Source organism: Pseudomonas sp. NY11955 (assembly GCF_048068035.1).
Classification (GTDB): domain Bacteria; phylum Pseudomonadota; class Gammaproteobacteria; order Pseudomonadales; family Pseudomonadaceae; genus Aquipseudomonas.
Genome location: NZ_JBLUPS010000008.1, coordinates 115,344 through 288,808 on the forward strand (window position 1 = coordinate 115,344; position 173,465 = coordinate 288,808).

A 173,465-nucleotide genomic window follows, 5' to 3' on the forward strand; every position below is an offset into this window, starting at 1 on the left:
CTTCACCGCGCGGTGTGATCAAGTCCAGCGCGGACGGCAAGATCGAAGACACCGGTGCGTTGAACAAGAAACGCATGGAAACCATCGACGACGAAACCACGCAGGCGGCGATCAACTTCATCGACAAACAGGTCAAGGCCGACAAGCCTTTCTTCGTGTGGATGAACACCACCCGCATGCACGCCTTCACCCACGTACGCGAGTCGATGCAGGGCCAGAGCGGCATGGTAGGCAACGAGTATGCCGACGGCATGCTTGAACACGATGGCGACGTGGGCAAGCTTTTGAAAACCCTCGACGACCTCAAGGTGACCGACAACACGATCGTGGTCTACACCACTGACAACGGCCCTAACCAGTGGTCCTGGCCGGATGCGGCGACTACACCATTCCGCAACGAAAAGAACTCCAACTGGGAAGGGGCCTTCCGCGTACCGGCTATCATTCGCTGGCCGAACCATGTCAAGGCGGACACCGTTTCCACCCAGATGATGTCGGGGCTGGACTGGTTCCCGACGCTGCTTGCGGCCATCGGCGACACGGATATCAAGGAACGCCTGCTCAAGGGGGCCGACGTCGGTGGCAAGAACTTCAAGGTGCACCTGGACGGCTACAACCAACTCGATTACCTCACCGGCAAGACCGACAAGAGTGCACGCAACGAGTTCTTCTACTTCAGTGATGACGGCGACCTGGTAGCGATGCGCTACGACAACTGGAAAATCGTCTTCTGCGAGCAGCGTGCGCCGGGTGGCCTGAAGGTGTGGAGCGAACCGTTCACCTGCCTGCGGGTGCCGAAACTGTTCAATCTGCGGATGGACCCTTACGAGCGGGCAGACGTGGTGTCTGACCAGTACTACGACTGGCTGACCAAAAACGACTACCTGATTTTCAACGGCGTGAAGAAATCGGCGCAGTTCCTGCAAACCTTTGTCGACTATCCGCCTAGCCAACGCCCGGCCAGCTTCAGCATCGACCAGATCCGTGCTGACGTGGACAAGAAAATCGAAGAAAAGATGAACAAGCAGTGAGGTCTACACTGTAGTGCCATGACCGCAGGGGCGGGCGTGCTCGCTCCTGCATCTTTACCCGCATGCACAAGGCGCTCATACATGGCATCACCTGCAGCATCTTCCGCTGTTTCCCGTGAGCCTCGCACCCAGTCCCGTCCACTGCTCGCATTGCCTGCCACGCTGTTGTTCCTCTCCGGCGCCGCCGGCCTCGTCTACCAAGTGCTGTGGATCAAGCAACTTTCTTTGGTCGTGGGCGTGGAAGTGCATGCCGTCGCGACCGGTATCAGTGCCTTTTTTGCCGGGCTTGCCTTGGGTGGCCTGCTGTTCGGGCGTTGGGCCGACCGCCTGCAACGCCCGGTACGGCTATACGTTTATCTTGAACTTGCCGTGGCGCTGCTGGGGCTTGGCGCCACCCTTGGCCTGGCCCATGCCGCCGGGCTGTTCGCCCGCGTCGAGGCCAGTGCCGGCCTGCTGGCCTGGGCATTGCCCTTCGTGCTGGTCGGCGTACCCGCGTTGCTCATGGGCGGCACCTTGCCCGTGCTGGTGCGGGCACTGGCGCCTGTCAGCGGGCAGTTGGCAGAGGCGGGCGGGCGCTTGTATGCGGCGAACACCGCTGGCGCGATCGCAGGCACGCTAGCGGCGGCCTTCGTGCTGTTGCCGCGCCTTGGCGTCACCGGCAGCGCCTGCGCGGCGGCCAGCCTGAACCTGCTGGCGGCATTGGGTGCCTGGCTGTCGTACCGGCGAGAAGTGGCCCTACCGCCGGTGGCCAGTGCTTCATCGGCACCGCGTTCGCCGCAGGCACGCCTGGCCATCGCCCTGTACTGCATCGCCGGGGGGGTGGCGCTGGGCTACGAGGTGGTGTGGAGCCAGTCGATCGTGCCCTTCATGAGCACCCGGGCCTATGCCTTTGCCGTGGTGCTGGCCACCTACCTGGCCGGGCTGCTGGTCGGCAGCGCGTTGTATGCCAGGCGTGCCGATCGTATACGCGATCCTTGGGGGGTGTTCGGGCTGTTGATTGCCATTGCCGGGCTGCTTGCACTGTTGCAGCTCGCCGGGCTGGGGCGCTGGCTGGTGCTGGCCCAGACGCAGGCCGAACTGTTTGCCCTGCAACTGACCGGCAGCGAATTGGCCGGCATGTGCGCACGATTCGCGGTGGCGGCCGCGTGCATGGTGCTGCTCCCGACCACCTTGCTGGGGGCCGCGTTTCCGCTGGCCTTGCGCCTGGTGGTGGACAGCGGTCATGTGGGGCGCGATGTGGGCGCGGTGGTGGCGCTCAACACCCTGGGCGGCATCGTCGGCGTGCTGCTTACGGGGTTCGTGCTGGTGCCGCAATTGGGCCTGGTGCGTGCCTTGGGGGCGCTTGCCGCATTGGCTGTGCTGGTAGGCCTGGTGGCGGTGTGGCGTGGCCAGGGTGTCGGTCGTCCGGCTGCGCTGGCCGTGTGCCTGGTGGCCTGTGCAACCGTGCTGGTGGTGCTGTTGACGCCGCCGCAGCGCCTGGCCGAGCTGCTGCCAGGCGCACGCAACGGGCAACTCACCTATTACCATGAGGGCAAGGGCGGCACGGTGGCAGTGGTGACCCAAGGGCGCCAGGGGCAAACCTTCAGCCGTCTTTACATCCAGGGTGTATCCAATACTGGCGACGCCATGCCGTCGCTGCGCTACATGCGCTTGCAAGCCTTGCTGCCGCTGCTGATCCACAACGGCGAGCCGCGCTCGGCATTGGTGATCGGCTTTGGCACCGGCATCACCGCTGGTGCCATGCTGCGCTTCCCAGGGCTGGAGCGCCCGGTGGTGGCCGAGTTGCTGCCCGAGGTCTTGCAGGCGGCGCCGCGCTTCAAAGGCAATTATGCGGCGGTGGCGGACCCGCGCCTGGATATTCGCCTGCGCGATGGCCGCCGAGAGCTGCTGCGCAGTGAGGAACGCTACGACCTGATCACCCTGGAGCCACCGCCACCCTCGGCGGCCGGCGTGGTCAACCTGTACTCCCGTAACTTCTATCAGCTGGCCGCCGCCCGCCTGCAACCCGCTGGCCTGGTCGCGCAGTGGCTGCCCCTGCCGACCCAGAACGACGAAGACAGCCGCTCGCTGGTGCGCAGCTTCATCGATGTCTTCCCCCATGCCACGCTGTGGACCACCGAGTTCCACGAAATGCTGCTGATCGGCTCATTGCAGCCATTGCAGCTGGATGTACCGCGTATCCGCCAGCGCCTGGCGCAAGCGAGCGTGGCCCAGACGCTGGCCGAGGTAGGTGTCGCTTCGCCAGAGGCCTTGCTGGCCACCTGGATTACCGACCGTGCCGGGCTTGAACGCTACGCCGGCGATGCATTGCCGGTGACCGACGACCAGCCGCGCATCGAATACGCGCCGTGGGTGCGCCCACGGGAAATCACCCGTGTGCTGCCAGCCTTGCTGGCCCTGCGCAGTGCCCCTGCGCTGCAGGGGGCCACGCCTGCAATCGCCAGTGCGGTGAATGACCAGTGGCGTAGCCTGGCGCTTTTCTACAGCCTCAGCCTGCACGCCTACAACGGCAACCGCCAGGCTTGGGCGCGGGAGGCCCGCGAGCTGGCCCGCAGCGACGGCGGCAACCCGTACTATCGCTGGTTCCTGGGCCCCGGCACCGACCAGTGAAGCCTGTGCTATCACTACAGGACTATCGGCCAGGGAGTGTGCGATGAACCGTCTGTTGACTGCGTTGTTGGTGCTGTGCGCCTTGCTGCCGCTGGCGGGGCATGGCAAGGATGTGGTGGGTAGCGCGACCGATGGCGTGCCGGGCGAGCCCGCAGAACTGCGCATTGCCAACCGCAGCATTTTCACCTTCCACGCCACCTTGCTCGGCGAGACCCCTGCCGCACGTGTGCAGCGGGCCACGGCGGTGATCGACGAGGCATTGCGCGGTACCGACGAACTGCCCGTGCATGTCGACTCGATCATCAACAGCCACCTGGTGCTGCTGGGTGGGCGCCGGGCTTTCATCGTCGCGCCCCAGGACCTGGGCGTGGACGGCGGCGACACCCGCGAAGCAGCCGAGCAGGCCGCAGCCACGTTGCGCCAGGTCGTGGATGAAACCGGTGAGGCGCGCAGCCTGCGGTTTCTGCTCAAGGCGCTGGGTTTTTCCGCCATCGCCACGCTGGTGTTCGTGGCGCTGATCAAGGGCGCCAACCTGGGCCGTGGCAAACTGCGCGGGCATCTGCCGCAACTGATGCGCGAACGTGCCCGGCAAATCAAGGTGGGCCAGCTGCCGCTGTTCGACATGCAGTACGTGTACTTTCTGATCGACCGGCTGCTGCGCCTGACGTACTGGGTGGTCGTGCTGCTGCTCAGCTACCAGTGGTTGAGCTTCGTGCTGTCGCAGTTTCCCTATACGCGGCCATGGGGCGAGAGCCTCAATGTGCATTTGCTCGACCTGCTGCGTTACCTGCTCGATGGCATCCTGCACGCGATCCCGGGCATTGCCGTGGCTGTCATGATCTTTTTCATTGCCCGGGGCATCAGTGGCTTCAGCCGGCGCATGCTGGAGCGCATGGCCCGCCCAGGCACACTGAAATGGCTGACCGAAGAAACCCTGCAGCCCACCACACGGCTCACTTCGCTGGCGATCTGGCTGTTTGCCCTGGTCATGGCCTACCCGTACTTGCCGGGCTCGGGCACCGATGCCTTCAAAGGGCTTTCGGTGTTGCTGGGCCTGATGATTTCGCTGGGGGCTTCCAGTGTGGTCGGGCAGGCGGCGGCAGGGTTGATCCTGACCTATTCGCGCACCTTGAAGGCCGGTGAATACGTGCGGGTGGGCGACAACGAAGGCACGGTGACCGAGGTCGGCATGTTCAACACCACCATTCGCACCGGCCTGGGCGAAGTGCTGACCTTGCCCAACTCGATGATTACCGGGTCGGTGACGCGCAACTATTCACGGGTGGTGCAGGGCCAGGGGTACATCGTCGACACGGTGGTCACCATCGGCTATGACACGCCCTGGCGGCAGGTCGAGGCGATGCTGGTGGAGGCGGCGCAGCGCACCGAGGGGATTCTTGCCAAACCCAGGCCGCAGGTGTTCCAGACCGGGCTTTCGGATTTCTACCCCGAGTACCGTCTGGTGGCCCAGGCGGTGCCCAGCGAGCCACGGCCGAGGGCCGAACTGCTGAGTTTGCTGCACGCCAACATTCAGGATGTGTTCAATGAATATGGCGTGCAGATCATGTCGCCGCATTACCTGGGCGACCCTGCCCAGGAGAAGTGGGTACCGCGCGACAAGTGGTTCGCCGCGCCTGCGCGGGAACCGGGCGGCGATGGCAAAGGTGCCTGAGCGCCACTCAAAGCGCGGCGATCACCGGGTCGCCGTACTGGCGTCGATGCTCCAACGGGGTGAGGCTGAACCAGCGCAAATGAGCACGGCAGAACGAGGTGGTGCGGCGATAGCCCAGCTCGTTGGCGATCTGCCCGACAGACAAGGTGGTCTTGCGTAGCATCTGTTGTGCCTGGCGGCGACGAATACCGTCCAGAAAGCCTTCGAACTCGATACCGTCGCTGGCCAGGTGCCGTTGCAGGGTGCGTGAGTTCATGTTCAAGGCCAGCGCCACCTGTTCCAGCGTGCAGCGTTGGGCAGGCAGCAGCATCTGGATCTTGCGTTCTACCGAGGCCAGCAGGCTGTCGCAAGGGACGGCCTGGTTCTCCAGGAAGTGGCGGACGATGGCATGCAGGTCGGGGTCCTGGTGCACGCAGGCTTCCTGCAGTGCGTCGGCGCCCAGCACCATGCAGTTGTGGGCTTGGCCGAACAGTACGGGGCAGTCGAAGTAGCGGGTGTAGCCCGAGGCATCGCCCAGGGCGGCGTGGCGAAAGGTCACCACCCGTGGCCGCAGCGGCACGCCGCGCAGCTCGCCGACCAGCAGCCGCGCGCCCATCACCGATTTTTCGACCACCTGCGGCGTCTGCTCGGAACCCGGCAGGCCGTTGTCGAAATACAGCATGGCCTGCCCGGCGCGGTGTTCCAGGCGGAAGTGGATAGCTGGGCTGTAGTGGCGCATGTATCGGATCACAGCCACCAAGGCGTGGCCCACGGTCGGTGCGGAGTTGGCCAGGTGGCGCAACGGGCCGACCAGGGTCGAGCCCTGGCGCAACGCCAGTTCCAGGCCGAAGCGTGGCAGGCTCAATGCATGCGCGCTGCCTTCGAACAATTGCACCAGGCTCAGGTAGGGCAGACGCTTGCCGTAATGGCCGACCACACCTGGGTCGATGCGCAACGGGGCCAGAAAATCGCGCTGTACAGCGCCGTGGTCGGCCAGAAACTGGTCGAATTGCAGCAATGCGCTGCCGCGAATGCTGTCCATGGAATCGCGCCTCGTCAGTGACCGGGTGGCGGGCCTGCATGCTCCTGTGCAGGTCCGCCCCGTGCTGAAGGGAAGTGGCCTATTTCCTCAAGGCCTGGAAGGAGCCGACCATGTCCTTGGCCCAGCCATCGAGTACGGCCTTGGCGTCTTTTGCCTGCATGACCTGGGAGGAGTCATCCAGCTCCGTGCCCGCGCCTTTACGCACCACTTCGGCCACGACCTGGTTGCTGTCGCCATCCAGGAACGCCGCTTCGGTGGCGATGCTGGTGTCCTGGTCGCGGATGCCGGTGGCGGTGCTGATGCCGGCGGCGATCAACGCAATCGGGATCACTTCATAAGGGCGCAGGCTCTTGGTTTGGGCACTTACCGCCGTTATCGCCGGGCGCACCACCAGTACGCGCGGGCCAGGGCTGGTGGCCAGCGGCAATACCTGGGAGAAGTGGTTCTTCAGGGTCTGGTCGTAGTATTGGGTGATCCCCGTCAAGGTCGATTGCGGCACCTTGTCGGTGGGTTGCGGTTTGGGGTAGAGCTGGCTGGGCTCGATATAGACGCTGGTGTAGCGCTTGGCATCGACCCCGGGCTTGATCCAGCGCATGACTGGCGCGCCAGACGGCGACTTGTCTTCTTTGAGGATGCTGTAGTCCTTCAGAAACCCTGAATACTGGTCGGACTCCACGTACTTGCTGGCGCACCCCTGCAGCATGAGGGTGGCAAGGCACAGCGATGCAGCTAATGTCTTGGTGTTCATGCAGCTTCTCCTTCGTTGCGATGATCAATGCCCACAGCCTTGCCGGGGGCCTCAGAAGCGCCAGGTGGCACCACCGCCGATGATGTGCAGGGCGCTGTTGTCATAGCTGCCGGACAACGTGCTGCCGGAGCGCGCCTTGGTCTGCTCGACGTCCATGTCGCCGAGCCATACCAAGGTGTAGGCCAGGTGCAGGTCCAGGCCCTCATCGACCTGATAGTTGACCCCGGTCGCCAACCGCCAGGCCTCGCCCATGGGGTTGTCGACCGTGCGGTCCTTGTCGTCCACGGCCGAGCTGTCGTAGCCCAGGCCGACGCTCCAGCGCCATTGTCGGGTGGCCTGGTACTGTGCGCCCACAGAGGCATGCCAGGTGTCCTTGTACTTGCGGTCGACGGTGCGGCTGGTGCCGCCAGCGTTGCTGTCCACCTCCACGCCGACATCGCCGAAGTCGCTCCAGTCCTGCCAGTTGAGGCTGCCGAGCAGGGTCCACTGGTCGTCGAGCGCATGGGCGATGCTGAAGGTGACGGTTTGCGGCACGTTGAGGTCGAGCTCCAGCGAGTCCACGTCGAGGCGGCGCAGGGCGACGTTGAGCAAGGGGTTGTCGATGTCCTTGAGGTGTGGCTTGTCTTCGAACTCCAGCTTGACCTTGCTGGTGTAGGCCAGGCCCACACGGGTGCGGGCATCGAGCTGGTACAACAGGCCCAGGTTGACGCCCACGCCGACATCGGTGTCCTTGTATTCGAGCTGGCCATCGGGTCGGTCGGCCAGGCCCAGCAGGTTATTGTCGATGGCCATCTCGGTGCGGTAGTAGCCGACCATGATGCGCGGGCCAACCCCGATGGACAGGTCGTCGGTGAACTTGTAGGCCCAGGTCGGTTGCATCGAAACGCCGATCACCGCGGCTTCCTGGGTGAAGTAGCGGCCGGCCCAGTCATCGTCGTAGTCCAGCGCCAGGCCGAAGTTGCCGTACATGCCAAAACCGATGGCCGAACGCTCGTCGAGCTGGTGGCTGATGAACAGGCTGGCGCCGGGCAGGTATTGCAGCGCATTGCCGCCTTCGTTGCCGTCGAACTGGTTGCCCGCGTCGCGGGAAAAGCGCAGGTCGCCAAGAATGACCTGGGCGTTGGCGCTAATCTGAGTGCCCTTGAGCTGGGTGATGCCGGCCGGGTTGCTCATCAGTACGCTGGGATCGTTGGCCAATGCGGCAGACCCGGCATTGGCCAGGCCATTGCCCTCCTGGCCGGCTTCATAGATGAGGATGCCACCTGCCCAGGCAGTATTACCGAACAAGGATGCCGTGCAGAGCACCAGGGCTGCCGAGCGGCGCAGACAGTACAGCGGTTCCATCGAACGCTCCTTGTGACTGAAGCGCTGTACCGTTTATGGCAACTACCAGCGAACGTTGAGGCGTAGTAGAAGCAGGGTAGCCATGTTGAAATCAGGCGGCTGGCGCCGGGCACACTCTTTTCACGACAATTTCACATCTTGAATGAGAAGCAGCTGCTGGCGCTGTGAATTAGTACTTTAGACGACACCTGCCGGCGGGCAAGTCGAGGCGTCAGGCAAAGGCAATGATGATCGGGCCACACACCGCGAGCAGTACATTGGAGACGGCATAGCAGACGGTGAAACCGATGACTGGGGTATTGCTTCCTGACTGCTCGATGATCTTGTTCATTGAGGCCGCTTCGGTCTGTGCTCCGGCCAGTGCGCCCAACAGGATCATCGGATGCAGGCGCAGCACATAGCGGCCGAAATAGAGCGTGACCAGCGGCGGAATGAGGGTCACCAGTGCGCCCGCCAGCAACAGCGCCATGCCTTGCTCCCTGACCGCCGTCAGCGCCGCCGGCCCCGCCAGCAAGCCCACGACTGCGCCGAAGGCGGTGAGGCCGAACTCGGAAAATGCCCACTGCGCCGCCGGTGGCAGGGCGCCGAGATCGGGATGTCGCGAGTTGTACCAACCGATCAACAGCCCGGCTAGCAGCACGCCACCGCCAATACCGAGTTCCACCGGGATCATGCCGATGTGAGTGGACAGCAGCCCGATCAGTGAACCGGCAACCAGGCCCAATGCATGGATGGCGATATCGCTGCGGTAGCTGGGGTGTCGGATCCGGCCCAGTTGCGCGGCCAAGGCATCGACACTGCTGGCACGCCCGGTGAGACTGATGACATCGCCCCGGCGCAGGATGGTTTCCGGCAAAAGGGGCAGGGGCAAGCCTTGACGGGTGATGCCGGTGAGAAAGCAGCCCATGCGCTCGGAACCGGTGAGTGCCGCCTTTACCTGATGCAGGGTACGCCCGGCCAGGTTGCGACGGGTCAACACGATGTCGGCGCTGCGGGTGGGGAACGACAGGCTTTGCGGGTGGTCCACCTCCGGGCCTATCCAGTCGTGCAGATCGCTTACGGCATCGCGCAGGGCATAAATGCCCAGGATGTCGTCGGGTTCAAGCCGTAATTGCGGGTCGCGCTCCACATGTTGCCCGGCCCGGGTGACCCGCTCGATGCTCAAGGCCGGGTGCAGTGCCTCCACGTCGGCAATGGCCATTCCGGCGGCCTGGGCGGCCGTGAGCCGATGGGCGCGCACGACGATACGGGTGTAGGGGATGCTGATGGCATCTTCATTGCGCTCGATGCCCAGTTCACGCTCCAGTGCCTGGGCGCTGCTGCGCAGGTCTACCCCGAGCAGGCGTGGCGCCAGGCTGCCGACGAAGACGATCAGCCCGACGGTGCCGAATACATAGGTGATGGCATAGGCCACTGCCATATGGCTGTTGAGTTCGGCCTTGGCTGCGGCATCCAGCGGCAATTGAGCGATCGCGCTGCTGGCCGTGCCCATGATTGCCGTGTCCGTCAGGGCACCGGCGCCCAGGCCTGCGGTAAAACCTGCATCGAAGCCGTACAGCGCGTTCATCGCCAGAATCACCGCCAGGGCAGTGCCGCACAGCACCAGCGAGAGAATGACCAGCTTGAGCGTGCCGCGGTTGAGGCTGCCGAAAAACTCCGGTCCACTCTTGAAGCCGACCGCGTAAATGAACAAGGCAAAGAATACCGATTTCAGTTCGTGGGGCACCTGCAGGCCGACCTGGCCGATCAGTAGCCCCATCAGCAGTGCGCCGGCGACAGAACCCAGATGGAAACTGCCCAGCTTGATACGGCCAAGCAGGATGCCCAGGGCAATGGCGAGAAATACGGCGATTTCAGGGTTGTCACGTAGAGCATCCATGACCTGGCCGAGCATGGTGGCAACCTCCTGAAGCGGTGATGGCGGACACGTCTTCATGAGTATGCGTGCAATTGGCGGGTGCACGGCGTATGTCACCAAATGCGCATGGTCTTGTGGGCCGCCTGGCGGGGTAGATGCGCGTTATCCGACGCTCTGAGCCTCACCAGGCGATTTCTTGCTTTATACCTGCTTGGCACTGTATCGCGGTGCGAGCTGGTTGCTGGACAGCAGGCCGAACAAGGCTTGCCGGCCAGCCTCGTATTGGTCGAAGGCTTGCAGGTCATGCAGCGACGGTAGGGACACCAGCACACCGTTGTCGAAGTCCTGCAGCGCGCCGTCCACCAGGTCCTGAGCCGACATCACGATGCCGGGGTCGAGGTTTTCGACCGGTAAGCCACCGATTTGCCAGAAGTCGGTAGCGGTGGCTCCGGGCAGTACCGCCTGCACTTGGACGCCCGTGCCGGCCAGCTCCTTGTTCAGGGAGTGGGTGAAGGCAGTGACATAGGCCTTGCTGCCGCCGTACACGCCGTTGAGCAGCTCTGGCGCCAAGCTGACGACGGACGAGATGTTGATGACCGCACCCTGCTTGCGGGCGACAAAACCGGGGGCTGCCGCATAGGTCAGGCGGGTGAGGGCGGTGATATTGAGGCTGATCATTTCGGCCATGCGCTCGACATCGCTGTCCAGCAGGCTGGTATGGGTGCCGATGCCGGCGTTGTTCACCAGCACGGTGATGCTGGCGTCTTCGCGCAGCTTGCGTTCGACCTTGGCCAGGTCATCTGCATTGGCCAAGTCTGCCGGGAACACTTCCACGTTCTGCCGGGTTTCGTTGGTGAGGCGTTCGGCCAGTGCGTTGAGGCGCTCCCGGTTGCGTGCCACCAGTACCAGGTCATAGCCGCGGCGTGCCAACCGCTCTGCGTAGATTGAACCGATGCCGGTGGAGGCGCCTGTGATAAGCGCGGTGCCTTTGAATGCCTGTGTCATGGTGGTGCTCCGTTGCTTGGGTATGTGGAGCCATGATGCAGAAAATGTTTATTGTCTTGAATGACGTATATGGTAGTGTTTTAAGACATCGCAAAGAGGGCTTCAACGATGCACAGGGTTGGCTATCTGATCACCGAGGGCTTCCAGATCATGTCCCTGGCGACGCAAACCGTGTTCGAGCTCGCCAATATCGTTGCCGACGAAGCGTTTTACAGGGTCGAGAATTTTTCCATCGGCGGGGGCATGGTGCGCTCCTCGCTGGGGATGTCTATCGACACGCTGCCCCTGGTCGCCCCAGGGCTGGCCGACACCTGGATGGTGACTGGCACGCTGGCGCCATGGACGCCGCCCAGTGAAGAGGTACTGGCCAGTGTGAGGGGCTTCGTCGACGCTGCGCGCCGCACAGCAGGCCTTTGCACTGGCTGTTTCGTGCTGGCGCAGGCCGGCGTGCTGGATGGGCGACGGGCGACGACCCACTGGGCTTATGCGCCCAAGTTGCGTGAACTGCACCCGAAGATCGACGTCGAGGACGACCGCATCTTCATTGTCGACGGGCCGATATGGACGTCCGCCGGTATGACCGCCGCCCTGGATATGGCGCTGGGCATGGTGGAAAAAGACCTGGGCAGCGAGATAGCCAGGTCGGTGGCGCACAAGATGGTCATGCACCAACGCCGTTCCGGTGGGCAGTCCCAACACTCCGAACTGTTGTCCCTTGCGCCCAGGTCGGACCGTATCCAGAGCGCGCTGGATTACGCACGCAAGCACCTCAGCCGCCCATTGAGTGTGGAGGAGCTTGCCGACGTGGTGCACCTGAGCCCACGGCAATTCACCCGGGTATTCACCGCCGAGACCGGGCAATCACCGGCCAAGGCTGTCGAGAGCCTGCGGCTGGAGGCTGCCCGACTGATGATCGAGCAGAGCCGGCACAGCCTGGATGTGGTGGCCAAGGAGACCGGCTTCAGGGACCGTCGACATATGCGAGAGGTGTTTATCCGTGGGTTTGGCGTCCCCCCTCAAGCGGTACGAAGGGACGCCCGGCACGTGGCCCACATCTGATGAAGTGGGCCACGTTGGCGGATTAGTGCTTGCGGATGTCTACGATCGTTGCAGCGCTCCCTTCCATACGGAAATCGAACATCACCTTGTCCCCAACCTGCAAACCCTCGACCTGTTGCGCAGTCGTTTTGAAGCCCATGGTCATGGCCGGCCATTTCAACGCCGTCACCGGCCCATGAGCGAGTGTGATGTTGCCACGCTCCAGGTCAATGGCTTTGATCGTGCCCTCGGCATGCGCCGCCGGCTCTGCACTCATGTTCATGCCCGCCATGCTGTCCTGCGCCTGTGCGCCAGCGGCAAAAGCAAAGGCCAGTACCACACTGAGATAGAGGTTTTTCATTGAGTTACTCCTGGTTTGGAATCATGGGTTGCTGCAAGGTTTCGGCGTCGGATCAACCAGTACGCCGCGGGGATGACGAACAGTGAGAGCAGGGGGGCAGTCAGCATGCCGCCCACCATTGGCACAGCGATACGGCCCATCACTTCGCTGCCGGTACCGCCGCTCCACAGAATCGGCAACAGCCCTGCGACGATGACCGCCACGGTCATGGCTTTGGGGCGGATGCGTTGCACGGCGCCCTCGCCAATCGCCTCCAGCAGCGCCGCTTGTGTGTGCTCGCCGTTGGCCAGGCGTTCGGCCCAGGCGTTGTTCAGGTAGACCAGCATGATGACGCCGAACTCCGCGGCCACCCCAGCCAAGGCGATGAAGCCGACGCCAGTGGCCACCGACAGGTTGAAACCCATCAGGTAGAGCAGCCACACACCACCGGTGAGGGCGAAGGGCAAGGTGCCCATGATCAGCAGTGCTTCTTCAACACGGCCGAAAGTGAGGTAGAGCAGTACGAAAATGATCGCCAGCGTCGCCGGTATCACCCACGCCAGGCGCGCATTGGCACGCTCCAGGTACTCGAACTGGCCGGAGTAGCTGAGGCTCATGCCGGGTTCGAGCTTCACCTCGCGCGCTACCACTTGGCGCAGGTCTGCCACCACGGACGACAGGTCGCGGCCGCGCACGTCGATGTAAACCCAGCCCGAAGGGCGGGCGTTCTCGCTCTTGAGCATCGGCGGGCCATCGGCAATGCGCACCTGTGCGACGGTGCCCAGGGTAATTTGCCCGCCCTGGGCGGTGTAGATCGGCAACTGACGCAACGCATCGGCGGAGTCTCGCCATTCACGTGGGTAGCGCACGCTGATGGGGTAGCGGGCCAGCCCTTCAACCGTTTCACCAATGGTTTCACCACCAATGGCACCGGCGACGATGGCCTGTATGTCCGCAATGTTCAGGCCGTGACGCGCTGCCGCATGACGGTCTATATCGAGGTCGATGTAGCGCCCGCCAGTCAAACGCTCGGCCAATGCCGAGGTCACGCCGGGCACCGTTTTCGCGGCACGCTCGACAGCCAGTGTCACGCGATCGATTTGCCCAGGATCGCTGCCGGCCACTTTCACGCCGATCGGGCTCTTGATACCGGTGGCCAACATGTCGATCCGGTTACGGATGGGTGGAATCCAGATATTGGTCAACCCCGGTACCTGAACAGTCCGGTCGAGTTCTTCGATCAGCTTTTCGCTGGTCATCCCTGGGCGCCACTGGTCCTTTGGCTTGAGGCGCACGATGGTTTCGAACATCTCCAGCGGCGCGGGGTCGGTCGCCGATTCGGCGCGACCGGCTTTGCCAAACACGCTGGCCACCTCGGGTACGGCCCGTATCAGTTGGTCGGTGCGCTGCAGCAGTTGCGAAGCTTTCTGGGCGGATAACCCAGGAAGCGCCGAGGGCATGTACAGCAGGTCGCCCTCGTCCAGCGGTGGCAGAAACTCGCCGCCTAAATGGTTCAATGGCCACAGGCTGCTGAGGACAATCAACAGCGCGCCCATCAGTGTCATCGATGGGCGGCGCAACACCACCGCCAACGCGGGGCGATACAGACGAACAAGTCCACGATTGAGCGGATTGCGCGCCTCCGCAGGCAGCGGGCCGCGGATCCAGTAACCCATCAGCACCGGTACCAGCGTCACCGCCAGCCCTGCGGCGGCAGCCATGGCGTAGGTCTTGGTGAACGCCAGCGGCGCGAACAACCGTCCCTCCTGGGCCTGCAAGGTAAAGACCGGAACGAACGACAGCGTGATGATCATCAGGCTGAAGAACAGCGCAGGCCCCACCTCGACTGCCGCCTCGGTCATCACCTTCCAGTGCTGCTCACCCTGCAGCTGCATCCCCGGATTGCGGGCATGCCATGCCTCGACACGCTTGTGTGCGTTTTCGATCATCACCACCGCCGCGTCGACCATTGCACCAATAGCGATGGCGATACCGCCTAGTGACATGATGTTGGCGTTCAGACCCTGATGGCGCATGACGATCAGTGCGATCAGCACCCCCACTGGCAGGGAGACGATCGCCACCAGCGATGAGCGCAGGTGCCAGAGAAACGCCGCGCACACCAACGCGACCACGATGAATTCTTCGATCAGTTTGTGGCTGAGGTTTTCCACCGCGCGGTCGATCAACTGGCTGCGATCGTAGGTGGTGACGAGTTCCACTCCGGCGGGCAGGCTGTTCTTCAACGAATCAAGCTTGTCCTTGACGCGGGCAATGGCTTCCCTTGCGTTCTTGCCACTGCGCAAGATGACGACACCGCCCACGGCCTCGCCCTGGCCGTCCAGGTCGCCAATCCCCCTACGTGCCTCTGGTCCAAGCTGCGCGGTGGCGACATCGGCAAGTGTCACCGGGGCGCCATTGCTGGCCAGTCGCAGGGGAATAGCGCGCAAATCATCGAGCGTGTTCAGGTAACCCGAAGCACGTACCATGAACTCGGCTTCACCTTGCTCAAGGACGCCACCGCCGGTTTCCTGGTTGGCCTTGCCGATGGCATCCGTCACCTGCGCCTGGGTAATGCCGAGCGTGGCCATGCGCAACGGATCGAGCAGCACCTGGTACTGCTTGACCATGCCGCCGATACTCGCCACTTCGGCGACATCGGGAAGGGTCTTGAGCTCGAAGCGCAAGAACCAGTCCTGCAGGCTGCGCAGTTGCGCCAGGTCATGGCCACCACTGCGGTCGACCAACGCATACTGGTAGATCCAACCCACGCCTGTGGCATCTGGCCCGAGTATGGGTTTGGCCGACGCAGGCAGGCGCGACTGCACCTGGCTCAGGTACTCAAGGACCCGCGAGCGAGCCCAGTACAGGTCGGTGCCATCCTCGAACAGCACGTAGACGAAGCTGTCGCCGAAGGCCGAGAAGCCACGCACTGTCTTGGCGCCAGGCACCGAGAGCATGGTGGTGGTCAGTGGGTAGGTCACCTGGTTCTCCACAATCTGTGGTGCTTGCCCCGGGTAGGAGGTGCGAATGATGACTTGCACGTCCGACAAATCGGGCAACGCGTCGATTGGCAGGCTACGCAGCGAGAACACGCCCCAGGCCACAATAAATAACGTGGCGAGCAAAACCAGCAGCCGATTGCCCACCGACCAGCGAATCAGTTTCGCAATCATGGCTGATTCTCCTGCGCATCGATCTGCTCGATCTTCCGGCCTTCGTCAATCGCAGTCGCAGCCTCGATGCCTTTGAGACTGGCCTCGGAGTCGATCAGGAACTGCCCTGACGCCACCACCCGCTGGCCTGCCTGCAGCCCTTGCAGCACGGCGACCTGGCCGCCACTTTCCTGGCCCAGTACCACTTCAACTGGGCGGAAGCGGTTTTGATCTTCAGCCAGCATCACGACATTGCGTTTACCGGTGCGGATCACGGCTTCGGCAGGTATCAGCAAGCTGTCATCGGCTTGCCCAGCCGGGTGCAGGTCGACCTGGGCGGTCATGCCTGGGCGCAACCGACCCTCGACGTTGGGCAGCTCGATGCGCAGCCGCAAGGTGCGGCTTTGCAGGTCCGCGTCGGCCAGCAGCGCTGTCAGCTTGCCGGTTATTGCATGGCCGGGGTAGGCGGGCAGATAGGCCTGCACGGCCTGTCCCTCACGCAAGCCCTGGGCCTGGGCCTCAGGCACGGCAGCCTCAAGCCAGACGTTGGTCACACCGTTGATCCGCGCCAAGGTAGCACCAGGTACCACGGTCATGCCCGGGCGCAGCTCCAGCGCCTGGATGACCCCGGCGGTGGGGGCTACCAAGGTCACCAGAGGCTGCACCTTGCCAGTGCGTGCGACCCGCTCGATCAACTCGGCCGGCATGCCTGCCAGCAACAGGCGCTGGCGAGCGGCTGCCTGCAGGTCGGCGTCACCCGAATGACGCAGCGCCAGAAACTCGTCTTGCAGCCCTACCCATTCTGGCGCAAGCACATCCGCCAACGGTGCCCCCTTGGTCACCGCGTCGCCTGTGGCGCGCCCGTAAGTGCGTTCGACGAACCCTGCGGTACGCGCTTGCAGCACACTGAAATCCCGCTCGTCGAAGGCCAGTGCACCGCTGACCTGCAGCGTGCGCTCAAGACGACCCTGGGTAACGGTCGCCAGCCTAACCCCAAGATTCTGCTGTATACCCGGCGCAATCTGCACCGTGGGCCGTGTGTCATCCGTGCTGTCATCCGCATATTTGGCCACCAGCGGCATGTCCATGAAAGGCGACTGGCCGGGTGCGGAAAAATGTTGTTGCGGGTACATCGGGTCGTACCAGTAGAGTGCCTTTTGCGCCTCTGCAATCGGCGCCCCGGCACTTTGCCCGCGCGCGGCCAACCAATAGCCCGCGCCGCCACCTATAGCCAATGCGACGGCTGCGATCAGACCGATAGACGTGGTTTTCATGCCCGCACCTCGCCGTATGCGAAGTGCAAGCGCGCTGCTGTCGCTGCCAGTTGGCCTTGCAGGTCTAAATCCTGTAACCGCGCTTCTACCCGCTGCCGCCGGGCCGCGAGCACTTCACTCAAGGCCGACTTGCCTGCTCGGTAATCTGCCAATGCCAAACGCACGCGCGCTTCGGCGAGCGGTAGCAGGGTGTCTCGGCTGCGCGCCACCGCACGCTGCAGGCGTTGGTACTCCGCCATATCCGCCTCCAGCTGCGCGGTATGCTCGCGTAGGGCCGCGTCCTGCTCGTCCTCCAGCTGGCGCACTTGCGCACGCCGGGCGGCAATCATCGGGTCTTGCCGAGAGCCTGCGAACAAGGGCAACTGGAAACTGACCTGCACACTCACCATGTTGCTGAATTCCGGCCCGCGCCGTTGGTAATCCAGTTGCCAACCCCAGTCAGACTTCTTCTCGGCTTGCGCCTGATGCACCTGGGCTTCGGCTTCTCGGCCCATGGCGCCATAAACCGCCAGCGCTGGGTGGGCATGTAGCGCATGCAGGTATTGCGTTGCACTCACCGCCCACTGAGGAAATGCGCCAGCTTGCACATCCGCGTCCTGACCGGTCCAGCGTTTGAGGGCGGCTCGTGCCTGGGCCGCCTGACTTAGCAGCAGGTCTTTCTGTTCGTCCAATTGTGCCGTTTCCTGGTTGGGCGCAAGTGCATCGGCCGCTGCTCCGCCTCCGCCGGCCAGACGGGCGCGGACCGCCGAAGCCAGCAGGCGATTCTCTTTATAGAACTCGTCGAATTGCTGCAGCTTTCGCTGCACCGTGTAGGCCGCGAGCCACGCCTGTGCCGTCGCTGCGCGTACGTTCTGGCGCTCCAGGATCGCCTCGGCATCGGCGCGTTCAACCGCAGCCCTGGCGGTTTCGACCCGTGCCTTGCGTTTGTCGCTGTTTGGCACTTCCTGGGACAGGCCAACCACCTGCATGGTCATGAAGTCTCGGCTTGTGCTCCAGCGATCACTGCCGTCCACCGGTAGGTTTTGTAGCCCGAGATTCAGCCGAGGGTCGGGCAGTTCGCCCGCAGGCAGGATCGCGCTACGTGTCGCCGACACCTGCTCCTGGCGCGCCTGAAGGGAAGGGGCGTTGCGCTCGGCCAGTTGCAGCGCATCGTCCAATGAAAAAGAAGCTGCCTGCGCCGATAGCACCGGCAGCAGGATTACCAGGCCGAGCGCAAGCGCCCGTCCTGAATGCAAACATAGGGGAGTCATGAACATGATTCCTCGAAAAAACCAGCGCGCACGCGCATGCCATCGTTCGGCCGCCAAGGCAGAACGATCGTGTGAGGTTTTACGAAAGAATCAGGCCCGAGGAGGGCGCCAGTGGTCCGGCGGGGTGCTGGCTACCAGGCTGACGGCATAGGTATCAGCGGGGTGCGAGGTAGCGAAGGTCAACACGGGCTCTAGCATGCTGACCTGGAGCGCAGTCGCCGTTCTGCATTCCTGGCCGACCTTGCAGGTTTTGGAGTCGTGATGGGACGGCTTGCCCTGATCTTGGTCCTGGCAGCAGTCGTGCTCCATGCCGGCCATCATCTGCATACTCATGGCCTGCATGGGGCACGGCTCTATGGGCGAATCGACGCCTGCCATCCCGTTGAAAGGAAGCGCGATAACCAGCAAGAAGAGGGTAACCAGTCGCAAGAAGCGGTTCATGCGGCGAGTGTAAGCGAATTCGATTAGCGCTGCATTAAGCCTGCCGGCCTACGCTTAGCGAAGCCGCAGTTTGCGATCCAGTGACAGCGTTCCCGCCCCCCGGCCGATCAGCAACAACAGGAGGCCGGCCCAGGACAAATGTGTCGGCCAGGCATCAGGGTAGACGAACACTTCGATCACCGTGGTCATGCCCAGCAGCGCGAGGGCCGAGAGCCGCGTGAACAGGCCGAGCACCAGCAGCAGCGGGAACAGGTGTTCAGCGTAGGTGGCCAGGTGCGCCGCCAGCCAGGGTGACACCAGCGGCAGGGCGAACTCGCTTTGGAACAAATCGTACGTACCCGGCGTAATGGTCAGCAATCCTTCTACCTTGGTGCGGCCAGAGAGAAAGAAGATCGAGGCGATGCCAATGCGTGCCACCAGGCACAACACGGTGTCGCTCAACAGCGTTTGCACACGGTCGGCAAGGTGGTTCCAGCGCTGGCGCAGGCCATTGCCGGGGTGGGAGAGGTGCGTGGTGTCCATGATGCCTCCTTCAGGCGAATGACAGGGGACGAAAGACCTGGGCCGCCAGCAACCGGCTGAGCAGGTCGGTGAAATCCAGATCGGGCTGGGCCGTCAGTGCGACCTGGGATGCCTGTTCCAGGGGCAGGCCTTGCGCGCAGGCATCGAGAAAGGCACAGCCGCCGTGTTCCAGGGTTTGCTGGGCCACCCCTTCCAGCGTGGCGCTCAACAGCGCGCCCTCGGCCACCCAGGGCTGATCGGGGGGCCAGGCCAGGCCCTCGCGGCTGTGGTACCAGAGGGTGAAGGCTGGGTGCTGCGCGAACCAGCGCCAACGCACGCTGCTGCGAGGTACCAGGCAGCGGGTTGCCAAGTCCGCGGCCGTCATTCCGGCCAGGTCGGTCAGCACCAGGCAGGGCTCCAGGGGCGCCGCGAACGCTTCGCACCAAGCGAAATCCAGGCGGGCGACGTCGGCCAGGTAAGGCAGGTCGTAACAGCGCTGCAGTGGTTCGAGAAAGTCGGCGAAGGCCGCGCCGTAGAGGATCAGCCGTGGGTCGTCGGGTGGTATTCGCTGTGCATAGGCTGCAGCGGCCTCTTGCATCCAAGCCGGCCCCACCAGCGCTTCGACACCGGGGAAGTTCGCGCGCAGGGCCTCGACAGCGCCCGCCAGCACGCTGTTGCGGTACACCGCGAACGCCGCCTGGCTCGCCACTGCGGCCAGTTGCGGGGCAGGGCGGTGATACAGCGCTTCGACGAACGCGTCCTGAAATTGGCCAAGGGTAAGCGTCATGGTCGTGTACCTGCTTGCTCGAGCATGGCCTGGGCGGTGTCACGCTCTGCCAGCAATTCACCGAAAGCGGGCAGATTGCCGTCGCGTTCGATCAAGGTCGGGCGTGGGCCGATACGGGTGATCAATTGCTGGTACAAGGCCCAGACTGGCGCGGCGATGGCGGCATCGTGGGAGTCGATCAGCAGGTCGCCCTCGGCGTCGTGGCTGTGGCCGGCCAGGTGTATCTCGCTGATGGCTTGGGCCGGAAACCGTTCGAGGTACGCTGCCGCGCTGAATCCGAGGTTGTGGGCACTGACATGGACGTTGCTGACATCCAGCAACAGGCTGCAACCGGTGCGGCGCACCAGTTCGCTGAGAAAACCGATTTCATCCCAGTCGTGCCCCTGCAGTTGCAGGTAGTGGCTGGGGTTCTCCAGGGCAATGCAGCGCCCCAGGGCCTCCTGGGTGCGCGAGATGTTCTCGCTGATACGGGCCAGGGCCTCGTTGCTGCGAGGGAAGGGCAACAGGTCCGGGTGGTACAGCCCGCGCCAGCTTGACCAGGCCAGGTGCTCCGACACCAGCGTCGGCTGCACCTGATCGACCAGCGCCCGTAGGCGTTGCAGGTGTGCCGCATCCGGTGCGGCATCCGCCGCCAGCGATAACGCGACGCCGTGCAGCGACACGGGATGGCGCTCGGCGATGCGTTCCAGCCAAGCCCTGCGCGGGCCGCCGACCATGTAGTTTTCCGGGTGCACTTCGAACCACAGCCCGCTGGCCTGGCACGACAGCGCGTCGGCGTAGTGCTCGGCCTTGAGCCCGAGCCCGGCGCCCAGGGGCGCGATACTGTTCATGGTCGGCGGCCTGCGCTTAGGACTTGATCGGGGTCAGCGAGCCCATGCCACCGGGCGTCTTGATGGAGGTACAGGTGCCGGCGGGCACGTTTTTCCAGTGCATGCCGTCGTAGTCCTTCTTGGCACTGCCGGCACAGGTGGTACCGGCGCCAGCCTTGCAATCGTTCTTGCCGGCCATGGCGACGCCGTAGCATTTTTCCATGGCGGCGCCAGTGCTGGTGTTGCTGGTCGGGTCGGCGGCCAGCGCGGTACCGGCCAGTGAAGCCAGGGCGAGTGCGGCGGTGGCGAGGGCGAGGGTTTTCATGATGCGGTCTCCGGGCGATGGGGCCGTGGCGATGTACCAGCGGCTCATGGGGTAGTTCGCCCAGTGGGCCTGACGGGTTACAGGGCCTGGAAAAAAATGTGCGGCCACGCGCCAGTCGCCTACCGTATGAAGGCAGCAGCTGTTTCGTGACAAAAACTTCCACGGTGGCTGTAACCCGGGTGGCCAATGCAACGAACTATGACTCAGGAGGCACTGCGCGTCCGCGAAGCCCAGTTGCAGGCATTGCTGCTCAAAGGGCTGACGGGCGATGCGACGGCCTATCGGATGTTCCTGGCGGCATTGGCGGTGCACGTGCGCAGCTTTCTGTCACGGCGCCTGACGCAGCGCCCCGCCGAGGTCGAAGACCTGCTGCAGGAGGTATTGCTGGCGGTGCACAACGCTCGCCACACCTACCAGGCGCAGCAGCCGCTAACCGCCTGGGTACAGGCCATTGCCCGCTACAAGCTGGCGGATCATTATCGTCGTTACGTCCGCCACGATGCGCTGCACGAAGGGCTTGAGGATGACAGCGACCTGTTCGCCGCCAGCGAACAAGAGGCGGCTCAGGCCACACGGGACCTGGGTAAGCTGTTGGCGCGGCTGCCGGAGCGCCAGCGCTTGCCCATCGTCCATGTCAAGCTGGAGGGGCTTTCGGTGGAAGAGACCGCGCGCATGACTGGCCTTTCCAGTTCGGCTGTGAAAGTAGGCATTCACCGGGGCCTGAAGGCATTGGCCAAGCTGATGGGAGGCAAGGACGGCGATGAAAACCGATGACTTGATTGCCCTGCTGGCGGCCGGTGAAGGGCCGGTGGACCGCCATGCGCTGGTCAGGCGCCTGACACTGGCGTTGCTGGGCGGTGCGCTGGGTGCAGTGCTGATGACCGTGGCCGTGTACGGTGTGCGTGACGATTTGGCATGGGTGGCGCGCACCCCACTGTTCTGGGCCAAGCTCGCCTTGCCCGGTAGCCTGGCGCTGCTGGCGCTGTGGCTGACCCAGCGGTTGGCCAGACCTGGGGTAAGGGGCGGGGCGGTATGGGGCCTGCTGGGTTTGCCGTTGCTGTTGGTTTGGCTGGGCGCCGTGGCGAGTTTGCTAGGTGCCCCGGAGGGCGCCCGTGCCGAGCTAATCCTGGGGCGCACCTGGCGCACCTGCCCCTTGAACATCGCCTTGCTGTCGGTACCCACCCTGATTGCCGTTTGCTGGGCACTGCGCGGCCTGGCACCGACCCACCTGCGCCAGGCGGGCGGCGTAGGCGGCCTGCTGGCAGGCGCCACGGGGACCCTTGCCTATTGCCTGCATTGCCCGGAAATGGGAGTGCCGTTCTGGGGGCTCTGGTATGTGCTGGGCATGCTGCTGCCGACCCTGCTGGGCACCTTGCTCGGGCCACGTATGCTGCGCTGGTGAGGGAGGACGATAACGGTGCCAGCAGCACGATGCTCATCTGACTTTAACGACATCGTCCGGTTTCCAGGTCTGATCGTAAAAGGCGTCCTCACTGCCGTACAAACGCAATGCCACCAGGAAGTTACGCCCCGTGATGGTCTGGATGAAGGCAGCATCAACCACTTGCGCCGGCTTTTCAGGACCAAACCAGATTTCTATGGAACCGTCCGCCTGCTTGGGAATGTCGTAGTAGCCATTGGTAGAGGGCAATAGCTGCTTCGTTTCGGGCATCGTGCCGTCGGTGATGTTGTACGCCGTCACCGCCCAGAACAACGCAGCGGGCGGGTTAGCAGGCAAACGCAGCTTGTAGGTGCTGCCGCCTTCGAGAAACTTGCCGTCCTTGTCGCGCCCGGTGAAGGGGTACTTCGAGCCCGCCCCGGTAGTGTGCATCACCATGGCCGGTGCCGAAGAGTAGGCAAACTGGAAGAAGTTGGCGCGCTGGCTTATGTCCAGGTAACTGTCCTGCATCCAGTCGTTGGTGCCGCCGGCCCAGGTATTCTCGTACTGACGATCGGAATAGTAGAGGTTGCGTTTGTCCTCACGGCCCAGTTGGCGGTTGGCCAGGATCATCTTTGGCGCGGTCTCCACGGCCTTCTTCAGCAGTTCCTCCTGCCTGGCCGTAGGCTTGAAAGGTTCGCCCTTGATGATGCCGATCGAGGCCAGCACGCCGCGCAACTCGGGGTCGATGGCTTCCACAGGCTCATAGTCGACGAAGGCCTTGAGCTTGGTCCAGTACGTGTTATCGACCGGATACATCATGTTAAGTGCCTTGCCGCTGGCATCGGGGAACTGCATCGGCTTCACGTCCTTCTCCACGGTGAACAACGGGTAGACGCGGGTGGTTTCGGCGTTCGCCACCGCAGGTGCTGGGTCGGGTTTGCCATCGCCTTTTGCCATGACGGTACGGAAGAACAAGAAAACGTTGTAGGTACGCGACTTGACCGGGAAGTAGCCGCCTGGCACGGGGCCGTTGTAGTCCGGCGGCAACAGCAGGTAGAGGCCCCCGCGAGCACGGTCGGGGCCGACGGCGCCGACGTCGGTCAGCGTGCGCTGGAAGAAGTCGGTGAACATACCGATGACGTTGGCGGGCGCCTTCACCACCAGCGGGCCGGTCTGCTTCAGATCCAGGTAGCTCATGGAGTAGATCACGTCGGCATTCGGCGTAGGTACCATGGTCCGTGCATCCATGCGCTGCTTCCAGATCGGCAGTACGTTGTAGCCGGCGCCGAAGGCTTTCTCCGACCCGTCTTTCATCCCGATGGTGTTCAGCAGCGGCAGCATGGTCATGTAGGTGTGGACCGCCCTCTGGTAGTACAGCTCATCACGCAGGCTTTCGGCTTCTTTGGGTTCGAGCCAGTTGCCGTTGTTGATCTGCTTGATCAGTGGTGAGGCCGGTGCCTGGTCCGCCGCCTGCGCCAGCGGCAGGAGCGCCATCGCGATAGCCAGGGTGGGCAGGGTAAATTTCCGTTGCATGGAGTTCATCAACCAGCCTCCTTCGCAATTGCAAGAATCGCAACGCGAGATTTACTTGATTTTCTTGATCACTGGCGGCTTCCAACTTGCGTCCAGGATCGGCGCCTTGCCCCAGTAGGCCCGGATGTACAGCGAGATGGGCTCTTTAGGTGACGGTAGCCAGTTGCTCTCTTTCTCCTTGCCGGGGGATACCGGGCCGATGTAGACCGTCAGTGAACCATCGGTATTGCGCTTGAGGTCTTTGTTCTTGGTGCCCAGCGAGTAACGATTGAGCGCATTGGCGCTGAACAGGTGGTGCTGGTTGTACAGCGTTAGCGACCAGAAGCCCTGCACCGGTGGCTCTTCACCTTTGGCGAAGGTGACCTCGTAGCTGTGGGCCCCATTGAGTTGAGCACCGTTGCCATCGAAGTCGGTGTAGTAGTACTGGGTTTCATTGGGGCGGTTGTCGAACATGTTCGACTTGGAGGTGCCGGTACGGTTGAAGTAGTCCACGCCCCATTGGGCGTTGTTGGTCGAGCGGTTCCAGCCATTGCCCGCTGGGTGGCCGTTGTGCTTCCACTGGAAGAACGGCGCGACCAGCTCCTTGTCGGCCAGCTTGGCTTCTTCGACCAGCAGTTTCTTGATGGCAGGGTCTTTTGCGGCGATCGCCATGAGTTGCCGGAACTGGGCGTAAAGGGCTTCTTCCCCTGGCAATGGCGCAACGGTGTCCAGCACTTGCGGGAATTGATCGAAGAATTTTTCCGGAATGACCCATTTGGTTTCACCCTGGCTGGCGCTGTCTGCATTGGGCACCGGGATGTCGGGCGTCTTCTTCCAGTCAATGGTCTTCATCTTGCCGTCAAAGTCTTTGAGCGGGTAGAAGACGACCTGGTTGAGTTGCTGCTGAATAGCGGCTCGATCCGCATCCGTATCGTCCATGAACACGCGCGGAATGGTGTTGGCCAGCGCTGTCGGGCTGCGGATGACGGCTTCCACACCGTCGGGCTTTTCGCCTTTCCAGTTCGGGCCTACCAGCAGGTAGAAACCAGGTTTGCTGGCATAGGGTTTGCCCAGTTCGCCGAATTGATCCGTGCGTTGGTCGTACATGGCGTACACCCAGAAGCGCTCGCCAAAATCCGGCACCTGGGCGATCACGGGTTCATCGTCCAGGGAGAAGAAGCCCAGGCCGTACACCACATCCTGGTTGGGGCAGGTGACAAAAGTTTCGGCAGGGGTGATGTAGTCGTGCAGCATGGCTACCTGACCACGCGGCGCCGCTGGCAGGATGCCGCCTAGCAGCCCCGGGTGGGGCGCCTTGGTGATGCGCTCGTAGCGGTTGATCATGTTGACCATCGGCCAGCCCCAGAGGTAAGCCATGCGTGCGATGGTTTTTACATATTCCGGATGCATGAGTGCATCGGCGCTGGGCTGGGTGAGCTGCGGCGCGTTTGGCTGTGGTTGCTCGGCGGCTTGAGCCAGTGGAGCACTGAGAGACAAGACCAAGAAGGCTGCGCAAAAGCCTGTTTGTGCCGTTCGCATAGTCGACGTCCTTGCTGGTAATTAAGCGAAGGGAACGCGTAAGCGAATGACGGCGAACGGCAGGGCGACGTCCACACTCAGCGTTTCGCTCCCGGACCGATTCGAAGTCTAGCCAGCGAACGGCTGAGGGCGCCTGACACGGCATAATCATTTCACGCCAACATTGCGCCCACACGTCGCGCTTAATGCATGCAGTTGAGAATTGTTAGCAACAAATGATACCGTGCTGCCAATTCCCCGCCGCTGCGCAGGACGCTTGGCGAATGCCGCAAGATCGCGATCATCTGACATCGACCTTCCTGGACAACCGTGAAGCGCTCAAAGCCTACCTGGTGCGTCACTTCGGAAGTACCACCATCGCTGACGACCTGACCCAGGAAACCTGGCTGCGCGTGGCCAGCCGCAAGGTAGGCGAGCGTATCGGCAACCCGCGGGCGTATATCTTCCGCATTGCCCGCAATCTCGGCATGGATATCCGCCGGCGTGAAGCCTTGGGCATCGAGGTGCAGGCCGATCCAATGGTGGTCGAGATGATCCCGGACGGCAAATTCGACCCGGCGCGCAAGACCGAATCGAGCCGCGAGCTGCAACAGGTGATGCAGGTGATCGCCGAATTGCCACCGCGCTGCCGCGAAGTCTTCATCCTGTGCCGTATCGATGGGCTGGATCATCAACAGGTCGCCGAGCGCCTGGGCATTTCCAAAAGCACCGTGGTTTCCCAGATGGTCAAGGCTATGCAGCGCATCGAGAAGGCAATGTCATGAAAGGCTGGTTACACTGCGTGCGTTTTCACTATGACCTGTCAGCGCTTGCATGATGAACGAACACGACTCCCACACCCCCTTGGACCAGGCGCTTGAATGGTGCGTGCGCCTGCAGGATGCGGGGGCGACACCGGACGAGCATGAGGCATTCGCGCAGTGGCTTGCCGCCGACCCCAGCCACTCGGCTGCCTGGCAACGCGCCCGGCAGGTGTGGCGTGCGGCTGGGGTGGCGGGCCACGCCCAGGTTGCCGCCAGCCGCGCCTTGCGCAAGCGCATTTCCAGGCGCACGGCCATAGGGTTGGCAAGCGCGGCGGCGGTACTGATGGCCGTCACGGTGTTCGCCCTTTCGCCCGCGCGCTGGGCAGATTACCGCACCGACGTGGCCCAGGTCCGCAGTTGGACCCTGGAAGACGGCTCTACCGTGCAACTGGCGCCGCAATCCGCATTGAGCGTGAATTTCAGCGCAGGTGAGCGCCGCCTGCGCCTGTACCAGGGCGAAGCCTGGTTCAAGGTGGCGCCCAACCCGTCGCGACCTTTCATCGTCGAAGCCGCAGGTGGCGACGTGCGCGCCTTGGGTACCGCGTTCGACGTGCAGGTGCTGGAGGACGGTGCGAACGTGACGGTGACCGAGCACAGTGTGCGCATCAGCCATGCGCAGCAGCAGGCCGAGGCCGGCGAAGGCCAGGCCTTGCACTATGGTGCACAGGGCATCGGCGCACTGCGCCGAGTCGACCTCGGCCAGCAATTGGCCTGGCGCGAGCAACGCCTGGTGTTCCGTGACGAATCACTGAGCCAGGTGTTGCAGCGTCTGCAGCCTTATTCCCGCGCGCACTTGCTGCTGACCGACAGCAGCCTCGCCCAATTGCGGGTCACGGCAGCGGTACAAGCCCGCGAGGTTGATGCGGCGTTGCAGAGCCTACAGGTCGTCCTGCCGATTCGTGTCACCACGCTCGGCCCGTGGCTTACTTTGGTACGCCCCGTTCAGCGCTAGTGAAAAAAATGAAAAACCGCGTCGTTGTGTTACGCCGGTGGTCCGTCATTAGTCTTGATCGCAAACGAGAATGAGTTGCGAGTACTGCCATCAGGACGGACTGGAAATTCGAATGCCCACCCTTAGCACTCCCATCAAGCCTTTGCTGCTGGTCAGCGCCTTGAGTTGCGTCTACACGCTCGTCGCCCCGCCGCAAGCACACGCAGCCAGCGCCACCCAGGCGCAAACACGCCCCTACAGCATTGCCGCCCAGCCACTGGAAAGCGCGATAGCGCAGTGGTCCGCCAGCAGTGGCATCCAGCTGTTCGCCGACGGCGCGTTGACCCGCGGCAAGACCAGCAGCACGGTAAACGGTCAATACACGGCTGGCGTTGCGCTGCAAAAACTGCTGGCCGGCACCGGCCTGGGTTTTGTCATGGCCGATGGCAACCGCGCCTACCTGCAGCAACGCAGCGACAACGAAACGACGGTGCAGCTGGGCGCGACCACCATTGAGGGGCAGGGCCTGGGCATGACCAGCGAGCACACCGGGTCGTACACCACCGGGGCTATGCAGACGGCGACCAAGTTGCCGACCTCGCTGCGCGAAACCCCGCAATCGGTGACCGTGTTGACCCGCCAGCGCATGGACGATCAGAACCTGCAGAAGCTTGAGGACATTGCCACCTACACGCCAGGCCTGACCCTGCGCAAGACAGGTGGCGAGCGCCCCGAGTTCTATTCGCGTGGGTCCGCCATCGACAACATCATGATCGATGGCCTGCCCGTGGCCTATGACAGCGATACCCTCGGTACCTCGACGCTGGCCATGTACGACCATGTGGAAGTGGTACGCGGTGCCTCGGGCTTGATGGTGGGGGCTGGCAACCCCTCTGGCACCCTCAACCTGATACGCAAGCGCCCGACACTGACGCCGCAGTTGTCCCTTACCGGCAGCGCGGGGCGGTGGGACGACTATCGGGGGGAGGTCGATGTCAGCAATAAGTTGAACGACAGCGGCACCCTGCGTGGCCGTTTCGTCGGCGCCTATCAGGACCGCAACAGTTTCGTCGACGCCTATGGCAATACGCGGCAGCTGTTCTATGGCATCACCGAATATGATCTGGACCCGGCCACCACCCTCACTCTTGGCGCCTGGTACAACCGCGAAGACAACCCCGGCGCTGATTGGAACGGGTTGCCTACCCACCCCGACGGCAGCTTTTTCGACTTTTCACGTTCGACGCGCACCGCGCCAGACTGGACCTACTGGAACAAGAAGAACCGTAGCGCATTCGCCGAGGTCGAGCACCGCTTCGACAATGACTGGAAGCTGCGCCTGAACGCCACCTGGCTGCGCGGCGACATGGACATGCTCGGCGGCAGTCTTTACACCGACGAGAACAATGCCTACCACCTGAACATCGGTCGCTACACCTACCAGCACACCCAGAAGAGCTTGGACACCTACGCTTCTGGTCCTTTCAGCTTGTTTGGCGCTACCCATGAACTGGTCGTCGGTGCCAGTTGGCGGCGCGACGAAACCAATGATGGCCCTGGCGGCCCGGGCATTGGTTCGGATGTGATCGTCGACCCGCAGCACTTTGAACCGGGTGCCTATCCCAAGCCTGATATAGACAACAACTGGTCGCGTACCGGGCATGAGGAACAATCGAGTACCTATGCCACGGTGCGTTTCAATCTGCGTGACGACCTGCGGCTGATTCTCGGCTCGCGCCTGGATTGGTACGAATACGAGCAGCTTACCCATTCAGGTGAATACAGCTTCGGTGACGATTACAAGGCTACCCGGGAACTTACCCCCTATGCCGGCGTAATCTACGACCTGAACGACACTTACTCGGTGTACGCGAGCTGGACGCGGATCTTCAAGCCACAGGCTGCACAAAGCGCCAGCGGCAGCTTGCTGGACCCGATCACCGGCACCAACTATGAAGCCGGCATCAAGGGTGAGTACTTCGGTGGCGCGCTGAACGCCAGCGCGGCGGTATTCCAGCTTGTGCAGGAAAACCTCGCCAAATCCTTGCCGTCCGCTCAATGTGCCCCTGGCGTCAGCGCCTGCTATGAGGCCAGTGGCGAAGTACGAACCCGCGGTGTGGACATGGAGGTGGGCGGAGAGCTGGCGCCTGGTTGGCAGCTGTCTGCTGGCTACACCTACGCTGCAGCGGAGTACACCAAGTCCACAGGTTCGGCAGAGAAGGGTGAGCGTTTCGACAGCGAGACACCCTACAACCTGTTCAAAGTCTTCACCACCTACCGACTACCCGGTGAGCTCGAGCGCTGGACAGTGGGTGGTGGCTGGCGTACGCAGAGCAGCGCGTACACCGGCTTTGGGGTGAAACAGGGGGGCTATAGCGTAAGCGACTTCATGATCGCGTACCGGCCATCGCCAGCATGGCAATTGCAGGCCAACCTGAACAATGCCTTCGACAAGCGCTATTACCAAAACATCAGCAACAGCTGGGGCGCCAACAGCTTCGGCGACCCACGCAACCTGATGCTGACCGTGCGTTACACGCCTGTTTTTTGAGGGAGGCAGGCTTGTGCTTTCGTCGCGTCCGACCCCTATCGGACGCTAGCGTAGGCTGCTAGGCGTTCCGTTGAAACGGGTAGCCAGCGTAATGGCTACCAGTTTTGCGTATGGGCCTCTGGCCCTGCCAACGATGGAAAGAGTGGCAGTACTTCTTTCGCCAACTCCTGGATCACCTCTTGCACTGGGCGCTGTGCCATCTGAATGCCAAGAGCCGCGTGATTGACCCCGGCCTCGCGCCACTCATGCAGCAGTTCGATCAACCCGTTGCGGCCTGTGCGCAATACATAACCACCCTGTAGCGGTGTTCTTGGGAAGTCTGGGTTTTCATCGAGATCAATCCATTCATTGGTGACATGCGGTCGGAAGCCTCCTCCAGGAATGGCCGCTCGCCAGTCCCGGATTTTTTCGGCCAGACGACGAGGACCGAGGACGTTGTGGGTAGTGCCCGGGTATGTAATCCAGCCGTCGGCTTGCTCGCCGAGCCACGGTATGGATTGACGTGATGAGCCAGTCACCAGCAAAGGGATACGTCCAGTGACGGGCTTGGGTAGCAGGCTCGCCCGATCAAGCCGCCCCAGTGGCGTGTTGATTGGCAAGGAACTACCTGCCAGCAACTGACGGAAATAGTCCACGCTTTGCACGAAACGCTCCCCACGTTCGTCATGGGCCAGGCCATAGGCGGGAAACTCTACAGGGCGGTCGCCTGAGGCAATGCCCAACACCAGACGGCCACCTGACAGGCAGTCCACAGTGGCCGCAGCTTTGGCCAGGTCGATGGGATGGCGCAGAGCAAAGATCGCACTTCCGGTTGCCAGTGCGATGGTGCGGGTATGGGCTGCCAGGTAGGCCAAGTAGGCGAAAGGATCGAAAACCTGGCCCGCGTCGCCAAAAGCCGGGTCGTACAAGGGCACATCACGTACCCATACGGCGGCGAAACCCAAGTGGTCGATTTCGCTGACCAGTCGCGCCTGTCCATTAAGCACACCCATGTCACCGTTATAGAAGCGAAGTGGCAGGAAGATTCCCAGGGTCAACTGACCATGGGCAAACATGCGCCGGTAACCTGGATGCAGAGCGAAGGTATCGGCGCTTGCGCCTTTGATGATGTTGAGCGTCATCGACAGTCCTTGGTCAGGGGCCAGTGGCCGGGGCGGGAAGACGAATGCCTCGCTGTACCGCCGGGCGCTGCTCGACTTGGCGGAACCAGCGACGGAGGTTTTCATGGGCGCTGAAGTCGAAGCCCACGATCGCGGCAATGTGTAGCCAGGCGAAGCTGGCGATATCTGCAATCGAATACGCTTCGCCGGCCAACCATTTACGTGTGGCAAGCTGCTGATCGAGAAGGGCGAAGGCGTCTTCAGTGAGGGTGCGATAGCGCTTTTGCGCGATTGGGTCTGGTATGGCCTCGAAGCATTCGAAATGCACACGCTGCCCCAGCAAAGGGCCCATGCTCGCGCTGTGGTACATCAGACAAGTAATCGCCTCCCAGCGCGGCTGCGTGGCCTGTTCAAGCAGTTGGCCGCTGTGTTGCGCCAGATACAACAGAATTGCCGCCGACTCGAACAGGACGATACCCGCTGCGTGGTCGACCAGGACCGGAATGCGCCCTGCTGGGTTAAGAGCCAAGAAGTCAGCCTGCCGATGCTCGCCCAGGTCGATGTTCACGTGGACGAGGCGATAAGGCAGTTCCAGCTCCTCAAGAGCAATAGTGATCTTGAAACCATTAGGGGAGCTGTCGGTATAAAGTACAAGTGCGGGTTCCTGCATGCCTTTCACCTTAATAAAACTGATCCGTGTTAGGTTCGTTCGTGGCCATGCTAAGTGCACATTTACGGGCCTGCTAACGATCATTCCTATCAATGAAATCAGTTTTTCTAAGGTTGGCGTTTAATGGGTGCAGTTTTGCCTTTGCTCGCGTTGCGAGCCTTCACTGAAACCACGCGGCTGGGTAGCCTGAAGGCCGCCGCCGAGCGCATGGGCGTGACGCCGGGTGCTATCAGCCAGCAAATTCGTCTGTTGGAAGACCGGCTCGGTGTCACTCTCCTGACTCGAAGCCGTTATGGCGTGCAACTCACCGAGGCAGGTGAACGTCTTTATCCAGGGCTATCACGCGGGTTTGGCCAGATCGAAAGCGCGCTGCTCGATCTGGACATGCTGACCCGTGCCAACTCTCTTAACATCAGCACTCAGCCTTCGTTCGCCTCCAGCTGGCTGATACCACGCTTGGCGGATTTCAACGCGCTACACCCAGAGATCGACGTACGCGTGCAGTCCACAGCCGAACTGGCCGACCTGCAACGTGACCCGGTTGACGTCGCTCTACGCCATGGCTTGGGTGATTACCCTGGAGTGAAGTCGATACCGCTATTCGCACCCGTATTGCTTCCGGTAGCCAGCCCTGGCTTGCTTGCCACTGGCCCAGCGCTGGATGAGCCGCAGGACTGCCTGCATTACCCTCTGTTGCAGGATGCCGATCGCGCTGATTGGACGCTGTGGTTGCAGGCTCACGGCGTCGAGCCCGGACACCGCAGTCGCCGAGGTCCCAGTTTTGATGAAGATCTACTGTTGATGCGCGCTGCGGTCAGCGGCCAGGGCATTGCGCTTGTGCAGTCACAGCATGCCGAAGAAGACCTGCGCCAAGGCAGGCTGGTGGTGGCTGTGGATCGACCATGGCCTTCGCGCTTTGCTTACTACCTGGTTGCTCGCGAGGAAAAGCTAGGGCAACCGCATGTGCGGGCGTTCGTCGACTGGATGCTGGGGCAGGTTGAAGCCGGGGCGTCGCCAGATATGCACGGCTCGGATTCTGGCCTCAAGCACGCTTTTGAAGTGAGGCAACCTGGGGTGGGTAGATCCGAGTGACTGCTATGGGGCGAGAGTTGCCGGAGGCGAGTGGCCGCATTCGACCCAAAGCAGACGCTGAAAAAACTGATGCCGTAGTGCTATGAGCACTCTGTGGGAGCGGGCGTGGCCGCGAACACCGGCGCAGCCGGTGCCAGTCTACGTGTTTGATTCTTCGCGGGCGCGCCCGCTCCCACAAAGGTTGCTGTTCGGCTCACTGGCAGCTTTGGGTCGAGAGCTGTCGGACGCGAGTGGCCGCAATCGATCCGAACCTGCCATCGTGCCTCTCAGGCCTGGTCTAGCCTGATTGACGCAAGGTAAATTGGGCGGGTGCCTATAAGTAGAGCTAATCGACAATGAGTAAAATTGATTAAACTAATGAACGGTTGGAACGCACACTGCTGTCTTTCAAACGGGGATAATTCTATGTCAGGCGAAAAATCGATCTCAGCTCTGCTACGCGGCATGAGCCCAGTCCTCAATGAAGGCGACTTTGTGTTCTGCACAGTAGCGGACGCGTCTGCGCTTCAGGGTACCGATGTGCTTGGTACATTCCGCGAAAAAGAAGGCTTAACTGTAATCATTGAACGCGAACGCGCTGATGCACTGGGCCTTGAGTACAATTTTGTGGCAGCTTGGATCACGCTCACGATCCACTCGGCGCTTGATGCGGTGGGTTTGACGGCCGCATTCGCGACCGCACTCGGAAAGGCTGACATCAGTTGCAACGTGATCGCAGCCTTCTATCATGATCATATTTTTGTGGCCAAGGATGATGCGGCTAAAGCCATCGATGTCCTGCAAGCCTTATCTCGTGCAGGCGAATCCAGTTAGCCCTGGCCATGGTGCTTCCGGTTTGCCTATTGGCGCTTTTTGCCATGGGTGAGCGTTTGTTTTAGGTCAATAAAGGTTTACCTAGATCACACAAAACGCTCGTGTGGGGGTAAACCTGTGTGATTAGAAAAAATTCCGTCTGACGTGAGGACGCACAGCAGACGGTCACGCTTGATAGGCAACGATTGGGCCGAGCGGCTTCAACCCGGCTTGCGATGTCTCGTGGCCGCGAGGTTGATAGCAGCTTCCATCGCTTCAATCCAAGGGCTTTTCCCTACCGACTGAGCCAGCAAGCGCGCCCCGATCATGGCGGCAAAAATCACCAAAGCTTCGCTGTCCACCGCTTTCGACTGGGTTGAATCGTCTCTATCACCCGCGGGTTCATCCAAGAACTTATCCAGCAGGCGCTTTGCACCGGTCTCGTAAGCTTCAGCACCTGACTGGCTCACCTCCCCAGTGGATACGCCTGAGGCAAAGGCCAGAAGCGGGCAACGACGCTTGGCAGAACTATTGCGAAGATACTGACGAACCAAGGAAGCCGCTCGATCCTGCGCCGCCGCATCCGCTCGATTGTAGACATCCTCCCATGCGTCAAGGGCGTGATCGAACGCCATCGAGCATGCCTCGGCAATCAAGGCGTCCTTGGAATCGAAGTGCTTGTAAAAACCACCCACGGTCATGTTGTTGGCGGCCATTATTTGCGCCACGGACACACCTTCGACTCCAGACTCACGAAACAGGCGTGAAGCTGTCTGTACTATCTGGGCACGGTTCTCTTTGGCCTTGGACTGCGATGAGCGTCCCACGTTGTCACCCTGTTTTTTTGAAGCACAAGATCTTGGTCACCATTCGCTGCAAGACCTCGTCACGCTGATTGGAAGTAATGCATTCGGCCACCACGATTCCTCTATCTGGTTTGGATCGAGACGGCGTGATGCTGAGAATCTTGCTAGTGACACGTAGCACGTCTCCAGGACGTGTCGCTTGAGGCCACGCTATTTCCGCGCCTGCACCGATGATACCTCGTGCAAGCGGCAGGCTTGCCACCAGCAAACGCATGGTAATGCCCGCAGTCTGCCAACCGCTTGCTGCGAGGCCTTCAAAGAATGTGTCCTTCGCGGCGTCTTGGTCCAAGTGAAAAGGTTGCGGGTCAAACGTCTTTGCATACCCAACGATCTGCTCTGCATCCAAGGGGTAATGGTCGCTTAGGAAAGTATCGCCCACGGACAGGTCTTCCAGGTAGATAGGTTCAGCCATCGTTGACTCCATGCGCTCGAGGAAATGTGCTGGGTGTTGAGTTCACGTTCGCTTGTCAAAATAGATTATGGCCACTATCTTAATTTGGCAAATCAGCTTTCCCCCTTTCCGTGTCCACCGCTGCAGACGCCAACCCCCGCGCTTGTGGCACTTACGAGGAGGCCAATTCATGCCCTTGGTTCGTATCGACACCAGAAGACACAGCGATCCGCAGCGCATCCAGCTATTGGGGCGAATCGTGTATCAGGCTATGCGAGACGCCATCAGCGTTCCCGAGCATGACAACTTCCAGGTCCTCGCCGAGCACGATGGAAACCACATGGTGAACGACCCGCAATACTTGGGAATACAGCGCTCGGACGACCAGGTATTCATTCAGATTACGCTCAACGAAGGCCGTACGACCGAGCAAAAGAAACTGCTCTATAAAACGATCGCCACGGGCCTCAACGAGCAGGTGGGCGTACGCCTTGAGGATGTTTTCATCAGTCTGGTGGAGGTCAAAAGGGAGAATTGGTCGTTCGGCAACGGCATTGCTCAATACGCTGAGTAACCCGTGCCGCCTTACGCCGGCTGCCTATCAGCGGTTGTGCACAAATCTAACAGACTCAAGCCTGCTATCGACTCCATCATCACGGTCCAGTTTTGAAGGAGTACGCAATGTTCGACACCAAAGTAGCCATCCTCGTCCGTAATGACCTTGCCATGTGGCAGAGGATGAATGTTGTTGCGTTTCTGGCCACCGGCATCCCATCGGCCGCGCCAGAGGTCATGGGTGAGCCTTACGTGGATGCGAACGGTCACGTTTACGGAAACATGTCCGGCCAGCCAATGCTGATTTTCGAAGCCAGCCTTGAGGAAATCCAGCACGCCCATCGTGTGGGGCTGGAGCGCGAATTGACCATGCTCCCCTATGTGTTCGCCATGTTCTCGACCGGCCATGACGAAGCGAACAGAGCGGTGTTCCTTGCGCAGGACCCTGCCAGCATGGACTTCGTCGGCATCGCTCTGCGTGGTCCGAAGAAAGCCGTCGACAAGGCGATCAAAGGTCTCTCACTGCATAAATAGTCGCCCGGCGTTCAAGCACCCCTCGTTGCGCAGCGCGTGACCATCCTGACCGCCGTAGCTGCCCTTCATGAAGGGCAGCGGGACCATGGGGTGCAATTCAATGGAGGCATTCGAACAGCGCTGCCGCTCCCTGTCCTCCGCCAATGCACATGCTGACCACGATGTAACGCGCCTTGCGGCGAATACCTTCCAGCAACGCATGGCCAGCCAGGCGGGTGCCGCTCATGCCGTAGGGATGCCCCAAGGCGATCGCGCCGCCGTTGACGTTCAGTCGTTCGGCCGGAAGGCCCAGGGCCTCAGAGCAGTACAGCACCTGGGAAGCAAAGGCCTCGTTGATTTCCCAGAGGTCGATGTCGTCCACCGTCAAGCGATTGCGTTGCAGCAGCTTACGGATCGCAGGTACCGGCCCGATGCCCATTTCATCTGGCGCGCAGCCTTCCACTACACAACTGACCAAGCGTCCCAGTGGTTGAAGCCCATGGCGTTGCAACTGCTCGTGCGAAACCACCAGGCAAGCGGCCGAGCCATCCGAGAGGGGGCAAGCGTTGCCAGCGCTGACCGAGCCATCGGCAAACACCGGTGCCAGTGCCGCGAGGCCTTCGGCGTTGGTGGTGGGGCGGGGGCATTCGTCCTGGGTCACCTGAACCTCGACGAAGGATTGCTCGCCGCTGCTGCGGTCGTCGATGCGCTGTACCGTGTGTACGGCGGCGATCTCGGCAGCGAACAGGCCTTGACTGCGGGCCGCCGCGGCGCGCTGCTGGCTGAGCAAGGCGAAGGCGTCCTGTGCATCGCGGCTGACGGCGTAGCGCTTGGCGACCACTTCGGCGGTTTCCACCATCGGCATGTAGGCTGCCGGCAGGTGTTCGAGCAGTTGGCGGTCGTGACGCCGATAGACGTTCATGTGCGCGTTCTGCACCAGGCTGATGGACTCCACGCCGCCTGCCAGGATCAGCTCGGCGTCGCCGGCCTGGATGCGCTGGCTGGCGATGACCAACGCCATCAGCCCGGAGGCGCACTGGCGATCCACCGTCATGCCCGGGGTACGTACCGGCAGCTGCGCCGCCAGCGCCGCCATGCGGCCGATGTTGTAGTACTGCGAGCCCTCTGGCAGGGCGCAGCCGAGAATCACGTCATCGATCAGCCGTGGGTCGATAGCGCTGCGTTGCAGCAGCGCACGCAGCGCGAAGGCGGCCAGGGTGGGGGCGTCGGTGTCGTTGAAAGCGCCACGGTAGGCGCGGCCGATGGGCGTGCGGGCGTAGCCGGCGATGTACGCCATGTTGCTTCTAGTGGTCATGGTGGCAGTCCGGATCAGGGGCGGGCGTCGCGGAAGGGCGCGGTGATTTCACGCAGTTGTGAAAGGCTCAGGTCGCCGAGGATTTCGCGCAGGAGCAGGCCTTCGTTGTCGATGTCAAACACTGCGTACTCGGTGATGATCCGGGTGACACAGCGTTTTGCGGTCAGTGGCAGGTTGCAGCGCTCGACGATCTTCGGCTGGCCGTCCTTGTCGCAGTGCGGCATGGTGACGATCACCTGGCGGGCCTTTTGCGCCAGCTCTGCGCCACCGCCGATGCCGGCTACGATCTTGCCCGGTACCAGCCAGTTGGCCAGGTCTCCGTGGTGCGAGACCTGCAGGGCACCGAGGAAGGTGATGTCGAGCAGGCCGCGGCGAATGATGCCAAAAGACGTGGCGCTGTCGACGATAGCGCCGCCCGGCACCAGGGTGACATAACCACCGCCGGCGTCGATCAGCTCGGCGTCGAGGTCGTCTATGCCGGCCTGCGGGCCGACGCCGACGATGCCATTTTCCGAATGAATCCACACCTGGATGCTGTGCGGTACGTAGGTCGGGATCAGCGTCGGCAGGCCGATGCCGAGGTTCACCAACTGGCCGTCGCGGATTTCCCGCGCGGCCCGACGGGCGATGACTTCCCGCGGGTCAGCGAGCGATGGGCTGGTACTCATGGGAGCTCCTTGTGACGGTGACCAGGTGGTGCACGAAGATGCCGGGGGTGTGGATGCTGTCGGCTGGCAGCGCGGTTTCGCTGAGGTCGTAAACCTCGGCGATCACGCAGTCGGCGGCCATCGCCATGAGCGGGCCGAAGTTGCGCGCGCTGCCGTGGTAGCGAAGGTTGCCGGTACGGTCGGCGCAGTGCCCGGCAATGAAGGCGTAGTCGGCGCGCAGTGCTGGCTCGACGTACAGCTGGCGGCCGTCGACGGTGACTGCCTGGCGCTGGTCACCCAGCTCCTCGGGAAGCTCGATGTCGCTGAGGAAGGCCGGCAGGCCGACGCCGGCGCAGCGGATGCGTTCGGCGAACAGGCCCTGGGAGACGAACACCACTTCCAGCTGACCGCTGGTGAAGGCCCGCCGCGCCGCGCCGCTCAGGCCGAGGTGGGTGGTGATCATCTTGCGGATTGCCCCTGCCTCGATCAGCCGCGACACACCGTAGCCGTCCTGGTTGGCGTCGTTCTTGATGATGGTCAGCCCACGCTTGCCTTGTCGTGCCAGCTCCTCCAGCAGCGAGAACGGCGTGCCGGGCGAGCCGAAGCCGCCGACCATGATGCTGCTGCCGTCGGCGATACCGGCGACGGCCTGCTCCAGTGAACACTGCTTGCTCATCGGCTGGCCTGCTGCGCCTGGAAGGCGTCGAAGGTGGCACCAAGCAGTTCGACGATTTCGTCGCACTGCGAGCGGGTTGTGATCAGTGGCGGTGAGATCAGCGTGTGGTCGCCCTGTTCGCCCATTAGCGAGCGACGTGGATAGATGATCAGGCCGCGTTCGCGGGCCAGGCGCGTGATGCTGTCGCTGACGTTGGCCGCCAGTGGGAAGGGGGTCTTGCCGGCACGGTCGGCGACGTACTCGACGGCCTGCAGGTAGCCACGACCCCGCACATCGCCGACGAATTCGTAGCGTGAGCCGAGTTCCTTGAGGCGTGCCAACAGGTAGGCGCCGTTCTCGGCCACCTTGGCCACCAGCCCTTCGTCCTCGATGGCCTGGATGACCGCCAGGGCGGTGGCGCTGGCCAACGGGTTGCCGGCATAGGTGTAGCCGTGCTGGAAACCACCGGCGGCGAGGATCGGGTCGGTGAGTTCGGCGCGGGTCAGCACCGCCGACACCGGGTAGTAACCGGCGCCCAGGCCCTTGGCCAGGCACAGGATGTCTGCTTGAACGTCCCAGTGCTCGTAGCCGAACCAGCGCCCGGTACGGCCGATGCCGGTCATTACTTCGTCGAGTATCAGCAGGATGCCGTGGCGCTTGCAGATCGCCTGGATACGCGGGAAATAGGCGTCGTGCGGCACTTGCGCGCCGGTGCTGGCACCGCCGATGGGTTCGGCGATGAAGGCGGCGACGTTGTGTGCGCCGACTTCCAGGATCGCGGCTTCCAACTCGTCGGCGCAGGCCACGGCGTAGGCCTCGGCGCTCAGGCCGGCGGGCACGCGGTACTGGCTCGGCGAGGCGATCTTCGGGTAGTGCTGGAACATGGGCTCGAAAGGCTGGGTCAGCGGCGTGTAGCTGGTCATCGCCAGCGCGCCCATGGTCGAGCCGTGGTAGGCCGGCTTGCGGCTGATGAAGATGCTGCGCTGCGGCTCGCCTTTGCAGTACCAGTACTGGCGGGCGATCTTCAACGCGGACTCGACCGACTCGGAACCGCCGGAGGAGAAGAACACCCGGTCGAAGCGTTTGTCGGTGAGCTTCACCAGGCGCTCGGCGAGGTCCAGCGCGGGCTGGTTCTCGAACTGGGTGCGGTAGGCGAAGGCGACCTTGTCCAGTTGCGCCAGCATGGCCTCGCGCACCGCCGGGTGGCCGTGGCCGAGTTGCGCGACGATGGCGCCGGAGCAGGCGTCCAGGTAGCGCTGGCCATGCTCGTCCCAGGCATAGATGCCTTGGGCGCGGGTGACGGTCGGCAGGCGCGCGGAGGATTGGTAGAACAGGTAGTCGGACATAGGGTTTCCTGGTGGCGAGCGCCCATGCATGGGGGCGCCCTGGGTGCGAGGCGGCTCAGCCGATATCGGCGAGGAACGAGCGGGTACGTTGCTGCTGTGGCATGCGGAACACGTTCTGTGGCGTACCCTGCTCGACGATGTTGCCGTCGGCCATGAACACCACGCGGTCGGCGACCTTTTCCGCGAAGCGCATCTCGTGGGTCACCACCATCATGGTCATGCCGCTGCGGGCCAGGCTTTCCATGACCGTCAGCACACCGCCGACCATTTCCGGGTCGAGAGCCGAGGTGGGTTCGTCGAACAGCATCGCGTCTGGCTTCAGCGCCAGCGCGCGGGCGATGGCCACCCGCTGCTTCTGGCCGCCGGAGAGGTTGCCGGGATAGACGTCGCGCTTGTCCAGCACGCCGACTTTGTCCAGCAGTTCCTCGGCTTCGGCACGTACCTGGCGCGGGTCGATTCCCAGCAGCTGGGTCGGCGCGATGGTGATGTTTTCCAGTACCGTGAGGTGAGGGAACAGGTTGAAGTGCTGGAACACCATGCCGACTTTCATGCGCAGGCCGTTGAGGTACTTTTCCTGGGCACGATGGCTGCGCTGGCGGTCGTTGATCAGTTGGCCGCGGAACAGGATTTCGCCACTGGTCGGCTGTTCGAGCATGTTCACGCAGCGCAGCAGGGTGCTCTTGCCTGAGCCGCTGGGGCCGATCAGCACCATCACCTCGCCCTTGCGCACGTCCAGGTCGATGCCCTTGAGCACCTCCAGCGGGCCGTAGTGCTTGTGGATGTCTTTCAGCTGGATCTGTACGTCGGCGCGGTTCATGCCCGTCCTCCCTTGAGCAGAAGCCGCCGCTCGAACAGTTGCAGCAGCAGGCTGGTGATGGTGGTCAGCAGCGCGTAGATCAGTGCGCAGGCGAAGTACAACTCGAATGGCTTGAATGTTGCGCCCACCAGTTGCTGGGTGCGCATGAACAGTTCGGCGAGGGTGATCGTGGAGACCAGCGAGGTGTCCTTGATCAGGATGATCAGGTTGTTGCCCAGTGGCGGCACGATGAGCTTGAAGGCTTGCGGCAGGATGATCAGGCGCATTGTGCGCACGGTACCGAAGCCCAGCGAACGCGAGGCCTCGACCTGCCCGTGGGGGATGGCCTGGATGCCGGCGCGGATGGTCTCGGCGTTGTAGGCGCCGACGTTCAGTGCCAGGCCGATCACGCCTGAGGTGAAGGGCGACAGTTCGAGGCCGAACTGCGGCAGGCCGAAGTAGATGATGAACAACTGGACCAGCAGCGGCGTCGAGCGTATCAGCCAGATGTATCCGCCAGCGATCCAGCGCAGCAGAGGATGCCGTGACAGGCGGGCGAGGGCGGCGAGCAGGCCGATCAGCAGGCCGAAGACGATGGCCAGCAGGGTCAGCTCGACGGTGATGCCGGCTGCCTTGAGCAGCATCGGCAGGTAGTGGAGCACCAGATTGAAATCGAACATTCTTATTCTCGGGTTGGGTCTCTGGAGCCATCCGTGATAAACGAATGGTTGTTCCTACAAATTATTTTAATACCCAGGTGTTCTGGCTTAGCGCCGCTGTACAAGCGGGTTTCAGCCATGCTTGAACACGAAACGAGTCTCGCATTGACAAAAAACAGCGTCAATTTATGATCTTTTTTCATCATTTGACCGACCAAGGCGTTTGCGACCATGCGTACCGAATTCAGCTTGCGCGACCTGGAAATTTTCCATGCCATCGCCACCACCGGCTCGACCCGCCAGGCAGCGGTGCAGCTGGGGCTCACCCAGTCGGCGGTGAGCCACGCGCTGGCACGGTTGGAGGAGGCGCTGAAGATCCGCCTGTTCGCCCGCGAGAACCAGCGCCTGCAGATCACCGCTGCCGGGCGCTACATGCTCAACGAGGCGATCCTGCTGATGGGCAATCTGGCGCGTATCGAAGAGGACCTGTTCGTCTTGCAGGACAGCGGGGTAGCGTCGCTGAAGCTGGGTTGCGCACCCGGCCTCGGACATCGCTTCTGCCCAAGCCTGGTGCAGCGTTATCTGCAGGCCCATCCGGGTATCGCGGTGTCGCTGGACGTGGCGGCCAGCGGCCGGCTGATCGCCGAAGTGGAGGCCGGGCGCCTGGACATGGCACTGGTTTCCTATGAGGTGCACGAGCCCAACCTGCTGTTCGCGCCCATGGTGTCGGCGCGCATGCGCGTGCTGATGCCGGCCGCCAGTGAGCTGGCGAGCAAGACGGAGCTGGCGCTGGCCGACCTCGACGGCCAGACGCTGATCAAGCCGATCCAGTCGGACCACCTGATCTACCGCGACAACAGCTTGCGTCGCCTGTTGCGCCACGAGTTGCAGTCGAGCTTGTCCAGCATGGGCGCGATGATCGAGTTGAGCGGTGGGCTGAGCCTGGTCAACGCCATTACTGCGGCGGACCTGTGCGAGAACCCGAAGCTGGTCAGCCGCCCATTCGCCTTGGAGCAATGGTTCAACTTCTACCTGGTGTACAAGCAGGAGTTGAAGAGCAATCGCCTGGTGGGCGACGTGCGCTTGGCGTTGGGGCAGGTGGTCGAGGCGATGTTGCAGCGTGAGGATTGTGCCGGGGCATTGCGCCTGCCGGCGGCGTGAAGCGGGCGGTTGCGGCCGCCCGCTGCGAGGTCACGCTTCAGCGAATGTCAGTGCCTAGCCATTTCTCGCTGATGCCCTTGTAGGTGCCGTTCTTGTCGATGTCGGAGAGCGCCGCGTTGATCGCGGCCTTGAGCTCGGGGCTGTCCTTGCGCACGGCGATGCCCATCTTCTCCGGGTAGAGCAGGGCGCCAGCCGGGCGCGCGTCCAGATGGCGGTCGCGGATGGTCAGCAGGCCGGCGATCTTGTCGGTGACGAAACCGTCCAGGCGTTTGTTCTGCAGGTCGAGGAAGATGTCCGGCAAGCCCTTGTAGGTCTTCAGGGTGACGTTCGGCTTGTGTTCGCGCAGCCAGCTTTCATACGTCTCGCCCAGGGTGATGCCGATCACCTTGCCGTCCATCTCGTCGATGCTTTGTAGCGGGCTGTCCTTGCGCACGAACAGTTGCGCGCCGGATAGATAGTAGGGCTCGGAGAAGTCCACGGCTTTCATGCGTTCGTCGGTGATTGCCAGGCTGCCGATGATGGCGTCGTACTTGCCGGCCAGCAGGCCACCGATGATGCCATCCCAGGCGGTGGTGACCGGTTTGGCCTGCACCCCGAGGCGCTGGGCGACGCCACCGCCGATGTCGACGTCGAAGCCCTGCAATTTGCCGTCCATGTCGATGAAGCTGAACGGTGGGTATTTGCCGGTGAGGGCGAAGCTCAGTTCGCCTTTCTGCTTGATGCTGTCGAGGTCACTGGCCTGGGCGAGCAGTGGCAGGAGGCAGGTGCTGGCCAGCAGTAGTCGGCTGGCGAGGGCGCGCATTGTTCTTGTCATGGTGCATAGCTCCCGGTGTTGGGTGAGGAAGGCGCCAGGAGTGTTTCAATCGCCTCTTATCGCGTCAATCTATGTTGTTTTTCAATCATATGAATCGTTTTGCTAAGCATGCCGCCGGCGCACCTGGAACCGTGCGCCGAGAGCAAGCCTTGAAAACGCCCTCACGCAAACCAGTTCAACGCCCGAGGTTCGCAGTTGAGGAGCACATGCTTGAGTTCACTGAATTCCTCCAGGCCCGTCGCCGATAGCTCGCGGCCGATGCCACTGGCCTTGAAACCGCCCCAGGGCGCCTGGGGGAATGCCAGGTTGTAGTCGTTCACCCACAGTGTCCCAACCCGTAGCCGCCGGGCCATGCGGTTGGCGCGGCCCAGGTCGCCGGTCCAGACCCCGGCCGCCAGGCCATAGGGCGTATCGTTGGCCAACTGCACGGCATGGGCCTCGTCGGTGAAGCGCTCGACGGTGATCACCGGGCCGAAGATTTCTTCGCGGGCGATGTGCATGTCGGCCTGCACGTCACTGAGCAGGGTAGGGCGCAACCAGAACCCCTTTTGCAGATGCGCATCCGTGGGACGCCGGCCGCCGGCGCGCAGGCGGGCACCTTCGCTTTGCGCCGCCTGGATCAGCGACTGCACGCGATCCCGCTGGGCCGCCGATATCAGAGGGCCCATGCGCGAGCGGCTGTCGAAGCCATCGCCGAGGACAATGGCGTCGATGCGTTCGGCCAGGCGCTCGACGAAACGGTCATGCACGCAGGCCTGCAACAGCAGGCGCGAGCCGGCCGAGCACACTTGCCCGGCGTTGAAGAACACGGCGTTGAGCGCCTGGTCCAGGGCCACGTCGAGGTCGGCATCGGCAAATACGATGTTCGGGTTTTTGCCACCGAGCTCCAGTGCCAAGCGCTTGAAGTTGCCACTGGCGGCCTGCATCACCTTGGCACCGGCTTGGGCGCCACCGGTGAACGACAGCATGTCCACCCGGTCGCTGAGCGCCAGGTGGTGGCCTACGGTGCCGTCGCCGCACACCAGGTTGAACACCCCGGCAGGCAGCGCCAGGGAGGCCAGCAAAGCCGCCAGGTGCAGGGCGCTCAGCGGCGTCAGCTCGCTGGGTTTGAGAATCACCGTGTTGCCCGCGGCCAAGGCGGGCGCGAGTTTCCAGGCGGTTTGCAGCAGCGGGTAGTTCCACGGCACGATCAACGCACAGACCCCTACCGGTTCATGGCGTGTGACGCTGATGACGTGGTCGGGTGCATGCGGGTGAGCGCTATCGGTGCGTGCTTCAAGCAGCCCGGCATAGTAGCGGAAGGTGGACACCACGCAGGCCATATCGGCCTCGCTTTCGCCGAGGGTCTTGCCGGTGTTGAGGGTTTCCAGGCGCGCCAGTTGCGCGGCATCGTTTTCGATGGCTGCGGCGATGCGCAGTAGCCAAGCGCTGCGTTCACTCGGTGGCAGCTGTGGCCACGGGCCATGGTCGAAGGCGTGGCGGGCGGCTTCGATCGCGGCGTCGACATCCTCGGTGCCGGCCTCTGGTGCCAGGGCCAGCAGGGTTTCGTCGGCAGGGTTGATGATTTCCCGATAGCGGCCACTGTGCGGCTCACGCCATTGCCCTGCGATGAAAAGCGATTGATGGGACACGCTGAGTCTCCTGGCTTGCCTAGGTATGGGCCGTACCATAGCCAGGCTTCGGGGGGCGAACTTGACGAAATACGACAGCGCCTGCGCTGCGTGCGTTCGCGACAGGGCAGGTCGCATCGCATCAAGTCAAACGCGTCGCCGTCCCTAGACTCGGAGGGTATGAACGCGTCCCCGAGGGGCGCGCCAGCCACCCGAGGAGCTGCCATGCACAACCCATCCATCGCTGTTCTGGACGCCCATGCCCAAGCCCGCGTCGAGCTCGCCTGCGCATTTCGCTGGACCGCCCGCCTAGGGATGCACGAGGCAATCGCCAACCATTTCAGCCTGGCCGTTTCCGAGGATGGCCGGCGCTTTCTGATCAACCCCTATGGCCGGCATTTTTCCAGGATCCGCGCCAGCGACCTGCTGCTGCTCGATGCCGACGACCCCTCTGCCTTGCAGCGCCCTGGGGCGCCGGACATCACTGCCTGGGCCTTGCATGGCGCCTTGCACCGGCGGCATCCGCACGCGCGCTGCATCTTGCATGTGCACTCGAAGTACGCCACCGCCTTGGCCTGTTTGGCCGACTCGCGCCTGCCACCGATCGAGCAGAATGCCATGCGCTTCTTCGAGCGCGTAGCCATCGACGAGGGCTTCGACGGCATGGGGCTGGGGGATGAGGCCGAGCGAGTGAGTCGCCAGCTGGGCGACAAGCCGATCCTGCTCATGGGCAACCACGGCGTGCTGGTGGCAGCCCCAAGCGTGGCCCAGGCTTTCGACGACCTCTACTACTTCGAACGGGCCTGCGAGCTCTACCTCACCGCGCTTGCCAGCGGCCGCCCGCTGCGTATCGCCAGCGATGCCGTGGCGCGCAAGACAGCCCGGCAATGGCTTGAATATCCGGATTTCGCCGCTCGCCATTTCGCTGCGCTGCAGGAAATGCTCGATGAGCAGGAGCCGGATTACCGCGCCTGAACATGCGCCCATGCCTTGTCACGCCCACCCTGAACCGTTCTGGAGTCGCTCGCATGCCAAAGAAAACACCCGTGTCCGTGCTTGCTGCATCGCTGCTCTTCGCGTCCATCGCCACCGCCCAGGCCGGTGAGCCCGCCGCCTGCCAGACCGTGAACTTCGCGGAGGTCGGCTGGGCTGACATCGCCGCCACCACGGGGCTGGCGACCACCGTCCTGCAAGGCCTGGGCTACAAGACCAAGACGCAGATGCTGTCGATTCCGATGGCGTACCAGGCCATGGAAATGAAGAGCATCGACGTCTACCTCGGCGCTTGGATGCCGTCGATGGCGGCGATCTCCACGCCTTTTCTGGAAAAAGGCAGCGTCGAGCGGGTACGTACCAACCTCACCGGTGCCAAATACACCCTGGCCGTGCCGGACTACGCCTATGAGGCCGGGCTCAAGCGTTTCGAGGACATCGCCCGGTTCAAGGACGAGCTACAAGGGCGCATCTACGGCATCGAGGCAGGCAATGATGGCAACCAAATCATTCAGGGCCTGATCGACAAGGACAGCTATGGCCTCAAGGGTTTCCGCCTGGTCGATTCGAGCGAAGCTGGCATGCTGGTGGAAGTACGCCGGGCGGTGCGCTCGAAAAAGCCGATCGTGTTCCTGGGCTGGGAGCCGCACCCGATGAACACCCAGCTAGCGATGCGCTATCTGAATGGTGGCGATGCCGCGTTCGGCCCGAACTACGGTGCCGCGGTGGTCGACACCCATACCCGCAAAGGTTTCGGCCAGGAATGCCCGAACGTGGGTGCGTTGCTGTCTCGGATGGAGTTTCAGTTGGGGATGGAAAGCCAGATCATGGGGGCCATCCTCAACGACAAACAGAAGCCCGCGCTGGCGTCGCGCGAGTGGCTCAAGCGCAATCCGCAGGTGCTGGAGAATTGGCTGGCGGGGGTGACGACCTTCGATGGCCAGCCCGGGGCGTCGGCGGTGCGCAGTTACCTCGGGCTGTAGCGTATGGCCCTGGGGCGCCTTGCGCCCCAGGGCCGGGCATCAAATCGCCAACGGCTGCCGGTCATGCCCCAACGGCTGGCGCATGACCGGCGCGCTCAAGCTCTGCGAGCGGTCGCTGCTCGGTGCACAGCCGAATTTGGCGCGGTAGGCGCGGGAGAAGTGTTCCAGCGAGCCGAAGCCTGCACTGGCCGCAACCTGGGCCACGCTCATGCGGGTTTGCTGCAGCAGGTTGTGGGCGCGTGCCAGGCGCAGGCTGAGGTAGTACTTCAGCGGCGTCAGGCCCGTGTGTTGCATGAATTGGCGTTCCAATTGGCGCCGCGACAGCGCCACCCGCTCGGCGATGGCCTCGCAGCTCAGCGGCTCTTCCAGGTGCTGCTCCATCAGCTCGATGGCCCGGCCCATCTTGCTGGCCTGGGCATGCAGGCTGCGTCGATAGCCTTCGGCCTGCTGGACCTGCGGCTCGCGCACCTGCTCGATGAGCATGTGCATGGCCACTTCGCGTGCCAGGTTGCCACCGGCCAGCCGCTCCAGCCAGCTGAGCAGCATGTCCAGCACCGCAGTGGCGCCCGCGCAGGTCAGGCGCTTGCGGCCCAGCGAGTAGAGCTGCGCGCAGGCTTGCACCCTGGGGTAGCTTTCCTGGAAACCTTGCAGGTTGTCCCAATGGACGGCGGCCGGGTGGCCGTCGAGCACACCTGCCGCAGCCAGCAGCTCGGTGCCGGTTTCGATGCCGACCATGACCGCGCCGAAAGCCGCCTGGCGCTTGATCCAGGCCTTGAGGGCCGGGTTGCGGGCATGGCGGTGCACATCGAAGCTGGCGATCACCACGCAGGCATCGAATTCGCTGTGCTCGCCGATGCCCGCCTGGGCGCCGGCGAGCAGGCCGTTGCTGGCGGGCACCGGCTGGCCGTCCACCGAAAGCAGGGTCCATTGGAACAGGTTGCACTGGGCCAGCCAGTTGGCGATCGAGAGCGGCTCGATCAGCGAGGCCAGGCCGAAGTTGGAAAACGATGGCAGCAACAGGATGCCGATGCGCAGCGGCGGGCTGGCAGGGCCCTGCCACTGAAGGTCAAGGGTTTCGGATCGCTTCATGATTGCACCAGGCTAGGCAATGGGCGCCGGCTGCATTGGCCGGTGCCTCGTTAACAGGAAAGGCCCGCTGCGCCTATGCAAGCGCAGTGGGCCGGCTTTGGCAAGCACCCTTCAGCGCTGGCATTCATGCCAGCGTGGGTGGACCCACGCCGGTGCATCGCTTGCGGCAAGCATGGTGTGACCACGGATCAGGTCGCTGGCCTTCTCGGCGATCATCACCGTGGGCGCATTGGTGTTGCCGCTGACGATCTGCGGCATGATCGACGCATCGACCACCCGCAGCCCACGCAGGCCGTGCACGCGCAATTGTGGGTCGACCACGGCCTCGGGGTCGCTGGGCGGGCCCATCTTGCAGGTGCCGCTGGCGTGGTAGCCCGTCTCGGTGATGCGCCGCGCCCAGGCGTCGAGCTGCGCATCGCTGACCTGATCGGCACCGGGCACCAGTTCGTCACCGGCGTAGGCACGCATGGCGGGCTGGGCGAGGATCTCGCGTACCAGGCGGGCACCTGCGCGCATGTCGGCGCGGTCGCGCTCGGTGGTGAGGTAGTTGAAGAGGATGCGCGGCGCCTGGTGCGGGTCGGCGCTGACCAGGCTGACGCTGCCCAGGCTAGTGGGGCGCATCAGGTCGATGTGCACCTGGAAGGCGTGTTCGGGCACCAGGTCGACGCTGCCTGGCTGGACCGCCAGCGGCATGAAGGTCAGTTGCAGGTCGGGAAACTCCACCCCGGCCCGCGAGCGGATGAACGCGCCCGCCTCGAAATGGTTACTCGCCGCCAGCCCATCGTGGCTGGCGAACCAGCGCGCGCCGATCAGCCACTTGCCCGGCGCGCGCGTCCAGGGGTAGATCGACACCGGCTGCTTGCAGCGGTATTGCACCACGGTATCGGGATGGTCGTTCAGGCGCTGGCCCACTCCCGGCAGGTCGTGCACCAGCGGGATGCCCAGGCGCTGCAGGTCCTGGGCCGGGCCGACACCAGAAAGCATCAGCAGTTGCGGTGAGTTGATGGCGCCCGCGCTGAGTAGCACCTCCTGGCGCACGCGCACCTGCTGCACCGTCCCGTCCATTTCAAACTCCACCCCATAGGCGTGGGCGCCGTCGAACAGAATCCGCCGGCTCAGCGCCGAGGTGGCGACGGTGACGTTGCCGCCTTTGAGTGCTTCGGCCAGGTAGCCGCGCGCGGTACTCCAGCGCTTGCCGTCGCGGGTGGTGCGGTCGACCGGGCCAAAGCCTTCCTGGCGATGGCCATTGAGGTCGCTGCTCACGCCATAGCCGGCTTGCTGGCCGGCCGCGATGAAGGCCTGGCACAGTGGCGGCGAGGTATCGCCAGGGGTGACGTACAGCGGCCCGGTTGCACCGCGGTAGGCGTTGGCACCGTCGCGATGGTTTTGCGCCCGCATGAAGTAGGGCAGCACTTCGCGGTAGCTCCAGCCTTCGCAGCCTTGCGCGGCCCAGCCGTCGTAGTCGCGGGCATGGCCACGGATGTAGACCATGCCGTTGATCGACGAGGAGCCGCCCAGGGTACGCCCGCGTGGCGTGCCGATGCGCCGGCCGTCCAGGCCCGGCTCCGGTTCGCTGGTGTAGCACCAGTTGAAGCGCGTGCCGCCCACCACGATGCCCACTGCCGAGGGCATGTCGATGGTCCAGCTGGCGTCCGGCGGGCCGGACTCCAGCACCAGGATGCGCAGTGCCGGGTTCTCTCCCAGGCGCTTGGCCAGTACACAGCCGGCCGAGCCGGCACCGATGATCACATAGTCGTATTCATGCCCGAGCATAAAGGCTCTCCCATGCCAGGGGTCAGCGGCCTGCACCGATGCCATCGAACACCAGCTTGTGGAAGTGATGCACCAGGTGCTCGCTTTCGTTGCTGCGCTCGGCGTCGATCATGTAGCGGCCCTGGTCGTAGCCGAGCGAACGCAGGCCTTTCTGCACGCTGATGTTGAGCTCGATGTCCTCGGGGCCGAGGTCTTCGTTCATCCACTTCATGCAGGCATGGGAAACCTCTGGAACCTGCTCGTGCGGGCTGTAATAGCCAAAGCGCAGCAGCGAGCGCTCGGCATCCAGCGGGATCATGATGAAGGTGCCGAGAAACGCCGAGAAGGGGAAGGTATAGAAAGTGTTGTTCGGCCACAGCCCGATGTTGAAGAAGCGCTCGTCCGGGTTGCGTGGCCCGCTCAGTTTGACGCCATAGGCTTCCTCGGCCTGCTGGTTGGCCGGTGCGATGTAGGTCCACCAGTTGTCGCGCTTGGTCAGGCGGTAGCCCTTGAAGTCGATCAGCTTGGCCAGGTCGATATGGCACGGGCCGGACAGTTTGAAATGATAGCCCTCGATGGAGTTGTCCATGATCACCTTCCAGTTGGCCGGCACGATCACATCCTGCTCCTCGATCAGGCGCATCTTGCCAAGGTCGGGGAACACGGCGCGCATCTCTTCGTCGGCACCGGGGAACAGCTCGGCCAGCGCGGGCGCTTCGGCGTCGAAGTTGAAGTAGACGAAGCCGCCGAGCTCTTCGACGCGGACCTTGGGAATGTTGAACTGCTGTTTGTCGAAGGCGATCAGGCGTTCGCTGCGTGGCGCGCTGCGCAGGCTGCCGTCCATTTCGTAGCACCAGGAGTGGTAGGCGCAGCGCAGCACTCGGGTGTCGCTGCCGCGACGTACATCCAGCAGGCGATTGCCACGGTGCTGGCAGACGTTGTGGAAGGCATTGATCTTGCCATCGTTGCCACAGGCCACCACCACGCTCTGGTCGAACATGTCGCAAACCACGAACTGCCCAGGCTCGGCGAACTCGTTGCGATGGCCGGCCAGGTGCCAGGCACTCATGAAGATGCGGTCGCGTTCGGCGGCGAAGATCTGCTCGTCGAAGAAATACCGCGAAGGGAGGGTAAAAGCGAGTTCCGGGCGCTGTTCGGCCCATTCTGCAGTGGAAGTGCTGTGTTTGAACTGCTCGACGGATTGCATGGCTGGTCTCCTCCAGACACTGCCCCTTGGGTTCGGTCAGGGGCTCGCTCGGGAGTTAATCTAGGGGAGGGCGAGGGGCTGCTCTTGATGGAAAGCGACAACATTCGCCGATGTGCGCGGCGCCGAGACCAAGCCGGCGCTGCACAGGCCGCAAGAAGGGTCAATGGGCGTCGGCGGAAGGCTGCGCCGGGGGCTGTACCTTGCGCATCAAGGGCACCAGCAGCGTGGCGGCGGCGAAACACGCCATGATCACCAGGAAGGCGTCGGCGTAGGTTTGGGTTTGTGCTTCGCGCCAGGTCAATGCCCAGAGCTGGCGCAGCGCGGTATGGCTGGCATCCAGGCTGTCCTGGCCGAGGGCTTGGGCGTTGCTGCGCCATTGTTCGAGCCAGCTGTTCATCGTTTCGTTTGCAACGTTCAGGTGCTCGGCCAGGCGCAGGAAATGCAGGTTGGTACGGTCGTTGAGTACCGTGGCGCAGACGGCGATCCCGAGTGCGCCGCCCAGGTTGCGCATCAGGTTGAACAAGCCCGAGGCGAGCTTCAGGCGTGCTGGCGAAAGCGCGCCCAGGGTTAGGGTCACGGTCGGTGGTACGGCCATCTGCTGGGCAAACCCTCGAATGGCTTGAGGCAACAGCAACTCTTTGCCGCCCCAATCATGGGTGATCGATGAAAAATCCCACATCGAAATGCCAAACAGTGCCAAGCCCAGCATCAGAATCCAGCGCAGGTCCACCCGGTTGGCAAGAAAGGCATACACCGGAATCGCCAGCAGTTGAAACACGCCAGTGGAAAACACCGCCAGGCCGATATCCAGCGCGCCATAGCCGCGCACACGGCCGAGGAACAGAGGCGTGAGGTAGATGGTTGCGAAAATGCCGATACCGGTAATGAAGGAAAACAGGCAGCCCAAGGCGAAGTTACGGTCGCGCAGGGCTCGCAAGTCGATGATAGGGTCTTCGATCGTCAGGCTGCGCCAAATGAACAGCACACCGCAGATGCCAGCCAGCCAAGCCGTGGCAGAAATCGTGGTGTCGCTGAACCAGTTCCAGCGCGGCCCTTCTTCCAGGGTGTACTCCAGGCAACCCAGAAACAGCGCCATCAATCCAATGCCCAGGTAATCGGCGCCCTTGAGCAAATTCAGGTTGGGGTGGTCGACCTTGACCAGCAGCGGTACGGCGATGGTGACGAACAGGCCAGGCACCAGGTTGACGTAGAACAGCCAGTGCCAGGACGAAACGTCGGTGATCCAGCCGCCGACCGCAGGGCCCAGCGTGGGGGCGAGCGATGCGATGGCACCGATGACCGAGGCGGCGATCACCCGCTGCTTGCCGGTGAAGTAGATGAACGCGGTGGTGAACACCAGCGGGATCATCGACCCGCCAAGAAAACCCTGCATGGCACGAAAGGCAATCATGCTCTGAATGTTCCAGGCCAATGCGCACAGCAGGCTGGTGAGGGTGAAGCCGGCCGCCGATGCCGCGAAAAGCCATCGTGTGCTCATGACCCGTGACAGCCACCCGGACAGGGGAATCACGATGATCTCGGCAATCAGGTAGGCCGTTTGCACCCAGGCGGTGTCGTCTGCGCCAGCGGAGAGCCCGCCGCCGATGTCCTTGAGCGATGCCGAGACAATCTGAATATCGATCAAGGCGATGAACATCCCCACGCACAGGGTGGCAAAGGCCGTGATTTTTTGTGCGGGGGTGAGGACGGGCAGGGCGCCGTTCATGGTCGGGCTGCCGATGCCAGCTTCGCTTGCGGCAGGGCCTGCGCCCGGGTATCGACTTCGGCGATCACGGATAGGCCGGGGCGCAGGGCGCCAAAGTCGGCGTCGCTGCCCTCCAGGCGAACCCGCACCGGCACGCGCTGCACGATCTTGGTGAAGTTGCCTGTGGCGTTTTCTGGCGGAAGTACGCTGAACTGCGCGCCGGTGGCCGGCGCGATGCTGTCGATGCGGCCATGGAAGGTACGGCCCGGCAAGATATCGGCGGTGACACTGACAGCCTGGCCGACGTGCATGTGCGCGAGCTGGTCTTCCTTGAAGTTGGCGTCCACCCATAAACCGTGGGCGGGCACTACAGCGATCAACTGGCTGCCGGATGCGGCAAAGGCGCCGACCTTGGCTCGGCGGTTGCCCACGTAGCCATCTACCGGCGCGCGTAGTTCGGTGTAGGTGATATTGAGCCGCGCCTGCTCCCTATCCGCCTCGGCCTGAGCCTGCGCGGCCCTTGTCTGCTGGCGTTGCGTATCGATCACCGCCAGTTGCTGACGCGCGGCCAAAAGGCCTGCTTCGGCGTGGATACGGTCGGCTTGCGCGGTTTTCCAGGTGGCTTCGACGCGTTGGGCGCTTTGCACCGATACCGCTTGGCTGCTGACCAGGCTCTGGTAGCGGACCTTGTCGTTCATGGCCCGCTGGGCCTCGGCGTTGCGTGCATCGATCTGGGCTTTGGCCTGGCTGATAACCGCATGTTGCAACTGTTCTACCGCGTCGAGGTTGGCAAGGCGAGCACGTTGCGCGGCGACCGCACCGTCTGCTTTGGCCAGGGCGGCGTTGTAGTCGCGTGCATCGATCCGCGCCAGCAGGTCACCGGCTTTGACGAACTGGTTGTCCACCACCGCGACCTCGGCGATAAAGCCTGGCACCTTGGCGCTGATCACGGTGACGTCCGCGCCCACGTAGGCATCGTCGGTGTCTTCGATAAAGCGGCCATGGCTCCACCAGTGGTTGGCATAACCCGCAGCGCCAGCCACCGTAAGCGTCGCTAGCACCATGCGCAGGAGGGTTTTTCTACCGATGGGTTTCTTTGCGACTACTTCGGTGTCGTCCACCGGGTCGGGGGCCACGCCAACGTGTGCGTTCATGACGGTCAACCCTCTGAAGAGGCCTGTGTGGGGAAGGGGGTTACCAAGGTGTTGCCTTGGCGGTAGGCCTGCCCGGTTTCAGCACGCCAATGGGTCAGCGGGTCGGCATCGGGGGCGATACGCAGCCGGTGCTCGTCCACGGTGATGGGTTTGCCTGTGTTGGCGTCCATGAGCGCCAGGGCGACTGGCTCGCCGGTGCGCTCATCGGCCAGGTAGACCTTGTGCGAACCGTCGGCGTGCTTCGCGCCCCACGCCATCAAGGTCAGGATCACTGGGCGCAGATCGCGCCCGGCCTCGGTGAGCAGGTACTCGAAGCGCGGCGGGTTGTTCTGGTAGGGACGGCGTTCGAGCAGGCCTGCGTTGACCAGATCGGTCAGACGACGGGTAAGCGTATTGGTGGCGATGCCCAGGCTGTGCTGGAACTCATCGAACCGGCGCAAGCCATAGAACGCGTCGCGCAGGACCAACAGGCTCCAGCCATCGCCGATGTGTTCGAGCGCGCGGGCTACTGGGCAGGGCATGGGTTGGAAGCTGGCTTTTTTCATGGCGTGGAACTCGGGGGCATCCTGGGGTGAGTTCACTATCTGCCAGTAACTTTCATTATGCAAGTTACTATTGCCGTGGTGCTGATGCCGCTCGTCGTGCCGGCAGCAGACTCAGGGGCTGGACAATGGCGAAAGGCACGTCGCGGGGTCGGGTCTTTAGTTTTTCGCCTTGTGAACTGCGTCACACGCGCGTCGAGCCTGGCTCCGGCAATCGCATAGTCTGAACAGCGTGGGCTCACTGGAGAGTGAAAAAATGAATGCGAAGGCAATTGCATGGTGTGCAGCCGCTTTTTTGGGCATGGTCAGCGAGGCTCAGGCGGCTACGGCCAGTTCGGGCGTGCTGCGGTTCACTGGCAGTGTCGTCGCGCCGTTGTGCCGGGCATCGACGGGACAGGCGGTTTTGTGGATGGATGACTGCCCGCCACAGGCGCGCGCCAACGCTGTTGACATCCAGCGCGTGGATCGCCAGACAGGGGATGCACAGGTTGTACGGGTTGACGACCGCCGAGGCACGAACCAGCAGTACAGGTTGGTCGATAGCCATGGCCAGGCGCTGACTCAAGGCAGTTATGTGATTACCCTGACGCTACCTTAAGCGCTGGATGGAGCGGGCTGATCGACAGCGGGTTTCAATCCGCCAACCCGGCCTTTTCCAGCACCTTGTCCAGCCAGGACTGATCCACCGCCCCAGTGGCGATTTCAGCCTTTACGCGCGCTTCATGGGCTTCATGAGCGCGGGCCTGGGTCAGCACCTGTTCAGCTACCGCCAGGGGGAAGGCCACGACGCCATCCTCGTCACCGACGATGATGTCACCCGGGTTCACCAGCATGCCGCCAACCGACACCGGCACGTTGATTTCGCCCGGGCCGCTCTTGTAAGGCCCGCAATGCACGACACCCCGTGCGTAACAGGGGCTGGAACGGAACGAATCCACATCGCGAATCGCCCCGTCGACGATGAAACCCACGCAGCCGCGCTGTTCGGCGTAGAGCTTGATGAGCTCGCCAATGACCGCATTGTTGGTGTCGCCTTGGGCGTCGATCACCAGTACGTGGCCAGGTTCCAGCAAGGTCAGGGCCTTGTAGATATAGAGATTGTCGCCGGGCCGGGTCTTGATGGTCAGTGCGGTACCCACCAGTTTGCCCGTTGTGTTGTAGCGGGTCAGGCCCCTGGCGCCGATGTGGCGACCAAGGTTGTCGCTAATGTGCGGGGTGACCACCGAAGCGAACGCTTCGATGAGCGAGGTGGGCGCCAGAGGGGGTGAAGCGAGGATGCGGGACCCGGGTAATGACATGCTCATTCTCCTGTATGAAGGGGTAACCATCGGGGTGTACGGCGATGGTAGGAGAGAAAAGCCTTTGCTTTTAGCGATATTTTTTAATCGGAAAACATCGCCTCAGGTGATGATAAGTCGATTGAAGTTACAGGCTTGCTGGGCGAGGCGGGCCACTTCAACCGTCAGCCCCTGATATCGGTCGGCCCGGTGAACGCATACGTAGTTGATGGTGGGTAGTGGCTGCTGCGTGTGAATCACTTTCAAGCGCCCCTGGGCGATCAGTGTGCCCATGCAAGCGAGTGGCAGGTAGCTGATACCGACACCGGAGATGGTCAGGCCAACTTGTGCCACGAGGTAGTTGCTGGTCAGGGTCTTGCCCAGGCGGATGTCATGTTCGGCCAGCCAGCGCTCGTAGGTTTGGCCAGTCCCGGAACTGCCGCCCTGGGTCAGTACGGTGAAGCTAGACAGCGTGTGCAGGTCGATAGCGCCATCGCCAGGGTACAAGGCGGGCGCGCACATCCAGGCGTTTTCCACGGCCTGCAACGACGTGCTGATGAAGCGCGGATCGTGGAAGATGTCGGGCACCACGATGAGGTCCAGTTCATCGTCTTCCAGCCCCCGCAACAGGTCGGTGCTGAGTTCGATGGAAGGCTCCAGGTCGACCCTTGGGTAGGTCTGATGAATGCGCTCGACCAGTGAGGGCAGCCAGGTGAGCGCGGTGAGTTCCGTTACCCCAAGGCGAAACCGCCTGATCAGCGTTTCCTTCGAGCTGATGCGTTCAAGCATGTCATCACGCTGGCGAAGCATATCCACTGCGCAGCCATGCAGTTCGATGCCCTTCTGGGTAAGCCGGGCACTGCGCTTCGAGCGATCGAAGATCGACACCCCGAAGGCGTCCTCCAGCTCCTGGACCCGTTTGGATATCGCCGACTGCGACATGTTCAGTTTGGCGGCGGCGGCCTCGAAACTGCCAAGCTCGACAATCCAGTAAATGGCTTCGATCTGCTTCAGGGTGATCACGTGGGCTACCTCGGCAGGATTGCTGTATGACGAGTGGGGTGGCAATTGTCCACTAAAAGCGATGATTTGAGTTGAGTTTTTGTCGCTTTTTTTCTTGTATTGCCGTGCCTAGATTACCCTCGAATTACAACAACAAGGGTGTGCAAACTATGTCGACCGCTGAAATGGCCCATGCCAAAGGGCGCAGCAGTTACCGCTGGATCGTTGCCGGGATGATCTTTTCCATTTACACCATTGCAGCGGCGGACAGGGCCAATCTCGGTGTCGCACTACCGTTCATTCGGCAGGAATTCGAGATGAGCAACGCCCAGGCCGGTGGGCTCATGAGCCTGTTCCTGCTGGCCTATGCACTGGCCCAGATTCCTGCCGGGCTGGCGTTCAGCAAGTTCGGTGTCAGCCGTATCCTGCCCGGCGCAATGATCATGACCTCGGTGCTGACCGGCCTGGTCGGTACGGCAGGCTCTCTGCTGGCATTGAAGCTCTATCGCCTGGGGCTTGGCGTGGCGGAAGGTCCTTTGCCGATCAGCATGACGACCACCATCAACAACTGGTTCCCGCCCCGGGAAAAGGGCATCGCGTCCGGAATCTTTCTGTCGGCAGTGAAGTTCGGCCCGGTCATCGTGCCGCCCCTGTGCGCCGTGATCATCTCGGTGTGGGGCTGGCGCGAGGTGTTCTACTTCTTCGCCGTACCGGGGATCCTGCTGTCGATCGCCTGGTACTTCATGGTCGCAGACCACCCCTCCAAGAGCCGCTTCGTCAACCAGGCAGAGTTGGACTACATCAGCGCTCCGGCGGCGGTCGGCGCTAGCCAGGCACAGGCCGGCAGTAATGCCGGGCGCCCCGCAGCCCGTAACTTCGGTCGCTTGGATGCCTTCATTCGGCGCCGCGAAGTTGCGCAGCTTGAAACCCGACGCCAGGTGTTCGGCTCGTGGCAGATCTGGGGCAGCGCGCTGAGCTACTGCTTCCAGCTGGGCGTGTCCAGCGTGCTGCTGGCCTGGATCCCGACCTACCTGATGACCGTCAAGGGCTTCTCTGTGATGAACATGGGGCTGGTCTCGGCGGCGCCTTGGGTCGGCGCCGTGCTGGGCAACCTGCTGGGGGGCTATTGCTCGGACCGTTGGCTGGCTGGGCGCCGCAAGCCCGGGATGCTGCTGTCGGCGCTGGGTACCTCGGTGATGATGTACCTGCTGATCAATTCGCCTGCTGACCCGTTGGCGTATGGGCTGCTGCTGATGGCCACGGGCGTTGTGCTGAGCCTGGGCTTTTCCTCGTATATGGTCTACCCCATGGCATTGGCCAGCAAACAGACGTTCCCGATTGCCAACGCCATCGTCAACATGGTTGGCCAGTTGGGTGCCGCGGCCACGCCATCCCTGACCGGTCTGTTGCTCGACAGCTATGGCTGGAGCTACGTCTTCTCCTACCTGGCGATCGGTTCGTTGGTCAGTTTCGTATTGTTGTTGACCATTATCGAACCGGTCCCCAGAACCGCTAGGTCCTGAGGCTTTTCCCTGCTCATTCCCTCATTTGATTATCGTTCCAAGGAGTTGCTGATGAATACCGAAGACAAACAACTGGTCGCGCTGTTCGAGGGCCTCGACACCCCCAGCGTGTCCGATGCCATGGACAAGCTGGGCCTGGCGGGGCAGTGCTTAGGCGTGATGCCGCTGGCCGACTACAAACAAGTCGTGATCGGCCCTGCATTCACCGTCCGCTATGTGTCCGCCAGCGTACCGCCCGGTACCGTGGGTGATTTCATCGAGGAGGTGGGCGAAGGCGATGTGGTAGTGATCGACAATGATGGGCGCACCGATTGCACCGTTTGGGGCGACATCATGACCCAGTATGCCGGCTCGCGAAAAATCGCCGCCACGGTGATCGACGGCGTCTGCCGCGATGTCAACAAGGCGCTGGGTGACGGCTACCCGCTGTTCACCAAGGGCCGTTTCATGCGCACCGGCAAGGATCGGGTCGAGGTCGGGGCGGTCAACGAGCCGGTGTCCATCGGCCAGGCGCGGGTCTGCGCTCGGGATATCGTGGTGGCTGACGCCAATGGTGTAGTGGTGGTACCACGCGGGCGCGCCCGTGACGTCGCTCAGCTTGCCCGGCAGATTGAAGCCGTGGAGGCCGATATCCGCGCCGCCATCAGCCAGGGCAAAACCCTGAAGCAGGCCCGTGAGGAGCTCGGTTACCACACCCTGCAGCGCAAAGGGTAAAGGCGCCATGCCCTGCCTCCGGCATGCCCGCTTCGCTCGAAGCGGGCATGCCGGTTTGGCCGCGACCGAAGGCATCGTCTCTGGGTCACCCGCATACCTGAAATGCCGGGATTGAATAGCAGCGCTTCACCCATCCCCGTAAACTTGCGCAGTCGCGCGATGCGGCGCCCCCTCGAAACACGTTTGGCGACGGTGAGTACCGGCGTCGATGTCCTGCGTACCTGAAGGCCTTTTGTGAACGCTGCTCTACGTCTCCCCGGACCCATCGGCATCTTTTGCCTGGGGGTACTCCAGATCATGGTCTGGGGTGGGTCATTCTTTCTACTGGCGGTCATGGGCGAGCCCATCCTGCGCGAGACCGGCTGGGATGGCCATTGGGTCTATGGCGCGCTGTCGCTGGGCTTGATGGTGTCCGCACTGCTGGCGCCGCTGTCGAGCCGTTTGGTCGCACGCTTCGGTGGGCGCCGGCAGCTGGCCGCGAGTGGGGTCGTGGTGGGGGCAGGGCTGCTGATCGTTGCCAATGCCCACAGCCTGCAAGTGTTCCTGCTGGCCTGGGTCATCATTGGCGCCGGCATGGCCTTCGGACTTTACGAAGCCCTGTTTGCCACCCTCGGCGCGTTGTATGGCGAACGGGCGGGCAGGGCGATCACCGGCATTACCTTGATCTCTGGTTTTGCCACCACCACCACCTGGCCGTTGGTGGCGTTCGCCATCGAGCAGTTCGGCTGGCGAGCCACCTGCACCGCTTATGCATTGCTGCTGATCGTCGTGGTCGCGCCGTTGTACCTGTGGGTATTGCCGGCGGGTCAGCACGGATCCACGAACAAGCCTGTGGTGGCGGCCACCGATGTCAGTGTCGACCGACGTTTGTACCTGTCGCTGGTGTGGATCTTCGCAATCGGCGCGATCATCATGACCGCGGTTTCAGTGCAGCTGGTGGCAGTGCTGCAGGGTTTGGGCCACAGCCTGGCCACGGCGATCGCCCTGAGTGCGCTATTGGGGCCCAGCCAGGTGGCCTCGCGCGTGTTGCAGATTCTCGCCCGCAAGCGACACCCGATCTGGACTGCGCTGGTGTCATCAGTGCTGGTGGCCGCAGGCGTGGCCCTGGTTGCCTTGGCACCTGGCGCGACGGCACTGGGGCTGTTGCTCTACGGCTGCGGTAATGGCCTGCGGGCCATTGTCCGGGGTTTGCTGCCCCTGGCGCTGATGCCGCCGACACAGTACGTGGCACTGATGGGCAAGATGTCGCGGCCTTCGTTGATCGGTCAGGCGCTGACGCCACTGGTCGGCGGGTACCTGCTCCAGCACTTTGGTGCCATGGGGGTGCTGGCAACCCTCTCTGCCTTGGCGTTCGTCAACGTCGTGCTGGTACTGCTGGTCGTTCGATCACTGCCGGGTCGGCCTGCGTGAGTCCGTACAATCGAGGAGTCAATTGCAATGTCACAGCTGGACCGTGAAGAACTGCTGATCGATGGCCCGGTGGGCAAGCTCCACCTGTTGCTCGATCATCCATCGATCCCGCCGAAGGGGGTGGCGATCGTCAGCCACCCGCAACCGCTGCTGGGCGGCAGCCCCCGGCACATCGTGCCAGTGACCCTTGCCCGGCAGTTGTGTGCCAGCGGCTGGCTGGTGGTGCGACCGAGTTTTCGTGGGGTGGGGTTGAGCGAAGGCGCCCATGATGGCGGCATCGGCGAGACGCAGGACAGCCAGGTGGTGCTCAGGCACATGGCCGGAATCATGCCAGGGCTGCCCATCGCCTTGATCGGTTTCTCCTACGGCGCCCATGTGTTCGCCAGGCTGGCCTGCGCAGCGGCAGGAGAGTTCGATGCCTTGGCCCTGTTGGGGCTGCCAGTCGGTGATGTTCCGGGGGGCCGCTCTTACCCGGCCCAGGACCTGCCCGACGACTGCCTGCTGATGCACGGCGAGCGCGACCAAATGGCTCCGTTGGGCAACTTGCTGGGCTGGGCGGCAGGTGAGCAGCGCAGCGTATCGGTGTACGCCGGCGCCGACCACTTTTTCAAAGGTTGCCTGGGGCGGGTCGCAGAAGAAGTCTGCCGCTATCTGGAGCACAAACGGCCCGAGCGCCCGGCCTAGAAGCCCATGCCTGCCAGGCAGGCAGCGCCGCCAACGCGGAAGCATTCACGGCAGCCTGCCAGGCGGGAATCGCTCGGGCTGCAGCACGCTGTCGCATACCCGCAGGATGTGCTGCTCGATCCAGGTTTCATCGAAGCCCGCGCTACCGCCCCGCAGGCTGTTGGCACTCTCGATGATCGCCAAGATCGCAACAGTGGCTCGAGCGGGGTCGCTCACCTGGTAGCGACCCGTTGCACACCCCTGTTCGATGATCAGTCGCAAGGGGCGGGCCAGTTGTCCCAGCGCCCGCTCCAGCCAGAGTTTATGGTTATCGTCGAGGTGCCTGACCTCGTGACGAAGGATCATCTCCTCCTGGGGAAAGGCAACTTGTCGTGCCAGCGCGAAGCGCACATGGCCCTGCAAATCCAACGGGTGGCAGCCGCCTTCCCAGGCCTGCTTGCGGCGTTCAACGATGTCGAGCACCACGTTGAGCAACAGATCCTGCTTGCAATCGATGTGATGGTAGAGGCTGCCGGGGAGAATGCCGGCACGCTGGGCCAGCTTCCTCATGGTCATGGCGGTATAGCCAATCTCGACCATCAGTTCGGTTGCAGCCAAGGTCAGGGGGGAGGGGCAGGCACGGGCGGCTTCAAGCATAGGCCGGCAGCCTCGAAAGCGCGCGCAGCACCCGGTACAGCAGGCGTTTGCAATGGCGTCGGGGCCGGTGTTTGCCAGTCGTCAGACCCATTGGATACCTCTCTGAATAGGTGCCCCCGGTACCGCTTACCGCTGCGCGTCAGAACAGAGGTGGTGTGCGATGCCGGGAGCGATAAAGGGAGCGTCACCCCGCTTGGAGCAGCATGGCCCGGGCACGCAGGATCACCGGCGCGTCGACCATCTGGCCATCCAGGGTGAACACGCCAGTACCCATTTCGGCTTGTTCAACCACTCGATGTGCCCAGTCCAGCTCGGCAGCGGAAGGCTTGAGTGCAGCGTGAATCACGTTGACCTGGCCAGGGTGGATGCACAGGGCGCCGGCAAAGCCCATGTCGCGGGCGAAGCGCACTTGGCGCTGCAGGCCGTCAGTGTCCTGAATGGCCGGGAACACGCCGTCCAGTGGTGCGGCCAGCCCGGCGACGCGGCTGTGCAGCAACACCGCGTAACGGGCGTGCCCCAACACCTGTTCGGCGGCCGCGCTGCCCGTGGCAAGGCTCAGGTCCAAACCCAAGTCCAGGCTGCCGAAGGACAGCCGCTCGACGCCAGCCGCTGCGGCCAGCGAGGGCAGGGCGGCCAGGCCCTTGGCACTTTCGATGATTGGCCACACCGCCCTGCCGGTGGCATGGGCACGTTCGATCTGGGCGACGGTTTCGGCCTTGGGCAGCAAGATGCCGAGAACCCCTGCATGGCGCTGGCACACCGCCAGGTCTGCCTCATGGGCCCAGTGCCCGGGCGCGTTGACGCGCACTAGCACCTGGGCCTGGGGCTGATCGCGGAGAAACCGCTCAAGGTTGTCGCGCGCCTGTTCCTTGAGCGCCTCTTCAACGGCATCCTCAAGGTCGACGATGACCCGGTCGGCGCCACTGCCCAAGGCCTTGGGGATGCGCTCTGGACGGGTAGCCGGCACAAACAGCGCGCTACGTACGACTTCTGCGCTCATGGGCGTGCCCCCTGGGCGAATTCGATTTCACCTACCTGCGCCTGGCCTGCCTGATTACCCGCCCAGACCTGCGCCTTGCCATCGCCGATCAACCGCCCACCGACCTCAAAGAGATCCGGGCAAATCAGCGGGCGCACACCGCGGTAGCTGAAGCGGCGTACGCTGAGCTGTGGGTTGGCTCGCACGAAGGCACGCAGGTTCAACGTGGCGATCAGCGGGCCGTGCACCACCAGCCCCGGATAACCTTCGGTTTCGGTGACGTATGGCCAGTCGTAATGGATGCGATGGCCGTTGAAGGTTACCGCCGAGTAGCGAAACAGCAGCGTCGGGTCTGGCTGCACGCTTTCACTCCAGTCGCCGTGGGGCAACGGTTCGGTGCCGCCAAGCTTGGGCGGCGAGGGTTCGCGGTAGACGATGTCTTGCTCTTCGACCAGTACCCGTTGCCCATCCTGCACATATTCATGCTGCACGGTGACGAACAGCAGAGAGCCGGTACGCCCGTGCTTTTCCTCGACATTGAGGATGATCGAGCGGCGCGATACCTGGGCATCGACCCGCAGGGGGCGGATGAACTCCAGGCGGCCCCCGGCCCACATGCGGTTGCGGTTGTCCGCCGGGGGCAGAAACCCGCCCCGCGCCGGATGGCCGTCGCCCCCCAGGCCGGCCGCTTCGACAGGTTCCTGGAAAAACGCCCAGTGCCAGAGTGCGGGCAAGTCATCGCCAGGGGCGGGGGCCGGCTCGCTCAAGGTGGCGGCAATACGCTTGGCCAGGTTATGGCTGATGCAGTCGTGGACGGTCTCGCTGCGGCCGATCCACGTTTGGGGTGCAGGTGTGCTCATTATTCTTATCCTTTTACAGTGTCGAAGTCAGTTCCGGGACGATCTCGAACAGGTCACCGATCAGGCCGTAATCGGCCACCTGGAAGATAGGTGCTTCTTCGTCCTTGTTGATGGCGACAATGACCTTGGAGTCCTTCATGCCGGCCAGGTGCTGGATCGCGCCGGAGATACCGACGGCGATGTACAGCTGCGGCGCGACGATCTTGCCGGTCTGGCCGACCTGCATGTCGTTGGGCACGAAGCCTGCGTCGACCGCCGCACGCGAAGCGCCGACCGCAGCGCCGAGCTTGTCGGCCAGGCTATACAGGTGGCTGAAGTTGTCTCCGTTGCCCATGCCACGTCCGCCCGACACTACGATCTTGGCGGCGGTCAGCTCGGGGCGGTCGGACTTGGCCAGTGCTTCGCCGACAAATGCCGACAGGCCTGCATCTGCAGCGTCAGCCAGGGTCTCGATTGGCGCGTCGCCGCCTTCTGCCGCTGCGGCTTCAAAGCCTGTGGAGCGCACGGTGATCACCTTGACCGCGGCGCTCGATTGCACGGTGGCAATGGCGTTACCGGCGTAGATGGGACGCTTGAAGGTGTCAGCGGACTCGACCGAAATGATCTCTGAGATCTGGTCGACATCCAGCAGCGCAGCTACCCGCGGCAGGAGGTTCTTGCCGTTGCTGGTGGCCGGGGCCAGCACGTGGGTGAAATCGCGGCCAAGGTTGGCCACCAAGGGCGCCACGTTCTCTGCAAGCTGATGGGCGTAGGCGGCATCGTCAGCCAGCAGCACTTTGCTCACCCCAGCGCACTGTGCGGCGGCGAACGCCACACCGGCCACGTCCTGGCCGGCTACCAGCACCAGGATGTCAGCGCCGATCTGGCGAGCGGCGGCCAGGGTGTGCAGGGTAGGGGCGGCAAGGGTGTGATTGTCGTGTTCAGCAACTACCAGAATGCTCATCAGATCACCTTCGCTTCGTTCTTCAGCTTTTCGATCAGTTCGGCCACCGAATTGACCTTGATGCCCGCGCTGCGGGCAGCCGGGGCTTCAACTTTCACGGTCTTGTTGGTGGAGGCGAGCGAAACGCCCAGCGCGTCTGGCGTGACGGTCTCCAGCGGCTTCTTCTTGGCCTTCATGATGTTCGGCAGCGACGCGTAGCGCGGCTCGTTGAGGCGCAAGTCGGTGGTGACGATAGCCGGCAGGTTCAGCGCGACGGTCTGCAGACCCCCGTCGATTTCGCGGGTGACGTTAAGCTTGTCGCCAGCAACGATCACCTTGGAGGCGAAGGTGCCCTGGGCGTAGCCGGTCAGCGCGGCCAGCATCTGGCCAGTCTGGTTGTTGTCGCTGTCGATGGCCTGCTTGCCGAGGATGACCAGCTGCGGCTGTTCTTTGTCGACAACGGCTTTCAGCGCCTTGGCCACTGCCAGGGAGTTCAGCTCATCGGCGGCCTCCACCAGAATGGCGCGGTCAGCGCCCAGCGCCAGTGCGGTGCGCAGTTGCTCCTGGGCGGTACTCGGGCCGACGGAAACGACGACGATTTCGGTACCGGCGCTTTTCTCTTTGAGGCGCACGGACTCTTCCACGGCGATCTCGCAGAAGGGATTCATGGACATCTTGACGTTCGCAAGGTCGACGCCGGAGTTGTCCGCTTTGACGCGAACCTTGACGTTGTAGTCGACCACTCGTTTGATTGCGACCAGCACTTTCATAGGCAGGGATACTCTGTGTTCAATCGATGGCAACGGGCGTGAAAAAAACGGGGTCAGATGACCCCTGAAGCGCGCAGTTGCTGTATGCGTTCATGGGGCAGGCCGAGCTCGGCAAGGATGCTTTCGCTGTGCTGGCCCAGCGCCGGCACCGGATCCATGCGCGGTGCATAGGCGTTGCTGGTGGCCGGCGGCAGCAGGCTGGGCACGGGCCCGGCGGCGGTGTCGATGCGCCGCCAGCGGTCGCGGGCCTGCAGTTGCGGGTGGGCCCAGACGCCCTGCATGTCATTGACCTTGGCGTTGGCGATGCTGGCGCCATCGAGGCGCCCGATCACCGTTGCAAAGTCCAGCGCGGCGAAGGCCTCGACGATCAGCCCGCGCAGCGCATCTCGGTTGCTCACGCGCTTGAAGTTGGCGCTGAAGCGCTTGTCACTGGCCAGCGCCGGTTGCTGCAACACTTGTTCGCAGAACAGCTGCCACTCGCGCTCGTTCTGCAGGCCCAGCATGACGGTGCTGCCGTCGCCCACCGGAAAGGGGCCGTACGGGTAGATGGTGGCGTGCGCCGCGCCAGCACGTGACGGTGGTGCGGCCCCCTCGTACGCGTAGTAGAGCGGGTAGTTCATCCACTCGACTAAAGCCTCGAGCATGGACACTTCCACCTGGCTACCGACGCCGGTCTTTTCCCGTAGCAGCACCGCCGAAAGGATCCCGGTATAGGCATACATGCCCGCGGCGATATCAGCGATCGAGTTGCCGGCCTTGGCCATCCCGTCCTCCCCTGGCCCGCCGGTGACCGACAGGAAGCCGCCTTCGCTCTGGATCAGCAGGTCGTAGGCTTTTTTCTGTTGATAAGGGCCGCCCGCGCCGTAGCCGGAGATATCGCAAACGATCAGCCGCGGGAAGCGCGCGTGCAGCGCCTCGAAGCTCAACCCCAGGCGCGCGGCAGCACCCGGTGCCAGGTTCTGCACCAGCACATCGGCCTGCTCCAGGAGCTGGTCGAGCACCTCGCCGGCGATTTCCTGCTTGAGGTCCAAGGCCAGGCTCTCTTTCGAGCGGTTGGTCCACACGAAATGCGAGGCCAGACCGTTGACCCGCTGGTCGTAGCCCCGGGCGAAGTCGCCACTGCCGGGGCGCTCCACCTTGATGACCCGGGCTCCGAGATCAGCCAGCTGACGCGTGCAGAAGGGCGCCGCGATCGCGTGCTCGAGGCTGATGACGGTAATGCCGTCAAGGGGGCGGATGGGCTGGCTCATGGTAGTTGTCTCTCTTGTCATGGCAGGCCCCCGTGAGTAACGGGGGTGGTCGGGATCAGAACGAGCGTGGCAGCTCCAACAGGTGCTCGGCCACGTAGGACAGGATCAGGTTGGTCGAGATCGGCGCGACCTGGTACAGGCGGGTTTCACGGAACTTGCGCTCGACGTCGTATTCGTTGGCAAAGCCGAAGCCGCCGTGGGTCTGCAGGCAGGCGTTGGCCGCCTCCCAGCTGGCCTTGGCCGCCAGGTACTTGGCCATGTTGGCGGCAGCCCCGGCATTGCGTCCGCTGTCGTATTCGGCGCAGGCGCGCCAGCGCATCAAATCGGCCGCTTCGATCTCGATATGGGCCTCGGCGATGGGGAACTGCACGCCTTGGTTTTGGCCGATCGGCCGGCCGAACACCTCGCGGTCGCGGGCGTACTGGCTGGCTTTCTCGACGAACCAACGGCCATCGCCGATGCATTCGGCGGCAATCAGGGTGCGCTCCGCGTTAAGGCCGTCGAGGATGTAGCGGAAGCCCTTGCCTTCTTCGCCGATCAGGCTGCTGGCGGGGATTTCCAGGTTATCGAAAAACAACTCGTTGGTTTCGTGGTTGACCAGGTTGGCGATCGGTTGCACGGTCAGGCCGTTGCCGATGGCCTCGCGCAGGTCGACCAGGAAGATCGACATGCCATCGACCTTTTTCGTCACCTCGGCGAGCGGGGTGGTGCGTGCCAGCAGGATCATCAGGTCTGAGTGCTGCACACGCGAGATCCACACCTTCTGGCCATTGACCACGTACTTGTCGCCCTGGCGAACCGCGGTGGTCTTGATCTTGGTGGTGTCGGTTCCGGTAGACGGCTCGGTCACGGCCATCGACTGAAGGCGCAGCTCGCCGCTGGCCAGTTTGGGCAGGTAATAGCGTTTTTGCTCTTCGCTGCCGTTTCGCAGCAAGGTGAACATGTTGTACATCTGGCCATGGATGGTGCCGGAGTTGCCGCCGCAGGCATTGACCTCCTCGAGAATCACCGAGGCCTCGGCCAGGCCCAGACCAGAGCCGCCGAACGCCTCCGGAATCATCGCCGACAGCCAGCCCGCGTCGGTCATGGCCTTGACGAAGGCTTCAGGGAAGCCCTTTTCCTCGTCGATCTTGCGCCAGTATTCGGCCGGGAAATCGCCGCACAGGGCGCGCACACCCTCACGAATGGCGTTGAGGTCTTCACTGTTGTTGTCGTGCATCATCATTCTCCTGGGGGGGCCGGGCCGGCAGCGTCATCGTGGTTCGGCCGCCGACCGGCCCTGTAACACGGTCAGATGGGCTGCAAGCCCAGGGCGGCGCGGAAGCGGTTCTTGATGTACTGGCCATCGCGCGGCGGCAGTACGCGGGGTGGGTTCTCGGCCTTGATCTTCACCGTCGCCAGCTTGACGCCGTCACGGTTGGCGAAACGCTCGCGCAACGCATGCACACCGTCCATCTCACGGATTTCCTGAGTCCAGGTAAAACCGCACGTGGCGGCGACCTGGTCCAGTTGAATGCCGAACCCGGCGTGACTGACCTGCATGCCGGTCTCGCCGAAGTGGCCGTTATCCAGCACCACGATGGTCAGGTTCTTTGGCTGCTGCAGGGCAACCGTAGCCAGGGCGCCAAAGCCCATCAGCAGTTCGCCGTCGCCGGTGACCACCACCACGCTTTTGTTCGGCTGCGCATTGGCAAGGCCCAGCCCCACGGTGATGGCGCTGCCCATGGCCGCCCAGAGGTAGTAGTTGTTGGCGTGATCGCCTGCGGCCATCACATCGTAGGAGGCCGAGCCCAAGCCGGTGACCACCAACACATCGTCGCGATCGGCGAGCAAGGTACGGACGACTTCACGGCGGCACAGCACGTGGTTGGCGCTTACTTGACCCATTTCTTTTCTCCGATCAGACGCTGGCCGAGCAGCAGGGCAGTGGCGGCATCGCCGTTGAAGGCCATGGTGGCGGCGCCGTGCAGCAGTGGCGCGACGTCTTCTGGCTGGTCTGCGCGCCAGGTCATCACCTTCATCAGGTTCAGCGAGGCTTCGGTGGCCTGGCCCATGGGGTTCTGCCAAGCGTTGAACTCGGCCCAGTCGCCACGCATGGTGACCACCATCAACAGCGGGAAGCCGGCGCAGTTCTGTAAAGCGAGGGTGTTGATGCAGTTGCCGACGCCGCTCGACTGCATCAGGAGGGCGCCGCGTTCGCCGCCCAGCCAGGCGCCGGCCAGGTAGCCAATGCCTTCTTCTTCGGTGGTGAGCACAACGGCCTTGATTTCGGGGTCGGCGTAGGCCATGCGGATGGCTGCCGAGTGGCCGGCATCCGGGACGAATACGATGTGCTTGACGTCATGGGCCTTGAGAACGCGAAACACGTCCTCTTGCCAGTTCTGTTCGGCTTCTTGCGATGACATGGGGTCTCTCCCGGCAGTGCTGCTTTTGTTTTTCTTCATCATGGGGGGAGTTGTGGGGCACGACGACTACCGTTTTTTTCTTTGAGATATGCCGTGGCGGCATAGGTCAACGTTCGCTTCGACACGCTGCCGCGCCTACCCAGCTATGGCTCGCGTAGCAGGGGCAGTCGTTATAGAAAGCAGGCATAGCTGATAGACACCCGCAGCGCTTATGGGGCGCGGGCGAAGACGTTAGGTTATCGACTCGGTCGCGGCCGCGCCGCCATCGAATCAAAACAACAATAAGATCGAGGGCCAACCATGTTGCTTCGTTACCTGCGCACGCTCGCCAGGTGGCTCACTGCAGAGCCGCCATTGGCCGATACGCCATCCTCGTCCTGCCGGTTCCGGAACCTTGCACTGTCCTATTTCGTTCCGTAGTTCACTGCCCTGGCGGTGACGGACCCTATTTGCTTGAATACAGGTGCTCAATGAAATTCAGACTACCGTTGGCGGGCTGGATACTGCTGGCCATGTTTCTTGGCGTGCTGATCGGCTACGTTATTTTTCTCACCAGCCCGGACAAGGCCGCTGCCGCCCACACCGCCGGGTACATCTCGGTCATCTCGGACGTGTTCCTGAGGCTGATCAAGATGCTGATCGGGCCGCTGGTGTTTTCCACCCTGGTGGTAGGCATCGCCCACATGGGCGATGCCGGTGCAGTGGGCCGGGTGTTCGGCAAAGCCATGGTGTGGTTCTTGACGGCCTCGCTGCTGTCGCTGGCGGTAGGCTTGATGATGGCCAACCTCCTGCAACCAGGGCTGCACCTGGCACTACCGCTGCCGGATGTGAGTGAAACCACTTCGCTGCAGACTTCTGCCTTTACCCTCAAGGCCTTTGTCACCCACCTGGTGCCCAGATCATTCGCCGAGGCCTTGGCCAACAACGAGATTCTGCAGATCGTGGTGTTCTCGCTGTTCTTCGGGGTCGCCTTGGCGGCGCTGGGCGAAAAAGCCAAGGGCCTGGTGCGCCTGGCCGATGAGCTGGCGCAAGCCATGCTGCTCATCACCGGCTACGTCATGAAGCTGGCGCCCTTGGCAGTCATGGCGGCCATGGCCGCCACGGTGGCGGTCAATGGCTTGTCGATCCTGGCTACGTTCGCGGTGTTCATGCGCGACTTCTATCTGGGCCTGTTTCTGCTGTGGGTGTTGCTGGTGCTGGCCGGGGCGATGTTCCTGGGCCGGCGGGTGTTCGCCTTGCTGGTACTTATCAAGGAGGCTTTCCTGCTGGCGTTCGCCACGGCCAGCTCCGAATCGGCCTACCCCAAACTCCTCGCCGCGCTGGACCGTTTCGGGGTCAGCCGCAAGATTTCCAGTTTCGTGATGCCCATGGGCTACTCCTTCAACCTCGACGGCTCGATGATGTACTGCACCTTCGCCGTGCTGTTCATCGCCCAGGCGTACGGGATCGAGATGACCCTCGGCACGCAGATCCTTATGTTGCTGACCTTGATGCTGACCTCCAAGGGACTCGCTGGGGTGCCTCGGGCATCGCTTGTAGTAATTGCCGCTACCCTGGTGCAGTTCGATATTCCTGAAGCGGGGCTGCTGTTGATTCTGGGTATCGACACCTTCCTCGACATGGGGCGCTCGGCTACCAACGCCGTGGGTAATTCGATTGCCACCGCAGTGGTGGCCAAGTGGGAAGGGGAGTTGCAGGCGCCGGACGTGCAGCCGGTAAACCCGCGTGCTGCTGCCCCGCAAGCAGATCGGTCAACGGCTTGAGGCAAGCGCTTGGCACAGGTGTTGGCCGACGGCATGTCAATCGAGCTCTAACTGCTATGCTCAAATGCTATAGCTGGCGCCCGAGGCTATCTTTAAACTGCAAAATACGCCGTTTTAGAGGCGCTCTTTTACCTGCCAGTGGTTGACCGATGGATGTAACGCAACTCAAAACCCTGATCCACGTGGCTGAGCTGGGCAGCTTGAGCAAGGCGTCGGACCGGCTGCATGTGGCACAACCGGCGTTGAGCCGGCAGATACGTCAGCTGGAAAAGGAACTGGGCGTCTACCTGTTCGAGCGCCATGGCCGTGGGATGGAAATCACCGCGGCGGGGCTCGAGGTGCTCGAACGGGCCACCCGTATCATGAACGAGCTGGAATCCATTCGTACCTCGGTGGCCGGCGGCCGGGCAGCCTTTCGCGGCATGGTCGCCATCGGTACCACGCCGACCATCGCCGAGATCGTCACGGTGCCGCTGGTCAAGCGTATCAGCGACACCCACCCGGACCTCTCCATCCGCTTTTCATCGGCCTTCAGCGGCTACCTGCTGGATTGGTTACAGCGCGGCGAACTGGAGCTGGCTATCTCCTACGATCCGCAGCCCCTGCATACCCTGCGCATTGAACCGGTGATGATGGAGAACCTGGTCCTGGTCGGCCCTCCCGAATCGGGGCTCAACCTCGATGCGGCGGTTCCTTTCGCGCAGTTGGCCAGTGAACCGATGGTCTTGCCCAGCCCCCGCCATGGGCTGCGCAAGATCATGGACCAATGCGCCCTGGAGCGCGGCTTCAAGATCACCACCAGCGTCGAGGCGGATTCGTTTGGCGCGATGATCGACTTGGTGCGCAATGGGTTTGGCTACACCGCATTGCCTTTGGCATCGATCTACTCGCGGTTGAACGACGGCACACTGTGCGCCGCTGCGCTGGTAGACCCTACGCCTATGCGCAAACTGGTGCTGGTGCTGCCTGCCGACCGCCAGGTGAGCCCGGCGACCCGCTATGTCGGCCAGACCTTCGTCGACATCGCCTCGCAACGGGTGGCTGAAGGCATCTGGGCCGGGCACATGCTCTGACGCAGCAGCGCCCAGCTATTCAATTGAAGCATAACTGCTAGAGGGCAGCGGGTCTGGCCGCTCTCCAGGCGAGGGCGTAGTTTTGCTCGGGAGTAAAAGTCAGCGAGCGTTCGCCGACTTGGAAAATAATAAATCCCAGAAGGTACTCCCCCATGATGCGCTTTTCATCGTCCTGCGTTTTGCCGCCTGCTTTTGCCTGCCAAGACTCCCAGCCAGTAGATCGAACGTAAACCCAACGCTGTCATTCCTGCCTTGCGTTCGCCTCAGATCTGGAGTTACCCCATGCACGCCAACAATAACAATGCCGCTGCGCCTGATATTCGCAACCTGACCAACCGCCAACGGATCCGCGCCATTCTCGGTGCCTGCTCCGGGAACCTGGTGGAGTGGTACGATTTCTTCATCTACGCCTACACCTCGATCTACTTCGCCGCTCTGTTCTTCCCCCAGGGCGACCAGACCACGCAGTTGCTGGCGACTGCTGGGATCTTCGCCGTTGGCTTCTTCATGCGCCCCTTGGGCGGGTGGATCTTCGGCTACTTGGCCGACACCCGTGGCCGCAAGTTTTCCATGATCATCTCCGTGTTCCTGATGTGTGGCGGCTCGCTGATGATTGCCGTGTTGCCCACTTACGAGACCATTGGCATGGCAGCCCCAGTGCTGCTGCTGGTTGCCCGTCTGATGCAAGGGCTCTCGGTCGGTGCGGAATACGGCACCGGGGCCACCTACATCAGCGAAGTTTCCCGCAAGGGCAAGCGCTGCTTCTTTGGCTCGTTCCAGTACTTCACCATCATCGCCGGCCAGCTTCTGGCGCTGCTGACGGTGGTGGTGCTGCAGAATGTGCTGCCGATCGAAGCGCTCAAGGCCTGGGGCTGGCGGATTCCGTTCTTCATCGGTGCGCTCAGTGCACTGGTGGTGGTCTACCTGCGCCGCTCGATGCTGGAAACTGCCCATGCCCAGGGCGCCAAACATAAGGAAGCCGGCTCGATCAAGGCGCTGCTGAAGCACAAGAAAGCCGTGCTGCTGACCATTGCGATCACGGCCGGTTGCTCGCTGCATTTCTACACATTCTCCACTTACATGCAGAAGTACCTGGTGGTGTCGGCCGGCTTCGACCCCTCGACGGTCAGCTTCATCATGACCGCCGCGCTGTTGGTATTCATGTGCCTGCAGCCGGTGTTCGGAATGATGGCCGACCGGATCGGCTCGCGTAACAGCATGATTGCCTTCGGCTTGCTGTCGAGCCTGTTGATCGTGCCGTTGCTCACGGGCCTCAAAAGCGTCAGCAACCCGTACGAGGCCTTTGCGCTGGTCATGCTCGGGCTGTTGATTGCGGCGTTCTATACGCCAGTGACCGGCGTGCTCAAGGCTGACCTTTATCCCGCCACCGTGCGCGCGCTGGGGGTGGGATTGCCTTACGCGCTGGGCAATGCGCTGTGCGGCGGCACGGCCGAGTACGTGGCGCTGTCATTGCGCGGCGCGGGGGTGGAGTCGTACTTCTACTACTACGTGGCGGCCATGAGCGCCATCACGCTGCTGGCTGCCGTGCTCATGCCCGACCTGCGCAAACATGGCTACCTCGACGGCACCGGGGCGGTGGAGGAGAACACCGGCCTGCGCGGCCGCCCGGCCTACTCCAACGTTCAAGGCTGAGCCCAGGCCCGGGCAGGCGGCTGACAGAACCCCTCTGATTCTTGCACCCTGTGCGGGCAGGGGGGCTCACGGATCAATGCGAATTGAAACGTGCAAGCAAGGCATCGGATCAGGCAAACAAGCCCCAATCGGCGTTTCTATAATGACCTCCAATGAACCGTAGGTGGTGCGCTTGAGCGCATTCGGTTGCGAGTGCCTGACCTACGTTTCTGCATTCGCCTTACGCACTGAGGCACGCTGCCAATCCTGAGGTCTTCTCATGCAAAACGTTCAGTTCAAACATCGCAACATCGTGATGGCTGGCAACCTCTACTTGCCACCGGCATTCCTCGAAAGCCGAGCGTATCCTGCGATCATCACCGTGCATCCAGGAGGCGGCGTCAAGGAGCAGACCGCAGGCACCTATGCCCGGTTGTTGGCTGAGCAGGGTTTCGTCACCTTGGCCTTCGATGCTTCCTATCAGGGCGAAAGTGGCGGCGAGCCGCACTTTTTGGATGAACCGATGAATCGCGTGGCCGACGTCTATAGCGCGGTCGATTACCTGACCACCCTTGGGTTTGTCGATGCCAGCCGCATTGGTGTGCTGGGCATCTGTGCCGGTGGCGGTTTTGCAGCCAAAGCCGCCTCGGTGGATCGCCGAATCAAGGCATTGGCCACCGCTAGCGCCGTCAACGTTGGCTCCGCAACCCGCAAAGGCTGGGAAGGCAAGGGCTCGATCAACGATCTGCTGCCAGTGCTCGAAGCCTTGGCTGGGCAGCGTACGGCCGAGGCGTCCGGTTCCGAGCCTGTCTATGCGCCTTACGTTCCACCGTTGGGCGACACTAAAGCGCCCCGCGACTTGCAGGAAGCTGCCGATTATTACCTGACGCCCCGTGCCCAGCATCCTAATGCACAGAACAAGATGCTGATGAATGGCCTCGGCGCCTGGGTAGCTTTTGATGCCTTCGATCTGGTCGATCAGTTGTTGACTCAACCACTGCTGGCCATCGCCGGCAGCGAAGCTGGTTCGTTGTGGCACAGTGAAGAGCTGCACGCCAAGGCGCGGGGAGAAAAGAACCTGGTCGTACTCGATGGCCTGGCACACATGGACCTGTACGACGGGTCGGGTGTGGGAATAGCCATGCAGCATCTGACGCGATTTTTCCAGGCAAGTATCTGAGGCAGGACGCAGGGAGCCTTCTTGTGTCCTATGACAGGCAGCCTGCGTCGGCTACGACAGTGCTATGAACATCCAGGCAGAATTGGGCAGGGACCTCGCTGGAATGGGCAAGGCAGCAGGTGAGTTCATTTTTATACTGCTCACTCCAGACCTGCGTCCTATGGAATCATCCACGTGAAGCACCCTCGACTGTTCCGCGCTCCGATCAACGACCACGGCCACTCACCGCAGTCCAGCCTGGGACGTTTTCACAACCTGTCACCACGCCCTGTGGACATGCCCGAGCCAGACGCCAAGGTCATCTGGAACGCGCTGTTCAACAAACCTCGGTCCACGGTGCCACGTGCTCCGGTACCGGTGCTGCAACTCACGCGAGAGCAGCTCGATAGCGCGCCAGACGCCAGCCTGTACCGCTTGGGGCACTCAACGGTGTTGTTCAAGCTTGAAGGTGGATGGTGGTTGACTGACCCTGTATTTTCCAAGCGAGCATCTCCGCTGCCTTTCGCCGGCCCCAAGCGTTTTCATTCCCCACCCCTGACGCTGGATGAGCTGCCGCCTATTCGCGGTGTGATTCTGTCCCATGATCACTACGACCATTTGGATCGGGCGACAATCAAGGCCCTGGCTCCTAAAGTGGATCTGTTCCTTACGCCGCTGGGTGTTGGTGATCGTCTGCTCGCTTGGGGGGGGCCGCCAGCCAAGGTCCGTCAGCTGGATTGGTGGCAAGGCATCGAAGCAGGAAAGCTGCGGATGACTGCTACCCCGGCTCAGCATTTTTCCGGGCGAGGCTTTCGTGACGGCAACCGCACGTTGTGGTGCTCATGGGTGATCGAGGCGCCGACGCTGCGGCTGTTTTTCAGTGGGGACACTGGCTATTTCGATGGCTTCGCCGAGATAGGCCGTCGCTTTGGTCCGTTCGACCTGACGCTTATGGAAACCGGGGCCTACGATGAGCATTGGCCCTATGTGCACATGCATCCACGGCAGACGGTCCAGGCCCACCGTGACTTGCGCGGGCATTGGCTACTGCCGATTCACAACGGTACCTTCGACTTGGCCTTGCATGCCTGGTATGAACCTTTCGAGCAAGTGCTGAAATGGGCAGCCGACCAGCACGTGCCGGTGGCGACTCCACGGATGGGGGAGAGGATCGACTTGTCGGCACCAGTAGCTGGCGCACGGTGGTGGCGCGAGGTGGTTGAGCGAGAGCAGCAAGACGGAAAGCATCAGCAGGGTCATCTTCAAGCCGGTGACGAGCCGAGCTAAGTGATGAAAAAGCGGCATTCCAGGGCTGGGGTGCCCTTTTTACAGCAGCTACGAGTGGATTACAGTGGACACACCGGGGGCGGGACTGGCGCAGAACGTGCAATCCCTCACCCATTTGCGCAACTTATGCTTTGGGCTCGTCCCAGTCGCTATGCGTCGCAGCAGTCAGCGCATCCCAGTCATCAGGAGGGTTGCCGCGGCCCAGCATCTTCTCGAATACGGCGTATGGATCGGATTTGCTGCCTGCGGACCGTAGGGTATTTTCATCGTTGACCCATGCGTAAACGATGACCTTGGATCTTGAGTCGTAGCGAAAGAACAGCCGAAAGCGCCTGCCGATTTTTGCGCGGCGCCAATGTCTGTAGGCGGTGCCAAGCGTGTTGCCTTGGCGGAACTCATCACGGCCTGGGTCGGCAGGCACAGCCTCCATGATCAGATAGCTCAATGCCCGAAACAGCTTGACGTTGGCGTTGCTCTCAAAACCTTGCGGATCGTTCTGCTCGGCCCGGGCGGCGGCTTCTTGCAATTTGCGTAGCTGTAAAGTCACACCTTCATGGAACAACAGTGTCCAGCCATGTCGCAGCATCAGATCGCGACCTCACCATCGATATCTTCGTCCAGGTTAACGCAGTGGTTTGCGTTGGCGAGCATGGTTTGCGCCAAGTCTTCCGGCAGGGTGGTGAGGTTGCGTCCGCTTCGGATGTCAGCCTCCAGCAAACCTAGGAACGCACCGATGGCAGGGTCTTCATGGATGGTTTCTACGCGGCTGACCACGACTTCCCCCGCGCGTACGTCGAATGCGATTTTGCCTCCAGTATCAATGCCCAAAAGCTGGCGAACGGATTTGGGCACTGTGACCTGCCCCTTCGAGGTCAACGTGGCGATTTCGTGGATGGCAGGCATGAGCGTTCTCCCGGATGTATTGATTGAATGGTAAGGAATAATCCTTACGTGGTCAATCTTGGTTTCTGCTGATCGACCGAAAGCGCTGAGCATCTTCGGTTAGGGCATCCTTTTCAAACCATCCAAGACATGCCCTCAAATCACCCCGGGTAGGGTGACTTCTACGGAAGCAGGTGCGGCTACGCTGAAGCGTCAGAGAGATGAAGAAGGGCGGCTTACATCGAGCGTTGTTGGTGCACCAGTTCGATGACTTTTACTATCTCGCTAAAGCTCTCGATGACATGATCTGCACCCTCCGCTTCCAGGCGATGACGTGGCACTTGGGATGCGAAAGCAATCACGGTGAGGCCAGCCGCAACTGCAGCCTGTACGCCAGGTATGGAGTCTTCCACAACGATGCACTCTGAGGCATTCAGCCTGAGCTCACCGACAGCTCTCAAATAGACATCAGGCGCCGGCTTTGGCCTTGACTTGCCTGTGGTGGGGGAGTGGAAAGAGGAAAAATGCTCACGCAGCCCGGTTTTGCCTAGGACGAATTCGATGTGGCCGACACTGGCATTCGAAACAATGAATTTGGGAAACGCTAGGTTTCGTAGGGTCTGCGCCACACCTGAGATTGCCACCAGCTCTGCTTCGAGCAAGGGGCGTAGTGTGGAAACAATTTGCTGGGGAAGGTCATCCGGTAGCGCTTTGCCGAAGAGACTTTCCAATCGCTCCAGGCAGTGGGCTCTCGTGAATCCCAGGAACTCTTCAACCCAGATTTCCGGGGTGAGCTCCAACGACAGCGCGTCCTTCGCCACCTTCTGAAATGCACTGAAAGCCAGTCGCTCGCTATCGACTAGGGTGCCATCGCAGTCGAAAAGTAAATTCATGACTTGCTGATTCCTCATGGTCTTGAGAGGGCCTGGAGCAGAGTGGATTTGCGCGCGGATGAGAACGTTAGAGGCGGCTATACAAATTGTCAAATTCTAGACGAAAGCGACCTTAATCCCATCATCCTTCTCCAGGCTCTAGAGGTCACTCGGTATCGTTTGGCCTGCAATATGCCTGATTTCACTGGCTGAGCGCCCTCTGATTGGATGACAAACGGCGGCATGCACAGCATTTACAAATAGTCTAAAACTGGATAATGTGTCTGGAAAAGTGATGTGATTTTTTCAGGCGCAGAAGAATGTCCAAGATCGAAACGCTCAAAATTCTGGATAGGGACAGCGTCAATGCGCTGGTTCTACCCGAGCAGATTCTCTTTGCGGTACGTGAGGCCTTCTACCTGCACAGTGCAGGCGAGGGGCAGGTTTTCCCTATCGTGAGAGAAGCGCTCAGTACCGGTGGAATTTTCGGGATCAAGTCTGGTGGAATCTCTAGTCAGGGTGTTTTGGGGTTCAAGGCTGCTGGCTTCTGGCCTACCAATCGAGCGCTGGGCGGGGAACCGCATCAGGCCACCATTCTGCTCATTGATCCTGCGACTGGTCGTCCACTCTGCATGATCGATGGCAACACCATTACGACCCTGCGAACGGGTGCTGCCGGAGCACTGGGATTGGAAATTCTGGCCCGACGCGACAGCGCCAAGCTGACTGTGTTCGGTACTGGCGTTCAAGCGACCATTCAAGTGGACTACGCGTTGAGAGTCATGCCAGGCATCAAATCTGTTACTTACCTGACCTTTGACGGCCAGCCGAGTCCTGAGTTTGAGGCGCAGTTTTCCAAGCGCTGCTCAGTCAAGCACAGCGCATCGTCGAATGACGCGGTCTCTAGCAGTGACGTAGTCATTACCGCGACTCCAGGTGGCCAGGTGCTGTTCGATCTGGAGGCTGTCAAACCTGGCACGCATATCAATTGCGTGGGAGCAGACACCAAAGGTAAGCGTGAGGCACCGGAAGGGCTACTGGCGAAAGCGACGGTCATTGTTGATGACCGCGACCAAGCGACCCAAATGGGTGAGACCCAATGGGCTTCTTCACTACCGGTGATCGAAATCGGAGACCTACTGACAGGGAAAGTTGAATTCTCACGAAGCGCTGATGAGATCACGGTCTTCGACATGACCGGGTTGGCGCTTCAAGACCTGACGGTGGCGCGGCTACTGTTCGAGCAAGCAAAGATCGAGGGTGTGGGCCACGATATTTCCTGGCCCTGGTAATTAGTAGAGGACTCAAGCCATGCAAATAACCTTGCCAACCTATCAGGATGTCGTCGACGCTGCCGAGCGCCTTAAAGGCGTTGCGAATGTCACGCCAGTTCTGACCTCCCGCACCATCAATACAGAGGTCGGCGCTGAGATTTTCTTCAAATGTGAAAACTATCAGCGGACTGGCTCTTTCAAATTCAGGGGTGCCTTTAATTCACTGGCCAAGTTCAGTGATGAGCAGCGCAAAGCTGGCGTTGTGGCGTTTTCCTCAGGTAACCACGCTCAGGGTATTGCGCTGGCGGCCTCGATCTTGCACATCCCCGCCACTATCGTCATGCCCACGGATGCACCTGCGGCCAAGGTCGCAGCCACCCAGGGATACGGCGCGGAAGTCGTCTTCTATGACCGCTACACTGAAGACCGTGAGGTAATTGGCCGGTCGCTTGCTGATCAGCAGGGTATGACCTTGATCCCGTCCTACGATCATCCAGACGTTCTGTCGGGTCAGGGAACCGCAGCCAAAGAACTTATCGAGAGTGTGGGTGATCTTGATGTGCTTTTCGTCGGTTTGGGGGGGGGTGGGATGTTATCAGGTACCACGCTTTCCACCCGCGCACTCTCGCCTGGCTGCACCTTGATTGGCGTTGAGCCGCAAGCAGGAAATGATGGGCAACGGTCTTTCAATTCTGGCGAGATCGTACATATCGATACCCCGGATACGATTGCTGACGGTGCTCAGACGCAACACCTGGGTAACTACACATTCCCGATCATCCTGAATGGCGTAAACCGAATTGAAACGGTGAGCGACGAGGAGTTGGTGGCGGCGATGAAGTTCTTTGCCCAGCGCATGAAAATGGTGGTTGAGCCGACGGGTTGTTTGGGGCTGGCTGCTGTTCGCAAGTTTAAGGAAGAACTGAAAGGCAGGCGTGTCGGAGTGATCATTACTGGTGGCAATATCGACATTGACAAGTTTGGCCGTTTTCTACAGTCGTAATTTTATTAAGTTTTGAGTGGTAATGCCTTTCGGGCGCAAATTGCGCCTGATGGCAAAGCGTTGCCGAAATATAAACGTTCGTGTGTTTCAGCCTAAACAAGATGGCCCTGCTCGACAGGGTTTCTAATAATAAGAGGTGCATATGAAAAGCCGCTTTCTTGTAAAAGCGATTGTGATCGCTATGGTGCTCGGTGTAGCACTTGGAGGCACCCTTCATAGTCAGCTGGATACGGCCAGTGCGAAGGCGTTCTCTACGTACCTCAACCTGGTGACTGACGTCTTCCTTCGACTGATCAAGATGGTCATTGCTCCACTCGTGCTTGCAACGCTCGTTACCGGGGTGGCCAGCATGTCTGGTAGCGGCTCGATAGGGCGTGTTGGTTTCAAGGCTATAACGTGGTTCTTGGTGGCCTCACTGATCTCGCTTGGCATCGGCCTGGTGCTCGCCAATCTGTTCCAGCCTGGCGCCGGACTGAATCTGACTGTTGACGCCAACCAGGCAGTGAACACTGGTTTGAGCGCCGGGTCTCTGAGTCTTCCTGTGTTCCTGTCGCATGTATTCCCTCGAAGCATCATCGAGGCAATGGGCAGCAACGAGGTGCTCCAGATCGTTGTCTTCTCGCTATTCTTCGGCAGCGCATTGGCCTTTGTGAAAGGCAAAGGGAAGTCGCTGATCGTCGATGTACTCGAAGAGCTCGCGAACGTCATGTTCAAGGTGACTGACTACGTGATGTACGTAGCGCCATTTGCCGTTTTCGCCGCGATTGCCTCCACCGTGACGGTACACGGCCTAGATATGGTCATGACCTTCGGAAAGATGGTCGCAGAATTCTTCCTCGGTATCGCATTGCTTTGGCTGATGATTTCGTTGGCAGGGTACTTGGCGCTCGGGCAGCGGATGAGGCCTTTGCTGTCTCACCTGCGCGAGCCTGTCCTGATTGCGTTCTCCACTGCGAGCAGCGAAGCGGCCTATCCAAAAACGATTGCAGCACTCGAAAAATTCGGCGCGAACAAGCGCGTGACCAGCTTCGTACTACCTCTGGGTTACTCGTTCAATCTTGACGGCTCGATGATGTACCAAGCCTTCATCGTCATGTTCATCGCCCAGGCCTATAACGTCGAGATGACCTTTGCTCACCAGATCGTAGTGCTACTTACTTTGTTGGTAATCAGCAAGGGCACGGCAGGTGTCGCTCGTGGTTCGCTGGTTGTCCTAGCCGCAGGTTTGCCGATGATCGGGCTGCCTGAGGCGGGCTTGCTGTTGATCCTGGCTGTCGACCCGATTCTGGACATGGGCCGTACTGCGACGAATGTCTTTGGGTGCGGCGTTGCAACTGCCGCTATTGGCCGGCACGGCAATCAAGAGGAAGAGGCCTCAGTCGAAGGCACTCCCCAACAGTCGGCGCAGGCAATTTGAACTCACCCCGCTCAAACAAGAACAAGAGAAGCGAAATGATGACTATCACTTTCCTGAGCTCCACCATCCGTAAGTCGCTTGTGCAGAAGCTGCGTACAGCAGTCGTGGCGTCACTCGCGGTTGGTCTGGTCGTTGGGGCTCCGGTGTACGCTCAAGAGAACCCCATGAATACATCCACCCAAAAAGCGGCATTGCCTCGTGTTCTCCTGCTAGCCACCGGCGGCACGATTGCTGGATCAGCCGACAGCCGTGGTAGCGGCGCCTACAACGCTGGCGCCATTGGTGCACAGCAACTGATCTCATCGGTTGCTGGCTTGGGTGAGCTGGCGTCCTTGTCAGCGGAGCAGGTTGCCTCCATCGGATCTCAAGACATGACCGATGATGTCTGGTTCAAGTTGGCCCATCGGATTCAGGAGGCCTTCGATAAACACGAGGCGGATTCGGTTGTCATCACGCATGGCACCGACACCATGGAAGAGACAGCTTACTTCCTGAGCCTGGTGCTGAAAACGGACAAGCCGGTTGTGCTGGTAGGCTCAATGCGTCCCGCTACGGCCCTTGGCGCGGATGGGCCGGCCAACATCTACCAGGCGGTACAGGTTGCGGTTGATAGGCAGTCCATCGGGCGTGGTGTATTGGTGGTCATGAATGATCAGATCGATAGCGCACGCGGCGTCACAAAGACCCACAGCACCAGTGTGCAAACCATGCAGTCCCCAAACCTTGGCTCACAGGGCTACGTGGATCTCGGGCATGTCCGGTTCCTTCAACCGGTTCAGCCTAGCCAATTGTTAACTCTCCCCAAAGCAGCGCCGTTGCCCCGTGTAGAGATCATTTACAGCCACAGCAATATGGATGCGAGCCAGATCGAGCACGCTATAGCCGATAAAGCCAAAGGCATCATTCTGGCGGGAATGGGGGATGGCAATACCTCGAAGGCGGCATTGGCCGCGCTGGAAAAGGCCGCCTCCCAAGGCATCGTGGTCGTTCGGTCTACTCGCGTGAGCAAAGGCTATGTCAACCGCGATGTCGAGGTGGATGATTCCAAAAGCGGCTTCGTTGCCTCCATGGATCTGAATCCTCAAAAGGCTCGGGTGCTTACGCAATTGCTCATTGCCAATGGCATTACCGACCCAGTGAAGGTTCAAGAAGCCTTCTTGAACGGCCACTGACTCACATCACAAGCCGGGCTGAGTCGATAGCTCAGCCCGGCTCCCTTCAAAAGGTTATCCATGAAATTCATCAGCACCACCGACGCTTCTACTCCGGCAGGGCATTACTCCCAAGGCGTGGTTCATCAAGGATCTCTGTACATCTCCGGGCAACTGCCAGTGAGTCCAGATGGCACTCATAACACTGAGGCTTCGTTCGCTGAGCAGACTCAGTTGGCTTTGAACAACCTCATCGCAATTCTCGAAGCTGCAGGCTGCAGCACTGCTGATTTGGTCAAGGTCACCGTCTATGTCGCAGGCGTGAAGCATTGGCCAGCATTCGACCTGATCTACTCTGAAACGTTGGGGAGCCATCGCCCGGCGCGAGCCGTTGTCCCTGTGCCGGAACTGCACCATGGGTACCTGGTTGAGATCGAGGCCGTTGCACGTGTAATGGCGGCTGGCTGAGCCGCTGCCAGCCTCGCCAGTTTCTGCACTATGTGTGGCTCAGCCATTACGGTACGTGTTCGCCCAGGCGATAACTTGATGACCCTGAAGGCGATCCAGATGGCTCGTCCGGGGGGCGTTCTGGTCGTTGACGGGAGCGGTGATCAGACCCGAGCAATCATTGGCGGTATCATGCGATATCGAGGACGGTACTCTCGACCCTGATCGCTTCAATGCTTTGCTCAGGGCCAAGGGTTGTCCGGTCTGATCACGGGTCAGAAATGTTCGATCATCTCGAGTCGCTGTAGACGGTCGCTCGGGAAACACCTAGATGGGAGGCCACGGTCTCCATCGCCTTCCTGATCTCGAGCAAACCAGCATCCTTCAGCTCCTGCAGGAGGACTCTTCGGTCGGCTGCTTTAAGCGCCCTAGGGGTGGTAGCAAGGCGAGCGGCGAACTGGTCTATCTTGGCTCGGATTGTCTCCGCGCCACTGCTTTCCAGGGATTCGTGCGGGCGATTTCCACTGAAAGAGCCGAACTGTTCAAGCATTCCCTGAAGGCCACGGAACAGAGACAGATCAACGTTCATGCATAAGGCGGCGACATAGCGACCGGTTGAGTCCTTGATGCCAATTGAGGTGCTCTTCACCTGACGACCATCTTTGAACTGGTTCGGGTAGTTGGCGATGACCTGCGGGTAAGCCGGGTCTGCGATCCTTGCGAGCCCGAGTTCGGTTGCCGGGTGACCAACCTCCCGGCCCGATAGATTGTTGTGGATGGCCAGGATTGCGTGTTCAGGGTCACGAAGGTCATGTAAAACGACCTCACAGAATGGGCTGAAGGTCTGGCTCAGGCCTTCGGCGATCTGTTCCATTTGGCTAATGAGCGCTTCTTGTTCGGGGGTAGTTTTCTTCATGGGTTGAAGATTTCCAGCCTTGTTGAATAGCGATTGATCGGGCTGAGGGTAGGCTCAGATCAGACCGCTTCAGGGATTGGGGATCGGAAAGACGAGCCCAGGAAACTGCTGAGCATCTGTACCTTCCGTGATCGATTTTTCTTGGTTGGGACGAGTAGGAGAATTGGCGCGGTATCGAACTGCCAATCGGGTAGTACCCGCACCAGAGCGCCGTTTGCAACCGACTCAGCCACGTCCCATTGGGATCGCAGCACCAGGCCCAGATCGCTCTCGGCCCATCTACGGGCTACGCCACCATCGTTGGTAGTCATGGCCGGGAGGATTCGAACCGACTGTGTCTGTGCTTTTTTGTGGAGGTGCCAGAAAGTGACATGCTCATCGTTTTCGCGAATACAAATGCAGCGATGGGAGGCCAAATCGTCAGGTTCTTTGGGTGCACCGTTCTTCTGCAAATAGCTCGGACTGGCACATAGCCAACGCTCGTTGGATGCCAACACCTGAGCAGTCCATGAGCTATCCGAAATGGAGCCAATGTGGATGACTGCATCGCAGTTGCTCCGGTCTGGCCAAGGGGTTTCTTTCAAGTCGAGCTCGATCTTGAGTTTAGGGTGGAGCTTGGCAAAACGGGCAAGCACCGGAGCTAGGCGCAAGCGACCGAATCCGAAAGGTGCGCAAAGGCGCAGTACCCCTTGTAATTGCTGGTCGTCTGCAATCATGGATTCAGAAAGTTCTTCCAGTGATTGAAGAAGGCGCTTGCCTTCTTCAGCCAGGCGCTCGCCGTCCTCGGTCAATGACAATCGTCTGGAATCCCGGCTCGCAAGCTTGAGGCCCAATTCACCTTCCAGCTTGCGCAGCCGCATGGAAAGGGCGGCGGTAGTAACCCGCATTTTGCGAGCCGCCTCGCTGAGTGAGCCTGAGGCAGAAATTGCGGTGACGAGCTCTAGGTCGGCGAAAGTAAGCATTAAAGATTTCTTAACCTTTGATTAAGTTACCGTTAACCAAAAATATAGTCATCGGGCTAGAGTTGCAACTACAAACCCGTTTAGAGATTTGCCGATGACCACTTCAATTGAGTTCCTGGACACACCCGTAGCCGTAGTCGATGTTTTGTGCATGACGCGCAACATTGAACGGATGCAACAGCGGGCTAACAGCCTTGGCGTGAGGTTGCGACCTCATGTGAAAACCACCAAATGCACCCAGGTAGTCGAGGCGCAGATTCAGGCTGGGGCGCAGGGTGTCACTGTCTCGACGCTCAAGGAAGCCCAAGCGTTCTTCGCACAGGGTGTGACCGACATTCTGTATGCGGTCGCAATGGCGCCCACCAAACTCGCTCAGGCATTGGAGCTGCGTCGAGCTGGGTGTGCGCTGATCATTGTCACTGACAGTGCCGCAGGCGCACGGGCCATCGTCGATTTTGGGCGCGCCAATGACGAGCAATTTGAAGTCTTCATCGAAATTGACAGTGATCACCACCGCTCAGGCGTTCGCAGCGATGACCCGCTGCTTCTTGAAATTGCCACTGTCCTCCATCAGGGGGGAGCAGTGCTCAAAGGCGTGATGACTCATGCCGGTGAAAGCTACAAGTTGAACACCCTTGAAGCACTCCAGGAAATCGCTGAACTGGAGCGCTCCGAATGCGTTAAGGCTGCTGAGAATATTCGCGCTGCAGGTCTTTCTTGCCCCGAGGTCAGTGTGGGCTCGACGCCGACAGCGCTTTCTGCCGTGCACCTTGAAGGTGTTACCGAGCTGCGAGCTGGGGTTTACGTGTTCTTTGACCTGGTCATGCATAACGTTGGCGTATGTGCGCTCGAAGACCTGGCTCTGTCTGTCCTAACCACCGTGATCGGACACCAACCAGACAAGGGTTGGATCATCACCGATTCAGGCTGGATGGCCATGAGCCGAGACAGGGGTACTCAGTCCCAGCAGTGCGACTTCGGGTATGGCCTGGTATGCGACTCGAATGGGGCGATCATCGAAGGCTTGTTGCTGCGCTCCGCCAACCAGGAGCACGGTGTTGCCTCTTTTGAGGAAGGTATGAGCATGGATGTGGAGAAGCTTTATCCAATTGGCACTCGCCTGCGCGTTCTGCCCAACCACGCCTGTGCAACAGGTGCTCAATATCCAGCCTATGAAGCGCTGCAGGCGAATGGTGAGGCAGCTCATTGGCCTCGTGTGAATGGTTGGTGATGAGATGGGCTCTTCGGGGCTAGTAAGAGGCAGGAATGATCAGCTAACAAGCATGCGCGAAGCCCCTAAAGACTGTCAGGGTCCCCGAAGAACATTTTGACATGGCTCTAGGGCGGTGGTTTCAGAAGACTATTTTGAAGCTATGCCCCCAGTTTTGCCCCCAGTCGCCGCAGGTGCACGGGCGATCGCGACTGGCGATTTCTGACACGGGCGAGGGTGGTCGTCAGCGGCCTTCAGTGTACGCCATTCTCGGCTTGTTCGGGCATGCCTGAAGACTGGTGCCTAGGGCAGGACGCCAAGCATGGCACGTGAGCGTAGACGACGCTCCGGTTCCAAATGCTCTCACTGCTGCGCTACCTTGAGGTCGGCGGTTGCTTCGCTTGAGCAGCGATGTATTTATTGATGGGATCGTGAGGCTTACGGTCCCCCGCTGCGCATTCGGGGAGCCTGAAGCCTGGATCAAGCGCGGAGGACTCGTTCAACTTGGCTAGGAAACGGTCCTCAAGGGCGGCTGCGCTCTTAGCCGAGCTGGCCATGGCGTTCGAGTATTCGCATCAAAACGCTGTTCGCATGACTGAAGTTCTCGCGCTGATCGCGAAGCTCATAGGCCCATTTTGCGCCGTGGAAGAGATTGTTGCGTAGGCGCCAGACGATCATCAGGAGAGCCAACATTCGGTCGCATGGGGTGTCGTTCCCCCCTTCAATAACCGCCTGAACGAGGTCACGGTGGTCTGAGGGCCGGAGTTGCAGGTGAGGGAAATGGTGAGTCAATTCACCGTCGGCATAGTAACGACTCCGATAATAGGTAAGCTCCGCGTCGTAGAGCTCAGCTCCTAGCGTTCCGTCCAAAGTCCAGGCATCGATTCGTTCGCGGATGCGATCAGTCCGGGCATAGTTCTCCATGATCTGTGCCTCGAAAAGACTCCAAAGAAAGGCGAAGTCGAATATGACGCGGCGATCAAGATCTGGTAAGCGCTGAAAGCCGGGGGCCCGGGCTTCAAGCCATTGTTCACTTACACTAAGTTTCCTGTCAGTCATGTCTCAGTCGTCCAAGTCTTCGTTGCGTGGGTCCATCGCTCAATCACCAGTTCGCTTCCATTACCTTGAAGCATTGCCTCCAGGCGTGAACCAGATCGTCTCGATTCATTGTCGCGCTACGTGTCGGGATCAAGGCTCAATGCCATCGCTCGCACCTGAATGCTGCCGTTTTGGTCGAGGGGTGTGGTTCATCCTTGATCCTTGGCATAGGGCAGTTGCTGCTGGTATGGCAGAGTAATGGCCCACCCTGGTGGCGGCAACCTACCAAACGATGCTGTCACCGCCACACTGGCCGTTACCAGCACAATTCACAGGAGTGCCTTCAATTGTTCGTTCGCCCTGATCAATACCAGTCAGTAGTAGCCACAGTAGTCGCCGAAGAGCCGCGCTTGGACGTCGCGGTAGCGTTCTGGGGAGAAGACGCCGATGTGCACATCCACCCTGAGATCTCCAAACCCATCCGGATGATCGTTAACTTGCGCAGTGGCGGTACGAACCCTTGGATGATCAAGGGCCTGCTAAAAAGGGCGAAGAAGAATCCTCATATCGAGATTCAACAGTGCGACCGCCTGCACGCCAAGGTGATCGTAGGTGAAGCGAACCTGGTTGTAGGTAGTGCCAACCTCAGCCGAAATGGCCTTGGTTTGGAGGGGCAAGAGCTCGCTCACTGGCTGGAGGCGGGGATCCACACAACCACGACTGATGAAGTGCGTGCGGCTCAACAATGGTTCGAGCAGCTCTGGAGATCAGCTGAGACTCGGGTCATCACCGACGATGACCTCAAAGCCGCCATCGTTGCCTATAACCGCAATCGGAACGCAAGACCTGACTACTCGCCTAAGGGGCCATTCACGTTTGCCAAATATCTGCCGCACGAGCTCGAGGTGCGCGATGCCTATGCACTGATTTACAACTCTCGCCCCTGCGAAGAGGCCGATGAGGCCAGGGATCGGTACCACCAGCAGATTGTCGCAGAGCAGGGGGGCGAGAAAGGCCGTAGAGCCAGCAAGCACTGGAATTTCGAGTCCTGGCCCAATACTCTCGACACTACGGGGAAGTACGAGTATCTGTGCCTTTTCCTTGAGAATGACGGGGAGCTGGTGGTTGATGGAGTGTGCAGGATGACCGGCCTGCGAATTCCATTTCAGTACGGTGATGAGGGTGGTGAAGGGTGGGTCGACCTGGCCAGGCCAACATCGACCTTAATGGGACATAGCCTGAAGCGGGCTCAGCGTGAGGCGCTCGCGCTCGAATTGGGGTCCAGCATCAGCGATATTTGGGAGGAGGCTGAAAAACTCGAGGAGGGCGCGCGCAGAATTCACCTGAGCGAGATTGCACGGATCCTGGCGCGGCACACCGCCGAATGACTCCAGTTACCCGAGCCGGGCCCAGCATCTTGTATCATGCCGGGCTCGATTGAGCCTGGCCCGTACCCACATGACCATTGCCCCACTTGACCGCCTCATAACGACCGGTACTGCTGCTGATGAAGCTAGAGACGCTCGGCCGCTGAGCAGCCTGCTCAGCGAACGATTCATTGTGCTCCTCGGTGCCCCTGGTATGGGCAAGTCCGTGGCGCTCAGCCAGCTAGCCCAGCTGGAGGGAGAAACCTGTCACCCTGCATTTGCCGTGGTTGAGCAGCAATTTACACCCGGTTCGACAATCTACATCGATGCCCTTGATGAGATTCCGGTGGACGAGGCCAGGGGCATCGCAAGGGCATTACAGCGCACTCCGGACGTCAGGTGGCGGGTAAGTTGCCGGGCTGAAAGCTGGAACGAAGGCGGGCGCCTCAGTCAGGCTTTCGGTGATAGGGGAGCTTCAACTGGTGTGGCCCCTGCAGTTGCCCAATTGCTTCCTTTAACGGAGCAAGAGGCAGTCAGAGTGCTTCATGCGTTTGGCTGCGTAGATCCGGCAGCACTCCTCGCCAGGCTGGAGGTGATACGTTCGACTGCCTTCACGATGACGCCTCTGGGTTTGAAATTCCTCACAAAGGCCGACATAGAGTCACCCGCCGAGTTGACGCGATTCGAGCTTTACCGGTCTGGCGTTGAGCACCTGGCGTTTGAGCACAACAATATCAAACAGGAAGATGGCCAGCTTGCCACCCTCACGATGGACGCCAGGCTCGACATTGCCGGCCGCGTCGGCCTGGCACTGCTGTTGTCAGGCAGGCATCGGATCAAGCTTTCCGTTTTTACAGATGACACCGCGGTCACGTGTGACGACTTGAGGCTCGACCGCACTGCATTGACAGCAGTGTTGGACACCGCGTTGTTTATCAAAGCCGGGGACGTGTTCCAGCCGCTTCACCGTAGCATTCAGGAATTTCTCGCCGGACGTTTCCTCGCAAGGCTTGTCACTAGCGAGGTTGGCAACGCGAAGCTCCATGCTGAACGCGCGCTGGCGCTCATCGTGTCTGCAGACGGCTTACCTGCGGACGGAATGCGTCCCCTCTATGCGTGGTATGCAGGTCACCTGGTCAGCTTCGGACGCTCAGATGAAGCGATGAGACTGGCACAACTAGACCCGGATTCATTGCTTCTTCACGGCGACACGGCAAAATTGCCCGTCGAGGCGAGGTTAACGGTTCTCAGGGACGTGGGTTCTAGAGACCCTTTCTTCCGGTGGGCGCCCAACCAGTGGGCACCAGCAGAGATCACAACGGTGGGCCTCATCACTGATGACATGCTTAGCCAGGTGATAGGGATGCTGGCCGACGAGACGTCAGGCTACCGCATCAATATGCTCTTGGAGGCGCTGTCTGTAGGTAAGCCCCATGCCGCTGCAGCTGATGTCTGCTGGGGCATGGTAGTGAGTCAAGCTGGGGTTGAGTGGTGCCGGCGCGCAGCAGTCAAAGCCTGGCTCCACTGCGGCCAGCCTACTATTGAGGCGATTTGGACGAACATTGAGCACCTCTGCCATATGGCGGAGCATGATTACGGCAACCTGCGCTCGATGGCCCAGCTGTTCTGCGCTATCCCTTCACAGCAACTGAACCTGGCTGATTTGAATCGGCTATTGAAAGTGCTGATGGCGGTGCACACCGCTCTCTATGACACTTTGAGAAATGTGGGTGGCCCCACCCCCACTATCACCTACGCCCTACGAGATGCTGCATGGCATGTAGCGCCGAGATCATGGCGCGAGTTGATTACAGAAGACCCGAAAAACTGGCGCGTTGCGAAAGGTAAGGGGTCGATACAGCAAACATTTGCCTCCCACCTCGGCATTGCCGTTGTTACGCAGTTTGAGCCAACTATTGAAGAGTTCGCCTGCCTGTTGATCGCAACAGGTTTGATTGTTGGTGATGACTCCCCCTTCAGCCGTGCCGCGCGTGAGTACATTGAATCGCGGGGTGTGGCTGATGACCTAGTGGCTGAAATCGCCGCTGTTACCGACCTTGAGATTGCTGATTGTGGCTCGATTGGCATGGGATTGCGGATCCTCGGCATTTCACCCACCGCAGCGTCCGTCAGTTTGCTTCTGAACTCAAGTCAACTGCTGGCCAGGACAGGGGGCGCTTATGTTGGACGGCAAGTGGTGGCCTGGGTTCTGCGGCAGGGTGAGGCAACGCCTGACTGGTTTCCAGCCTTGCTTACGGCACGCCTAGACCGAGAAGTAGTATCTACGGTCAGGGCCGCTATCACTGCACATGAGGAGGAGCTTTCGATCCTGCAAGCACGTGCAGCCAATAGTGTGGAGGCCCAGCTACAACGAAGAATCAAGGTTTGCCAGACAGCTGAAACAATCACCGATGACCAATTAAGCGAGCTCTTCTACTGGGGGGCAGAGATTTATGCTGGAAATTCGCCCCTGCCTCTTGTGGCTTGCAACGGAACAGAAGCGCTGAATGAAGCCTTCGGCGAGAAGCTTGCTGGTGCGGTAGCCGACGGGATTGTCGAGGGTCAGTGTTCTCCTACAGGGGTGCATCTCGCAGCCCGGGCATCATTGCTGATTGACAAGGGTCGTGACCTCATTGGATTGTCGACCGTAGAAATCATCAGGGTGTACTTGTCTGCCGAGTACCTGAGAAGCTCCTACCTCAAAGATAGGCTTGAGGACCAGTGCATCACTTTGCTTGAAAGCGCCTTCCGCACAGAGCCAGAAACGCTCGCTCAGCTCTCCCGTGTAAATGACGGATCTTGGCGCACCCTACTGGAAAAGCTCGGAGAGAAGCCGCGGGCTGGTGATTTGCAGGCGTGGGCCGTAAACGCACTTGTACGGCAACCAGACATGGTCGACAGAGGCTTGCTGAACGCGGCACAAAATCTAGCCTGGATGAACCTTGACCTCGATGAGCTAGTCTCGGTCGCTCGAACCTTCATTGACCGCCTGGTCGAGCAATGCAAGCAGGAGCCTCAGGGTAGGCTCTATTCCACCATCATCTCGGATCGACTTCAGTGGGCATACTTCGGCGTTTGCATTGAGCCGGGCTTGTTCAGTGATGACTTCACCCGAGCATTGGAGGTGGCCGATGACCATACGATCCACCGTTTGATCGTCGACGACTACCCGCTAAAAGGCTTTAGTACTGAGCCTTCTACTACGATCAGCATCAGCGCCCTCCTGATTCGGTTTTTCATCGCCCGATCGCCATCAATGGAAGGGCATTACGATCGCATCAGGATCGACACCGCAAAGGTGATGAAGTCGATCAGGCTTTCGGGTGAGAGACAGGCGGAAAGTGTCCTGAAGTCGCTGGTTGCCGCTGCGGAGGGAACGGCTTGGGAGCTGCTGCTCAGGCATGACCTCGAGGTCTACCGTCGTGACGCCCGGGCATTGGATTGTTCGTTGATTACCCCGGCTGACTTAGCCAAAGTGATTGATAGCAAAGGCCCCATCAGTGTCAGTGATCTGCGAGCTCTGACCCTTATGGAGCTGCGCAAGGTTGCAGCAGAAATCCAGTCTTCGCCATTGAACATCTGGAGCCTTTACTGGAATGAAGATGCGCCTAAGCCAGAGAACGATTGCCGCGATATTTTAGCCGATAAGCTTCGTGATCGCCTGCGGGTTTATGGTGACTTCGAGGTATCTCCAGAGGTGGCGTCTGCAGGAGGGACTCGGGCTGACATGGTGGTCACGCACGGGACCTTGTCTCTACCGTTCGAGGCAAAACGTTCAGGCCACAGTCACCTCTGGTACGGGCATAGCGGTCAGCTTCAAACCTATACACAGGCGCCGAGCACTGAAGGGCAGGGGATCTACATTGTCTTTTGGTTCGGGAAGGGGCTGAAGATCCCGGCATCGCCGGAGGGCACCACGCCTGACACACCTAATGCACTCAAGGTCGCACTTGAGGGGCAGTTGCCGGCAGAGCTAAGGGCCATAACATCTGTTGTTGTCCTGGACCTTACTGACGCTGGCGCTGCTGCGAAAGTACGAAAAGAGTCCGGTTACGAGGAAGGAAAGGCGGCCAAACGAGAGAGCCGAGCCAGCAGGAGAGTAAAAAAATAGGTTTTATGGAGCGCTTGCGCTCCATCTGCCTGACAAGATGGAGTGCCAACGCTCCAAGATGAATTGATGTGGCAGAAAGCCATGCATATTCTTCCGACATCAGAAACGGAAGAGGCCATCATGGAAAAAGTCGAAATCGGAGGAGCACCATCGCTCACTCTGGGCCACTACTTCAGAGACAACTTGAACGCAGCGCTGTTTGTCGGTGGCAAGCAGCGAGATAGCGGTCGCCCTGGACCAATCACCGCAACCTACATACAGCGCGAAAAAGGAATTGCCCGGAGCACTGTACGTGCGCTGAAGGCGGAGGGCGAGGTTGAGCCAAACCCTGACCTGCAGACTATTGAGAAGCTTGCTGAAATTCTGGACGTGCCGCCAGCATTTCTTTTGATGCGCCCCCAGGATTGGCTGGCGCTTGCCGAAGCGATCGGTAGTTGCCAGGACTTCCTCGCCGCCGCGGTGAAGTTGCAGAGTGAGGACAAGCTCCACCTTGGCAACCCCGTTGAAAAGGTCCTGCGGGAGTGCAAGGTACACCCGGATCAACGCCCGTTTGGCATAGGAGCTTCCGCGGAGGTAGACAGAGCCATGGCGCGCGATGAATGGCGCCGGCGTCGCTGCCATCGCTTGGATGCCCTAATGCTGCGTCAAGTGTACCAAGAGCAGCCCAGGGCCTGGCTTGCGGCGATTGCAGGAGCGATGGTCAGTAACAAAACCCCACATTCTCCAACAAATCTCGATTAACAACTGAGGAGGTACCCGCATGTCCATGATTCAGGATCCCGACCTGGCAGATGTTCTCTCTACCGCTGGCGCCGACGACCTCAGCCTGCTGATCGATGTAATCACTGATAGCGGTAAGGGCCGCATTTCTCTGTCTTCAACAGTATGCCGACAGCTGAGTGAGGCGAAGGACACACAGATAACTGACTTCGAGCGGGGTTTGATAGCTGAAGAGCTGTCCCGTTTCGGCGGCAACTCACTGATGAACATCTTCCGTGGTGGTAGTGGTGTGCCTTACAAGGAGCTGCTCGGGGACGTTGCTTCGCATGTTGGGGTAGGCAAAGGATCTGACTGCGCGAAGATGGAGTTGGCCATCATCGGCAAGGTAGTGGAGCAGTCGATGAGCCGCATGAGCGAAGAAGATAAAGCAACATTCTTCGACTCTCTGGGTGGCACCTACCGACCTGGGATGGGGCCAGGCGCGCTCGCTACATTGCTTGCAAGCCTGAGTGCAACAGGCACGTACCAGCTCACTGCGGCCGTCGCGGGTGCAACAATGACAAGCCTGGTCGGCCGTAGCGTAGCGTTTGCTGGTGCAGCAGGTATGGGAAGGGGGTTTGCAGTCCTCACAGGTCCAGTCGGATGGGCGATTACTGGAATCTGGACTGCATTTGACCTGGCCAGCCCGGCATATCGAGTGACTGTGCCTTGCGTGATCCAGATTGGCCACATGCGGCAAAAAATGCTTTTGGCTAACGCATGTCCCGCATGCGCGCAGCCGGTGGATGCAGGAAACAAGTTTTGTCCTAGCTGTGGCGCAAGCCTCAAGGCGAGGACCTGAGCATGAACACCACGATATCGCCCTTGGAGTTTCTCATCACAAATGCTATCTGCGTGGCGGCTGGTGCCCTGGCCGTCGTTGCGTTTCAGTGCGGCGCCAAGGCCGTTTACCGCGCGGGACAGCGAAACCCGGGCCAAACGTCGGCTAAGCGCAATCAATAGAGAAGGGAATGATCATGTACCGCAATGAGCACGCAGCACTTCTGGCTGCACAGAATGAGCAAGCTGAGTCGATCAAAAAGTCGATCCAGAAACTGCAGAACGAATGCACCTGGTACCAAGGGTTTGATTGTGACGTTGCCAGCACCGATTTGGCACATCTGACCCGGATCAATACTGAGGTCAGACAACGCCTCGAGCTGTTGAGTACGAGCAGCGAGTCGATCCGCAGAGAGAAGGCGAAGCTGGATGAGGCTTCTGGGGCTGACAGCTGGCTGGCCAGCTTGTGGCTTTCCGCTGACCAGAAGGTTGCAAAGCACCAAGCGGGGGAACTGGCGAAACGGCTAGAAATGCTGTCGCAGTCACGGTGTGAAGCAGAGGCCGAGCTTGCCAAACATGAGCCCGGGGAAAAGCTTCTGGCTGGTAATTTGACGCGATACCGCGAGTTTAACCTCCTCGAGGCCACCGCAACCGTTGCTGGAATGACCAGTGAACTCCAGCAGTTGAGTATCAGAATGGAGAGCACGAGGATTGCGAGCAACAAGTGGGAAGCGATGGCCGGTGTAGCAGTCCGGGAATGGCAGCACAGCTCCCGTCAGCTGGAGATGCTCGAAAATGATATCGCCAAGGCAGAGGGTTTTGAGCGTGCTCTGGCACGTAGCTCGAGCAGCTCGGAGAGATGGGCAATTCACCAGGCATGTAAGGAGAGCTTCGAGGATGAGAGTCCGCGTAACATCCTCAGAAAGCTGAAAGCCAAGCGCGGCCATTACGAGATTGACCTCGATAAAAAGAAAGTGCGCGTCGAGGACAACCTTCGCCTCCTCGATAATGCGATTGAAACGGTGATCCTAGATGGGAACAACCTATGCTACCGGCCGGCTGAAAACGGGAAGTCCACCTTCATAGGGCTAGGCGCAGTCACGGCTCTCGTCCCGCATCTGAGCGAGCTGTACAAGGTGGTCGTGATGTTTGACCCAGGGATCTGTTCAAAGCTTTCCACAAGTGAGTCTGAGCTGCAGGCGCAGTTTCCACAGGCGCGTGTCAGTGTAATGTGTAACGGGGCTAGGGCTGATGAAGGCTTGCTCGCCGCCGCTGCTTTTGATGCTGGAGCTTTCATTGTTAGCAACGACCGCTTCGCGGATTACCCTGAGCAGGCTGCTGTCAAAGAGCGACGAGTTCTGTCTCACCTAATTCACGCGCAATCGGTGCAGGTTCAACAGCTGCAGGTCAACATCCCTTACTGAAGCCTGATTGGCGACATGGCTAGGCACTGTACTAAAAGAGATGTCGTAAGCACCGCCGACAGCAGGCCAATGTGATCATGGCTGCAAAAATTTTTTGCGGAATTGCAGTTCGCATGGATGGCATGCAACTGAGGGATTGCATGGCCTTTGGTATGCAGCTCTCGCAGAGTGGTGAAGGCGCGGGCAACATCGCAGCGTGCGGCGCGAATTGGGAGCAAAAGACATGAATGACAGAAGGGAATCGATGGTGGTGGGGGGCTTGGCTTTTCATGAGCAGGATGAGTTCGGCCAAACCACCGGCCGATCGGCAACCTTTGAGGGCGGTGAGATTCAGCCTTTGAGGTATGAGGACCTCGAGAAAATTAACCTCGACGGCCCGATCTTGATTCCATTGAGAGTCACGGGTGCTCGGGTCGTGGAGAGTAACTATCCTGATCTGCCGATCGCAACGGAGGGTATGGTCAATGCCCCGCTCGAGAGCCACTATGCGAGCAAAGCAATCGGCCTTGTCCGCGGCGGGTGGCTTCCATCTGGCCTGGCTTTGCGTGAGGGGATGACGGTGCTGCCTGATCGCTGCACGATCAAAGATCTAGCAGCTCGGTACCGGGACGGGGTGAAGAGATTCTCGGGGGATGATTTCCTGGACATCTTTCAGGGCAAAGCCGTTCGGATCAATCCAGGGCTGTTCGCTATGGAGGGTAATGAACGGGATATCCCTACGCCGGAGCGGGTGCTCGATCAGTGGGCTGAGGCCAAAAGAAGCTGCTTGACGCGCTGCCAGATGTGCAAATTGTGCCGGACGCAGCAGTCCAGGGGGTGATCGGCCTAGTCTCGGATATGCGCAGCAGCTTTGACCGGCAAGTCGAGTTCTTATGCCTGGTGGCCCCAAAACTTCAAGCTCCCGTCAGCGCCAGCCGGCGGCCGGAAGCCTGGCACTGGGTGCTTGAAACGGCACAGAAGTGTGGGCTTACAAGGGGCTCGCTGGTCGTACTCGCAGCTCTGAGCATGGTCGTTGTCGTCAAGGGCCCGAGCCCTGCCAAGCGCCTTATCAAACCGTCAGCCAAGTACTCAAAAGCCGATGCGTATAATGCCCTGGCGGATCTGAGAGCACTTGAGTTACTCATGCGCCTGTACGCCGCCTTCCCCGATGAAAAAGTCATGCTGTGCACCGGCGACAAGAATCTCGCATTGTTCTGGGCGGGGATTCGAGCTTCAGGTTTCATACGGGAAGGAATGATCACCAGATACACCCTGTCGCCAGTGCAGGCATTATTCCAGAAGGCTACCCCCGACCTGATGGAGGCCTATTTCGCGGCGGAGATGAAGGAACACTAGCTGAGGAGCATCTGGTTGACGCGCAGAATGTGGATGTCCAGGATCTCAACGTCATCGGAGTCGTGCCAGTTCCGGGCGGTCTAGGAAGCGGTCTTGTAATCGATTCCAGGCCCGGCAGCAACCAGTCTCGTAATGCCGCCCACCCACCCGCTGTGGTTGCTCGAGCGCCTTGGAGAGGATCTATTGCTCAACTTATCTCCAATAGTGAAGGTTTCGTATCTATCTGCTCTCGGGTAGGTAGTCATTCATTGACATTGCCTGGGCTCGGCGCATCCCTTCCTGGTCATGGTCACATAGGGAACAGGTCAATGGCCTCGATCTGTTTTGAGATTTTGTTGCGGTGGTAGGCGGCTCGCGGCGCCAGCTCTGAGGGTATCTGTGACTGGACGTAGTCTTCGACGGCGCTATAAACCGAGAGGTAGAACAGTTCCAATGCGTTGATCGCAGTACCTTCCTGGTCATGGTAGAAGTAGGACAGGTACCCCATGCCATCCCTGCGATCGATCACCATGTCTTTCTTCAGATGGTAGGAAGAATCAAGGCCCGTGATCTCATCCGGTAGACGACAGAAAGTATCGTGATCGAACTCGGTCCTGCCGTCCGGATGCGGATAGCAATGGAACCAGCTGGACAGGGTCCCCATCTGTGGCGCGTTGAACATAAATAGGTAGGTACGATAGGTCCCTCTCACGGAGTCGAACGCCTCGAAGTATTTGATCACCTCCTCGAAGGCGCGCTTGTTGATGGAGGTTTTCACTTCGATCACGGCGATTACCGCTTCCACCGGGACCACCACGACTGCGCCAGCTCGATAGAAAGGGGCGTATCGATGGGCGTCATAGATCAGAATGTCACATTGTTTTGAGAGCCCACCATCTGGGCTCAGTATGAAGCCTTGTTCCGCTCTCACTTGGCCAGGCAGGTGTTCCTGGAGGAACTCACGCAGCACGGCTTCAGCCAACGCTCCCGTTGAGGGGTTGTGCTTGGTGATGTACACCTTGGCCTGACTAATTTTACTGGCCAACTGGTCAGCTAGGTGATCGAAGTATCTGCTCATACTGTGCGGCGTCCTTGTCGGCCCGCAGGAGGCGCGGGCACTGGCGACATCCACGACAGTTTGACATACCTGGGCAGGGCAGTGGGACTATGACCCTGCACAGCAGTCCATGATGCCTGGGTTCGAGCAGTAACACCCTTGTAACCCAAAAAACTACCAGCCTCGCCTGTGCGGAGCAATTGGAAGCAGCTAGGTTTTTTGCGCTACCGGCGCTGTTGCTGGCAGCAGCCGGCGTCATTGAGGTTACGACTGAAGCATTCGATACCCCGACTGATGCGCAAAGACCGGCCATGTACAACTACCTTCGCGGGGTAATGCGACTGCTTGTGAACCTTGTGTTCTACATCCTGCCTGATACGGTCGTGGTTACCGACCAGCAATGATTCTCAACTGCTGTCGCCGATGTCCGAGAAATTCGGCGAGTTGGCCGTGAACCGCTGTACAGACAGCCGGAGCTGTAGTGGTTAAAAATTTTTCGAATAGGTTTGCTCGAACAGTACCTAGCGTGGTTCGCCGGCCGGGTTGCGGAAGGCTGCGACTAGCTTCTTGGTGGATACGGTGGCGCCCATGTGAAGCTCTCCTGAGAAGTGGGTAGAGCCCATTTTCAGGTGTGTTCTGGCGTATCAGAACCCCGCACAGGCATAGTTTTTGGTCCACACGTGGCTGACTTTTTGTCTGTGCTTTTGCCTTTGGCCTGATGGATCAGGCAGTCGAATATGCCTATGATCCACTCCCTGACTGCCGGCCCGAACGAGCGCAGGACAGTGGTTGAAACCTTGTCTTGGGCGAGTGCGCCCCTCGGCCGCAGTGTCTCTACTGCGCATCATTTCCCGCGCTGACTCAGCACCTTAAAAACTCAGATGGAAGCGGAACCCGTCATGAAGGCACCTAAGGCAACCCTGGCTCAACAGTGTGAAAGCATCGGTTGGAAGATCACCGACCTGTCCGCTCGCAAGCATGACAAACGCAGTTGGTCGATCGATGGTGGGCCGCCTGGACTGCCGGAGGAAATCGTTGGTCAGACGTATGCCGACGCGGGAGCGCGGGTGAGCTACTGCGAGGGCGGTTCTGCTCTGCTCCTGCTGAAGGCTGCAGCTCTGGAGACGCTGGCCAAGTACAACAGCTTCAACGACAGAAACGATGCTGTGGTTCGGTTCCTGGAAGCGCAAATGACCATCCAGGCCGAGCACACCGCTGAGATTGTTGAAACCGTCCGGACCATTAAACCGAATGCCCTGGCCCGCAACGTTGCTGAACTGGCGGATAACGCGCATCTGCGAAACTATTTCCCACGTGTCCGGCATGAGTTCATGCTGGATCTCTACCAGAGAATCGGTAACGACAAGCTGGCGCATCTCATGGAGGTCTTCTCTGTCGCGCCATACGACTACCGAGCCGGCTGGCCTGATCTGATGGTGCTCACTGACGACGAAATCAAGTTTGTAGAGGTGAAGACCAATGACAGGCTCCTCGATACCCAGATCCGGTTTGCAACCGACATTGGGAAGCCGATGGGCTTTGACTGCGAGGTCGTGCGCCTTACCGCGATCAAGAGCAAGTAGGGCGTTCCCCCGCCAGCGTCGAACCGGTGCACTGTGCGGTAGGGGCGGTGCAAGCCCATGCTTCAATCTACAGGTGGAAGAAGGGCTAAGTGGTACCAACAAGCAATATGCTCGAGCAGGAGGCCCAATGAGCAACAAATCAGTAGTGCCAGATGATCTTGAGCAGCTAGCCAAGCCCTTGCTTGATTCCGCCGGCAGTGTGGGCGTGGCCATGATTGAGGCTGAGCTAGTCAGCTTTTCGGAAGGATGCTTTGTGCTGCTCGATCCGGCAGCGATGGCTGCAGCGATATCACTCGATCGCCCCGCCTTGATTTTTTACTCCCAACATCACTTCGATGCACGAACGACGATCAGTATCGAGATAATCAACGCCGGCGGGCGGGAGACCTCGCTCAATCGTAAGAATGCGCTCAGGCCGACCATCGATGAATGCCTTGAGGTTCTGCCTGAAGCGTTCAAGTCCAGGGAAGGGTTCGTCCACCGACTGAGGTACGCCTACTCGGTCCATGGCCTGGCCAGGCTCTGCGTGTTGGATGGCGACTGGTACGATGAGTTGACCGACTACCTGGGCGAGTTCATCGAAGGGCACCAAGACAGGTTTGCGGCTCAGGTCGCAGCCGATGCTGCGAAGCTGGAGTCAGTGTTCGAGGCTTTGGCCATCGAGATTGCCGATGATGAGCGATTCGTGAAGGCGCGTGGCCTTAGGAAAAAAGGATTGCTCGTAGAGTCCGTTTGGGGTGATCGAATTCCAAAGGACGAGCAATCCAGGGTCACCCGCCTTGCCCAAGGGGAAGATCCGCAGGATTGGAATTTTGTGCATGTGGTCAGGCAAGCAAGCGATATTGTTGAAAAACGTCAGTTCACTCAGTCGGATTAGTCACGAAGCCTGGTCGGACTCTGTCTCCAGTCAAGCCATCTATTCCTTTCGTCGCGATCTATTGGGGCTAATGATTCTGGGGGGCGCGTGCGTGGTTTGGGTCTACCGCAAGGCGAACGACAAATAGCGGCGGGGCTGACGTCGCCCCAACTAACTGTGACGTACTCCGCAACATCCTCGAACCTCGTGAGAGTTCAATGGGCTTTGCCCACACCTCGGGTGTCGCAGCCATATCACCCAGATAGCGACAGGCCTTCGCTCAACGGTGATAATGCCTAGAAGGGGCACTCCTGGCTCGCTGGTTCATGGGCAGCTCCAAGCCGCTTGCACAGCTCTCCGGCCCTCGCCCTAGCCACTTCATTGAGTGCCGCCTGCAGGACTAGCACAATCAGTTCTTCCTCGCCGGCAGCGTACAGCCCGCCACCGATGTCATCGTCATACTCTTCTCAGTGATGACCGCCACCTTAATGGTAGGCCTTCATCGTGCTGGCACGCACACCCTCTCCCATAAACAGACTCAGATAGATCCAGGTCCAGGTCTCTAACGTTGGGGACGCTGCCGACGAAGAGACCAGCCGGCGCATTGAGGGCAGGTCTGCCTCCGCGCCTGCAAATTCGGACCAGTGAAAACAGGTTTTTGTGAGCCCAGCCTCTTCGGCCAGGCTGGCCGCGCGTGCAGCGAAGCCCGGCATCCTTCAAGTGGTTCGGCTAGCCCGACCCTGGCTAGCGTGCCAGTGCCTTAAAAGCACGGTAGTGTGTTTCGAGGAACAACAGCCTGGGCCTGGGCGAGAAACTGAACAGTCGTATCCCATGATAGGCCCTGTACACAGGGTCATCGATGGAGTTAGCGACCACCACCTCGAGGGTTTCCGGATTGATCGACACTAGGTGCGCGTCGAAGAGCCTATGCAGGTCTACCCGGAGCAATAGTCCATTGCTCACATCATCCGACTGATCGCCCCTGTACGGGATGACGTGTGCGGCCTCGACCAGGGCGCTGATGTCGCAGCCGCTGATGCAGCACCTCCCGCCATATCGCGTAATCACGCCTTCGCGGAAATTCGCCTGGCCAGTCCTTACGACAGAAACCTGTGCGCGCATCGTCCGCCGATCGGCATGCAGCAGCTCGAGCTCCCGTGAAGGCAGGGGAGCTGTCAGGGATCCCGCGCCAGGATTCTCTAGAGGAAGCGCATTGGATAGGTCAATCACTAGCTCGTGGGAGAGCATCGCCCTGTAGCTAGGTTTGGTCGTCGATTCGGTCTTCAGGGCGCGGAGGATGGCCAGCGTTTCCGCCGCGGCTTCAAGTGAGGCGAAGCTGTCAGGACGGTTATCCCAAGCTTGTCGCAGCGCGTCGATGCCCAGCTCCCGAACCGCGTGCAGGTCGTACAGGTTCGCGTCAGCGCTGCCGGCGTCAAGGTCAAGCGCGGCGTCATCAACTAAATCAGTCAGTGAAGCCGGCCTTTGTTCTTCCATGTCACGGAACAACGCTACGACCTCTGGGTGCCAAAGGTAAGCGGTTTCGCCGGCGTAATAGTCGTCGGTACCGGTGACGAGACGGTAGAGCGCGTAGAGCTCCGCCGCGGCCTCCACAGAGCCACAAGACTCTGTTCTGTAGACCCAGGCGGCAGCTATGTCCTCTTCAGTGAACTCCAGTAGATCTGCCACCTCCAGCGCATAGAGGTATCGCGGTGCTTCAGCCGGCGAGGGACTGTAGACGTGTGGCCCAGGGTCGTGAAGCGCGAGTTGGGGGCGCGGAGAGTCATCACCCAGAAAGGGTAATGGCAGGGTTAGCCCGTCATGTAGCCAAGCGTTGAACCGTTGCTGGCGCAGTTGCTCGATGTCGACCTGCAGGTACTGGTCAAAGGATCGAACGTGATTTACCCACTCGAGGTAGCCGTGAAGGCGCTCTCGCGGCCGAGGGAAGGGCTTGAGCGGCCTTCGCTTGGAGATTTCAGGTGGGCGCCTACTTAGGGTTGTCATCAGTGTTCCGTCACCGCATTCGGAGTGCAACAGTGTGTGGTGATGGAAGTATCGGTCAACGGGGAGGGTGTGCCTACTGTTGTTTCCAGATCCACTGAAACACCGCGACACGGTCGGTTCGTCTCAGGCTGAGCATTCCGCTCAGCCCGGACTCAGTAGATGCTGGTGCACCGCACTTGGCGTCTTTGGGTGAGCTTCAAGCCACCCTCGATGGTGGTTCCCAGCCCTTTCTCAACCAGGCTGTTGAGGTATCGGGCCTTTACACCTTGCTCAAAGGCATAGAGCTCCTGGCTTTGCCGCTCTGTTGCCAGGCGGACGATCAAGCCCTGCTCTTGAATTGTTGGTGCAGGGCTCATTAAGGACAAGCTAATCCGCTCTCGGTCGAGAGCAGCAACTCCGATCGGCTGTGTTCGACCCAATATTTGCATCCGCTTAATTAGTCTGCTTGGATTGGAGGTGTCTACGAAGTCAGGGGCGCTTCACAGCAAATCGCCGGCATTCCAACTGGTAGGATCGTAGTTTCCAGCAGCTCGAATTTGAGTTTGGCTAGGAACGCGATCTACCAGCAGCTATCGCGCTGACAACAAGGTCAGCCGAGACTTCGACGGTGCCCACGTTTTGGCAGGTAAACCATCCATACCCCTCTACAGCACGTTCGAATGCCGCGGAGCAGGCTTCATGCTCGCTGTAATTCTTGATTACCACACTACTTAGGCCCCTGGCGCGACCGGCAGCCCGTTCCCATGATATTTTCGGTGGTGCTAGAACGCCCACGTGCAGGTCTGGCGTCACCACGCTGCGATCGAGGTTCATCCTAAGAATGTCCGGAAAATTAACGAGTCGTCGAAACGCAGCGTCTGACGGATACCAACGGTCGATAAGAACAACCGCGTTATCCGTTTGCTGCAACACTACATTGCTTGAGATCCAGGCTCGGCCATCGGCAAGACGCTCACAAATCAGAAGCTCCAAGTCAGTGCTCGGGTTGGCCGTAAGCGACTTGATCATCTCCAAGGTTTCGGGTCGATAGGGATCGAGTTCCTTTTCACACAGCTGGATTACCTGGTGCGTGCCGCAGGCGCGTAATCGCTCGGCAACCGCATTAAGAACTGTGGTCTTGCCGGTAGCCTTCGGACCGTCAAAAGAAACAAAGAATGGAACCGTCAAGTGGCAACCTCCCCTGACTCCTCAGGCTTCGCACCAGCCATTTGGGAAGGTTGTCCGCTGATACTGCCGTCTCTGTAAAGCGAGATACCCACACAGCCGCTGGCACGGGCCTCAAGAATGGCCACCGCGATGTCATCTATTGTACTGTTGGCCGGCAGGTTAATCGTTTTTGAGATGCCTCCATCAATGAATGACTGAAAGGTAGCTTGGGTACGAATATGGTCGGCCGGACTCAGATCGTGCGCGCGCACCATCGCTTGGCTGATTTTGCTCGGTATCAGCTTGAGATCCTCAGGCTGAGCACCATTCATCAAAGACATGGCAATTTCATCGATCATGGATTCAGACAAGCCGTGCTCGCGTAGTAGTCGGCGGAGCGTGGGTTGAACCTGGTTAATCACGCGACCCTCGACGGTCTGGCGGGAAACATAGCTGAAAAGAGGTTCGATACCGCCTGATACGTTACAGAGTAAGCTGAGGGTCCCGTTTGCGGCGATCGCCATCAGCGAAGCATTTCGGCGCAGCGGCTCGCCGACTCGAAGTAGGGTAGGGTCACAGCTACCGCGGGTAGAAGCCAATGCTTCGCTAGTAGCCTTGGCGGTAGCCTGTACCAGGCCCATGATAGAGGCAGCGAAATCCAGCGATTCCGAGCTCCCATACCGTATTCCCATCATCAGAAGCGCATCGGCGAAGCCCATAACGCTGAGCCCGATCTTGCGGCTCTGCATGCACCGTTCACCGACGGTCGCCGAAGCGTGGTCCTGAATGTCGTGGAGGTTGTCGAGGCATCGAACGCCTATCTCAACCGCGGCCTTGAACCGATCAGCATCGAATACGCCTCGGGTGACAAAGCGAGAAGCGTTTAACGAGCCAATCAAAGATGACTCGTTTTCCCGCAGCAATGACTCCCCGCAGACGTTCAGGATCAGGCGCTCACCATTGGGCGACCGCAGTGACTTGTGCTCGCCAAATGCAATTGCTGGCCGCCCAGTGTCGTAGATCGAAGAGCACACGGATTGCCAGATTGCTACCGCATTCGGCAGTTGCTGATCCAGGGCCGCGAAAAAAGCTCCGTCCAATTCGACATTGGTATGAGTTATCTCCAAGGAACTGCTCATGTCGATGAAGTGGCTGACAAGCGGATGGTCAACGTGAAGTGTGACTGCGCTATGTGCCTTGCGCTTGCGATTAGGATTCAGCGCCGCTGTCTGGTTTTCAATGAACCGTGTCATAGCCACAGGGTCGGCAACCGATGTCAGGTCGTATCCGATACCTCCGCAACCATCATGAATCCTACCAGCGACAGCCATGGCCTCGGCGTCTACCGGTGGGGCCAATACGTGACAGGCGAATAGATTTGCAGAGCTCTGGCGCTCACTGTTCATCATCACTGGTGAATTGGGCAGAAACGCACCGTCGCTCAAGAGCTGGTGGAGCTGCTCACCTAGGGCGAATGCCTCAGCGTCAGAGGTGTGCCGACGCTCAACATCGGTGAACATGCGAACTACCCGGCGAGGAAGGTCGGCCCAGTCACAACTGTCAGTATTCTCAAAGAAGCGAGGTGCGAGCACATCAAGGTAGGGGTTTTCGTGCGTCCAAGCCGGGCTGGTAGGACTGGCGATTGTTCTAGTCTGATCCATAGATACCTGATGACCCCTTAGCGGGGTTCAACTCCTGTTCTAGTTGTGTGAGGGCACCACCGTCTAGCCGGTGACAAAATCCTTGGTATTAGTTGCTATCGGCATCAAAGGGATAATGCTGAGGAGGGAGCTGTGAGCCTGAGATCCCGCCCAGGCTACCCGAGTCGTCTGTACGCGCCCCTTTACCGAGTCAATACGCTTGACGTAGTGCCAGCAGGGCTTCTTCGAACAAATGCTGGTCTCGCGTCTGTTCTTGCCCGCTCTGCACGAGCAGCGCGCGCTGGGTCACCATCCATTCATCGATCGGCTTGAAGACTTCCCCAATCACCAGAGCAATCTGGTTCAGATAGGCTTGGCGCAAGTCTTCGACAAAGGTACTGGCCGCATCCTCGACTGCCTTGGTCTGGCGATCCAGCGCGGCCTTTTCGGCCTTTTCACTGCTGATGGCCTTGTAGATACCGTAGATGGCCATCCCTGCCTGTAGCAGCGGGCCAGCCCAGCGTCCTGCCATAGCGGCCCAACGCTCCATGGTCTTTTTGCCGATCCCCTTGAACAAAGTGGGTAGCAGCTCTTTGCCCAGCTCCAGCGCTTTCTTCACTCCTTGCTCTGTCATCGTTTTCAGGTCACCCATGGGCATCTTGCGCATGGCGTCCTTGAGCGCTGGCGACAGCCCACTGTCGTCACTGCCGTTGCCCTCGCGATTCACGCCATTCACGCAAGCGTGAGCAGCACCGAAGGCGCTGTCGGCCAACGTCTGGCCAATGTCTTCAAGTTTGCGTTGGGTGGCCGGCAACTCGTTATTGAGGGCGGTCATCATGTCGGCGGTCAGCGCTGCGATGACTTTTGAGGCGCCGTCTTCCATGGCCTGCTCAGCCTGTTCAGCGGGTTGCCGGTGTGCATCGTTGATCAGCGCTACGACACTCGACTTGGCGCGTACGCAGCGGCTGTCGAGGTGATGACGCAGCACGCTCTGCAGCCGGTCACGTTCGCTGTCGATCTGCAGGCGGGCTTTGTCAAGTGCCTGCGCCTGCTCATTGCCGCCAGCCTGATGCAGGCGCATCAGGGCCAGTTCAATGGCTTCTTGCAGGTCTTTGTGGCAGGTTTTGAACATCACGCCACGGTCACTGCTGGCAAGGAAATCGCTTAGCGCCTGTTCCAGTTCGAGGATGCCACTGAACTCCACCAGCGGCTCCTTGCTTTCCACTCGGCCGCGCAGGGCCGCCTTGGCATTTACCCAGTGAATCGGCACTTGCTCTAGGATATCGTCAATACCATAGGGGAGGGCGGCGTTCTGCAGATACTTGCGCAGGTTGTCGTTGATGCTGAAGAAGTCGCGGCTGTCGTGCTGCACGCCGGCCTTGTTGTTGACGACCAGCATCACTCGGCGCCCGGAGCCAACAATTTTCACCAAGCGTTCCCAGGTGGTGGCCTCGTCGATCGTGCCGCCAGCGGCCACCACGAACAGCACCACTTCGCTGTCCTGCAATTGTTGCGTAGCAACTTGTTCATGCGTGATCGGTGCATCGATCCCCGGCGTGTCCAGGAGCACGTATCCCTGCCAAGGATATTCGGCCACCACCGAGGTTTCCGGGTGGTCGGCCATGGGCGCTTCGGCACGGCCCATCAGGGCGTTGAGCAGCGTGCTCTTGCCCGCGTTGTAGAGCCCATAAACCATGATCTGCGCACGCACACGTGCTGCTCGGCTGTGCAAAAGCTTGCCCAACTCGCTGACACGTTCGGCTGGCAACCAGCGCTGGAGTGGAGCATTGACGTTGTCGTAGGTGGCGAGTACGCGAGTGAAATCAGGCAGGGCCATGATCGAATTCCTTGCTAATGTCGTTGATCTGTTGCGCAGCGAGATCGTCCAGGTTTTGCAGGGCCTGGCTGAGGCTCGACAGCCAGGTCGATACATCGACGAAGCACAGCGCATCGAGCTGGAGGTAGAGCTGCTTGAGGCGCTCTTTGGCGTAGTCGATGAAGTGTTCGCGCGTAGACAGAGAAACTTCGTCACGGTTGTCGCCGACGATGATTTCGAACTCGGTCGTCTCATCGAAATGGCCGCCTGCGGCCCCGCCGGCCTTGGCGCCCATCCAGCCCCCGAGGGCTGCACCGATGAGCCCGAAGATGATGGTTCCGGCTCCCGGCGCTAGCAACGTACCAAAGGCGGCACCGGCCTCAGCTCCACCCCAACCGCCGAGCCCGCCGCCTCCGGCCTTGCCGATGCCTTCGTTGCGCCGCGATTGGTAGCTGACGCTGCGCTTACGCGCTGCAAATCCCGGTAGCGCCTTGTCAGCTGGCGCCACGCTCTGCGCGGTGTGGCCCAGATCTTCGAACTTCTGTCCGATGGGCTCGCAGAGTGCTCCGGCGCACTCAGCGAATTGGCGGTCGAACAGTACCCAGCACGCGTCGGAAAATCCTTGGTCGTTCAGCGCGTATTGATCGGCCAGCTTGTCGATCTCCATGGGCAGGCGCTGCTGTAGTTGGGAGAGCACTCGTTCGGTGTTGTTTTTCAGCTCTTTGCGCGCTTTGGCTAGTTCGCTCTGAAGCTCACTCAACAGCGCCTGCTGTAAACCAATCGACTCGCGCAACTGGCGGCAGAAGGCTTGCAGATTCTTCGACGGCACTTGCTGCTTGATCTGCAGGCCTTCGGCAACCGCAAGGCGACCGATCTCTCCCGCAAAGTCGCCCAGGCCGCTGGCTTGCCAGCGCTCTTGCTGTTCTTCAGCGGGGCCTTGCTCGGCGTAGCAGGAGGAGATGGACTGAACCTTGAGATCATCCAGCGAACAGTCGGGAGCGAATTCGCGCAAGGCCTGGATGAAGTAGCCGATTTGCAGCTGGCGTGCGCTGTCGCTTTTCATGATCAGCGTCTCGACGACCTCACCGTCGTCATTCACGTCCACGTCATTTTCGTCGCTGCCGGTGAGCAGCACGAGCATATTCTTGTCCCTTTGCAACAGCGCCCTGGCCTCGTCCAGGTCTGAGCGCCGGCCTGGGCTTTCAGATTTGCTGAGAAACACCACCAGGTCGGCGGCATCGACGTAGTCTTTGGTCAGCTCGCCGTTGCCCGCGTTGACCGAATGTAGCCCAGGCGAATCGACCCAGGTCAGCCCTGGCAGGCGAAAGCCTTGGATGGCACTGGTGGCTTCCACGACATCGACGCCGAAACAGCCGTTTTCGCGGATTTGCGCATCGCTGGTCTGTTCGCACAACTGCGTGGACGTTTCGCTGAAAAACTCAGGCTTGGGCTGCGCCCGGGCGATCAGTTGCGCATCGGGTTCGGTGCGGCCGTAAGCCAGGTAATTGCCCAGCGAAGACTTGCCAGCCTTGACCTTGCCGAAAACAAACACCAGCAGAGAGTCGCCGAATTTGCTGCGAAACTGCGTGTTGCGTTCGTAGGCCCTGACGTTCTTGATCCAGGTATCGAAGCGCTCATCCAGATTATTCTGGCAGGCCTTGGCAAAGGTCAGGAAGGGGTGGTCGGGCGCCAGCCCAGAGCGGTTCCAGGGCGAAGTTGTGCGAATCTGCTCCAGTGCATCCAGAGCATGCTTAAGACGCGCTTCGCGTGCCTCGACTTGGCGTTGCACATCGCTGAACCCTTGCGCGACCTGAGCAAAGACTTGCAGCAGTTCGCTGCGGTTGGCGGGAGTGCAGGTCATAGCGATCTGTCCAGAAGTTGTCGTTTCAAGCGTTTGAGGCCTTGAATTTCAGCGCGCAGGGCTTTGGCCTGGCGCTCGCGCTCTAGCCATTGAGGGCTGAATCGGGTATTCGGTGCCAGCAGGCGCAAGGCCTTGAGTTGGCCTTGCGCTGTGGCTAAAGGCGGGCTGGCGACGAACGCACGGAGGCTTTCTATGCTCACGCCGGCGTGGCTTTTGCCTGAAAGTATGAGGTCGGCCTTGTGCGAGGTCATCAACTCGCTTAGCTGTGCGTCGATGTCCTTAGTGAGCCGTTGGTTACGCTGCGTCTGGGCGTCATCCCTGTCTCGTTTGCGCGCACGCGCTTCGGCCTGTTCGCGCGATTTGGCGCGAGCCTGGCGTTCGGCTTCTTCCTTTTCCTTTTCACTGTCGGAATTGACCACCGCTGCGACAACGGTGCCGATCACGGGTATCAGTAGCCACCACATATTGAATCTCCTTGCGTGGAATCGATCAGTCGCGCGCCAAGCCATGGCTGACCGAGTCGAAGAGTCGTTCGACACTGCTCTGCAGTTGCGCCAACTGAGCGGCCTGCTTGCCCTCGAGCTTGACCAAACGCTTTCTGCGCTGGGCAATTTCTTGGTCGAGGATATACTCCAAGGCGTCGCGGCGGTGCTCGTCGCGCTCGGCGCGCTGTTTGTTCAGGCCCCGTTCAAACAGCCCCGGATGCGCCTGCAGATGCTCGCGCAGAGGGTCGAAACCGCTCAGTTCGCACAGCTTGGCGCTGCCCTTGCGCACCCCGTTGCGCAAGGTGGTGAACGAAGTTGCGAAGGTGGCTGGCACAGTCCCGAACAGCGACTGCAGGATCTTGCCGATCGCTTGCTCGCTGACTTCCCGCTGGGTGACGCTTTCGACATGGGTTAGAACCACCACCAGGTGGCGCTCCAGATCCGGGCGACGGCGCTTGAGTTCGTACAAGAAGGCTGTTTCGATTTGTTCAAGCGTGGCGGTACGCAAGTTGTGCACGAACAAAATAACATCGGCATTGGCCAGGCCTAACCACGCGAGTCGATCATCCTCCTCGCAGGCATCGATTCCCGGGGTATCTAGATAGAGGCGTCCCTCATGTTCTAACGTCTGTAATTGTGTGGTTGCCCGTATTTCCTTGGTTTCAAAGACTTCCGTTTCAATGTGCCCGGTAAGGCCGTTGAGCAGTGCGCTCTTGCCCGCATTCATCAGTCCGCATACGACAATCCGAGGTGCCGGGCCAAGGCTTTTTGCCTCTTCCAGCTCCGAGCGCAGGCGGCAGAAGTCAGGGTGTTGCTGTGTAAGCTGGATCAGCAAATCGTCGTCCGTCACCTTTCGCTCCATGTATTGGATCCCGTTTGCTGCATAGCATGGCGATGAGATGACTAACTGGCAACTGGCTACTAGTCGGCCTAGCGCAGGCTCTGCATGGGGCAATCATGCCACTGGCACCCGAACTCCAGCATCCTACGTGTGAGCTGCTGACGTTCTGGCAACGCTTTGAAAAGCGTCGTAGTGATGTCTGAGTTCAGCTTGGCAAGCTACACCTGCGACAATGATTGCACAGGAGGTATCGCTCGGATGTTCACGTACTTGAGCAGAAGAGAGCATCTTATCGACCTACTTTCACTCTAATGTTTGGGAACCGCAGCGGGTGAGCTTTTGAGAGGGAGAGTATTGGACCTCAGATTGGGGGCATCGTTTTCAAACCATCCAAAGCATGCCCTCAAATATGCCCCAAATTTAGCAATTAGCTGGAAGTAAATGGCTATTCGAGGCTAGAAAAACGCAGAAATGATCAGCTAACAAGCATGCGCGAAACCCCTAAAGACTCTCAGAGTCGCCAAAGAACATTTTGACTAGGCTCTAGGACGGTAGTTTCAGGATGGGATTTTAAAGCTATGCCCCCAATTTTGCCCCCAGTCTCAGCGGGTGCATAGGTGATCGCGACTGGCGATTTCTGACACGGACCAGGGTAGTCTTCAGCGGCCTTCAGTGTACGCCAGGCTCGGCTTGTTCGGAGCATGCCTGATGATTGGTTGCCTAGTGCACGGCGCCAAGCGCGTGGTAGGACTTCACCGCGTCCGTGCGAATCTGTCACTTCAACTAGATTGCCCGCTCAACCCGCGCGGCTGGTGTGCGTAAGCCGTAACTGGGCGCGCTGCACGTAGCGTTTGGGAGCAGTGATGGCGCCGGCTTCGGCTGCCACGATAGTCATGACGGCTGAACAGCAATGAATTAGGCCAGGTTCGCACTACTGCTCGTCAAGCGGCTGACTAATCGCCAGATGTCCGCATCCAACTGCTTTGCGAATTGTGGATCCTGGATGGCCGCTATCGACCTATAGCTGTCCTTGGCGGAGGCCGGTTACAGGCCAGGATAGATGCGAGCATCGTGTCTCTGTTCGGTCTTATCAAGCGGGAGACTTCCCGGTTTCCCCTGCTCTTTTAAAATCAAGGTTCCGGAATGGCCGCCGATAAGGGCAGAGCATTACGGCCTTTTACCGTATGCCTGACACACTGATCAAAGCATGGAGCGAGATATGGCATATAGAGACGATCCGGATTTGAAATTCCTGGGTTCGATGGATTCCAGCGACCTGAATGATCTGGTCTATTGCTTGGTTTATGACAAAGACGGTAGCTCGCGGCTGACCGAAGAGCTGTCTACGACGCCCGAATATAAGTCGCATTATCCTGACCACAGACGTTACTGGCAGCAGATCGCCGCCGAGATCCAGTGTTTCGGGGGGAACACGATTGCCACGATGCTCCGTGGTGGTAAAGGTGTCTTGTACCGTGAGGTACTGGAGGATGTCTGCGGCAAGCTCAAGGTCAACTACAACAAGGGCTCGAGCATCGACCTGATCGAACAGAACCTGCTGAGCAAGATTTTGCGCGACGCGCTGGAAAAGATGTCCGCCGAAGAGATCAAGGCCTTGGGCGAATCCATTGGCCTCAAGAACACCAACCTGTTTACGGCGGAAGCGATGTTTGGTGTATTCCAAACCGTGTTTCGGGCAGGCGGCTTCAAGTCGTATCAACTGACGGCGATTGTGGTCAACGCCGTCCTCAAGGCGCTCATCGGTCGCGGCCTGAGCTTCGCTGCCACCGGCACGATGATGAGAACGATGGCGGTCATCACCGGGCCGATCGGCTGGGTTGTCACCGGAGCGTGGACTGCCGTGGACATTGCCAGTCCAGCCTTCAGGGTCACCATTCCGACCGTTATCCAGATCGCCGCACTTCGGCAGAAACAGGCTTACGGCGCAGCGGCTGAACAGGTTTCGTTTGGTTGACTCACTGTCTATGGATCTGTAAGTGTCCGGCGAACTCATCTTCCGAGCTTCAGCATTGAAAGCAAGTGTTGCCCATGTATTTGAGTGGACACCATTGACCTTAATGCTGGAGTTCGGAAGGTGAGTTCGCCGGACGTTTACTTTGAGCAGGCTGATACCACTTGTGAAGCCCTGCGTCTGATTTTCACGCAATAGCACCGTCGCGGGAATCGTCCCCCAGCAAGGCTCGCCCTGCCGAGTCAGTGGCCAGCAGGCTGTACTGGTGTAGGTTCAGGGAGCGCCCGTTGTTGTATTCCACATTCCGCTGGGTTCCCTCAAACACGAACCCAATTTGCGCTATTGGTGACTGACAGCTATGGGTCGAGAGCAGCTAGTCACGACGGACCGCTATCGACCCATAGCAGTCATTCATGGAAAAGAGTTGGGGCCAAGAGCGAACCATGAGAGCCGATGATCGTATGAGGCACGACCTTTCAAAGTCGCGAATCATCAAGCCGGCAGGATGCGCGTCCAGTAACGGGTAAGTTGCTGGATTCGGATTGGTAACGAACGGGCGATAGTGTTCAATGTCAGCTCAATATTACCAAGCGAATACGAACCCGACACCCGCAAATGGCTGACCTCGGGCGCGCAGCCAAGATAGCCGGGGCAATAGCGCTGCAACTCATCGATCAGCATGTCCAGCCTCCAGCCTTCCACTTCCAGCCGCCCCTGGGCCCAGGCCTCTTCGCCTCTTTTCAACGCCTGCGAGCCCCTCAGTCTCTGACGATCAAAAGTCACTGATTGTCCTTGCTCGATCACGACCACATCGTCAGCCTGCTCAGGACGTACCGCCACGGCATGCTCGTAGACGCTAAGACGCGTCAGCCCGTTGAGCTGGCGCACGGCGAAACGAGTGCCCAAAGCGCGCAGCTCACCTTGAGCACTGCGTACCAGGAACGGTCGGGAGTCTTTGCCTGTTGTGACATGAATTTCCCCGGCTCGAAGAATCAGCAGGCGGGTGCTGGCGTCGAAGACAACATCCAGCGCAGTATCGGTATCGAGCACCAGCAAGGTTCCGTCAGCAAGTACCTCTTGGCGCTGTTCGCCGATGCGGGTTTTAACGTCGGCCATCCATTTTGGCGCAATGCCATATCCCTGCCATGCCAATGAACTCGCCCCGGCACCCAGCAGCAGCCCTTTGAGAAGGGTGCGGCGATTTGGGCCGCTTTCGCGCAGGGTGGACTTTTCCATGACGTCCCAAGTCAATTGCTGCGGCATGCGGCCAAGGCGTGCCTGCAATTCGGTCAACTGCTGCCATGCCCACTCATGCTCCGCACTTCGGCAGTGCCAACGTTGCCACTGTGCGCGCAGTGCCGGGTCATCAGGGCTCGCGGACAGTTGCGCGAACCACTGCGCAGCATGGCGAAGCGCTTGGCGCTGGGCGTCGTTGGTCACCACGGGTTGTGCACGAAATACAAGAGGCATCGTTCGGTGGCTCGGGCCATGTACTTGGTCACTGAGCTGGCGGACACCTGTAGTTGTTCCGCAATTTGAGGGTAAGTAAGCCCTTGCACCTGCGACATCAGAAACGCCGTTTTCGCCTTTACGCCCAGGCCGTCAAGCATGCGATCCAGCTCCAGAAGGGTCTGGAGTAGGGCAAGTCGTTCCTCGGCCGAGACTTCGAACGACTCAGGTTGTGCTGCGAGCACTTCGAGATAGGCACGCTCCACTGACTGGCGGCGAAAACTGTCGATCATTACCCGCTTGGCGATGGTTACCAGGAAATGACGTGGCTCATTGAGCGTGGCCGCCAGGGGTTCACGGCGCTCGGCGAGTAACACGCGTACAAAGGTGTCTTGGGCAAAGTCGGCCGCCGCTTGCGAACACCCGGTGCGCTTGCGCAGCCAGCTTATCAGCCAGGGTTGATGGTCGTTGTAGAGCGTCGCGATAGGGTTGCCAGACGACATGTCGGTGCCAAGCAGAGAATAAGAATTAATCTCAATATAGTAAAATGGTGGCCTGAGGGCAATCGACTTTCGGGCCAAAACAACGGAGCCAAAAAATTTTCAAAACGCGTTGTCACTTTGCCCCCGGCAGCGCGACTCCTTTTGCAGATACCTCATAAAACGCCGACAACCGCATTAGGAGAAAGCATGCAGCATCCCCTTCCTGGCATGTTCACCGCCAAATTGAACACCCAAAGCGCGCTGTACCTTGTCATGTTTGGTGTATCGGTGTTGATGGCCACTCCAGCACTTACCCGTGCTGCCGAAAGCCAAGAAACAGCTCGTACGCAGCATCAGCAGGAGTTTGCTATCGAGGCCGGATCGCTGGCTACCGTATTGAACCGCTTTGCGACCGAAGCAGGCGTTGTCTTGTCGTTTGACAACGGGCTTACCGAAGGTAAGCAAAGCCGGGGCATCAACGGCCGTTACAGCATCGATCAGGGCTTTTCGGTCTTGCTGAGCGGTTCTGGATTGCAGGCGGTTGCTGGTGGGGGTAACAGCTACGTGGTATTGCCGGCCACTCCGTCGGGCTCAATGCAATTGGGCGTGACCAACGTAACAAGCTCGGGGCTGGGCGCCATCACCGAAGGGTCGAGATCCTATACGACCGGTAGCACCAACACAGCAACGAAGATGAGCCTCTCGCTGCGAGAAACACCGCAGTCAGTCAGTGTCGTCACGCGTCAGCAAATGGATGATCAAAACATGCAGTCCCTCGAAGACGTTGCCAGGGCTGCCACGGGTATCAATACAACCAAGGATTTCGGTACCGAACGATCACGCTATTTCTCCCGGGGTTTCCAGGTCAACGACCTGCAATACGACGGCGTACCGACCAGCATTTCCGAAAGCTACTCGATGGACGTGACCTCTGTTAACAACATGGCCATCTACGACCGGGTAGAGTTTGTGCGTGGCGCCAACGGCCTGATGCAGGGTGCGGGAAACCCTTCGGCGGCCATCAACTTGGTGCGTAAGCGGCCAACGGATACCTATAAGCTCAAAGCAGAAATCGGCGGCGGCTCCTGGGATCATTACCACAGCCAGATCGACGTGAGTGGGCCTTTGAACGAACAGGGCACGCTGCGGGGCAGGACCGTACTGCTATACGATGCCGGCAATAGTTTTGTAGACCGTGCCGACAAAGAAAACCAGTTGTTCTACGCCATTGGCGAAGCCGACTTGAGCGAAGATACGACGGTAAGCCTTGGGACCGTGTTGCAGAAGGATTATCACGGCGGTTATGACTGGGGCGGCTTGCCTACTCAACTCAATGGCCGCTTCTATCCACTGTCGCGTTCGGCTTCTTTTGCGCCAAGCTGGGCACATCTGAACAAAATCAATCGCACGGTATTTGCTGACATCAAGCATGCGTTCAATGATGACTGGAAACTGACCGTCAATACTAACTTCATGTGGTCGAATGCCGATTTTCTCGGGCTCTACGGCAACAACATTGGTAACGACCAGTTCCGGCTGGCCACCAACGATACAAAATACGACGACGAACAAATCAGCCTTGATGCCGCGCTGAACGGTGCATTCTACCTGCTCGGCCAGCGCCACGAACTGGTGTTCGGCGCTAACGCGCGCAAAGACCGGTTCATCAACGAGTCGCGCTACAACAACAACCCAAGCGTGGTCGATATTCTTGATTTTTCCCCTTCACAAGTGGCTTCGCCCACCTACAGCTACGAGCGTATCCAGTACCGCAACGTACGCAAGGACAAAGGGCTTTATGCCGCCACCCGACTGAACCCCAGCGATGATCTGCATGTGATCCTGGGCAGCCGTTTCAGCTGGGTTGACTACACGTCTTCTGACTATGAAGACCGTTTCAAGGAAAATGGAAAAGTCATACCCTATGCTGGCGTCGTCTATGACCTCACTGACGATGCCTCGGTTTACGCCAGCTACACCGAGATTTATCAGGTTCAAAGCAACTACGACATCAACAACAAACTGCTCAACCCCATCACCGGCAGCAACTACGAAATCGGCCTCAAGAACGAGTTCTACGACGGGCTGCTCAATACGTCTGTGGCGGTATTCCAGGTTGACCAAAGCCACTTACCCCAAGCGGTTGTTGGCGCACCACGTATCTGCGGGCCAGGACGTAGCTCAACGTGTTACGAGGAGGGCGGCAAGGTCCGCAACCGAGGATTTGAGGTAGAGGCTTCTGGAGAAGTTCTCCCCGGTTGGAACGCCGTGCTCGGATACACCTACAGCCACCCTGAATATATTGGCGGAACCCGTAAAGGTACCGACTACGCCACCGAAACCTCCCCGCGCCGGTTGGTTAAACTTGCGACCAATTATCGTTTGCCCGGCGAGCTGGGCGATTGGCGTGTAGGTGGTAGCCTCTATCATCAGAGCAAGGTCTATCTAGGTAATGTGGAGCAGGGAGCGTACAACCTCGTCGATCTGAACGCTAATTACCAGATCAACAAAAACCTGAGCGCGCAGCTGAACCTGAACAACGTGTTCGACAAGCATTATTACTCCGCCATCTATAACTCGAACCTGGGCAATTACTACGGCGAACCACGTAACTTTGCCGTGACGCTGCGGTACGAAAACTGAAAGATCTGGTCTCGCCAGCAATGTGGTTTGCGGCGAGATTGCAAATATGCACTGAGCATGGACCTACCACCCTATGCGAGTGGCTGCTACGGGTCGAAAGCGGTCACTCGCGAAAAGGGCACCTACCGACCCAAAGCCGCCTGTCACGACCCTCTTGCTCAGGATAGGCTTGGCCGGGAGCCCGGCCAAGCAGGGCCCATCACAGCCGGGGATCGCTTTCCCACGTGGTGCCGTAGTAGTCGTGGATACCTCTGCCCCAAGTCGGATCGCTCATGTTTGGCCAGTTGTCCTTATCGAAGCCTGGGGCGTTCTTCAGGCGGTCCTTGTCGGCATCAAGGACGAAGCGCTTGTTCACCGTATCCAGGCGCAAAGCAGCCCACGGCACGGCGAACAGCTTTTCACCCATCCCCAGGAAACCGCCAAACGACAGTACAGCGTAGGCAACCTTGCCGCTGGCGGTGTCCAGCATGATTTCCTTGATGTCACCCAAGTCTTCGTTTTGCGTGTTATACACGTCGTTGCCGATGAGGGTGTCCGCGCCCATTAGCCGCGGCCCCGGGCCGCGGTCTCCCTCGGCAGTGAAATCGGTCCGTCCCTTGTACATACCGTACTTGTCGCGTTCTTCGAAGTTCATAATGCACTCCTGGCCAGTGGCCACAGGCAGTAGAGCATCTCGACTCTTGGTTCAAGGCTGCTCGGGTAACGCCGGCGGCAATGTCGGCGTCATCTGACGTTTTACAACCGCGCGACATCCCTCGAGCATTTAGCAAGGCTCGTACGAGAAGCGGGCGGGACAGCGAGCGACGGAATAGGACACTAAGCTACGACAGCCTGGATGCGTTCTGTGGCGCTCAGAATAGGAGAGTGGTCAGCATAAGCAGCCGTTCGCTATTTGCGACCAGCGGTGGGACATGGAGTCGATTGAAGCGGCTGCGAATGGCCGCCAATTCGGTCTGAACGCCTTACCGACAGCACAGCACGCGCCGAGAACATCTACGGCGACCTGCGAAACTTGATGCTGACCGTCAATTGCAGAGACGAACAAGAGGTTTGCCCGCCAATACTGCAAGGCGACCACTTGAGCGTTCGATGCAGCAAACTTGCAGTGCTCGCAGTCACACACTGTAACTGCCTCCGGAAGACCCGGCCATGCCCATCGAGATCGCAAAAACGCCTATCCGCGTACGCGTCAGCAGAGGCCGAACGTGTAAACGGCCCGGACCCCATCCATGGATCTGATCTGGCAAACAATCCAGGCCGAATTCGCCGATATTGGCGATGAGCGCGAGATCGTGCGAATTCTGGTACGGCTGGTGATGGCTGCCGTACTGGGCGCTGTTCTAGGCTTCGAGCGAGAGCACAAGGGCAAGTCCGCCGGGGTGCGCACGCACATGCTGGTTTCGTTGGGCGCGGCGCTGTTCGTGCTGGCACCGAGCATGGCAGGTGCCGATGCGCAGGCGCTCAGCCGGGTGATTCAGGGCATCGTCGCCGGTATCGGATTTCTGGGCGCGGGCACCATTCTCAAAGGCAATGGCCAGGACACCAGTCATGTCAAAGGCCTGACCACAGCTGCCGGGTTATGGATGACGGCTGCCATCGGTACGGCAGCGGGGATGGGACGCGAAGCCACGGCGCTGGTCAGCACGGTGCTGGCGCTGTTGGTGCTGGGCACGATGCCTTTGCTGGTGGACAAGGTTGAAGGGCAGGACGAAGAAAAACAGAAGGAGGAGGGCAAGAAGCACTAAGGGGCGTGAGTCGCCCCCGGTAAAGCCCATCTTCACCTATTCAAACCGACGCTGAGCCATTCAGGCGCTCGATCGCGTCAATCAAGTCGTCATAACCCACCGGCTTGTTCAAGTGGCGGTCAAAACCGGACTGGCGAGACTTGTATTGGTCCGCGCTTGCCCCATAGCCAGTCAACGCGATGGCAGGGATGTAGCGCAGATGCTCCAGGCCGCGCAGCGCCCGGATCAGTGCATGGCCATCCAAGCCAGGCATGCCAATGTCGGAAATGATCACGTCGTAACGCGCATCTGCCGCCGACTGCAGCGCCAGTTTCGGGTCGCTGTAGGCATCGACGTCGGCATCTTCCATCAACAGCAATTGTTCCATCACTTCCAGCACATCGACCGAGTCATCCACCAGCAGGATGCGAACCCCTTTCAGCCGACCTTCTGATGGCAGGACTTCGCCCTGCACCTGGGGTTGCTGGGCGTACGCGCACAAAGGCAGGGTGATAATGAACGTACAGCCCTGGCCTATGCCGAGAGACTCTACGCTGACCGCTCCGCCATGGGCTTCTACCAATTGACGAACCAGGGAAAGGCCAATACCTAGCCCCTCTCGCCCATGGCCGGTGGGTGCAGCCTGGTTGAACAGCTCAAAAATATCTTCCAGGGAGTTCTTGGCGAGGCCTATGCCCTGATCGATGACTTCAAGTCGCGCCTGCTCATCCTGCCGAGCAAGTCTCAACAGAATTTCGCCATCGGCAGGGCTGAACTTCAGTGCGTTGTTCAGCAGGTTCCAGATGATCTGCTCGACACGGGTGCTGTCGGCCTCCACATAGACCGGTTCGCCATCGGCCGGCAGCGTCAGCCGAACCCTGCGACCGCGCTGTTCATTGCAGGCTACGGAGCAGATACCTTGCAGCACGGCGCATAAATCGACCGGCTGGGTCTTCAGTTTGAGTTTGCCCGTGCGGATGCGCGCTACATCGAGCAAGTCATCGATGATCCGCGCCTGGCTGGTGACCGCTTCGCGAATGACGTTGACCGCTTTGCTCGCCATGCCGGTACTTGTGACCGATGGTATACGTCGCAAGATATCGGCATTGAGCTGAATCAGGTTCAACGGGTGCTTGAGCTCGTGGGACATCACCGCGAAGAACTCGTCCTTCATGTGGCTGGAGCTTTGTGACTCGGCCAGGCGCTTGCTTTGTTCGTCCTGCAGGCGCTTGTGGCCGGTCAGGTCACGGGCGATCTTCACGTAACCGCGCAGGCTGCTGCCCTTGAGGCGTGACACTTCGCCACTGCAATAGAAGCGGCTGCCGTCCTTGCGCACATGCCAGCGTTCGTCCTGGCCGCGGCCATGCAGGCGCGCGGCACGCAGTTCACGTTCTGGTTCGCCATCTTCGCGGTCCTGATCGGTGAAGATCAGCGCATAGTGCTGGCCAATCACTTCATCCTTGGCGTAGCCGAAGATCAACGCAGCGCCCGTGTTCCAATCGATGATCAGGCCCTGTTCGTCAAGCAGGATGATGGCAAAGTCATGGGTGCTCTCAGCGACCAGACGCATGCGCTCCTCACCTTGGCGCAAGCGTTCTTCGGCTGCGCGGCTTTTGGTGATATCAATGAACGTCAGCACGGTGCCATCGACATTCTGCTCGCTGGCCCGGTACGGTAGCAGGCGCGCCAGGTACCAATGCTGGTCCTGGCCGATCACTTCACGCTCGATCGTGGTTTCGCGTTCGATCACGGCGCGTGCATCGTCTGCCAGGCCTGGGTATTCCAGACGATGGGTGATGTCGAGCAGCGAGCGGCCGGTGTCGACCGGCAGTATGCTGAAAATGGCGGTGGCCCCAGGGGTGAACCAGCGAATATGCAAGTTGCGGTCGACAAACACGGTGGCGATCTGGGTGGAGGCGATCAGGTTGCTCAGGTAGTCGTTGATCTTGTCGGTTTCATCGACCTTGGTCTTGAGCTCGTAGTTGACCGTCAGCAGTTCTTCGTTGATGGATTGCAGCTCTTCCTTGCTGGTTTCCAGCTCTTCGCTGGCCAGGCGCAACTCTTCGTTGATCGCCTGCATTTCTTCGTTGGAGGCCATCAGCTCCTGGCTGGAGATGTCCGACTGCTCGATGGTTTCCTGCAACTGCTGACGGGTACGCTGCAGTTCGCGCTCCAGGGTGCTCAACACCATGCCTTCGGTTTGCTGAATAGCAGGCGGGTTGTGGGGATCAGCTTCGCGAACCTGGAAAACCACCAGCAGGCATTCGCTGCCACTGGGTTCGTCATGGTGGGGCTGTACCTGTACCTGGACTTCGACGCGCTGATCGTCGACTGTGGTGATCACTGCGCCCGAGCTGACCGGCTGGCCGGTGTTCTGAGCCTGCAACAGGGTACTGCGCAGGGCAGGGCGCAGCGGCGTGAGTACCAGGTTCAGCAGGCTGGGGCTGACTTCGCCACCGGCGTGGCGCAGGAAGCGGCCGACACCATCGCTCATGTGCAAGATGTTGCCGTCAGCATCGACGATCAGGCTGGGCGGTGTGCGTCTGGACAATGCACGGTGATGGATTTCAGCATAGGATAGCTTGCGCAGGGGCTTGGGTTTGGCGCGTACTGCTTGCGCGTCGGGCGCCTGAAGCCGCCCCGGGCGGCGCGCCGGCTCCACTTCCCTGGCCCGGAAGATGCGATGGCGCTTGTCCACGGCAATGAACAGGTCGGCCGCCACGTCCGCTGATTCCGAACTGCCCAGGAACAGGTAACCTCCTTTGCGCAGGGCGAAGTGGAACAGCCGCAGGATTTCCCGTTGCACTTCCCGGTCCAGGTAGATGAGCAAGTTACGGCATACCACCAGGTCCAACTGAGAGAACGGTGGATCGGACAACAGGTTGTGCCGGGCGAACAGGACTTTTTCGCGAATGTCCTTGCGCACCCGGTAATGCTGGTCTTCCTTGATGAAAAACTGACGCAGCCTGGCTGTGGGTACATCGGTGGCGATGGCATCGGGATAGACGCCTAGCCGGCCAACGTTGATCGCACGTTCGTCGAGGTCGGTAGCGAACACCTGAACCTTGGCACTGCGCTGCTCCAGCGCCAGCTGTTCGGTCGCGATCATCGCCAGGCTGTAGGCTTCCTCTCCCGATGAGCAACCCGCCGACCAGATGCGCACTTCGCGTTGCAGGTCTTCGCTGTCGTCATTGGCCAGGCCCGGCATCACCTGCTGTTGCAGGGCTTCGAAGGCATCCCGGTCACGGAAGAAGTTGGTCACGCCGATCAGCATGTCAGCCAACAGGGCGCGACATTCTTCCGGATGATGCTCCAGGTAATTGCGATAGCTGGCCAGGTCGGTCTGCGCAGTGACATGCAGGCGCCGCTCAAGCCGGCGCAGGACGGTCGCGCGCTTGTAGTGCTGGAAGTCATGGCCAGTGCTGGTATGCAAATGGGTGAGGATGTCGTCGAGCAGCGGGTCGCTCTGCGCCGGGTCGCCTGAGCGCTCGCCAAGGGGCGGTGGCAGGCTGTCGTCTTCGATCTCTGGCAGGTTGACCTTGCGCGCCGTGCGCCACAGTTCCAGAAGCTTGCCGGGAATCTCGGCTACCGGCAGGATCAGGTCGACCATGCCGGTGGCGATGGCGGCCTTGGGCATGTCGGGGTACTGGGCGTCATCGGGCGACTGCACCAGGGTCACGCCACCCTGTTCCTTGATGCGCGATAGGCCCACCGCGCCATCGCTGCCGCTGCCTGAAAGAATCACGCAGAACGCATGGTCCTTGTGGACGTCGGCCAGGTCGCGGAAGAACAGATCGATGGCCACATGGTCGCCGCGGCTGCGCCTGGCCGGGCTGACCCGAAGATAGCCGTCATTGGTGGATAACCGGTTGGCCGGTGAAATCACATAAACGTGATCACGCTCGATCGGTACCGGTTCGCTCACCTGGCACACCGGCATGCGCGTGACGCGCTGGATCAGGCGGTCTGCCTGGCTCTGGTGGTCTGGCGACAAGTGCAACACCACGACGAACGCCATGCCGCAATGCTCCGGGGCGTGCTGGAAAAACGCCTGTACCGCCTCCAGTCCGCCGGCCGATGCGCCGATGCCGACCACCGGGAAATCCAGGTGGCTGGGGCTCAGCGCAGGGTTGTGCGGCGACGCGAGGGTGGTCTTGCTGGACGATTTCATGGGCACGAGCCTTGTGCGAACCGGGAGTGAGCAGTGGCAGCGATTATAAGCCTCGCACCGATGACTCGACGAGCGGGGTTCAAGTTAGGACTGCCCACGCTGGCCAAAGTGCCGCGGTCGCTCACAGGGCCTGGGGCTGCTCGAGGGGTTGCGGCAGTGCGGTAACCTTGATGGCACGTACTGGCACCGCAAACTTGGCACCGATCCTGTTGAAGCGCTCTAGCAGGTGAAAGTTGATGGCCTGTTGAATGTCCATGTAGAGGTTGTAGCCCGGGTCTTTCACGATATAAACGCATTCGAACTCCAGGGCCTCTTTGCCAAAACCACGCAGGTGGGCACGGTCGAAGCGCACCTGCTGCTGGTCCTTGATCGCTTCTTCGACGATGGCGGGCGCCTGTTTTACCGCATCAGTGGGCGTGTCGTAGGACAAGCCGAACTCGAACACGATGCGTCGCTCCTGCAAGCGTTTGTAGTTCTGGATCGTGCTGCTGATCATGCTGGCATTGGCCATGACGATCTGCTCACCGCCCAGGCTGCGGATGCGTGTGGTCTTCAGCCCCACGTGCTCCACCGTGCCCGCCAGCGGACCGATGACGATGAAGTCACCGACTTCGAACGGTTTGTCGACGGCGATCGACAATGAGGCGAACAGGTCACCCAGAATGTTCTGCACGGCCAGGGCGACGGCAATACCGCCCACACCCAGGCTGGCCACGAAGGCGGTGATATTGACGCCCAGATTGGACAGCATGGCCAGCAACACCACCGACCACAACAGCACGCGCGCGCCCCAGGCCGAAAGCGTGGCCAGCGCACTGCCTTGGTAAAGGCCGTCGGCGCTGTGCCGGCTGAAGTAGCGGGTCAGGCCCAGCGCGATGGCGCGATTGACCCAGAGGCCGATCTGCAGGGCAGCGACCACGAACCACAAGCTACTGACCCGGCTCAACCAGCGCTCGGGCAGGTCCAACATGCTCAAACCCACCAGCAGCGAAGCGAGCAGCAGCAGGCTGTTGCTGGTGCCGGCCAGTACCTTGGCCAGCACCTGACTCATTGCCCCGTCATGTTCGGACCAGCGCTGCACCCGGCGCATCAACAGGCCGATGACAGCTCTGGCAATCAGGAACGTCAGCACAGCAACGCACAGCGCTACCAGCAGGTTGAGGATAGAAATGCCGAAGAATGTGGTGTCGGTGAACAGTTTGATGATTCGATCATTCATAGGGAGCCCACCTCCAGATGGCTCAAGGCAGGGCCGCAGGACGGCCCTGGGGATTGCGCGGTGACGTGTGGGTTACTTGCCGTGGGTCGCTTGCAGCGCCTTGGCCTTTTCCAGATGGTGTTGCAGCGTTGGCAACTTGTCGCTGGCAAAGGCCTTCAGCTCCGGCTTGTCGGAGGAGGCGGCCTCTTTCTTGAACAGTTCCACGGCCTTTTCGTGCGCGTCGACCTGGTTATTGACGTATGACCGATCGAACGACTCCTCGCGCCATTCGAGAATCATCTTCTTGACCTTGTCGGTCAGCGCTGCTTCGTCGGGCACGCTGATGTCCAGCTTGCGGGCGATATCACCGAGTTCCTGATTGGCTTTGGTATGGTCTGTGACCATCTGCTGGGCGTACTGCTTGATGTCTGCGCTTTGGCTCTTTTCCTGCGCCAGGTTGCTGGTAACCACTTCGGCGATGCCGGCTTCAGTTGCCGCATCGACGAAGTCGTCCGAAGACGCTGCCTGAACCTGCAGCGACGCCAGGCCCATCAACAGGGTAACTCCGGCGATTTTCAAGAATGGTGCGTTCATATCTCACTCCTTCGTGCAGTTGGCGCGACCTCAATGTCGCACTCGGTTGAGCCGCAGGTGTGGGTGAAGGTTTAGTTTTTCTTGAATACAGGGCGGCCGCGGCAGAGCAATCTGCGTTTCCGGGCACCGCTCATCCGCTATGTCGTAATCAGAACGAATTCAGGGGGGCGCGTTGGACTCGTTGGTATAAGTCTTCAAAATAAGCGAGAGCTCGACATGAAAAGCAACCTGTTCACCACGCTGTTGTTGACTGCCAGCTTCACGCTGCTCGGAGGTTGCTTCGACCGCGATAACGACCATCCAGCGAAGGATGCCGACCCGAGTAAACCGTCGCTTCAGATGCAGCAACCCAGTGACCCTGCAACCGCCCCTCCAGCTGAGACCAAACCGCAGAACCCATGAGCGAGGTACAGGGCATGGTGGCGATGACACCGGCAGGTATAAGGACTCACAATGCCAAATTAGGGCTGGAGCATCGCTATCGAGCGCTACTTGAGGGCCCGGAGCCAACCACCGAGGCCTGGCTGGAGGAGCAACTGCGTCTAGCCCGTGCGCTTTCCGACGACCTGCCAGATGATCCTGGGCTACTCCCGCAATGGGCGGATAACCATGCGGGACGTGTCGCCAGCGAGCATGCGGCCTACCTGGAACAACGGCGTCATGGCGGCCCCCGTCGGTTTTTTGCCAATCGTGCCCATGCCTTGTGGTTTTTGCAGCAAGTCGCGCCGACCAAAGCGGTCGACGGCGCATGGCTACACGGAGCCCTCTGGCATTGGCAGGACCCGCGCTTCCATGGGCTTATCCGCACCTTCCTCGAAGAACTCGGAGACGGTGACCCACGCTGCAATCACGTGTTGATCTACCAGCGCTTGCTCAGTCGCCTTGGTTGTCTGCAGGAGCCATCGCTTGACCCCGCTCGCTACCTGCAGGGCGCGTTGCAACTGGCGCTCGGCCAGCACTGCGAGCGTTTTCTTCCAGAAGTGATCGGTTACAACCTGGGTTACGAACAGCCCCCCTTGCATCTGCTGATCACCACCCACGAGCTGGCCGAGCTGGGTATCGACGCCCATTACTTCCAGTTGCATGTGACCATCGATAATGCCGCCAGCGGCCATGCGCGCCGCGCCGTAGAGAGCTTCACCGAGCTGGTGCGGGATGAGCGACCCGCGTTCTACGAGCGTGTCAGGCATGGCTACCGTCTTAATGACCTGGGGATCGACACGCCGTCGTTGATCGCCTCGTTCGACCTGCAGGCCGAATTGCTCGGCGCGCTGGAGCGCAAGCGCATCTATGGGCAGTGCATGCATTCAGACCGTTGTTGCCTGCAAGGACGCACCATCAACCAGTGGCTTGCCGAACCCGGCGCGATGCCTGATTTTCTGGATACGCTACAGGTTCAGGGTTGGATCAAGCGGGACACCGATCCCCGAGAAAGCCGCTTCTGGTCACTGATAGAAGGCCCTGTAGCGGCCATGTTCGGTGTGTTCGATGCTTATGAAAAGCAGCTTTGGCATGACTGGATCTCCGGAGACTGGCAAGGCGCAGAAATCCGTCGGGTGCCGCCAGGGCAGTGGGAGCACGCTTTGCAGTTGGCAGACGAACCACCCCTTGCGCCGCAGGCTGCAGACATGGCAGCGCTGATCGAAGCGATGGCTGGCAATCGGCATGCTACCCCGGAGGGCCTGCACGCCACCCGCGCGTTCATTCAGGCCACCGGCTTGATGCAAGGAGGGCTCTACTGATGCTGCTCGACCAGGACCAGATCCGTGCCGATGAGGCCTTGTTGCAGTTGGGGCGTCGCCTGCGTGCCGACGGCTATCGTTTCACCTGCGTGACGCCGGCGTCCCAAGCCAGGGTCAATGCCCGGGCCGATGCGCAGCAGGCGCGTACCTTGCGTGATGTGTTCGGCTGGAGTCGACCGTTTGCCGCGTCGCTGCTCAGCCCTGACGAACTGGAGCAGCTACGCCTTGCCAGGGTGTTGGAGGCACAGGGGACTCTGTGGCGCAGCACTGTGCGCTGGTCCAGCCTGGACGATCTGTTGCTGGTACATGCTGCCTGGCCAACGGACAGCCGCGACGCGGTGTTCTTTGGCCCGGACAGCTACCGTTTCGCCCAGCTGATACACGATCATTTGAGAAGCACGCCCGAGCGCGTGCAGCATGCCGTAGACATCGGCTGTGGCAGCGGTGTCGGGGCGTTGCTGATCGCTCGCGCCGCCCAACACGCTCAGGTTTGCGCAGTGGACATCAACCCTATGGCATTGCGCTACACCGCCATCAATGCCGCCTTGGCCGGTGTGGCCAATGTTTCGGTCGAGCGCAGTGACCTGCTCAATGACATCGCAGGTACGTTCGACCTGATCGTCGCCAACCCGCCGTACATGCTCGACGCCGGACAGCGCGCCTACCGCCACGGCGGCGGCGCACTGGGTGCCGAGCTGTCGCTGCGCATCGTCGAGCAAGCCCGGGAGCGCCTGTCGCCCGGGGGCACGTTGCTGCTGTACACCGGTGTCGCCATCGTCGAGGGGCGCGATGCGTTGCTCGAAGCCATGCGGTTGCGCCTGGCGGGGCCTGCGTTCAGTTGGTTCTATCGCGAGCTGGACCCAGACGTATTCGGTGAGCAATTGCTTGAACCGGGTTACGAGCAAGTCGAGCGCATTGCCGCTGTGGCCCTGACCGTCACGCGTCGCGGCTGATCGCGTCGTGGCGCGGCAGTGCACGTTTGGCATCGAGGAAGAATACCTGCTGGTGAAGCTGGCCACCGGGCAGGTCATGGCTGCTCCGTCAGCAGCTGTGGTGCGCTGTTGTCGGGATGCGCTGGGCCCGTGGTTCGCCGAGGAAATGTTCCACAGCCAGATAGAGATCGCTTCGCCCATATTCGACGCACTGCACCAGGCCCGTGATTTCTTTGGCGAGCGGCGTCAGCGCCTGGCCCAGGCGCTGGCCGACGAGGGCGCCGGGCTATACGGCGCGGCGAGCCACCCCAGCGCCCAGTGGCTGCGTCAGCGCCCACGTGGCACCCCTCACTATCGTCAGTTGTTCGACGATTACCAGCTGGTGGCTCGACGCAGCCTGTTGAATGGCCTGCACGTGCACGTTGGCGTACCGGTGGGCATTGATCGAATGCGGGTGATCAATAGGGTGCTGTACTGGCTGCCCTTGTTGTTGGCGCTCAGTACCTCGTCGGTGTATTGGGGAAGTGAGGATACCGGCTACATGAGCTACCGCCGCGCAGTGTGCGGGGAATGGCCGCACATGGGGCTGCCAGAGCCTTTGCCGGACTGGAGCGCCTATCAGCGCTACCGGGCATTGCTGCAACGTACCGGCAGCCTGGCCGAGGATGGCGACTTCTGGTGGGCGATCAGGCCCTCGCGGCGTTTTCCGACGGTGGAGCTGCGGATCTGCGATGGCTGCCCGCGGCTGGAAGATGTTCTGGCCGTCGCCGGCCTGTTTCGCCACCTTGTCGAGCAGGCGCTGGCCCGCCACGATGGCCCCGCCAGCCGCGAGATGCGCTGGGTCACCCAGGAAAACTACTGGCGTGCCCTGCGTCAGGGCCGCCTGGCCACCTTCATCGGTGTCCACGAGCAACAGCCGGTCAGTGCCGAGGGCTGGTTGACGCAGCTGCAGCAACAGTGCCCGGCTGACACCGCCGATGCCGAGCGCTCATTCGTTCAGGCCCGGCACATCCTGCGCGAGGGCAGCAGTGCCGATCGCCAGCGCCAAGCCTTCGCGCTGGCCCGTGAACAGGGCCTGGATAACCGCCAGGCATTGCGCGCAGTGGCCGGGCAGGTGATGAACGACCATCGATAGGGCCGGGGGCAAGCCGTTGCCCTGATGGCCTGACCGGGATATCCGGATAAACCTTCGCGGCGTTGCGCAGTCAGTTTTAGTAAGGGCCCGGATACCCCAGAGGACCAGGGAGGTGGCTGATGAAGCTCTTCTGCCTGCTGCGTGGCTGCCAATGGCGCAGCGTGTCGGTATGTGAAGTCGCCGGGCTTCACTGCCAGTGTTGCGAACGCTGTGGCGCGCTGCGCTACAGCCAGCCCGGTCAATCTGGAAAGGCGCCATCAGCTTCGGCTTGGTGCACATCCCTGTCTCGCTGAATACCGCGGTGCGCAGCGAGCGGGTGGATTTCGACTGGCTGGACAAGCGCAGCATGGAGCCGGTTGGCTACAAGCGGGTGAACAAGGTGACCGGCAAGGACACCGACAAGGAGCCATATCCCGCTGCAACAGTTTGACACTCCCTACTACCTGAGCCCCGACCGTCGTGGCGGCAAGGTCCAGGGGGTGCGGAACTGGTTCCAGACCCCTGACAGTTTCTCGCCCTGCAGGCGAAAGCGCAGCTTGCCCTTTGCATAGGCTTCGCGTGGGTCGCCCTCGGGCTCCCAGACGCCCCGATCCCAGACGATCACATCGCCGGCGCCGTAGTGGCCTTCAGGGATGCGCCCTTCGAAATTGGCGTAGTCCAGCGGGTGATCCTCCACGTGCACTGCCAAGCGCCGAATCTTGGGATCCAGTGAGAGGCCCTTGGGAATGGCCCAACTCTTGAGGGTGCCGTTGAGTTCCAGCCGAAAATCGTAGAGCAGGTGGCTGGCATCGTGCTTCTGGATGCAGCACTGCAACGCATGGGCTGAGCGGGGGCGGGCGCGCTTGCGCTGGTACTCCTGCAGGGGCTTGGCGATGACGGGCTCCGGAAGGGTTCGCGGGTTTCAGGATTGGGAGGCGGCGGTGGCGCGAGGAGTTCAAAAAAATGCGTGGGACGGGGCAGGCAGAAACTCTGAATCATTTGCCGCCGGGGAGGGTCGACCGGATGAAGCCCACAGATGGAGAGCGTTCATGTCCACACCTGATGACCCAAGATCGCCCATTGAGATCGACGACACCGAGGACCGCATGGGCAGCGTCCACGAGCTGGATTTCAGCGAACGCCGCGATGAACGCCAGGGGCGTGTCGGCGACGAGCGTCCGGCCCGGGAGATCGCCGAGGATTACCCGCCCCGGCGTGTCGCCGAAAGCGGCATGACCGGCGGCGAGGCGCTGAGCGACAGCCTGCACGAGGACAATGTCACCCTCGATGACCTGAGCCCCGATACGCTGCTTGATGAGACCGGTGCCCGCGATCCGGATGAGCCTGGGAGCGGCGGTCCGGCGGACAAGGCCTTGCGCCAGGTGGAGGCCCACGAGATCGGTGGCGGCTTCGGCCTGGACGAAGCCGAACTGGCCCGCTCCGCGCCGCTGGACGGCGAGCCGTGGACCGATGACGTGGTGCCCGATGACGAAGGGAGAGAGCCGTGATGAATGAGCAACGTTGTTCCTGCCCCCATTGTTCTTGCACCGTGGATGCCAATGCAGTGGTCCAGGATGGCAAGGCCTATTGCTGCGAGGCCTGTGCGAAGGGCCATCGCAATGGCGAACCCTGTCGAATGAGCGACTGCAAGTGTGGTGAGTTGGCTGCGTCGAATGAGTCCAATGTCGATAATGCACTGGAAGAAACATTCCCGGCGAGCGATCCGATCTCGCCATGAGGCCAGTTGCTGCCAGATGTGAGACGGGAGTTGAGATCATGTGGAAACGCACCCGTCACGCGTCTGGCTTGAGTGACGCACTCAATGGGTCTGCCAGACACCGTTGTTGCGTTCGCAATCGCTGCGGGCCTGGCCTAGGCTGGGGGTGTCGTAGTAGTACGTGATGATCCGCGCATTCTTGGGCAGCGCAGGGCGGGTGGCAGGTTCATCACGCCCAGCGGCATCGGGGTTGGCCAGTGTCTCCTGCGTCAGTGGCGCGATACAGCTGCCAACGCTGCCGTCGGGGCAACGCTCAACCCGACGCTTCTGGCTGTTTAACATCTCCTTGCTTTCGTTGCTGCACGACCAGGCAATCGCTTCAGCGGGCATGTCGCTGTAGCTGTAACAAGTGTGCTGCTGCACGGGTTTGACCGCCTCGCTGGATGAGCGGGTAACCACGTCGCAACCTTCGGCCAACACCTGCCCACTGCTCAGAGTGCCCAGCATTGCCATGTACAGAGCGAATCGCATGATATACCTCCCGGGCACCAAGGCCCGTCAGCGCTTGTCGAGGGCTGCCCCGGCCTGCCTGCGCAGGGCCTTGGCGCGCTTCTCGAGAACCAGGTAGGTCACCACCGCCAACAGCAGCGGGATCAGGTAGTACAACGTTCGATAGCCCAGCAGCGCCGCGACCAGGGTGCCTTGCCCTAGCTGGCCGTGGAGCAGCGCCAGGAATACGGCTTCCAGTACGCCAAGCCCAGCGGGAATGTGGGCCACCACACCGGCGACGCAACTGATCAGCAACACACCCAGCACCGAGGGATAGAACAGCTCGTGTGGCAGCAGCAGGTGAATCAGCGCTGCCATCAGCGCCCAGTTGCTTGCGCCCAGCGCGACCTGGCAGAGCGCTAGACGCAGGCTCGGCAGGGTGACTTCGTGCCCGCGCAGCGCCCACGTGCGCCGCTTGGCGAAGGCGCAGGCGCACAGGTAAGCCAACGCTACCGCCACCATCAGTACGCCGATCAGGCGCAGGCCGCTGGCACCCACCGCCCAGCTTTCCGGCAGCTTCACGAAGCCCAGGGCGAATACCGTGCCGGCCAGCAGCAGGTAGCCCATCCAGTTGGTCAGCAGCCCCAAGGTGAGGATGCGGGTGATGGTCGGGGTATCCAGGCCCAGCCGACTGTACAGGCGATAACGCAGGGCAACGCCACCGACCCAGGTGGTGAAGTTGAGGTTGAACGCGTAGCAGACAAACGCGACCGGCAGTACCTGGCGGGCCGGCAGGCGGTGGCCGGTGTAGGCGCGGGCGAGCAGGTCGTAACTGGCGAATACCAGGTAGCTGCAAAGGGCCAGCAACAACCCCAAGGCCAGGGTCGAGGGCCGGTACGCCAGCAGCGATTGGCGGACTTCGTTCCAGTCCAGGTTGCGCGCCAGGGAGAACAGCAGCACTGGTATCAACACCAGAAACAGCACGGTCAGCAAGCGTTTGCCCCAGGTCTTCCAGCGGGTAGTGGCCATCAGGTCTTGCCCCCGTGGTAATCGGCCGGGGCCTCGCCGTCGGCTTGCAGCGACTGCAGGCGCTGCCTGTGCGCCGGAAACCAGCCGGCGATCCGCGGGAAGTAGCGCGTGATGTGAAAGCCCAGGAAGATCAGCGGAGCACGCCACCAGTAGCCGCGCACCATGCGCTCCAGCGTCACGGCCTTGCAGTGCTCCCGGCTCAGTTCGGTCAAGTGCTGGTACAGGTGTTCGTTGAACGCGGGGTCGCGGATCAGCAGGTTGGCCTCAAGGTTAAACGACAGGCTCAGTGGATCGAGGTTGCTTGAGCCTACGGTGGACCAGTCGTTGTCCACCAACGCAACCTTGCCATGAAGCGGCCGCTGGCAGTACTCATGGATGCGCACGTCGTCGCGCAACAAGTAGTTGTAGAGCAGCCGCGAGAGCGCGCGTACCCAGTGCATGTCCGGTTGCCCCTGGAGGATCAGCGTCACCTCGACCCCGCGCCGAGCGGCGTTGCGCAGTTCGCGCAGCAAGCGGTAGCCGGGGAAGAAGTAGGCGTTGGCCACGACGATTCGTTGCCTTGCTTCACGGAAAACCTGCAGGTAGCAGGCTTCGATATCGTTGCGATGGCGCTGGTTGTCGCGTTCCACCAGTACGGCGCTGGCCGGGCCAGAAGCGATGCCGCCCGGCTGAACCCTACTGGCGGCATCCAGCACCGGTGCGAGCATACGGCAGGAAGAAGCATGCACCTGGGCCACTACCGGGCCGACGACCTCCACGGCGTAGTCCTGCTTGGCCTGGGGGCCGAAGTCACCCAGGTGGTCGGCACTGTAATTGATGCCGCCGATGAAGGCGCGTTGCCCGTCGATTACCAGGATCTTGCGGTGCAAGCGGCGAAACAGGTTGGTGCGCATGCCCACCAGCCGCGGTTGCGGATCGAATGAATGGAAACGCACCCCGGCCTCGGTCATCGACGAGATGAACTCGTCAGGCAGGTCGGCGGTGCCGTAGCCGTCCACCGCCACCTCGACCCGCACCCCGCGCCGCGCGGCATCAATCAGGGCTTGGCGCAGGGGTTGACCGACCTTGTCGTCGTAGATGATGAAGGTTTCCAGGAGGACTTCCTCGCGTGCCTGGGCCATGGCCTCGAATACGCGGGGGTAGTACTGCTCGCCGTTTATCAGCAACTCGACGCGGTTGCCGTCGCACCAAGGCAGCTTCATAGCGTCACCTGCGCCACCAGCGGGGCATGGTCGGAGAGGTGGGACCATGGGTATCTGGACAACACCCGTGCTTCGCAAGCTTGTGCGTTACGCAGGTAGATGCGGTCCAGCCGCAGCATCGGCAAGCGCGCGGGAAAGCTGCATGCCGGCTTGCCGAAAGCCTCTACCAGGTGGCTCGACAGCCTCGCATCTGCTTTCAGGCGCCAATCGTTGAAGTCGCCGGCGACGATGACCGGCTCATCTGGCGGCAGGCTGTCTAGCAATGCCAGCAGCAGGCCGACCTGACGCTGACGATGCGCTTCACGCAGGCCCAGGTGTACGCAGACTGTGTGCAGCTGTTCATGGCCCGGCACTTCAAGCTGGCAATGCAGCAGGCCCCGTTCTTCGTTGCCATGGACCGAGACATCCAGGTTGTCATGGGCGCGAATGGGATACTTGGACAGCAGGGCGTTGCCATGGTCGCCATGGGGGTAGACCGCATTGCGGCCATAGGCGAACTGCGGCCACATGCTGTCGGCGAGGAATTCGTACTGGGGTGTCTGTGGCCACTTCGGATGGCGCTCGGCATGGTGCTGATGACTGCCGTGCACCTCCTGAAGAAACACCAGGTCGGCGCCGGTCGAGCGTACCGCCTCGCGCAGCTCCGGCAAAATGAAGCGGCGGTTGAACAGGGTGAAGCCTTTGTGCACGTTGAGGGTCAGTACCGTCAGGCGATGTACGGCGCTGACCTTGTCAATGATGCAGCGGGGGGCAGGCAGTGTCGGGTTCATAGCGGCTCCTGCGGCTTGACGCCTGGTTCGGTCACCAGCTCGCCGTCAAGGTTTAGCTTGTCCAGCAGGCGCCGGGCATCGTAAGGGGCATGGACTTTCTGGTCGTTGTCGAAGTAGCAGTAGACGTCACGGGAGGTGCGTTTGGCCGGGGCGCGGCGCACCACACGCTGAGCATCCTCAGGCTGGCTGCCCGCAGCCCAGGCCTGGATGCGCAGGCGCCAGCGGCGCAGCGCCCTGGCCGTGTAGCCGCTGCTGTACAGTTCGACATCGCCATGCAGGCGCAGGTACACGAAATCGGCCGTGACCTCTTCGACATAGGGCCATTTGCCGGCGCTGTCGGCGACCACCAGGGCAACCTTGTGCTTGCGTAGCAGGTCGATGAAGGTGTCGCAGAGGAAGCTGGGGTGGCGGATTTCCACGGCGTGGCGAAGGTGCGCATTACCCGGCACGGCCGTGCCGCCGTTGCCTTGCAGGCGTTCGGCGGCGTGGCGCGCAAGGCTGCGGGCGGCTTTGCGGTCGCGTGGCAGCTTGGCCAGAAAGTCGCTGAAGCGCTGCGCATCGAATTTCAGGTTTGGGGGAAACTGCCACAGGAAGGGGCCCAGCTTGTCACCCAGCAGCAAGGGGCCCGATGCGAAGAAGTTGGCAAGCGCCTCGTCGATTTCGCGCAGCCTGCGTACGTGGGTGATGTAGCGCGGCGCTTTGACCGAGAACACGAACCCCGCCGGTGTCTCGTCCCGCCACTTGCCATAGCGCTCGGGCGTTTGCAGTGCGTAAAACGAACCGTTGATTTCGATGCTGTTGACTGCCCGCGAGGCAAACGCCAGCTCGTCGTCCTGGCACAGCCCCTCGGGGTAGAAGTCCTTGCGCCATGGGCCATAGCGCCAACCGGAAATTCCGATGCGGATCTCGCTCACCATAAGTCCCTGCGCTCCTGTAATTAACAGTAGCGACAGGTACCGGGACCGGATTGTTCAGTGCGATTGACGAGTGGGTGGCCATGCAAAAAGGGAACTTTACCGGTGTTGCAATCCTCCACCGGATGCCTGGGTTCCACTGAGGTACACCATGAAGGAGGCTCAGTCATGAAGTTTGATCGGTTTGCACAATGGCTAGCCAACCATAGCGGGCGGCCGTTGACCTTCGTTATTGCCTTGATGTTGATCATTGCCTGGGGCGTAAGCGGGCCCTTGTTTCATTTCAACGACACCTGGCAGTTGGTCATCAATACGTCGACCACGATCATCACATTCCTGATGGTGTTCCTGATCCAGAATACCCAAAACCGTGATAGCGACGAATTGCACATCAAACTTGACGAACTGTTGCGCACTACCCAACGGGCGCATAAGGCGTTGCTCGACCTTGAGGATATGGGGCCAGCTGAACTCCATGCGCTTCGAAAGCGATACCAGCAACTGGGGGAGCACGACGAAGCGGGGCCGGACAGGGAGGACTCCCATTGACGTGTTCAAAATCAAGCCATGGCATTGTTCAGACAGGGGCAAGGCCGTGACGGTGAACAAACCACACTTCTCACACTTCGGAGAGCAGATGATGAACAAACCCGACGATCAGCGGCAGAAAGGCCCCCATTCTTCCGATCATGCAACGACTGATCAGGACCTGGGGTTCGATCCGGACTCTCCGGATCTGGATGACCCTCAAGTGGATCCGCAGGGCCCCGCGAAACCACCCAGGGACGTGGAAAAGAAAGCGTAAGCCTGACTACCGTGGACGAATGCCTGTCGCACCTGCATCCATCTGTTGCCCCGGCTCGTCTTCCACAGCTCGACATGCCTGCCATGCCGGACATAAGGCGTGGGCTTGTTGAACTGGCAAACCCGTTGTTTGCCAGTTCATGGGTCAGGCAGCTAGCCAGCAAGGGCTTTGATCAATTGCTCGCTGAAGGCGGGGATATCATCCGGCTTGCGGCTGGTTATCAAGTTGCCGTCCACCACTACCTCTTCATCGACCCAGTGGCCACCTGCATTGCGGATATCATCCTGCAAGGTCTTGTAGCTGGTCATCCGTTTGCCCTTGGCCAGTCCACTCGATACCAGCAGCCAGGCGCCGTGGCAGATGACCGCCAGTGGCTTGCTGGCTGAATTGTGGCTTTTGACCAGTTTCTGGGCGCCAGGTATCAGGCGGATGGTGTCGGAATTCTGTACCCCACCCGGTAGCACGATGGCATCGTAAAGGTCGAGGTGGGCGCTGTCGAACGTCGCGTCCACCGCAAACTCATCGGCCGGCTTGTCATGGTTCCAGCCGCGGACAGTACCTTCCTTGTCACTCAGGATGTCGATCACGGCCCCATTTTTCTGCAAGGCTTCGCGAGGTCCGGTCAACTCCACTTGTTCGAAGCCATCGGTGACCAAAAAGGCAACGCGCTTGCCACTCAGTTTTGCACTCATCGTTCAATCTCCGTTTTCGCCAGGTGTGGATGTGGGACGTCTCGGACAGGGTGAGAAGTTCCAATGCACTACTTCAGTGGTAGGGAGGCTTACCGACTGACCATTGCGGTTGAACATTGCGCAGCACTAGGGCTCTCACTAGCAGGGATAGAACGAGGCGGCCGTCATGAGCATCGAACGCAGCATTCCTGAACTTGAAGCCTGGTACGCGCAGTACGACGACATCAGCTACCGGTGCGAATCGCCGGACGCCTACCACCATGAACTGGTTCGCACCGCCGAGGCGCTGCGGGACGATGGTGCCATTGACTGGGATGACTGGTTGACGCTGAAGGCACTGGCCGACGAGGCACATATCCGGGCACTGGAAGATGCCGTAAAGGCACATGTGAGCGACCCAGACGCATGAAAGCGCTGAAGATCGCCACCTTCAATATCAATGGCATCCGCAGCCGCCTGCCCGCGCTGTTGGCCTGGCTGGAGCGGGAGCAACCGGACATTGCCTGCTTGCAGGAGTTGAAGGCGGCCGATCAGCAGTTTCCTCGCCAGGCCATCGAAGCGGCAGGTTATGGTTGCCTGTACCAAGGGCAACCCTCCTGGAACGGCGTGGCGATCCTGGCGCGGAATAGCGAGCCGCTGGAGGTACGTCGGGGGCTGCCCGGCATGCAGGACGATCAGCAGAGCCGCTATCTGGAAGCTGCGGCGCACGGCGTAGTGGTGGGCTGCCTTTACCTCCCCAATGGCAACCCGCAACCTGGCCCCAAGTTCGATTACAAACTGCGCTGGTTCGAGTGCCTGATCAAGCATGCCCGAACCCTGCAGAGCAGCAGCCATCCTGTGGTGTTGGCTGGCGATTTCAATGTTGTGCCCACCGATCTGGACATCTATAACCCGCGCTCATGGCTCAAGGACGCGTTGCTGCAACCTGAATCGCGGGCGTGTTTCCAACAGTTGTTGGCGCAGGGCTGGGTCGATGCTGTTCGTCACCTGTATCCCGAGCAGCGCATCTACACGTTCTGGGACTATTTTCGCAATCATTGGGCGCGTAATGCCGGGCTCCGTATCGATCACCTGCTGCTCAACTCCAGTCTCAGCCCTTATCTGAAGCGGGCGGGCGTGGATGCCTGGGTGCGCAACGAAGCCAAGGCCAGTGATCATGCGCCGGTCTGGATCCAGTTGGGCGGGCGCCGCCAGCAACGCTAGCTGTCAGCGGGGATGATCCGTGGAACGGGTGAATTAGACAGGCGTCTGGACTTGGCACCCATCGGGAAAGCTACACGCACATCCCCTCATCGCGTTCATCTTTAGTGATCAGCGTCGGCTATGCTGAACATTCACCTCTTAAGCCTACGATTACGCCGAGGACCCGACGTGCGGCTCTATGACTTCATTACACAGAACATCGAGCTCATTCTCCAGGCTTGGGAGGATTTTGCTCGCACCGTCGAGACCCCTATGCCGGACCTTGATGCTGCAGGCCTGCGTAACCATGCTGAAGCCATGCTGCGAACCGTTGCACTGGACATGGCATCCTCGCAGACAGCCCGCGAGCAGTTTGAGAAGTCTCGAGGCATGCAGGCAACGAGTTCGGTCGAAACAGCCGCCCAGGCCCATGCGGTTACCCGGCTGAGTGCCGGGTTCACGCTTGACCAAGTGGTTGCAGAGTATCGTGCACTGCGCGCAAGTGTGCTGCGTCTTTGGTTTTCGCAGCCAATGGCTGATGAACCCCATGCTATCGAGGACATGGTTCGTTTCAACGAGGCCATCGATCAAGCCCTGGGCGAATCCATCACGTCGTACGGCATCGCGGTGGAGACAACAAGGAAACTGGTACTGGGTGTGCTTGGGCATGATCTGCGAACCCCGATGACGGCAGCCCTTCTGGGCGCCGAGATGTTGAGCCGTAAAGCTCAGCTGAACGAGCGCGACCGAAAAATTGCAGACCAGATTGCGGCCAGTGTGACACGATCCAGGCAAATCGTGACTGATCTACTCGATCTCGCCAAAGCGAACCTGGGTAGTGGCATACCCATCCAGAAAGAGCCTGTCGACCTTTCCCAGGTGTGCCACACGATTGTGGAAGAGCTACGCGTTTCTCGGCCCGAGATCACTATTGTGCTGAAAGGCGGCCAGCAAGCATTCGGCCAGTTTGACGCCACCCGGATGGGGCAGGTGTTTTCCAACCTGATAGTTAATGCGTTTCACCACGGTGATCATGCCAGGCCTATCACCGTAACATTGATCCAACGCCCTGAAGCTGTCGAGTTCAGTGTACATAACTGGGGCAAGCCCATTGCGCCGAATGAAGTGCCTCATCTGTTCAACCCCCAGGCCAGATACTCGCGACTGACGTCGGAACATCACGAGGCATCCGGTGGGCTGGGTCTTGGCCTGTTCATCGTGGGCGAGATCGTAGCCCGGCATGGAGGGGCTATCGACGTGGAATCCAACTCTTCATCGGGCACCACATTCCGCATATCCCTGCCAATGGCATAAGCGTGTTCACGCCCTCGCTTGCAGTTGTGTATTTTTTCGCCACCCTCGCAGATTCATGGCACAGAGGCAAAATTGCAGGAGGATCAATGCCCAGGCTTCTGCTTGCCAGCCCCAGGCGGCCCACAAAACGTTGCTTGCAAGAAAACAACAGAAACCTGCCTTCCTCCGCCCCGGACGGCGCGAACCGATGCACCACGCTGCCAGCACGGTCATCAACATCGCAGGCCATTCAAGTAACCTAATCCAATATTCCATGACACCTTCCGAATGATGATGGGGTATCTGAAGCTGATCACCTGCCAGCGTCCCCGGCGCTGGCAGGTGATCGCTTGACTAAGCTGCTCGCTGCTCGCCCTTGAGCATCTTTTTCTGCATTTCCATGGTTTGCCCAAGCTCCTCGAGGGTGTCCTTGCCGAGCAGCTTCTTCGCGGTGGGGAACAGCTCGCCTTCCTCTTCCTCGATGTGATGCTCCAACAATTCCTTCATGACCTTGACCCGCCCGGCGAATTCGACAGTGCCGGTTTCGGTATGCAGGAGATCGGGTAGGACGAGGGCGTCGACAGTCCGGTGTTCTTCCTTGGCCTCGTAGTACATCTTCGCTTCTTCCTTGCCACCCGCTTGCTTGATGGCCGGGTAGAGAATTTCTTCCTCAAGGGTGGTGTGGATCTGCAACTCCTGCTCGATCCTGTGGAGTAACTCGGCCCGTTTCTTCACTGCGCGCTCGGTGCTGGTCGACAGTTCTTCGAGCAGCTTTTTCACCCGCTTGTGGTCTTGAATCAGTAAGTCGATAGCGTTCATGGCATTACCTCATCACGGATTGGATATAAGCGCTTGCTTGTGGTTGAGTTCCCGCCAAGTGACACGGTTCAACGCTAGCGACGGTTGGCACCGCTATCTCTGGAGGCACCCAAGGCCATTTCCCGGTAATGGATTCATCGCCTCTTTTCCGGCTGTCTCTAGAAGTAAACCCCACATGAACTTTGCCCGCGCTTTGGCTTCCCTTGTGCAAAGGCAATGGCAGGAGAGCAACATGAAGAAAGTGAGCGATAGGCAAAAGGAAGGTGCGCAGACGAGACCGCAGGGGGAAGAGGAGCGAGACAACGATGCTCATCGTCCGGATGGATCCACCGGTACGTCACATGACTCGACAGCGCAAAAAACGGCTCGTGATCAAGAACGGTACAAACGCTGACTGCCACGTAAAAACGAGGCTCGCCAGCACGGCGAGCCTCTTCGCTAAAGGATCGGTTTGCCGCCAGTCACTGCGTAACGTGAGCCGCTGATGTAACTGGCCTCGTCGGAGCCCAACAGCACGTAGACCGGCGCGACTTCGACCGGCTGCCCCGGTCGTCCCATCGGGTAACCGGAACCAAAGTTCTTGACGGCTTCTTCCGGCATGGTTGCCGGAATCAAAGGCGTCCAGATAGGACCAGGCGCGACGCTGTTGACCCTAATGCCTTTCTTGGCTAGCAACTGAGCCAAGCCGGCAGTGAAGTTGGCAATGGCCCCTTTGGTCGCGGCATAGGCCAGCAGGCTGGGGGATGGATCGTCGGAATTGACCGAGCTCGTATTGATGATCGAACTGCCCTTGGGCATGGAAGGCAGTGCCGCCTGGCAAATACGGAAGATGGCGGTGATATTGGTATCGAAGGTTTTCACCCATTCATCATCGTCGATTTCTTCCAAGGTTTCGTGGGCCATCTGGAACGCCGCGTTGTTGACCAGGATGTCGATACGCCCGAACTGGCTGACGGTCTTTTCGACAATGTCATAGCAGTGCTGTTTCTGCGCCAAGTCTCCGGGCAACAGCAGGCATTGACGGCCTGCGGACTCAACCCAGCGCGCGGTTTCTTGCGCGTCTTCATGCTCAGTCAGATAAGCGATGGCGACGTCGGCTCCTTCACGGGCATAGGCAATCGCTACTGCCCGCCCGATGCCGCTGTCTGCTCCGGTGATGAGTGCAATTTTGCCTTCGAGTCGATTGTGGCCGGTATAGCACTGCTCACCACAATCCGGGTAGGGCTCCATCTTGCGCTGTGAGCCAGGGACGTTTTGAGGCTGCGAAGGGAAAGGGGGGGTAGGGAAGTCTCGCATCGTGGAAGCTCCTGCAGTTGAGAACGTTCATACCGGTTCGAAAGGCTTGATCCCGGCGTGTTGGTTTCAATCTGCGGTTGGTACGACGAGCGGTGCGGGATATCAATCCAATAAGCGCAGCGGAACGACGTGGCGTGCCGGAAAGTCAAAAAAGTACTCGAAAACTTTCCCAAGGCTTCTGCGCAGATGACCTTCATCGTCTGGTTCGCCATGCTGGACGCAGTATTGCTGCTGCTCGCACTCTCTTCCGCCTACCTACGCTGGATCCCTGTGACCTCGTCTGTAGTGTGCCTTGCCCTGGGTATCGGCCTGGGTACATCGGGGCTGGGTTTTCTTCAGCTGGATTTGAGCAAGTCGAGCGGCTGGATGGAGCACCTCACAGAGGTCGCGGTGTTGTTTTCGCTGTTCTTCAGTGGGTTGAAATTACGCCTGCCCTTGCACAACCGCCGTTGGTGCAGCGCCTTTTTTCTAGCGGGGCCAGTGATGTTGCTCTGCATCGCTGGGGTTACGCTGTTGCTGCATTACGGTCTGAACTTGGGATGGGGTATCTCGGTGCTGATCGGGGCGATCCTCGCACCCACTGACCCCGTGCTCGCAACCCTGGTGCAGGTGGTTGATGCCCGGGACGATGATCTTGTCCGTTTCAGCTTGTCGGGTGAGGCAGGGCTCAACGACGGCGTGGCGTTTCCCTTCGTCATGCTTGGACTGTTCCTGCAGCAGGACAATGGCCAGGCCTGGTTCAGTGACTGGTTGCTCAAGGACCTGTTGTGGGCAGTAACCGCAGGCATGCTGCTTGGCTATTGGATGGGGCGCGGCCTGGGAAAGCTTACGCTGTTCTTGCGTCTGCGCAACGACGACAGCACCGTCTCGCCCAATGACTATCTGGCCCTTGCCCTGATTGCGTTGGCATACGTGAGCGCCGAGTCGATACAGGCCTATGGATTCCTCGCGGTGTTCGCCGCGGGCCTGGGTTTACGGCAGGCGGAGGTTCAGACCGCCAATAGCCCAGAACAGCCGGCTGCTGAACATCTGGTACAGCCTGTGCTAGGTCACCAGCACGTGGCGCCGGAGCTAGCCGTCAAAGGCGATGTGAAAGGGCTCGACGACTCGCAGGTCGCAGCGGGGATCATGTTGGGTGACATGTTGGCTTTCGGTAGCCTGATCGAACGGGCAATGGAAGTATTTCTGGTGACCCTGCTCGGGGTGGTGCTCATTGAGCATTGGGACTGGCGGGCAGTGATGGTTGCCGGTGCTTTGTTTGTTGTCATTCGCCCCATCAGTATCCTGTTGTTCCCGGCTCGAGGAATGCTGGATATCCGCCAGCGCGGCCTTTTAGGGTGGTTTGGTATCCGAGGTATCGGCAGCTTCTACTACCTGTTCTATGCCCTGAATCATGGGCTGCTTCCCACCTTGGCCGCGCAGAGCATCAACCTGGTGCTGTCAGTGGTGGCGTTGAGCATTGTGCTGCATGGGTTGAGTGTCCAGCCGCTCCTTGCCAGATACGAAGCGTGGAAGGATAGGGTCTCCTGATGGCTGTTCAACTGAAAAGTGCCAGGGCAGCAATTGACCTGGCGCAGACGCCGACCCGTCAGCCACGCCGGCGTGGTCAAGCGATCCTCTGGACGCATCGACGCCGCTGAAACCGCTCCACTGAACCTCTTGAATGTTCGTGGCTCAACCCTTCATTAGCGTGTGAGACCTACTGATGCGAACATTCGAGAAAAACCTATCCGTCGCCCAATTGCTGAGGCTCAACTGTTTGGCAGCCTGGTACCGCGTGCTGGAATGTAGGGCCTTAAGAATGGACTCGCCTGACGACTATCACGACGAATTGCTTCGCCAGGCCGATGAGATGGATCGTCGAGGGATTATCGGCTGGCAGGAATGGCGCGATCTTCGCCTGGAGGCTGACGCTGCTTACTTGAGAGCGGTAGCAGGGGAGGACTATCTCCCGGTAAATCCTACGAGGTAGTCAGCAGAGTAGGGATCGAACGTGATCTCGCAATGAAACCACGCTCATTCCTCTGTAAGCAGAGCTCCCTCTAGCTATCCCTGCGTCGTGAATGTGTGAGTGTAAAGCCCACAAGGATTCCCAGCGCCGCTGCGCCGATCAGCAGCGGCGTTTTGTCTTTTGGCTTCCTCCAGCCTCCGTCGATGCCCCTCCTGCCACTTGGCGGCTCAAAGAGGTTGCCTGATGATGCTTCGGCTATGGGGCTGCGATTTATCCCCCAGCGCGTCAACCTTCCTGACAACAGAGGCAGGCCTGGTATAAGGTAGCTGGCCAAATGCGCGAGGCGCGCCGCAGTGCCAACCGTGGTGTGAGCACGAGGCGAGATTGCGCAGGCCACCATAGCCTTTGCCACCATCTCGGGATCGTATATGGGGCCTGGTGGTGTCAACGCATGTCCGGTGTAGTTGCCTCCGTCTCGGAAGCCCGGTGTGTCCATGACCGCAGGATAGATATCGCAGACATGGATGTCGGGAAACGCCGTCAATTCGCCCCGCAACGCCTCGGTCAGTCCGCGCAAGCCGAACTTGCTCGCCGAGTACGCGGCGGCATAGGGTTGGGCCACCCAGCTGCCCAGCGACAGCGTGTTGATCAAAATGCCGCTGCGTTGCGCCTTGAAGAAGGGAAGGGCGACGTAGGCACCTCTCAGGTAACCGATCAGGTCGGTCTGGATGACCTGCTCGTGCGCCTCCAGTGGGGTGTCCTCGAAAATGCCGACCGCGCCAACTCCGGCGTTGTTGACCCAGACATCGATTCGGCCATGGCCAAATTCGGCTGCCTGCGCCGCCAGCGCTTGAACCTGGTCGCTGTGGGTGACGTCGGTGGTGATCGCTATGGCATCCGTACCGCAATCGGTGCATTCATCCAGAACATCGAACAACGCCTCTTCGTCGCGTGCGGCGAGTACCAGACGAGCACCTTTGCACGCAAACGCATGCGCGGCGGCTCGGCCTATACCGCTGGACGCGCCAGTGATCACCACAACCTTGCCGCGCAGAGGCCCTTTGACCGAAGCGGCACTGTCGGACGCTTCTCGTTCTTTACCCGAGGCACTGTGGTCAAGGGCGGCAACGGTTTCGCTGGCCTCGATCCGCGAGAGTTCGAGCGTGGTGCCATCGACCAGGGTCAACGTCAGCCCTTCCACCGTGCCTGCTTCTCGGTTTGGAAAAACAGGTTCACCTTCGGCATCCAGGCTGTCGTAGATGAAGCGTGTACCTTCAAGCCAGCCCACGGCGGTGAGAAGTTCAGGGCCCAGATAATACTTCCCGTCTTGAAAGAAGCCTGGAAACTGATGAGCGCGCTCCACGTTCTCCACGCGATAGCGTTCGCCTGATTTCATGCCTGTCGTTTGATTGATCATGTTGAAACCCCTGTAGGTGGAGCTCGGAAATGTCAGCCTTTGCTGTGCTCGTCGGAAGTGGGCCCGGTTCCTCGTTTGATGCCGCGCGGGCCAGCAACGCCCCAGATCCCCAGGCCAACCAGCGGTAGCGCCACGATCAGCAGGGCCCAAGCCGCTTTGACTGCATCTGATTTATCGCTTCTGAAGACGCTGACGATGGCCCACAGATCAATGAGTAGAAGTATTGCCGCCACGGCAATCCAGAAGTAGCTGGCGAGACCGTTCATGACTTCGCTTCCTCTAGACGTAGTCGGGGCCCAGGGTGCCGGGTGCAGCGCCTGGCACGAGGATGACCTTGCGGCAGTTGTCCTGCTTCTGATCGAACATCTTGTAGCCCATGGCTGCTTCTTCGAGGGCCAGGCGGTGAGTGACGATCAATTCCGGTTGCAGACGTCCTGCTTCGATGTGTTCCAGCAGTTCAGGTAGGTATTTCTGGACATGGGTCTGGCCCATCTTGAAGGTAAGGCCCTTGTCGAAAGCATCGCCGTACATGAAGGCGTGGATGAAGCCCGCGTACACACCGGGGACACTCACGATGCCGCCACGCCGCACGGCAGCAATGCTCTGGCGCAATACTTTGCCACTGCTGCCTTCAATCTTCAGGGCCGTCATCACCGTTTCGGCAGTGCTGCCCTTGGCCTCGAAACCGACTGCATCGATCACCGCGTCGACGCCGCGCATGCCTGGCGTCTGACGGATGATGCTGTCTGCGGGATCATCGTCCCGCTCGAAGTTGATGGGCACAACACCGTAAGCTTGCTGGGCATACGCCAGGCGGTAATCGCTGTCATCGACCATGAAAATGGTCTGCGCGCCGAGCATTCGCGCACAGGCGGCACTCAGCAAGCCTACTGGCCCTGCGCCGTAGACTGCCAACGTTGAACCTGGGCCAATCTCGGCGTTGATGACTGCCTGCCAAGCGGTCGGCAGTATGTCCGAGAGGAACAGCACCTTGTCATCGGCCAGGGCGGTGGGCACTTTGAACGGGCCCACGTTACCCTTGGGAACCCTTACGTAGTCGGCCTGGCCACCAGGAATACCGCCATAAAGATGGCTGTACCCGAACAGCGCTGCGCCTGGGGGAATGCCCATTTTGTTGATGAGCGAACCACGACCCGTGTTGGTGGTTTCGCAAGCAGCGAACAGATCACGCTGACAGAAAAAGCAGTGGCCGCAAGCGATCACGAAGGGAATCACCACGCGGTCGCCGATCTGGAGATTGGTGACGGCACTCCCGGTGTCTTCCACGATACCCATGAACTCATGGCCAAAGATATCGCCCGCTTCGGTTTCTGGAATCTTGCCTCGATAGAGGTGCAAATCGGAGCCGCAAATGGCTGTGGCGGTGACCCTGAGGATGATGTCGTCTTCTTGCTCGATGATGGGATCAGGAACGTTATCGACCCTGACGTCGTGTGCTCCGTGGTAGGTCAGTGCTCTCATGAATGTCAGCTCCTGCAGCCGCGTATTTTCGTGATCGGTATGCAGGGGAAGCCATGGCGGACAGTAAAGTTCAGACCAACACATCTGGCGGTAATGATTTGCTGCAGACCCGAAAATGGGCTGAACCATTCAGATCACCGTGGTATCTGAACAATCAGTTTGGGGCTTCCTGGACGTGTCGATGGACACCCCCTATTACCCGCTCTTGCGAAAACCTTGCAGCGGGAAGCAACCGATCGCGGGCTCCAACCGTTCCTCGCCGTCGGCTGATTCCTAACCAATACCAAAGACATAGGGTGGGTGGCATGCGAATACGTGGTGATGTTTTTTGGGCGTGGGCTGACCCTGCGCTTCCCCACCGTGGTCATGATGAAACGCTGAACGACGGAACCGCCATAGAAGTCCAGACCAGGTTGTCCCGAACCGGAGCCACGCAGGTGTTTATCGGGGTTTATGCCGTCAGTGGGATGCCCCTTCACGAAGAGGCATTCGATGCCATGCCGGGCGAATCAATGACGCGGGCTCTGGCTTGGGGGGTAGGACGGGCAAAAAGCTTTGCCACTGAGCCGAATAGGTAAGCCATTAACCGCCTGTCATTCAGTACGATGGGCGGGTAAGCCAAGCACAGCCAAGTAAATACGAGCGGCTCTACACACTTCGGCGTCGATAACTTGAACGTTGCCACCGTCATACCGGTCATCTAACGGACACACGGATGATTCACTCTCGGCAAGAAACCTGCCGGATCCATCCAGCCAACTTCAAAGGCAGCGCATGAAGGCAATGGACACTGCAACAGCGAAACGCAAAGGCATCAAGCTGCGCGCCACCATCATCTACCGCAAGGATGGAGAGGTTTTGTTCGTTCGCAAGCGCAACGCCAAGTGGAACCTGCCGGGTGGACGTGTCGAGCGAAACGAAACGCCGCTTGAGGCGGCTATGCGGGAGATGGCCGAGGAAACTGGCCTCGCATTCGACGAGCTTCGTTACCTCACGATGTACCGGGAGGACAAGGTCATCCATTATCTGTTCGAAGCCCGAAAGGCAGACGATAAGCCACGCCCTCGAAATGAGATCGAGGCTTGCCGCTGGATCAAGGCGAGGGATGTGTCGAAGCGCCGAGTAAGGCGCCCGATCAAGAGCATCCTGAAACGCTGCGCCTGATCATCCCACGCCATATCACAGCACTTTGTCGAGCGTGATCGGAAACTCCCTTACACGCTTGCCCGTGGCATGGTAGACCGCGTTGGCCACCGCCGCGGCCACTCCGACAACGCCGATTTCGCCCACGCCCTTGGAGCCCAGTTCATTGACAATGTCGTCGTGCTCCTCAACGAAGATCACTTCGATATCCCCGCAGTCTGCATTGACCGGTATGTGGTACTCCGCAAGATTGTGATTGACGATGCGGCCTAGCCGATGGTCGGTCAACGCTGCTTCGTGCAGGGCCATGCCCACCCCCCAAACTACGCCCCCCAGGATCTGGCTGCGTGCGGTTTTAGGGTTGATCACACGTCCCGCCGCCACAGCGCTGACCACCCGGGTTACATTGATCGTGCCAAGGTCCTCGTCGACGTGGACTTCCACGAATACCGCCGAATGGGTGGCGGTGGAGAACGGCTGGCGCCTGGCGCTGGGCTCGGCGTCGATCTGCACTTCGAACTTACCGTTGGGGGCACTCGCCACGATGTCCGCCAAAGCCCAGCGATGGCTGCCCGCGTGCAGGTAGCCATCGGTGAAAACGATCTGCTGCCGGGGTGTGTTGGCCACCTGGGGGTACATGTTACGCGCATGTTCCAGCACCTGGGTGCGCAGTACATGGCAGGCTTGGCGCACGGCCGAGCCCACCGACGACACCGTGAACGATCCGCCCTGAAGCGGGGCGTTGGGCAGTAAGGAGTCACCCAGCATGAAGGTGACATCCTGCACCTTGACGCCAGCTGCGTCGGCGGCGATCTGAGTCATGACGGTATAGGTGCCGGTCCCGATATCGGTGGTTGCACTGCTGACGGTAAGGTGGCCCCGGGCATCGATGCGCGCTTTGGCGCTGGCCTTCATCTGCATGGCTTCCCAGACACCGCCAGCCATTCCCCAGCCGATTAACCTGTGGCCACTGCGCATGCTGCGCGGTTGCGGATTGCGGCCATGCCAGCCAAAGCGTTCGGCACCTTGCTGATAGCACGCCAGTAACTCCTTGCTGGAGTAAGGCTTGCCCTCGTTGGCGTTGTGGGCGGCGAAGTTGCGCAGGCGCAGGTCTACCGGGTCGACTTGCGTTGCACAGGCGAGCTCATCCATCGCGCATTCCAGTGCAATCATCCCGGACGCGGCTCCAGGCGCCCGCATGTCCAGCGGGGTGTACACATCGAGCGAGGCCAAGCGATAACTGAGCGCCACGTTGTCGCACTGGTAAAGCATGCCGCTCCATTCCACCAGATGCTCGGTGAAGTCCTCAAAGCGGGAGGTCTGGCCAAGCGCATCGTGAGCGACCGCCAGCAAGCGCCCGTTTGCGTCTGCGCCCAGGCGCAAGCGTTGCTCGGTGCGGGGCCGGTAACCAAAGGTGAACATCTGCTGACGGGTCAGGGTCACGCGCACCGAGCGCTTCAGATGCAACGCCGCCATCACTGCCAGCGGCAACTGGTACTGCGGGCGCAAGCCTGAGCCGAAGGCGCCGCCGACGAATGCCGCACGCACACGAATGTTTGCCTTGGGCAGGCCGAACACCTTGTGCAGGTAGTCCTGGCAGTTCTGCGTGCCTTGGGTCTTGTCGTGGATTTCCAGGGCTCCGTCGGCTTTGTAGTGCACCGTCGACGCATGGGGTTCCATCGGGTTGTGGTGCTCGTTGGCCGTCAGGTACGTGGCATCCACCTGTACCGGCGCCTCGGCAAACTGCCCGGTGAAGTCGCCACGCGGCGCCGGTGTTTGGGCGGGTGCGGCATGCGATTGTTGGCATGCGCCCAGGTCTGTCTGGTGAGCCTCCTCGGCATATTTGATTTTGATCAGCGAGCCTGCATAGCGAGCCAGTTCGAGGGTTTCGGCGATCACCAGCGCCAACGGTTGCCCACTGTAGAGCACTCGATCATTGAACAAGGGCCTAAACGGCGCGCCCTCGGCAGAGTCGGCATCGCTATAGTCACCGTCATAACTGGATATAGGCGGACGATGGCCATGGTCGAGCACGGCGATTACCCCGGGCACGCACATGGCCTGCGTACTGTCGATGTCGAGTACCCGACCGCGGGCAATGGTACTGGACACGACGCTGCCGTGTAGCAGGCCCGCCTGGGGATATTCGCCCGCATAGCGGGCCTGCCCGGTGACTTTCGCCACACCGTCCACGCGGTCCAGGGGCGTGCCGACTACTGGTGTTCTTTTGATCATGGGCGTGCCCCCTCGTTAGCGACACCGCGCGCCGCGTCATCCAATGCCCGCACGATTGCTCGCTGAGCGAGCGTTACCTTGAAGCCGTTGTGGCTCAGGGGTTGTGCACCTTGCAGCAACGTTTGTGCAGCGCGGGTGAAGAGCGCTTCAGAAGGCACCTGGCCGGCCAGCATGCGCTCCACAACCGAATCCCGCCACGGCTTGTGGGCTACGCCGCCCAGCGCCAGGCGCGCCTGCTGGATCACATCGCCATCGAAGTTCAAGGCTGCAGCGACTGACACCAGCGCGAACGCGTAGGAGGCGCGGTCGCGTATTTTCAGATAACGGTAACGGTGTTCGAACAGCGGGGGCGGCAGTTCGATGCCTGTTACCAGCTCATCGAATGCCAGTTGATTGTCGCGCTCGGGGGTGTCCCCGGGCAGGCGATGGAAATCCGCGAAAGGTATCTGCCGTTCGCCGGACGGCCCCTGTACGTGGACCATAGCTTCGAGCGCTGCCAATGCCACGCACATGTCCGAGGGATGGATCGCGACACAGGCGTCGCTGGCTCCGAGAATTGCATGGATGCGGTTCATGCCTGTCCGCGCAGGGCATCCGCTGCCCGGTTCGCGCTTGTTGCACGGGGTGCCGGTGTCGTAGAAGTAGTGGCAGCGGGTACGTTGCAGCAAGTTGCCACCGGCACTGGCCATGTTCCTCAACTGCGGCGATGCCCCGGCCAGGATCGCGTCTGACAGCAGTGGATAATGCTGCTCGATCATCGGGTGCCAGGCCAGGTCTGCATTGCTCACCCGTGCACCGATCAGTACGCCGCCGCCGGAGGTGCAGTCAATACCGTTCAGCCCAAGGCCGGAGATGTCGATCAGGCGCTCGGGGCGCACCACGTTTTCCTTCATCAGGTCGACCAGGTTGGTGCCCCCGGCGATGAAGTGCGAGCAGGCGTCAGCCAGGTTCACCGCTTCGCTGACCGAGGCGGGCTTGTGGTAGCTGAAGGGCGTCATGGTTTCTGCCCTCGTTGCGGCTGGGCCCCGTCGGTCATCAACGGTAATGCTTCTTCCACCGCTGCGACAATGTTGCCGTAGGCACCACAGCGGCAAAGATTGCCGCTCATCTGCTCGCGAATGGCCTCGCGGGTGTCGGCACGTCCCTCGTGAACCAGCCCCACCGCAGAGCAGATCTGCCCCGGGGTGCAGTAGCCGCACTGGAACGCATCGTGGGTGATGAAGGCGCGCTGCATGGGGTGCAAAACGTCGCCGCTGGCCAGCCCTTCGATGGTCACCAGGTCGGCCCCGTCGCACATGATGGCCAAGGTCAGGCAGGCATTGATGCGCTTGCCATCGCGCAGCACCGTGCAGGCGCCGCACTGGCCATGGTCGCAACCTTTCTTGGTGCCGACCAGGTCCAGTTGCTCACGCAGCAGGTCGAGCAAGGTGACCCAGGGATGCACCTGCAGGGTTCGGGGCTGACCATTGAGGGTCAGGCAGATGGGGTGCTGTGCAGCCCCGTTGTAAGCGATCGCGCTCATGTCAGGTCCTCACGGTCAGGGTTCGCGCAGTCTGCTGCGTCTGTGTTTTGCGACCGGGCCGGCTGATCAAACGTTCAGCCGGCTCGCCGAGGTGCCTGTCACTTCTTGCCAGGCAGCACCGAGCCGAGCACCTGTTTGGCTGTTTGCATGATGATGCCCGCCTGGTCGGGGTCGCCCTTAAGCAAGCTGCTGGCAAACTTCTTTGCCTGTTCCAGCTTGATGTGGGGTGGCAGGGGCGGCACGTTCGGGTCGGTCTTGAACTCGATCAGTACTGGCCGATTGGCAGCCAGCGCACGCTCCCACGCAGCGGCAACGTCCTCTTCGCGATCTACGTAGATACCTTGCAGGCCAATGGAAATGGCAAACAAATGGTAGGGTACGTCAGGGATCGACTGCGAAGCTTCGAACTTGGGGTCGCCCTCCATGACCCGTTGCTCCCACGTCACCTGGTTGAGGTCCTCATTGTTGAACACGGCACAGATCCATTGTGGGTTGTCCCATTGCTGCCAGTATTTGGCCACAGTGATCAGTTCGGCGAGGTTGTTCATCTGCATCGCCCCATCGCCCACCAAAGCAAGCACAGCCCGTTGCGGGTAAGCGAATTTGGCTGCAATCGCATAGGGCACGGCGGCGCCCATGCAAGCCAGGCCGCCGGACAGCGAACACTGCATACCTTGGCGAATCTGCAGGTCGCGGGCAAACCAGTTGGCACAGGAACCGGAGTCGCTGGTGATGATGGCGTGGTCGGGCAGGCGAGGGGACAGCTCATGGACCACGCGTTGTGGGTTGATCGGGTCCGCCTTGACCAAGGCGCGCTTGGCCACGGTCTTGTCCCACTGCGCACGCCAGGTTTCTACTTTGTCGCGCCAGCGTCGGTCGGTCTTGTGGTCAAGTAACGGCAACAGTGCGTGCAATGTTTCGCTGGCGTCGCCGACGAGGTTGACCTCCATCGGGTAGCGCAGGCTTAGCATGTCGGGTTGCAGGTCAATCTGCACGCCTCGTGCCTGGCCTTCCTTGGGTAGAAACTCGGAATAGGGAAAGCCGGAGCCGATCATCAGCAGGGTGTCGCATTCGCTCATCAGATGATAACTGGGCTCTGTGCCGAGCAGGCCGATCGACCCAGTGACCCATGGGAGGTCGTCCGGCAGCACCGCCTTACCCAGCAGCGCTTTGGCCACCCCGGCGCCGAGTGTTTCGGCAATTGCAATGACCTGCTCTGTCGCCTGCAGCGCGCCGGCACCCACCAGTATCGCCACCTTGCGACCGGCGTTCAGTACTTCGGCCGCGCGCTGCAAGTCCTCCTCGAAGGGCAGCACCCTGGGCTTGCTGAAGCCTATGCCGGAATGCACCGTACCGTGGGCCCTGAGTGGTTCGTTGTAGGGTAGGTCCTGCAGGTCGTTGGGCAGGATGATGGCGGTGACGCGGCGTTCGCCGACGGCGGTGCGCACCGCACGGTCGAGCAGATGGCGTACCTGCTCCGGCGTCGATGCCTGCTGGACGAACGCACCGGCGACGTCCTTGAACATCGACAGCAGGTCCAGTTCCTGCTGGTAGTGCCCACCCAGTGCCGCACGGGCCTGTTGACCGACGATGGCCAGCACCGGCTGGTGGTCCATGCGCGCATCGTACAGGCCGGTAAGCAAGTGCGAGGCGCCCGGGCCGGAGGTGGCCATGCACACACCGAGCTCGCCGGTGAACTTGGCATGGGCGCTGGCCATGAAGGCGGCCATCTCCTCATGGCGGGCCTGGATGAACTCTATCTTGCCTTTGGCCCGGCTCAGCGCGCCGAATACACCATTGATGCCGTCGCCAGGGTAACCGAAGATGCGCCGTACGCCCCATTGATACAAACGCTCTACCAGAAAGTCGCCTACCGTGCCGGTCATTGCCTGCTCCCGTTCTGTTATCGATAGGCGTCTGGACTTGGCACGTGCCGGGAAAGTTTCAACGGTATGTGCACCCGTCTGCCGGCTGGAACCAGGCAACCGCCGACGGGTTCGAAGGTGGACCGATAACCACTCAGGGTGCACATCATGACGCTCATGAATACACAAGATGCCAGCGTGCAGACCTTGTATTTCGAAGACGACGGCGCGACGCCGAACAGCCGTTTTCCCGTACTGCTCTACCGGTTGAAGCTTGATCCGTCGGGGGATAGTGCCAGCGCATTTGAAGCGATGTTTGCGGCTCACCAATGGACCCCGCTCTGGCGCTCAGGGATTTTCGACTATCACCACTTTCACCCTAACGCTCATGAGGTGCTCGGCATTGCCCGTGGGCGGGCCCGATTGACGCTTGGCGGGGAATATGGGCAGAGCGTAAGCGTGGAGCGGGGGGATGTGCTGGTGCTGCCAGCAGGTACGGGCCATCGCTGCATCATGTGCAGCGATAACTTCCTGGTGGTCGGCGGCTATCCTCACGGGCAGGAAGACTACGACATTCAGCGGCCCGACAGAGCAGCACACCCGCGCAATCTCGCGCGCATCGCTCAGGTGCCGCGTCCTGAACAAGACCCGGTCTGCGGTATTCGGGGCATGTTGCTGACGCAATGGCGTTGAGTGTAAGGCGAATGAGCCTCACGCTATGCCGAACTTCTCCGATTACCCCTGTTTTCGCAGGGCTTCAACCAACTGGGCCTTGTTCATGCTCGAGCGCCCCTTGATATCTTTGCTGCGCGCCTCCTTCATAAGGCTTTGCTTGCTTTGCGATCCCAGCGATGCGCGCGAAGTGCGTGAATGCCCTTGGCGAGACTCGGCGGCGCGTTTGGCTGAATCCGTGCGTGCGGTCTTTTTCTCGCGTGACGGAGTCCTGCTCCCCGAGCCTCCGGGCTTTTCACCACCACCGGATTGCTTGTTCACGGTGGCCCAGGCGCGCGCTTTGGCTTCGTCCTTGCCCACGCCCTTGTCCTCGTACGATTGCTCGATGTGCTCGGCCTTGCGTTTCTGCTTGTCCGTATATTTGTCCTTGTCACCGCGTGGCATGGCATTTACTCCTGAGTGTGTTGCTTGATCAATGGCGAAACTGAAACGCCGGGCCATGAACGGGAGATCCTCCGCCATTTGGCCATTCCACCTAGCTGCCCGATCCTGAACCTGATCTACTACCGGTTGAGCCACCACTACCACTCGCCGGACCTGCACCGCTACCATCCCCCCTATTATCGCCGGAGCCCGAGTCAGTGTCGGTGCCGTCACCGCCCGTGTTGTCCGTTCCATTGTCATGGGTACCGCCGTTACCCGTGCCCATGCCATCGGCTGGTGTTCCTGAGCCTGTCGCTCCGCCTTGGCCGTTCATTTGCCCATTGCTGTGCGTTTGCGTGCCCGGGGCGCGCTGATCGTTCAGGTCTGTGGCGGCCAGGGTAAGTGGCGCCGCGCAACCCAAGCACATTGCGAGCAGCAACGCGTACGGTTTCTCTGCTTTCATGGTGAAGCTCCCTCTCTGGTTGTTCACCCTGTGTTCGGCCTGCTAGTTACCGAAGGGTGCCCGCAGAGCGACGGAAGGTTCTGATGCAGAAAGGCCGGTTGTCACGGTCAGGCCGATCGCGATCAAGGGTATTGGGAGGATCAAGAGCGCTTACCTGTCGAAGTGGATGAACCGACGCCCTTTTCTGAGGAACGGCGTTCAACCGAAGGTCCGGCTTCGACAGGCTGCTACGCCACTCGTCTAGCTGCAGGCACTCTCAAGCATCGCCCGCTTCTCAAGTTTAGGTGCAGATACCATCTGCCTCTGAACGGAGAAAGAACATGGTCATTGATGAAAATGCTCCCGGTAAGGTATCGCAGCAGGTCATCTGCGATAAACACGGTGATGAAACATCGCAGCGTCACGGGACCAAAGAGGTTGAGGTCTCATTGCCGCCTGATGATGAGTCCCCCGTAGAAGAAGAGATGGATGATTTGGATACAAACAACTCAGTATCCAGTGAACACCCAAACCCTAACGGTGCGAGTAGTAAGCGGGATGTGCGCCAGGATAGTCAACTAAAGGATGGGGCTCCCATACCTCATGATCCGGGTATCAATCCCGATCTTGGCGATGACAAGGAAAGCCAGCGTTCCCCTGGAGTTCCGGCGAGCGACCCTGAATCAGGGGCGTAGCACGCCTGGAAATTCCGGGAAGCCAACCTCCCCGCTGATTGCGGGCGTGGGACCCTCGCTATGCTGATGCCAGCCACGCAAGGTATTTTTTTGTCGGTCAGGTCGAGGACGACATGCCAAATCAAAACATGGATCAAGCCGAGCAGTTGGTGGCTGAGGTGCTCGCTGCGGCCTGCCTGGCCATCGAAAAGGATGCAGGCTCAGCGAGTGATCGCAATGTTATACGACATTTACTGCGTTATGCCTTTGAAGCACTTCGCTCTCGGCACATCTCAGTGCACAGTCAAGTGGGAGTGCTGGAGTTCCAGCTTCCGAGCGACAGGGTAGCTATCGCAGATGCGGGCACTGGCTGGAGAGTCGTGATGAAGAAGCGCGGACGGCAAGTCGTGCTGGATCGGGCTCGCCTTCAATCTCATTGTGCATTCATGACCATGGGCCGCTGGTGCAGATCAGCGCTGAGAAGCAATCTTCAAAGGGCCTTTAGAATTCTGGGACATCCTGAATTCCGTTGACGCATTTGGAAGGCCTCCCACGTCACATCCCGTCACAGTATGTATCCATAATCCGCTCGGCGGGGCTGTCTCTTCTGCTCCGCTGCGCTAAGGTTCAGAAACCCCATATATAAGACTAAAGTCGTAGGAGGGCGGCATGCGGATACGCGGTGATGTTTTCTGGAAATGGGCAGACCCGGCGCTACATCACAGGACGCACGATGAGACCCTGAATGACGGCACCACGATGGATGTCCAAGTGCGCCTTTCGCGCACAGGTGACACGCAGCTGTTCCTAGGCGTGTATGCCGGCACCGGTATGGCACTGCACGAAGAAGCCTTCGACACGCGCCCCGGAGAATCGATGACGCGTGCCTTGGCCTGGGGCGTTGGCCGGGCGAGGGGCCTCGCAACCGAGCGTCACCAGCCTAAACAACGGATTGCTTAAAACATCTCTGGAAACCGTGGGTTGCAGTTTCCGTTCAGCGATCCACGGCCTGATGCGTCCACGCGGCATAAGCCGCTTTGAGAGAGTGAGGCAGGTGAGGCAAGCCGGGTTTCGATACGCCCTCCACCCTCAACCATTCGCTCAACCATGCGATGACCAGGGGGCGCGTGACAGGGCTAGGTCCCACCTGGCGCTCCAATTCAGCAGCAATCTGATCCAGAAAGGCGATCTCAGCGTCCAGTCGGGCTATCTGATCAGCCATGGTGTTGTCCTCCTAGCCCGGCTGCTTATGTGGCTAGCCGCAGTCTCTGGTTACTATCTTGAGCGAGCTTGCAAACGTCAAGCCGTTGGCCGTGTCTCACGTGGCAGAGCGGTGCCTTTCGGTAGCCAGGCTTGGCGTCAATGACAAGGCCCCACGCTCCCGAGAGTTGAACATCGACTGAAGATTCTTTTCGATATTTCGGCAGGGGTCATCGATACGAATGCTGTGTTGGCTACGCCCGAATGGTGCTTGCAGGTCGGTGCCGATTCGCTCCATGGCCAGCAGCATGCAACCTACCACCGTAAACATGCGAGGCGTCAGTAATGCCTGGAGTAGAAGGGTGGTGTTGCAGCCCGGCCGAAGCCGGGCTTTTCAGCTCAACGGCGGTCATCAGAAAGTGGCGTCTGTTCATCCGCTTCCGGAGGCAACCGTTCTTGGTCCTCCCAATCCTCTGGACGATCCATGCTTGGTTTCCTTAGCGGATCGTACTTCTTAGGGTCATCGGGGTTCAGGGTAGGATTATTCACATCAGGACCAGGCATCGATGGATCTGAGCCTTGCGGTTGATCTTGAAAACTCGAGTCGATAGACATAGGAACCTCTCCGATAGAGTCCAGTTTTTCCGGGCCGTACTCTTTGGAAACTACCTAATTCATCTCGGTGCGCTCGAGCAGATGAATGGGCAACAAAATGCCTCACTCAAGGGGCGGGCCCAACACACTCGGGGAAGAATGATCGGGTGATTGCAACAGCTATCAGTGTTGAACGTCAGATCTGGGCCGATGGCTGCTTTCCACGAAAGATATCTCAGAGTCGGTAGCGGACCCTCATGAGCGACCTGATATCTCCAGGTGCTAGTACGGGACCGTCGAAAGGTACTTCAAATTACGGTGGGGGGCAGTGCTGCGGCGGGAAGCTCGGTGGGGGACGAAGTTGCCAACCAAGTCAGCCTGAGTTCGAGACTGTCTTCCCGCAGTCACAAGCTATCGGGATCCCCGAAAGCGCTGGGCATCTTCGGTTGGGGGCATCCTTTTCAAACCACCCAAAGCATGCCCTCAAATATGCCCCAAATGTAGCAATTTGCTGGAAGTAAATGGTTATTCGAAGCTAGAAAAACGCAGAAATGATCAGCTAACAAGCATGCGCCAAGCCCCTAAAGACTGTCAGAGTCGCCGAAGAACATCTGTATCCGCGAGCGCAACCACCGCTCCGCAGGGTCGTTGTCCTGCGCCCCGCGCCAGGCCATGTGCAGTTCGAAACTGCGCACGGGTATTGGCAAGTCCTCGGCCCGCAAGCCACCGGCAGCAGTCAGTGCATCCGCCGTGTAGTCCGGCACCGTGGCCACGATATCGGTACCCGCCAGCAAACTCCCCAGGCCGTTGAACTGCGGTACCGCAAGCACGACATGGCGTTTGCGGCCCAGTTCTTCCAGGGCTTCATCGATGAAGCCGGACAGGTCCCCGGCAAACGACACCAGCGCATGCGGCCGGGCGCAGAAGTCGTCCAGGGTAATGCTGCCAGGCACGCTGTCGGCCCTCAGCAGTTTCGGCATGCTACGGCGCAGGACCTTGCGCTTGGCATTGGCCGGCAGTTCGCTGGTGTAGCTGACACCCACCGAAATCTCGCCCGAGGCCAGCAACGTTGGCATCAGCAGGTAGTTGACCCGCCGCACCACCAGCACGATCCCAGGGGCTTCGGCGCGAATACGCTTGAGCAATTGCGGCAGCAAGGCGAACTCGGCGTCGTCCGACAGGCCGATGCGGAACACCGCGTTGCTGGTGGCCGGGTCGAATTCGGCGGCGCGGCTGACCGCCGTGGAAATCGAATCCAGCGCCGGCGACAGCAGGGCGAAGATCTCGTGTGCCCGTGCCGACGGCTCCATGCTGCGGCCGGTGCGCACGAACAGTGGGTCGTCGAACAGGTTGCGCAGGCGCGACAAGGCCGCGCTGATGGCCGGTTGGCCAAGGAACAGTTTTTCCGCGGCACGGGTCACGCTGCGTTCGTGCATCAGCGTTTCGAACACGATCAGCAGGTTGAGGTCTACGCGACGCAGGTCGTTTCGATTCATCGGTGCGCTTCGCCTAAAGTGGGGCAGGGGTGAATCTTAAGGCCAAAGGCTGTTACCCTGCACGGGTTTAGGGGGACCAATTGCAGGGAAAGTCAGGTGCCCAATCGATGACAAGCATGTCGACTATTAATGACCACTGATGGTCTAACCGGCAAAGCCCGGATAAAGTCAGTGGTAATTAGAGGTTCACAAAGGCGAGGTATGCGATGTCCCGCATGATCCGTTTCCACAAGTTCGGCGCTGCCGATGTGCTCCGTTGCGAGGAGCAGGCCGAACCGTCACCCGCTGTCGACGAGGTACAGATCCGCGTCGAGGCGGTGGGCGTCAGCTGGTATGACGTGCTTTGGCGCCAGAACCTGGCACCCTCCCAAGCGCGCCTGCCAGCGGGGATCGGCCACGAAATGGCCGGGGTGGTGACTGCGGTCGGTGAAGGGGTCGAAGACATTGCCGTCGGTGATCGGGTTGCCAGCTTCCCGGCCACCAGTGCCAACGACCACCCCGTGTACGGCGATGTCATCGTGTTGCCGCGTACCGCCATTACCCGCTACCCGGATGTGCTCACGCCGATCGAGGCCAGTGTGCACTACACGCCGCTGTTGATCGCCTATTTCGCTTATGTCGACCTGGCGCGGGCCAAGGCTGGGCAGACTGCGTTGGTTACCGATGCCAGCCATTGCGCCGGCCCTGCGTTCGTGCAACTAGGCAAGGCCCTGGGGCTGAAAGTGTTCGCCGCCACCAAGGAGGCGGAGCAGCGTGAATACCTGCTGGGCTTGGGCGCCGACAAGGTGATCGTCACCGAAGAGCAGGACCTGCTGCTGCAGATTGGCAAATACACCGATGGCCGTGGCGTGGACATGGTCCTCGATGGCATGGGCGGGCCGCAGATGTCGCTGCTGGGCGATGTGCTGGCACCGCGTGGCAGCCTGGTGCTGTATGGCCTGCAAGGCGGCAACCAGACGCCGTTCCCGGCCTGCGCGGCATTCCAGAAGAACATTCAGTTCTATGTGCACTGCATCGGCAATTTCACCGGCAAGCCAGAACTTGGCATCAGCCAGGACCAGGTGGCGCTGCAGCGCGCCTTGCGCGACATCAACCAGTTCACCGCCGACCAGCTGCTGACACCGCAGATCATCAAGGTCTACCCGTTCGAGCAGGTGGTGGAAGCGCATCGCTACATGGACCAATGCCCGTGTGGCGGGCGTGTGGTGCTGGACATGGCACAACACTGACGGTTACAGGCGTTATCGGGAAACCCGGGCACAGTCCCGGGTTTTTTGTGCGCGCGGCAAAGTGTTTCAAGTGTTTAATGTAGGAATACTCCTACAATCTAATGCGATAGAGACTACATACTAATCCACGGCTTCCGGGGCGTCGTAAATATTCTGCCAAGTGTTGAGGCTTGAACTGTTTTGCCTTCGGGGTCAATGTAATCTCTCAGCTTTCCTGAATGGTTTTTTTACCGAGAACTGTATCTTTAATTTACGCGGCATCCCTCTCGATAATGCCCCATTGATAGTTTGCGCAAGGAGCGTGGAATGAGCATGGCTATGCCTGGGGTAGGGCAGAGTGTGGCAGCGGCGGGTCATCGCAGTGACGGGTTCTTCTCGATGGCTTGGCGACAGTGAAGGGTTACGTCATTACTTTCATTTGATTGTAGGAAATTTCTTCCGGATAAGCGCTTCGCATGTTGGAGTTAAGGTGTTTGGCTCGGCGTGCGCTGGCTGCATGAAGTTGATGAGGTGATTCGTGACCGCTATTCACGACCAGGCGATGCACTATATTTACCAGCAAGTACTCGAACGCTTGCTGAGCCACATGTCCCAGGCACAGCGTGCTTCCCTGCAGTTGCTGATACAACGGCTACTGGTTGCTGCAGGTGGGCCCGAGTACATCGGAAGCTTCCGTCTGCAGATACTGCAAGGCAGCGATCGCCAAAGTCTCCGGCTGCTTGCCATGCTGCGTGCCGCGCAACTGAGTATTGCCCTACGTGCGCCGGCAACCTTCCAGTTGCGGGTGTTGGCAGTCAGCCTACCGGTAGCCGGTAGCACCACGCTGGAAGCGAATGAGCGCAGTTTCAGTGCGTTGTTCATGCAGGATGACCCGCGGGTGGATTTGCAGATGATCGAGGGGGGCACGGTGGTGCCATTCAGCCGTCCACCCTCGGCAGCCCCCGAACGCTGGCTACAAGCCAGGGACGCCATGTTGATGTTCGGCCACCTGGTCGATGCCAGGCCTGAAGCCCTGCTAGGTAGCCGCCTGCACCTGGAATTGGCGGGGGCGGTGGCTTTTGCGCTGCAGGCAGAGGCGCCTGCCGATGCTTTGGTCACGGTCATACCCGCGTTTCAGCGGCGCCGATACCTGGCGTGGGCCCGGCGGACCCTGCGCCTGGCCGGTGAGCGTGGTCCGTATGGGGTGCACCAGTGCCTGGCGGCGCTGGCCCATGGCCTGGGCCGGTTGCACTGCACTGTCAGTGGCGCCCAGGGTGGCCTGGTGGAGCCGACATTGGGTGCGGCACCGGAAGGGGCGACGGTGCGGCTGATCGCCCTGGACGACTTGCTGCCACACTTGCTTGAAGAGCAACAGCTTGATGCCATGCTGGGGTGTGGTTTCGAGACCGCCTCGGATGCGTTGCCACTGGCGGAATTCGTCAACTCGCTTGCCACGGCGCAGCTGCACGAACTGCATGCGCGCACCTTGGAGCCACAGGCCAGTCGCCCGGCATTGCGGCTGACAGGGCAGGTTGGCGGCAGCAAGCAACGCGACGCTCATCAGTTGCAACTCGGCAAAGCCTACGGCATCAATCAGACCCAGCTGGTGTGCTTGCTGTTCAGCCCTTTCGCCAGGCAGGGGAAAAACCTCGAGCGGTTCTTGCAGTATCGACATGCCGACATGCTGGTGGCATTGCCGTACCTGCATAGGGCCTTGCAAGGTAAGCCCTGCCCCGATGCGGTGAAAGCCTGGTTGGTGAACACCAGTGGTCTGCCGTTGGCGCGACTGCGGATGATTTATGCCGGGCAGTTGCCACTGGCCGCCTGGCGCCTGCTTGACAACCTGGCCCACCGCGATGTGCACCTGAGGTTGTTGCCGCACCAGGCGTTGGGGCGGCGGCGTGATTTTGTGGGGTTGCCTTGATGGGGCGAGTGACCGCCGGCGAGTTCGCGTATCGTAAGGTGTATCGCTACCTGGAAGCGTTGATCGACCAGGCTGTCAGCGATGACCTCCACCGGTTACCGTCATTGCGTGCACTCTCCCGACGCCTGCGGGTGTCTTTGGCTACGGTGCAAAGCGCCTACAGCCTGCTGGAAGAGGAGGGGCGCGTGCACTGCCGACCGAGGTCGGGCTATTACGTGCAACACGCTGGCAAACAGCCGGTTGTGGCAATGCCCCGGCAGCCTCCCTTGCCAGCACAGCCGCTGTTGGAGCGCATTCTGCTTGGCCACGAGCGGCGTTTGGCGCGTCAGCGTGACCGCAGCGCAGCGCCCCGCGAAGCCCTTGGCAGTAGCCGTTTGCGCAATGCCGTGGCTGAGCAATACACCCGATCCTCCAGCCAGTACTGGCGTGCCGATGACGTGCAACTGGCCCCTGATGTGCTGGCGTTGCTGGAGACGCTGCTCGCGGCGCTGGCCTTGCAAGGAGGGACCGTGCTGGTGCATTCGCCCTGTTGCTGGCAAGTGCTGCACGCCTTGGTGCGTGCTGGCATGCGTGTGCTGGAGGTGCCCGCGGATGCCCGGGGCAACCCAGACCTGCACGCTTTGGCCAAATTGCTGGGGAGCGAGCCGGTGAACATGCTGGTCATGCCATCGTGCCTGGGCATGCCACAAGGCCGGCTGATTTCACCGTACTACCAGCAACAGCTTGGCCTGTTGCTCGGCCAACACCCCGTATGGCTGCTGGAAAACGACCTGGACAGCGAACTCTGTTACAGCCGGCCGCCGCGTAAACGCCTGCGCGATTGGGTCGACCCGCGTTGGTTGCTGGTGATGGGCACGTTCGAAGCTGCGGTGGGGGCTGAAGCGCCTTATGCGTATGTCCTGGGCCGCGATGCGATGCTGGCCAAGGCGTTTGCCGAGCGAGCGTTTCGGCTCGCGCCGCTGCGCTTGCAAGCGCTTGCGTACATGCTGGGCAAGGGGCAAATCGAGACGCAATGGGTACAGCTACGCACAGACCTGCAACGGCGCACGCAGTGCCTGGCGCATGTGCTGGCGTTGCAATTCGGCCAGCGGGTGGTGCTGGAAATGCCGCAAGGCGGGCAAATGCTGTGGGTGCGCTTTCGTCAACCGCTGATGTGGGAAGGTATCAATGCCGCGTTGGCCGGCTCTGCGCTGCATGTGCTGGCGGGCGAGCAGTTCGGCCTGCAGGGGCGCTACCGGCAATACCTGGCGTTGATGTGGCTGGGGGGCCACCTGGATGAACTGCAACAGGCTGTCGGCCGCCTGGCACAGGCCCTGGAACCACGCTGTGGGCATCCTGCCGGCGTTACCCGCTAAATGGCTGGGGCTGCAATGGCAGCCCATCGCCGGCAAACGCTGAGCATCAGCGAGGCGCTTGTTCCTGCCCTTGGCGCAAACGGGTACTGACCAGTGCCGCAACTACCAGCAACGCTGCAATGACCCATAAACCATTGCGGGTGCTACCGGTGGTCTGCTCGATCAATCCCATCACTGACGGCCCGACGAAGCCACCCAACAGGCCGCAGGTGGTGACGAAGGCCAGGCCCGCCGCCAGTGCGCTGCCGCTCAGGCGGCTGGATGGGAAGACGAAGATGATCGACTGCACCACGAACAGCATCAGCGCTGTCAGGGAAAACCCGATCAGGCCGATGAAGGAGTTGCTCAGCGACGCCAGCAGCAACCCGGCCGCCATGGTCAACAGGCCGAAGAACAACAAGGTGCGGCAGCGGCGTGGGGAAGTTGCCAGGCGTGGTAAGGTGGCGGCGCCAATGGCGGCGGCAATCCATGGCACTGCAGTCAGCAGGCCGACCTGGAAGGGCGATAGCGCAGCGTAAGTGCCGATGATGCCCGGCAGGAAGAAGATCACCGTGTAGATGGTGATTTGGTGCACGAAATACACCACGATCGCCAGCCAGATCTGCCGGTCGCGGAACATCTGCCCCAGCTTGCTCTGCTGTGGCGCGGCAGCCCGTTCGGCAGCCAGGCGGCGTTCGATATCCTGCGCGTCGGCGGCCGACAGCCAGGGCGCCGAGGCCGGGCCGTCCGGCAACTTTTTCCACACCACGAAGGCCAAGGCGACGGCAGGCAGGCCTTCGAGCACGAACAGCCACTGCCAGCCGTGCCAGCCCAGCACACCATCCATTTCCAGCAGGGCACCGCCCAGCGGGCCGCTGAGGATGTTGGCCAGGCACACGCCCAGCAGGAAGTACCCCGTGGCGCGGGCGCGTTGTTCGCGGTCGAACCAGTAAGTCAGGTACAACATGACGCCGGGGAACAGGCCGGCTTCGGCTACCCCCAGTAACAGGCGCATGATGTAGAACGAGGTTTCACCCTGGACGAAGGCCATGCCCGCCGAGAGCAGGCCCCAGGTAATCATGATGCGGGTGATCCAGAAGCGCGCGCCCACCCGGTGCATGATCAGGTTGCTGGGTACTTCGGCCAAGGCATAGGTGAGGAAGAACAAGCCGGCGCCCAGGCCATAGGCTGCTGCCGAAAGGCCCAGGTCGATGCCCATGCTGGCTTTCGCCAGGGCGATATTGGTGCGGTCAAGAAAACTCATCACGTAGACGACGATGAGCAGTGGCATCAGTTTGCGCAGCAGCAGGCCGTTCAGGCGCTGCTCGGCGGTGGCGGCAGGGGCCGAAGCCGCTGCGCTGGTGAGGGTTGTCATTGTTTTTTTCCCCGTGAAAAGTGCTGGTGGCGTGCCGCGCAGCGGCGGCACGCCCAGGTCTGTGGGTCAGGAACGGTTGATGTCTTGCCACACTGCGCCGTTGGGGTACTGGTAGCGCTCCAGGGTTTGCGCGTGCATTTCGATGCTGTAGCCCGGGCGTTGCGGCGGCATGTAGCGCCCGCGGCGGATCACCACCGGGTCGATGAAGTGCTCGTGCAGGTGGTCGACATACTCCAGTACCCGGTTGTGCAGCGAAGCCGACACCGCGATGTAGTCGAACAGGGCGATGTTCTGCACATATTCGCACAGCCCGACGCCACCGCCGTGCGGGCACACCGGCACGTCGTACTTGGCCGCCATCAGCAGCACGATCAATACCTCGTTCAGGCCTCCCAGGCGGGCTGCGTCCAGCTGGCAGAAGTCCAGCGCACCGGCCTGGAACATCTGCTTGAACATCACCCGATTGTGGCAGTGTTCACCGGTGGCGACACCAATTGGCGCGATGCGCTGGCGAATGGTGGCGTGGCCGAGAATGTCGTCGGGGCTGGTCGGTTCTTCGATCCACAGCGGTTCGAAGGCGGCCAGGCGGCGCATGTTGGCAACCGACTCCTCGACACCCCATACCTGGTTGGCATCCATCATCAGGGTGCGCTCCCAGCCGATTTCCTCGCGCAGGATGCTGGCACGGCGAATGTCTTCTTCCAGGTCGGCACCAATTTTCTGCTTGATATGGGTCCAGCCGTCGGCCACGGCCTCGCGGGCCAGCGTGCGCATTTTCTCTTCGCTGTATCCCAGCCAGCCCGGTGCCGTGGTGTAACCGGGGTAGCCTTCTCGCAGCATCTGCGCCTCGCGCTGGGCTTTGCCCGGCGCCTGGCGGCGCAGCAGGGCAATGGCCTCTTCGGGCGTGAGCACGTCGGTGACGTAGCTGAAGTCCAGGCAGCGCACCAACTGCTCGGGCGTCATGTCGGCCAGCAGCTTCCATACAGGCTTGCCCTGGTGCTTGGCCCACAGGTCCCACACCGCATTGACGATGGCGGCAGTGGCCAGGTGGATCACGCCCTTTTCCGGGCCCAGCCAACGCAGCTGGCTATCGCTGACGGTGAAACGATGCCAGAACGCGCCCATGTCGGCGGTGATTTCTTCGAGGGTAAGACCGACGATCAGTGGGGCCAGCGACTGCACTGCCGCCGCGCAGATCTCGTTACCACGGCCGATGGTGAAAGTCAGGCCGTGGCCTTCAAGGGCTGCTGCGTCGGTGTGCAGCACCACGTAGGCCGCCGAGTAGTCAGGGGCACTGTTCATGGCGTCGGAGCCATCCAGCGACAGCGAAGTGGGGAAACGGATGTCACGAACGCTCAGGTGGGTAATACGTATGCTCATGGTCGGCTCTTGTTCTGTTCAAGCACTGGGAGCGCTGACTGTAGGTTGCCGAGCGATACAGGCATAATCGCCATATCTTAACCAGCGATATCGGATTCGATATGCCTCGCTTGCCAACCGACAACACCCAGGCGCCTGCCAGCCTCGGCGCACTGAAGATTTCCAGCCGGCAAATCACACTGCTCAATGCCCTGGGCGAATTCGGCAACCTGCGCCGTGCGGCCGCGGCGATGCACACCACGCAACCGGCGGCCAGCCTGCTGTTGCAGCAGCTTGAGGAGCGCTTGGGTGTGCGCTTGTTCGAGCGCCTGCCCCGGGGTATGCAAGCAACGCTGTATGGCGAGGTGATGATCCGCTATGCGCAGAACGCATTGCATGAGTTCGAGCATGCCCAGGCGCAAATTGCCGAACTGGCGCGCGGGGCTTTGGGCCTGGTGCGGGTGGGCAGCGTCATGGGCCCGGTACCAGGCGTGCTGACCCAGGCGGTGCTGGCCTACAAACGCGACCACCCTAAAGTGCGCATCGCCCTGGAAGTGGGCACCAGTGATACCTTGCTGCCCGCCTTGCTACGTGGTGACTTCGACATGGTGGTGGGGCGCCTGCCGGACCAGAGCGACAGCCAGGAGCTGAACATCGAGCTGTTCGAAGGCGGTGAGCAAATGCGCGTGATTGCCCGGGCAGGCCACCCTTTGGCCACCGTCGCCGGGCTGCAACTGGCCGACTTGGTGCGCTTGACCTGGATTCTGCACCCCATCGGCAGCCCGATGCGCCGCCGTGTCGAAAGCGCGTTGCAGGCCGGGGGCATGGTGCAGTCACTGGATATCGTCGAAACCGCCTCGATCCTGGCGACCACGGCCATGCTCGAAGCGTCCGAGATGATTGCGGTGGTGCCCAATGACGTGGCCCGGCACTATGCCCGCTATGGCATGGTCGTCATCCTGCCGGTTGAACTCCCACTGGCGATGGCCAACCTCGGCGTGTTGACCCTGCGTTCGCGACCCAACTCGGTTGCCCTCGACACCTTGCTGCGCTACCTGCGGGCACAATAACTTTCACCTGCATGAGGCCCTGCGTCTATGCCGCCGGACATGACCCATTCCAGCTTTTGCAACTTGATCTTTTCGGCTTACAGCGCGGGGTCTAGAGATGATGTTGTCATAACGCTGGCATTACTCGCAAAAATAGCCTCTGCGCGGCCTCCGGCTCCCACGTCGGCGGAGGGCATCCAGCGACCATAAACCTTGGCGATCATGGTCCAGTCTTTGTGGCCCATTTGCTGAGCAACCCACATTGGATTTTCGCCAGCGCTGAGCATCATCGAGGCGTATGTGTGTCGGCTCTGGTAAGGGCGACGCCACCGCACGCCCGCTTTTTTCATTGCTGGAATCCAAATCACTCGGTAGATGTAGCCGGCATGTCGCCATGGCTCTCCAGTGATGGTGTTCAGGAAAACATGCTTTCCGGCCAGGAAGGTCAGCTCCTTTTGCTTGAGCAGCGCCTCTCTTGCAGGGCCGAGCAGCTTAATCGTTCTCCGGCTAGATGCGGTTTTGGTCGACTCGGGAACCTTGGCCGCCCTGGTCTTGGCTCGAACAATTCGGATTTCCCCAGCGATCCAATCAATATCCCCCCACTCCAGCGCGATTAGCTCACTAGGGCGAAGGCCCGTCCAGAACGCGAACTGCAGCTGAGCCCACGTATCCCCCCTCGCCGCCCTGAGCAGCGCCTCCTGCTCCTCCCGGGTGAACGGATCCACGTCATCCTCCTCCTTGATCTCCTCCCGATTCTTGTATGCCCACCCCGAAAGCGGGTTGCTCTCAATGATTTCGTCCTCTACTGCGTCATTGAGCGCCGACCGAAAGCAGGTCTGAACTGTGGTCAGCCTACTGTTCGAAACCTGGTAATCGGACAACTGATCCTTGATTACCTTCTTGTTGAGCTCTCCGAGCGACAGATCCCCAAACATTGGCTTGAGTATCGATCTGATGATTGACCGGTATAGGGCCGTGGTGCTCGATTTGAAGGTCTTCGCTTTCCGCTCCAGCCATTCGTCCAGGTAGACGCCTATATTCTGGTTTGAGCTGACCCTGGCAAACTGGGCAGCGCGCTTTGATCGCGGGAATGTGGCTGCGTAGTCGAACGTTCCGTTTGAAATGGCGTACTCGATGGCAGCCTTATGCTGCTCGGCTTTTTTCAGGTTAGCGGCGGTGGGCTTGAGCTGGACCCGCTCCCGACACCGGACGCCCTGGTATTGGAATGTGATTTCGATACTACTTGAAGACGCGGGCCTGACGCCTCCCCCATCTCTACCCATGAGTAATACCCCTCAACGTCAATTAGGATTCTTCCATCCGGCGCTTTGCGCCAGACCATGTGCTTCGGCCATTTGCCGTCACGAATTTTGGTCCTTATGGCGTCGGGTGTGTAGCCGGATTCGCGAGAGAACTGTTCTACGGTCTTGTATCGAACCATGGCTGGGCCTCCTCAGGCCGTGAAGTGGTGCCCGACCTTCGCCGCCCGGGCGGCTTCCTCGGTGCGGAACATGAGCCGTGTTTTGCTGGTGCTGCCCCAGCTGTTGTATTCAACGTCGACCCACCAGTGGCCGAACTTGCGGTACGGCTCGCCGAGGATCTTCGTGACGTAGCAGTCGATCAGGTTCATGTGGGTCTCCACGCCGCCGGTGGCGGCAGGTTGGTGGTCAGGCTGCAGGCGCAGGCTCGATCCGGTAATAGCTGGTGCACCGGCAACGTGGGCACACCATGGTGTTGGCGCCCTTGAGCCATTTGCAGGGCGCGAGCACGCGCTCGCTTTCCTTGTGCTGGTTGCGGCAACGGGAGCACTTCACCGTGATATCGGACATAGTTCATCCTCGCCCGCGCATGTCGGCGGGCTTGAGTAGTAGGGGGAGGGGTTAAGCTTCTGGTTCGAAGCAGCGCTTGTACCGCGCGCGGTAATCGTCGCGCTCCAGGTTGTCGAGCAGTTCTTGCTCGCGGCCGTCGGCCCACATCTGCTGATGACGCTTGTTGCACGTGAAGCCGGTGTCCGACTCGCTTTCGCCGTCAACCCACTCCAGCCATTTGCAGGTGTTGCAGTTCTTGCTCATCGCGGCCCCCTGTAGATCAGGTAGGCCATGTACATCAGGGGCAGGATCATGCCATCAGTTCCTTGGGCACGTTGATGGTTTCGCCGCGGGCGTGGTGCACCACAGCGCGGGCTGCAGCTTCTGCCCGGGTGTCGCCGGGCTGTCGATCTAGGGGATTCCCTGATACGCAAGCCAGCCAGGGCCAGCTGTAGCCGCGATCGATCCACATGCCGTGCTTCTGGATCAGATACTCGCCGGTCGCGTCGTCGATGGCCTGGCCACCCAGAGGCAGTTGCAGCTGGCCGGCCGCCGCCGGCATCGGGCCGTCTACCAACTCGACGGCCCAGAGCAGCGCTTTGCCTGCGAGGTCGCAGGTTTGCACCTTGATCAGGCCTGGCATGATTCCACCTGCTTGCGGTAGCCGGCGTCATACAGCGCTTCGCAATCAGCCCGATTCACGCCGAAGCCAGTTGCCGCGTGCATAGTCTCGGCCATCTCCACAATGGCTTTCTCTCGCTCTTCCGCCTTGATCTGCTCGGGCGTGCGGACGGGGCGGAAGATTGAGGCCCACAGCAGTGTCCCCCAGCACTCTGGCGTCCCGGAAACGAATGCATGATCGCTGTTTCCGTGCATGAGCACCTGACCAGGCCACCACAGGTCGCGCTCAGCGTCGTACGCCTCGCAAACTGATCCAACTGGCGGAAGACCTTCACCATCCCAGCGCGCCGGTCGCGGCGTGATGTACTGAACCTGGCCGCGCGTGAAGTTGTGCCGGTTATCGCCGGTGCCGCCGCCATACGGATAGTCGCGATCCTCGGCGCCGACCACCGCGTACTGGTCCATGTTGATCCACACTTCGGTGATGCCGTGGTGGGCGACCAGACCGTGCCCGTCTGCCCACTCGGGCGCCTTGCTCCAATCGATCTTTCTCACAGCTCATACCTCTCATCAATCCAGCGCCCAGGCGCCAGAGCGGGTGTAGGTTCGGATTGGGCTTCGTGCGGGGAGAGCTGGCGTTCGTTGCTGGCCTGGTCCGGGCCATGCAGCATCCAGTCGGGTAAACAGGACAGACCGCTTGCCGCGCCGGCACCGCCGCCTGCTGACCACTTCCAACAGGTCACGGCTCGGGCGTCGTCATGCTCGACAGTTGTGCCACGCATTGGACTGACCAGCTTCTGCCGCGCAGCCTGTGCTGGCGTCATCGGTTCGCAGCCGGCCAGGGTGGCCAGCAGCAGGAGGCAGAGGGCGAGGCGGGTCATGCTGCCACCGCCTGGCGCGTTGCGACCTTCCATGGATCATTTGCCCGAGCCAGTGCAGCCATCGGCGGTGGGCTGACACTGTTCCCGCACATGTGCACCTGCTCAGTCTTGGTGAACGGCTTGCCGTCGGCGCCCTTGTCGATGATGTAGCTGGTCGGGAAACCTTGCGCTCGATAGAGCTCGTGCGGCTGGAGCATTCGCAGGCAGATATCGACGATCACATATGGCGCGCCCTTCACGAAGACGGTGACCAGGCCCAGGCGGTTTTTGGTGGTCACCGTCGGTGCAGGTGCGTCGCAGGCGCTGATGTTCTCGGTACCGTAGTAGCTGATCAGGAACGCGGCCACACGCAGGGCGCCTTCCTCGTGCTCTGGCGACAGCTTGTACTCGACCAGGGCGTGGTGCTCGGCGCCGGCGGTCATGGTCGGCACCGGCTCGTCGACCGCGCGGCCGATGCAATTGCGGCGCAGCGTTGCCAGGCTGGCCGTCACCAGGCGCTGCTGGCTGCCGGTGTTGGTGACCGTGGTCAGTGGCTCGTCCGCTCCCTTGGCTGGCGTGGTGTTGAATCCGCCGTTGGCCTGTTCGATGAAGGCCGTGCACACGCCCATGGCATGGGCCGCACCTGCAGGGCGCTTGTAGTTGCCGCCACTCGTAATGGTCGGCACCGGGTCGGTAATGGCCGCGCCCTCGCTGTTGAATCTGAACTTCACCAGGTGCGCCGATGCCAGGGCGCGGTGGCTTTGGGTCATCAGGGTGCCCATGGGTTGGTCAGCAGCTACTGGCTTACCGGCATACACCGGGCCGCCGGCCCCAACCATAACTGGGCTGGCCATCATCAGCTCCCCGCGGTTAGCGGCAGTCACAGTGGCCAGCGGCTCGCCTGGGTCGTTCACACGGTCGGCGCCCTGGTGGGTTGCAGGCAGTATGACGGGGCTGGCCATTGCGAATGATCCGCCGCGGGGCCAGGAGGTGACCGTGCGAAGCGGCTCATGGGCTGACTGGGCCAACTCACCGGACCAATTCGCGATCGGTACGATGAATGGCTGCGGGTTGTCCAGCACGAACTTCTTCATGCCCTTGGCTACACGGCGCAGGGTTGCGGCTGCCAGTTCCTTCTTGCGCCCGAAGATGCTCTTGCTCGGCACGCTCCAGTCGATGCAGTCCGCGGCGGTGCGCCACTTCTGCTGTCCTTTGCTGGGGTTCTTGGCGTGGGTTGGATCTGGCCACACGATGGGCTGACCATCGCAGCGGGCGATCATGAACAGGCGTTCCCGGCTGGTCGGCGCACCGAAGTCGCAGGCCTTGATGATCCTCCATTCCACCTGGTAGCCCATGCCCTCAAGTAGCTGCACGAAGCGCCGCCAGGTGATGCCGCGTCGCTTCGGGTCGGGCACTAGGAACTGCTCTTGCACTGGTACGCGCTCACCGACGGCGGCCACGGTGCCGTCCAGTTTCATCACCCGGCCGGTCGTCTTGTCACGCTTCGCCATCAGCGGCCCCCACTGCAAAATTTGCTTCACGTTCTCGAGGCTGATGACCCGTGGCTTCTTCTTGCCTGCCCACTTCAGGCCGATCCACGACAGGTTACGGATCTCACGCTTGCGCGGCTGGCCGCCGGCCGCCTGGCTGTGGTGGGTGCAATCCGGGCTCATGTGGAACCAGCCCACGGCGCGGCCCTGACATTCCTCGTCGGGGTCGCCCTCGAACACGTCGGTGGTGAAGTGTCGCGCCGCGGGGTGGTTGGCGGTGTGCATGCTGATGGCTGCCGGGCTGTGGTTTTTGGCCACGGTCACCGGACGGTCCAGGCCAATCTCCAGACCGGTACCGGCGCCGCCGCCACCGCAGAAGTAGTCAACCACGATCTCATCGTCTTGCGGGTCGAAGCCAAGGCCGTACTGGGTTTTGAAATCAAGCGAGTTCTTTTTCTGAAATGCAGACATGGGCGTTCCTCGCCGGTTGGCGTGAGTCGTTATCGTTGGTTAGGGGAATGTGCTGGCGGTCAGCGCTTTCGCTTCGGGTAGGTCTGCGTCAGTGCGGCATTGACCACATGCCCGCGCCGCAGAACCAGGTTGGCTAATGCGGCGCGGTCTTTCTGGCTGTGGCTGGCCTGGCCAAGCAGACCGAAGTAGCTGTTGGCCGTCTCGCGCAGGTTCTCTGCTGGCGCGGCAGCAGTTCGCTTCATGGCCTGGGCAGCCGACTTCTTGCGAGTGGTACGCCGCCAGGGCTTGATCACATGCCCGACGAAGTCCACGCCGCGGTCAATCGGCTGCAGGATGGTCTTCGAGGGGTTGAGCCTGACGCCCAGGCTGGGCAGGAAGTCTTCGATCTGGCTGAGCCAGTCATTCAGCTGCTGCGGCGACTCATGCAGCAGCACGAAGTCGTCGACGTAGCGGATGTAGTGCTTGACCTTGAGCGTGTGCTTGCAGAACTTGTCCAGGGCGTCGAGGTAGACGTTGGCGAAGAACTGCGATGACAGGTTGCCGATGGGCAGGCCTAGGTACGACGGTTGCGCGGTGAGGCGCTTGTGCTGCGGCACCCGGTTGAACAGGTGCGCCGGGCTGCGCTCGACGTAGTTCTCTCGCGGGTCGTGCATCAGCACCTGTAGGGCAAGCTGCCTAAACCACGGATCGTCGATTCGGATGGCCAGTTGCCGGGCCAATACCCGCTTGTCGATCGACACGAAGAAGTTGGCCAGGTCGCACTTGAGGTAGAAGCCGGGCCGGGACCAGTTGTGCGTCTGGCTGCGGATCTTCGCTTCCATGCGTTTGCCGGCGTACAGCGTGCCGCGCCCTGGGATACAGGCGCAGCTGTCCGCTATGAAGCTGCGCTCGATGGCGGGGCCGATGCGGTTGTACAACAGGTGGTGCACGATGCGGTCGCGGAAGTCGGCGGCCCACACCTCGCGGGCCTTTGGCCTGGTGACCACAAAGCAAATTGAGCGGCCAGGGCGGTAGGTGCCGGCCTGGAGCTCGTCGAATAGGTCGAGGAGATTGATCTCCATGTCCACTTCGAAGCGTCGAGCACTCGCGGTGTTCCGCTTGTGCCGTCGGCAATCGTAGTAGGCCTGGGCCAATTCCTCGAAGGTGAAGCTCGCAACGGGCGAATCTGCGGACGGGGCGGACGAGACGCTCGTTGTTCTTGTCGTTGTTGTTGAGCCAGCCATCCTCAAAGTCCATGTTGTAGGCGTTGTTGGCGGAGAACTGCGACCTATCGTGCTATCTACGTCGCCAGGACGATTGCTCAGCCTGGAAACTGCGCCGGACCTGCCAGCATCTGCTGGCGGTATCCGTGGTGCGCATGGCGGTGATCACAGATCAGCGGCACGACCAGATTCAGCGTGCAGGCAGGAGGGCCTTAACCCTCAAGCAACGGACGCGGTTGCGGATTTCTTCCAGGCGTTCGCCTGGCGACCCACGGAGGCCGTGAGCTTCATTGCCTTGGCGTGCTGACCTTTGCTGATCAACCCTTTGTTGGTGAGGGCGCGCAGCAGGTAATTCAGCATCCAGACGCTTTCGAGTAGGAGGTTCAGGTGCGGGAGCTTGTCCCGTGCCATGTTGGCTCGGCCAATCAACACCAGAGCTTGCAGGCATTCGTCCCGGATCTTCGAGCCGACGACCTGCTTGAGATCGCGGGGGATATTTCGAACCAGGTCGAGCGAAAGGCCGAGTAGTTCCTCGGCCACCTTGTGGATCTCAAGCTCTGTGTGAATGGCCATCCTGGCTTCCTAAAAGCGAGGGCGCCGAGGCGCCCAGGAATGAAGAATTGGATTACGGAATAAATCTGCGGACGGGGCGGACGAGACGCCCGTCGTACTTGACGTCGTAGCTGAGCCAGCCATCCTCAAAGTCCATGAAGTAGGCGATGTCGGCGGAGAACTGCGAAGACGACCAGTGATAGGCCTTTTCGAACAGTTCGGGCACGTTCGCCTCGGCCACCTGCAGCTCGCGGCGGGCTGGCAGGTAGAAGTCGTTATGCCCGTCAGCGGTGAACTCGCTGGCTAGCTTGGCGGCCGGGTGCTCATTGCTGTCGGCCAGCAGGGCCCGGGTATTGGCCAGGCCGTCGCTCATGCTGGTGGCGCCGTCGCACTCCTCGCCACGGCCACCCCATTCAGCGCGAACCTGCTCGGTCAGCAGTGGCACGATCAGGTAATAGTCCGGCGCGCCATTCTCGCCGCGCACCAGGCCGGCGTTGTAGCCGCCTTGCCCTGGCCAGTACGACCCCAGGGCCGGGACGCCAGAAGGCACGGTATCAAGCGCCGTGTAATTGAGAAGGCGGCTGAACTCGCGCTGGATGATTCGGGACGCCACATTGGCGTCAATGCTGATGCTGACTTTCTCCATGGGGTGCTCCTGATGGAATTAGGTGCAGGCGGCCGGCGCTTCCCGGCGCGCTTCTGGTCTGATCGTCGTCCTGACGAACCCGGAATCGCCTGCAAGGAAAGGAATGAAGGGGTGAATTACTGAAGGATGAGGCTGCGGACGGGGCGGACGAGACGCTCGCTGTCCTTGCCGCCGTAGCTGAGCCAGCCAACCTCAAAGTCCATGAGGTAGGCGCTGTGGGCGGAGAACTGCGAGCTCAGCCAGTGCCAGCGATCTTCGCGCAGGGTCACCAGGCCATCAGCCTTGGCCGCCATCACCAACTGACCTTCCAGGCAGGACGGAATAAACGC

The 173,465-nt window shown here is 60.7% G+C and carries 167 protein-coding genes and 5 pseudogenes (1 of these 172 only partly in view); 70 read left to right on the forward strand and 102 right to left on the reverse strand.

Features of this window, described 5'->3' with window-relative positions; translation table 11 throughout:
• From ACNFBR_RS16550 to ACNFBR_RS16560, 3 genes are all read left to right on the forward strand, one after another.
• A protein-coding gene (locus ACNFBR_RS16550) for an arylsulfatase (protein ID WP_416735912.1) crosses the window boundary here: on the forward strand, window positions 1-1,031 show its 3' portion. It extends 538 nt beyond the left edge of the window; the window shows 1,031 of its 1,569 coding nt (coding positions 539-1,569); its start codon lies off the left edge, out of view; it ends in the stop codon at window positions 1,029-1,031.
• Between the two features lie 81 nt (window positions 1,032-1,112).
• The gene (locus ACNFBR_RS16555) at window positions 1,113-3,641 is read left to right on the forward strand and encodes a fused MFS/spermidine synthase (RefSeq protein WP_416735913.1); all 2,529 of its coding nucleotides are present in this window, start codon (window positions 1,113-1,115) and stop codon (window positions 3,639-3,641) included.
• 43 nt (window positions 3,642-3,684) lie between these two features.
• Window positions 3,685-5,313 (forward strand): mechanosensitive ion channel family protein, encoded by a 1,629-nt coding sequence (locus tag ACNFBR_RS16560; RefSeq protein ID WP_416735914.1) that lies wholly within the window; start codon window positions 3,685-3,687, stop codon window positions 5,311-5,313.
• Window positions 5,314-5,320: 7 nt separating this feature from the next.
• Here ACNFBR_RS16560 and ACNFBR_RS16565 read toward each other — a convergent pair whose 3' ends face one another.
• The 5 genes from ACNFBR_RS16565 to ACNFBR_RS16585 all read right to left on the reverse strand — a co-directional run bounded on the left by ACNFBR_RS16565 (window position 5,321) and on the right by ACNFBR_RS16585 (window position 11,289).
• A complete protein-coding gene (locus ACNFBR_RS16565; protein ID WP_416735915.1) occupies window positions 5,321-6,334 on the reverse strand; it encodes an AraC family transcriptional regulator ligand-binding domain-containing protein in 1,014 nt (337 codons plus the stop codon).
• Between the two features lie 79 nt (window positions 6,335-6,413).
• On the reverse strand, window positions 6,414-7,082 hold the full coding sequence (locus ACNFBR_RS16570) for a DUF3313 domain-containing protein (RefSeq protein WP_012272669.1): 669 nt from the start codon (window positions 7,080-7,082) through the stop codon (window positions 6,414-6,416).
• Window positions 7,083-7,133: 51 nt separating this feature from the next.
• Window positions 7,134-8,426: an OmpP1/FadL family transporter gene (locus ACNFBR_RS16575; RefSeq protein WP_416735916.1), complete on the reverse strand. Its 1,293-nt coding sequence runs from the start codon at window positions 8,424-8,426 to the stop codon at window positions 7,134-7,136.
• A gap of 211 nt (window positions 8,427-8,637) precedes the next feature.
• Window positions 8,638-10,320 (reverse strand): aspartate-alanine antiporter, encoded by a 1,683-nt coding sequence (aspT, locus tag ACNFBR_RS16580; RefSeq protein WP_416735917.1) that lies wholly within the window; start codon window positions 10,318-10,320, stop codon window positions 8,638-8,640.
• Between the two features lie 165 nt (window positions 10,321-10,485).
• Window positions 10,486-11,289, reverse strand: coding sequence for an SDR family NAD(P)-dependent oxidoreductase (locus ACNFBR_RS16585; RefSeq protein WP_416735918.1), 804 nt, complete (start codon window positions 11,287-11,289; stop codon window positions 10,486-10,488).
• 108 nt (window positions 11,290-11,397) lie between these two features.
• On the opposite strand from ACNFBR_RS16585, the gene ACNFBR_RS16590 reads away from it, so the two are divergent.
• Window positions 11,398-12,348 (forward strand): GlxA family transcriptional regulator, encoded by a 951-nt coding sequence (locus ACNFBR_RS16590; RefSeq protein ID WP_416735919.1) that lies wholly within the window; start codon window positions 11,398-11,400, stop codon window positions 12,346-12,348.
• A 22-nt stretch (window positions 12,349-12,370) separates the two neighbouring features.
• Here ACNFBR_RS16590 and ACNFBR_RS16595 read toward each other — a convergent pair whose 3' ends face one another.
• The 9 genes from ACNFBR_RS16595 to ACNFBR_RS16635 form a co-directional block, all read right to left on the reverse strand.
• A complete protein-coding gene (locus ACNFBR_RS16595; RefSeq protein ID WP_416735920.1) occupies window positions 12,371-12,688 on the reverse strand; it encodes a copper-binding protein in 318 nt (105 codons plus the stop codon).
• Window positions 12,685-15,843, reverse strand: a complete 3,159-nt coding sequence (locus tag ACNFBR_RS16600) for an efflux RND transporter permease subunit (RefSeq protein WP_416735921.1) — start codon at window positions 15,841-15,843, stop codon at window positions 12,685-12,687. The genes ACNFBR_RS16595 and ACNFBR_RS16600 overlap by 4 nt, the downstream gene beginning before the upstream one ends.
• Window positions 15,840-17,096 carry an efflux RND transporter periplasmic adaptor subunit gene (locus ACNFBR_RS16605; RefSeq protein ID WP_416735922.1) on the reverse strand — a complete coding sequence of 419 codons (1,257 nt, stop codon included), beginning with the start codon at window positions 17,094-17,096 and terminating at the stop codon, window positions 15,840-15,842. Before ACNFBR_RS16605 ends, ACNFBR_RS16600 begins: the two co-directional genes overlap by 4 nt.
• Window positions 17,093-18,346 carry a TolC family protein gene (locus tag ACNFBR_RS16610; protein WP_416735923.1) on the reverse strand — a complete coding sequence of 418 codons (1,254 nt, stop codon included), beginning with the start codon at window positions 18,344-18,346 and terminating at the stop codon, window positions 17,093-17,095. The genes ACNFBR_RS16605 and ACNFBR_RS16610 overlap by 4 nt, the downstream gene beginning before the upstream one ends.
• Window positions 18,347-18,436: 90 nt before the next feature.
• Window positions 18,437-18,688, reverse strand: coding sequence for a hypothetical protein (locus ACNFBR_RS16615; protein WP_416735924.1), 252 nt, complete (start codon window positions 18,686-18,688; stop codon window positions 18,437-18,439).
• A 153-nt stretch (window positions 18,689-18,841) separates the two neighbouring features.
• Window positions 18,842-19,309 (reverse strand): DoxX family protein, encoded by a 468-nt coding sequence (locus ACNFBR_RS16620; protein ID WP_416735925.1) that lies wholly within the window; start codon window positions 19,307-19,309, stop codon window positions 18,842-18,844.
• Window positions 19,310-19,319: 10 nt separating this feature from the next.
• Window positions 19,320-20,075: a DNA-binding domain-containing protein gene (locus tag ACNFBR_RS16625; protein ID WP_416735926.1), complete on the reverse strand. Its 756-nt coding sequence runs from the start codon at window positions 20,073-20,075 to the stop codon at window positions 19,320-19,322.
• Window positions 20,072-20,905 carry a DUF692 domain-containing protein gene (locus ACNFBR_RS16630; RefSeq protein WP_416735927.1) on the reverse strand — a complete coding sequence of 278 codons (834 nt, stop codon included), beginning with the start codon at window positions 20,903-20,905 and terminating at the stop codon, window positions 20,072-20,074. The genes ACNFBR_RS16625 and ACNFBR_RS16630 overlap by 4 nt, the downstream gene beginning before the upstream one ends.
• A gap of 16 nt (window positions 20,906-20,921) precedes the next feature.
• Window positions 20,922-21,209, reverse strand: a complete 288-nt coding sequence (locus ACNFBR_RS16635) for a DUF2282 domain-containing protein (protein ID WP_416735928.1) — start codon at window positions 21,207-21,209, stop codon at window positions 20,922-20,924.
• A gap of 186 nt (window positions 21,210-21,395) precedes the next feature.
• Between ACNFBR_RS16635 and ACNFBR_RS16640 the strand changes: the two genes are divergently transcribed.
• The gene (locus ACNFBR_RS16640) at window positions 21,396-21,983 is read left to right on the forward strand and encodes a sigma-70 family RNA polymerase sigma factor (RefSeq protein ID WP_416735929.1); all 588 of its coding nucleotides are present in this window, start codon (window positions 21,396-21,398) and stop codon (window positions 21,981-21,983) included.
• Complete coding sequence (locus ACNFBR_RS16645; protein WP_416735930.1) at window positions 21,970-22,611, forward strand: DUF1109 domain-containing protein; 642 nt, start codon at window positions 21,970-21,972, stop codon at window positions 22,609-22,611. Before ACNFBR_RS16640 ends, ACNFBR_RS16645 begins: the two co-directional genes overlap by 14 nt.
• 33 nt (window positions 22,612-22,644) lie before the next feature.
• On the opposite strand, the gene ACNFBR_RS16650 is transcribed toward ACNFBR_RS16645, so the two are convergent.
• The gene (locus ACNFBR_RS16650; protein WP_416735931.1) at window positions 22,645-24,132 is read right to left on the reverse strand and encodes a DUF1254 domain-containing protein; all 1,488 of its coding nucleotides are present in this window, start codon (window positions 24,130-24,132) and stop codon (window positions 22,645-22,647) included.
• 42 nt (window positions 24,133-24,174) lie between these two features.
• A complete protein-coding gene (locus tag ACNFBR_RS16655) occupies window positions 24,175-25,512 on the reverse strand; it encodes a DUF1254 domain-containing protein (protein ID WP_416735932.1) in 1,338 nt (445 codons plus the stop codon).
• A gap of 392 nt (window positions 25,513-25,904) precedes the next feature.
• Here ACNFBR_RS16655 and ACNFBR_RS16660 point away from each other — a divergent pair, with 392 nt between their 5' ends.
• From ACNFBR_RS16660 to ACNFBR_RS16670, 3 genes are all read left to right on the forward strand, one after another.
• A complete protein-coding gene (locus ACNFBR_RS16660) occupies window positions 25,905-26,405 on the forward strand; it encodes an RNA polymerase sigma factor (RefSeq protein ID WP_416735933.1) in 501 nt (166 codons plus the stop codon).
• 49 nt (window positions 26,406-26,454) lie between these two features.
• The gene (locus tag ACNFBR_RS16665; RefSeq protein WP_416735934.1) at window positions 26,455-27,396 is read left to right on the forward strand and encodes a FecR family protein; all 942 of its coding nucleotides are present in this window, start codon (window positions 26,455-26,457) and stop codon (window positions 27,394-27,396) included.
• Window positions 27,397-27,508: 112 nt separating this feature from the next.
• On the forward strand, window positions 27,509-29,926 hold the full coding sequence (locus tag ACNFBR_RS16670; protein ID WP_416735935.1) for a TonB-dependent siderophore receptor: 2,418 nt from the start codon (window positions 27,509-27,511) through the stop codon (window positions 29,924-29,926).
• 95 nt (window positions 29,927-30,021) lie between these two features.
• On the opposite strand, the gene ACNFBR_RS16675 is transcribed toward ACNFBR_RS16670, so the two are convergent.
• Together ACNFBR_RS16675 and ACNFBR_RS16680 are read right to left on the reverse strand one after the other, a co-directional pair.
• Window positions 30,022-31,047, reverse strand: a complete 1,026-nt coding sequence (locus ACNFBR_RS16675; RefSeq protein WP_416735936.1) for an LLM class oxidoreductase — start codon at window positions 31,045-31,047, stop codon at window positions 30,022-30,024.
• A 13-nt stretch (window positions 31,048-31,060) separates the two neighbouring features.
• Window positions 31,061-31,696 (reverse strand): glutathione S-transferase family protein, encoded by a 636-nt coding sequence (locus ACNFBR_RS16680; RefSeq protein WP_416735937.1) that lies wholly within the window; start codon window positions 31,694-31,696, stop codon window positions 31,061-31,063.
• A gap of 123 nt (window positions 31,697-31,819) precedes the next feature.
• Here ACNFBR_RS16680 and ACNFBR_RS16685 point away from each other — a divergent pair, with 123 nt between their 5' ends.
• Together ACNFBR_RS16685 and ACNFBR_RS16690 are read left to right on the forward strand one after the other, a co-directional pair.
• Complete coding sequence (locus ACNFBR_RS16685; RefSeq protein WP_416735938.1) at window positions 31,820-32,788, forward strand: LysR substrate-binding domain-containing protein; 969 nt, start codon at window positions 31,820-31,822, stop codon at window positions 32,786-32,788.
• 405 nt (window positions 32,789-33,193) lie between these two features.
• Complete coding sequence (locus tag ACNFBR_RS16690; protein ID WP_416735939.1) at window positions 33,194-33,601, forward strand: ACT domain-containing protein; 408 nt, start codon at window positions 33,194-33,196, stop codon at window positions 33,599-33,601.
• A gap of 200 nt (window positions 33,602-33,801) precedes the next feature.
• On the opposite strand, the gene ACNFBR_RS16695 is transcribed toward ACNFBR_RS16690, so the two are convergent.
• A complete protein-coding gene (locus ACNFBR_RS16695; protein ID WP_416735940.1) occupies window positions 33,802-34,407 on the reverse strand; it encodes a TetR/AcrR family transcriptional regulator in 606 nt (201 codons plus the stop codon).
• 4 nt (window positions 34,408-34,411) lie between these two features.
• The gene (locus ACNFBR_RS16700; RefSeq protein ID WP_416735941.1) at window positions 34,412-34,858 is read right to left on the reverse strand and encodes a MaoC family dehydratase; all 447 of its coding nucleotides are present in this window, start codon (window positions 34,856-34,858) and stop codon (window positions 34,412-34,414) included.
• A 169-nt stretch (window positions 34,859-35,027) separates the two neighbouring features.
• On the opposite strand from ACNFBR_RS16700, the gene ACNFBR_RS16705 reads away from it, so the two are divergent.
• Both ACNFBR_RS16705 and ACNFBR_RS16710 read left to right on the forward strand, forming a co-directional pair.
• Window positions 35,028-35,411, forward strand: coding sequence for a tautomerase family protein (locus ACNFBR_RS16705; protein WP_416735942.1), 384 nt, complete (start codon window positions 35,028-35,030; stop codon window positions 35,409-35,411).
• A 107-nt stretch (window positions 35,412-35,518) separates the two neighbouring features.
• Window positions 35,519-35,926, forward strand: coding sequence for a DUF2000 family protein (locus tag ACNFBR_RS16710; RefSeq protein WP_416735943.1), 408 nt, complete (start codon window positions 35,519-35,521; stop codon window positions 35,924-35,926).
• A 97-nt stretch (window positions 35,927-36,023) separates the two neighbouring features.
• On the opposite strand, the gene ACNFBR_RS16715 is transcribed toward ACNFBR_RS16710, so the two are convergent.
• The 6 genes from ACNFBR_RS16715 to ACNFBR_RS16740 are packed head-to-tail and all read right to left on the reverse strand — an operon-like array spanning window position 36,024 to window position 41,344.
• Window positions 36,024-37,220 (reverse strand): thiolase family protein, encoded by a 1,197-nt coding sequence (locus ACNFBR_RS16715; RefSeq protein WP_416735944.1) that lies wholly within the window; start codon window positions 37,218-37,220, stop codon window positions 36,024-36,026.
• 14 nt (window positions 37,221-37,234) lie between these two features.
• Window positions 37,235-37,888, reverse strand: a complete 654-nt coding sequence (locus ACNFBR_RS16720; protein ID WP_416735945.1) for a 3-oxoacid CoA-transferase subunit B — start codon at window positions 37,886-37,888, stop codon at window positions 37,235-37,237.
• Complete coding sequence (locus ACNFBR_RS16725) at window positions 37,863-38,543, reverse strand: CoA transferase subunit A (RefSeq protein WP_416735946.1); 681 nt, start codon at window positions 38,541-38,543, stop codon at window positions 37,863-37,865. Before ACNFBR_RS16725 ends, ACNFBR_RS16720 begins: the two co-directional genes overlap by 26 nt.
• Window positions 38,540-39,868 (reverse strand): aspartate aminotransferase family protein, encoded by a 1,329-nt coding sequence (locus ACNFBR_RS16730; RefSeq protein ID WP_416735947.1) that lies wholly within the window; start codon window positions 39,866-39,868, stop codon window positions 38,540-38,542. The genes ACNFBR_RS16725 and ACNFBR_RS16730 overlap by 4 nt, the downstream gene beginning before the upstream one ends.
• 55 nt (window positions 39,869-39,923) lie before the next feature.
• Window positions 39,924-40,685: an amino acid ABC transporter ATP-binding protein gene (locus ACNFBR_RS16735; protein ID WP_416735948.1), complete on the reverse strand. Its 762-nt coding sequence runs from the start codon at window positions 40,683-40,685 to the stop codon at window positions 39,924-39,926.
• Window positions 40,682-41,344, reverse strand: coding sequence for an amino acid ABC transporter permease (locus tag ACNFBR_RS16740; RefSeq protein ID WP_416735949.1), 663 nt, complete (start codon window positions 41,342-41,344; stop codon window positions 40,682-40,684). Before ACNFBR_RS16740 ends, ACNFBR_RS16735 begins: the two co-directional genes overlap by 4 nt.
• Before the next feature lie 210 nt (window positions 41,345-41,554).
• Here ACNFBR_RS16740 and ACNFBR_RS16745 point away from each other — a divergent pair, with 210 nt between their 5' ends.
• Window positions 41,555-42,484, forward strand: a complete 930-nt coding sequence (locus ACNFBR_RS16745) for a LysR family transcriptional regulator (RefSeq protein ID WP_416735950.1) — start codon at window positions 41,555-41,557, stop codon at window positions 42,482-42,484.
• 37 nt (window positions 42,485-42,521) lie between these two features.
• On the opposite strand, the gene ACNFBR_RS16750 is transcribed toward ACNFBR_RS16745, so the two are convergent.
• The gene (locus tag ACNFBR_RS16750; protein ID WP_416735951.1) at window positions 42,522-43,298 is read right to left on the reverse strand and encodes an ABC transporter substrate-binding protein; all 777 of its coding nucleotides are present in this window, start codon (window positions 43,296-43,298) and stop codon (window positions 42,522-42,524) included.
• Between the two features lie 161 nt (window positions 43,299-43,459).
• Window positions 43,460-44,929 carry an aldehyde dehydrogenase family protein gene (locus ACNFBR_RS16755; protein ID WP_416735952.1) on the reverse strand — a complete coding sequence of 490 codons (1,470 nt, stop codon included), beginning with the start codon at window positions 44,927-44,929 and terminating at the stop codon, window positions 43,460-43,462.
• A 204-nt stretch (window positions 44,930-45,133) separates the two neighbouring features.
• Between ACNFBR_RS16755 and ACNFBR_RS16760 the strand changes: the two genes are divergently transcribed.
• Both ACNFBR_RS16760 and ACNFBR_RS16765 read left to right on the forward strand, forming a co-directional pair.
• Window positions 45,134-45,883, forward strand: coding sequence for a class II aldolase and adducin N-terminal domain-containing protein (locus ACNFBR_RS16760; protein ID WP_416735953.1), 750 nt, complete (start codon window positions 45,134-45,136; stop codon window positions 45,881-45,883).
• A 53-nt stretch (window positions 45,884-45,936) separates the two neighbouring features.
• Window positions 45,937-46,884 (forward strand): choline ABC transporter substrate-binding protein, encoded by a 948-nt coding sequence (locus ACNFBR_RS16765; protein ID WP_416735954.1) that lies wholly within the window; start codon window positions 45,937-45,939, stop codon window positions 46,882-46,884.
• Between the two features lie 39 nt (window positions 46,885-46,923).
• On the opposite strand, the gene ACNFBR_RS16770 is transcribed toward ACNFBR_RS16765, so the two are convergent.
• From ACNFBR_RS16770 to ACNFBR_RS16795, 6 genes are all read right to left on the reverse strand, one after another.
• A complete protein-coding gene (locus ACNFBR_RS16770) occupies window positions 46,924-47,973 on the reverse strand; it encodes a GlxA family transcriptional regulator (RefSeq protein ID WP_416735955.1) in 1,050 nt (349 codons plus the stop codon).
• Window positions 47,974-48,084: 111 nt separating this feature from the next.
• Complete coding sequence (locus ACNFBR_RS16775) at window positions 48,085-49,746, reverse strand: choline dehydrogenase (protein ID WP_416735956.1); 1,662 nt, start codon at window positions 49,744-49,746, stop codon at window positions 48,085-48,087.
• 22 nt (window positions 49,747-49,768) lie between these two features.
• The gene (locus tag ACNFBR_RS16780; RefSeq protein WP_416735957.1) at window positions 49,769-50,932 is read right to left on the reverse strand and encodes an aromatic ring-hydroxylating oxygenase subunit alpha; all 1,164 of its coding nucleotides are present in this window, start codon (window positions 50,930-50,932) and stop codon (window positions 49,769-49,771) included.
• 160 nt (window positions 50,933-51,092) lie between these two features.
• Window positions 51,093-52,658, reverse strand: a complete 1,566-nt coding sequence (locus ACNFBR_RS16785) for a DHA2 family efflux MFS transporter permease subunit (protein WP_416735958.1) — start codon at window positions 52,656-52,658, stop codon at window positions 51,093-51,095.
• A complete protein-coding gene (locus tag ACNFBR_RS16790) occupies window positions 52,655-53,791 on the reverse strand; it encodes an HlyD family secretion protein (protein ID WP_416735959.1) in 1,137 nt (378 codons plus the stop codon). Before ACNFBR_RS16790 ends, ACNFBR_RS16785 begins: the two co-directional genes overlap by 4 nt.
• Window positions 53,792-53,796: 5 nt before the next feature.
• Complete coding sequence (locus ACNFBR_RS16795) at window positions 53,797-54,336, reverse strand: winged helix-turn-helix transcriptional regulator (RefSeq protein WP_416735960.1); 540 nt, start codon at window positions 54,334-54,336, stop codon at window positions 53,797-53,799.
• Between the two features lie 253 nt (window positions 54,337-54,589).
• On the opposite strand from ACNFBR_RS16795, the gene ACNFBR_RS16800 reads away from it, so the two are divergent.
• Window positions 54,590-54,931, forward strand: coding sequence for a hypothetical protein (locus ACNFBR_RS16800; protein WP_416735961.1), 342 nt, complete (start codon window positions 54,590-54,592; stop codon window positions 54,929-54,931).
• A gap of 34 nt (window positions 54,932-54,965) precedes the next feature.
• Here the strand turns inward: ACNFBR_RS16800 and ACNFBR_RS16805 are convergent, their stop codons facing one another.
• Entirely contained in the window at window positions 54,966-55,631 is a 666-nt protein-coding gene (locus ACNFBR_RS16805) for an RraA family protein (RefSeq protein WP_416735962.1), read from the reverse strand.
• Window positions 55,632-55,733: 102 nt separating this feature from the next.
• Window positions 55,734-56,633 (reverse strand): LysR family transcriptional regulator, encoded by a 900-nt coding sequence (locus ACNFBR_RS16810; protein WP_416735963.1) that lies wholly within the window; start codon window positions 56,631-56,633, stop codon window positions 55,734-55,736.
• 149 nt (window positions 56,634-56,782) lie between these two features.
• On the opposite strand from ACNFBR_RS16810, the gene ACNFBR_RS16815 reads away from it, so the two are divergent.
• The 4 genes from ACNFBR_RS16815 (at window position 56,783) to ACNFBR_RS16830 (ending at window position 60,943) form a co-directional block, all read left to right on the forward strand.
• On the forward strand, window positions 56,783-58,135 hold the full coding sequence (locus ACNFBR_RS16815; RefSeq protein WP_416735964.1) for an MFS transporter: 1,353 nt from the start codon (window positions 56,783-56,785) through the stop codon (window positions 58,133-58,135).
• 51 nt (window positions 58,136-58,186) lie between these two features.
• Window positions 58,187-58,849 (forward strand): RraA family protein, encoded by a 663-nt coding sequence (locus ACNFBR_RS16820; protein ID WP_416735965.1) that lies wholly within the window; start codon window positions 58,187-58,189, stop codon window positions 58,847-58,849.
• A gap of 234 nt (window positions 58,850-59,083) precedes the next feature.
• Window positions 59,084-60,259: an MFS transporter gene (locus ACNFBR_RS16825; RefSeq protein ID WP_416735966.1), complete on the forward strand. Its 1,176-nt coding sequence runs from the start codon at window positions 59,084-59,086 to the stop codon at window positions 60,257-60,259.
• A gap of 27 nt (window positions 60,260-60,286) precedes the next feature.
• On the forward strand, window positions 60,287-60,943 hold the full coding sequence (locus ACNFBR_RS16830) for an alpha/beta hydrolase (protein ID WP_416735967.1): 657 nt from the start codon (window positions 60,287-60,289) through the stop codon (window positions 60,941-60,943).
• Between the two features lie 45 nt (window positions 60,944-60,988).
• Here ACNFBR_RS16830 and ACNFBR_RS16835 read toward each other — a convergent pair whose 3' ends face one another.
• The 9 genes from ACNFBR_RS16835 to ACNFBR_RS16875 form a co-directional block, all read right to left on the reverse strand.
• Window positions 60,989-61,579 (reverse strand): TetR/AcrR family transcriptional regulator, encoded by a 591-nt coding sequence (locus ACNFBR_RS16835; protein ID WP_416735968.1) that lies wholly within the window; start codon window positions 61,577-61,579, stop codon window positions 60,989-60,991.
• A 184-nt stretch (window positions 61,580-61,763) separates the two neighbouring features.
• A complete protein-coding gene (locus tag ACNFBR_RS16840) occupies window positions 61,764-62,579 on the reverse strand; it encodes an HpcH/HpaI aldolase/citrate lyase family protein (protein WP_416735969.1) in 816 nt (271 codons plus the stop codon).
• Window positions 62,576-63,418, reverse strand: a complete 843-nt coding sequence (locus ACNFBR_RS16845; RefSeq protein WP_416735970.1) for an FAS1-like dehydratase domain-containing protein — start codon at window positions 63,416-63,418, stop codon at window positions 62,576-62,578. Before ACNFBR_RS16845 ends, ACNFBR_RS16840 begins: the two co-directional genes overlap by 4 nt.
• A gap of 13 nt (window positions 63,419-63,431) precedes the next feature.
• A complete protein-coding gene (locus ACNFBR_RS16850) occupies window positions 63,432-64,361 on the reverse strand; it encodes an electron transfer flavoprotein subunit alpha/FixB family protein (protein WP_416735971.1) in 930 nt (309 codons plus the stop codon).
• The gene (locus tag ACNFBR_RS16855) at window positions 64,361-65,110 is read right to left on the reverse strand and encodes an electron transfer flavoprotein subunit beta/FixA family protein (protein ID WP_416735972.1); all 750 of its coding nucleotides are present in this window, start codon (window positions 65,108-65,110) and stop codon (window positions 64,361-64,363) included. Before ACNFBR_RS16855 ends, ACNFBR_RS16850 begins: the two co-directional genes overlap by 1 nt.
• Window positions 65,111-65,163: 53 nt before the next feature.
• Window positions 65,164-66,360, reverse strand: a complete 1,197-nt coding sequence (locus ACNFBR_RS16860) for a CaiB/BaiF CoA transferase family protein (RefSeq protein ID WP_416735973.1) — start codon at window positions 66,358-66,360, stop codon at window positions 65,164-65,166.
• A 55-nt stretch (window positions 66,361-66,415) separates the two neighbouring features.
• Window positions 66,416-67,579, reverse strand: a complete 1,164-nt coding sequence (locus ACNFBR_RS16865; RefSeq protein WP_416735974.1) for an acyl-CoA dehydrogenase family protein — start codon at window positions 67,577-67,579, stop codon at window positions 66,416-66,418.
• 71 nt (window positions 67,580-67,650) lie between these two features.
• A complete protein-coding gene (locus ACNFBR_RS16870) occupies window positions 67,651-68,247 on the reverse strand; it encodes a thiamine pyrophosphate-dependent enzyme (protein ID WP_416735975.1) in 597 nt (198 codons plus the stop codon).
• On the reverse strand, window positions 68,235-68,765 hold the full coding sequence (locus ACNFBR_RS16875; RefSeq protein ID WP_416735976.1) for a thiamine pyrophosphate-binding protein: 531 nt from the start codon (window positions 68,763-68,765) through the stop codon (window positions 68,235-68,237). The genes ACNFBR_RS16870 and ACNFBR_RS16875 overlap by 13 nt, the downstream gene beginning before the upstream one ends.
• A gap of 470 nt (window positions 68,766-69,235) precedes the next feature.
• Between ACNFBR_RS16875 and ACNFBR_RS16880 the strand changes: the two genes are divergently transcribed.
• The 5 genes from ACNFBR_RS16880 to ACNFBR_RS16900 all read left to right on the forward strand — a co-directional run bounded on the left by ACNFBR_RS16880 (window position 69,236) and on the right by ACNFBR_RS16900 (window position 75,679).
• Window positions 69,236-70,528, forward strand: a complete 1,293-nt coding sequence (locus ACNFBR_RS16880) for a dicarboxylate/amino acid:cation symporter (RefSeq protein WP_416735977.1) — start codon at window positions 69,236-69,238, stop codon at window positions 70,526-70,528.
• Between the two features lie 149 nt (window positions 70,529-70,677).
• Entirely contained in the window at window positions 70,678-71,601 is a 924-nt protein-coding gene (locus ACNFBR_RS16885) for a LysR family transcriptional regulator (protein ID WP_416735978.1), read from the forward strand.
• 282 nt (window positions 71,602-71,883) lie between these two features.
• Complete coding sequence (locus ACNFBR_RS16890) at window positions 71,884-73,254, forward strand: MFS family transporter (protein WP_416735979.1); 1,371 nt, start codon at window positions 71,884-71,886, stop codon at window positions 73,252-73,254.
• A 259-nt stretch (window positions 73,255-73,513) separates the two neighbouring features.
• Window positions 73,514-74,413, forward strand: a complete 900-nt coding sequence (locus ACNFBR_RS16895) for an alpha/beta hydrolase (protein ID WP_416735980.1) — start codon at window positions 73,514-73,516, stop codon at window positions 74,411-74,413.
• 189 nt (window positions 74,414-74,602) lie between these two features.
• A complete protein-coding gene (locus ACNFBR_RS16900; protein WP_416736061.1) occupies window positions 74,603-75,679 on the forward strand; it encodes an MBL fold metallo-hydrolase in 1,077 nt (358 codons plus the stop codon).
• A 124-nt stretch (window positions 75,680-75,803) separates the two neighbouring features.
• On the opposite strand, the gene ACNFBR_RS16905 is transcribed toward ACNFBR_RS16900, so the two are convergent.
• From ACNFBR_RS16905 to ACNFBR_RS16915, 3 genes are all read right to left on the reverse strand, one after another.
• Window positions 75,804-76,265, reverse strand: a complete 462-nt coding sequence (locus ACNFBR_RS16905) for a type II toxin-antitoxin system YhaV family toxin (protein ID WP_416735981.1) — start codon at window positions 76,263-76,265, stop codon at window positions 75,804-75,806.
• Entirely contained in the window at window positions 76,265-76,582 is a 318-nt protein-coding gene (locus tag ACNFBR_RS16910; protein WP_416735982.1) for a type II toxin-antitoxin system PrlF family antitoxin, read from the reverse strand. The genes ACNFBR_RS16905 and ACNFBR_RS16910 overlap by 1 nt, the downstream gene beginning before the upstream one ends.
• Window positions 76,583-76,797: 215 nt before the next feature.
• Window positions 76,798-77,454, reverse strand: a complete 657-nt coding sequence (locus tag ACNFBR_RS16915; protein WP_416735983.1) for an HAD family hydrolase — start codon at window positions 77,452-77,454, stop codon at window positions 76,798-76,800.
• 299 nt (window positions 77,455-77,753) lie between these two features.
• Here ACNFBR_RS16915 and ACNFBR_RS16920 point away from each other — a divergent pair, with 299 nt between their 5' ends.
• The 6 genes from ACNFBR_RS16920 to ACNFBR_RS16945 all read left to right on the forward strand — a co-directional run bounded on the left by ACNFBR_RS16920 (window position 77,754) and on the right by ACNFBR_RS16945 (window position 82,950).
• Entirely contained in the window at window positions 77,754-78,725 is a 972-nt protein-coding gene (locus ACNFBR_RS16920; protein WP_416735984.1) for an ornithine cyclodeaminase family protein, read from the forward strand.
• A gap of 19 nt (window positions 78,726-78,744) precedes the next feature.
• On the forward strand, window positions 78,745-79,710 hold the full coding sequence (locus ACNFBR_RS16925) for a threo-3-hydroxy-L-aspartate ammonia-lyase (RefSeq protein ID WP_416735985.1): 966 nt from the start codon (window positions 78,745-78,747) through the stop codon (window positions 79,708-79,710).
• A gap of 142 nt (window positions 79,711-79,852) precedes the next feature.
• Window positions 79,853-81,127: a dicarboxylate/amino acid:cation symporter gene (locus ACNFBR_RS16930; RefSeq protein WP_416735986.1), complete on the forward strand. Its 1,275-nt coding sequence runs from the start codon at window positions 79,853-79,855 to the stop codon at window positions 81,125-81,127.
• 35 nt (window positions 81,128-81,162) lie between these two features.
• Window positions 81,163-82,299, forward strand: coding sequence for an asparaginase (locus ACNFBR_RS16935; protein ID WP_416735987.1), 1,137 nt, complete (start codon window positions 81,163-81,165; stop codon window positions 82,297-82,299).
• A 60-nt stretch (window positions 82,300-82,359) separates the two neighbouring features.
• A complete protein-coding gene (locus tag ACNFBR_RS16940; RefSeq protein WP_416735988.1) occupies window positions 82,360-82,746 on the forward strand; it encodes a RidA family protein in 387 nt (128 codons plus the stop codon).
• Between the two features lie 30 nt (window positions 82,747-82,776).
• On the forward strand, window positions 82,777-82,950 hold the full coding sequence (locus tag ACNFBR_RS16945; RefSeq protein WP_416735989.1) for a hypothetical protein: 174 nt from the start codon (window positions 82,777-82,779) through the stop codon (window positions 82,948-82,950).
• Window positions 82,951-83,014: 64 nt separating this feature from the next.
• Here ACNFBR_RS16945 and ACNFBR_RS16950 read toward each other — a convergent pair whose 3' ends face one another.
• Together ACNFBR_RS16950 and ACNFBR_RS16955 are read right to left on the reverse strand one after the other, a co-directional pair.
• Window positions 83,015-83,641 (reverse strand): helix-turn-helix transcriptional regulator, encoded by a 627-nt coding sequence (locus ACNFBR_RS16950; RefSeq protein ID WP_416735990.1) that lies wholly within the window; start codon window positions 83,639-83,641, stop codon window positions 83,015-83,017.
• A gap of 59 nt (window positions 83,642-83,700) precedes the next feature.
• On the reverse strand, window positions 83,701-84,603 hold the full coding sequence (locus tag ACNFBR_RS16955) for a LysR family transcriptional regulator (RefSeq protein ID WP_416735991.1): 903 nt from the start codon (window positions 84,601-84,603) through the stop codon (window positions 83,701-83,703).
• 94 nt (window positions 84,604-84,697) lie between these two features.
• Between ACNFBR_RS16955 and ACNFBR_RS16960 the strand changes: the two genes are divergently transcribed.
• Window positions 84,698-85,834 carry a DSD1 family PLP-dependent enzyme gene (locus ACNFBR_RS16960; RefSeq protein WP_416735992.1) on the forward strand — a complete coding sequence of 379 codons (1,137 nt, stop codon included), beginning with the start codon at window positions 84,698-84,700 and terminating at the stop codon, window positions 85,832-85,834.
• 519 nt (window positions 85,835-86,353) lie between these two features.
• Here the strand turns inward: ACNFBR_RS16960 and ACNFBR_RS16965 are convergent.
• Window positions 86,354-86,872 (reverse strand): hypothetical protein, encoded by a 519-nt coding sequence (locus ACNFBR_RS16965; RefSeq protein ID WP_416735993.1) that lies wholly within the window; start codon window positions 86,870-86,872, stop codon window positions 86,354-86,356.
• 389 nt (window positions 86,873-87,261) lie between these two features.
• Here ACNFBR_RS16965 and ACNFBR_RS16970 point away from each other — a divergent pair, with 389 nt between their 5' ends.
• From ACNFBR_RS16970 to ACNFBR_RS17000, 7 genes are all read left to right on the forward strand, one after another.
• Window positions 87,262-88,239: a phospholipase D family protein gene (locus ACNFBR_RS16970; RefSeq protein ID WP_416735994.1), complete on the forward strand. Its 978-nt coding sequence runs from the start codon at window positions 87,262-87,264 to the stop codon at window positions 88,237-88,239.
• A gap of 70 nt (window positions 88,240-88,309) precedes the next feature.
• Window positions 88,310-92,329, forward strand: a complete 4,020-nt coding sequence (locus ACNFBR_RS16975; protein WP_416735995.1) for an NACHT domain-containing protein — start codon at window positions 88,310-88,312, stop codon at window positions 92,327-92,329.
• Between the two features lie 66 nt (window positions 92,330-92,395).
• Window positions 92,396-93,070: an XRE family transcriptional regulator gene (locus tag ACNFBR_RS16980; protein WP_416735996.1), complete on the forward strand. Its 675-nt coding sequence runs from the start codon at window positions 92,396-92,398 to the stop codon at window positions 93,068-93,070.
• A 19-nt stretch (window positions 93,071-93,089) separates the two neighbouring features.
• Complete coding sequence (locus ACNFBR_RS16985; protein ID WP_416735997.1) at window positions 93,090-93,890, forward strand: zinc ribbon domain-containing protein; 801 nt, start codon at window positions 93,090-93,092, stop codon at window positions 93,888-93,890.
• A 169-nt stretch (window positions 93,891-94,059) separates the two neighbouring features.
• The gene (locus tag ACNFBR_RS16990; protein WP_416735998.1) at window positions 94,060-95,292 is read left to right on the forward strand and encodes a hypothetical protein; all 1,233 of its coding nucleotides are present in this window, start codon (window positions 94,060-94,062) and stop codon (window positions 95,290-95,292) included.
• A 223-nt stretch (window positions 95,293-95,515) separates the two neighbouring features.
• A complete protein-coding gene (locus tag ACNFBR_RS16995) occupies window positions 95,516-96,112 on the forward strand; it encodes a hypothetical protein (RefSeq protein WP_416735999.1) in 597 nt (198 codons plus the stop codon).
• Window positions 96,109-96,627: a hypothetical protein gene (locus tag ACNFBR_RS17000; RefSeq protein WP_416736000.1), complete on the forward strand. Its 519-nt coding sequence runs from the start codon at window positions 96,109-96,111 to the stop codon at window positions 96,625-96,627. Before ACNFBR_RS16995 ends, ACNFBR_RS17000 begins: the two co-directional genes overlap by 4 nt.
• A 289-nt stretch (window positions 96,628-96,916) precedes the next feature.
• Here the strand turns inward: ACNFBR_RS17000 and ACNFBR_RS17005 are convergent, their stop codons facing one another.
• The gene (locus tag ACNFBR_RS17005) at window positions 96,917-97,684 is read right to left on the reverse strand and encodes a DUF6602 domain-containing protein (protein WP_416736001.1); all 768 of its coding nucleotides are present in this window, start codon (window positions 97,682-97,684) and stop codon (window positions 96,917-96,919) included.
• A gap of 878 nt (window positions 97,685-98,562) precedes the next feature.
• Here ACNFBR_RS17005 and ACNFBR_RS17010 point away from each other — a divergent pair.
• Both ACNFBR_RS17010 and ACNFBR_RS17015 read left to right on the forward strand, forming a co-directional pair.
• Window positions 98,563-99,246, forward strand: a complete 684-nt coding sequence (locus tag ACNFBR_RS17010) for a VRR-NUC domain-containing protein (RefSeq protein WP_416736002.1) — start codon at window positions 98,563-98,565, stop codon at window positions 99,244-99,246.
• 127 nt (window positions 99,247-99,373) lie between these two features.
• Window positions 99,374-100,123, forward strand: a complete 750-nt coding sequence (locus ACNFBR_RS17015) for a hypothetical protein (protein WP_416736003.1) — start codon at window positions 99,374-99,376, stop codon at window positions 100,121-100,123.
• 723 nt (window positions 100,124-100,846) lie between these two features.
• Here the strand turns inward: ACNFBR_RS17015 and ACNFBR_RS17020 are convergent.
• The 8 genes from ACNFBR_RS17020 to ACNFBR_RS17055 form a co-directional block, all read right to left on the reverse strand.
• Window positions 100,847-102,103 (reverse strand): HNH endonuclease, encoded by a 1,257-nt coding sequence (locus ACNFBR_RS17020; RefSeq protein WP_416736004.1) that lies wholly within the window; start codon window positions 102,101-102,103, stop codon window positions 100,847-100,849.
• A gap of 152 nt (window positions 102,104-102,255) precedes the next feature.
• Window positions 102,256-102,426 (reverse strand): hypothetical protein, encoded by a 171-nt coding sequence (locus tag ACNFBR_RS17025; RefSeq protein ID WP_416736005.1) that lies wholly within the window; start codon window positions 102,424-102,426, stop codon window positions 102,256-102,258.
• 223 nt (window positions 102,427-102,649) lie between these two features.
• Window positions 102,650-103,270, reverse strand: coding sequence for a thymidylate kinase (locus tag ACNFBR_RS17030; protein WP_323600678.1), 621 nt, complete (start codon window positions 103,268-103,270; stop codon window positions 102,650-102,652).
• Window positions 103,267-104,769 (reverse strand): hypothetical protein, encoded by a 1,503-nt coding sequence (locus tag ACNFBR_RS17035; RefSeq protein WP_416736006.1) that lies wholly within the window; start codon window positions 104,767-104,769, stop codon window positions 103,267-103,269. The genes ACNFBR_RS17030 and ACNFBR_RS17035 overlap by 4 nt, the downstream gene beginning before the upstream one ends.
• A gap of 331 nt (window positions 104,770-105,100) precedes the next feature.
• Window positions 105,101-106,726, reverse strand: coding sequence for a GTPase (locus ACNFBR_RS17040; RefSeq protein WP_307945410.1), 1,626 nt, complete (start codon window positions 106,724-106,726; stop codon window positions 105,101-105,103).
• Window positions 106,713-108,566 (reverse strand): dynamin family protein, encoded by a 1,854-nt coding sequence (locus tag ACNFBR_RS17045; RefSeq protein ID WP_307945413.1) that lies wholly within the window; start codon window positions 108,564-108,566, stop codon window positions 106,713-106,715. Before ACNFBR_RS17045 ends, ACNFBR_RS17040 begins: the two co-directional genes overlap by 14 nt.
• Window positions 108,563-109,030 (reverse strand): hypothetical protein, encoded by a 468-nt coding sequence (locus tag ACNFBR_RS17050; protein WP_416736007.1) that lies wholly within the window; start codon window positions 109,028-109,030, stop codon window positions 108,563-108,565. The genes ACNFBR_RS17045 and ACNFBR_RS17050 overlap by 4 nt, the downstream gene beginning before the upstream one ends.
• A 25-nt stretch (window positions 109,031-109,055) precedes the next feature.
• On the reverse strand, window positions 109,056-109,901 hold the full coding sequence (locus ACNFBR_RS17055) for a GTPase domain-containing protein (protein WP_416736008.1): 846 nt from the start codon (window positions 109,899-109,901) through the stop codon (window positions 109,056-109,058).
• A gap of 1,210 nt (window positions 109,902-111,111) precedes the next feature.
• Here ACNFBR_RS17055 and ACNFBR_RS17060 point away from each other — a divergent pair.
• Window positions 111,112-111,867 carry a DUF3944 domain-containing protein gene (locus ACNFBR_RS17060; protein ID WP_416736009.1) on the forward strand — a complete coding sequence of 252 codons (756 nt, stop codon included), beginning with the start codon at window positions 111,112-111,114 and terminating at the stop codon, window positions 111,865-111,867.
• Between the two features lie 489 nt (window positions 111,868-112,356).
• On the opposite strand, the gene ACNFBR_RS17065 is transcribed toward ACNFBR_RS17060, so the two are convergent.
• Both ACNFBR_RS17065 and ACNFBR_RS17070 read right to left on the reverse strand, forming a co-directional pair.
• A complete protein-coding gene (locus ACNFBR_RS17065; RefSeq protein WP_416736010.1) occupies window positions 112,357-113,304 on the reverse strand; it encodes a FecR domain-containing protein in 948 nt (315 codons plus the stop codon).
• The gene (locus ACNFBR_RS17070; RefSeq protein ID WP_186703469.1) at window positions 113,301-113,816 is read right to left on the reverse strand and encodes a sigma-70 family RNA polymerase sigma factor; all 516 of its coding nucleotides are present in this window, start codon (window positions 113,814-113,816) and stop codon (window positions 113,301-113,303) included. The genes ACNFBR_RS17065 and ACNFBR_RS17070 overlap by 4 nt, the downstream gene beginning before the upstream one ends.
• Window positions 113,817-114,002: 186 nt before the next feature.
• On the opposite strand from ACNFBR_RS17070, the gene ACNFBR_RS17075 reads away from it, so the two are divergent.
• Window positions 114,003-116,438, forward strand: a complete 2,436-nt coding sequence (locus tag ACNFBR_RS17075) for a TonB-dependent siderophore receptor (protein WP_225935664.1) — start codon at window positions 114,003-114,005, stop codon at window positions 116,436-116,438.
• A gap of 199 nt (window positions 116,439-116,637) precedes the next feature.
• Here ACNFBR_RS17075 and ACNFBR_RS17080 read toward each other — a convergent pair whose 3' ends face one another.
• Entirely contained in the window at window positions 116,638-117,072 is a 435-nt protein-coding gene (locus ACNFBR_RS17080; RefSeq protein ID WP_014861612.1) for a PRC-barrel domain-containing protein, read from the reverse strand.
• Window positions 117,073-117,667: 595 nt separating this feature from the next.
• Here ACNFBR_RS17080 and ACNFBR_RS17085 point away from each other — a divergent pair.
• Window positions 117,668-118,183 carry an MgtC/SapB family protein gene (locus tag ACNFBR_RS17085; RefSeq protein WP_416736011.1) on the forward strand — a complete coding sequence of 172 codons (516 nt, stop codon included), beginning with the start codon at window positions 117,668-117,670 and terminating at the stop codon, window positions 118,181-118,183.
• A 40-nt stretch (window positions 118,184-118,223) separates the two neighbouring features.
• Here ACNFBR_RS17085 and ACNFBR_RS17090 read toward each other — a convergent pair whose 3' ends face one another.
• The 3 genes from ACNFBR_RS17090 to ACNFBR_RS17100 all read right to left on the reverse strand — a co-directional run bounded on the left by ACNFBR_RS17090 (window position 118,224) and on the right by ACNFBR_RS17100 (window position 124,125).
• Window positions 118,224-122,333, reverse strand: a complete 4,110-nt coding sequence (locus ACNFBR_RS17090; protein ID WP_416736012.1) for a CheR family methyltransferase — start codon at window positions 122,331-122,333, stop codon at window positions 118,224-118,226.
• Window positions 122,334-122,454: 121 nt separating this feature from the next.
• A complete protein-coding gene (locus ACNFBR_RS17095; protein WP_416736013.1) occupies window positions 122,455-123,552 on the reverse strand; it encodes a mechanosensitive ion channel family protein in 1,098 nt (365 codons plus the stop codon).
• A 72-nt stretch (window positions 123,553-123,624) separates the two neighbouring features.
• On the reverse strand, window positions 123,625-124,125 hold the full coding sequence (locus ACNFBR_RS17100; RefSeq protein ID WP_416736014.1) for a DUF4142 domain-containing protein: 501 nt from the start codon (window positions 124,123-124,125) through the stop codon (window positions 123,625-123,627).
• A gap of 216 nt (window positions 124,126-124,341) precedes the next feature.
• Here ACNFBR_RS17100 and ACNFBR_RS17105 point away from each other — a divergent pair, with 216 nt between their 5' ends.
• The 6 genes and pseudogenes from ACNFBR_RS17105 to ACNFBR_RS17130 all read left to right on the forward strand — a co-directional run.
• Window positions 124,342-124,527 (forward strand): hypothetical protein, encoded by a 186-nt coding sequence (locus ACNFBR_RS17105; protein WP_416736015.1) that lies wholly within the window; start codon window positions 124,342-124,344, stop codon window positions 124,525-124,527.
• A 14-nt stretch (window positions 124,528-124,541) separates the two neighbouring features.
• The gene (locus tag ACNFBR_RS17110; RefSeq protein ID WP_416736062.1) at window positions 124,542-125,867 is read left to right on the forward strand and encodes an iron-containing redox enzyme family protein; all 1,326 of its coding nucleotides are present in this window, start codon (window positions 124,542-124,544) and stop codon (window positions 125,865-125,867) included.
• Complete coding sequence (locus tag ACNFBR_RS17115; RefSeq protein WP_416736016.1) at window positions 125,867-126,820, forward strand: methyltransferase; 954 nt, start codon at window positions 125,867-125,869, stop codon at window positions 126,818-126,820. The genes ACNFBR_RS17110 and ACNFBR_RS17115 overlap by 1 nt, the downstream gene beginning before the upstream one ends.
• Window positions 126,821-126,827: 7 nt before the next feature.
• Window positions 126,828-127,934 (forward strand): carboxylate-amine ligase, encoded by a 1,107-nt coding sequence (locus ACNFBR_RS17120; protein ID WP_416736017.1) that lies wholly within the window; start codon window positions 126,828-126,830, stop codon window positions 127,932-127,934.
• A gap of 119 nt (window positions 127,935-128,053) precedes the next feature.
• A pseudogene (locus ACNFBR_RS17125) lies at window positions 128,054-128,176 on the forward strand (PSPA7_2676 family Cys-rich small protein); the annotation flags it as partial.
• Window positions 128,143-128,407: pseudogene (locus tag ACNFBR_RS17130) on the forward strand (Ku protein); the annotation flags it as partial. The pseudogenes ACNFBR_RS17125 and ACNFBR_RS17130, both read left to right, overlap by 34 nt.
• A 5-nt stretch (window positions 128,408-128,412) precedes the next feature.
• Here the strand turns inward: ACNFBR_RS17130 and ACNFBR_RS17135 are convergent.
• Window positions 128,413-128,808 (reverse strand): annotated as a pseudogene (locus ACNFBR_RS17135) (DNA polymerase ligase N-terminal domain-containing protein); the annotation flags it as partial.
• Between the two features lie 154 nt (window positions 128,809-128,962).
• Here ACNFBR_RS17135 and ACNFBR_RS17140 point away from each other — a divergent pair.
• Window positions 128,963-129,421, forward strand: coding sequence for a phosphotransferase system, HPr-related protein (locus ACNFBR_RS17140; protein ID WP_416736018.1), 459 nt, complete (start codon window positions 128,963-128,965; stop codon window positions 129,419-129,421).
• Entirely contained in the window at window positions 129,421-129,651 is a 231-nt protein-coding gene (locus ACNFBR_RS17145) for a metallothionein (RefSeq protein ID WP_416736019.1), read from the forward strand. The genes ACNFBR_RS17140 and ACNFBR_RS17145 overlap by 1 nt, the downstream gene beginning before the upstream one ends.
• Before the next feature lie 81 nt (window positions 129,652-129,732).
• Here ACNFBR_RS17145 and ACNFBR_RS17150 read toward each other — a convergent pair whose 3' ends face one another.
• From ACNFBR_RS17150 to ACNFBR_RS17170, 5 genes are read right to left on the reverse strand one after another with little or no spacing between them, the layout of a single operon-like run.
• Window positions 129,733-130,161, reverse strand: coding sequence for a hypothetical protein (locus tag ACNFBR_RS17150; RefSeq protein ID WP_416736020.1), 429 nt, complete (start codon window positions 130,159-130,161; stop codon window positions 129,733-129,735).
• A 27-nt stretch (window positions 130,162-130,188) separates the two neighbouring features.
• Window positions 130,189-131,148: a lysylphosphatidylglycerol synthase domain-containing protein gene (locus ACNFBR_RS17155; RefSeq protein ID WP_416736021.1), complete on the reverse strand. Its 960-nt coding sequence runs from the start codon at window positions 131,146-131,148 to the stop codon at window positions 130,189-130,191.
• Entirely contained in the window at window positions 131,148-132,350 is a 1,203-nt protein-coding gene (clsB, locus tag ACNFBR_RS17160) for a cardiolipin synthase ClsB (RefSeq protein ID WP_416736022.1), read from the reverse strand. Before clsB ends, ACNFBR_RS17155 begins: the two co-directional genes overlap by 1 nt.
• Window positions 132,347-133,120 carry an endonuclease/exonuclease/phosphatase family protein gene (locus ACNFBR_RS17165; RefSeq protein ID WP_416736023.1) on the reverse strand — a complete coding sequence of 258 codons (774 nt, stop codon included), beginning with the start codon at window positions 133,118-133,120 and terminating at the stop codon, window positions 132,347-132,349. The genes clsB and ACNFBR_RS17165 overlap by 4 nt, the downstream gene beginning before the upstream one ends.
• Window positions 133,117-134,037, reverse strand: coding sequence for a DUF72 domain-containing protein (locus tag ACNFBR_RS17170; protein WP_416736024.1), 921 nt, complete (start codon window positions 134,035-134,037; stop codon window positions 133,117-133,119). Before ACNFBR_RS17170 ends, ACNFBR_RS17165 begins: the two co-directional genes overlap by 4 nt.
• A gap of 165 nt (window positions 134,038-134,202) precedes the next feature.
• Between ACNFBR_RS17170 and ACNFBR_RS17175 the strand changes: the two genes are divergently transcribed.
• Window positions 134,203-134,583, forward strand: a complete 381-nt coding sequence (locus ACNFBR_RS17175) for a low affinity iron permease family protein (RefSeq protein ID WP_119370201.1) — start codon at window positions 134,203-134,205, stop codon at window positions 134,581-134,583.
• Window positions 134,584-134,674: 91 nt separating this feature from the next.
• A complete protein-coding gene (locus tag ACNFBR_RS17180) occupies window positions 134,675-134,839 on the forward strand; it encodes a DUF6021 family protein (protein WP_225850712.1) in 165 nt (54 codons plus the stop codon).
• A 152-nt stretch (window positions 134,840-134,991) separates the two neighbouring features.
• Here the strand turns inward: ACNFBR_RS17180 and ACNFBR_RS17185 are convergent, their stop codons facing one another.
• A complete protein-coding gene (locus tag ACNFBR_RS17185; protein WP_119370200.1) occupies window positions 134,992-135,531 on the reverse strand; it encodes a type 1 glutamine amidotransferase domain-containing protein in 540 nt (179 codons plus the stop codon).
• Window positions 135,532-135,697: 166 nt separating this feature from the next.
• Here ACNFBR_RS17185 and ACNFBR_RS17190 point away from each other — a divergent pair, with 166 nt between their 5' ends.
• From ACNFBR_RS17190 to ACNFBR_RS17200, 3 genes are all read left to right on the forward strand, one after another.
• A complete protein-coding gene (locus ACNFBR_RS17190) occupies window positions 135,698-135,940 on the forward strand; it encodes a hypothetical protein (protein ID WP_416736025.1) in 243 nt (80 codons plus the stop codon).
• Window positions 135,937-136,734 carry an exodeoxyribonuclease III gene (gene xth / locus ACNFBR_RS17195; protein WP_416736026.1) on the forward strand — a complete coding sequence of 266 codons (798 nt, stop codon included), beginning with the start codon at window positions 135,937-135,939 and terminating at the stop codon, window positions 136,732-136,734. The genes ACNFBR_RS17190 and xth overlap by 4 nt, the downstream gene beginning before the upstream one ends.
• A gap of 168 nt (window positions 136,735-136,902) precedes the next feature.
• Window positions 136,903-138,027, forward strand: coding sequence for a sensor histidine kinase (locus ACNFBR_RS17200; protein WP_416736027.1), 1,125 nt, complete (start codon window positions 136,903-136,905; stop codon window positions 138,025-138,027).
• Between the two features lie 6 nt (window positions 138,028-138,033).
• On the opposite strand, the gene ACNFBR_RS17205 is transcribed toward ACNFBR_RS17200, so the two are convergent.
• The 3 genes from ACNFBR_RS17205 to ACNFBR_RS17215 form a co-directional block, all read right to left on the reverse strand.
• Window positions 138,034-138,282, reverse strand: coding sequence for a hypothetical protein (locus tag ACNFBR_RS17205; RefSeq protein ID WP_279879965.1), 249 nt, complete (start codon window positions 138,280-138,282; stop codon window positions 138,034-138,036).
• 78 nt (window positions 138,283-138,360) lie between these two features.
• On the reverse strand, window positions 138,361-138,825 hold the full coding sequence (locus tag ACNFBR_RS17210) for a hemerythrin domain-containing protein (protein ID WP_416736028.1): 465 nt from the start codon (window positions 138,823-138,825) through the stop codon (window positions 138,361-138,363).
• 438 nt (window positions 138,826-139,263) lie between these two features.
• A complete protein-coding gene (locus tag ACNFBR_RS17215) occupies window positions 139,264-140,121 on the reverse strand; it encodes an SDR family oxidoreductase (protein WP_416736029.1) in 858 nt (285 codons plus the stop codon).
• A gap of 186 nt (window positions 140,122-140,307) precedes the next feature.
• Here ACNFBR_RS17215 and ACNFBR_RS17220 point away from each other — a divergent pair, with 186 nt between their 5' ends.
• Window positions 140,308-141,651 (forward strand): cation:proton antiporter, encoded by a 1,344-nt coding sequence (locus ACNFBR_RS17220; protein ID WP_416736030.1) that lies wholly within the window; start codon window positions 140,308-140,310, stop codon window positions 141,649-141,651.
• 175 nt (window positions 141,652-141,826) lie between these two features.
• Window positions 141,827-142,093 (forward strand): hypothetical protein, encoded by a 267-nt coding sequence (locus ACNFBR_RS17225; RefSeq protein ID WP_416736031.1) that lies wholly within the window; start codon window positions 141,827-141,829, stop codon window positions 142,091-142,093.
• Between the two features lie 70 nt (window positions 142,094-142,163).
• Here ACNFBR_RS17225 and ACNFBR_RS17230 read toward each other — a convergent pair whose 3' ends face one another.
• The 3 genes from ACNFBR_RS17230 to ACNFBR_RS17240 are packed head-to-tail and all read right to left on the reverse strand — an operon-like array spanning window position 142,164 to window position 144,971.
• Window positions 142,164-143,489, reverse strand: a complete 1,326-nt coding sequence (locus tag ACNFBR_RS17230; RefSeq protein WP_416736032.1) for an SDR family oxidoreductase — start codon at window positions 143,487-143,489, stop codon at window positions 142,164-142,166.
• A 32-nt stretch (window positions 143,490-143,521) separates the two neighbouring features.
• Entirely contained in the window at window positions 143,522-143,755 is a 234-nt protein-coding gene (locus ACNFBR_RS17235) for a PLD nuclease N-terminal domain-containing protein (RefSeq protein WP_014859183.1), read from the reverse strand.
• Between the two features lie 13 nt (window positions 143,756-143,768).
• Window positions 143,769-144,971, reverse strand: coding sequence for a zinc-dependent alcohol dehydrogenase (locus tag ACNFBR_RS17240; RefSeq protein WP_416736063.1), 1,203 nt, complete (start codon window positions 144,969-144,971; stop codon window positions 143,769-143,771).
• A 305-nt stretch (window positions 144,972-145,276) separates the two neighbouring features.
• Between ACNFBR_RS17240 and ACNFBR_RS17245 the strand changes: the two genes are divergently transcribed.
• Both ACNFBR_RS17245 and ACNFBR_RS17250 read left to right on the forward strand, forming a co-directional pair.
• Window positions 145,277-145,549 (forward strand): hypothetical protein, encoded by a 273-nt coding sequence (locus ACNFBR_RS17245; protein WP_416736033.1) that lies wholly within the window; start codon window positions 145,277-145,279, stop codon window positions 145,547-145,549.
• A 196-nt stretch (window positions 145,550-145,745) separates the two neighbouring features.
• Complete coding sequence (locus ACNFBR_RS17250) at window positions 145,746-146,135, forward strand: NUDIX hydrolase (RefSeq protein WP_403001116.1); 390 nt, start codon at window positions 145,746-145,748, stop codon at window positions 146,133-146,135.
• Window positions 146,136-146,150: 15 nt separating this feature from the next.
• On the opposite strand, the gene ACNFBR_RS17255 is transcribed toward ACNFBR_RS17250, so the two are convergent.
• The 4 genes from ACNFBR_RS17255 to ACNFBR_RS17270 form a co-directional block, all read right to left on the reverse strand.
• Window positions 146,151-148,349 carry a xanthine dehydrogenase family protein molybdopterin-binding subunit gene (locus tag ACNFBR_RS17255; RefSeq protein ID WP_416736034.1) on the reverse strand — a complete coding sequence of 733 codons (2,199 nt, stop codon included), beginning with the start codon at window positions 148,347-148,349 and terminating at the stop codon, window positions 146,151-146,153.
• The gene (locus ACNFBR_RS17260; protein WP_416736035.1) at window positions 148,346-149,347 is read right to left on the reverse strand and encodes an FAD binding domain-containing protein; all 1,002 of its coding nucleotides are present in this window, start codon (window positions 149,345-149,347) and stop codon (window positions 148,346-148,348) included. Before ACNFBR_RS17260 ends, ACNFBR_RS17255 begins: the two co-directional genes overlap by 4 nt.
• Window positions 149,344-149,871, reverse strand: coding sequence for a (2Fe-2S)-binding protein (locus ACNFBR_RS17265; RefSeq protein WP_416736036.1), 528 nt, complete (start codon window positions 149,869-149,871; stop codon window positions 149,344-149,346). Before ACNFBR_RS17265 ends, ACNFBR_RS17260 begins: the two co-directional genes overlap by 4 nt.
• A 98-nt stretch (window positions 149,872-149,969) precedes the next feature.
• Complete coding sequence (locus tag ACNFBR_RS17270) at window positions 149,970-151,757, reverse strand: thiamine pyrophosphate-requiring protein (RefSeq protein WP_416736037.1); 1,788 nt, start codon at window positions 151,755-151,757, stop codon at window positions 149,970-149,972.
• 147 nt (window positions 151,758-151,904) lie between these two features.
• Between ACNFBR_RS17270 and ACNFBR_RS17275 the strand changes: the two genes are divergently transcribed.
• Window positions 151,905-152,429 carry a cupin domain-containing protein gene (locus tag ACNFBR_RS17275; RefSeq protein ID WP_416736038.1) on the forward strand — a complete coding sequence of 175 codons (525 nt, stop codon included), beginning with the start codon at window positions 151,905-151,907 and terminating at the stop codon, window positions 152,427-152,429.
• A gap of 42 nt (window positions 152,430-152,471) precedes the next feature.
• Here the strand turns inward: ACNFBR_RS17275 and ACNFBR_RS17280 are convergent, their stop codons facing one another.
• Window positions 152,472-152,852 carry a termination factor Rho gene (locus ACNFBR_RS17280; protein ID WP_416736039.1) on the reverse strand — a complete coding sequence of 127 codons (381 nt, stop codon included), beginning with the start codon at window positions 152,850-152,852 and terminating at the stop codon, window positions 152,472-152,474.
• 762 nt (window positions 152,853-153,614) lie between these two features.
• Here ACNFBR_RS17280 and ACNFBR_RS17285 point away from each other — a divergent pair.
• From ACNFBR_RS17285 to ACNFBR_RS17295, 3 genes are all read left to right on the forward strand, one after another.
• Complete coding sequence (locus ACNFBR_RS17285) at window positions 153,615-153,968, forward strand: hypothetical protein (RefSeq protein WP_416736040.1); 354 nt, start codon at window positions 153,615-153,617, stop codon at window positions 153,966-153,968.
• 113 nt (window positions 153,969-154,081) lie between these two features.
• Window positions 154,082-154,480 (forward strand): hypothetical protein, encoded by a 399-nt coding sequence (locus ACNFBR_RS17290; RefSeq protein ID WP_416736041.1) that lies wholly within the window; start codon window positions 154,082-154,084, stop codon window positions 154,478-154,480.
• 136 nt (window positions 154,481-154,616) lie between these two features.
• Window positions 154,617-154,907 carry a hypothetical protein gene (locus ACNFBR_RS17295; RefSeq protein WP_416736042.1) on the forward strand — a complete coding sequence of 97 codons (291 nt, stop codon included), beginning with the start codon at window positions 154,617-154,619 and terminating at the stop codon, window positions 154,905-154,907.
• Between the two features lie 34 nt (window positions 154,908-154,941).
• Here ACNFBR_RS17295 and ACNFBR_RS17300 read toward each other — a convergent pair whose 3' ends face one another.
• From ACNFBR_RS17300 to ACNFBR_RS17315, 4 genes and pseudogenes are all read right to left on the reverse strand, one after another.
• On the reverse strand, window positions 154,942-155,169 hold the full coding sequence (locus tag ACNFBR_RS17300; RefSeq protein WP_416736043.1) for a hypothetical protein: 228 nt from the start codon (window positions 155,167-155,169) through the stop codon (window positions 154,942-154,944).
• A gap of 96 nt (window positions 155,170-155,265) precedes the next feature.
• A pseudogene (locus tag ACNFBR_RS17305) lies at window positions 155,266-155,487 on the reverse strand (effector protein); the annotation flags it as partial.
• 59 nt (window positions 155,488-155,546) lie between these two features.
• Window positions 155,547-155,762 (reverse strand): hypothetical protein, encoded by a 216-nt coding sequence (locus ACNFBR_RS17310; protein ID WP_416736044.1) that lies wholly within the window; start codon window positions 155,760-155,762, stop codon window positions 155,547-155,549.
• Between the two features lie 560 nt (window positions 155,763-156,322).
• On the reverse strand, window positions 156,323-157,237 hold the full coding sequence (locus ACNFBR_RS17315; RefSeq protein WP_416736045.1) for a LysR family transcriptional regulator: 915 nt from the start codon (window positions 157,235-157,237) through the stop codon (window positions 156,323-156,325).
• A 206-nt stretch (window positions 157,238-157,443) separates the two neighbouring features.
• On the opposite strand from ACNFBR_RS17315, the gene ACNFBR_RS17320 reads away from it, so the two are divergent.
• The 3 genes from ACNFBR_RS17320 (at window position 157,444) to ACNFBR_RS17330 (ending at window position 161,724) form a co-directional block, all read left to right on the forward strand.
• Window positions 157,444-158,466, forward strand: coding sequence for a zinc-dependent alcohol dehydrogenase family protein (locus ACNFBR_RS17320; protein ID WP_416736046.1), 1,023 nt, complete (start codon window positions 157,444-157,446; stop codon window positions 158,464-158,466).
• 517 nt (window positions 158,467-158,983) lie between these two features.
• Window positions 158,984-160,369, forward strand: a complete 1,386-nt coding sequence (locus ACNFBR_RS17325) for a hypothetical protein (RefSeq protein ID WP_416736047.1) — start codon at window positions 158,984-158,986, stop codon at window positions 160,367-160,369.
• Window positions 160,369-161,724, forward strand: coding sequence for an aminotransferase class I/II-fold pyridoxal phosphate-dependent enzyme (locus ACNFBR_RS17330; protein WP_416736048.1), 1,356 nt, complete (start codon window positions 160,369-160,371; stop codon window positions 161,722-161,724). The genes ACNFBR_RS17325 and ACNFBR_RS17330 overlap by 1 nt, the downstream gene beginning before the upstream one ends.
• A 46-nt stretch (window positions 161,725-161,770) precedes the next feature.
• Here the strand turns inward: ACNFBR_RS17330 and ACNFBR_RS17335 are convergent, their stop codons facing one another.
• Both ACNFBR_RS17335 and ACNFBR_RS17340 read right to left on the reverse strand, forming a co-directional pair.
• On the reverse strand, window positions 161,771-163,078 hold the full coding sequence (locus ACNFBR_RS17335; protein ID WP_416736049.1) for an MFS transporter: 1,308 nt from the start codon (window positions 163,076-163,078) through the stop codon (window positions 161,771-161,773).
• A gap of 66 nt (window positions 163,079-163,144) precedes the next feature.
• Entirely contained in the window at window positions 163,145-164,458 is a 1,314-nt protein-coding gene (locus tag ACNFBR_RS17340; RefSeq protein ID WP_416736050.1) for an L-fuconate dehydratase, read from the reverse strand.
• Window positions 164,459-164,559: 101 nt separating this feature from the next.
• On the opposite strand from ACNFBR_RS17340, the gene ACNFBR_RS17345 reads away from it, so the two are divergent.
• On the forward strand, window positions 164,560-165,507 hold the full coding sequence (locus tag ACNFBR_RS17345) for a LysR family transcriptional regulator (protein WP_416736051.1): 948 nt from the start codon (window positions 164,560-164,562) through the stop codon (window positions 165,505-165,507).
• 77 nt (window positions 165,508-165,584) lie between these two features.
• On the opposite strand, the gene ACNFBR_RS17350 is transcribed toward ACNFBR_RS17345, so the two are convergent.
• The 12 genes and pseudogenes from ACNFBR_RS17350 to ACNFBR_RS17405 all read right to left on the reverse strand — a co-directional run.
• Entirely contained in the window at window positions 165,585-166,769 is a 1,185-nt protein-coding gene (locus ACNFBR_RS17350; protein WP_416736052.1) for an Arm DNA-binding domain-containing protein, read from the reverse strand.
• A gap of 170 nt (window positions 166,770-166,939) precedes the next feature.
• Window positions 166,940-167,116, reverse strand: a complete 177-nt coding sequence (locus ACNFBR_RS17355) for a hypothetical protein (protein ID WP_172402816.1) — start codon at window positions 167,114-167,116, stop codon at window positions 166,940-166,942.
• 37 nt (window positions 167,117-167,153) lie between these two features.
• Window positions 167,154-167,315 carry a hypothetical protein gene (locus tag ACNFBR_RS17360; RefSeq protein ID WP_416736053.1) on the reverse strand — a complete coding sequence of 54 codons (162 nt, stop codon included), beginning with the start codon at window positions 167,313-167,315 and terminating at the stop codon, window positions 167,154-167,156.
• 51 nt (window positions 167,316-167,366) lie between these two features.
• Window positions 167,367-167,558 carry a hypothetical protein gene (locus ACNFBR_RS17365; protein WP_028698342.1) on the reverse strand — a complete coding sequence of 64 codons (192 nt, stop codon included), beginning with the start codon at window positions 167,556-167,558 and terminating at the stop codon, window positions 167,367-167,369.
• A gap of 46 nt (window positions 167,559-167,604) precedes the next feature.
• Entirely contained in the window at window positions 167,605-167,937 is a 333-nt protein-coding gene (locus tag ACNFBR_RS17370) for a hypothetical protein (RefSeq protein ID WP_301422720.1), read from the reverse strand.
• A complete protein-coding gene (locus tag ACNFBR_RS17375) occupies window positions 167,925-168,470 on the reverse strand; it encodes a hypothetical protein (protein WP_012273085.1) in 546 nt (181 codons plus the stop codon). Before ACNFBR_RS17375 ends, ACNFBR_RS17370 begins: the two co-directional genes overlap by 13 nt.
• Window positions 168,467-168,796, reverse strand: coding sequence for a hypothetical protein (locus tag ACNFBR_RS17380; protein ID WP_416736054.1), 330 nt, complete (start codon window positions 168,794-168,796; stop codon window positions 168,467-168,469). The genes ACNFBR_RS17375 and ACNFBR_RS17380 overlap by 4 nt, the downstream gene beginning before the upstream one ends.
• Entirely contained in the window at window positions 168,793-170,736 is a 1,944-nt protein-coding gene (locus tag ACNFBR_RS17385; protein WP_416736055.1) for a DNA cytosine methyltransferase, read from the reverse strand. Before ACNFBR_RS17385 ends, ACNFBR_RS17380 begins: the two co-directional genes overlap by 4 nt.
• Before the next feature lie 59 nt (window positions 170,737-170,795).
• Window positions 170,796-171,803 (reverse strand): RNA-directed DNA polymerase, encoded by a 1,008-nt coding sequence (locus ACNFBR_RS17390; RefSeq protein ID WP_416736056.1) that lies wholly within the window; start codon window positions 171,801-171,803, stop codon window positions 170,796-170,798.
• A gap of 354 nt (window positions 171,804-172,157) precedes the next feature.
• Window positions 172,158-172,511: a four helix bundle protein gene (locus ACNFBR_RS17395; protein ID WP_416736057.1), complete on the reverse strand. Its 354-nt coding sequence runs from the start codon at window positions 172,509-172,511 to the stop codon at window positions 172,158-172,160.
• A 52-nt stretch (window positions 172,512-172,563) separates the two neighbouring features.
• Window positions 172,564-173,136, reverse strand: coding sequence for a DUF1566 domain-containing protein (locus ACNFBR_RS17400; RefSeq protein WP_416736058.1), 573 nt, complete (start codon window positions 173,134-173,136; stop codon window positions 172,564-172,566).
• Window positions 173,137-173,252: 116 nt separating this feature from the next.
• Window positions 173,253-173,465 (reverse strand): annotated as a pseudogene (locus tag ACNFBR_RS17405) (hypothetical protein); the annotation flags it as partial.

Excerpts from the sequence above, each read along its gene's own strand:
- ACNFBR_RS16605 (WP_416735922.1), bottom strand. The coding sequence starts at position 17,096 with ATGAAAACCACGTCTATCGGTCTGATCGCAGCCGTCGCATTGGCTATA.
- ACNFBR_RS16600 (WP_416735921.1), bottom strand. The coding sequence starts at position 15,843 with ATGATTGCGAAACTGATTCGCTGGTCGGTGGGCAATCGGCTGCTGGTT.
- ACNFBR_RS16575 (WP_416735916.1), bottom strand. The coding sequence starts at position 8,426 with ATGGAACCGCTGTACTGTCTGCGCCGCTCGGCAGCCCTGGTGCTCTGC.
- ACNFBR_RS16585 (WP_416735918.1), bottom strand. The coding sequence starts at position 11,289 with ATGACACAGGCATTCAAAGGCACCGCGCTTATCACAGGCGCCTCCACC.
- ACNFBR_RS16805 (WP_416735962.1), bottom strand. The coding sequence starts at position 55,631 with ATGTCATTACCCGGGTCCCGCATCCTCGCTTCACCCCCTCTGGCGCCC.
- ACNFBR_RS16610 (WP_416735923.1), bottom strand. The coding sequence starts at position 18,346 with ATGACTCCCCTATGTTTGCATTCAGGACGGGCGCTTGCGCTCGGCCTG.
- ACNFBR_RS17300 (WP_416736043.1), bottom strand. The coding sequence starts at position 155,169 with ATGGCTGATCAGATAGCCCGACTGGACGCTGAGATCGCCTTTCTGGAT.
- ACNFBR_RS17060 (WP_416736009.1), top strand. The coding sequence starts at position 111,112 with ATGGCATATAGAGACGATCCGGATTTGAAATTCCTGGGTTCGATGGAT.
- ACNFBR_RS17050 (WP_416736007.1), bottom strand. The coding sequence starts at position 109,030 with ATGTGGTGGCTACTGATACCCGTGATCGGCACCGTTGTCGCAGCGGTG.
- ACNFBR_RS17140 (WP_416736018.1), top strand. The coding sequence starts at position 128,963 with ATGTCCACACCTGATGACCCAAGATCGCCCATTGAGATCGACGACACC.
- ACNFBR_RS16685 (WP_416735938.1), top strand. The coding sequence starts at position 31,820 with ATGGGTGCAGTTTTGCCTTTGCTCGCGTTGCGAGCCTTCACTGAAACC.
- ACNFBR_RS16940 (WP_416735988.1), top strand. The coding sequence starts at position 82,360 with ATGAAATTCATCAGCACCACCGACGCTTCTACTCCGGCAGGGCATTAC.
- ACNFBR_RS16620 (WP_416735925.1), bottom strand. The coding sequence starts at position 19,309 with ATGGACACCACGCACCTCTCCCACCCCGGCAATGGCCTGCGCCAGCGC.
- ACNFBR_RS17040 (WP_307945410.1), bottom strand. The coding sequence starts at position 106,726 with ATGGCCCTGCCTGATTTCACTCGCGTACTCGCCACCTACGACAACGTC.
- ACNFBR_RS16910 (WP_416735982.1), bottom strand. The coding sequence starts at position 76,582 with ATGCCTGCCATCCACGAAATCGCCACGTTGACCTCGAAGGGGCAGGTC.
- ACNFBR_RS16675 (WP_416735936.1), bottom strand. The coding sequence starts at position 31,047 with ATGACGCTCAACATCATCAAAGGCGCAAGCGCCGATACCTTCGCTCTG.
- ACNFBR_RS16870 (WP_416735975.1), bottom strand. The coding sequence starts at position 68,247 with ATGGGTCAAGTAAGCGCCAACCACGTGCTGTGCCGCCGTGAAGTCGTC.
- ACNFBR_RS17115 (WP_416736016.1), top strand. The coding sequence starts at position 125,867 with ATGCTGCTCGACCAGGACCAGATCCGTGCCGATGAGGCCTTGTTGCAG.
- ACNFBR_RS17340 (WP_416736050.1), bottom strand. The coding sequence starts at position 164,458 with ATGAGCATACGTATTACCCACCTGAGCGTTCGTGACATCCGTTTCCCC.
- ACNFBR_RS16740 (WP_416735949.1), bottom strand. The coding sequence starts at position 41,344 with ATGTTCGATTTCAATCTGGTGCTCCACTACCTGCCGATGCTGCTCAAG.
- ACNFBR_RS17215 (WP_416736029.1), bottom strand. The coding sequence starts at position 140,121 with ATGCGAGACTTCCCTACCCCCCCTTTCCCTTCGCAGCCTCAAAACGTC.
- ACNFBR_RS16990 (WP_416735998.1), top strand. The coding sequence starts at position 94,060 with ATGATCATGTACCGCAATGAGCACGCAGCACTTCTGGCTGCACAGAAT.
- ACNFBR_RS16555 (WP_416735913.1), top strand. The coding sequence starts at position 1,113 with ATGGCATCACCTGCAGCATCTTCCGCTGTTTCCCGTGAGCCTCGCACC.
- ACNFBR_RS16615 (WP_416735924.1), bottom strand. The coding sequence starts at position 18,688 with ATGCAGGCCATGAGTATGCAGATGATGGCCGGCATGGAGCACGACTGC.
- ACNFBR_RS16670 (WP_416735935.1), top strand. The coding sequence starts at position 27,509 with ATGCCCACCCTTAGCACTCCCATCAAGCCTTTGCTGCTGGTCAGCGCC.
- ACNFBR_RS16705 (WP_416735942.1), top strand. The coding sequence starts at position 35,028 with ATGCCCTTGGTTCGTATCGACACCAGAAGACACAGCGATCCGCAGCGC.
- xth (WP_416736026.1), top strand. The coding sequence starts at position 135,937 with ATGAAAGCGCTGAAGATCGCCACCTTCAATATCAATGGCATCCGCAGC.
- ACNFBR_RS17155 (WP_416736021.1), bottom strand. The coding sequence starts at position 131,148 with ATGGCCACTACCCGCTGGAAGACCTGGGGCAAACGCTTGCTGACCGTG.
- ACNFBR_RS17165 (WP_416736023.1), bottom strand. The coding sequence starts at position 133,120 with ATGAACCCGACACTGCCTGCCCCCCGCTGCATCATTGACAAGGTCAGC.
- ACNFBR_RS17285 (WP_416736040.1), top strand. The coding sequence starts at position 153,615 with ATGGTCATTGATGAAAATGCTCCCGGTAAGGTATCGCAGCAGGTCATC.
- ACNFBR_RS16800 (WP_416735961.1), top strand. The coding sequence starts at position 54,590 with ATGAATGCGAAGGCAATTGCATGGTGTGCAGCCGCTTTTTTGGGCATG.
- ACNFBR_RS16725 (WP_416735946.1), bottom strand. The coding sequence starts at position 38,543 with ATGAGCAAGCAGTGTTCACTGGAGCAGGCCGTCGCCGGTATCGCCGAC.
- ACNFBR_RS17080 (WP_014861612.1), bottom strand. The coding sequence starts at position 117,072 with ATGAACTTCGAAGAACGCGACAAGTACGGTATGTACAAGGGACGGACC.
- ACNFBR_RS17275 (WP_416736038.1), top strand. The coding sequence starts at position 151,905 with ATGACGCTCATGAATACACAAGATGCCAGCGTGCAGACCTTGTATTTC.
- ACNFBR_RS17400 (WP_416736058.1), bottom strand. The coding sequence starts at position 173,136 with ATGGAGAAAGTCAGCATCAGCATTGACGCCAATGTGGCGTCCCGAATC.
- ACNFBR_RS17210 (WP_416736028.1), bottom strand. The coding sequence starts at position 138,825 with ATGAACGCTATCGACTTACTGATTCAAGACCACAAGCGGGTGAAAAAG.
- ACNFBR_RS16875 (WP_416735976.1), bottom strand. The coding sequence starts at position 68,765 with ATGTCATCGCAAGAAGCCGAACAGAACTGGCAAGAGGACGTGTTTCGC.
- ACNFBR_RS16640 (WP_416735929.1), top strand. The coding sequence starts at position 21,396 with ATGCAACGAACTATGACTCAGGAGGCACTGCGCGTCCGCGAAGCCCAG.
- ACNFBR_RS16865 (WP_416735974.1), bottom strand. The coding sequence starts at position 67,579 with ATGCACGACAACAACAGTGAAGACCTCAACGCCATTCGTGAGGGTGTG.
- ACNFBR_RS16885 (WP_416735978.1), top strand. The coding sequence starts at position 70,678 with ATGGATGTAACGCAACTCAAAACCCTGATCCACGTGGCTGAGCTGGGC.
- ACNFBR_RS16790 (WP_416735959.1), bottom strand. The coding sequence starts at position 53,791 with ATGAACGCACACGTTGGCGTGGCCCCCGACCCGGTGGACGACACCGAA.
- ACNFBR_RS16915 (WP_416735983.1), bottom strand. The coding sequence starts at position 77,454 with ATGAATTTACTTTTCGACTGCGATGGCACCCTAGTCGATAGCGAGCGA.
- ACNFBR_RS17395 (WP_416736057.1), bottom strand. The coding sequence starts at position 172,511 with ATGGCCATTCACACAGAGCTTGAGATCCACAAGGTGGCCGAGGAACTA.
- ACNFBR_RS17380 (WP_416736054.1), bottom strand. The coding sequence starts at position 168,796 with ATGACCCGCCTCGCCCTCTGCCTCCTGCTGCTGGCCACCCTGGCCGGC.
- ACNFBR_RS17110 (WP_416736062.1), top strand. The coding sequence starts at position 124,542 with ATGGTGGCGATGACACCGGCAGGTATAAGGACTCACAATGCCAAATTA.
- ACNFBR_RS16690 (WP_416735939.1), top strand. The coding sequence starts at position 33,194 with ATGTCAGGCGAAAAATCGATCTCAGCTCTGCTACGCGGCATGAGCCCA.
- ACNFBR_RS16830 (WP_416735967.1), top strand. The coding sequence starts at position 60,287 with ATGTCACAGCTGGACCGTGAAGAACTGCTGATCGATGGCCCGGTGGGC.
- ACNFBR_RS17145 (WP_416736019.1), top strand. The coding sequence starts at position 129,421 with ATGAATGAGCAACGTTGTTCCTGCCCCCATTGTTCTTGCACCGTGGAT.
- ACNFBR_RS17290 (WP_416736041.1), top strand. The coding sequence starts at position 154,082 with ATGCCAAATCAAAACATGGATCAAGCCGAGCAGTTGGTGGCTGAGGTG.
- ACNFBR_RS17090 (WP_416736012.1), bottom strand. The coding sequence starts at position 122,333 with ATGAAATCGTCCAGCAAGACCACCCTCGCGTCGCCGCACAACCCTGCG.
- ACNFBR_RS17175 (WP_119370201.1), top strand. The coding sequence starts at position 134,203 with ATGAAGTTTGATCGGTTTGCACAATGGCTAGCCAACCATAGCGGGCGG.
- ACNFBR_RS16665 (WP_416735934.1), top strand. The coding sequence starts at position 26,455 with ATGATGAACGAACACGACTCCCACACCCCCTTGGACCAGGCGCTTGAA.
- ACNFBR_RS16890 (WP_416735979.1), top strand. The coding sequence starts at position 71,884 with ATGCACGCCAACAATAACAATGCCGCTGCGCCTGATATTCGCAACCTG.
- ACNFBR_RS17105 (WP_416736015.1), top strand. The coding sequence starts at position 124,342 with ATGAAAAGCAACCTGTTCACCACGCTGTTGTTGACTGCCAGCTTCACG.
- ACNFBR_RS17310 (WP_416736044.1), bottom strand. The coding sequence starts at position 155,762 with ATGTCTATCGACTCGAGTTTTCAAGATCAACCGCAAGGCTCAGATCCA.
- ACNFBR_RS17250 (WP_403001116.1), top strand. The coding sequence starts at position 145,746 with ATGAAGGCAATGGACACTGCAACAGCGAAACGCAAAGGCATCAAGCTG.
- clsB (WP_416736022.1), bottom strand. The coding sequence starts at position 132,350 with ATGAAGCTGCCTTGGTGCGACGGCAACCGCGTCGAGTTGCTGATAAAC.
- ACNFBR_RS16565 (WP_416735915.1), bottom strand. The coding sequence starts at position 6,334 with ATGGACAGCATTCGCGGCAGCGCATTGCTGCAATTCGACCAGTTTCTG.
- ACNFBR_RS16895 (WP_416735980.1), top strand. The coding sequence starts at position 73,514 with ATGCAAAACGTTCAGTTCAAACATCGCAACATCGTGATGGCTGGCAAC.
- ACNFBR_RS17265 (WP_416736036.1), bottom strand. The coding sequence starts at position 149,871 with ATGAGCGCGATCGCTTACAACGGGGCTGCACAGCACCCCATCTGCCTG.
- ACNFBR_RS16570 (WP_012272669.1), bottom strand. The coding sequence starts at position 7,082 with ATGAACACCAAGACATTAGCTGCATCGCTGTGCCTTGCCACCCTCATG.
- ACNFBR_RS16785 (WP_416735958.1), bottom strand. The coding sequence starts at position 52,658 with ATGAACGGCGCCCTGCCCGTCCTCACCCCCGCACAAAAAATCACGGCC.
- ACNFBR_RS16860 (WP_416735973.1), bottom strand. The coding sequence starts at position 66,360 with ATGAGCCAGCCCATCCGCCCCCTTGACGGCATTACCGTCATCAGCCTC.
- ACNFBR_RS16845 (WP_416735970.1), bottom strand. The coding sequence starts at position 63,418 with ATGAGCACACCTGCACCCCAAACGTGGATCGGCCGCAGCGAGACCGTC.
- ACNFBR_RS17255 (WP_416736034.1), bottom strand. The coding sequence starts at position 148,349 with ATGATCAAAAGAACACCAGTAGTCGGCACGCCCCTGGACCGCGTGGAC.
- ACNFBR_RS17335 (WP_416736049.1), bottom strand. The coding sequence starts at position 163,078 with ATGACAACCCTCACCAGCGCAGCGGCTTCGGCCCCTGCCGCCACCGCC.
- ACNFBR_RS17370 (WP_301422720.1), bottom strand. The coding sequence starts at position 167,937 with ATGCCAGGCCTGATCAAGGTGCAAACCTGCGACCTCGCAGGCAAAGCG.
- ACNFBR_RS16625 (WP_416735926.1), bottom strand. The coding sequence starts at position 20,075 with ATGACGCTTACCCTTGGCCAATTTCAGGACGCGTTCGTCGAAGCGCTG.
- ACNFBR_RS16770 (WP_416735955.1), bottom strand. The coding sequence starts at position 47,973 with ATGAAGCGATCCGAAACCCTTGACCTTCAGTGGCAGGGCCCTGCCAGC.
- aspT (WP_416735917.1), bottom strand. The coding sequence starts at position 10,320 with ATGCTCGGCCAGGTCATGGATGCTCTACGTGACAACCCTGAAATCGCC.
- ACNFBR_RS16710 (WP_416735943.1), top strand. The coding sequence starts at position 35,519 with ATGTTCGACACCAAAGTAGCCATCCTCGTCCGTAATGACCTTGCCATG.
- ACNFBR_RS17270 (WP_416736037.1), bottom strand. The coding sequence starts at position 151,757 with ATGACCGGCACGGTAGGCGACTTTCTGGTAGAGCGTTTGTATCAATGG.
- ACNFBR_RS16950 (WP_416735990.1), bottom strand. The coding sequence starts at position 83,641 with ATGAAGAAAACTACCCCCGAACAAGAAGCGCTCATTAGCCAAATGGAA.
- ACNFBR_RS16775 (WP_416735956.1), bottom strand. The coding sequence starts at position 49,746 with ATGCTCGGGCATGAATACGACTATGTGATCATCGGTGCCGGCTCGGCC.
- ACNFBR_RS16635 (WP_416735928.1), bottom strand. The coding sequence starts at position 21,209 with ATGAAAACCCTCGCCCTCGCCACCGCCGCACTCGCCCTGGCTTCACTG.
- ACNFBR_RS16645 (WP_416735930.1), top strand. The coding sequence starts at position 21,970 with ATGAAAACCGATGACTTGATTGCCCTGCTGGCGGCCGGTGAAGGGCCG.
- ACNFBR_RS17095 (WP_416736013.1), bottom strand. The coding sequence starts at position 123,552 with ATGAATGATCGAATCATCAAACTGTTCACCGACACCACATTCTTCGGC.
- ACNFBR_RS16750 (WP_416735951.1), bottom strand. The coding sequence starts at position 43,298 with ATGACAAGAACAATGCGCGCCCTCGCCAGCCGACTACTGCTGGCCAGC.
- ACNFBR_RS17320 (WP_416736046.1), top strand. The coding sequence starts at position 157,444 with ATGTCCCGCATGATCCGTTTCCACAAGTTCGGCGCTGCCGATGTGCTC.
- ACNFBR_RS17100 (WP_416736014.1), bottom strand. The coding sequence starts at position 124,125 with ATGAACGCACCATTCTTGAAAATCGCCGGAGTTACCCTGTTGATGGGC.
- ACNFBR_RS16960 (WP_416735992.1), top strand. The coding sequence starts at position 84,698 with ATGACCACTTCAATTGAGTTCCTGGACACACCCGTAGCCGTAGTCGAT.
- ACNFBR_RS17365 (WP_028698342.1), bottom strand. The coding sequence starts at position 167,558 with ATGAGCAAGAACTGCAACACCTGCAAATGGCTGGAGTGGGTTGACGGC.
- ACNFBR_RS16835 (WP_416735968.1), bottom strand. The coding sequence starts at position 61,579 with ATGCTTGAAGCCGCCCGTGCCTGCCCCTCCCCCCTGACCTTGGCTGCA.
- ACNFBR_RS17245 (WP_416736033.1), top strand. The coding sequence starts at position 145,277 with ATGCGAATACGTGGTGATGTTTTTTGGGCGTGGGCTGACCCTGCGCTT.
- ACNFBR_RS17240 (WP_416736063.1), bottom strand. The coding sequence starts at position 144,971 with ATGAGAGCACTGACCTACCACGGAGCACACGACGTCAGGGTCGATAAC.
- ACNFBR_RS17185 (WP_119370200.1), bottom strand. The coding sequence starts at position 135,531 with ATGAGTGCAAAACTGAGTGGCAAGCGCGTTGCCTTTTTGGTCACCGAT.
- ACNFBR_RS17295 (WP_416736042.1), top strand. The coding sequence starts at position 154,617 with ATGCGGATACGCGGTGATGTTTTCTGGAAATGGGCAGACCCGGCGCTA.
- ACNFBR_RS17360 (WP_416736053.1), bottom strand. The coding sequence starts at position 167,315 with ATGTCCGATATCACGGTGAAGTGCTCCCGTTGCCGCAACCAGCACAAG.
- ACNFBR_RS16815 (WP_416735964.1), top strand. The coding sequence starts at position 56,783 with ATGTCGACCGCTGAAATGGCCCATGCCAAAGGGCGCAGCAGTTACCGC.
- ACNFBR_RS16930 (WP_416735986.1), top strand. The coding sequence starts at position 79,853 with ATGAAAAGCCGCTTTCTTGTAAAAGCGATTGTGATCGCTATGGTGCTC.
- ACNFBR_RS16715 (WP_416735944.1), bottom strand. The coding sequence starts at position 37,220 with ATGACCACTAGAAGCAACATGGCGTACATCGCCGGCTACGCCCGCACG.
- ACNFBR_RS16985 (WP_416735997.1), top strand. The coding sequence starts at position 93,090 with ATGTCCATGATTCAGGATCCCGACCTGGCAGATGTTCTCTCTACCGCT.
- ACNFBR_RS16700 (WP_416735941.1), bottom strand. The coding sequence starts at position 34,858 with ATGGCTGAACCTATCTACCTGGAAGACCTGTCCGTGGGCGATACTTTC.
- ACNFBR_RS17205 (WP_279879965.1), bottom strand. The coding sequence starts at position 138,282 with ATGGAATATTGGATTAGGTTACTTGAATGGCCTGCGATGTTGATGACC.
- ACNFBR_RS16595 (WP_416735920.1), bottom strand. The coding sequence starts at position 12,688 with ATGAAAAACCTCTATCTCAGTGTGGTACTGGCCTTTGCTTTTGCCGCT.
- ACNFBR_RS16925 (WP_416735985.1), top strand. The coding sequence starts at position 78,745 with ATGCAAATAACCTTGCCAACCTATCAGGATGTCGTCGACGCTGCCGAG.
- ACNFBR_RS16965 (WP_416735993.1), bottom strand. The coding sequence starts at position 86,872 with ATGACTGACAGGAAACTTAGTGTAAGTGAACAATGGCTTGAAGCCCGG.
- ACNFBR_RS16560 (WP_416735914.1), top strand. The coding sequence starts at position 3,685 with ATGAACCGTCTGTTGACTGCGTTGTTGGTGCTGTGCGCCTTGCTGCCG.
- ACNFBR_RS17020 (WP_416736004.1), bottom strand. The coding sequence starts at position 102,103 with ATGACAACCCTAAGTAGGCGCCCACCTGAAATCTCCAAGCGAAGGCCG.
- ACNFBR_RS17235 (WP_014859183.1), bottom strand. The coding sequence starts at position 143,755 with ATGAACGGTCTCGCCAGCTACTTCTGGATTGCCGTGGCGGCAATACTT.
- ACNFBR_RS16980 (WP_416735996.1), top strand. The coding sequence starts at position 92,396 with ATGTGGCAGAAAGCCATGCATATTCTTCCGACATCAGAAACGGAAGAG.
- ACNFBR_RS16820 (WP_416735965.1), top strand. The coding sequence starts at position 58,187 with ATGAATACCGAAGACAAACAACTGGTCGCGCTGTTCGAGGGCCTCGAC.
- ACNFBR_RS17230 (WP_416736032.1), bottom strand. The coding sequence starts at position 143,489 with ATGATCAATCAAACGACAGGCATGAAATCAGGCGAACGCTATCGCGTG.
- ACNFBR_RS16655 (WP_416735932.1), bottom strand. The coding sequence starts at position 25,512 with ATGCATCCGGAATATGTAAAAACCATCGCACGCATGGCTTACCTCTGG.
- ACNFBR_RS16760 (WP_416735953.1), top strand. The coding sequence starts at position 45,134 with ATGCACAACCCATCCATCGCTGTTCTGGACGCCCATGCCCAAGCCCGC.
- ACNFBR_RS16905 (WP_416735981.1), bottom strand. The coding sequence starts at position 76,265 with ATGCTGCGACATGGCTGGACACTGTTGTTCCATGAAGGTGTGACTTTA.
- ACNFBR_RS17015 (WP_416736003.1), top strand. The coding sequence starts at position 99,374 with ATGAGCAACAAATCAGTAGTGCCAGATGATCTTGAGCAGCTAGCCAAG.
- ACNFBR_RS16590 (WP_416735919.1), top strand. The coding sequence starts at position 11,398 with ATGCACAGGGTTGGCTATCTGATCACCGAGGGCTTCCAGATCATGTCC.
- ACNFBR_RS16720 (WP_416735945.1), bottom strand. The coding sequence starts at position 37,888 with ATGAGTACCAGCCCATCGCTCGCTGACCCGCGGGAAGTCATCGCCCGT.
- ACNFBR_RS17315 (WP_416736045.1), bottom strand. The coding sequence starts at position 157,237 with ATGAATCGAAACGACCTGCGTCGCGTAGACCTCAACCTGCTGATCGTG.
- ACNFBR_RS16935 (WP_416735987.1), top strand. The coding sequence starts at position 81,163 with ATGATGACTATCACTTTCCTGAGCTCCACCATCCGTAAGTCGCTTGTG.
- ACNFBR_RS17280 (WP_416736039.1), bottom strand. The coding sequence starts at position 152,852 with ATGCCACGCGGTGACAAGGACAAATATACGGACAAGCAGAAACGCAAG.
- ACNFBR_RS17045 (WP_307945413.1), bottom strand. The coding sequence starts at position 108,566 with ATGACCTGCACTCCCGCCAACCGCAGCGAACTGCTGCAAGTCTTTGCT.
- ACNFBR_RS16840 (WP_416735969.1), bottom strand. The coding sequence starts at position 62,579 with ATGAGCGCAGAAGTCGTACGTAGCGCGCTGTTTGTGCCGGCTACCCGT.
- ACNFBR_RS17385 (WP_416736055.1), bottom strand. The coding sequence starts at position 170,736 with ATGTCTGCATTTCAGAAAAAGAACTCGCTTGATTTCAAAACCCAGTAC.
- ACNFBR_RS16745 (WP_416735950.1), top strand. The coding sequence starts at position 41,555 with ATGCGTACCGAATTCAGCTTGCGCGACCTGGAAATTTTCCATGCCATC.
- ACNFBR_RS16650 (WP_416735931.1), bottom strand. The coding sequence starts at position 24,132 with ATGAACTCCATGCAACGGAAATTTACCCTGCCCACCCTGGCTATCGCG.
- ACNFBR_RS16730 (WP_416735947.1), bottom strand. The coding sequence starts at position 39,868 with ATGTCCGACTACCTGTTCTACCAATCCTCCGCGCGCCTGCCGACCGTC.
- ACNFBR_RS16630 (WP_416735927.1), bottom strand. The coding sequence starts at position 20,905 with ATGAACAGTATCGCGCCCCTGGGCGCCGGGCTCGGGCTCAAGGCCGAG.
- ACNFBR_RS16735 (WP_416735948.1), bottom strand. The coding sequence starts at position 40,685 with ATGAACCGCGCCGACGTACAGATCCAGCTGAAAGACATCCACAAGCAC.
- ACNFBR_RS16765 (WP_416735954.1), top strand. The coding sequence starts at position 45,937 with ATGCCAAAGAAAACACCCGTGTCCGTGCTTGCTGCATCGCTGCTCTTC.
- ACNFBR_RS17345 (WP_416736051.1), top strand. The coding sequence starts at position 164,560 with ATGCCTCGCTTGCCAACCGACAACACCCAGGCGCCTGCCAGCCTCGGC.
- ACNFBR_RS17180 (WP_225850712.1), top strand. The coding sequence starts at position 134,675 with ATGAACAAACCCGACGATCAGCGGCAGAAAGGCCCCCATTCTTCCGAT.
- ACNFBR_RS16855 (WP_416735972.1), bottom strand. The coding sequence starts at position 65,110 with ATGAAAGTGCTGGTCGCAATCAAACGAGTGGTCGACTACAACGTCAAG.
- ACNFBR_RS17355 (WP_172402816.1), bottom strand. The coding sequence starts at position 167,116 with ATGAACCTGATCGACTGCTACGTCACGAAGATCCTCGGCGAGCCGTAC.
- ACNFBR_RS17075 (WP_225935664.1), top strand. The coding sequence starts at position 114,003 with ATGCAGCATCCCCTTCCTGGCATGTTCACCGCCAAATTGAACACCCAA.
- ACNFBR_RS16955 (WP_416735991.1), bottom strand. The coding sequence starts at position 84,603 with ATGCTTACTTTCGCCGACCTAGAGCTCGTCACCGCAATTTCTGCCTCA.
- ACNFBR_RS17085 (WP_416736011.1), top strand. The coding sequence starts at position 117,668 with ATGGATCTGATCTGGCAAACAATCCAGGCCGAATTCGCCGATATTGGC.
- ACNFBR_RS16680 (WP_416735937.1), bottom strand. The coding sequence starts at position 31,696 with ATGCAGGAACCCGCACTTGTACTTTATACCGACAGCTCCCCTAATGGT.
- ACNFBR_RS17225 (WP_416736031.1), top strand. The coding sequence starts at position 141,827 with ATGCGAACATTCGAGAAAAACCTATCCGTCGCCCAATTGCTGAGGCTC.
- ACNFBR_RS17005 (WP_416736001.1), bottom strand. The coding sequence starts at position 97,684 with ATGAGCAGATACTTCGATCACCTAGCTGACCAGTTGGCCAGTAAAATT.
- ACNFBR_RS16945 (WP_416735989.1), top strand. The coding sequence starts at position 82,777 with ATGTGTGGCTCAGCCATTACGGTACGTGTTCGCCCAGGCGATAACTTG.
- ACNFBR_RS16975 (WP_416735995.1), top strand. The coding sequence starts at position 88,310 with ATGACCATTGCCCCACTTGACCGCCTCATAACGACCGGTACTGCTGCT.
- ACNFBR_RS16795 (WP_416735960.1), bottom strand. The coding sequence starts at position 54,336 with ATGAAAAAAGCCAGCTTCCAACCCATGCCCTGCCCAGTAGCCCGCGCG.
- ACNFBR_RS17035 (WP_416736006.1), bottom strand. The coding sequence starts at position 104,769 with ATGTTCACCGATGTTGAGCGTCGGCACACCTCTGACGCTGAGGCATTC.
- ACNFBR_RS16780 (WP_416735957.1), bottom strand. The coding sequence starts at position 50,932 with ATGCAATCCGTCGAGCAGTTCAAACACAGCACTTCCACTGCAGAATGG.
- ACNFBR_RS16920 (WP_416735984.1), top strand. The coding sequence starts at position 77,754 with ATGTCCAAGATCGAAACGCTCAAAATTCTGGATAGGGACAGCGTCAAT.
- ACNFBR_RS17220 (WP_416736030.1), top strand. The coding sequence starts at position 140,308 with ATGACCTTCATCGTCTGGTTCGCCATGCTGGACGCAGTATTGCTGCTG.
- ACNFBR_RS16880 (WP_416735977.1), top strand. The coding sequence starts at position 69,236 with ATGAAATTCAGACTACCGTTGGCGGGCTGGATACTGCTGGCCATGTTT.
- ACNFBR_RS17150 (WP_416736020.1), bottom strand. The coding sequence starts at position 130,161 with ATGCGATTCGCTCTGTACATGGCAATGCTGGGCACTCTGAGCAGTGGG.
- ACNFBR_RS17170 (WP_416736024.1), bottom strand. The coding sequence starts at position 134,037 with ATGGTGAGCGAGATCCGCATCGGAATTTCCGGTTGGCGCTATGGCCCA.
- ACNFBR_RS17190 (WP_416736025.1), top strand. The coding sequence starts at position 135,698 with ATGAGCATCGAACGCAGCATTCCTGAACTTGAAGCCTGGTACGCGCAG.
- ACNFBR_RS17010 (WP_416736002.1), top strand. The coding sequence starts at position 98,563 with ATGAAGGCACCTAAGGCAACCCTGGCTCAACAGTGTGAAAGCATCGGT.
- ACNFBR_RS17260 (WP_416736035.1), bottom strand. The coding sequence starts at position 149,347 with ATGACGCCCTTCAGCTACCACAAGCCCGCCTCGGTCAGCGAAGCGGTG.
- ACNFBR_RS17070 (WP_186703469.1), bottom strand. The coding sequence starts at position 113,816 with ATGTCGTCTGGCAACCCTATCGCGACGCTCTACAACGACCATCAACCC.
- ACNFBR_RS17330 (WP_416736048.1), top strand. The coding sequence starts at position 160,369 with ATGGGGCGAGTGACCGCCGGCGAGTTCGCGTATCGTAAGGTGTATCGC.
- ACNFBR_RS16850 (WP_416735971.1), bottom strand. The coding sequence starts at position 64,361 with ATGAGCATTCTGGTAGTTGCTGAACACGACAATCACACCCTTGCCGCC.
- ACNFBR_RS16995 (WP_416735999.1), top strand. The coding sequence starts at position 95,516 with ATGAATGACAGAAGGGAATCGATGGTGGTGGGGGGCTTGGCTTTTCAT.
- ACNFBR_RS16660 (WP_416735933.1), top strand. The coding sequence starts at position 25,905 with ATGCCGCAAGATCGCGATCATCTGACATCGACCTTCCTGGACAACCGT.
- ACNFBR_RS17350 (WP_416736052.1), bottom strand. The coding sequence starts at position 166,769 with ATGGGTAGAGATGGGGGAGGCGTCAGGCCCGCGTCTTCAAGTAGTATC.